This is a genomic window from Faecalibacterium prausnitzii (genome assembly GCF_003287495.1).
GTDB lineage: Bacteria > Bacillota > Clostridia > Oscillospirales > Ruminococcaceae > Faecalibacterium > Faecalibacterium prausnitzii_I.
Genome location: NZ_PRLE01000003.1, coordinates 53930 through 280146 on the forward strand (window position 1 = coordinate 53930; position 226217 = coordinate 280146).

A 226217-nucleotide genomic window follows, 5' to 3' on the forward strand; every position below is an offset into this window, starting at 1 on the left:
ATTTCCTTGGAGTCCTTGGTCAGGGTCACGATTGCCTTCTTGGAAGCGGCAGTGTAACCAGCATGCATGCCCTGGCGGCGGAAGCGGCCACGCACGGAAATGGTGTTGACCTTTGCGACCTTAGCGCCGGGGAACAGGGTCTCGACAGCCTGAGCGATCTCGACCTTGGTAGCGTCGGTAGCGACCTTGAAGGTGTACTTCTTGTCGGCGATGCCAGCCATGGAGTTCTCGGTAATGACCGGCTTCAGGATGATATCATGTGCGGTTTTCATTAGCCAAGCACCTCCTCGAGCTTCTTAGCTGCGTCAACGCTGATGATCAGCTTGTCGGCGTTCAGCACATCGTAGGTGTTCACGCTGCCAGCAAAGGTGGTCTTCACACCGGCAATGTTGCCAGCGCTCTTGACGAACTTTGCATCGACAGTCTCATTGACCAGCAGGTTCTTCTTGCCGGCGCCAACAGCGTTCAGCATTGCAACCACGGTCTTGGTCTTGTACTCGTCGCAAGCAAACTTATCAACAACCACCATGTTGCCGTTGGCAGCCTTGTCGGACAGAACGCTCAGCAGAGCCAGGCGCTTGACCTTGTTGTTGATGTGGTAGTTGTAGCTGCGGGGCTTGGGGCCCAGAGCAACGCCGCCGTGAGTCCACTGCGGTGCACGGATGGAACCCTGACGAGCGTGGCCGGTGCCCTTCTGACGCCAGGGCTTCTTGCCGCCGCCGGAAACTTCCATGCGGATCTTGGTGTTCTGGGTGCCCTGACGCTGGTTGGCCAGGAAGTTCACCACAGCAATGTGGACAGCCTTCTCGTTCGGGGTGATACCGAACACGGCGTCGGAAAGCTCGATCTCGCTAACATGCTGACCGTTCATATCGACTACATTAAACTTTGCCATTGTAGCTTTCCTCCTTACGCCTTCACGCTGTTAGCCAGGGTGACGATGGTGCCCTTGGTACCGGGGACCGCACCCTTGACAGCGATCAGATTGTTCTCGGTGTCAACCTTGACAACGGTCAGGTTCTGCACGGTGACGCGCACAAAGCCCATGTGGCCGGGCAGGCGCTTGCCGGGGAACACGCGAGACGGGGTAGAAGTGGAGCCGTTAGAACCGGCATGCCGTGCAACGGGGCCGGTGCCGTGGCTCTCGCGCAGACGGTGCTGACCGTAGCGCTTGATAACGCCCTGGTAGCCTTTGCCCTTGGAGACGCCCACAACATCAACCTTGTCGCCTGCTGCGAAGACATCAGCCTTCAGCACGTCGCCAACGTTCATTGCGGAGACATCCTCCAGACGGAACTCACGCAGGGTCTTCTTGGGGGCAACGTTTGCCTTCTTGAAGTGGCCTGCAGCTGCCTTGTTGACCTTCTTGGCGGAAACCTCGCCGAAGCCCAGCTGAACAGCCTGGTAGCCATCGCTCTCGACGGTCTTCTTCTGCACGACAGTGCAGGGACCAGCCTCGATGACGGTCACGGGAACGACCTTGCCGTTCTCGTCGAACAGCTGAGTCATACCGACTTTCTTGCCGATAATGCCTTTAACCATTTTCTTTTCCTCCTGTAAAGGTTATTGGTTGGCGGCGCACGTCACCGCCAACATGACCCCTCGGGAAACGAGGGCATCGATGGATCAGATGTTACAGTTTGATCTCGATGTCCACGCCAGCGGGGAGCTGGAGGCTCATCAGAGCCTCAACCGTCTTGTTGGACGGCTTCAGAATGTCGATCAGACGCTTATGAGTGCGGCTCTCGAACTGCTCGCGGCTATCCTTGTACTTGTGGGTAGCGCGCAGAACGGTGACGATCTCACGGTCGGTGGGCAGGGGGATGGGGCCGGACACGCGGGCACCAGTGTGCTTTGCGGTCTCCACGATCTTCTCTGCTGCGGCATCGATCAGCTGAGCATCATAGCTCTGCAGACGGATTCTGATTTTCTCTTTGACTGCCATTGCTTACGCCTCCTGAAAAAATTGATTTTGCCCTAGGCGAGCCGATAAATTGCTCTACACAGTTCCGGGTGTTCCTCGACTTGGCACTAGAAAAACCGGTGAACCGCTTGGCAGTTCTCCCGGAAACATCTATAGCAAATCAAATCCGAACATTGGTTCCGCCGTTTCGCAGGAGAGTAACTTTCCTGCCGGGGAACGTATTCCATCGCTGTCAGTAATTTTTTCGCCCGGTTCTAAGATCGGACATACTCCGCGGAAATAACCCATCACGACTATTGCCGGATGACAACCTCCCGCATCTACGCATATCGCTGGCCTGCACGACTTGTATCGCACAAGCCCTTTGCAGCCGAGAGATATTTTATCACATCTGCGTGCAATTGGCAAGTGTTTTTTCAAAAAAACACGAATTTTCTTTTTTATTTTCTCCGCACGATGTTTGGACGCATTTTCTGTGCAGAATGCACAATCTCCGTCGCTCTTTTTCAGTGGAAAACCCCGCCGCGTTTTAGGATGGCTCTGCCCGGCCTGTTTTATGCCTTTCTATATAAAAAAGCCGTCCTCCGCTGAGGGCAGCGGGGAACAGCTTTCCGTGCACTCCCCTGTAAGGGCCGTGCATTCCTATGATCTGGGAGGATCGTTCAAAGGCAGATGCCTTACAGGGTCAATTCTACGCCCGTCCGGTAAAGGGTGTCCGGGTCTTTCTCTTCTTTCACAACATCCGTTACTTTGATCTGTGCCACGTTGACCGCCACAGCCGCTGCTGCGGCTTCCTGTGCCGCGGTGCACCGCACGATGGCGCAGCAGTTCAGGCGCAGCTTCGCCACGATCTCTTCCGGCGTCAGCGTCTTGTCCAGCGTGACCACCGCGCAGTTGGCACAGGTAACACCTGCGGGGTCCAGCTCCAGCAGCTCCGGCTTGATGTTCAGCAGGGGCTTGTTCCGTACCACATGGCCGGTCAGCATCTGCAGGTCTTCATATTCTACATCCGGGATGGCGTAAAACACGTCTTCCAGCGCAGCGGGCAGGCTCACATCCCCGCTGGCGTGCAGGTATTCCACCTGCCCCAGCACCTCAGCGGCATCATCGGAGATGTTCACATCTCCCATGACGTAGATTTTGGAGCCATAGCGGCGGAACGTTTTGGGGGTCAGCTCAAAATCATCGTCCACCACAGCCGTTCCCTCCGGCAGAACGATGAGTTCCGTGTTTTCCGTAAAGAGCGGGGCCAGCGTCTCAGTAAACTGCTCCAGCAGGATGGCTTTGGGGGCCGCAAATCGGACGCCCTTGGCAGCCAGGGCGGCTACGTCCAGTTTGGGGTCTACCGCCACGAACTGCTTTTCGGTCCAGTAGAGCCGTGCCTGTGCCCGGAGCAGGAAGCTGCGGTCCAGCTTGACCGTGCCTTTCAGCACCACCGCCTCATCCGGGTAGACCGCCAGTTTTCCGTTGATGGTGCACTTCTCGGTCACAAGGCCCGCCAGTCCGGCCGGGCAGAGGACTTTCCCGTTGACGATGATCTTCCCGTAAGCCCGCAGGGTGTCCCCCGCGTCGGCCGCAATGTTCGCCTTTCCGTTGACGATCAGGACGCTTTTTCCCTCCGGCTTGTGGGAAGCGGTCAGCTCTGTCTTGCCATTGACCATATTCACCTTGGCATCGTCATCATAGCACTGGACGCTGGTCGCATCCAGCTCCACCGGATACTTTGCCAGCAGAGCTTCCGTCCTGGGGCTGGTCATGGCCAGCGCGGCATGTATTTGAATATGCTCGTAGCTTGCCAGCGTTTCCTCCGAAACATGGCGCAGGTCGATCACAACGGCTTTCACATTCAGTTTCTTCATCGTTCATTCCTCCAGCAGTTTTTGTTTGAGCAGATGGCGTACTTTCCCCAATCGGGTGCGGACGGTTCCGGGTGGGAGTTCAAATTTTCGGCCCAGCTCGCTGGCGTTGTATCCCTCTTCGTACCGCAGGGTAAACAGCATCTTGTCCAGCGGGTCGAGTGTTCCCAGCAGGGAATCCAGGTCCACGGTCCCCAGCGCGGCCTCCGCCGTCTCGTCCGGCGTTTCGGCATCGTCGGGGTCCAGCAGTGCCAGCAGGCTTTCTTCTTTCACGGCCCGGCGCACCTGGTCGCAGTAGAGGTTGCGGGCCGCGGCAAACAGCCAGGCCTTGCACTGCCCGGAGGCAAAACTCTCCATGAGTGCCTGATTCTGCAGTGCCCGCAGGAACACTTCCTGCGTTAAATCCTCCGCCCGGCCGTCGTCCCGGCAGAGTTTGTAGCAGAAATGCTCCAGCTTGTCCCAGAACTCCTCGTAAAGCAGCTCCCACATGGGCCTCTCCCCTCCTTTCTGCCTGGTAGACGAATGAGAAGCGCAAAGTGTTTGCAAAATTTGAAAAAAGCTGTGCAGACTCCAACGCTGCACAGCTTTTCCAAATCACTTTTTCTGTTTGAGCCGTTCGGCCAAGTCTTCCCGCGGGGTAACATACACGGTGGTGTACACCTCGTACAGCACCATGCCGGGCTTGGCGCCGTTGGCTTTCCAGATGTTTTTCACCTCGGTGGTGTCCACAGCCACTTTTGCGCCCGCGCCCGCCTTGAACGCGCTGGAATAAAGCACGGCCAGCTCGGCGGCTTCCTGTTTTGTGGAGTCCGGGATGTCCTCGCCCCGGCTCATGACCACCACATGACTGCCGGGCGCTTTCTGCACATGGAACCACAGGTCCTTGCCTCGGGCAGTGTGGAGGGTGAGCTTATCGTTCTGGGCGTTGTTGCGGCCCACCAGAATTTCAAAGCCGTCGCTGGAGGTAAAGCGGAGGAAGTCCGCAGGCTTCTGGCGCTTATCCCGCTGCTTGTAGTATTTCAGGTAGCCCTGGCTCTTGAGCTCGGCACGAATCTCATTCAGTGCCGCCTCACCGGAAGCTGTCTCCACCTCGTAGAGCACGGTTTCCAGATAGGCGATCTCTTTTTCGCCCTCCGCCAGCAGGTCCACCAGCATCCGGGCCGCCGTCTGCTTCTTTTTATAATTCTTGAAGAAGTTCTGGGCGTTCTGGCTGGGGCTGAACCGCAGATCCAGCGGGATGGTAACTTCCTTGCCCTCATCGTACCAGTTGGGCACGGTGATGTTCTTCATCCCCTTTTGGGCCAGATAGAGGTTGGCGGAAAGCAGCTCGCCGTAGAGGCGGAGCTTTTCACTCTTGCCGCTGGCGGCCAGCTCTTCCTGCCGGGCCGCCTGCTTGCGGACCGCGCGCTCGTACATGTTGTGCACGGCCTTGTGCAGCTCCTTGCTCTTGGTGCGGAGCCGTTCGGCACGATCTTTCTCGGCGTAGTAGCCCTCCAGCATGGCGTTGAACGAGGGCCATTCTTTGATCGCGTACCCCTCGCCGTACTGCCGGGGCCGGAAGAACGTGTACTCCACCGGCTTGCCGTCCGGGGCCGTCACGCTGCAGGGGCAGCCGCCCTGGTCGTGGAGCTCTTTCAGCTCGTCAATGGCCGCCATCAGCCGGAGCTTCTGGGGTTCCGTCAGCTCGTTGGCGGGCAGGTGCTCGCCGTCAAAGGCGCGCCAGGCCGCCTCCCGGCAGACCACCGGGCCCACACCCGCCACGGTCTTGTTCAGGGCGTCTGCTACCGGCAGATCCCGCTGGCAAGCCGCCGCCACGATGGAAGCCGAGCTCACCGAGAGGAAATCCGGGCGGGCAGGTTTCGGGGGCGTGGTATAGGGCAGGCCCGGCAGCAGCTGCCGGACATCGCTGTCCTCAAAATCCACCCGCTTGAGGGCGTCGATGATCTTTCCATTCTGCACCAGCACCAGATTGGAGTAGCGGCCCATCAGCTCGGCGCAGAGGATGTTCCGCACCAGGTCGCCCATCTCATTGGTGCACTGGAATTCAAAGTAGACGATGCGGTCGCCCGGCTCCATCCGGACGTCCAGCAGCTTGCCGCCCGTCAGGTGCTTGCGCATCAGCATACAGAACGAGGGGGGCGTCTCGGGGTTCTCGAAGCTCTCTTCGGTCAGGCAGACCCGGGCAGAGCCGCTCCGGGCCGACAGCAGCAGGCTGTAGGTGTCCGTGCGGGTGCGCAGGGTCAGGACAAGCTCATCGCGGGTCGGTTCAAATATTTTTGCGATCTTGGCCTCGGTCAGGGCAGCTTTCAGCTCCCGGGCTGTCAGGGCCAGTGTCGCGGCATCCAAAGCCATAGTGGTACCTCGCTCAACCTCTCCGTCATCTTCGCTTCGCTCGATGACACCTCTCCTGACAGGAGAGGCTTTGGCAGTCCGATCCGTTTCCCAGCGAAAACGAAATCTCTTTGCCAAGGGCTCCCCTGATCGAAAAGACTCCCCCGGCCGGGGGAGGTGGCACGCAAGTGCCGAAAGGGGAGCAGCTGGCGAGCGGTAGCGAGACTGAGAGGTTTTCTTTATTATAAATAAGTAAACGGGTCGCGGTTGGCTGTGCTGACCAGCACTTCCACAGCCGGGAACGCGGCGCGGAGCTTTTGGGCCACCGCTGCCGCCACCGGGAACTCGGTGGCATAGTGGCTGGCGGCCACGATGGACAGCCCCAGCCGCTTGGCGTCCAGCGCGTCGTGGTGGTCGGCCTCGCCGGTCAGCAGGCAGTCGGCCCCCATGGCCAGCGCCTCTTCAAACAGGCCGCCGCCAGCCCCGCTGATGACAGCCAGCCGCCGCACGGGCTTGCCCGTGTCCGCATATTTGACCGGCACTTCCGGGCCGTCCAGCGGCGTGTTGCACCGGGCACCCAGCTCCACCCGCGCTTTGCGGGCCAGCTCCGGGACAGTGATGGGTTCCACCTCGCCCACCCGGCCGCAGCCGCCGGCGAAAGGCTCCCAGTTTTTCATTCCAAAGATGCCTGCCAGCACTTCATTGACGCCGCCCTCGGCGGCATCCAGGTTGGTGTGCATACAGATGGCGGAGATCCCTTTCTGCACCAGCTGGAACGGCAGGTCGGCCGGGCTCAGTTTTTTCAGCGGGTGGAAGATGACCGGGTGGTGGGTGACGATGAGCTGGCAGCCGTTCTGTTCGGCCTCCGCCAGCGTTTCGGCCGTGACATCCAGTGCCACCAGCACCCGGGAGACCTCCCCGCCGCAGTCCACCAGCAGGCCGGGGTTGTCCCAGCTTTCGGCCAGTTCCAGCGGAGCCATCCGCTGCAGCTCTTCATAGATCTTCTGGACGGTTGCCATTCCTCAATCCTCCCGTAAAATTTGGTCGATCTCCTCCGCCAGCGGGGTGCCGTCGGGCACGCCCAGCCGGAAGCGGGGAAGCTTGGCTTTCTGCCAGGCCGCGTAACCGGCCCCCTCCGGCCACTCCCCTGTTCCGCCAAACAGGCATTCCGTAAACGTGGGGGCATGCGTCTCGCCCGTATACTCGGCGGCCATCACGGCATACCAGCGGCCTGCCGCCTGCACGGGGCGGTCAGCCACCAGGGCAAAGCCATGCTCCCACAGCCAGCGGCGCAGCTCCCTGTGGCGGGTGGCCGGTACCATGACCAGGCGCGGCCCGCCCGGCTGGGACACCCAGGGCGCTTTTTCGATGATCTCCCAGGTGGTCTGGGCCGAGACACCCGCCAGCACGATGGTGCCCACTTCCCCCGCCGACAACACAGAAAGACCGTCGCCGAGCCTCAGCTCAGCGCGGTCTTCACAACGGGCATGTTCCAGCGTCTGCTTTGCCTTTGCCAGCGGGCCGGGGCGCAGGTCGGCCCCGATCACCTTGGGGTACTTCCCCGAGGCAGCCAGCACAGCGGTCAGTTTGCCGTGGTCACAGCCAATGTCGGCCACAGGCTCTCCCTCCCGCACCAGCGCGGCAGCGGCGGTCAGACGCTCATCCAGTGTGGGCAGCAACTCAGGCCTTCTTGGAAGCCAGATGTGCATTCAGCTTCTCCAGCAGCTCGTCGCAGTCCACGCCGTGGACCTCGCAGGCCTCCTCGATGCTCTCGCCGCGGGAAGCCGGGCAGCCCAGGCAGTGCATCCCGATCTCCATAAAGTAAGGAGCGGTGGTCTGGTCCATATCCAGGATATCGCCGATGATGGTTTCACGGGTCACCTGCTTGGGGGCCGCGGTGTTCTCGTCTTTCTTGAGCATATTGAAAATATCAAACATGATTGAAATTCCTTTCTGTTTATGGGGTGCCGCGCCCGAATCCGGGCGCTCTTTTTATAATATACCCTAAAGTAATGTGATATTGCAAGAGGCAATGCAAAAAAGCCCCTCCGGCCATACGGCAGGAGGGGCTTACAAGCTTCAGATTAAAAAATCAGCGCTTAGTTCTGCTTCATGCGAGCGAAGCAGTCAGAGCAGTAGACCGGACGGTCCTCACGGGGCTGGAAAGGAACCTTGCAAGCCTTGCCGCAAGCTGCGCAGACAGCGTCGAACATCTGGCGCTCACCGCCGTTGTTGCCGCCACGGACGCCATTCTTACGGGCGTCACGGCAGGGCTTGCAGCGCTGGGGCTGGTTCTCAAAGCCGCGAGATGCGTAGAACTCCTGCTCACCAGCAGTCCAAACAAACTCCTTGCCGCAGTCTTTGCAAACTAAAGTCTTGTCTTCGAACATAGTAGTATCTCCTCTTTGTTTAGTTCTTGCCCACGGAAGGATTGTAACCATACCTTTGGTTTTTCGGGACCATCGCGCTGATCGTAAGCTTACCAGGGGCTTGAATGAGTAAAATGCCCTCTAGCTGAGGACTCTCCTATTGTACCGTTCTTTTTTTTGTTTGTCAACCAAAAAACAAACCTCCGCCCTCTTTTTTGTGCAATCGGCACAATAAGACAGACTTTGCCCCGCCAAAAACACCAAAAGGGCTGTGCCCTCCGCGAGGACACAGCCCTTTGTACCGCGAATGCGGCAAAATTACTTCTCGATGACTTCCTTGGTGTCGCGGGCGATCATCAGCTCCTCGTCGGTAGCAATGACCAGGGTGCGGACCTTGGCGCCCCAGGCGGTGATGTCGCAGACATCGCCAACGGGATGCTTGTTCTTGTCAGTATCGATGCGGATGCCCAGCCAATCCATGTGGTGGCAGACCTTTGCACGGGCAATGGCGTCATGCTCGCCGATACCACCGGTGAAGACGATGGCATCCACGCCGCCCATGGCTGCGATGTAGCCGCCGACCAGCTTCTTGATCTGGTAGTTCAGCATATCGGAAGCCAGCTGCGCGCGCTTGTTGCCGGCAGCAGCTGCCTCTTCGATATCACGCTTGTCGCTGGAAACACCGGAGACACCCAGCAGACCGGACTTCTTGTTCAGGATCTCGTCCAGCTGGTGGCCAGTGATGTTCAGGTTGTACTTCAGGTAGTTGACCACAGAGGGGTCGATATCGCCGCAGCGGGTACCCATCATCAGGCCAGCCAGCGGGGTCATGCCCATGGAGGTATCAATGACCTTGCCCTGGTCAACCGCGGCAATGGAAGAACCATTGCCCAGGTGGCAGGTGATGAGCTTCAGGCGCTCAATGGGCTCCTCCAGATACTCGGCAGCCTTATAAGCAACGTACTTGTGGCTGGTGCCGTGGAAGCCATAGCGGCGGACGCCGTACTTCTCATAGTACTCGTAGGGGATAGCGTACATATAGGCTTTCGGGGGCATGGTGCTGTGGAAAGCGGTGTCGAAGACAGCGACCATGGGGATGTCCGGGCCAAAGACCTTGCGGGCAGCCTCAATACCCAGGATGCCTGCGGGGTTGTGCAGGGGGGCCAGGGGGCTCAGCTCACGGATGGTCTTGATGACCTCGTCGGTGATCAGGCAGCTCTCCTTGAACTTCTCACCGCCGTGGACAACACGGTGGCCGATGGCGTTGATCTCGCTCACATCGTCGATGCACTTGCCCTCGCCGGTGGTCATCTTCTTCACGACCTCAGCAAAAGCCTCGGTGTGGGTGGGGAAGATGGCCGGGGTGGTAGCCTTTTTGCCGTTGGCCTCGTGGGTGATCATGCTGCTCTCCATGCCAATGCGCTCGCACAGGCCCTTGCAGAGCACTTTCTCGCCGTCCATATCGATGAGCTGATACTTCAGGGAAGAAGAACCGCAGTTAATAACCAGAACTTTCATCTTCTGTAGCCTCCAATATTTTTTCGTCTGCCCGCACAAGAGGGCAGAATTTTACAGATTCCTGAAATTATTATATAATAGGTTCAGCCGCTTTTCAATCCGCAACCGTGGCAAGCGTTCCCCCAAGTACGCAGCCTTTTTTGTACATCCTGCCCAGAATCCTGGCAGGGCAGACCAATTTCTCTGTCAGTCTGACAGATTTTTCACAATGTTTGAGGTTCTCTATGAGATTTGCCGGTATCATCGCTGAATACGACCCATTCCACAACGGCCACGCCTGGCAGCTGGCCCAGGCCAGAGCACTGGGCGCGCGGCAGGTAGCCGTGGCCATGAGCTGCAGCCTGACCCAGCGGGGCGCTGTCCCCCTCCTGCCCGAGGCCGTCCGGGTGCAGGCCGCCCTGCACTGCGGGGCTGATTTTATCTTTGCCCTGCCTGCCCCCTGCGCCTGCGCCGGGGCGGAGGCCTTTGCCCGGGCGGGCGTTCGGCTTCTGGCCGCTGCCGGGTGCGACGCCCTCGTTTTTGGGGCCGAGACTCCGGACACCGCGCTCCTGATGGACGCCGCCCGGGTGCTTGCCAGTGAGGAATACCGCGCCGCCCTCAAGGCGCAGCTGGCCGCCGGGGCCCGGAACTTTGCCGCCGCCCGGCAGGCCGCTGTGGAAACCCTCCGTCCCGGTTCCGCGCTTGCCGCTTTGCTGGACCAGCCCAACAACAATCTGGCCGTGGAATACTGCAAGGCAATTCTGGAGCTGGATGTCCCGCTCACGCCCATCCCCCTGCCCCGGCAGGGTGCCAACCACGGCGAAGCCCTCAACGGCAACGTGCAGTTTGCCAGCGCCAGTGCCCTGCGGGCGCTCTGGACTCAGCAGGGCGTGGAAGCCCTGCGGCCTTACGTCCCGGAAGCGGTCTTCCCGCTGTATCAGGAAGCTGCCGCCGCGGGCGGTTCCACGGATTTTTCCGCCGCCGGGCGGTGCGAGCTGGCCCTGCTCCGCGCCCGCTGCACTGGTGAGACGCCATTCGCCAATGTCCGGGGTGTTTCCGAGGGGTTGGAACATCGGCTGGAAAAAGCCGTCCGGGCCAGCACCACACTGGACGAGCTGCTGAACACCCTGACCACGATCCGCTACCCCCGCGCCCGGATGCGGCGGCTGGCCATGGACGCCGCCTTTGGTTACACCGAAGAAGCATTCCCCGCCCTGCCGCCCTATCTCCATCTGCTGGGGGCCCGCCGGGAGCTGCTGGGCCAGCTGAAACAGGCCGCCCTCCCCGCCTCCCACTCCCTGATGCGCTTACAGGAGGAAAATGCCGCCTGCGCCCGGATGGTACAGGCCCAGCTCACCGCCAGCGATTTTGCGGCGCTCTGCCGTGCAAAACCGCGGCCCATGGGCGGCGCACTTCGTCAAAAAATTATCTTTTTGACGATATAGCAAAATTTATTCGTAATTTTTCGGCAATTATGCTATTGTATCTTTCTTCGTATCCGGTGTATCATAAAGGAACAAGATTCTTGGATACAACAAAGTGTGTCCTGCCACCCACGGAAGAGGAGGAACTTCATGGCGCTTCATGTTCTGGACGAAGCCAACCGCTGCCTCGGCTGCAAAAAGCCGATGTGTCAGCAGGGCTGCCCCATCCACACCAATATCCCCGAGGTGATCCGGCTGCTGAAAAACAACCAGCTGGACGACGCCGGCCGGATGCTGTTTGAAAACAACCCCCTGACCACCGTCTGCAGCCTGGTCTGCAACCACGAGAACCAGTGCGAGGGCCACTGCATCCGCAACCGGATGCCCAGCCACGACCCCGTGCACTTTTCCATCATCGAGGATTATATCTCCACCACCTATGCCAACAAGATGACGGCCGGCCCCACCCCCCGGAACGGGATGAAAGCCGCCATCATCGGCGCGGGCCCGGCGGGCCTGACCATTGCGGTGCTGCTGGCACGCTGGGGCTATGACATCACCATTTTTGATGCCCGGGATAAGATCGGCGGCGTCATGCGGTACGGCATCCCCAATTACCGCCTGCCGGACAGCGTGCTGGACGATTTTGCATACCGCCACCTGGAGCTGAAAGACATCAAGGTGCGCACCAACACCGCCATCGGCCGCACCATCACCATCGACGACCTCTTCCGCGACGGCTACAAGAGCGTCTTCATCGGTGCCGGCCTGTGGAAAGCCAACGCCATGCACATCAAAGGCGAGACGCTGGGCAACGTGGCCTTTGGCATCGACTACCTGGCCAACTCCAAGGCGTTCCGCCTGGGGGACGACATTGCCGTCATCGGCGTGGGCAATTCCGCCATGGACTGCGCCCGCACCGCCATCCGCAACGGTGCCCGCCACGTTACCTGCTACGCCCGCCGGGACGAGGACTGCATCAGCGCCTCCGAGCACGAAGTGCGGTACGCCAGGCTCGAGGGCGTGGGCTTCCGCTTCTGCAAGGCTCCGGTGGAGATCCGGGAAAACGGCATCATCTGCCGCGACACCGTCAAGGGCGAGGACGGCAGGTTCACCCAGGTGGAGGGCAGCGAGATGTTCTATCCCCACACCGGCGTCATCGTCTCGGTGAGCCAGGGTGCGGAGAACGAGCTGGTGCAGAGCACCACCGGCATCCAGACCAACCAGCGCGGCCTGCTCACCGTCAATGAGGATGGCAGCACGACCCGCGAGGGCGTGTTTGCCGGCGGCGACGCCGTGATGGGTGCCCGCACCGTCGTCGAGGCCGTGGCCATCGCCAAAAAGGTGGCCGAGTCCATGGACAGCTATATGAAGTCCCTGCCCAAAGATCCCGCCCCGGACCCCTATGCGGACATCCCGGTTTTCAGCACTCCCACCTCGGACGTGCTGACCAAGCAGGGCGTCTGAACCCGATAAAATTTCACGAGTCTGCCGTGGATCTCCGTGGCAGGCTCTTTTTGTAAACTTTCTGCGTCTTTGCCATTCTTAGCCGCTTTTTTGTTGACCCGGCCACGCCGCCTTTAGTATACTATTTATAAATCCTCTTGCAAATATTCCAGTTTGTACGCAGTTTCCGGTCCTTTCGACGCCGGGGACCGCGCGGAAAGGTCGGTGGACAACATTCTCAAAGCATCACTCCCCAAACTGCGGGAAAAACTGCTGGAAGCGTTACAGGCGGTGCTGCCCATTGTGGCCATTGTGCTGGTGCTCTGCTTTACCATTGCCCCCATCTCCCCCAGCATCCTGCTCTGCTTTCTGCTGGGCGCCGCCATGATCATTGTGGGCATCATGTTTTTTACGCTGGGCGCGGAGATGAGCATGAGCCCCATGGGCGAGCGGATGGGCACCATGCTCACCAAGACCCGGAGCCTGCCCCTCATCATCGGGGTCGGCTTCCTGCTGGGCTTCCTCATCACCATCTCGGAGCCGGACTTGCAGGTGCTGGCCAATCAGGTGCCCTCCATCCCCAACATGACCCTGATCCTTTCGGTAGCGGCAGGCGTGGGCCTGTTCCTCGTCATGGCGTTTTTGCGGATGCTCTTCGGCATCCCGCTGCCGCGGCTCCTTGTACTGTTCTACAGCATCATCTTCATTCTGGCCGCGTTCGTCCCCAAAGAGTTTCTGGCGGTCGCTTTTGATTCCGGCGGCGTGACCACCGGCCCCATGACAGTTCCATTCATTATGGCGCTGGGCGTCGGCGTGGCCGCCATCCGTTCCGACCGCCACGCGGCGGACGACAGCTTCGGCCTCGTGGCCCTCTGCTCTGTCGGCCCCATCCTGGCTGTGCTCATTCTGGGCATCGCGTTCCAGGCCAGCGACAGCACCTACATCCCGCCCGTCCTCCCCGAGGTAAACGATTCCGTGGAGCTGTGGCAGCTCTTCCGGGAGGGCCTGCCCACCTACTTCAAAGAGATCGCCACCTCACTGCTCCCCATCATCCTGATGTTCGGGGTCTTCCAGCTCGTGGCCCTCAAGCTGGACAAACGCACCATTGGCCGCATTGCCGTCGGCCTTGCGTACACTTATATGGGCCTCGTGTTATTCCTCACCGGCGCAAACGTTGGTTTTATGCCAGCCGGTAATTATCTGGGGCAGGTGCTGGCAGGCCAGAGCTTCCGCTGGGTGCTCATTCCCATCGGAATGCTCATCGGTTACTTCATCGTCAAGGCCGAGCCTGCCGTCTATGTGCTGAACAAGCAGGTAGAGGAGGTCACCGATGGTGCCATCTCCGCCCAGGCCATGGGCACGGCTCTTTCGGCAGGCGTCTCCCTCTCGGTGGGGCTTGCCATGGTGCGGGTGCTCACGGGGGTTTCCATCCTGTGGTTCCTCATCCCGGGGTACACGTTCGCCATTGCCATCTCGTTGATCGTGCCCAAGCTCTTCACCGCCATTGCGTTTGACGCGGGCGGTGTGGCCTCCGGCCCCATGACGGCCACGTTCCTGCTGCCGCTGGCACAGGGCGCCTGCGTGGCTGTGGGCGGCAACATCGTCACCGATGCCTTTGGCGTGGTGGCCATGGTCGCCATGACGCCCCTCATCACCGTCCAGCTCATGGGCCTCATTGCAGAGCTCAAGACCCGCAAAGCCCGCAAGGCGCAGCCCGCCTTTGCGCTGGCCGCTGCCTATGCCGAGCTGCCGGATGACGCCATCATTGAGCTGTAAGGAGGTTTCAGCTGTGACAAATCCCCTTTACTGGCTGGTCACCATCACCGACCGCCGCTCCACGGACGCGTTCCTGGCCCTGTACGAGAGCTACGGCGTCCGTGTCAGCCTCCGCACCGTGGGTGCCGGCACGGCCGTGCAGGAAATGCTGGCCACCCTCGGCCTGGAAAAGAGCGAAAAAGCCGTTCTGTTTGCCATCATCACCGCCGACACCTGGCCCAAGATCCAAAAGGCGCTCCGCCGCCAGATGCGGATCGACGTGCCGGGCACCGGCATCGCGTTCATCATCCCGGTCAGCAGCATGGGCGGCAAGCGTGCCCTGCAGTTCCTGACCGAACACCAGACCTTTACGCGAATGGAGGAAAGCACCTTGAAAGACACCCGCTATGAGCTGCTGCTCGTCATTGCCAATCAGGGCTACACCGGCTCCATCATGGATGCCGCCCGTGCCGAGGGTGCCGGCGGCGGCACTGTGCTCCACGCCAAAGGCACCGGCATGGAGGGTGCCGCCCGTTTCCTGGGCGTGGACCTCGTTAACGAGAAGGAAATGGTCTTCATTGTGGCCCGCAGTTCCGAGAAGAATCAGATCATGAAAGCGATCATGGCCGGGGCTGACCCCAAGGCGGGCGCTATCGTCTTCTCCCTGCCGGTCACCGACACGGCAGGCCTGCGGCTGCTGGACGAGGACGAGACCGAAGTCGTGTAAGCCATTCACCTGCACCATGAGCAAAAATCCACACCGGGCGGGGCGTTCTTCCCTGCCGGGGCGTGGATTTTTTTGTCGTTTTCCGGTATCATAGAGGTGGAGGTTTTGCAGATGAATCATTCAAATCACGGGCGGCGGCTGCTCAGTGCCGCCGCTGTTGTTTTGGGCAACGCGGGGTACTCCCTGACGGTAGCCCTTTTTCTGGAGCCCGCGGGCCTTGTGGCCGGGGGTGCCACCGGCGTGGCGCTGGCCTTTGGCCGCCTGACCGGGCTTTCGGTCTCCGGCTTCCTGCTGGCATTCAACTTAGTCATGCTGGTCTGGGGCTGGGTGGTACTGGGCCGGGCCTTTGCCCTCAACACACTGGCCAGCAGCATCCTGAGCCCCATCTTTCTGGGCCTTGCCGAGACGATGCTCCATGGCCGTGTGCTCACAGACGACCTTTTCCTGAACACAGTCTTTGCCGCCATCGGTGCCGGGGCTTTTATGGGCATCGTCATCCGGGCGGGGGCCTCCACGGGCGGCATGGACATCCCGCCGCTGGTGCTGCAAAAATGGTTCCGCTGGCCCGTGTCCGCCACCATGCTCATCTTTGACATTGCCGTCATCCTCATCCAGATCCCGTTCAGCCCGGTGCCGCAGCTGCTGTACGGCATCGTGGCCATCATCATTCAGGTCATGGTCCTGGACAAAGTCCTGCTCTGGGGTGAGAGCCGTACCGAGGTCAAGCTGATCAGCACCAAGGCGGACGAGCTCTGTGCCGCCATCCTGCACCAGCTGGACCGCGGTGTCACCATCCTGAATGGTGCGGGCGGCTACACCCATGACCCCAGTGCCGTGCTGCTGAGCGTCATCTCCAGCCGGGAGCTTCCCCGCCTGGAAAAGCTGGTCCACGCCATCGACCCGGACTGCTTCCTCATCGTCAGCCAGGTCACAGAGGTGCGGGGCCGCGGCTTCTCCATGGATAAAAAATATCAGTAATGTGTACTTGACATTTTCCCGATTTTGCATATACTGAAATCAGGAAAGTTGTAATTCGCTCATTGGTTTCACCAATGCAAAAAGGCCCTCGGCATCGTCACTGCCGGGGGCCTTTTTGTTTTCAAAGCAACGGCGCAATGGCCTTGACCAGCCGCCCGGTGAGGCAGAGCAGGGTCTGCCCCTGCCAGATGCTCTGTTTGGTGGCTTCCACCGTGCGGCACTGGGTCAGTGTCCGCTGGAAGTCATCTTCAATGGCCGGGATGCAGGGGGCGTCCACCATCCAGACCGCATCCTCAAAGTGGTGGTAGAGGCTGCGGTAATCCAGATTGATGGTGCCCACCACGGCCTCACGGTCATCCACCACAAAGACCTTGGCGTGAACAAAACCCGGCACCCACTCCGAAATTTTGACGCCCGAGCGGATGAGGGCCGCATAGTGGGTCTTGGCCAGCGCATACGGAATGCGCTTGTCCGGCTTGCCCGGCAGAATGAGGTGGACATCCACGCCCCGCTCCGCCGCGAATTTGAGGGCTGTTTCCAGCTCCCCGTCCAGAATCAGGTAGGGTGTCATGATGTGGATGTACTTCCGGGCCCGGTTGAGAAGGTCGATATAAACCAGCTCGCCCACCCGTTCCCCGTCCAGCGGGCAATCGCCGTAAGGGGCCGCAAAGCCCTTGGCTCCCGCCGGGGTCGGGATAGGCTGCTTGAGGTAAGCTTCAAATTCCGGCTCCCGGGCGATATCCCACATCTGCAAAAAGATGGCTGTCAGCGAGCGGACCGCCTCGCCCTCCAGCATGACAGCGGCATCTTTCCAGCGGCCAAACTTCTCAACATGGTTGATGTACTCGTCGGCCAGATTCACGCCGCCCGTAAAGCCCACTTTGCCGTCAATGACCAGCACTTTTCGGTGGTCTCGGTAATTATAATGGGTCGAGACAAAGGGCATCAGCGGCGAGAAAACTTTGCAGGCGATGCCCAGCCGCTCCAGCCGCTTGGGATAGTCCCGGGGCAGGGTGGTGAACTCACAGGTGCCGTCGTACATCACCCGCACATGGACACCCTCAGCGGCCTTACGGGCCAGCACTTCCAGCACCCGGCCCCACATGAGCCCCTCGTCAATGATGAAATACTCCAGGAAAATATACTGTTTCGCTTTTTCCAGCTGGCACAGCAACTCCGCGAACTTGGCCTCGCCGCTGGGGAAATAGGTCATAGCCGTGTTCTCATACACCGGGAAGCCGCCGCCTTTCCCCCGCAGGTAGTACGCCAGCGAGGCCGCACCCAACTCCTGTGCTTTCAGCCGTTCCAGCGTTTGGGCATCCTGGGGCAGCTGCTCCCGGGTATCCTGTTCCAGCTGCTTGAGGCGGCGCTTGAGCATCCGGTGGCCGACTTCGCCTTTGGTCCACCAGAACAGCACCACGCCCAGGACCGGCACCAGCGCAATGACCACCAGCCAGGTGATCTTGGCACTGTTGTCCATATCGCTGTTGAGCAGGTAGATGACCATAACGGCCGTGAACACGATGCTGCCGCCCAACAGATGGGGCACCAGCGCGGTAAACCACCGAAACACGCTGAACAGCAGCAGCACTTGCACAAAAAAGAGGGCCAGCACCAGTCCGGTGCGGCCAAAAATGGCCCGGATGATGCCCCGTTTGCCCTTTTTCAGCAGCCGGATGCCGCCATCCTCAAAAACGCGGACCCGGTCTTTGACATTCTGTTTAAACTCTTCTGGCTTCATAGCGTTCCTTTCATTCCCGGTTTATTTCCGTTTCAGCGTCACCGCAAACAGCCCCTGTGCCGCATGGCAATCCTCCACCAGCGCCTTGGGCTGGGCGCAGACACCATGGTTGTGCCATGGGTCATTGAACCAGTAGTGCTCGTCGTCATAGCCCACCAGCAGCAGGCAGTGCTCGTGGCATTTCCATGCAAAATCCGTGCCGTCGGCCAGCAGCCAGTGGTCCCGCTCCTCCGGCACCGGGGTGAAATCCAGCGTGGCCCAGAAGACCACCGGCATCCCGGCGTCAATGTACTCGCAGAGCTGCGCCGCCGTCTTGCCCGTCTCATCCACTACTTCAAAGGCGTCCGCCGCCCCCTCGTGATCCAGCGCGCTCTGCAGTGCCTTGACGATGCAGGGGGCATAGCAGCCATAGCCGGTGTGGTCGTGGGGGTCGCCGGGGTAGACTTCATAGGGATCCGGGCCGTAGAGCTTTCCATCATAATCCCAGTAGGGCGCGTGGGGCAGGTCCCGCTCAATGAACGTGTCCGGGTCAATGGCAATGCCCATCGCCTGCAGCAGCATCACCGAGCTGATGCTCTCGCAGCCGTTCACCCAGCGTTCCGTCTGGTCGATATAGGGAGCCGATACGATTTTTTTCATCAAAATTCCTTTCGAGGCGCAAATGGCCTCTGTCAAAAACAGCCGAAGTGTGGTATCATAGCAACTAACAGATAGTATACCTTATTTCGGCACTTTTTTCCACCGGAATCAGAGCGCAGGAGGATATTGGAGTATGAAGAATCTGATCATCGGCATTGCCGGCGGGTCCGGCAGCGGCAAGACCACGCTGGCCCTGCGGCTGAAAGAGCGGTTTGGGGAGGATGAAGTCCGCCTCATCTCCCACGACAGCTATTACAAGCGCCACGACGAGCTGCCTTTTGAGGAGCGCTGCAAACTGAACTACGACCACCCGGACGCCTTTGATAACGCCCTGCTGATCTACCACCTGCAGGAGCTGAAAGCAGGCCGCGCCATCGACTGCCCGGTGTACGATTACGCCGACCACAACCGCAGCAACAAGGTACAGCACATCGAGCCCGCCCCCGTCCTCATCGTGGAGGGCATCCTGCCCTTTGTGGAGCCGGAGCTGTGCGAGCTGTTCGACTACAAAATTTATGTGGATACCGACGCCGATGAGCGCATCCTCCGCCGCATCCTGCGGGACGTCAAAGAGCGGGGCCGCTCGCTGGACAGCGTCATCCACCAGTACCTCACCACGGTCAAACCCATGCACGAGGCCTTTGTGGAGCCCAGCAAACGGAACGCGGACATCATCGTGCCCAACGGCGGCGAGAACAGCACCGCCGTGGAGATGCTGGCCCACCACATCCGCAGCCTGATCGAAAAGGCAAACATGATGTAAACTCCTTCCGTCATCGCTGCCGCGATGCCACCTCCCTCCTGGAGGGAGGCCAAAAGGCCCCCTCTGTGAGGGGGCTGCCGCCAAAGGCGGCTGGAGGAGTGACACAAAAGCGCCCTGCGTTTCCCACCGGAAACACAGGGCGCTTTGCTTTTTGGGGTTACGGGTGGATGGAGGTGCGCACCAGGGCACGCTTGAGGCGGGCCTGCGCCAGCTCATACTCCCGGCGGTCGAGGTTCTTCCGGACCAGAATTTCTTCCGCCCGCTTTTTGGAAGCCTCGGCACGGGCCTGGTCGATGTCCTCTGCCCACTCCCAGGTGGTTGCCACCAGACGGGCCTCGCCATCGAGTACGGTGAGCATCCCGCCCATACAGGCGGCCCGATGGCTCTGTCCCTCGGCATTGACGATATGGGCCTCACCCATGCCCAGCGCGGTGCAGTAATCGCCGTGCTTGGCCAGGATGGCCAGGTCGCCGTCAATGGCGCGGCAGACCACCCGCTCGGCCTGTCCATCAAAGACACAGCCGTCCGGTGTGACCACCGTCAGATGAAAGGTCGTCATGGTTTACCCTTTCTTCGCCTTGGCGAACACGTCGTCGATGGTGCCCGCGAAGAGGAACGCGCTCTCGGGCAGGTCATCGCACTCGCCGTTCAGGATCATGCGGAAGCCGCGCAGCGTCTCTTTCAGAGGCACATACTGGCCGGGCATACCCGTGAACTGCTCTGCCACATGGAAGCTCTGGGACAGGAAGCGCTGCACCTTGCGGGCGCGGTTGACGGTACGCTTGTCGTCCTCGCTCAACTCGTCCATACCCATGATGGCGATGATGTCCTGCAGCTCCTTATAGCGCTGCAGCACTTTCTGCACGGCACGGGCGATCTCGTAGTGCTCCTGGCCCACCACTTCGGGGCTCAGGATACGGCTGGTGGAGTCCAGCGGGTCCACAGCCGGATAGATGCCCTGGGAAGCGATGTCACGGCTCAGAACGGTCGTTGCGTCCAGATGGGTGAACGTGGTGGCAGGGGCCGGGTCCGTCAGGTCGTCGGCGGGAACGTAGACGGCCTGCACCGAGGTGATGGAGCCCTTGCGGGTGGAGGTGATGCGCTCCTGCAGAGCGCCCATCTCGGTGGCCAGCGTGGGCTGGTAGCCGACGGCGGAGGGCATACGGCCCAGCAGAGCCGACACCTCAGAGCCTGCCTGAGTGAAGCGGAAGATGTTGTCGATGAAGAGCAGCACGTCCTGGTTCTTGACATCGCGGAAATACTCCGCCATGGTCAGGCCGGACAGGGCCACGCGCATACGGGCTCCTGGGGGCTCGTTCATCTGACCATAGACCAGCGCCGTCTTGTTGATGACGCCGCTCTCGGTCATTTCGCCGTAGAGGTCGTTGCCCTCACGGGTGCGCTCGCCGACGCCGGTGAACACCGAGTAGCCGTTGTGCTCGGTAGCGATGTTATAGATGAGCTCCTGGATCAGGACGGTCTTGCCGACGCCGGCACCGCCAAACAGGCCGATCTTACCACCCTTGGCGTAGGGGCAGATCAGGTCAACGACCTTGATACCGGTCTCCAGAATTTCGGTGGTGGACTGCTGCTCCTCGTAGCTGGGAGCAGGACGGTGGATGGGCCAGTAGGCTTCCGGGGTGGGGGCGGGCTTGTTGTCCACCGGCTCACCCAGCAGGTTGAACACGCGGCCCAGGCACTGGTCGCCGACGGGGACCTTGATGGACTCGCCGGTGTCAACTGCCTCGGTGCCGCGCACCAGGCCATCGGTACTGCTCATGGCGATGCAGCGGGCGACGTTATCGCCGATCAGCTGCGCCACCTCCACCACCAGCTTTTCGCCGTGGTTGTCGATCTCAATGGCGTTGAGCAGGTCCGGCAGCTGGCCATCCTGGAACTGGATGTCCAGCACCGGGCCGATGACCTGGATCACCTTGCCGATGTGTTTTTCGGACATAGGCTACAACTCCTTACTAAAAAATCAATAAACTCAATTCTCCGCGCCTGCCACGATCTCCGTGATCTCCTGGGTGATCGCAGCCTGACGGGCACGGTTGTAATACAGATTCAGATGGTCGATCATTTCCCCGGCGTTCTTGGTGGCGGCGTCCATGGCGGTGCGGCGGGCAGCCAGCTCACTGGCCACGCTCTCGCACACGGCACCGTAGACGATGCCGGCCACATACTCGGGGATGATGGCGCGGAATACTTCCTCGCTGCTGGGCTTGTACAAAATCTGGCTGCGGCGGGCCTCGGCTTTCTGCTCTTCCGTCGGCTCAATGGACAGCGGCAGCACCTCCAGCGTGGTGGCGGTCTGGGTCATCATGGAGTCAAACCGGGTGTAGCAGATCTTTACGGCGTCGTACTCGCCTTTCAAAAAGCCCTCGGTGATGCTGCGGGAGAGCTGGAAGCACTCGCCCACCGAGATATCGGCGGCCAGCAGTACCTCCTGGGTGAACAGCTCTGCCCCATGCTGGGCAAAGTGCTCCGCCGCCCGCTTCCCGATGGGCAGCACCGTCACCGGGCCCTCGTGGGCATCCGCCTGCTTGAAGATGTTGGCGTTATAGCCGCCCGCCAGGCCGCGGTCGCCTGCAATGACGATCAGCAGGGTGCGTTTGATCTCATCCCGCCGCAGGTAGGGATTGCGGGTCCGGGGGTCTGCCGCCGCGATCTTGGTCAGCGATGCGTACAGCGTTTCAAAATAGGGGCGGCTGTGCTCCACCCGCTCCTTGGCACGGCGCATTTTGGAGGAAGCCACCAGCTCCATGGCCTTGGTGATCTGCATGGTACTCTCTACGCTTTTGATGCGCAGCTTGATGTCCTTCATGGAACCTGCCATGCGTTATGCCTCCTTCCTGTTCAGTGCGCCTTGAGGAAGCTCTCCGTGTAGGCGGACAGAACGCTCTTGAGTGCCTGCTCGGCATCGGCGTCCAGTTTGCCCGTGGTGCGGATCGTTTCCATCACCGCAGCGCCGGAAGCGTCGGTGTCCAGATATTCGTACAGGCCTTTCTCATACTCGGCCACATCGGCCACTTTCACCTTGACCAGATAGTCGTGGATGGTGGCATACAGGATGGCCACCTGTTTTTCCACGGCCACGGGGGCGGAGCGGTTCTGCTTGAGCACTTCCACGATGCGCTCGCCCTGTGCCAGACGGGCCTTGGTATCGGCGTCCAGATCGGAACCGAACTGGGCGAACGACTGCAGCTCGCGGTACTGGGAGTAGATCAGCTTCAGGGTGCCGGCCACTTTCTTCATGGCCTTGATCTGGGCGTTGCCGCCGACACGGGACACCGAGATGCCGGGGTTGACGGCCGGCATGACGCCGGAGTGGAACAGCTCGGTCTCCAGGAAGATCTGGCCATCGGTGATGGAGATGACGTTGGTCGGGATGTAGGCCGACACGTCGCCCGCCTGGGTCTCGATGATGGGCAGAGCCGTCAGGCTGCCGCCGCCCAGCTCGTCGGAGAGCTTGGCCGCGCGCTCCAGCAGACGGGAGTGCAGATAGAAGACGTCGCCGGGGTAGGCCTCACGTCCCGGGGGACGGCGGATCAGCAGCGACAGGGCACGGTAGGCCACGGCGTGCTTGGACAGGTCATCGTAGATGATCAGGACATGCTTGCCCTGATGCATGAAGTACTCGCCCATGGCACAGCCGGAGTAGGGTGCGATATACTGCAGGGGCGACAGCTCCGAAGCCGTGGCGGAAACCACGATGGTGTAACCCATGGCTCCGGCCTCGGTCAGGCTCTGCACCAGGTTTGCCACGGTAGAGCGCTTCTGGCCGATGGCAACATAGATGCAGATGACGTCCTTGCCTTTCTGGTTGATGATGGTATCGGCGGCGATGGTGGTCTTGCCGGTCTGGCGGTCGCCGATGATGAGCTCACGCTGGCCGCGGCCAATGGGGATCATGGAGTCGATGGCCTTGATGCCCGTCTGCAAAGGCTCCTTGACGGGCTGGCGCTCGATGATGCCGGGCGCTTTGCTCTCAATGGCGCGGTACTCGGTGGTCTCAATGGGGCCCGCGCCGTCGATGGGCTGGCCCAGCGCGTTGACGACACGGCCGATCAGAGCTTCGCCCACCGGGACGGAGACGACCTTGCCCGTGCGCTTGACGGTGCTGCCTTCCTTGATGCCGACGTCGGAGCCCAGCAGCACGATGGAGACGGTATTCTCCTCCAGGTTCTGAGCCATGCCGTACTCGCCGTTGTCAAACTGGAGCAGCTCGCCCGCCATGCACTTTTCCAGACCACTGGCACGGGCGATGCCGTCGCCCACCAGGATGACCGTGCCCACCTCGCTCTGCTCAATGACATTCTCGTAATGCTTGATCTGAGCACGGATGATCTTAGAGATCTCTTCAGGTTTCAGTTGCATTGTTGTGTCTTCACCACTCAATTCTTTGGTATTTTCGTGGATAATCGGTCTTACTTTCTCCGTCTGCTGCATTTCACTTGATGACACTTTCCTTTACAGGCGGAAAGCTTGTCCTCTTTGCCAAGGGCTCCCCTGGTAGGAAAGACTCCCCCGGCCGGGGGAGGTGGCACGCAAGTGCCGAAAGGGGAACGGCTGGCGAGCGAATGCGAGACTGAGAGGTTTACAACGTTGCTGCCGCGATGTTCCGCCGCAGGGTGGCCAGCCGGTTCTGGACTGTGCCGTCCAGCTCGGTGCCCTCGATGTCCAGGCGGATGCCGCCCAGCACACTGGGGTCGATCTTGGTCGCCAGGTCGATCTTCTTCCCGGTGATCGTCTCCAGCTTCTGGCGCAGCTGCTCGGTCTGCGCGGCAGTCATGGCAATGGCCGTGATGGCCGTTGCTTCCAGAATGCCGTGCGCGGCGTTGTAGCGGATGCGGTAGGCCCGCGCGCAGCCCGGCAGCTCCCGCAGGGTGCCGTTCTCGCACAGGATCTTCAAAAAGTTCAGCACATAGAGGTGGACCTGCCCGCGAAACGCCTCGTCCAGCAGGGCGCAGCGCTCTTTCTTGGGGATGCTGGGGGTGCTGAGCAGCCGCAGGTACTCCGGGTCGTCCCGGATCAGCTTGGCTGCTTCGTCCAGCTCGTCCAGAATGCGGGTCTCAAGCCCCTCCTCCGCTGCCAGGTCGTACAGACTGCCGCCGTACATCCTTGCGATCTCGGTCATGATGCTTCACCCACATTTTTGATAAATTCGTCGATCAGGTCTTTGTGGTCTGCTTCGCGGATCTCGCGCTCCACGACCTTGGAGGCGATCTCCATGGCCATGCCGCCGATCTCGTCCTTGACCTCGTTGACGGCCTTTTTGCGCTCCTGCGCAATGTCGGCCTCCGCTTTCTGCTTGAGGGCAGCCGCCTGGGCCCGGGCCTCCCCCAGCAGCTCCTCGCTGCGGGCGGTGGCGGTCTTCTGGGCCGCTGCCACGATCTGGTTGGCCTCGGTGCGGGCGTTCTGCAGGTTCTGCTCATACTCAGCCTTCATGGCTTCGGCCTCGGTGCGGAGCTTCTGGGCATCCGCGATCTGGCTGTCCGCCTTGGCCTTGCGCTCGGCAATGACTTTTTTGACCGGGTTCAGCAGCAGCTTTTTAAAGATCACCAGCTGGATCATCAGGTTGCAGATCTGGGCGACGAACGTCCAGCCATCCAGCGTGATCAGTGCCTGATAAAGTTGCATAAGCTTCTCCCCTTTCTTCCGGTATTACAAGTAAGGGGCGCTTACTGCAGGTAGTTCATGAACATACCGGGAGCCAGGAAGATGAGCAGCAGGCCGGTGACGAAACCGTAAATACCGGTGGTCTCCGACAGTGCAACGCCCAGGATCAGGGTGCTGGTAACGTCGCTCTTGCACTCGGGCTGGCGGCCAACGGCCTCGCAGGCAGCAGCGGCAGCGTTGCCTTCGCCGATACCAGGGCCGATACCTGCGATCAGCGCGCAGCCCGCGCCGATGCCGCAGCCAGCCAGAGCGATACCACGAGCCAGGAATTGAAAGTCAGTCATAATCAGTGTCCTCCTAAAAATGATATTCTTGTTTTTAAGGGGTGCCGGGGCGGGAGACTTAGTCCTCGCCAGCGGCGCGTTTAATGAAGATGGTGGTCAGAGTGCAGAAAATAAATGCCTGGATGCAGCCGCCGAACCAGTCAAAGTACAGGCCCGTAAAGGCCGGGATACCGATCTGGAACAGCTGCAGCTGGCTCAGCACGCCGGGCAGCCAGCCAAAGATGACATGGCTCAGGCTTGCCAGTGCCCAGTACAGCAGGGTGGAGATGACGGTACCGGACAAAATGTTGCCGAAGTGACGGAACGCCATGCTGACGGGCGTTGAAATTTCCGAGAGCACATTGATGGGTGCCATGAGGAAGATGGGGTCCAGCAGGCCTTTGAGGTACGCCAGGATGCCGTTCGTCTTGATCTTGTAGTACATAATGAGAACGAAGACCACGATGGCCCAGGCGGCCTCGGTGTTGAGGTCAGCCGTGGGGCTCCACAGGCCCACCACGCTGATGAGGTTGCAGCCAATGCTCAAAGCAAAGATCGCGCCCACCAGCGGGATATACTGGTCAAAGTGGAGGCCCATGTTGTCGTGCACGAACTGGTCCAGCCGTTCCACGATAAACTCCGCGGCTGCCTGCCGCTTGGAGACGTTTTCCAGCTTGAGGTCGCGCCCCAGCCAGAATGCCAGGCCCGAAAGCAGCGCCATGACGATCCAGGTGCTCACGAGGGTCTGGGTGATCTTGAAATCGCCCAGGACCGGGATGTTGGTATGGATGGTATACAGGATCTTCGCGCCGTTCAATTCCATTTGTTACGTTTCACCCCCTTTGTCCGCGGGGTCTGCTGCCGGAGCCGCGGCGGGGGCCGGGTCATCTTCCACCGAGATGTCCACATGCTCCTGCTGCGTTTTCAGCGGCTTGTACTTGCCCGTTATTTGCAGGTAATAAATGGTGATCCGAGGGAAAAACAGCGGCAGGATGCTGGCAAAGGCCTGGAAGCAGGGGGCCGCGATGGCCACCACCACCCAGACAGCCTGCAGCAGCATCCGCCCGTTGTAGGAAAGCTGTAATTTTGCTTTGCGGCGTTTTTCGTCCTGCTCGTCGATGATCTTCTGCACCACAAGACAGATGCCTGCAAAGTTGCCGATGGCCACCAGCGCGCCAACGAGGCTGCCCAGGATGACCGAAGAATCGAACCGGGCCCAGCCCACCGTGTGCAGGGCCGCGAACACCACCCACATGGCGGCGGTGCAGATGGCCGTGCCCCCGGCAATGCGCCCGAGCTCTTTTTTGGATTCCGGTTCCAGTTTCATGGAAACGCCCTCCCCGTGTTGTAGTTTACAGGTGCGAGTTGAACCCGACGCGGCGGGGTTTGTCTTTCTGGGCCTGCTTGAGATGCTCTTTGGCGAACACCCAGAAATTTTGCGCCCCGGCAGCCAGCCCCAGCAAAATAGCCGGGATATAGACCCACATCGGCCAGCCCCAGTGGTTGACTGCCCACCAGCATCCGCCCAGGCAGAGCACCAGTGGCAGCAGCAGGTTGAGCCCCAATTGCGTCAGCCAGACGAGGTCTTCCAGCGTTTTGTAAAGGCCTTTCACTGCATCGGTTCCCCTCCCCTGTTGTAGGATATGCTCCCCGCCCACGGGCGGCGGCGCATGATGAAGATTTTTTTCACAAAGAATCTTTATCATCCATTATACTCAAAATGGCTGTGAAAGGCAATCAATTTTCCACTATTTTTTAGCAAAAGTCTATAATTGCCATGAAGTTCGTTATATCTAACCAAAAGTTTTTCAGAAACCATCCTGTTTCTTTACAGGAACTTTTATCATTTCGACAAAATTGTCCGGAAAAATTTTTCATTCGACTCTTGACAGCCAAAATGTCAACCATCAATCTGTGCAAAATGCAAAAAGCCCCGGCGGGCGGCTGCGGAATTGCAGCGCCCGCCGGGGACTCCCTGAGTGCTATTTTTCAATCATCGTAGTGGCCGCGGCAGGAAACGATTTCCAACAGACCGTCTCGGATACGGTACACCAGCCGGTTGGTATCGTCAATACGGCGGCTCCACAGTCCGGCTTCCCGGTACTTTAAGCCCTCCGGTTTACCGATGCCCGCAAATGGGTCACGCTCCACATCTTTGATAAGGGCATTGATCCGTTTCAGCGTCTTCTTATCCTGCGTCTGCCAGTAGAGATAGTCTTCCCACGCCTCCTCAAACCAGATCTTCCGCATCAGTCCACCTCGATCAGCTCATGCTCCACGCCTTTGCCAGCGTCCAGAGCTTCCACACCGCGCCGGATGTGCTCCATATTCGAGGCAGAATAAAACGGGTCTGCCGTCAGCTCAAAAGGAATGCGCTTTTCCCGCGCGCAGGCTTTAAGGAATACCGTAATAGCAGCATTCATACTCAGGCCAATATCGTTGAATGTCTGCTCTGCGCCGCGCTTCACGGCGTCGTCTACTCGTACACTGATCTGTGCCATATCCAGCACCTCCTATCTTTCACTTATAGTATATGCTACATGACAGCAAAATACAATGAATATAATATGAAATTGCTTTCATTTTCTATCTTATAAATTGCAAAAAGCCCCGGCGGGCGGCTGCGGAATTGCAGCGCCCGCCGGGGCGAAGAGAAGTCTTTGGTTTTGCTCTGGGATTCCGTGCAGATGCTTACCAGAGGTTTGCGGTCTCGTTGTAGAGGCCCTCATAGCTCTTGGCGGAGACATCCCAGCTGAAATCGCACTCCATGCAGTGGTGCACGAGGTTGTTCCAGTTCTCCTTGTCGTTGTAGGCATCCTGTGCGTGGCAGCAGGCCTCGTACAGCTCGTGGGCGCTGTAGCCCGCAAACGTGAAGCCATTGCCCTCGCCCATGGTGGAGTCGTGGATGGAGTCACGGAGGCCGCCGGTCTCGCGGATGATGGGAGGCGTGCCGTAACGGCAGGCGACCATCTGGGCCAGGCCGCAGGGCTCGCTCTTGGAGGGCATGATGAACGCGTCCGCGCCTGCATAGATCTCCTGCGACAGAGCCGGCTCAAAGCCGATGTAGGTGCCTACGCGGCCCGGGTGACGGGCGCACAGGTCCGAGAAGAAGCTCTCGTACTGGTTCTCGCCGCTGCCCAGGATGACCAGCTCGATGCCGCGGTCCACCAGACCATCCGCCACGCTCTGGACGAGGTCGAAGCCCTTCATGCCCACCATGCGGCTGACCATGGCAAAGACGGGGCTGCCGTCCTGATGGAGGCCGAACTTCTCCTGCAAGGCTTTCTTGCAGGCTGCCTTGCCCTCTCCAAAGTTGTCGATGCTGTAGTTGAACGGGATATAGGGGTCGGTGGCCGGGTTGTTGGCGTCCATGTCAATGCCGTTCAGGATCCCGCAGAGCTTATACTGCTTCTCCCGCAGCAGGGCATCCAGGCCGTAGCTGAACCACGGGTCCAGAATTTCCTGTGCATAGGTGGGGCTGACCGTGGTGATCTTATCAGCGGTCTCGATGGCGCCTTTCATGAAGTTGGCGCAGCCATCGTACTCCACGATGTGCTGGTCACGGCGGCCGATGCCGCAGGTATCTTCCAGAATCTCGGTGCCGTACTTGCCCTGATACGCAATGTTGTGGATGGTGAAGATGGTCTTGATGCGGTTGAACTTATCCAGATGGCGGTAGTACAGGTTCAGGTAGACGGGGACTAGAGCGGTCTGCCAGTCGTTGCAGTTGATGATGTCGGGGGTGAAGTCGATGTAGAACAGGGTCTCCAGCACCGCGCGGGAGAAGAACGCAAAGCGCTCACCGTCATCGTAGAAGCCGTACAGGCCGCGGCGCTTGAAGTAATACTCGTTGTCCAGGAAGTAGTAGGTCACGCCGTTGCGCACGGACTTGAACAGGCCGCAGTACTGGCTGCGCCAGCCCACCGGCACCGAGTAGTTGGTGACGTACTCCAGATCCTCGCGGTATTTCAGGTCGCCGTACAGGGGCATGATGACGCGGGCGTCCACGCCGTCCTTGACAAGGGCCTTGGGCAGGGAGCCTGCCACGTCCGCCAGACCGCCGGACTTTGCATAGGGAGTCGCTTCCGAAGCAGCGTACAGGATTTTCATAGGATCGCTCCTTTCTGAATCAGAACGGATGTATCAGAACACTGCACCGCCGGGACATCCTGCACACGGCGATACAAAAAGAGCGGGCGGGGGCACACAGGGCCCCCGCCCCTCTTAAAGAGGGGCTACCGGGGAGGGAGCCGCCCCTGTGAAAAATTGCAGATCAGACGATGTGGTTCTTCTGGACGTAGACGGGGAAGCTCTCGGTACCGGACAGCTTCTTGCCTGCGGTGATCTTGACATTCTTGTCGGTCACAACGCAATCCAGCTGGGCATCCACCTCCACAACGGTATCCTGCATCAGGACACAGTTCTTGACAACAGCGCCTTTCTTGACCCGGACGCCGCGGAACAGCACGCTGTTCTCCACAGTACCCTCGATGACACAGCCGTCGGCCAGGATGGAGCTCTCCACCCGGGAGCCGGTGACGTAGCGCACGGGGTTGTCGTCGCGGATCTTGGTGTAAACGGGGCTCTGCTTGGGGAAGAGGGCGTTCAGATTCTTCTCGTCGATGAGCTTGAGGTTCTCATCGAAGTAGCTCTTCATATCGCAGATATGAGCCACATAGCCGGTGTACTCCAGAGCGCGGATGTCCAGGATGTTGACGTTGTGGGCCAGGATATCGCGCTCAAAGTAGATCAGGCCGCGGGCAGTGGCGTCCTTGACCAGCTTGATGAGGGTCTCGCGCTCCAGAACATAGATGTTCAGGTCGAGGTTCTGCTTGCCGGGGCGGTAATCGTTGAACAGCAGCTCGGTCACACGGCCATCGGCATCGACGGTCAGGGTGTAGTTGTCGTTCTTGCGGCCCTCGGGGATCTCCACTTTCTGGTAGGCGACGGTCACATCGGCACCGCTGGCCTGATGGGCAGCCAGCAGAGCGTTGAAGTCATAGTTGACGGCAATGTTGGCGTCGCTCATGACGACATATTTTTCTTTCTGGTTCTCCAGGAAGTTGAGGATGGAGCCCAGAGCTTCCACACGGCCAGAGTAGATGCGCACGCCCTTTTCTGCAAAGGGAGGCACGATGTTCAGGCCGCCATGGCGGCGGGCCATATCCCACTCACGGCCGGTGCCCAGATGATCCATCAGGGAGTGGTAGTTCTTGCGCACCACGATGGAAACATTGGAGATGCCGCAGTTTGCCATGCTGGACAGGATAAAGTCCACCATGCGGTAACGGCCTGCAAAGGGGATCGAAGCCATGGCACGCTCGGTGACAAGCTCCGGTACGGTGTTATCATAGCTGTTGGGGAAAATGATACCCAACGCGTTGTTGTTCTGGCTCAGCATACTTCCTCGCCCTCCTTGACGGAATCAAATACTTTGGCGCCCTCTTTCACGGTAGCGCCTGCGCCAATGGTAAGGCCGGTACCTACATGCGCGATGGGGCCGTCGCCGCCGATCTTGGCGCCTGCGCCCACGGTGACATCCTCAGCCAGGATGCAGCGCTTGACCACGGCACCTGCCTTGACCACGACGCCATCCATCAGGACAGCATCCTCGACCGTTGCGCCCTCTTCCACCACGACACCGGCGCTCAGGACCGAGTGCTTGACGGTGCCGTAGATCTTGCAGCCCTCGGTGACGAGGGAGTCCTGCACCACGGCGCGGGGGCCGATCTTCTGTGCGGGCAGAACGGGGTTGCGGCTGTAGATCTTCCACTTCTTGTCGAAGATATCAATGCCGGAGTTCTCGGGGTCCAGGACCTCCATGTTGGCTTCCCACAGGCTGTCGATGGTGCCGACGTCGCGCCAGTAGCCTGCAAAGTGGTAAGCGTACATCTTGCGGCCGTCCCGCAGCAGGGCAGGGATGATGTTCATGCCGAAGTCGTTCTTGGAGTTGGGGTCCGCCTCGTCCTCTTCCAGATACTTCTTCAGGACATCCCAGTTGAAGATGTAGATGCCCATGGAAGCCAGGTTGGATTTGGGTACCGGGGGCTTCTCCTGGAACTCGGTGATGCGGTCATCCTCGTCGGCCACCATCAGGCCAAAACGGGAAGCCTCCTTCCAGTCCACTTCCATAACGGCCACAGAGAACTCCGCGCCTTTCTCTTTGTGGAAGCGGAGGAAATCGGCGTAATCCTGCTTGCAGATCTGGTCGCCGGACAGGATAATGACATACTCCGGGTCATAGTTGTCGATGAAGCTGATGTTCTGGTAGATGGCGTTTGCAGTGCCCTTGTACCAGTCGGTACCCTTGGCCTGCTCGTAGGGGGGCAGGGTGTGCACGCCGCCGTACAGACGATCCAGATCCCAGGGCTGGCCGTTGCCGATGTACTCGTTCAGCTTCTGGGGCTGGTACTGCGTTGCGATGCCAACGGTATCAATGTTGGAGTTGACGCAGTTGGACAGCGGGAAGTCCACGATGCGGTATTTGCCGCCAAAGGACACCGCCGGTTTTGCCGTTTTCTGTGTCAGCGCGTACAAGCGCGAGCCACGTCCGCCGGCAAGGATCATTGCCACGATTTCTTTTGCCATAGCTATATTCTCCCCTTTAAACATTTCCTTATATTTGGGTGGAAATGGTTCAACAATGTAAAAGCTTACTCCTTGGGCGCTGCCGCTTTTTTGGTGCGGGGCTTACGGGCGGGCTTTGCAGCGGGCTCTGCCTCGGCGGCGGTTTCGGCCTTGGGTTTGCGGCCACGTTTGGCCGGGGTCTTTTGTTCCGCAGCAGCTTCTGCCTTGGCCGTCTTTTTCACGGTCTTTTTGGGCTTTTCCTCCGCGGGCTTTGCAGCCTTGGCCTTGGTGGTGCGGGTGGTTTTCTTTGCGGTCGTCTTCTCTGCCTTTTCCGTGGCCTTGTCCTCCGCTTTCTTGCGGGGGGAGCGCTTTGCAGGCACCTCAAAATAGAGGGTGCTCATGGGCGGCAGGGTGATGGTGATGCTCTGCTCAAAGCCGTGCAGCGGCTTCTTCTTGGTGCGGACCGCCTTGTTGTGGACAGCACCGGAGCCGCCGAATTCCGCATCATCACTGTTCAGGATCTCTTTATAAGTACCGGAGACCGGGGCACCCAGCTTATAGCCCTCGCGCAGGACGGGGTTGAAGTTGCAGACCACCAGCACCTGCTTGCCGGCGGCATCCTTGCGCAGGAACGCCACCACGCTCTGCTGAGAGTCGTCCGGGACGATCCACTGGAAGCCCTCCCAGCTGTAATCGATCTGCCAGAACGCAGGCGTGTTCTTGTAGAACTTGTTCAGCGTCTTGACATAGTTCTGCAGCTCGGTGTGCTTATCGTAATCCAGCAGCATCCAGTCCAGCGGCTTTGTCTCGTTCCACTCGGTAAACTGACCGAACTCCTGGCCCATGAAGAGCAGCTTCTTGCCCGGGTGGGCCAGCATATAGCCGTAGAACGTGCGGAGGTTTGCAAACTTGGCCTCGTAATCGCCCGGCATCTTGTTGATGAGGCTGCCCTTGCCGTGCACGACTTCATCGTGGCTGATGGGCAGGACGAAATTCTCGCTGAACGCGTAGAAGAAGCTGAACGTGACCTTGTTGTGGTTGCCCGCACGGAAGAGCGGGTCGGTCTTCATGTAGCTGAGCATGTCGTTCATCCAGCCCATGTTCCACTTGAAGTTGAAGCCGAGGCCGCCATCCGAGGCAGGCTTGGTGACCAGCGGCCAGGCCGTGGACTCCTCGGCGATCATGTACTTGTGGGGGTGGCGGCCCAGCACGGTGCTGTTCAGCTTGCGCAGGAACGCGACGGCTTCCAGGTTTTCCTTGCCGCCGTCCTTGTTGGGCTCCCACTCGCCCTGCTTGCGGTTGTAATCCAGGTACAGCATAGATGCCACGGCGTCCACCCGCAGGCCGTCGATGTGGTACTGCTCCAGCCAGTACAGCGCGCTGGAGATCAGGAAGCTCTGCACCTCATTGCGGCCAAAATCGAACACCATGGTGCCCCACTCTTTATGCTCGCCGCGCTTGGGGTTGGGGTCCTCGTAGCAGGGCTCGCCGTCAAAGCGGTAGAGGCCGAACTGATCCTTGGGGAAGTGGGCAGGCACCCAGTCCATGATGACGCCGATGCCAGCCTGATGGAGCTTGTCCACAAAGGCCATCAGGTCTTTGGGGGTGCCGTAGCGGCTGGTGGGGGCAAAATAGCCCGTGACCTGGTAGCCCCAGCTGCCATCGAACGGATACTCCATGACGGGCAGCAGCTCCACATGGGTGTAGCCCATCTCGGTGATGTACGGGATGAGCTGGTCTGCCAGCTCCGAGTAGTTGTAAGGGACATTGCCCTCTTTGGTCTTCCAGCTGCCCGCGTGCATCTCGTAGATGTTCATGGGGCCGTTGATCACGTCGGCTTTCTTCTGGGCGGCCTGCCAGCTCTCGTCATGCCAGGCATAGCCGTTCAGGTCGTAGACCTTGCTGCCGTTGGACGGGCGGGTCTCGGCGTGGAACGCGTAGGGGTCGGCCTTATAAACCAGATCCCCCGCGCGGGTGGTGACGCAGTATTTGTACACGTCGTATTCTTTCATGCCCGGGATGAACAGCTCCCAGACAGAATCGCCGTCCACTTTGCGCATCGGGTGGCTTCCCGGTTTCCAGCTGTTAAAATCGCCCACCACGCTGATGGCCACGGCATGCGGTGCCCAGACGCGGAATACCACGCCCGTCTCCCCGGCCCGCTGCTCAATGTGCGCGCCAAAGTAGCGGTACGCTTCACAGTTATTGCCCTGCTTGAACAAATACACAGGCAGGTCCGATGGACTGCTGTGGATCTTTTCCTCAGTCGGTTTCATAAACGCTCCTCCCCGTATCGGCTGCCGGATGGCAGTCTGATACCTTTTACTCTATTATATTAAAAAATTATTTCCGATTTTGCAAGGCTTTTTCCATAAAATGTACCATAATCTTTTCCTTAATATTTTTCTTATATATACAAACTCGCCAATTTTAAACGAGAAATATCAGCAAACCTGACAGAAACCGGACAAAAAAGAAACATCCGTCCCTTTTTGTGCGGAAATTGCACAGAAAGAAACGGATGTTTTTTCTTAAAATTTACCAGCGCTGCCAGCGGCTCAGTTCACAACGTAAACATTGACCTGGATGGCGCCATTGATGACCGACTCGGCGTAGGTCTCATAGAACAGGTCCACAAGGATGTGGCCGTTCTGCAGGGCAATGCCGGTATCGGTGGCCACCGCGTAGCCGTAAACAAAGCTGCCATCGGTGGAGGTGATATACAGCAGGGTACCGTAAGGGATGACACTCGGGTCCACGGCCACGGTGCCATAGCCCAGGCCTAAGCCGGACGAGCCCTTGCCGCTCTTGGAATAATAGCCGGTGGCCTTGCCCGTAAGCACCTGGCTGTAGGAGGACGGCGGGTTGGTGGTGCCGTCCGGGCCGGTCAGGGGCGAAACGGGAGCGCCCGCGCCGTAGGTCTTGACCACATGGTTCGTGGGCTCCGCGGTGGTGGTCACATCCACCACCATGCTGTTCTCCAGCTCGCCGTCCACATAGCGCTCACGGGTGGTAACGGTCTGCTGGCCCTCCGAGCCATGCTGGAGGGTGGTGGTGCGGCCGGTGTTGCGGAAGTACAGGCTGGTGTAGACATACTCGGTATCGTAGGGGATGGTCTGGGTCTCCACCTTGTCCTGATAATCCACACGGTGCACCACGATCTTGCTGCCCACCGTGACCAGATCGTTGAGGGCAGGCTCCGTGTAGTCGTCGGCATCCAGCGTGATGCCCGCGCGCTCCAGCGCGTCGGCCACGGTGCCGACGGCCATCTTGACGGAATACTCCTGCCCGTCCGCCTGAATGCTGACAGCGAACGCGCGCTCAATGTTCAGGGAAGCAAGGTTGCCGCTGAACGCAGTGTAGTAGACGTTGTCGCCCTCCTCGGCCTCAATGCCGGAAAGGTTCATCACGCGGGCAGGGTCACTCTCAGCCGAGGTGAGGACCACCTGCCGCGCACCGTGGGAGTCGGTGACGTAAGTCAGGCGCAGATTCGCGGCGGTCACAGCCAGCGTGAACACAAGGCACGCCGCCATGACGCAGAACGCCAGCACACGGTGAGAGACTGCATGGCTGCAGTCCGTGATTGCTTTTTTAAATTTGACGGAAGCGATACGAGACAACTCCTCTCTTTTCATCATTTTGGTTTCGGGAGCCGGATGCAGGCATCCATTGCTCCACGCGCAGGCAGTACCCGCCTGTGCTCGGGCCGTCTTCGGACGGAATTTCACTTCATCTTTGTGAATTTTTATACGCTGCAACGTCTGTTGGTTCGTTGAGCGGGCATTATTTTAGCAGACTGAGCCCGATTTGTCAAATCCGCCGTCTGGACTTTGTTAGATACTTGACATAGTTCTTTGTGCAATTTGCACAGTGTTTTCCCGGAAATATATTATTTTAGAGCATTTCTTTCTGATTTTTGCGCAAAATAGTTGTCTTATTCGTTCATAATTTTTTAACATCTAAATTTGATTTTCCGGGAGTAAAATTGCAGTTTCAAAGCCCGTTTTCGTGACTGCAAACCGACCGCAAACGGCCAATTTCCGCACAAATTCGGCACTGATTTTTTGTAAAAATCAACGCCGAATTTCTTTTGAATTTCTCGCTGAAAATGGCGTTTAGCAAAATGCCGAAACGTAAAAACACGTAATAAAAAAATATGCACTTCCGCCTTGGCCGCCGCTCTGGTACAATCGGGCCAGCAACCCGGGAAGCACCGCCCTGCGGCCGCAGGCAAACCCCATGGGGAGACACATTATATAATAGAGAGGAGGCCCCATGGCCCTAAAAGCCTATTCCCTCGCCCGGGACGGAGCACTGCACCTGACCCCGCATTTCCGGGTGCGGGAGTTCGCCTGCCGGGATGGTTCCGACCCCATTTTTGTGGAGGAAGAACTGGCCGCCCTGCTGGAAGCCATCCGTCTGCATTTCGGGTGTCCGGTGGCCATTACCAGCGGGTTCCGCACCGCCGCCCACAACGCTTCGATCCCCGGCGCTTCGCCCCACAGCCAGCATCTGTACGGGCGGGCCGCTGATTTCCGGGTGGAGGGCGTCAGCGTGGCGGAAGCCGCCGCCTACGCTGAGACCCTGCTGCCCGGCAAAGGAGGCATCGGGCGCTACCCGCCCCGCAAAGGCCGCGCCTGCGGCTGGGTACATCTGGACACCCGCAGCACCAAAGCCCGCTGGACGGGCTGAGAGCGGCCCATCCAGCGATTTGAAATTTACCACCAAAATAAGAAAGGAGAGCCCTCTATGAAAAAGCCCTGCAAGATCTCTGCCTCTACCATGGCCCGCACCGCCGCGCTGGCGCTGGCCCTGACCAACCAGCTGCTGAGCTGTACCGGCCATTCCGTGCTGCCCATCGAGTCCGAACAGCTGGAGCAGCTGGTAAGCACCGGCATCACGGTGGCAGCGGCGCTGGTGAACTGGTGGGAGAACAACAGCTTCACCCCCGAAGCCATTGAGGCCGACCAGTACCTGACCCGTCTGAAGCAGAAATAACGGCACAAAAAAGCACCCCGAGGCTGATATTGCCCCGGGGTGCTGCTGCTTGCGCAGTAAAAAGAGCTTATTTCATTTCCCAAACGACATCTTCCGCAGCCACATGGTTTGCCTGTGCGGCATCGCGTGCATCGGCAGCCTTTGCAAAGCTGCCCGTGGTAACGGACATTGCCGCCAGCACCAGCATGGCCAGGGCGCAGCCCAGCAGCCGGATGGTCATTCCATTCACATTCCCGTTCATCATTTCCAAGCTCCTTTTCCTCAGGCCGCCCGGCGGACACCATTCCGCCCGGGTCAGCACCCATTTTCCTGGCTGCGAGCCCCCTCTATTGGCCCGCAGCGATCCCAGACACGAAAAAAGCCCAGAGTGAACACACTCCAGGCTCCATTGTCTGCGTTAAGCTCATGATAGCGCTCCGGGCAGGTTTTGTCAAGAAAAATGAAGAGCTTTCACTTCACAGTATTCTTGCATTCATCTCATTTGTCTACCCCCGCCCAAAACGCCCCGAAACCGTGCGGTCCCGAGGCGTTTCTTTTATGATTATAACGTATACAAGGCAACCGAGGGCTTTTCTGCTAATACAAGCTTTATTCGATACTGCTCCTTTCGCAAAAAAATTAGCAGCCAGGCACCGAAGTACATGACTGCTATGTAAGGAACGGGATTCTGTTTTAGGTCTACAAACTGGAAGTTAGCGATTTCTTTTTCCGGTATTCTCTGTCCCACGGATTTCCTCATGATAGAAATAATCCACGATTACCGGATGTCCCTGCGGGACTCTTCCATAAGGCATTTCATTATCCACAAAGGGACAATCATACTTCTTAGCCATTTCCGCAGCTTTTACTTCAAGTGCTTCAAAGTAGCTGCGGTTATGCTTGTTATAGATCTCATCGTAAAGTAGCACAAGATCAGGCTGTTTTTCGGCGATATAATCCATAATTGTCTTTTTGAAGCCGCCCCGAAGATTAAGGTTTTCGAGCCAGAACAGATCGCACTGATCTTTTACCCGCTCAAAGATGGCTTCAAAATCCGTGATACCGGGAAATACCGGGGATACGAAACAGACTGTACGGATACCTGCTTCATATACCTGCTTCATAGCAGCGATACGCCGCTCAATGCTCGAAGCAGAGTCCATATCGTTCTTGAAATTTTCATCCAGTGTGTTGATCGACCATGAAACGGTTACACGTCCAAGCTTCTTCAGCAGATCAATATCCCGTACCACAAGATCCGACTTTGTGCAGATCAGAATATCTGCGTCACTGCCGATCAGCTGCTCCAGAAGTTTTCTGGTATTCCCGAATTGCTCCTCCTGCGGATTGTAGCCATCTGTCACAGAACCGATGACCACCCGCTGTCCGGCATATTTCTTCGGATTTTTAATTTCTGGCCAATGCTTCACATCAAGGAATGTGCCCCATTCTTCCGTGTGCCCGGTAAATCGCTTCATAAAAGAAGCATAGCAATACTTGCAGGCATGTGTACAGCCCACATAGGGATTGACCGAGTAACCGCCTACCGGCAGACTAGACTTCGTCATAATGTTCTTTGTTTCCACCTCACGAATGAGGATTCCATTTATTACTTCTTCCATGATTTCTGTACCTCTAACACTTTATTAAATCCTTCCGGCATTTCCTGAATCATATTTTCATCCCCTATGATAGGGACAAGGTCTTCCTTCATAAACACCGGAATGCCGAGCTTATGTGCCTGATCCGCCAGAGACCACGCCCATTCCGGCTCCGTATGAATCTTCCTGCTCTGAGCTCCGGTCATGGTGCCCACAACGATCCAATTGATTCCGGAAAGGTCAACTGTGCCGGGATCGTCGAATAACGGCTCAAAGGTAACATGGTAATGTTTTGCTCTGACGTTTTTCCGAAGGGCGTCGATACGCCACAGTTCTGCTTTCCTCGTCACCGTAACGCCAAACCATGCGTTTTCCAGATCGGTATCAAAATCCAGCAGATCAGGTCGCTTGGTCAGAAACAGAAACTGATGCTGTGGATTTTCACGGATCTTTGCAAATACCTCGTCTCTCCATTCCGGCTTCCATCCGGAGAGATCGCTCATGCCGGTAAGAAGAAAGTTCTGCGGACGTTTCTTTTCCATCATCTTGAGCTTACCCGGAAAGAATTCAGGGTCAGCGAAGTCATCCATCATATGCCAGCGTTTCACGTTGTTGCGGGCATAGCAATATGTACACCCCACTGTGCAGCCAATGACGATATTCATGTTCTGAATCTGCTCTTTGATACAAATACTCATGACTTCTGCCACTCCTCAAGATTCTTTCTGATGCGGTCGAGGCATTCCTCAAACCGGGCAATTTCTTCCTCTGAAAAACCTTTGTAGTAAATACTGCCCATCTCATCAGATACAGAATCGTACTCGCCCTTTAAGGAATGTGCTTTCTCAGTCAGAAACAGGAGCGTTTTCCTTTTGTCCGTTTCAGACGGAACACGGCTTATCAGCCCTTGATTTTCCATTCTTTCCAGCATCGTAGTAAGAGATGTTATCGCTAATCCGCATTTGACCGAGAGTGACCTGATTGAGATACCATCCTTCTGCCACAGCACATAAAGAATACGCCCTTGGGCTCCATTAAACGCATCAATATTTTTTTCGCTGAGAATCTTCTCGAAAATCCGGTCTCCAAGCTGTTTTATTTTGGTGACAAGAAATCCTCCATTCATTTCCATACAAAAGCTCCTATATAGTAGTTTATTAAAAACATACTATATAGGAGCTTTATTGTCAAGAGTTTATATGTCATAATAGGGAAATTCCGTTTTTTTCAATTTTCCAAACTGGAAGTTAACGAATGGATGTCATTTTATCAGTCGACCATGATCTCCTAAGAGCCACATAGGAGATTAAAAAGTTTGCAAGCCAGCCAACTGGTACCGCAAGCCAGACAAAGGCAATGCCGAAACGTGGTGCACAGATTAGGGCAACGGACAGACGAATCGCAAGATTCACTATGTTTGCAACGAGGAACGGACGCATAATTCCGAGACCGCGAAGAACTCCATCGGTTGCCATCTTGATCCCCATGAAGATGAAAAAGTAACCAAGCCACCTCATATAATCACCAGACACCTGATAGGCAAACGCCGTTCCGTCTTTTCCTAAGAACAGTGAGGAGATCTGCGTATGCAGCGCTTCAATGGTCACAAACGCAATGGCCGCAAAGCACAGATCCAGCACCAGTGCAGCATGGTAGCCTTTTTTGATGCGATCCATTTTCTTTGCACCAAGATTCTGGGAAACATACGGCGAAACCGCATTGCCGATGGATACAAAGATCAATGAAAAAACATTTTCCACCCTCATCGTTGCTGCATACCCGGCGAGTGCCTGTGTACCGAAAGGATTTACCACTGCCTGCACAATCATCATACCGATGGACACTGTGGACTGCTGTAAAACCGACGGCACCGCAATGCGAAGCATGGAATACAGCTCCTGCCGTTCAAACCTGTTAAAGGGGCTTTTATATTGCTGCATCCGTGCAAAGAAAATCAAAAACGAAAACACTGCGGAAATTCCCTGTGCAATCAGGGTTGCAATCGCCGCACCGAACACACCGAGACCTAGCCCGGCTACCATCCAAAGATCCATTAAAATATTCAGGATAGACGAAAAAATCAGCAGTCCCAGCGGAATTTTGGATTCGCCGATTGAGGTGAACATGGTAGAAAGAATGTTATACATAAACAGAAACGGAAAGCCCACAAAATAGACCCGCAGATACAGTACTGCATCATCCAGTATGTCGGCAGGGGTTTGCAGTCCACTCATCATCGAGTTGGCGAAGAAAAAGCCAAAAACACCAAGGACTATACTTAGAAGCAAAAAGCTAATCAAGGAGGTTGACACGATTGTTTTCATTTTGCCATACTCCCTGGCTCCGAAATAACGGCTCACAAGCACACCGGCTCCGACACCGGCTCCCAGTGCCACACAAATGAACACATTGGTCAATGCTGCACATGCACCGACAGCTGCAAGTGCGGAAGAACCAACAAACTGGCCGACAATAATAGAGTCGGCCATATTGTATATTTGCTGAAAAAAACTTCCAAGAATCATTGGCATTGCAAAAACCGTCAACGCTTTGAGGGGCGTATCGGTTATCAAATACTCATCTTTCGACATTATCATATTCCTCCATGGTATCTTGTATCGTGGTATTGTCCACCAGTAATTTAACCCATAAGAGGTCAAAATGGGCTTGTCCACCAGTAATTTGACCACTATAAACCCATAAATTTCCGTTCAAATTCCATCAAAGCCGAACAGCTCAGACAGAATTTTGGGGCATAGAAAAAGCCCGGAAATAGCGTATTTCCGGGCTTTTTTAGCGTTTTTAAGTTGTAGATTAGCGCTTGCTGAACTGAGGTGCACGACGTGCAGCTTTCAGACCGTACTTCTTGCGCTCCTTCATACGAGGATCACGGGTCAGGAAGCCAGCCTTCTTCAGAACAGAACGGTTCTCCTCGTTCTGCTGCAGCAGGGCGCGAGCCAGACCGTGGCGGATAGCGCCAGCCTGACCGGAAACACCGCCGCCGGAAACGCGGACGACGACGTCATACTTGCCCTCCAGGCCCAGCAGGACCAGCGGAGAACGGACGATCAGCTTCAGGGTCTCCAGACCGAAGTAGTTGTCGATATCACGATCGTTGATGGTGACTTTGCCGGTGCCAGTGTAAACGCGAACGCGGGCAACGGAATCCTTACGACGACCAGTGCCGTAGAAATAAGGTTTGGTTTCGTACATGTTCAATTGCCTCCTTCTTAGAACTCGATCTTCTCGGGCTTCTGAGCTGCGTGAGCGTGCTCGGCACCCTGGTAGCAGTGCAGGCGGGTCAGAGCCTTTGCACCGATGGTGTTAGAGGGGATCATGCCCTTGACAGCGTAGGTCATAGCCAGATCGCTGTTCTCAGCCATCAGCTTGCTGTACTGGACCTTCTTCAGGCCGCCGATGAACTTGCTGTGGGTGATGTGGAACTTCTGCTCGGCCTTCTTGCCGGTCAGGACAGCCTTGTCGCAGTTGATGACGACAACATAGTCACCGCAATCAACGTTGGGGGTGTAGTTAACTTTCTGCTTGCCGCGCAGCAGAACAGCAGCCTCAGCAGCGACGTGGCCCAGGCTCTTGCCGGCAGCGTCGAGCAGATACCACTTGCGCTCGACTTCAGCGGGCTTTACGAGAGTAGTGCTCATATCTATTTCCTCCTGATAAGTGTTTTGTACGGTTCAGGCACCCTTTTGGGGCGCGAGTGTCAGTATACAACACAAAATAGCGCCTGTCAACACTATTTTTTGATTTTTTCAGCGTAAATTTTTAAATCTTCTAAAATCTCTCGTTTTCTCTCGAAAGCTCTTGATTTCAGATTTTTGATTTTTGGTTTCTTTTTTCGTGTCCGGAGCGCATTTTCTGCACGGTGGTGCTACAAATCCGCGGCCAGTTGTGTTATACTGTAAAGGTATATTGTTTAAAGGAGAATGTTCCATGTCCAAAGACCTCCACCAGCGCGACGCCGCACAGGCCCGCGGCTCCAAGCTCCTGCTCGCCATGGGCATCATCGTCCTGCTGGGCGCATTGGCCTATTTTATCCTCACCCTCGTGGTCAACCGCCGCACCCCGGCCAACCCCGACACCACCTACACCGCGGAGAATGGCGTGACCGTTTCTTACGAAAGCGGCATCTGGCCCGTCTGTGAGATGACCGAGGACGCCACGCTGGGCCATGCACTGGAGCTGGCCTCCGCTGCCGACAGCTCTGACGCCAATTATCAGGTGGTGCTGTTCCAGCGGGGCGACAAAGACACCTACGCTGATTTCATTCAGCAGTCAGAAAGCGACCTGAAAGAGGCCTATGGCGTCATCAGCCCCCGCAAGGTGAACCTGAGCGTGGACGGTGCCACCGTCACCGCCGTGCGGTGCGACATTCAAGCTTATTACGCGGTCCTGGCCACCATCACCTACGACAGCGGCGATGTGGTCTATGTCTCCGGCCTGACCAAGCTGGCCTCCATCAGCGATATCGTCAACCTCGTGGAGAGTGTCCGCCTGTCCTGAGTTTTGAACCGAAAGAGGCGACTTTATTATGCCAAACCAAGTTTTTGAAAAACACGTCTGGGCCGAGATCGATCTGGACGCCCTGCGGCAAAATTTCCGGGCGGTCAAGCAGCGGGCCGGGGAGCTGCCCCTCTGCGCCGTTGTCAAGGCCGACAGCTACGGCCACGGGGCCGTGCAGTGTGCCCGGGTCTTTGCCGAGGAGGGGGCCGCCTGGCTGGCCTGCAGCTGCCTGGCCGAGGCATTGCAGCTGCGGCAGGCCGGGCTCACCCTGCCCATTTTGATTTTGGGCCATGTCTACGCCAGCTGCGCCGCCGACCTCATCCGGAACCACATCACGGCGGCCTGCTACTCTCTGGAACAGGCCGAGGCTCTGAGCAAAGCGGCCTGCGCGGCAGGCGGCCGGGTGCAGGTCCATCTCAAGGCGGACACCGGCATGGGCCGCATCGGCTTTGCTCTCCGCACGGATTTCGAAAAGGCCGTCCGGGAGATGGCCCACGCCTGTCAGCTGCCAGGCCTTGCAATGACCGGCCTGTTCCAGCACTTTGCCGTGGCCGATGAGACGGACGAGGCCGATGTGGCCTACACCGCCGAGCAGCACGCCCTGTTCGTTCAGGCATTTCAGGCACTGAAAACCGCCGGACACGAGCCCGCCCTTGTCCACTGTGACAACTCCGCCGGGGTCATGCTCCACCCGGAATGGCCGGAGGGGCTGGAACGCTCCCGCTGCATGGCCCGCCCGGGCATCATCCTCTACGGCTTCGACCCCAGCAGCGCCGTCCGCTTCGGGCTGTTCCGCCCGGTGATGAAGCTCAAGACCGTGGTGAGCATGGTCAAGGAGCTGCAGCCGGGGCAGTCTACCAGCTATGGCCGCCGTTTTACGGCCGAAACGCCTACGAAGATCGCTACCCTCTGCGCGGGCTACGCCGACGGCTATCCCCGCCTGCTGAGCTGCGGGCAGGGCATCGTGGAGATCCACGGCAAGCCCTGCCCCGTGGTGGGCCGGGTCTGCATGGACCAGCTCATGGTGGACGTGACCAATGTACCGGACGTCCATGAGGACGACGAGGCCATCCTCTGGGGCGGCGCCGTCAGCGACAGCGCTGAGGACATTGCCCGCAAGACCGATACCATTTCCTACGAGGTGCTCTGCGGCGTGGCCCGCCGGGTGCCCCGGGTCTACTTAGAGCACGGCGAGATCACGGCCGTGGAAGACTGGATTCTCAACAACTAAATCTCTCGTTTGGAGGAACCAATGGCAAGAGACAACATCCGCAATTTCTGCATCATTGCACACATCGACCACGGCAAATCCACCCTCTCGGACCGTATTCTGGAGCTGACCAAGAGCGTGGACGAGCGCACCATGGAAGACCAGATCCTGGACAACATGGACATCGAGCGGGAGCGCGGCATCACCATCAAGGCCCGCGCCGTGACCATGAACTACACCGCCAAGGACGGCAAGACCTACGAGTTCAACCTCATCGACACCCCGGGCCATGTGGACTTTGCCTACGAGGTGAGCCGTAGCCTGGCCGCCTGCGAGGGTGCCATCCTGGTGGTGGACGCCACCCAGGGCGTGGAGGCCCAGACACTGGCTAACACTTATATGGCGCTGGAGCATGACCTGGAGCTGGTGCCCATCCTGAACAAGATCGACCTGCCCTCTGCCCACCCGGACGAGGTGGCCCAGGAGGTGGAGGACGTCATCGGCCTGCCCTGCCTGGACGCTCCCCGCGTCTCCGCCAAGACCGGCCTCAACGTCGATCAGGTGCTGGAGCGGGTGGTCAGCGACATCCCCGCCCCCACCGGTGACCCGGACGCCCCCCTCAAGGCCCTGATTTTTGACAGCATCTACGACAGCTACAAGGGCGTCATCGTTTATATCCGCGTGTTTGAGGGCACCGTCAAGCCCGGCGACACCATCCGCCTGATGGCCACCGGGGCCCAGTTCACGCTGGTGGAGGTGGGCCACATGGGGGCCACCAGCCTGACCCCCTGCAGCCAGCTGCAGGCCGGCGAGGTCGGCTACCTGACCGCCAGCATCAAGACGGTGCAGGACACCCGCGTGGGCGATACCGTCACGCTGGCCAACAACCCCACCCCGGAGGCCCTGCCCGGCTACCGTCAGGTCAAGCCCATGGTCTTCTGCGGCATCTACCCCGCCGACGGTGCCAAGTACCCCGACCTGAAAGACGCCCTGGAAAAGCTGCAGCTCAACGACGCTTCCCTGACCTTTGAGCTGGAGACCAGCGCGGCTCTGGGCTTCGGCTTCCGCTGCGGCTTCCTGGGCCTGCTCCACATGGAGATCATCACCGAGCGTCTGGAGCGGGAGTTTGACCTGGACATCATCACCACCACCCCCAGTGTCCGCTACCGGCTGACCCTGACCGATGGCACCGTGGAGATGATCGATAACCCGTCCAGCTATCCGGACCCCTCCAACATCGTCAAGCAGGAGGAGCCCTTTGTGGACGTCCACCTCTACACCCCCAACGAGTATGTGGGTGCCCTGATGGATCTCTGCCAGCAGAAGCGCGGCGTGCTGGCTGACATGAAATACCTCGATGACGTCCGTGTGGACCTCCACTACGCCCTGCCGCTGGGCGAGATCGTCTACGACTTCTTTGACGCCATCAAGAGCCGGAGCCGCGGCTACGCCAGCTACGATTACGAGTTCAAGGAGTACCGCGAGAGCGACCTTGTCAAGCTGGACTTCCTGCTCAACGGCGACCCCGTGGACGCCCTCTCCATGATCGTCTTCCGGGACAACGCCTACGCCAAGGGCCGCCGCATCTGCGAGAAGCTGCGGGACAACATCCCCCGCACCCTGTTTGAGATCCCCGTGCAGGCGGCCATCGGCGGCAAGATCATTGCCCGCGAGACCGTCAAGGCCATGCGCAAGGACGTGCTTGCCAAGTGCTATGGCGGCGACATCTCCCGCAAAAAGAAACTGCTGGAAAAGCAGAAAGAGGGCAAAAAGAAGATGCGCCAGCTGGGCAGTGTCGAGCTCCCCAGCGAGGCTTTTACCGCCGTGCTCAAGCTGGACAGCGACGACGATTGATCTTAAAATTAAATTGCAGAAAAACAGCGCCCGTGCAGGTGGATCTGCACGGGCGCTGTTTTGTTGTGTTTTGTCAAATTTTATGTTATCATAAAGATGTCGCTTTCCGCCGTCCCCCGAGCGGGGAAGGAGGTGAGAACTATGTACACGATTTCTTCGTTCGTGTGGTCCGTCGCAGCAGGTATTGTGGCGAACTTTATCTGCAAGTGGCTTGACGTACTATTCAGAAGCGACAAGCACTAATCCATAAGCGCAAGAAGCCCCGCGGTAGTAGCAATACCGCGGGGCTTCTTGTTGCGTTCATGAGAACCATGCACACATACTTCGTTCGTACTTTTTATTATACGCACCCTTACCAAAATGTCAAGCGCCACATGCCATTTACGCCAAACGTCCGCAATTGAAAAAGTCCAAAATTTTCAGTGATAGACCACCACGCCCAGCACTGCGGAGACTAGGATCATCGCAATGGGGGAGGGAGCTTTGCCTTTCCACTTCTGCCAGCCAAAATGGAGCAACAGCAGAGCCGCCAGAATGCCGATGCCCTGCCAGGCAGGGGCGGGGGTGTCCGCCAGCGTGGAGACGCCCAGCAGGCTGCTCAGGCCCATGGTGACGGCCGTGGCCAGAATGAGGGCCACCACACAGGGCCGGATGCCGGAGAGGAACGCGTTGACCCCCGCGTACTGCAACAGATTATGGATGAGCGCCGCAATGAGCAGGATGATGAAAAACGAGGGCAGCACCACCCCCAGTGTGGCGCAGATCGCCCCCGCCGCACCGGCCTGCGAGGACCCGATGAACGTTGCCATATTGATGGCCAGCGGCCCCGGGGTGGACTCCGACACGGCAATAAAACTCAAAAACTGCGTCTCCTCCAGCCAGCCGTGGAGAAGCACTTTCTCCCGGATGAGAGAGATCATGCCGTAGCCGCCGCCAAAGGAGACGGCACCGATTTCCAGAAACGTCCAGAACAACTGCCAGAGCATCCCGCTCACCTCCCGCCTTTCTGATTTCTGCCCGTCCCCCAGACGGCCACGCCCACCATGCCGCTGAGGAGGATGAACGCGATGGAGGAGAACTTGACCGCCAGCAGAGAGAACGCGATCATGCAGGCCATGACCACCAGCAGGATGCCCACATTGAGGGGCGTGCGCTCCAGCGCCTTGAGCATCCGGACGCCCGCCAAGAAGATGAGGTAGATGACACAGACCTGAATGCCCTGAAAAGCGTGCGCCACCACCGTCAGGGACGTGAACTGGTCAAAAAACAGGGAGATGGCGTAGATGATGCCAAACGACGGCAGGGAGACGGCCACCGTGGCCACGGCCGCCCCCGGCACCCCGGCCAGTTTATAACCCAGATAGGTGGCACTGTTGATGGCCACCGGCCCCGGGGTGGACTCGGCAATGGCGGCCATATCCAGAAACTCGTCCCGGCCCAGCCAGTGCTTTTGGGTGATGAACTCATTTTCCAGCAGGGCGATCATGGCATAGCCGCCCCCAAAGGTGAACAGGCCGATCTTAAAAAACGTGCCAAAGAGCGTCCAAAGGCTTCGCTCTTCTTCCTGCAGCGTGCGGTGCGGCATGGGCTCTCCCCTCCTTTTCCGTGTGATATTGTAGCACAGTCTCTTTTCTTTGTCAAAGGCTCTCCCTTTGAAAGACTCCCCCGGCCGGGGGAGGTGGCACGAAAGTGCCAGAAGGGGGCAAGGTGGCATTGCGAAGCAATGGCGGAGAGAGCAAGGATGCTGACAAAAAGCAAAAAACACAGCGATACGATCTCTGTTTGTCAGAGACATCGTATCGCTGTGTTTTTATGTTTTATTTTACCGGACTTGCCCTCTCAGGCGCTGACGCGCCAGCTCTCCCAAAGGGAGAGCCTTTGGCATAACCTTAAACGAATGCAGAATACATCCAGCCATCCAGCACACCGGCCACGAGCAAAATAGCCGCGGCGGCGCAGAACAGCACCCCGAAGAGGCCGAAGCGGCCAAAACGGGCAGTCCAGCCGTCCTTTTCGCGGACGGAGGCCGCTTTTTCAGGCAAGAGGAGGGCTCCGGCGCTCACCAGCAGGGCCAGTGCCCCCACGATGAACAGCCCCCGCCGGGCCAGCTCCAGCCCGGCCAGCGCGGAAAAGCCATGGCTCACCGCGCCCACTGCAAGCAGAAGGATGAAAACGCCTGCCGCCACAGCCAGCCCAAGAAGAAACGCTTTCCCGGCGTCTTTCAGGAGCAGGGCAAAGCGGTTCCCAGCTTTTTTGTCTTGCATGGAGCCGCCCCGCTTATTCGCCCGTCACCCGGAAGCAGGCCACCTCGTGGCCGGTGCCCACCTCTTTCAGGGTGGGGGTCGCTTCTTTGCAGCGGGCGGTGGCGTAGGGGCAGCGGCTGGCAAAGCGGCAGCCGGGAGCCGGGTCGATGGGGCTGGTGACCTCGCCCTCCAGATGGATGCGCTTGGTCTCCCGCTCGGCCTCAATGATGGGGTCCGGGATGGGGATGGCCGAGAGCAGCGCCTGGGTATAGGGGTGGAGCGGGTGGCTGTACAGCTCCTCCGAGCGGGTGATCTCCACGATCTGGCCCAGATACATGACGGCCACACGGTCCGAGATGTGCTTGACCATGGAGAGATCATGGGCCACGAACAGGTAGGTCAGGCCCATCTCCTTTTGCAGGCGGATCAGCATGTTGATGACCTGTGCCTGAATGGAAACGTCCAGCGCCGAGATGGGCTCGTCCATCACGAGGAACTTGGGCTCCATGGCCAGGGCACGGGCAATGCCGATGCGCTGGCGCTGGCCGCCGGAGAACTCGTGGATGAAGCGGTTGGCGTGCTCCTTGTTCAGGCCCACTTTTTCCAGCAGGCCGTAAATTTTCTCGGCGCGCTCGGCCTTGTTTTGATACAGGTGGTGGACATCCATGCCCTCGGCGATGATATCGCTGACGGTCATGCGGGGGTCCAGGGAAGCGTACGGGTCCTGGAAGACCATCTGAGCCTCCCGCTTATAGGCGAAGAGCTCACTGCCTTTCAGGGCGTGAACGTCCTTGCCCCGGTAGAGCACCTGTCCATCGGTCTTGTTGTACATGCCCAGGCAGGTGCGGCCGCAGGTGGTCTTACCGCAGCCGGACTCGCCCACCAGGCCCAGCGTCTCGCCCTCACGGATGCTGAACGAAACGTCGTCCACCGCGTGCAGGGTGCGGCCATGGCCGAGGTCGAAGTATTTTTTCAGGTGGCTGACTTCCAGCACAACATTATCCTTCATAGTGGGCCTCCTGTGTAAAGGGTGCGTCGGCGGCAGGCGTTTCCAGCTGATACAGCCAGCAGCTTGCCTCGTGGCCGTCGCCAAAATTCAGCACCGGGGGCTGCTGCTCGCAGCAGATCTCCATGCAATACTTGCACCGGGTGCAGAACGGGCAGCCCTTGGGCGGCGCGATCAGGTCAGGCGGGGTGCCCTCGATGCTGGCCAGCTGCTGCTTGTTCTGCAGGTCCAGGCGGGGCACTGCTTCCAGCAGGGCGTTGGTGTAGGGGTGGCGCGGGTGGTGGAACACCTCAATGCTGGTGCCCCGCTCCACGATCTGGCCGGCGTACATGACCACGATGCGGTCCGCGATATTGGCCACAACGCCCAGGTCGTGGGTGATGAGGATGACCGAGGCGTTCTTTTCTTTCTGCAGCGCCTTGATGAGGTCGATAATCTGGGCCTGAATGGTCACATCCAGGGCCGTGGTGGGCTCATCGGCGATGAGCAGCTTGGGGTCGCAGGCAAACGCAATGGCGATCATCACGCGCTGGCGCATTCCGCCCGAGAACTCGTGCGGGTACTGGTCCACCCGGCTCTCCGGCTGGGGGATCCCCACCATCCGCAGCAGCTCCACGGCACGGGCCTTGGCCTCTTTTTTGCTCAGTTTGGTGTGGTGGCGCAGGTTCTCAATGATCTGGTTGCCCACGGTCATGGTGGGGTTCAGGGCCGCCAGCGCGTCCTGGAACACCATGGCCACCTCGCCGCCGCGGTAGGCGCAGAGGCGCTTTTCGTTGAACTGGAGCACATCCTCGCCGTCAAAGATAATTTCACTGCCCTCTTTGATCTCAGCGGGCGGCGTTTTGATCAGCCGCATGATGCTCTTGGCCGTAACAGACTTGCCGCAGCCGGACTCACCCACAACGGCCACCGTCTCGCCCTTGTTTACCGTAAAGCTGACGCCGCGCACGCTCTGTACCTCACCGGCATAGGTGTGGTAGGAGACCCGCAGATTTTTGACTTCCAACAGTTTTTCACTCATGTCGCAGCCTCCTTATTCAATGGTGCGGGGGTCCAGCGCGTCGCGCAGACCATCGCCCAGCAGGTTGAACGCCAGCACCGCAATGCAGAGCACTGCCGCCGGGAAGAACAGCTGCCAGGGGTAGAAATCCATCTTGGCCTTGCCCTGGCTGATGAGGACGCCCAGGCTGATGACATCGCTGGACAGGCCCATGCCGAGGAAGCTCAGGCTGGCCTCGGTAAAGATATAGCTGGGGATGCTGGAGCAGAGGTTCAGGATCAGGATGCTGACGGTGTTGGGCAGCAGGTGCTTGATGATGATGCGGACCGGGGAGGCACCGATCATCTGGGCCGCCTGCACATACTCGGATTCCCGCAGCTGCATGAGCTGGCCGCGCATCTGGCGGGCCGTGCCGCACCAGGAGGTGATGCACATGGCAAACAGCAGGCCGCCCACGTTCTGGCCCACCACCATCATGATGAGCAGGGTGATGAGCAGGGAGGGGAACGAGGTGATGACCTCAATAACACGCATCATCACGCTGTCCACGGTGCCGCCAAAGTAAGCCATGGCACCGCCATAGGCGCAGCCCACCACGATCTGGATGGTGGAGCAGACCAGTGCCACGATGAGGGACAGCCGGGCGCCGATCCAGACACGGCAGAAGATATCACGGCCCATGGTGTCGGTGCCAAACCAGTTGGCACTGTTCGGAGCCGTATTCTTGATGGACGCGTTGATCTTGATGTACTCCTGGCCGCTGATGGTGGGGCCCAGCAGCACGAAGAAGAGGACCACGGCCAGCATCACCATGGCGACGACAGCCAGCGGGTTCTTCTTGAGTCGGCGCCACGCGCCCTGCCAGTAGGTGATGGTGGGACGGTCGATCTTTTCCGCGTCAAAGCGGCTGTGGTCCACCCGGGCTGCCTGCTCCGGGGTGAGGAATTTTGCAGTTTCACTCATAATGCCGCGCCTCCTTACCGCTTGCCGCCGCGGATCCGGATGCGGGGATCGACGACGGTGTACAGAATATCGGTCACAAAGACCACGATGATGTAGAGCGCTGCCAGAATGACGGTCTCGCCCATGACGATGGTGACATCCTGTGCCGCCACGGCATTGACGTAGTACAGGCCCAGGCCCGGGATGGAGAAGACGCTCTCAATGAAAAACGAGCCGGTAATGCACATGGCCACGCTCATGGGGAGGTTGGTCACGATGGGGATGAACGAGTTGCGCAGGACGTGGTGCAGGATGACCTCCCGGTGGGTGAGGCCCTTGGACTCGGCAGTCAGGATGTAATCCTGATTCATGACATCCAGCATACTGGCCTTGAGCAGGCGGGCATAGGACGCGATGTAGCCAAAGCAGCCCGCCAGAGTGGGCAGCACGGTGTAGTTCCAGCCGCTGGTCCACAGATGGTTACTGGGCCAGCCGATGACCGGGAACCACCCCAGCTTGCCCGCAAACACCTGTTGCAGCAATAGCGCAAACACCAGGTTTGGCACGGAGATGAGCAAAATGGACAGGGCCACGACGAGATAATCCCAGAACGAGCCCTTTTTCACGGCTGCCAGCACGCCCAGTGCCAGACCGAGGGAAACGCCCAGCAGCATCTGCTGGATGCCCAGCCGGGCCGAGATGGGGGCTTTTTCCTTGATGATGGACTGGACGGTCTGGCCCTCATAAATGATCGACTCGCCAAAATCGCCGTGGACAAGGCCTTTCATGGTGATGACGTAGCGCTCCATCACAGGCTTGTCCAGGCCGTATTTCGCATACATGCGGGCAGCCACGCTGTCCGGCAGCTTTTCCACGCGGGCCGAGAGGGCATCGCCGGGGGTGGCTGCCAGCAGGAAGAACGTTGCTGTTGCGATGATGAACAGGGTGAACAGCATGATCACAAACCGTTTCACCGTATATTGTAGCATTTTCATAGCAGCTAAATCCTCTTTTTATCCGGGCATCGGGGGGACCCCGGAATACAAAAATAAGCGAGGAGAACGCTGTGGCTCTCCCCGCTCTCTCCAAAAGCGAGAGTTTGATCGGGATCAGTGTGCCAGGATCTTGACACGAGAGAACTCGAAGTCAGAACCAAACATGGGCATGCTCAGGCCGGAGACGTAGCTCTGGACATAGATCTGGCTGTTATCATAGTACAGAGGCACCAGACCGCCCTCGTCCAGCAGCAGCTTCTCAGCCTTGCCGAACAGCTCCATGCGCTCGGCATCGTCCTGGCTGGCACCGGCCTTCTCGATCATCTCGTCGTACTCGGGGTTGGAGTAGCCGCCCATGAACTTGGCGTAGCCGCTGCCGGTGACCCACAGCTCAAAGAACGTCATGGGGTCGTTGTAGTCGCCGTTCCAGCCCTGCAGGTAGAAATCGTACTGCTGGGCGTTGCGGGCAGTCACGTACGTGCTGGTATCGGGGTAGGTGTCGATCTGGACCTTGACGCCCAGGTTCCCCTCCAGCTGCTGCTTGAACCACTCCAGCTGACTGGTCTTCTCGGTGGTGGCACCGTAGGAGATGACGGTCAGGGTCACGTCAGAGGCAGTGCCTGCCACGCCGGCCTCGGCCATGCCCTCTTCAAACAGGGCCTTGATGGTATCGGGAGAAGTATCCTCGTCTGCATAGGGTTCCGGATTGGCCGCGCGGAACTCCTGCTCGCCCACGGTGATGCCGTAGGGGATGACGCCGTAAGCGGTGGTAACCAGGCCCTCTTTGAACATGGCGTTGAACTCCTCGCGGTCAAAGGCCAGTGCAATGGCCTTGCGGCACTTGGGGTTCAGCATCACGCCGGAGGGGCCGCCGGTCGCGCCGTCCTCGGTGTGCTGGTTCAGCACCAGATAGTTCACACTGGGCTCGTCCTTGCCGAAGTACTGGAACGTACCGTCAGCAACCTTGTTCTGCCAGCGGTCCACATACTCAAAATCGGTCAGCTTCAGCACATCGATCTGCTGGCTCTCCATCAGCTGAGCCTGGGTAGAAGTCTCATCGACGACACGGAGATTGATCTGGGTCAGGGTGACCTCGTCGGCGTTCCAATACTTCTCGTTCTTCTTCAGGGTCATGTTGTTTTCCAGCACACGGTCACTGATGTAGAACGGGCCATTATAAACGTGCAGGGTATAATCGTTGGTCCAGTTGCCGCCCGCGGCCTCAGCTGCATCGATCAGGTCCTTGCGGACGGGGTAGAAGCAGACCATGCCAACCTTTTTAATAAAGGCGGGGTCCGGGGTGGTCAGGGTAGCCTTGAACGTCAGGTCATCCACCAGCTCCACAGCCACATCTTCCAGCTTGCCGCCGTTCTCGCAGTAATCCTCCGCGCCCACGATGCCGTAAGCTAGGAACGCGTAGCTGAAAGCCAGGTCGGGGTTGACCAGACGCAGCCAGCTGTCCACATAGTTCTGGGCGGTCACGGGCTGGTCATCGCTCCAGACCATGCCCTCACGCAGGTGGAACGTATAGGTCAGGCCGTCGTCGGAGACATCATAGCTCTCGCAGCCCGCGTTCTCGACCACATCCACACCGTTCTCATCGGTAAAGGTGCGGAACAGGCCCTCCTGCACAGCGGTCAGCACTTCAAACTCGTTGGAGTTGCGGACATCGTTGACATCAATGAGGGCCAGGTCGGTGTAGATCAGGTTCAGCACCTGCTCTGCGGCCAGCTCGGTGGTAGCAGGAGCGGCAGAAGCAGCAGCGGACGCTGCAGAGGACGCGGTGCTGCTGGAGGAACCGCCACAGGCGGTCAGGACACCGGCTGCTGCCACAGCGGCAGAGCCTGCGCCGACGGCTTTCAGGAAGCTGCGGCGGCTGATGGAATGTTTAGATGCCATGGTGAAATCTCCTTTTATCATCCGCCCGGTTGAAAGGGTGCCGGGCTGTTTTGCCACAAAACCTATCAAGCTGGTATGTTATTATACTTTTAGATTCAGGCGAGTTTAATGATACCACCTTGTGAATGCCCTGTCAACCAAAGTGCGGTCTGGTTGCGTATTTTTCATGTTTTTTATTCCCATCTTCTTTACAATTCACGGAAACCGCGTTATTCTTTAATATATTACAGTGCATCCGCAGCACTGCTTTCAGGAGGGGCCCATGGATATCCGCCAGCTGCACTATTTTCTGGTCCTGTGCGAAGAGATGAATTATACCCGCGCCGCCCAGCGGCTGTTTTTGTCGCGCCAGGCACTGCGGCAGTGCATCACCGCGCTGGAAGCCGAGCTGTGCGGCCCGCTGTTTGTCAGCGCCCACCACAAGCTCTCCCTCACCGACCGGGGCGTGAGCCTGCAGCGCCATGCCGCGCCGGTGGTGGAGCAGTTCCAGCAGATGCAGGCCGCCCTCCATGCGGAGATCCAGTCTGCCCAGCCCGTCCGCATCGGCATCAGCGTGTCCCTCGTGCCGGACTACCTGCCCGGGCTGGAAACACAGCTGGACAAATTCCGCCAGCAGTACCCCCACATTGCAATGCGGTTCCGCCTTTTGGCCAACGATACCGTGGCCGATGGCGTGGAGCAGGGAGAGCTGGACGCCGGTCTCGTGATGGACCTGGGCTGCGCCGCCAAGGTGCTGGCCCGCACCACCCTCCGGGCCGACCCCGCCTGCCTGCTGGTGCCCCGGGGGCACCCGTTCTGGGAGAAAGAGAGCGTTCCCCTCGCCGAGCTGCGGGGCCAGCGCGTGCTGCTGCCCAGCCTGCGGCAGGATCTGTTTGCCCCCCTGTGGGACAGCTGCGCCCGGGCAGGCTTTGCGCCGGACGCGGAGGTGGGCCCCAGCTTCTATCAGGCCTACTATTTAGTACAGGAGCAGCTCTGCACCTGCTTGACCCGGTACGAGCCGGGGGCCCGGCGGGAGCTGGACCGGGTGCGGGACGTCCTGCTGGAAGACCTGCCCCCACTCTGTGTCTCGCTGGTGCAGCGCCGGGACCACAGTTCCGCCTACATCGACCTGCTCCGCAGCTATCTGATGGAGGTGCTGGGCGGGGCCGCCAGCCTGCCGCCCCGCCGCGGACGCCCGGCCAAGCCGTTCTACAACTTCCCGGTGCTTTCCAGCACCGCCCCGGCCGCTGCCGCACCCGTGCACCCGGCACCCGGCACCCCCCTGCCTTTTGCGGGCGGACACAACTTCCGAGAGCTGGGCGGCTATGAGGCCGACGAGGGCAAGCATGTCAAATGGGGGCAGATCTACCGCGGCATCACCACGGCCTGCCTGACCAGCGCGGCGGACCGCAAGCTGCTGGACAGCCTGGGCCTCCGCCTCATCCTTGACCTGCGCAGCGGCACCGAAGCCGCCGCGGCCCCGGACTATGTGCCGGACGGTGCCCGGCTGGTGCAGATCTGCGGCCTCTGCCTCGAAGACGGCAAAGAAGTGGATTTCTCCCCGGAAGACCGCTTCACCCTGCTGAAAGGGATGCCCGACGAGGGCAACCGGATGGCCCGGGCCATGTATGAGCGGATGCTCCACGGCAACAAGGCCTACAAAGAGCTGTTCCGGGCGCTGGAAGCCGGCGAAACGCCGGTGCTGTTCCACTGCTCCGGCGGCAAGGACCGCACGGGCGTGGCCGCCATGCTCATCCTGCTGGCCCTCGGCGCTTCCGATGAGACCATCTGCGCCGATTTCGTCCAGTCCAACACCTGCCGCAAGGAAGAGATCGAGGCCCTGTGGGCCGAGCACGCCGAGGAGATCGCCGCCCGACCGGAGCAGAAATACTTCTACCTGGGCATCTCGGGCGTCCACCCGGACGACGGGCCGTTCGTCTTACAGACCATCCGGGAGCAGTACGGCACCACCGACGCTTACCTGGAAGCCGAGTACGGCCTGACCCCCGCCCGCCTCATGCGGCTGCGCCGGATGTATCTGGAGTAAAAATTTTTTCAAAATAATTCGCCTTCAAACAAGCTTCTCCCTTGACAATGTCCGGAATCTCTCGTAATATAGATAGTAGTATGGAATCCTTGACGCTGCGTGCCGGGGCATTCCGCAACCAATATTTCAATGGGGCTTCATCTGCCCGTTTTTATAAGATAAACTTGTAAATCAAAAAGCTGCATCATTCCGCCCGCAGGGGGAGTTTTCTCCTCTGCGTATCGTTTTGTTGTCACTTTTCCGTTGAAAGCTGGATTTTTTCAAAAACCCACGCCCTGTTTCGCAGCGTCTCATTAAATTTGATTTTTTGAGGAGAGTGAACACGATGCCCACAATCGCAGTGATTGTGGTCGTAGTCGTGATCGCCGTTGTGGCAGGTGCCGCGGGTTATTTTATTGGTTATAACAACCGTAAAAAAACCGCTGAGGCTCAGATCGGCAGTGCCGAGGCCGAGGCTACCCGCCTGGTGAACGAAGCGATCAAGACCGCAGACCAGAAACGAAAAGAAGCCATCCTGGAAGCAAAAGACGAGGCATTCAAGCTGAAAGCCGAAGTGGACGCCCAGAAAGCCGAAGCCGACAAGGAGATCAAGCAGCGCCGCGCCGAGATCAGCCGCCAGGAAAACCGCGTGGACCAGAAAGAGACCGCCCTCGACCGCAAGACCGAGGCGCTGGAGCGCAAGGAAGAGGAACTGAAAAAGAAGCACGAGGAAGCCGACGCCCATCTGGCTGAGGTAGACGCCCTGCGCGCCAAGGAGATGGAGCGGCTGGAAACGCTGGCCGGCCTGAGCCAGGAAGACGCCCGCGAGGTGCTGCTGCACAAGGTGGATGAGGAGCTCACCCACGAAAAGGCTGTCCGTGTGGCCGCCTATGAGACCGACCTGAAAGAGAACTGCGAGAACATCGCCCGCAATCTGGTGGGCCAGGCCATCAGCCGCTGCGCTGCCGACCACTGCAGTGAGACCACGGTCAGCGTCGTTCCGCTGCCCAGCGATGAAATGAAAGGCCGCATCATCGGCCGCGAGGGCCGCAACATCCGCGCGCTGGAAACCGCCACGGGCGTGGACCTCATCATCGACGATACCCCGGAGGCCATCACCCTGTCCTCCTTTGACCAGACCCGCCGTGAGGTGGCCCGCATGACGCTGGAGCGCCTGATCGGTGACGGCCGCATCCACCCCGCCCGCATTGAGGAGACGGTGGAGAAGTGCCGCCACGACCTGGAGCTGCAGATGAAGCGGGAGGGCGAGAAAGCCGTGATGGAGCTTGGCATCCACGGCCTGCACCCCGACCTCATCAAACTCATCGGCCGCCTGAAGTATCGCACCAGCTTTGGCCAGAACGCTCTGACCCACAGCATGGAGGTGGCCTGGCTGGCCGGTCTGCTGGCAGGCGAGATGGGCGTCAATGTCACGCTGGCACGCCGCGCCGGCCTGCTGCATGACATCGGCAAGGCGCTGGACCACGAGATCGAGGGCAGCCATGTCCAGATCGGTGTGGACATCTGCCGCAAGTATAAAGAGAACACCCAGATCATCCACGCCATTGAGGCCCACCACGGCGACGTGGAGCCCAAGACCCCGCTGGCATTCATCATCCAGGCCTGCGACGCCATCAGCGCTGCCCGCCCGGGTGCCCGCCGTGAGAACGTGGAGAGCTATGTCAAGCGCCTGGAGAACCTGGAGGAGATCTCTTCCAGCTTTGAGGGCGTTGAGCAGGCCTTTGCCGTGCAGGCAGGCCGTGAGGTCCGCATCATGGTCAAGCCCGACGTCATCAGCGACGATCAGGTCATCCTGCTGGCCCGCTCCATTGCCAAGAAGATCGAGGACACGCTGGATTACCCCGGCCAGATCAAGGTCAACGTCATCCGCGAGAGCCGTGCCGTCGAATACGCAAAGTAAAATCTCATCGTTTCAGAGCCGCTGCATTTGCAGCGGCTCTTTTTGTTTCCGGTGTAAAAACAGATGACGATTGTTCAAGTGACGAGAAAGAAAAATGAGCCGTTTTCTTTCAAAAACAAAGTAACCCGCAAGATTCGTCCTTGCACAAAATACAAGTATTACTCATTTCATGCAAGTTGTCCTTGTATTGGATACAGTGCAAGAGCAAAACTATACAAAAATTAGCAAGTAGATTTTTTGCATCATTGGGCATTTCACAGAAATCACCCACTTTCCCGTCAAAACAGCGAAAAACCACTTTTCTTTTTGTGCAACGGGGAGTATAATGCAGCCATAGCACAAAGGTGTGTGAAGCTCCAGAGGGGGAGCAGACCGCCCTGTGCATTTTTTAGAAGATATCGCTTTATAGCTTTAAAGCGGTGAAGAGAGGGGAAAAGATATTATGAGATTCGATCGTCGTATTTCGCGCCGCAGCTTCCTGGCTGCTGCAGGTGTCTCCGCTGCTGCTCTGGCCCTGACGGCCTGCGGCGGTTCTTCCAGCTCCACGGCTGCTGCTTCTACCGCAGCTTCCGGTGCAAGTTCCGCAGCTGCTGGCACGGCTGCCGGCGGCACCCTGAACGTCATGCTGGAGACCGAGGTCCAGTCTCTGGACCCGCAGGTCGCAACCGACGGCACCTCCTTTGAGGTCATCGCCGATTACACCGACGGCCTGATGCAGATGGATACAGACGGTTCTGCCGTGCCCGCCATTGCAGAGACCTATGACATCAGCGAGGACGGCAAGACCTACACGTTCCACCTGCGCGATGCAAAGTGGTCCAACGGCGATGCCGTGACGGCTGCGGACTTCGTGTTCGGCTGGCAGCGCGCCGTCGATCCCGCCACCGCTTCCGAGTACTCTTACATGCTGTCCGACATTGGTCAGGTGGTCAACGCCGCTGAGATCATTGCCGGCGAGAAGCCCGTTACCGACCTGGGCGTGACCGCTGTGGATGACAAGACCCTGGAGGTCCAGCTGAATGTTCCTGTCAGCTACTTCCTGAGCCTGATGTACTTCCCCACGTTCTACCCCGTCAACGAGGCATTCTATAACACCTGCGCCGACACCTTTGGCACCAGCCCCGACACCGTGCTGTCCAACGGCGCATTCATCCTGACCGATTACCAGCCCGCTGCTACCGCATTTGAGCTGGCCAAGAACCCCGATTACTACGACGCTGACTCCATTTCTCTGGATGGTCTGGCTTACCAGGTCATTAAGGACAGCCAGCAGGCCCTGATGAGCTACCAGACCGGTGCTCTGGACATGACCCTGCTGAACGGCGAGCAGGTCGATCAGGTCAAGGATGACCCCGAGTTCACCAGCGTGGGTGCCGGCTACCTGTGGTACATCAGCCCCAACGTGGACGGTGTGCCGGATCTGGCCAACCTGAACCTGCGCAAGGCCATGACCTTTGCACTGGACCGCGACGCCATTACCGGCGACGTGCTGAAAGATGGTTCCACCCCTGCTTACACCGCTGTGCCTGCACAGTTTGCAACCGGCCCCGACGGCAGCGATTTCAGCGCCGATCAGACCAAGTTTGCAGATTCCTGCGCATACGATCCGGACAAGGCCAAGGAATTCTATGAGGCTGCCAAGGCCGAACTGGGCAAGGATTCGTTCACCTTTGATCTGGTCGTTGATGCCGACGATGCTCCCCAGAAAGTGGCACAGGTCGTCAAGGAGCAGCTGGAGACCACGCTGGAGGGCCTGACCGTCAACCTGACCGTGGAGCCCAAGAAGCAGCGTGTGCAGGATCTGCAGGACGGCAACTTCCAGCTGGGCCTGACCCGCTGGGGCCCCGACTACGCTGACCCGATGACCTATCTGGGCATGTGGGTCACCGGCAACTCCAACAACTACGGTCTGTGGAGCAACGCCGACTACGATGCCATCATCGCCGAGTGCACCACCGGTGACCTGTGCACCGACCCCGAGGGCCGCTGGGCTGCCATGTACGACGCAGAAGCCATCGTGCTGGATCAGGTCGTCATCTTCCCGCTGTACGGCCAGTGCAACGCCGAGATGATCTCCTCCGCCGTCAAGGGTGTGGAGCATCACCCCTGCGCTCTGAACCGCGTGTACAAGCGTACCACCAAGAGCGTCTAATTGAACATCCATTGCTGAACAAGGCCGCACAGTGGCCCGCAAAAGCCACTGTGCGCCTTTTTGGCATCGTACCTGTCCGCAGCTCGCGCACGGTTGACCGCAGCTGCAAAAGAAAAGGGGGTTCACCCGTCGTGAAAAAATATACGCTCAAGCGGCTTCTGACCTCATTGTTCACGCTGCTGGCCATCCTGCTGGTGCTGTTCATCCTCATGCAGCTGATGCCCGGCTCCCCGTTCAACGATGAAAAGCTGACCGCTGACATGCGGGCTGCGCTGTACGCCAAGTATGGTCTGGATCAGCCCATCTACATCCAGTTCTTCCGCTATGTGGGCAACATGCTCCGGGGCGACCTGGGCGTGAGCTACAACATCTCCAAGAACACGCCCATCTCCCAGCTGGTGCAGGCCCGCCTGCCCATCTCCATCCAGATCGGCGGCATGGCCGTCACGCTGGGCGCGCTGGTGGGCCTGGTGCTGGGCATCATCGCCGCCCTCAAGCGGGACACCATTTTTGATACCGTCGCCACCATCATCTCGGTCATCGGCGTTTCGGTGCCGTCCTACGTCTTTGCGCTGGCACTGAGCTATACCTTCGGCTTCAAGCTCCGCTGGTTCCCCATGCTGTTCTCCGCAAAAGACATCTTTGGTTCCAGCGTGCTGCCCAGCGTGTCGCTCTCCATGTTCACCATGGCGTCCATTGCCCGTTTTACCCGCAGTGAAATGATCGAGGTGCTGGATTCCGACTACATGCTGCTGGCCGAGAGCAAGGGCATCTCCGGCCCGGCGCTGATCTTCCGTCACGCGCTGCGCAACGCCCTCATCCCCATCATCACCGTGCTGGCTCCTCTGATCGTGGATCTGATGACCGGCTCTCTGGTGGTCGAGAAGATCTTCGCCATCCCCGGCGTGGGCAGCCTGCTGGTGACGGCCATCCAGTCCAACGATTACAACGTTGTCATTGGTCTGAGCTTTATCTACAGCGCCATGTACATTGGCATCATGCTGGTCGTTGACCTGCTGTACGGCATCATTGACCCGCGCATCCGTTTGGCAAAGGGGGACGACTGATATGGCAGAAAAAGCGATCCGGCTGGGCGGCGAATCCACCGCCGCCGCCATCACCCAGACCGTGGATGGTCTGTACCCCGAGCACAAGTTCAACGAGGCGGATTTCACCCTCAAGCACAACGACGATGAGATCGCCGTGGACTCCAACTTTGCAGCCCAGAGCTTCTGGAAAGATGCCCGCATCCGCTTCTTCCGCAAGAAGAGCGCCGTGCTGGGCCTCATCCTCATCGTGTTCATCGTGCTGCTGGCCATCTTTGGCCCGGGCATGAACAGCTACACCTACTCCGGCCAGGAGCTGAGCCAGAAAAACTTTGCCCCCCGTGTGCCGGGCATCGAGAGCTTCGGCATTCTGGACGGCAGCGAGAAGATGAGCACCACCACCGGCACCAAGATCGTCAACAATTACGTCGAAAAAGGCAAGGACGATGTGTACTACTGGTTCGGCAGCGACCTGTATGGCCGTGACATCTGGACCCGCACCTGGGAGGGTGCCCGCGTCTCCCTCATCATCGCCGTGGCTGCCGCCATCATCGACATGGTCATTGGCATGAGTTACGGCCTGATCTCAGGCTACTTTGGCGGAAAAGTGGATCTGCTGATGCAGCGCTTCCTCGAAGTGGCCAACGGCATCCCCCGTCTGGTCATCGTGACCCTGCTGCTGCTGATCTTGCAGCCCGGCATGATCACCATTATCTTTGCCCTGATGCTGACCGAGTGGGTGGGCATGAGCCGCATTGCCCGTGCCGAGATGCTCAAACTGAAAGATCAGGAGTTCGTGCTGGCGTCCCGCACGCTGGGTGCGGGCAGCTTCTTCATCATCTTTAAGGAAGTCCTGCCCAACATCATCGGACCCATCATCACCCAGGTCATGTTCAGCATCCCCACCGCTATTTTTACCGAGGCTTTCCTTTCGTTCGTGGGTCTGGGCATCCCGGTGCCCCAGTGCTCGCTGGGTTCGCTCATCAGTGAGCTGTACAACAGCTTTACCACCCACCCCTACCAGATCATCCCGCCCATCGTGGTCATGAGCCTGCTGATGCTCAGTTTCAACCTGGTGGCCGATGGTCTGCGCGAGGCACTGGACCCCAAGATGAAGAGCATGTAAGGAGGAACACACCATGCCTGAAAACAAAAAAGAACAGGTGCTGTCGGTGCGTGACCTCGACATCACCTTTAAGACCACCGCAGGCAAGGTCCACGCCATCCGCGGCGTGAACATCGACCTGTACAAGGGCGAGACGGTGGCTCTGGTCGGCGAGTCCGGCTCGGGCAAGTCCGTCACCATGAAAGCCGCCATGGGCATCCTGGCCCAGAACGCCATCGTCAACAGCGGCTCCATCCAGTTCAGCTACCACCACGCCGACGGCTCCCCCGAGACCGTGGACCTGCTGCAGAAAGACAAAAAGTGGATCCGCCGCCACATCAACGGCAAGCGGATCGCCATGGTGTTCCAGGACCCCATGACCAGCCTGGACCCCACCATGCAGATCGGCAAGCAGATCATGGAGGGAATGCTCTGGCACTTCAAAATGCCCAAGGATCAGGCCTACAAAAAGGCTGTGGAGCTGCTGGAAGAGGTGGGCATCACCGATGCGGAAAAGCGGATGAAGAACTACCCCCATCAGCTGTCCGGCGGTATGCGGCAGCGCGTGGTCATCGCCATCGCGCTGGCCTGCGACCCCGACCTGCTCATCTGCGATGAGCCCACCACCGCTCTGGACGTGACCATTCAGGCCAAAATCCTGGAGCTGATCCGCTCCATCCAGAAAGAGCGCGGCATCTCGGTCATCTACATCACCCACGACCTGGGCGTTGTGGCCAAAGTCGCCGATTATGTGGACGTCATGTACGCCGGCAAGATCGTGGAGACGGGCACTATCGACGAGATCTTCTACGAGCCCCGCCACCCCTACACCTGGGGCCTGCTGTCCGCCATGCCCGATCTGGACACCGCCGACGACCGCCTGTACACCATCCCCGGCTCGCCGCCCAACCTGCTGCATGAGAAGCCGGGCGACGCCTTTGCCCCTCGCAACCATTTTGCGCTGAACATTGATGACGAGGTAGACCCGCCCATGTTCAAGATCACCGATACCCACTATGCGGCCACCTGGCTGCTGGACCCCCGCGCTCCCAAGGTGGATATGCCGCCGGAGCTGGCCCAGCGCATTGCCCGCATGAAAGCGGAAGCAAAAAAGATCGAGGAGGCGGAGTAACATGGCAGCTCAAAGTGCTACCCCTCTGCTGAAAGTCGAGGGCTTGAAGCAATATTTCAAGGTAAACAAAAACTTTACCATCAAGGCTGTGGACGATGTCAGCTTTGAAATTTATCCCGGTGAAACGTACGGTCTGGTGGGCGAGTCCGGCTCGGGCAAGTCCACCATCGGCCGCAGCATCATCCGGCTGTACGACCCCACCGCAGGCAAGATCACCTTTGACGGGCAGGATATCAGCGGCAGGCTGAACCACAGCCAGAACAGCACCCTGCGCACCCAGATGCAGATGATCTTCCAGGACCCCATGGCCTCCCTGAACCCCCGCAAAAAGGTGGAGGACATCATCGGCGAGGGACTGGACATCCACCACATGTATCAGAATCAGGAGGAGCGCCGCGCCAAGGTCGAGGCCATTCTGGCCAAGGTCGGTCTGGCTCCGGAGCACGCCGAGCGCTACCCCCATCAGTTCTCGGGCGGCCAGCGCCAGCGTGTGGGCATCGCCCGTGCCCTCATCATGAACCCCAAGCTCATCATTGCCGATGAGTGCATCTCGGCACTGGACGTGTCCATCCAGGCCCAGGTGGTCAACCTGATGAAAGACATCCAGCAGGAGACCGGCACGGCCTACCTGTTCATTGCCCACGACCTGTCCATGGTCAAGTACATCTCGGACCGCATCGGTGTGCTCCATCTGGGCCACCTGCTGGAGACGGGCACCACGGAAGAGATTTTTGAAAATCCCATCCACCCCTACACCCGCAGCCTGCTGTCCGCCATCCCGCTGCCCAACCCCGTGGTCGAGAAGCGCCGCGTGGCAGAGACGTACGACTACGCCACTTCCGGCATCGACTACACCCAGGGCACCAACCACCACGTCAGCGGCAGCCACTACGTCAAGTGCACCGACGACGAGTTCCGCAAGTGGACGAAGTAACCGTCCCGCAAAAGTTTACCGAACCTCTCCCCGCGCAGGGTCTGACCGTGTCCCCCGCGGGGAATTTTTATATGATATGCAAAAAACAGCGCCGCGTCCGGTTGGATGCAGCGCTGTTTTTCTTTCAGGGCGTCAGCCCATGTAGCTGATGTTCACATCGATCTGGCCGTTATAGCCGGGGATACGGGCCGTGCAGGTGCCCTGCCACATCTGGCAGGGGATGGGGCTGCTGGCCACGTTATAATGGGCGTTCCAGATGGAGTACTGGCTCAGCTGGCTCAGATCCAGCCGGTTGCGGAACCACCGGGTGGAGGCGTACACGCCCGGCTGGTAGCCCAGCGCCTTGACCTCCTCACAGAACGCAATGGCGCACTTGGTGCGGTCGGTGACACCCAAACCATCGGCGCGGCCATTGGAGCCGCCAGAAGCCTCGGAATCAAAGTAGATGGGGTAATCCAGCTTGCGGCTGTTCAGGACATACCAGCAGCCCTGGGCTTCCTCCCGTGCCTCGTTCTCATTGACGGCCTGGCTGAAGAAGTAGACGCCCACTTTCAGGCCCGCGTTCCGGGCGTTGGTGAAATGCTGCTCGAACATCGGGTCCAGCACCAGCGTGCCGGAGCCATAGCCACGGTAGCCGATGCGGATGATGACGAACTCCACGCCTGCCTTTTTGGCCTTTTCAAAATCAATGTTGGACTGGTATTTGGAGACATCAATGCCGAACTTTGCACTCTGCTGCACACCATCGGCATCAAAATAATAGAGCTTGTTGTCAATGGACTGGATGCCCGTGACCGGCTTGTTGGTGTTCTGGTCATAATAATAGGTCTTGCCGTTCACGGTCCGCCAGCCGGAGTAGACCGGGGCAGGGGTGTTATCCTCTTTTTTGCCAAACAGCCACTTCCACAGCCAGCTCAACAGGCCGTTCTCGTCGGCCAGACACTGGGCGTCGATGCTGTCTTCATCCAGCGTGCCGGCATCCAGCGCGGCCCGGATCTCCTCCGGCGTCAGCAGGATGGTGCCGTTTTCATCTTTGATCTGGGCCTCGGCCAGCGCGTCTTCCACCGAGTTGACCCCGGCGGTGCTCACGGCCGTGTCCGCGGCCCCATCCATGGCGGTATTCTCCACCCGGGGGCTCAGGGGGTCTTCCGCAGCCAGTTCATCGGTCTCCTGCTGGAAAACGGGGAACGCGTTCTCCTGTTCCAGCCCGGTGCCATCGCCCGCCATGGGGTCTGCGGGAGCGGGCTCCTGCGCAGGCTCACCGGGCGCAGCCTCGGAAGATGCCGCCTCGCTCACGCTGGGCGCTGCGGATTCAGCTTTTTCTTCCACAGAAGCTGCCGTGCTCTCGGCTTTGGACTCTGCGGGCTGCTCCGTTGCAGCTTCGCTCTCCGCCTTGACCGTGGGCTTTTTCTGCTCCTGTTTTTTCTGGTTCTGATGGGTGCTGGTCTGGGTGGAGTCGTCCTCCCACTGGATGGTGGAGGGCTCCACGGTCAGGCCCACCGGCTGGGCTGCCAGCAGGGCCGTAGTGCCCACGCCGCCCACAGCAACCGCAAGCGCCATGACCATGGCTGCCACGGCCTGGCCCGCGCCGCGCCGCGCGCCTTTCTTTGCCGAGTTTGAAGTGTTCTGTTTCATGTCGCCTGCTTGCCTCCAGCCTGATCGGGCCTGCATCGCCCGTTTATTTTCACAGGGCCGCCCTGCGGCCCCCGGAGCATTCCGATAACGCTATTTTGACCTCTTTAGTATACACCCAAACCCAAGCTCCCGTCAATGTTCCGCGCCACAGAAGCAGCACTGCAAATCCGGTTTTTTGGGCCAAGAGAAAACGCTCCATCCAGAATACGAACCAGAACACGCAAAAATTGCACCTGCCGCGCAAAAAAGATGCAATTTCTTCTCTTTTTTCAATTTTCCTCTTGCTGTCTTGACATGTGTATGGTATCATGATGGACATGCAGCTTTGCTGCACTGTGAACACACCGTACGGAAAGGCGGAAGCAATATGTCAAATGTAAAAGATTTCTTAAGACGAAAAGACATCGTCATTACCCCGCAGCGCTACCTCATTGAGGCGCTGGGTGCCATGGCGCAGGGCCTGTTTGCCAGCCTGCTCATCGGCACCATCATCAAAACACTGGGCCAGCAGACCGGGCTGGACGTGCTGGTGGACCTGGGCGGCTATGCCACGGCCATGAGCGGCCCGGCCATGGCCGTGGCCATCGGCTGGGCACTCCACTGCCCGCCGCTGGTGCTGTTCAGCCTGGTCACGGTAGGCTACTCCTCCAACGCGCTGGGCGGAGCCGGCGGCCCGCTGGCCGTCCTCATCATCGCCATTGTGGCGGCAGAGCTGGGCAAGGCCGTGAGCAAGGAGACCAAGATCGACATTCTTGTCACCCCGCTGGTCACGATCTTTGCGGGCGTCGGCCTCTCCATGCTGATCGCCGCCCCCATCGGCGCGGCGGCCAGCCAGGTGGGCACCCTCATCATGTGGGCCACCGAGCAGGCTCCGTTCGTCATGGGCATCCTCGTCTCGGTCATCGTGGGCGTGGCGCTGACCCTGCCCATCTCCTCCGCTGCCATCTGCGCGGCCCTGGGCCTGACGGGTCTGGCCGGAGGTGCCGCCGTGGCGGGCTGCTGCGCCCAGATGGTGGGCTTTGCCGTGATGAGCTTTCAGGAAAACGGCGTGGGCGGCCTCATCAGCCAGGGCCTGGGCACCAGTATGCTCCAGATGGGCAACATCGTCAAGAATCCCCGCATCTGGATTGCCCCCACGCTGGCCAGCGCCATCACCGGCCCTCTGGCCACTTGCGTGTTCCACCTGGAGATGAACGGTGCCGCCGTCTCCTCCGGTATGGGCACCTGCGGTCTGGTGGGCCAGATCGGCGTTTACACCGGCTGGATCAACGACATTGCCGCCGGCACCAAGGCCGCCATCACCCCGATGGACTGGGCCGCGCTGGTCCTCGTCTGCTTCGTCCTCCCCGCTGTCCTGAGCGTGATCTTCTGTGAGATCGAGCGTAAGCTGGGCTGGATCAAAGAGAACGACCTGAAACTGAACTAAAACCCAAAAAGCCAAAAATGAGGCAGGATATCCCTTTTCCCGGGAATCCTGCCTCATTTTTTAACGATTTTTCTCAGCCGCACAGGCCGCAGGCCGCGCAGGCTGCGGGGGTGGTGGCGCAGCCGCCCTGTGCTGTTTCGCGCAGCTCGGCAGGCAGACGTTTGCCCACGGCATACATGGTATCCAGCATCTGATCAAAGGGGATCAGCTGGCGGATCCCGCTCAGGGACAGTTCCGCTGCAACGAGGGCATTGGCCACACCGGCAGCGTTGCGATTCTGGCAGGGGTACTCCACCAGGCCGCCCACGGGGTCGCACACAAGGCCCAGCATGTTCATGAGCACAGTGGAAGCCGCATCCAGGCACTGCTGCGGCGTGCCGCCCATAAGCTCCACGGCAGCGGACGCGGCCATAGCGGATGCAACGCCTACCTCTGCCTGGCAGCCGCCCACGGCTCCGGCTACGGTTGCATTGCGCATGGCCAGATAGCCCACGGCTCCGGCGTTAAACAATGCATCCACAATGCGCTGGTCAGAGATCCGGTAGCACTCCTGCAGGGCCAGCATCATACCTGGCACCACACCGGCAGAACCTGCAGTAGGCGCGGCCACGATCAGGCCCATGGAAGCGTTTACTTCCAGCACTGCCATGGCATAGGTAATGGCTTTTTCCAGCACGTCGCCGCAGATGCTCTTATTTTTTGCATCGTGTGCTTCCAGCTTCTTCGCCTCCCCGCCGATGAGCCCGCCCATGGATTTGATGGGCTTTTTCAGCGGCTGGGTGGCGGAAGAGCGCATGATCTCCCATGCCTTTCCCATGCGGTGATTTACAGAATCCCGGGGTACTTCGCCCAGCAGACACTCGCGCTGGCGCATCACCTCAGAAATCGGCAGCTGGTTTTCTTCGCACAGATTCAGCAGCTCTTCTGCAGATTTGAAATCCATGTTCATCCTGTGTTCCCTCCTTACTGCTGTACGACCATCACATCACGGATGTTCGGGTTTTCCAGCAGTAATTGATCCACGCCCTCGGGCAGGCGTTCATCCGACTCCACGATGGTGTAGGCGGTATGACCTTTTTCCACGCGGAACAGGCGCATAAATGCAATGTTCACACCGCGGTCACTGAGAATTTTCGTGATATGAGCCACCACGCCGGGCTTGTCCTGCTGTACCACAATGAGGGCGTTATACTCGCCGGTAAAGTCCACTTCCACGCCGTTGATCCGCACAATACGCACCTTGCCGCCGCCCAGCGACTCTCCCCGCACCGTCATCACCCGACCGGCGGCGTTTTCCATGCGGATATCTACCGTATTGGGGTAGATGTCTGTCTCCGCTTCATTGGGGGTGAAGCTGTAGGCCAGACCCCGCTCGGTGGCAATCGCAAAGGACTCCCGGATGCGGGTATCATCGGCCGAAAAGCCCATGATGCCGCCCAGCAGAGCGCGGTCGGTGCCATGGCCGTGGTAGGTCTTGGCAAAGGAACCGTAGAGGGTAAAGTCCACCCGCTTCAGCGGCGGGGCGATCATCTTCTGTGCCAGAAAGGCGATGATCTCCGCACCTGCGGTGTGGGAGCTGGAAGGGCCGATCATGTTCGGGCCCAGAACATCAAAAACACTGATAAATGCCATGGGGTGTCACTCCTGTCAGGTCAAGAGCCGCGCCGCGCATCAGACGCTTGCGCTGCTCTTGTTGATGAACTTCTGGTAAATGGTCTCCACGATCACGCCGATGGCGTTGTCGCCGGAGACGTTGCAGGCAGTGCCGAAAGAATCCTGGGTGATGTACAGTGCCACCATGATGGCGCAGATGGGGCCGTTGGGGTCGCCTGCCTCTGCACCGAAGATCATGTACAGGAAGGGCAGAGCCGTCATGATGGAGCCGCCGGGAGCACCGGGAGAAGCCACCATGGCAACGCCCAGAGTCATGATGAACGGTACCACGGTACCCAGGCTGATGGGCAGCTGATTCATCAGGCAGACAGCGGTAGCACACGCGGTAATGGTGATCATGGAACCTGCCATGTGGATGTTGGCACACAGAGGCACGACAAAGTTACGGATCTGTTCGCTCACGCCGTCCGCCGCGGCACACTGCAGGTTGACCGGGATGGTAGCTGCAGAGGACTGGGTGCCCAGTGCGGTGGTGTAGCCGGGGATCTGGTTCTTGATGAGCTGTAGGGGGTTCTTGTGGCCCACAGCGCCTGCGACACAGAACTGGATGAAGATGCAGATCAGGTGCATGATGATGACCACCAGGAACACCTTCCACAGGATGCCCAGAATGGCAAAGGTCTTGCCGGACTTGGTCATGTCGATGAAGGTACCGCAGACGTACAGGGGCAGCAGCGGGATGATGACGCTGTGCAGCACCTGATCGATGATGCCGGAGAAGTCCTTCATGCCGTTGTAAAGTGTATCACCGATGGTCTTGCCGCGCAAGGTGGACATGCACAGGCCCAGCACAAAGGCCAGCACCACGGCAGAGAGGGTGTCCAGAATGGGCGGGATGGAGATGGAGATGTAGCTGGCCAGAGAGTTGTCAGCCGTGGCGGCGATCTGCTCCAGCGCGCCTTCGCTCATGAAGCTGGGGAACAGGTTTGCAGACACCAGATAGGATGCCGAGCCTGCGATCAGGGTGGAGCCGTAGGCCAATGCTACCGTGATGAGCAGCAGCTTGCCTGCACCGCTCTTCAGATCCGCAATGCCCATGGTGACGTAGGCCACGATCATCAGCGGGATGACGAACTTCAGGAACGAGCTGAAGATGCTGGATGCAGTGACAATGACCCGGCAGAACCACACCGGGAAGAACTGGCCGACGATGATGCCCAGCACGATGGCAATGAGCAGCTTCGGCAGCAGCCCAAGCTTGAATTTTTTCTTTTCCATAGAAATAATTTTCCTCCTTTTGCTTTCCTGGTTCCCGTGCAGCACCTGATGGCGCTCTCTTCACCTCAGCCTGCACAGCCAGTCTTTTTCATGATACGCCAAAATTTTACTTGACGTGTTGACGTCTTTAGTTTAACATAGACATACGCATGATTCAAATTCATAAAAATAAATTTATGGATTAAAAATTTTTATAGCAAAAAGGAGTTCTGCGATGGAAGTTCGTCAGCTGAATACCCTGATCCGCGCGGCTCAGTTCCAGAGTTTTTCCAAGGCGGCAGAGTCTCTGGGCTATTCTCAGTCCGCTGTAACGGTACAGATCAAGGCACTGGAAGAAGAGCTGGGCGTGCGCCTGTTCGACCGCATGAACAAGCGGGTCCTTCTGACCGTGGACGGCCAGCGTTTTCTGGAATATGCCAACAGTATTCTGGATACCATCCAAAGCGCCCGCCAGGCACTGAACGAAAATGCCGAGCTGGGCGGCAGCCTGCACATCGGCACGCTGGAGTCTCTCTGCTTTTTCCGCCTGCCCGGGCTGATCCGCCAGTTCCGGCTGGAGCACCCCAAGGTCGGCCTGCGGGTCACCACCGGTTCCCCGGAGGAGCTGATTGAAAAAATGGAGCAGGGAGAAGTGGATCTTATCTGCATTCTGGACGAACCCCGCTACTCCAATAACTGGCACAAGTGCAACGAAGTGCCGGAAGAAGTGGTGTTTGTGGCAACGCCGAACATCGACCTCGGCCATCCCGGCCCTTACCGGGTGGCCGAACTGCTGGACAAACCGTTCTTCCTGACCGAGCGCAACGCAAACTACCGCCGCACTTTCGATAAATTTCTCGCTTCCCATCAGGTCGAACTGACCCCCAGCCTTGAGATCAGCGATACCGCATTTATCATCAAGATGCTGGAACATTCTTCCGGGATCTCCCTGCTGCCCCGCTTTGCGGTGGCCGAATCCGCCGCAAAGGGGCAGCTGCGCATTTTGGAAGTTTCGGACTTCCAGCTGACCATGTACCGCCAGATGTTTTACCACAAAGATAAGTGCTGCACCCGGGAAATGAAAGCTTTTATCCAACTGGCCGACGGGCCGGATATCCCTCTGTGACCCGAAGCAGCCCCATTGAGGCGTCAGAGCGCTTTTCCGTCCAGCACCGCCTGTTTTAACGTGTCCCCCTCATACACCAGCTTCAGGGAGAAATAGGGCCGTTCTTCTTTCAGAAGCCGAAAGAAGATCTTATCTCCCTCCCAGATGGGCAGGCTTGTCACCTTTTCTTTCGGCACCCATTCCAGCACGCCCTCCTTACAGGCGTCGCCCTTTATCATCTTGCCCTCCCAGCGGTCCGCCGTGTAGAGGTGGATGAACTCGGTCATATTGCCCCAGAGGAATGTCAGCAGCCCCCGGCAGCGCCAGCGGGTCAGGGTCAGGCCCGTTTCCTCCCGCACCTCCCGGAGCAGGCAGTCCTCCGGGCTCTCGAACCGCTCAAATTTGCCGCCGACACCCACCCATTTATCGTGGTTGTAGTCATCCTGCTTTTTCACGCGGTGGAGCATCAGGTAGGCGTCCTCCCGCTCCAGATAGCAGAGCGTGGTGCTGAAAATGGGGTATTCCGGGTCCATAAAGCTTCCGAGATTCATCGCGGTCCTCCTTTTGATTCATCACAAAGGCGTCCCACAGGAAAGCCCCTGCGGGACGCCTCTTTTGCTTTTCAAATTCTGTTTTGATCCGGCTCAGCCTTTGCGTGCCGCACGGCCCTTGCCTGCGTTGTTCAGCTTGCGGACCAGATCGTTCTGGTGCTTGCGCTGAGAGGGGGTAGGCTCCGGGTCCCGGGCTTCCTCAGGGCGAGCAAAGGTCTGCTTTGCGTCCGCGTCCACCCGGACCAGGTTCCACTCCTGATTGCCGCCGGAGACATAATTCCAGATCTGGGCCTGGGCACCGTTGGCGGTGTTCATGCCCACCAGGTCGATGTACTTGTCGGCCAGCACATTGCGGATGCGGGTGCGCCCGCCGCGGGTGGGTTCCAGCGCCCAGCACTGGCTCAGGCCGCTGGTGCGGCTCCACTGGTGCAGCCAGGTGCCCTCCACCACGCCGCCCAGGGCCAGATCGATCATCTTGCCGGTAAAGCGGTTTTCGATCCGCCAGCGTCCGTCCCCGGCGTCCACGAACTTCCACTGCTGCCAGGGGTGGCCTGCATAATCCCAAAGACGGATCGCAGCGCCGTTTTCCGTATTGAAGTTTTTGACTTCCAACACCTTTCCATTCGGGGCCTTGATGAGGTAATACTCGTTTTCCAATAATACAACTTGTGCTGCCTTTGCCATAGCTGCGATCTCCTTTCCAATTGAATATCTATATTATAGCGCATTTTCGCCGCAGCAACAAGAATGGTTTTTGATAATTTTTTTATGATTCTTTGTGCATTTTTACCCACTCTTCCGCGCGCCGTTCTCTCCCGCCCGTCTCTCCGCGAAAAACAGCCGCGCACCCGAAAAACTCATACTGTTTTTTATATAAAAACAAAACGCCTTTTTCGCCCTGATTTCGCCCGATTTTGTGAACAAACTGTTTCCGCTGCAAGGTCAGTTTTGTTCAGAGCTTTACCGTGATAAAGTAAAGCGTTTTTGTTTGCTTTATTTCAATACAGTTACCAGATTTCAGAGCAAGCTTTAATTTCTTTCACGATTTCGGCTATTGACTTTATCGCATGGCTGGAGTATGATAGGGTCACAGAGGAGCGGAAGACGCTCCAAGATCACATTGCAACATGCCTCTGCGGAACCACCGCGGGGCAGGAAAAATATAGGAGGTTTGATGATGTACTACTACATTCTGGGTTTCGGTATCGCATGTCTGGTTCTGTTCGGTATTGGCAGCATGGAGACGGTATGTGTCAAGCCGGCTGAGATGTTGGTCAAGGCCCTGTTGTGGCCTGTCACCCTGATGGAAGCAGTTGTGAACTACAGCTCCACTCATCACAACTATAAGGCTGCGCTGTAAAACACACCCCGTCAGGATGTCCTGAAAGACATGCAAGGCTGCTGCACCCGCAAAGGCGCAGCAGCCTTTTTGTTTGGAATTTTCCGCAAACCGTGGTACAATAAGGGGCAGAAAGCCCCATGGGCCCGCCGGAACCCACCGACAACAAAGGAGAACTATGAAACCCGATTACAAACTTGTGGCAAAAGCCAAATATATCCACACCACTGCCGACCTCGCCAGCGAGCTCTGGCACGAGGTGTACAAGCGCTATTACCCCGCCAGGCAGCTGGACACGCTGGTGGACACCCTGCAGAGCGCCGACGCCATTGAGGAGGACATTGACAACGATGTCAACTACTTCCTCGTGCTGCTGGGCGGCAAGGTCATCGGCTACTTTGCCTGGAAGATGGAAAATACCTCTCTCCACCTGCTCCACCTCTACCTCAAGCCGGAGTTCCGGGGCAAAGCACTGGGCCGGGACATCGTGGCCAGCTGTGAACGCCTGGCCCGGGGCGAGGGCCGTGGCCGGGTGTGGTGCACCGTCCACGCCAAGGCCCTGCCCGTGCAGCAGTTCTTCAAGGCCAAAGGCTACCGCCTGCTGGGCCCCGCCGAGGAGGACGAGACCACGCGGCTGCCCGGCCAGCTCATTTTTGAGCGGATGCTGTAAAAACTGCAAAATAGCCATTGCTTTTTTGCCGCGCTTGCACTACAATAAAGTAGTGTATTGAAGTGCCCTTTCTGCGGGCCTGACGCAAGATGCCATCAGGGGAGGAAAGCTTTATGGCAAAAGATCATCCCACCGGAAAATCCGGCCTGTATTCCGCTCTTCTGGAGCTGAAGACGCCGGAGGAGTGCTACCGCTTTTTACAGGATGTGTGCAGTTACGCCGAGCTCAGCGCCATGGAACAGCGCTATAACATCGCTGAAAAGCTGATGAACAAGCAGAGCTACACCAGCATCATGGGCAACATTGGCGCATCCAGTGCCATCATCAGCCGGGTGAGCCGCGTCCTGAGCCGGGACGACAGCGTGCTGCGCCGCCTGCTGGAAGAGGGCACCGCCCCCGCCGACAAGACCGAGGCTTAGGAGGTAGTGATTATGAGCAAAGCAGTTGTATTTTTTGCCGACGGCACCGAAGAGTGCGAGGCACTCCTTGTCATCGACCTGCTCCGCCGCGCGAAAGTCGAAGTGACCGTTGCGTCCGCCATGGGCCGCAAAGAGCTGGTGAGCAGCCATAAGATCCACCTCACCGCCGATGCACTGGCCGAGGACGTGGATTACTCGGATGTCGATCTGGTCGTACTGCCCGGCGGCATCCCGGGCACCCCCAACCTGGCCGCCAACAAGACCGTCACCGAGACCTGCAAGGCCTTTGCCGCCGCGGGCAAAAAGGTAGCCGCCATCTGCGCCGCCCCCAGCGTTCTGGCCTCGCTGGGCCTGCTGGAGGGCAAAAACGCCACGGCCCACGCCGGGTTCCAGGATCAGCTGGCCGGTGCCATCGTCCACGATGAAGAGGTCGTGGTGGACGGCAACCTCACCACCAGCTACGGTCTGGGCGGTGCCATCCCCTTTGCGCTGGAGCTGGTGCGCCAGCTGGCCGGCAAAGAGGAAGCCGACCGTATCCAGAACGCCATTGCTTACCGGCATTCCGTGCTCGGATAAACACGAAAAAGAAAACCCGCCGACGGCGGGTTTTCTTTTTTGCTTAGAACGGATGCACCCGCAGCTCATGCGGATAATGGTTCAGCACCTCACAGCCGTCCTCGGTGACGAGGACCAGATCTTCGATCCGGACGCCGAACTTGCCGGGGAGGTAGATGCCCGGCTCGATGGAGAAGCACATGCCTGGGGTGACGACATTCTCGTTCACCGCCGAGACGTCACCGGCCTCGTGGTCTTCCAGACCAATGAAGTGGCCCAGGCGGTGATTGAAGTAGGGGCCATAGCCGGCTTCGGTAATAAGGTCGCGGGCCGCAGCGTCAAGATCGCAGAGACGGACGCCCGGCTTGACCAGTGCTTCGGCGGCGGCCTGTGCCTGCCGCACCAGCTCATAGACCTTACGCTCCTCCTCGCTGGGCTCCCCGGTAAAGAACGTCCGGGTCATATCGGAACAGTAATCCTGATACACGCCGCCCACATCGATCAGGACGCACTGGCCCGCCTCCAGCGGGGTGTCGTCGTTGTCGTGGTGAGGGTCTGCCGCATGAGCGCCAAAACCGCAGATGGGGGGAAAGCTGACCCCGGAACAGCCGTGGGCCGCATAGATGCCCCGGATGGCTTCGGCCATCTCTTTTTCGGTGATGCCGGGGCGGATGAGAGCCTCAAACTCCGACATGCAGTCATCGTTGACCTTGGAGGAAGCCCGCATGGCCTCCTGCTCGGCAGCGTCTTTCACCGCGCGGGCATCGTCGCAGGCGGCGGAAGCATTGCGGTAAGCGGGTGCCGCGTCCAGCTCCATCAGCCGGAGCAGGAACCGGGCGGGCCAATTCTTATCAATGCCCAGAGGCTTGTCCCGTTCCAGCCAGGGCAGGAGCTTTGCCGGGGCGTCCTCGCCGTCCGAGTAGTTTTCCACCGGGATGCCTGCCTCCGGCGTGCCGAACAGCGCGTTGACGAAGAAACGGTGGTTCCCGTCGGCCCGGAGCAGCAGAGCCAGCATCCGCTCGCCGGGCTGGATGCGCACCCCGGTCAGATAAAAGATCGTGGGCGGGTCGCTGACGATCATTTGGGTCAGGCCCTGTCTGGCAAGGTTTTCGGTCACCCGTGCAAAGCGGGCTGCATAGAGTGTTTTCATGTTTTGGTTATCCTTTCTGTAATTTTTATTGAAAAATATCTTATATGTTGACAAATTTGCAGGAAGCGTCCACTTGTTCATAAATAATTCATAATAAATTCATGTAGTGTTCATGCACTTCCGGTATATGTATGGCAACGTCGGCGCGCAGAGCGCCTTTGCCCCGCCCAGTATAGCACGGTGTGCCCAAAAAATGAACCATCCGGCCCGATTCCGGGCCCGCTGCTCTGGCAAACCGCCGCACAATCTGTTATACTGGACAAAAAGCCCTGCCGGCCCCGCTGGCACAGGAAAGGAATTGGAACGCTATGAAAATTGGTTTTTGGGAACTCGTGGTCATCGTGGTGGTCGCGTTTGTCTTCATCGGCCCGGATCAGCTGCCCGTTTATGCACAGAAACTGGGCAAAATGCTCCGTGAGCTGAAGAAATACACCGGCGCTGCCTCCGAGGAGATCCAGAAAAACGTGGTCGAGCCGCTGAATGAGATCCAGGCCCCCCTCAAGGAAGCCGTTGCTCCGCTGACCGATATCAAAAAGGATATCGACAACAGCGTCAAGGACGTGACCAAGAGCTTTACGGGCATTGGCAAGACCAGCAAGGAAGAAGCCGCCAAGGCCGAGCAGGCAGAGGAAGTGACCGAGCTGGAAGAGGTAGAGGAGCTGGAAGACACTGCCCCCGCCGCAAAGCCTGAGGAAAAGCCCGCCGAAGCCGCTCCTGCCACGGAAACCGCAGAAGAGAAATCCGCTGAGGAGCCCAAGGCAGAGGAGAAGCCGATCGAGGCCGCTCCCGAAGCCGCTCCTGCCGAAGCTGCAGAGCCTGCCGCCGCCCCGGCCGCGGAGGAAGCTGCCCCGGCTGAAGAAGCAAAGGTCTGAGCTGCCTTTGCCCCGTATCCCTCTATTTTGATGCACCCGCGCCTGCGGTTGCCGAATACATTGGAATCCGCCCGCCACACGGCGCGGCAAAAGTAAAAAGGAGATTTTTATTATGCGTATTGGTACGAACGAGCTGCTTATCATCCTGGTCGTTGCTCTGCTGATCTTTGGACCCAAAAACCTGCCGAAGCTGGGCAAGATGTTTGGCAAGACCATGAACAACTTCAAGAAGGGCATGGAAGAGGGCGAGGAGGAAGAGAACACCTCCAAGGCTGAGACCAAGACCGAGAAGAAAGACGACGAGGAGTAATTGTGGCTACAAACGTGAAGCGCAAAAAGAAAGCCGAAGTCATGGAAGACGACGGCAGCATGACGCTGACCGGGCATCTGAAAGAGCTGCGGAACAGGCTGATCATCTGCGCGGTGGTGTTTGTGGTTTCCGTGGTCATCACCCTGATGTATGCGGACCGCCTCATTGATATCCTGACGGCGATGGGCCAGGGTTATTACACCTTTGTTTCCATTGCCCCGCAGGAAAAGCTGATGCAGTATTTCCGCGTGTCTCTGCTGGCGGCATTCGTCATCACGGTGCCCGTGGCGCTGTACCAGATCTACGCCTTTGCAAAGCCCGGCCTGAAAAAGAGCGAGACGTTCTTCCTCAAGCTGGTCATCCTGCTGGGCCTGGCACTGTTCTGCGTGGGCGTGCTGTTTGCCTACAAGCTGATGATGCCGTTCATGCTCCGTTTCCTGAGCACGGGCATTGAGGGCGCTGATTACATCCAGACCACCACCAGTATTGAGAGCTATGTCAACCTCTGTTTGACCATGTTCGTGATCTTTGGCTGTGTGTTTGAGATGCCTCTGGTCACGATCATCCTGTCCAAAATGGGCATCATCTACCCGGAGCTGCTCAAGAAAGCCCGAGGCGTCGCCATCGTCTGCATCTTCTTCATTGCAGCTGTGGTCACCCCGCCCGATATCGTGTCCCAGTGCATGGTGGCGCTCCCCATGGTGCTGCTGTATTTCATCAGCATCTTCCTGAGCGGCGTCTTCTACAAGCCGAAATCGGATGACGAGGCCGAAGACGACGACACCGAGGACGACGAATAATTTCCCCAAGGCTTTCCGGCTCTCCCGCAAGGGAGGGCCTTTTTTTATCCCCTGAACTATGTTATACTATTATCAATAAAATCCGGCGGTGTGTCCGCCGCAGTAAAGGGGTAAATGAATCATGAAAGAGTACGCATTCGGCATTGACCTTGGCGGCACCACCGCCAAGATCGGTCTGTTCACCACCTCCGGCGCTCTGCTGGAAAAGTGGGAAGTTGCCACCGACACCTCCCATGCAGGCGAGCACATCCTGGAAAATCTGGCCGCTGCCGTCCTGGGCAAGATGAAAGAGCAGAGCATCCAGCCCGAGCAGGTAGAGGGCGTGGGCATTGGCGTGCCCGGCCCGGTGCTGGACTCCAGCATCGTCCCCATCGTCTGCGCCAACCTCGGCGGCTGGGGCGAGCGGAATGTTTCCGCCCAGCTCTCCGGCCTGCTGGACGGCCTGAAAGTTCTGGTGGGCAACGACGCCAACGTCGCCGCCCTGGGTGAGATCTGGATGGGCGCTGCCAAGGGTGCCAAAAATGCCGTCATGGTCACGCTGGGCACCGGCGTGGGCGGCGGTGTCGTCGTCAATGGCAAGGTCATTGACGGTGTGCACGGCGCGGGCGGCGAGATCGGCCACATCACGGTCAACCGCCACGAAACGGCCGTCTGCGGCTGCGGCAAGCGGGGCTGTCTGGAGCAGTATTCCAGCGCCACCGGCGTGGTCCGCTGCATGAAGAAACTGCTGGACGAGAACCCGGACACCCCCTGCGTGCTCCGCGGCACCGAGTTTGCCGCCAAGGACGTCTTTGACGCTGCCCGCAATGGCGACGCTCTCGCCGCCCGCGAGGTGGATGAGATGTCCGACACGCTGGGCATGGCTCTGGCCAACATTGCCTCCACAGTAGACCCCGAGGCATTCCTGGTGGGCGGCGGTGTTGCCCGCGCCGGGGACGTCCTCTTTGCCCCGCTGAACAAGCACTTCCAGGAGTATGCGTTCAAATCCTGCCGTGAGACCCCCATCAAGCAGGCCAGCCTCGGCAATGATGCCGGCATTTATGGCGCTGTCCGCCTGATCGTGGGCGCATAACGCAAAGTTTTCCACAAACAAAAGCGGAACCGTTGAAAATTCAGCGGTCCCGCTTTTTGTTTTGTCTGTTTAATCTTTGTGGAAGTAGATGCTGTCTTCCTCCGTAATGGGGCGCACCACTTTGCAGGGGTTGCCCACGGCGACGACACCGGAGGGGATGTCTTTCACCACCACGCTCCCGGCCCCGATGACCGTATTGGAACCGATGGTGACTCCGGGCAGAATGGTTACATCGCCACCCAGCCAGACGTTATCGCCCAGCGTGATGGGCTTGCACAGCTCCATCCCGCTGTTGCGCTCCTGCGGCAGGATGGGATGGATGGCCGTGTACATGCCGCAGCCGGGGCCGATGAAGCAGTGCTGTCCAATGGTGATCTTGGCGCAGTCCATCAGGTAGGCCCCGTGGTTGAGATAACTGCCTGCGCCAATGACGCAGTTGTAGCCGTAGTCCGTGTAGAAATGCGGCAGGATCACCACATCTTCCGCCATGCCGGGCAGCAGCTTGTGCAGCAGCTCGGCCCGCTTTTCTTTCTGGGAGGGGCGGGTCTGGTTGAACTCGGTGTACAGCTCTTCGGCCTTTTCGCGTTCGATGCGGAGTTCCTCATCAAAATTGGCGTCGTACCACAGGCCCGCTTCCCATTTTTCGCGTTCTGTCATCTGGTTTTCCTCCTGTTACAGCGTATCCTCGCCGGGGAGCTGGTTCCACAGGCGGTAGTAACCCCCCTGCTTTGCCAGCAGCTCCTCGTGGGTGCCGGCTTCCTCAATGCCCTCGGCACCGAGAACGAGGATGCGGTCGTAGTTCTTGATCGTGGTCAGCCGGTGGGCGATGGTCAGGGTCGTGCGGCCATGGGCCAGCTTTTCGAGGCTCTGGCCTACGAGGATCTCACTCTCGTTGTCCAGCGCGCTGGTGGCCTCGTCCAGAATGAGGATGGGCGGGTTCTTGAGGAAGACCCGGGCAATGGCAATGCGCTGCTTCTGGCCGCCCGAGAGCTTGACACCCCGCTCCCCCACATAAGTGTCAAAGCCGTCTTTCAGGGCCAGAATAAAGCGCTCCGCGCCCGCCAGACGGGCCGCTTCGACGATCTCCTCCCGGGTGGCACCGGGCTTGCCGTAAGCGATATTATCCGCCACCGAGCCGCTGAACAGGTACACGTCCTGCTGGACGATGCCGATGTCCTCCCGCAGGCTCTTGATGGTCACCTTGCTGATGTCCTGTCCGTCAATGAGGATACGGCCGCTGGTCACATCATAAAAGCGGGGGATGAGGTTGCACAGCGTCGTTTTGCCGCCGCCGGAGGGGCCTACCAGCGCCAGCCGCTCGCCAGCTTTGATGTCCAGACTGACGTGGTGCAGGACTTTATTGTGGTCGTCCGGGTACTCAAAGCTGACATCCTCAAACCGGATCGCACCGGGGCCGGGCTGGAGAGGCTTGGCGTCCGGGGCATCGTGGATGGGAACAGGGGTGTCCATGATCTCAGCAAAGCGCTCAATGCCCGTCATGCCGCGCTGGAACTGCTCCGCAAACTCCACGATGCGGCGGATGGTGGCGATCAGGGTGGACACATACAGCACATAGGCCACCAGATCGCCCGCGCTGATCTTGCCGTACACCAGCGAGAGACCGCCCGCCAGAATGACCACCAGATACATCAGGCCGTCAAACAGGCGGGTGGAGGTATTGAACGCCGCCATGGCGTAATAGCCCAGCGTTTTGATCTGCTCAAAATCCCGGTTGCCCTGCTCGAACTTGGCCCGCTCCTGCTCTTCCGCCGCAAAGGCCTTGACGACGCCCTGGCCCAGCAGGCTGTCCTCGATGGTGGCGTTCAGCTCACCGATCTGGACACGCTGCTGGCGGAACCGGGCCCGCAGGCGCTGGTTCAGGTAGACCGACACCACGCCCATCAGGGGCACGCAGGCAAACACCGCCAGCGTCAAGGGGATACTGGCCTGGCACAGGATGAGGAACGAGGCCAGGATCTTGATGCCCGCAATGAAGAACTCCTCCGGGCAGTGGTGGGCAAACTCGGTCACGTCAAACAGGTCGTTGGTGATGCGGCCCATGATGGTGCCCACCTTGGTGTTGTTGTAGTAGGTGTGGTCCAGCAGCAGCAGATGGTCAAAGGCGTCCTTGCGCATATCGGTTTCAATATGCACGCCCATAATATGGCCGATGCCGGACATAAAATACTGCGCCGCTCCGTCAATGACGCGGAGCACGAAGTAGAGCGCTGCCAGCTTGAACACGATCTGGGCTGTCAGCGTGATGCCCACACCCATGGCGGAGTTGGTAATGGTGCTCATGATCTTGGGCAGGATGATATCGCACATGGTGGTCAGGGCTGCACAGAACAGGTCGATGAACAGCACCTTTTTGTACTTGGCCAGATAGGGCAGAAAGCGCCGGATGAGAGCCCCGCTGCTGGTATGGTGCGCACCGGGGTCATGGATGGTCGTTTTAGGCATAATTCCTCTTTCTTTTTATGCTTTTTTACTATAATCTCGTTCGCCGTAGATGGCGGTGCCGATGCGGACGAGGGTAGCGCCCTCCCGGATGGCATTCTCAAAATCGCCGCTCATCCCCATGGAAAGGGTCTCCATGGCCACATTCTGGTAGCCCCGCTCCCCGGCCTGCACAAACAGCTTGTACACCTGGGCCAGGTAGCGGCGGTTCTGGGCGTCGTCGTTGTTCACCGGGGGAATGGCCATCAGGCCCTTGACCCGGATGTGCTCCTGGGCGGCGGCGGCATCCAGCAGCGGCCAGAGCTGTTCCGGGGAAACGCCGGTCTTGGACTCCTCACCGCCGATGTTCACTTCCAGCAGCACGTTCTGCACGATGCCAGCCTTGGCAGCCTCTTTTTCAATGGCGGCCAGCAGGTGCTCGCTGTCCACGCTCTGGATGAGGCTGGCACGGCCCAGCACCTTTTTGATCTTGTTCGTCTGCAAATGGCCGATGAAATGGCTGGGCTTGCCGCAGTAGGCCCCGGCGTCAAAATTGGCGCAGAGCTCCTGCACATGGTTCTCGCCAAACACATCAATGGGCAGGGCTGCACTGGCGGCAACAATGTCCGCTGTGCGGGTCTTGCAGGCGGCACAGAGCTGCACAGCTGCCGGGTCGCGGCCCGCTTCCCGGGCGGCTGCCGCCATCTTGGCGCGGATCTCTTCCACCGCTTCCCGCATTTCTTCCAGTGTCTTTTCCGCCATAGGTCAATCCTCCTCGGTATATTTTGCGCGCTCACCACCGATGAGCTTGGGGCGGGTGCGGGCACAGAGAATGTTTGCTTCGCCGATCTGATTCAGGCTCAGGCGCACCGGCACGGCCACCCGCTTGAGGTGCATCCCGATGAGAGTGCCGCCGATGTCGATGCCCGCATGGGCCTTGATCTCTTCCACGGCGATCGGGTCATGGAACTGCTTCCAGCAGGTGGTGGCCCAGCTGCCGCCCGCGTGGGGCCGGGGCACCACACAGACTTCCTCCCAGCCGTATCGTTCGGCGGCTTCCCGCTCGATGATAATCGCACGGTTGAGGTGCTCACAGCACTGGGCCGCCAGCCAGATGCCCTGCGCCGCCAGCACCGGGGCAATGCCCGCGTACACGGCCTGCGCCGCTTCCAGGCTGGAATCCTTGCCGATGTGCCCGCCCACGATCTCACTGGACGAGCAGCCCACCACAAAGACATCGCCCTTTTTCAGCTTTGCCTGCTCCAGCAGCTCCGTGACCGCCTGCCGGGCTTCCTGTTCGATTTGTTGTTTGAACGCTTCCGTCATTCTAAAACACCTCGGTTTTAAATTCTTACCCATTGGATCTTCGTTTCACCGGCCACGCCCAGATACACCCGGTTCTCCGCCGGGCAGAGGGCAAGGACACCGCCCAGTGCCTTGCCGCCGTAGGAGGCAAGCAGCGCCCCGTCCGGGCCAAAGCGCTCGGCGCAGATGCCATCGTCCGGCATCTGGAACAGCCGTTCCTGCATGGATTCACTCAGCCGGAGGGCGGCACCCCGCAGCAGGGTGCCGTCGGCGTGGTCTTCCAGCCAGGCGGAACGCGCCCAGCGGTAGCCCACCGAGACCGTGCCGTCCTCCTCCACTGCCAGCGCCCCGGGGTATCCGGGCAGGCCCGCGGCCAGCTGTGCACAGCCCTTGCCCCCAGCCATCAGCTCCCGTCCACCGGACGGGACTGCCCAGATGCAGCGGCTGCCAAGGTCGGAGACGTACAGCGTCTCGCCGTCCGCCGAGAGAGCCAGCCCGGAGGCCCCGGCCACCCCGCCCAGCACCCGCTCCACGGCCCGGGTCACCGGGTCATAGACATAGACCCAGCCCGTGGCCGTATGGGCCAGCAGCTCGGTGCGGAGGGCGCTTTCCAGCCCATACTTCACGGAGACCTCCGCCGCATTGGTGAAGTAGACTTTCCCGTCTGCCCCCACGGCCACCGCCGCCGGGCAGGAGAGGGCCTTGCCGTCGATCTGGGTCACCACAGGCTCCACGGTCACGCCCCACTGGTCGTTGCTCACCCGGCAGAGCTTGCCGCCGTCGGCCTCGATCGTCGTCATCCAAAGGGTGCCGTCCGGCGCAAAGGCAAGGTCTGTGATCTCGCCGCCTGCCACGTCCAGTACCTCGTTCATCCCACTGCCGTCTGGCTGCATCCGCATCAGAACGCCTACCTTGGGCAGCTTTGCCGCCGCATAGAGCCAGCCATCCTGCATCCGGATGGCCGTGCCGATCTCATAGGCGCTCAAATTCAGCGCGTCGGCGGGGTCCACGCTCCGCACATGCTCGGCGCGCTCCGCTCTCTCCGGGGCGGCATAGGTCTTTGGCGGCGTGTCGATGGGCCGGAACACCAGCGCGTACACCAGCGCCACGGCCGCCAGCGCCGCAAACACGTTGCTGGCCGCCCGGAACCGGTGGAGCAAGGCTTCCCGCTCAATGGCCATCTGGGCCTGCGCCTCGGCCTTGCGGCGGGCGGCCAGCGCGCTGGCACGGTTGGCGCGGCGAAGCCAGCGATCCACAAACAGGGCCACCTGGGGCCCCACCGTGATCGATGCAATGAACAATATCAAAAGAAACTCAACCAGTCCGATGCGCATAAGCTTTTTTCCTTTGCAAAGGGAATTGATTTATCAGATTAGTATAACACAAACCTTTTGCAGCCGCAATTGTTTTGCCTTTTCCTCCGTGGTATACTATAGCAAAACACGAGTTTTCCAAAGGCTTCACGCAAACTTCACAAAAATTTCCAATTGTCGTATTAAGATAAAATCGGGACTATTGGGACCATTCTATAAAACAAACAAAGCACCTTTTACATTTGAGGAGGGCGACTTTTTATGGCTAAAATTCTGATCGTTGATGATGAGCCCCGTATCCGGGAGCTCATCCGGGAGCATTTGCAGTATGCGGGCTATGTCTGCGAGGAAGCCGGTGACGGCTCCGCGGCCCTGAGCCTTTTGAGCGGCGGCGGGTATGACCTGGTCATTCTTGACCTGATGATGCCTTTTATGGACGGCATGACCTGCCTGCGGGAGATGCGCAACCGCCACATCAACACCCCCGTCATCATCTTGACGGCCCGGGGCGAGGAATACGATAAGCTGGCCGGGCTTGAGGGCGGCGCGGACGACTATGTGGTCAAGCCGTTCTCCCCCCGGGAGCTGGTAGCCCGGGTGCGGGCCGTGCTCAACCGCACCATGCCCCACACCGAAAGCTCGGACGGCACCATGACCTTTGGGGAGCTGACCATTGATACCGCCAGCCACACCGTCCGCGTCTCGGGGGAGGAAGTGAGCCTGACCCCCAAGGAGTTTGACCTGCTGGTCTTCCTGGCCTCCAACAAGGGCATCGCCCTCAGCCGGGAGAAGATTTTGCAGAAAGTGTGGAACTACGATTACTTTGGCGAGGACCGCACCGTGGACACCCATGTCAAGATGCTGCGGGGCCACCTGGGCAAGTGCCGCGGCTATATTGCAACTGTGTGGGGCATCGGCTATAAGTTCGACCCCGACGCAGCCCGGTAAGCGGAGGCGTTGCTCCTGATGCGGCATACGAGCAAACGCAAAACACGGCGCACCATTAGCATCCGCGGGCAGCTGTTGTGGTTTTTGTGCTTCATCTGCCTGCTGCTGCTGTTGCTGTTCTGGTTCCTGAGCACCCGGCTGCTGGAACCGCTTTATACCACCCATATCCAGAAACAGCTCACAGCCCAGGCAGACGCCATTGTGGAGCGGCTGGACAAGGCCATCGCCGAGGGGGAGACCCTCTCCTACTGGGGCTTTGGCAGCCAGCTCTATGTCAACACCACGTTTTTCAACGAGCTGGGGTCTGAGATCTTCGAGAACAGCGGCATGAGCAGCTTTTGCGTGGACATCTCGGATCCCACGCTGCGCCAGATCTTCAAGATCGAAAACCTTTCCTACTGCAATCTCCACCGCACCAAGCCCACGGACACCGGCGGCGAAATGCTCTCCTACAGCACGGCCCGCGCCATGCGGCAGCTCTGCCGGGAGACGGGCAGCTGTGTGCGGAAGATCAACCCGCCCACTCCCTCCGGCTCTGTCCAGCTGATGGTGGGCAAAACGACCTCCGATGGCAGCTATACGGTGCTGGTGACCACCAGCCTGATGCATGTCGCGGAGGCCGGCCGGGTGATGAGCACCGTGCTGCCGCTGGCGGCGGCACTGATCTTTGCGTTCTCCATGTCGGCGGCCTGGCTGTTCAGCGAGTGGTTCACCAAGCCCCTGCGGGAGCTTTCCGGCGCGGCCCGGCAGGTGGCCCAGGGCAATTACAACGTACAGGTGGACTCCAAGCGGAACGACGAACTGGGCGATCTGGCGCAGGACTTCAACCACATGGCGCAGGAAGTCCAACATGCCTCCCAGATGCAGCGGGACCTGCTGGCCAATGTCTCCCACGACCTGCGCACCCCGCTGACCCTCATCAAGGGCTACGCCGAGACGGTGCGGGACATCACGGGCGACGACAAGGCCCACCGCAACGAGCAGATGAATATTATCGTGGACGAAGCCGACCGGCTGACAGCCCTCGTCTCCAGCGTGATGGAACTGAGCAAGGTGACCAGCGGTGCCATCCAGTGCGAGCGGGTGCATTTTGATATGGGCCAGCTCTGCGACGAGGTCAGCGAGCGTTACGACGCCGTCTGCGCCCAGAACGGCTGGGAACTCAAGCTGGAGCTGCCCGAAGAGGAGCTTCCCGTTTACGCCGACCCCGACATGATGCAGCGGGCCCTGCACAACCTGCTGGGCAACGCCATGCACCACATCGGGGAAGACGGGCTTTTCTTCCTGCGGGCATTCAAATGCCCCGAGGGCGTCCGGGTGGAAGTGGAAGACCATGGCCCCGGCATCTCGGCGGAGGACCTGCCTTATATCTTCGACCGCTACTACCGCTCCCGCTCCGACGCGGGCAAGCAGGGCACCGGCCTGGGCCTTTCCATCACCAAGGCCATCTTCCAGCAGCACGGTTTCCGCTTTGGTGTCCAGAGCACCGTGGGCAAAGGCACCACATTCTGGTTCATCATGACGGACACGGACTCTTCCGACCATTAAAAAACCCCTCCCGGTTTCTGTGCGAACAGCAACCGGGAGGGGTTTTCTCGTTAGTTGGTGACGTGGTAGATGCCGAACGTGTTGTCCGGGGCGGGCATATCCACCCGGGAGGCCCGGTCGTTGACGGCAAAGGTCATGGCAGCCATGGCGGCCAGCACCGCCACAATGATGAGCCATTTGACGGCATTGGGGAGCTTCTTCATCATTTACTTCCTCATTCTTTTGGGCTTTTGGGTTTCAGGGGCGGCAGCGGCAGCGGGCACGGGCCAGCAGCTCCGCTGCCTGCGAAGCCGTCAGGGCATGGACCCAGCCGGGACGGGGAACTGCCCCGGGGCCGTTGCTGCCCGCCTCGGCAAAGGCTGCCAGGTTCGTATCCGCGCGGTCGTTCCAGGGGGAAAAGCCCTCCGGCGCAATGTGGGCTCCCAAACGGCAGTCCAGCACCGCCGTTTTGCCCTCAGGGCGCCACGGCCGCCCCAGATAGACGCTGCCCGCCGGGCAGTCGGAGACGAAATCGCAGTCCCAGAAGACAAATCCCAGCCCGTCGGCTTTCCCCGAGGGGGCCGTGACATAGCTGTGGGGGATGTGGTTGTCCACCGTGCGGAGGGTGCACTGCTCAAACAGGGCATCCGCCCCGCCAAAGATGAAATCAATGTCCCCCGCGATCTCGCATTTGTGGTAATACTGGGCACTGGCCCGGCGGGGTGCCAGCCCCCGGGGGCCGAGGAAGCCGTCTTTCTCCCGCTCTTTTTCCGGCAGCGGGGCGCAGAAGAGGGTATCCTGGTTGCCCAGCAGCTTCACCCGGCGAAACACCGCCCGGGCGCTGTCCACATAGGCCGCCACAGCCTGCCCCACCTGTGCCCCGGGGCCCGCATCGTTTTCAATGGTCAGGTCTTCCACCGTGAGATTTTCGCCGCTGAAAAACGCGGTGTAGCTGCGGAACGTATGGGTCGGCCTGCCGTCCGGGTGGGGCAGCTTGCCGCCGTCTCCCCACACGACGCGGGTCTGGTCGGCCCCGGCCCCCCGGAGGGTGATATTCTGTTTTTCGCAGACCAGCTTTTCCCGGTAAATGCCCGGGCCGATCTCAATTTCGGCCTCGCATTCATAGGGCACCGCCTGCACTGCCTCCGAGATGGTGGTAAAGTCCCCGGTGCCATCCCGCTGTACTGTGATCTTCAACACGCTTTCCGCCCTCCTGATGGATGATGCACTTATTATACCCTCACTCTATGAATATTTCAACCTGGTTCCAGCCGCAGCACCGCCGCCGTGATGTCATCGGGGCGGCCTGCTTTCTCCGCCCGGGCCCGGGCGGTCTCCACCAACGTTCTGGCAATTTTCTCCGGCGCGTCTCCCGCCGCCGCTGAGAGTTCCAGCTGTTGGGCCACCCAGCCGGGGCCGTCCACCAGCAGCCCGTCTGAGACCAGCACCGCATAATCCCCCGCGGCCAGATGCACCATCCGGCTCTGCCCGTTCACACCGCCCAGAATGCCCATGGGCAGGCTCACATCTCCCACGGCCCGGGCCCGGCCCCCGTGGACGAGGAACCCCGGGGCCGCCCCGGCCTTGAAGAGCCGGGCTGTGCCGGTGTAGAGGTCTACGCTGATGAGGTCCAGCGTCGCCCCGCTCTCCTCATCGCTTTTGAGGGCCAGTGCCACATTTACCAGCCGCGCGGCCAGCTCGGCGGTAAAGCCCGCTTTGAGCAGGCGGGCTGTCAGCTCGGCGGCCAGGTTGCCGTCCACGGCAGCGGGGCGTCCGGTGCCCATGCCGTCACAGAGGATCATCTGGGCCGCTGCCGGGCTGCAGAACTGCTGGACCGCATCGCCCGAGATGGTCCCCCGGGCCGCTACCCCAGCTGCCCCGAACACGGCCCGGAGGGCAGGCTTTTCCGAGAAGAGCAGGGTGGTCATCCCCTTGCAGGAGAGCACCTGCGGCGGCTCAAAGGCCCGGCGGCAAAGCCCGCTCACCTCCCGCGCCAGTGCCGCCAGCTCGGCAGGCGAAAACCGGGTGCGGGGCAGCGTCACCGCCGCCCGGGTCCGGCCCAAATCGTCCAACGTGACGGAGCATTCCAGCGGCGGGGCCCCCAGGGAAGTAAAAAACGACGCCACCCGCCCGGATTTATAGGGTTCCGGGGTTCCCGGCCTGCCCAGCTGCTCACTGAGGACGCCCAGCGCGTCGGCCACGGCGCTGTACTGCTCGGTCAGGGCCGTGCGGAGGGCCTCGGCGTGGACATGGGCCTCTTTCCGGCTGCGGTAGAGCGCAAAGGAGCGGGCAGCCGTGGCGCAGAGCGCCGCCGGGTGGATGCACCGGGACAGCTGCCCGGGCAGGTCGTTTGGTTCCAGATGGCCCTGCTGTTCCAGAACGGGGCGGAGGGCCTCCATCCCCTCCAACGTGGCGGCATACTCCTGTTTCCAGCAGGATTCGCGCCGCCCGCAGTTGGCGCATAGGGTGTCGTGGGTGTTGTCAATGACCCAGCGGAAGTTCTCGCAGCGGCGGGGGAACGCGTCGTATACCTCGTTGACCGTCTCAGCCAGCGAGGAAAGGCTCTCGGCCACGGCTTCCAGCCGGGTGGCCGCCACCGAGAGCCGGGGCCGCTCCTCCTGCGGGGTCTCGCCGGGCGGCTCCTCCGGGCCAGCCGGAGTCAGCCATTGCCGGGGCAGGAAACAGACCACCCCCAGCCCGGCCCCCGCACTGAGCAGGGCGGAAAAGGCGTTGCCGGGCGGCTGAACGCAGAGCGCCCCGGTCACGCAGCCGCCCGCGTAGGCGGCCAGCGCTTCCACCCGCCGGCCCGGGGCCAGCAGGGCTGCCGCCCCCGTGGCGCAGGAGAGCCCGGCAGCCGCCGGGGCAAGTTCCGGGTCCACAGCGCAGAGCGCCGCCCCCGTGGCCGCACAGAGGGCCAGCGCAGCCCGGCCCTTTCCCTGGCAGCAGAGGAGATATTCAGCCGCCGCGCAGGCGGCCACCCCCAGCACCAGCGGGCCGAGCGCCAGACTGCCCAGAGCCGCGGCACAGGCCATGGCGGGCAGCAGAGTGCCCGCGCCGGGCTTTTCGGGCGGGAAGCGCCGCAGCCCAAAGCCGATGGCCCCGGCCAGCAGGGCATCCGCCCCGCAGAAGAGCAGCAGTTCCACGCCGCCGCCCTCCGCCCCAAGGGAGAGGCAGAACGCACTGCACGCCAGCGCGGCCCCGCCTGCCGCTGCCGCCGGGAGAAAGCGCCCCGGCCAGAGCCAGCGGCCCGCCACGATCGCTCCCAGCCCGCAGAGCAGGCAGATGCTCTGCAAACTCAGCGCCCCAAAGCCGTGGAGCAGCAGCCCCAATGCCGCCCCGGCCGCGCTGGCCGCAAAGCAGTCCTCCCCCAGACCCAAAGCCAAGCCGGGCCCAAAGGGGAGCAGCGCCCCGTATAACACGGCCCAGCCCCCTGCCAGCCCCACGGCCAGGGCAGCCCCCTGCCGCAGGGCCGGGCGCACCGCCGCCCGCGTCCGCAGCGGCGTATGCCACAACCGCGCCGCATTGCCTGTATTCCCGCCTGAGATGACCCGCATGGATTCCTGCATAGAAAAAGTCCCCGCTTTCCGGCGGGGACCTTTTGGTTCTTTGTATTTTGGTTCTGGCTCCCACGCCTGCTGCATATACTGTAGCAGGCCCGCGGGGCGTTTTTTCGGGCAGAACAGGGAAATGCCACCGTTTTGCCAAATGAGCCAGAATATCAGCCGTTCAGCTTCTCGATGGCGGCCTTGACCCGCTCCAGGGTCTTCTCGCGGCCCATCATGCAGGCCAGGTCGGTGCCGCCGCCGGGGGTGCGCTGCTTGCCGGAGAGGGCAATGCCCAGCGGGTAGAGCAGCCAGCCGTTCTTCTTGCCCAGCTCCTCGGCCTTGGCCTTGCAGGCGTCAAACACGGCATCCCGGTTGGTAAAGTCCAGTGCCTCGTCGCTCAGGACAGGCAGCAGGGCTTCCAGCGCCTCCTTGGCGGACTCCGGCGTGGTCTTCTGCTTCTTGTTGGCGTACAGGCTCACATCGTACTCCGGCATGGCGTCGAAGAAATCCAGCTGCTCGGGGATCTCGCCCAGCACCTCGCAGCGGGGCTGGAGGTTGGCGCAGAGCAGTTTCTTATCAATGGGGGTGTGCACGGCCTGGTCGATCCAGGGCTCTGCCTTGGCGAGGAACTCCTCGGGAGACAGGCGGCGGATATACTCGGCGTTGATGGCGCGCAGCTTGAGGGGGTCAAAGATGGCGGGGGACTTGGAGATGCCCTCCGGAGACCAGACCTTGACCAGCTCGGGCAGGGAGAAGATCTCCTGCTCGGCATACTCGCCCTTGGGGCTCCAGCCCAGCAGGCAGATATAGTTGAGGATGGCCTCGGTCAGGTAGCCCTTTGCCACCAGATCCTGATAGCTGGCGTCGCCGTTGCGCTTGGACAGCTTGTTCTGGGCGTCTTTCATGACGGGCGGGCAGTGGATATAGGTGGGGATCTCCCAGCCAAAGGCCTGATACAGCAGGTTGTACTTGGGGGTGGAGGACAGATACTCGCTGCCACGGATGACATGGGTAATGCCCATCAGGTGGTCGTCCACCACGTTTGCAAAGTTGTAGGTGGGCATTCCGTCGGTCTTGATGAGGATCTGGTCGTCCATCTCGCTGTTGTTGACCTCAATGTGGCCGTAGACCACATCGTCAAAGCCGGTCACGCCCGTGCGGGGGATCTTCTGGCGGATGACATAGGGGTCGCCTGCTTCCAGATGCTTCCGGACCTCTTCCGCGGACAGGTCGCGGCAGCAGCCGTCGTAGTGGGTCATCTCGCCGTTCGCGCGCTGCTCCGCGTGCAGGGCCTCCAGCCGCTCCTCCGAGCAGAAGCAGTAGTAAGCCTTGCCCTCCGCCACCAGCTGCTCGGCATACTGCTTGAACATGCCCATCCGCTCGCTCTGCACATAGGGGCCCACCGGGCCGCCGATGTCCGGGCCCTCGTCCCACAGCAGGCCGGTTTCCCGCATGGTGTTGTAGATGACGTCCACCGCGCCCTCCACATAGCGGCCCTGGTCGGTATCCTCAATGCGGAGGATGAATGTGCCATCCTCGTGCTTGGCCATCAGGTAGGCGTACAGAGCAGTGCGCAGGTTGCCCACATGCATATAACCCGTCGGCGAGGGGGCAAAACGGGTGCGGATCTTATTCGTCGGCATAAAAACGCTCCTTTTAAAATCTCTATCGGGATGCAATCAAAATTGCAGAAAAACTCATTGTTAGTTTAACGTTTTGGGGCCGGTTTGTCAACGGAAAAGCGCCGCCGGGGTATCATTTTGCCCTGCGGCGGGCATCCTTTTAAAAGAACGAGAAATATTTTGTCGAAAGTGCACGCAAACATTGACGAACCATTCAAAATTTTGTATACTGAAAGGGAGAGATGGCACAATTTTCCTGTCAATTCCTGCATCACGCGCGTCACCCCGGGCATTGCGGCCCGGTCCGGCAGGGAAAGCCATCGTTATGAACTCTCTCATCTGTGTAAAAGGTAAAAGGAGAATAGGACTTATGAAAACAACTGGAATCGTCCGTGGTATTGACGCACTTGGCCGTATCGTCCTGCCCAAGGAGCTGCGCACCAGCATGCGCCTGGACAGCGACGCAAAACTGGAGATCTTCGTGGAGGGTGATTCGATCATCCTCAAGAAATACCGCCCCAACGGCAGCTGCGATTTCTGCGGCGAGGTGGACTCCAACGCCGTGCAGTACGAGGGCTACTGCATTTGCTCGGCCTGCCGCCGCAAGATCGGCGCCCTGTAAGCAACACCTGGAAAGGAGCCGCGTCCCATGAGCCAGATGATCGATTTTACCGTTCCCTCCACCGTCCCCGGGCGGACGCTCCACGCGTTCCGCTGTGTCCCGGACGGGCAGGTGCGGGCCATCGTCCAGCTCTCCCACGGCATGGTGGAATTCATTGACCGCTACAAGCCGCTGGCCGAATATCTGGCTACCCGGGGCATCCTGGTCACGGGGCACGATCATCTGGGCCACGGCGGCTCCATCCGCACCAAAGCCGATTACGGCTACTTTGCCCAGCCGGACGGCAACCGCGCCGTGCTGGACGACCTGCACGCCATGACCGTGCTGACGAAAACACTCTACCCGGATGTGCCCTATTTCCTGCTGGGGCACAGCATGGGCTCGTTCTACGCCCGGCAGTACCTGTGCGAGTGGGGCAGTGAGCTCTCCGGTGCCATCATCATGGGCACCGGTTTCCAGCCCAAAGCCCTGGTGCAGCTGGCAAAAACCATCTGCCGGGTGCTGGCCGTCTTCTTCGGCTGGCAGCACCGCAGCAAACTGGTGGCCAGCCTCTCGTTCACCGGGTACAACAAGGGTCTGGAGGGCCGCACCCCGCAGGACTGGCTCAACCGCGACGCCGCCGAGGTGGACAAGTACCGCGCCGATGAGCGCTGCATGTTCACGTTCACCCTGAACGCCTACTACAGCATGTTCACCGGCATCCTGCGGCTGTACGACCCAGCGGTTCTGGCCCGGATGCCAAAAGACCTGCCCCTGCTTTTCCTGGCCGGCGACGCCGACCCGGTGGGCGAACAGGGCAAAGGCGTCCAGCGCGCCATTGACAGCCTGAAAGCCGCCGGGGTACAGAACATCCAGAAGAAGCTCTACCCCGGCGCGCGCCATGAGCTGCTGATGGAGCTCAACCGGCAGGAGGTCATGGCCGACATTGCCCACTGGCTGGACGCGCAGCTGCAGCCCTGACCGCAATTTCCCCCACACACGCAGAAATCCCCCTTTGCAGTTTCACCGCTGCAAAGGGGGATTTTTTCTTCCGTATGGGTCACCGCCGCATTGCGTGCAGCAGGATCCCCGCCGCCCGGGCATAGTCTTCCAGCCCGATGGTCTCCACGCCGTCCACCCTTGCCGGGGTATCCGTGGCAAGGGCCAGCAGGGTCTCCGGGGCACAGGCGCTCTCATGGCTCACCGCGCCCCGCACCAGCTCGATCTTGGGGTAGGGCGACGCTTTCTGTCCCTCCAGCAAAACGAGGTCGCAGTCCGCAAACAGGCCGATGAGAGCTTCCAGACTGCCGGGCTGGGGGCGGACCACCATCCACTGATGGCCGCTGTAGACGGCCACGCCGTCGGCCCCAGCCTGCCGCATCCGGAAGCTGTCGGTGCCGGGCACGTCCGGGGTAAAATCATGCCCGTCGTGCTTGATGACGGCCACCCGCAGCCCCCGTGCCCGCAGAACGGGCACCAGATGCTCCAGGAACGTGGTCTTGCCGCTGTTCTTGATGCCGCTGATGGCAGCTACAAAGGGCTTTCGCGCGCTCACAGCAGGATCACCTCAACTTCGTCTCCGGCATTCAGGGCCCGGCTGCCCGCCGGGACATCCACCAGGCAGTTGCAGCCCGCCAGCGCCCCGATGCCGCCCGAGAAGTGCCCACCCTTGGGCAGAGTGACCACACCGCCCATCAGCGTGGCCCGCACAAAGCGGCGCAGGGGCGACGGCTTGCCAAAGCCATTGGCAAGGGCGGCTCTCACCCGCGCGGGGGCAGGGTCTGCCCCCTGCAATTTGGCCAGTGCGGGCCGGGCCAGCAGCTCAAACGTCGCAAAACTGGCAAAGGGGTTGCCGGAGAGGCAGAGCAGGACATGCCCGTCTTTTCCCGCCGCCAGCGCCGGGGTGCCGGGCTTTGCGTCGATGCCGTAAAACAGCAGCTTTGCACCCGCCTCTTCGGCGGCCTGGGGCAGATAGTCCCGGTCGCCGACGGACACGCCGCCCGTGGTGATGACCAGCGGGTACTCCGCCAGCAGCCGGGCCAGCTTTCCGGCCAGCGCGGCGGGGTCATCCGGGCCTGCCGCCAGCAGGGTGGGCTCGGCACCGAGGCGGAGCATCCGGGCCGCCAGCATGGGGCCGTTGGAATCGTAGATCTTGCCGGGGCGGAGCGGGGTTTCCGGGCTGCAGAGCTCGTCTCCCGTGGGCATGAGGGCCGCGCGGGGCTTGGCGTAAACGGTCACTGTCTGCACGCCCTGCCCGGCCAGCAGGCCGAGGGAGACTTCGTCCAGCCGGGTGCCCGCCGGGACCAGGCATTTCCCCGGGGCGATGTCCTCCCCCGCAAAGCAGACGTTGGCCCGGGCTTCCACAGGAGCATGGAACGTCACGGTCTGGCCATCGCTCTCGGTATCCTCCTGCCGCAGCACGCAGTCCGCTCCGGCGGGGACCGGGGCCCCCGTCATGATGCGGGCAGCCGTGCCCGGGGCCAGCGGCCCGCCGGGGTCGCTGCCGGCACAGAGATACCGGCTGACGGGCAGGGTAACGGGCGTTTCTGGATCGGCGGCGGCAATGTCCGCCGCCCGCAGGGCATAGCCGTCCAGCGCCGAGCGGTCAAAGGGGGGCTGTGCCACCTGGGCCCAGACATCCCCCGCCGCCACCCGGCCCAACGCCTGCAGCAGCGGGATCTCCTCGGTTTTCTCTGGCACATCCAGCGCGTTCAAAATCCGCGCCACGGCCTCTTCCACCGGGGTCTGGCCCCGCTTTTTCTGCGGCATGTTGACGGCTCCTCTCACAACAAATTGGAATCCTGTTGAAATTAAGTCTTATTCGTAGAACAAAAGCACCTGTTCCGGGGCCACGCCCAGCCGGGTGGGCATGGTTTCGGGGACGATCTCTTTCGAGACACGCCACCAGAGATCCGGGCTTCCGGCGGTCTGACCCTCGGCGCGCATCCGGATGATCCACTCAAAGGGCTCTTCCATCTTGCCCACGCAGTGGACGGCAAGCGGGTTCCGCACCTCTTCCGGGCGGAAGTAATGAGCGCGGACGCCCATGGCCACCAGTCCGTCCTCGACCATCCGGGCCGGGTGGAGATCGACGCCCCAGTCCGGCACAAAGATGGTGTGGTCATCCACCTTGCGGGCCGGGAAGATGTTCTTGCAGCCCGTCAGGCGGCCGCCCTGCACGGTGCGGGGGTCGGCAAACACCTGCTTGGTGGGGCCGTGGGCCAGCACCCGCCCGGCGTCCATCACGGCGATCTGCCCGCACATGTGGTAGGCTTCGTCCCGGCTGTGGGTCACGATGACCATATCGCCGGGGAAATCCGCCAGCAGGGCCAGCAGGTCCACCTGCAGCTGATCCCGCAGGTGGCTGTCGATGGCCGAGAACGGCTCGTCCAGCAGCAGGGCCTTGGGCCGGGAGACCAGCATCCGGGCCAGCGCCACGCGCTGGGCCTGCCCGCCCGAAAGCTGGGCCGGGCGGCGGTCTTCCAGCCCCTCCAGCTTGAGCAGATGGATGGCGTGCTCAAAGGCGGCCTGCTTTTTGGCGGCGTCTTTCTCCCGGCGCAGGCCCGTTAAAATGTTGGCCCGCACCGTCATGTTCGGGAAGAGCGCGTAGCTCTGGAACAGATATCCCACGCCCCGCTGCTGCGGGGTGAGGTTGATATGCTGCTCGCTGTCGTAGAGGGTCACGCCGTCCAGCACGATGCGGCCTTGATCCGGGGTCTGGACGCCCGCAATGCAGCGCAGCGTCTGGCTTTTGCCGCAGCCGGAAGCGCCCAGCAGACCGGTAATGCCGCCATTGGTCTCAAACCGGGAGCAGAGATGGAACCCGCCATAGTCCTTTTCAATATCCACCAAAAGACTCATCGCGTTTTCCCTTTCTGCTTCTGTTCCAGCATGTTCACGGCCAGCAGCACCACCGCCGAGATGGCCAGGTTGACCAGCACCCAGCGGAACGCCAGCGCCTCGTTGTCGGTGCGCCAGAGCTGGTAGACCGTGGTGGAGATGGTGGCCGTCCTGCCCGGGGTGTAACCGGCGATCATGCTGGTGGCACCGTACTCACCCAGCGCGCGGGCAAAGGTGAGCACCGTACCGGCCAGAATGCCCTGGCGGCAGACGGGCATCCGCACCCGCCAGAAAATGTAGGTGTTGGAAAGGCCCAGCGTCCGGCCAGCGTCGGCCAGGTCCTCGTCAAAGGCTTCAAACGCGCCGCGGGCCGTGCGGTACATCAGCGGGAACGACACCACCGCCGCCGCAAACACCGCCGACCACCAGGTCATGGGCACCTTGATGCCAAACCGGGCAAGGAAAATGCCAAATGGCCGTTTGACACCGAAAAGCAGCAGCAGGAAGTACCCCACGACCGTGGGCGGCAGCACCATGGGCAGGGTGAGCACCACGTCCAGCAGGCCTTTGACCAGCCGGGGCAGTTTGGCTACATAGTACGCGGCAAAAATGCCCGTAAAGAACACTGCCACGCAGGCAATGGCCGCAATGCGCAGCGAGTTATAAAGCGGATACCAGTCCATTATTTCACCATGGCAAAGCCAACACTCGTAAAGATGGCCGCGGCATCGTCGGTGGTGAGATAATCCAGGAAAGCCTGTGCCTCATCGGCGTGCTCGGTGGAAGCGGTCAGCGCAGCGGGGTAGATGACCGGGCTGCACTCCTCAGCGGTAGCCTGGTCCACCGTTTCCAGACCGGCAGAGAACGCGTCGGTAGCGTAGACGATGCCGCAGTCGGCAGCAGCTTCCTTGACCTGGGTGGTGACTTCCTTGACGTTGGAGCCATAGGTGATCTTGTTGCCGCTCTCCAGCTCGTCCAGGATGCCCAGGTTGGTCAGGATCTCAACAGAGTAGCTGCCCACGGGCACATCCTCGTTGCCCAGAGCGATCCGCTTGCACGGATCGGTGCCGATGTCCTCAAAGCTCTGGATGTCGGCGGGGTTTCCCTCGGGAACCGCCAGAACGACCTTGTTCTCCAGCAGATCAACGCGGGTGTTGGTGTTGATGAGATCCTCATCCTGCAGGGCGTTCATCTGCTTCTGAGCGGCAGAGAGAAACAGATCGCAGTCCGCGCCCTCCTCGATCTGGGTCTTCAGGGTGCCGGAGGAATCAAAGTTGAAGACCAGCTCCACGTTGGGGGCCACGGTCTTGTACTGCTCGGCGATCTCGTTCAGAGTCTCTGTCAGGGAAGCAGCGGCAAAGACGGTCAGCTGGACGCTCTCGCCGGAAGCTTCGGAAGAAGCAGCGGCAGAGGAAGCCACGGCCTCGGAAGAGGCGGAAGCGGCCTGAGAGGAAGCAGCGGAGCCGCCGCAGGCACTCAGCAGCAGGGAAGCGGACAGGGCCAGAGAGCCCAGGATCAGGGCACGACGTTTCATGTTGTTCCAAACCTCCAGAAAATGTAAAGGCATCGATCAGCGCGCGCAGTCGCGCACTTCTCCGCGCAGGAGCCCCAGCGCGTGGGGCATCTGCGGCAGAAACACATCCATGCTTTCGCATACTGCTTTCGGGCTGCCGGGCAGGTTGACGATCAGCGTCTTCCCCCGGATGACCGACACCGCGCGGGAGAGCATCGCGCGGGGGGTGATGGCCAGCGAAGCAGCCCGGATGGCCTCGGCAATGCCGGGGGCCAGGCGGGTGGCCACGGCCATGGTGGCCTCTGGGGTCACATCCCGGGGGCCAAAGCCGGTGCCGCCGGTGGTCAGGATCAAATCGAGCTGGCGCTGGTCGGCCAGGCGCGTCAGGGTGGTCTTCAGGGCTGCGGCGTCGTCCGCCAGCAGGATCTGCTCCACCACCTCATAGCCCTCGGCTTCCAGCCGCTGGACGATGGCGGGGCCGCTCTTGTCCTCCCGCTCGCCCCGGGCGCCCTTATCGCTCAGGGTGATGACCGCCGCCTGCCAGGGCAGGGGCTCGGCGCGGGGGATGAGCTTCATTTCGTCGCCCACCTTGATGTGGCCGCCGTGGAGCACCTTGGCAAACACGCCCTCCCGGGGCATGATGCAGTCGCCCACGGCCTTGTAGATGGCGCAGTGGTTGTGGCACTCCTTGCCGATCTGGGTCATCTGGAGCAGGACATCGCCCACCGCCAGCAGGGTGCCCACGGGCAGGGTGCGGAAATCGAACCCGTCCACCACCAGATTTTCGCCAAACGCGCCATAAGCCACATCGGCCCCCTTGGCGCGGAACGCTTCGATTTTTTCCAGCCCCAGCAGGCTGACCTGCCGGTGCCAGTTGCCACCGTGGGCGTCGCCCACAATGCCCCACTCCGGGGTCAGGTCGGCTTCCGGGATGGCGTGCTTCTGCACGCCCCGGACTTCGGAAATGCAAATTGCCTGGATGATTCCCATAAGTATAAAATCCTCGATGTTTTTCTATTTTCAGCCGCCAATGGCCGCCATGACGTGCTGTTCCGTGATCGGACCCGTGCCAAAACAGTGGGACCGGGGCTTTTCGTAGATGGTAGCTGCCATGGCCTGTTCCAGCGCCGCGTCGCCGGCCCCGCCGCGGAGCAGGGCCCGCAGATCGGTGCCCTCGCCGTAGCACAGGCAGGGCTTGAGCAGGCCGGTGCTGGTCACCCGCGCCCGGTTGCAGCTGGCGCAAAACGCGTGGCTCACGGCCTCGATCCAGCCGATGCGGCCCAGCAGCCGGGCGCTGGCGTCGTAGTGGGCCGGGCCGTTGCCCCGGTGCTCGTCCACCGGGTGCAGATCGGGCCACTGGGCCAACAGCAGTTTGCGGGCCTCCGCCGGGGCAAGACCGCGGCTCTCCGCCCCCGCGCCGATGGGCATGACCTCGATGAACCGCACATCCACCGGGCGGCTCTGAGCCAGCTTCGCCACCGGGAGCACCCGGCCCTCGCAGCCCGCCAGCAGCACAAAGTTGATTTTGGTGTGGAGCCCCGCCGCCAGACTGGCGTCCAGCCCGGCCAGCACGTTCCCGAGCTGGTCAAAGCCCGTGATGGCTTGGAACGTTTCCGGGTCGGCGGCGTCCAGGCTGATGTTCACGCCGTCCACGCCCGCGGCTTTCAGTGCCGGGACCAGCTCCGCCAGCCGGACACCGTTGGTGGTCAGGGTCACTTCCTCCACGCCGGGCAGCCGCTTGAGGGCCGCGATAAAATCCGTGACCCCCTTGCGCACCAGCGGCTCCCCGCCCGTGATCTTGAAGCGGGGAATGCCCAGATGCACCGCCGCCCGCGCAACGCGCAGGAATTCTTCGTAGGTCAAGATCTGCTCGTGGGGCGTGAACTCCACCCCGTGGGGCATACAATATTTGCAGCGCAGGTTGCAGCGGTCGGTGATGGACAGGCGCAGGTAATTGATGTTCCGCCCGAAATGATCTTTCAATGCTCTTGCTCCTCAAAATAAAAATCGCCGCTCTTGCCGCCGTGCTTTTCCACCAGATGGATCTCGCCCAGCGTCATCCGCTTGTCAATGGCCTTGCACATATCGTAGACCGTCAGCAGAGCCACCGAAACGCCGGTCAGGGCCTCCATCTCCACGCCGGTCTGGCCCTCGCACCGGACGGTGCACTCCGCCTCGATGCTGTGCTCCTCCGGGTGGAGGGTGAATTCCACGGCGCTCTTGGTCAGCAGCAGGGTGTGGCAGAGGGGGATCAGGTCGCTGGTGCGCTTGGTGGCCATGATGCCAGCCACCTGCGCCACGCCCAGCACATCGCCCTTTTTGGCGCGGCCCTCGGCCACGGCCGCAAAGCACTCCGGGCTCATGGTGACGCGGCCCACGGCCACTGCCGTGCGGTGGGTGACGGCTTTTTCGCCCACATCCACCATCCGGGCATTGCCCGCAGCGTCCACATGGGTAAAATGATTGTCCATTCCGTTTAAACTCCTTTTCCGAAACCGCAGTTGGGCCAGGTGCAGACCTTGCAGTTCAGGCAGAGGCCGCCCTCGCCATAAGCGGCGATCTGCTCCCTGGTCACCGGCACGCCGGCTGCCAGGTAGGGCAGCACCAAGTCAAAAATCGTCCGCTTGGCGTACATCACACAGCCGGGCAGGCCGCAGACCGGGCGGCCATCGTCCGTATAGCTGAGCAGGAACATGGCACCGGGCAGCACCGGGGCACCATAAGTGACCACGTTCACGCCTGCATTTTTGATGGCCAGCGGGGTCTTGTCGTCAGGGTCCACGCTCATGCCGCCGGTGCAGAGCACCATGTCCACACCGTCGGCCAGAAATTCTTTGATCTTCTCGGTCACAGCCGCGTGATCATCCGGCAGGAGAACGTGGTGGGTCACTTCGGCCCCATACTCGGCCAGCTTTGCCTTGATGACCGGGGTGAACTGGTCCTGAATGCGGCCATAGTACACCTCACTGCCCGTGGTGACGAGGCCCACTTTCAGGGCGCGGTAGGGGGTCAGGGTAAGCAGCGGGGTATTGCCCGCCGTCTCGCGGGCCTCGGCCATCTTCTCTTTCTCAATGACCAGCGGGATGACCCGCATTCCGGCCAGCTTGTCGCCCTTTTTCACGGGGCCGGCGTGCCGGGTGGCGATCATCATTTCGCCCAGGCTGTTCACGGCGTAGAGTCGCTGGCGGTCCAGCGTGAACAGGCCGTCCACCTGTGCCGTCAGCTCAATTTTGCCCTCGCTGGGCTCGCTGGCGTCCATGTAGTCGTTCCGGCTCATCTCGCACAGGATCCGCGCGGCCTCGTTCTCATGGAAGCGGGTGTCATCTTTTTCCCAGATGTAGACATGCTCCTTGCCCACGCTCAGCAGGACAGGCACGTCCTCCGGGGCAATGATATGGCCTTTTTGGAAGACCGGGCCTTTCTTGACCCCCGGGATGATCTGGGTGATATCGTGGCAGAGCACCTGCCCAATGGCATCCTCCGTACGCATCAGCTTCATAAAAACACGCTCCCTTTCGCGCGAACCCTCGCTTGTTATATTCTTTATAGAGTATAATGGAAATCCCCGCAAAAATCAACCATTGTGTCAAAGAAACAATAATGGTATAATATCTTTGTGAAAAGAGATGAAAATACAGGAAAAATCGAAAGGAAGTGTCTCTGTTCTGATGACGCAGGAACGCCCGGGAAGCACGGCCCGGGGCCCGCAGCATGTTATGATGAAGCTGCAAATTTATAATACAAGTCCACATTTCGGCAAGGGCATCGTCTCCATTATGATGCTGGTGCGGCAGGGCAGCTCCCTGCGGGCCGCCTGCGCCCAGATGGGGCTCTCCTACTCCAAGGCGTGGCGGCTGCTCAAGAGCGCTGAGGCCGACCTTGGCATCCCCCTGCTGGACACCCAGAAAGGCGGCACCAAACGGGCGGGCAGCACCCTGACCCCTCAGGGCGAAGAGCTGCTGGACCGCTACCTCGCCTTTGAAAAAGAAGCCCGGGAGGCCGTGTTTGCGGCGTTTGAAAAGCATTTCAAGGCCGACGACGCGTTCCAGAAATAAGCACGCAAAAAGGCAGTGCCGGGCGGCACTGCCTTTTTGATACGCTGTTCAATAAAACATGGCGAAATATTCCTGATAGCTCTCCAACACGAATTCGAGGTGCTCTTTCATGTAGAAATAGGCGTGCTCGCTCTTGTGGTCCCGTATCGCCTCATAAATTTTCTGGTGCTGTGCCTCCAGCTGCGGGGACATGCTCCGCTGCCGGGCCGGCGGGATGAGGGCCGAGAGGGTGGGGTCCGTTTCCAGCCGGTGGCTCTGCTGGACCCAGTCCGCCACCAGCGGGTTATGCACCATTTCCACCAACACATCGTGGAAATGATCCATCGGCAGGGCCGTGTGGACATTCTTGCGCAGCTGTTCCAGTTCCTCCGGGGTGGCGGTCTGGGCGGCCTGCCGGGCAATGGCGGGTTCCAGCAGCAGCCGGGCCCGGGTAGCCTGAACGAACGATTCACAGTACTTTTTCAGGTCCATGCTGGCGGGGGCCAGCTCACTGGCATCCACTGCCACAAAGCTGCCCTTGCCCTTGCGGGTCTCGATGACACCTGCCTCGCTGAGGATCTGCAGGGCCTTGCGCACCGTGATGCGGCTGACCCCCATCATCTCAATGAGCTCTTTCTCGCTGGGGAGCAGGTCCCCTTTTTTGTACACGCCCTGCGCGATCATGCTTTTGACCTGCTCCAGCACCTGCGTATACAGCTTGACGCCGGTTTTGACTCGATATTGATTGGCCATAAAATTTTCTTTTTCCTATTCTAAGCTTTTAAAAGCTATTTTCCCATTTCCAACGATCGCATTTCCGCACAGGTTCAGTTTAGCACAGAAAAAAGCGCAGTGCAACTTGTTTTGCACCGCGCTTTCAAAAACTGTGATTTTAAAGGTTACTCCGCTGCCTGACGGGCCTTGAACTCGTCTTCGGTCAGCAGCACCAGAGCGCCCGTGGGGCAGACCTTGACGCAGGCAGGCAGCATCCCGGCGCGCTGGCGCTCGATGCAGGCGTCGCACTTGCGCATCTTGCCGTCCGGGCCAAAGCTGGGCACGCCGTAAGGGCAGGCCCTGGCGCAGGCGCGGCAGCCGATGCAGTTGGTGGTATCGTACAGGGTAAAGCCGGTCTCGGCGTCCTTGGTCAGGCAGCCGCGGGGGCAGCCCGTCACGCAGGGCGCGTCGGCGCAGTGCATACAGGACACGGAGTGGAAGCTCAGGTCGCCCTGTTTGTTCTCCAGGGTAAAGGTGTGGCGGAACGGCTGCTGGCCGCTGGCCACATCCACATCGTTCTGGTCGATGCAGGCCAGGGCGCAGGCACCGCAGGCCGAGCACTTGGCCGAATCAAAAAACAGATATTTCTTCATGGGGCTCAGCCCTCCTTTTTGACCGCGCAGCGGGTAGAGCGGTAAGCCGGGAAGCCCGAGTACGGGTCCAGATGATTCTCGTCCAGCAGGCTGTTGGCATCCGCCTCAGAGTAACCGTGGTACAGGTTGACCAGGCCCTCGGGCACGGTGTGGGTGGGGTGCACGTTCACCGTGACGCTGCCACGCAGGGTGGAAATGGTGACGCGGTCGCCGTCCTTGACGCCCAGCGCCTCGCAGTCCTCGTTGTTCATATCCGCGGTGGGCACGGGGCGGAGGCTGCGGTTGGCAGGCACGCCGTGCAGGCGGGAATGGATGGCGTTGGGGATGCGGCTGCCGGAGGTGAACATGAACGGATATTTCTCGGGGTCAGCACCGTCCAGCGGATCCTTATAGGTGGGCAGAGCGTCCAGGCCCCACTCGGGGTGGTTCTCCATGATGGCGCTCTTGAGCTCAAACTTGCCGGTGGGGGTCTTCAAACCCTTGTCCAGCTCCTGATAGTCCACATGGGGCTCGGGTTTACACACCGGGATGGGCAGGTCCACTTTCTTGAGCTGCTCCACGGTAAAGCCCAGGTCATCCAGAATGTACTTCTGGACAAAGGACTCATAGCCCTCTTTCAGCTGCTCATCGGGCAGGTCCATGTAGCGGGCCAGCTCGGTGACGATGTCGGTGTCGCTCTTGGCCTGGCCCAGGGGCTGGATGGCCGGGCTGGTGTACCAGGCCGTGCCGCCGGGGTAGGGTTTGAACTCGCCGCGCTCAAAGCTGGAGCAGGCGGGCAGCACGATGTCGGCGTACTTGGCGGCATCGGTCATGAACAGGTCGGTATCCACAAAGAAGTCCAGGCTCTCCAGGGCTTTGAACATCCGGCCGGAGTTGGGGAACATGCGGGCGTTCATGCCCAGCGCAAAGACAGCGCGGAGCGGGTAGGGCGTGCCCTCCAGGATCTGGCGGGGCATGTCCATGGCCTGCATCTCGCCCTCCAAATAGTTCCACAGCGGGAAGCGGGGAGCGCCCACGGGATCCTTGACGTTCTTCGGGCGGGTCTCGTACAGGTACTGGTGCTCATGGGCTTCCCAGCCGCAGCCAACGTGCATATAGCTGTGAGGGCTGAGCAGCTGGCCGCCTTTGCGGTCAAAGTTGCCGGTAATGGCGGTCAGTGCCATGACGGCGCGGTAGTTCTGCAGGCCGTTGCGGTGATGGCACAGGGGGGCCGAGGACTCGTTGCAGCTGATCCGCTTGTTCTCGTGGATGAGCTTGGCGGCCTCCACCACCTGGCTGTAGGGCACATCGGTCAGCTGCTCAATGTTGCTCTCGTTGAACTGGCTGACATACTCCGCGTACTCGTCGAAGCCGTAGACGTATTTGTCGATGTAGGGCTTGTCGATCCAGCCGTTCTGGATCAGCACGTTGGCAATGGCGTGGGCCAGAGCGCCGTCGGTGCCGGTGCGGGGCTGGAGGAACAGGTCGGCCAGCTTCTCGCTGGCGGGGGTGCGGCGGGTGTCCACGATGAGGAACTTCAGGCCCTTTTCTTTCAGAGCCATGGCACGGCGGGCCTTCATGTAAGAGGAGTAGAACGGATTGAATGCCCAGCCCAGGAACAGGTCGCTGTTGGCCATATCCGGCCTCCCCTGCTCACCAGCTGCCACTTTCCAGGCCATAAAGGCAGCGGTGTAGCAGGCGCTGGACTCACAGCCGTAGTTGGGGCTGCCGAAAGCGTAGGCCAGGCGGCGGAGCATCTGGCGGTACCACTTGGAGTAGCCGGAGTAGAACGCCACGCTCTCCGCGCCGTACTTTGCCTTGGCGGCATTCAGCCCCTTGGCGATCTCGGCGTAAGCCTCGTCCCAGGTGATGGGTTCAAACTTGCCCTCGCCGCGCTTGCCCACCCGCTTGAGAGGGGTGAGGACGCGATCCTCCCGGTAGATGTACTGGCGGTTGGACAGGCCCTTGGTGCACAGGCGGCCGTCGTTGGAGGGGTGACCGTCGATGCCCTCGATCTTGATAACCTTGCCATCCTTGATGTAGGCATTGATGCCGCAGTGCATCCCGGGAGAGCAGATATCGCATATAGTATGGCGCACCTCGATGCCCGTGTCCGGGCCGGGGATCTTCGCCTTGATCTTGCGTTCCAGTTCCGTCATATTGTCGCCTCCAGTTGGTCAATGAAAGATTCTTCCAGGCCGTAGCGTATCAGCTGGCCCCGCTGTTCCGGCGTAAAGCGGCAGGGCTGGCCCCGGGAGTGTTGCTCAGGAGATTTTCCTCTTTTTATGGGTGTGTGGCGGACAAGCGGCTGTGTGGGGCAGCCGTTTCAAAAAGCCCGGGGAGTAGGCCCGCGGCTAGAAGAACAAAACCTTACTTGTTGATGTAATCCGCGTACATCTTGGCCATCTGATCCAGGCCTTTCTGCAGGATGCCGCGGGCGCAGCCGATGTTCAGGCGCATATAGCCCTCGGCCTGCTTGCCGTAGTGTGCACCGTTGCCAATGGCCAGGCCGTACTCCTTGGCGAAGATCTCGGTCAGCTCATCGCTGGTCTTGCCAAAGCAGGTCATATCCAGCCACATCAGGAACGTGCCCTCGTGGGTGGTGACCTTGACCTCGGGCATCTTTTCTTCCACAAACTTGCGGACGATCTCAGCGCTGCCCTTGAGGTACTCGCACTGCTCGTCCACCCACTGGTCGCCGTAGGTGTAAGCGGCTTCCATGGCGGTGAACGCCAGGTCGGAGGGGCCGAACATCCAGCGGCTGTCGTAAGCGTCCTTGATCTTCTGCTTGAGCTCTGCATTGGGGATGATCATGCAGGAGGAACCCAGACCGGCCATGTTGAACGTCTTGCTGATGGCGGTGTAGACCACCAGCTTGTCGTAGATCTGGGTAAACTTGCCCGCGGTGGTGCAGGGACGGGTGAAGCCGAAATCACAGTGGATCTCATCGCTCAGCAGGTAGACGTTGTACTTGACGCACAGCTCCACCAGCTTTTCCATCTCTTCCTCGGTCCAGACACGGCCGATGGGGTTGTGGGGGTTGCAGAAGACCACAGCCTTGACGCCGTCGGCCAGCTCTTTCTCCAGCAGCTCCCAGTTGATGGTGTAGTAGTTGTCCTTGTGGTCCAGCGGGCAGTCCACCAGAGTGTGGCCGCTGTTCTTGATGGCTGCAAAGAACGGGTCGTACACCGGGGTAAAGGTCAGGACTTTCTCGCCCTTGGGCACCACGGTGTCCAGCGTGAAGTAAATGCCGGTGACCACGCCGTAGCTCAGCAGCATCCAGTCGGTCTCGGGCTTCCAGCCGTGGCGGCGGTCCCACCAGCCCTGGATGGCGGTGTAAACGCCGGGCAGCGGTTTGGAATAGCCGATCACGGGGTGGTCGCAGCGCTTCTGGAGTGCCTGCACCACTTCCGGAGCCGTTGCAAAATCGGTATCCGCGATCCAGTAGGGCAGCAGGCCGCTCTGCTGGCCAAAGCTGTTCTGGAAATTCCACTTAATGCTGCTGGTACCGCGGCGGTCTACCACTTTGTCGAAATCATACATCGTGAACAGATCCTTTCTCTTCTGAAATCCTCCGTTGCAAAAGCGCGGGCAGACAGAGCGCGCTCCACCCTGTCCTGCCTCGCTTTTGCCTTTTCGTTTTCATATCATGTATTATAACAAGTCATCTTTCGAATATCAACACTTTATTCATATTTTTGTGTCAAAGCAGCCGGAACCAGAGAGTTGTACAAAGTAAATCCGGCTAATTTGTGCATATTTTGTGCATATAGACAATTTTTGTCCGAGCGCATCATAACAGCACGATCAAAAACAAGATAGGTTATATCCAGCCGAGGATAATGGGAAATCCAAAAAACGGGCAGCGCTTTTGAAAAGCGCTGCCCGTAATCGCAGAGATGTTATAATAAGGTGTTTTCAGATCCCAAAACGAGACAGGATGGTGACGGCAACGGGCGGAATGAGCAGAGCCGGCAGCAGGTTGAGGGTCTTGATCTTCTTGATGCCCAGGATGCCCAGGCCGGAGGCAAAGATCAGCACGCCGCCCACCAGACTGATCTCCGTCATCAGCGTATCGGTGATGAACGGAGCAATAAGGCCCGCCAGCAGGTAGATGGCACCCTGCCAGCAGAACAGGATGATGGCCGCCAGCGCAATGCCGATCCCGAATGTGGAAGAGAGCACAATGGACGTGATACCGTCCAGAATTGCATTGGTAAACAGATAGGTGTTATCCCCCTGCAGCGCGCTCTGGATGGGGCCCAGGATGGACAGGGTGCCCGCGCAGTAGAGCAGGATGGCCGTGGAAAGTCCCTGCGCCAGATTGGAGCCCTTGGAAATTTTGGACACCGCCCGGTCAAACAGGGTGTCCAGCGAGAGGGCCGTGCCGATGATGCCGCCCAGCGCCAGACTGACGATGAACAGCACATGGTATTTGGAGTCAGGCATGGCCTGCACGACGGAGTTGATGCCCAGCGCCGTGGCAGCCAGGCCCATGGAATCCATCATGATGTTCTTATATTTTTCGTCAAATCCTTTGCGCAGGGTGCTGCCGATGATGCTGCCCACCAGAATCGTGCTGGCGTTGGCAATGGTTCCGATCATGGTATCTTCTCCTTTTTACCAGTTATATTCAGTATCATAGAATGAGCGCCAGCGCGCGGCCTGCAAGAGATCAAGAAGCGGCACGCGGAAAATGGACGGAGAGGCTTGCATTTTTGCGGCGCATAACATATTATATAATATAGCATGTTGTTCCAAAAAGTAAGCACAAAAACCATCTAACGACAAAAACACGACACTGGGAGGTCATGGCATGAGCCACATCATACTGGGGGCGCTGATCCTTGCAGGCGGGCAGAACCGCCGGATGGGCGGCAGCCCCAAAGCCCTGCTGCCCAATGGCAGCGGGGCCCTCATTCTGGACGGGCTCCGCGCCGCCTTTGCGGGCTTTGACGAAAAGCTGCTCAGCACCAACACCCCGGAGCTGGCCGCGGGCACTGGCTTTGCCCCGGTGCCGGACGCGCGGCCCGGAATGGGCCCGCTGGCCGGGCTGGCAGCAGCGCTTTCCGCCTGCCAGAGCGACGGCCTTGTGGTCGCCGCCTGTGATATGCCCTGTTTTGACCGGGCCGCAGCCGAGTTTCTGGCCAGTTTTGCAGACCAGGATTGGCCCGCCTGGGCCCTGCGGGACCGCGCTGGCCGCCTCCACCCGCTCTGCGGCATCTACACCAAACAGTGCCTCCCGGCCATTCAGGCGGCCCTCGCCGCCGGGGAACACCGCGTTGGGCGGCTGTTCCAGTCCGTCGGCGGGCAGGCCATCTCTCTGGAGGGGACATCCCTGCCCGATGCCGTGGTGTGCAACGTGAACACCCCGGAGGAGCTAAAAGAATTGCTCCAGTCCTGACGCCATATAAAAAAGACACCCGAGTGGGTGTCTTTTTGTCTCTAAAACGGCTCTTTGTACCCAGAACCGTACCCAAGAATTTTTGGGTACGAAACTCGACACTTACTGTTCCTATTTTGGATTTACATGGCTCACTTTCTAATTTATATTTGCCCGCCATGCGGACATTGCCATCAATATGGGTTGGCAACAGCCCGATGAACTGCTGTTTCATTTGCGACTGCAGTTCGGACAGATCCGTTTGCTGGCTCCCATAGCCTCTCCGTTTCATATCGACTTTGTTTTCCTAATCGTGTTTGATGTATTTCGTGATCGTATCGATCAATTCCTCCATATTGATCGGCTTGGAAATATGGTCATTCATGCCTGAAGCCAGGGATTCCTGAATATCATCTACAAAAGCATTTGCAGACAAAGCGATCATTGGAATCGTAACTGCATCGGACCGCTCTATCCCCAAGGCTCGAATGGCTTTTGCTGCTTGGTGTCCATCCATGTTTGGCATCATAATATCCATCAAAATAAAATCGTATGTGCCTCGCGGATGATTTTTAAACAAATTCACAACTTCTTTTCCGTCTGATGCGCGTGTTACGGTCATACCAGCATTTTCCAGTATCATCGTAGCAAGTTCAGCATTTAGATCATTATCCTCAGCCATGAGAACATGAATCCCCGTCAAATCTCTCTGTAGATGTTGTTTTTGTTCTGATGGAATCACCTGTTCTGTCAACTCCAGTGGGATCTCCACTGTGAAGGTAGAACCTACACCTTTTTTGCTCTCAACAGCAATGGAACCGCCCATCATATCCACATATTTTTTTGTGATGGCCATACCAAGACCGGTTCCCTTATATTGGGTTCTGGCATTCGAATCATCTTCTTGTGAAAACGGAGCGAATAATTTTTTCTGGAACTCTTCGCTCATGCCAATCCCGTTATCTCGAACAACATAACGAGTTATGATATGTTTCTCATCCGCTCCTGGGTAACTGCTGATATCCAAAGTAATCTTTCCGCCGTCCTTTGTGAATTTCACAGCATTGCCAAGAAGATTCACCAAAACTTCTCGGATACGCGCAACATCCGCAAGGACATAGGGGTTCTTTGGGCTTTCTCGATGTACTTCAAACTTAAGATCTCGATTACAAAGAAGTCCATTCATAATCGCCAGGACGTTATCTACCAATTGAGTAATGTCCACTGGCTCGGGCGAAATCGTAACTTTTCCGCTTTCAATGCGACTAAAATCCAGAACGTCATTCAACAAAGAGAGAAGATGATTCGAACTTTTTTGAACTTTCTCCAAGCTATCATGAATCTCTGAAACCGTGTTCTGGTGAAGCGCAATGTTTGTAAATCCAATAATGGCATTCATCGGCGTTCTGATATCATGGCTCATACTAAGCAAAAACGCAGATTTTGCTTTGTTGGCAGCATCTGCTTCCTCAGCGGCGTTCATTAATAATTGTTTTTGTTTTTGCTCTTCCGCCTTGTTTTTCTGGTAAACATAATAGGTATATAGACAAATGAAAAGCAATACCGCTCCTGCGACTAAACCGCAGATGATGGAAATATGATTCGTCTTTTCAACCATTCCATAAGCTGATTGCATATCCATTTCAATGCAAAATGCGCCAATGATTTCTCCTGTCCCATCATGATTTGCTCTTACAGGATAGCAAGCCGTAAAAATCGGACCCCATGTTGTATCAATGATATCCTGAGAGTACACAGTCTCCCCAGAAATAGCCCTATCAATATACGGAACCATTTCTTCCTCAATATAATCTCCAGGGTGTCTTACATCATCCGCATTCGGATCCAAACCGTCTACCACATAAACGAGTTTTCCTTCTTCATTTTTTTGAGCGGTGTAAATATATCGAGTCGAATTCAGTGTTCTGATCTCATTGAAATAGGAAGAAATATCCTTATATAATTGCTTCTTTTCATCCGATTGATCTTTGATCTGATCAAAATCTTCTTTGCCGATGCTTCCATCCACAAGTTTGTGTACTGCATCTGCACTCGCTGTGTCACGTGTGATTTCTGTTTCAAGGGCAGTCTTCGTGTAAGAACTTTGCAGAATAAATGTGTACAACGCTATTACAAAAATGATCAAAAGCCCCGCAATCACAAAGATACTGTCGGTATTCTTCAGCCTAAGGCGTTTTTTCAAATGAATTCCTTCTTTTGTTTTCTTCATACTGCTCGTTCACGTCCTCTAAAACCTAATATACCAATTTTATCATAGCACAGTTTCATGCAATCTTCAATAAGGATCATAATTTTGTGCGTAGTACGGTATCATAAGCGAAAAGTTTATTGTACGAAAGTGAGGAGTGGCGGTGGATAACATTCTGAATCCCATAACCGCCCACCGTAAAGAACGCAACTGGTCGCTATCCGATTCAGCGGCTCACGCCGCCGGGGAACACCGCGTTGGGCGGCTGTTCCAGTCCGTCGGCGGGCAGGCCGTCTCCCTGGAGGGGACATCCCTGCCCGATGCCGTGGTGTGCAGCGTGAACACCCCGGAGGAGCTAAAAGAATTGCTCCAGTCCTGACGCCATAAAAAAAAGACACCCGAGTGGGTGTCTTTTTCAGATGGGCCATGAGGGATTCGAACCCCCACTCCTGCGGTTATGAGCCGCGTGCTTTAACCGTTAAGCTAATGGCCCTTACGGCTGCGGCAATGCCCGCGCACTGCCACAACGGATAGTATAACAAAAAAACGCAAAAATGAAAAGCGTTTTTCCGTTTTTTATTTGGTGCGGTGCGCTTCCAGCTTCTGCAGCAGGAACTCGTCCAGCATGGCGGGCGGGAAAAGCGGCTCTTGATAGCCAAAGGCTTCCCGGATAAAAATGAGCGTCACCACGGTCTGCCGCCCGGGATCCAGCCGGAGAGTGTACAGGGTATCCAGCGGCTGCTTTGTGGGCTGGTGGAGGGTGAGGTGGAGCAGGAAACCGCCGTCGTTCTCCCGGCGGCACTCATAGGCGAAAATGTCGTCCTCGCTGTGCTGGTCCAGCCGGTCAAAGCAGTCGTCCAGCGGCAGGTCGGTGCGGAACTCGCTGAGCCCGGCGGGGCCGTACTGGCTGCGGCGGGTGTTCTCCCGGCGGCTGAGCAGGAAAATGATGAGCCCGATGACGGCAATCAGGATGATAATGGAAAAAACAGCGTTCATGTGCGCCTCCCCAAGGTGATTTTCAGGTCAAGTTTTCCTTATTGTAACACAACCCGCCGGAAATTGTGATATAATATTTGAAAAATCTGAATTTCAAAGGCAGTCTGCGCCTTTTTGCAGGCAGGAGGAACTTTATGAAACTGAATTTCACCCGCAAGACCTGGTATTTTTTCCTGCTGGCCTCGGCGGCGGTGTCCATGCTCAACGGATTTTTTGTGCTGGCCGGGCAGACGTTCGGCCTGCTGGAACAGATCGCGTTCTGTCTGGCAGCCATTGCGGCGCTGTTCCTGGCGGCGGAAAAGGGTGCCCCCGCCAAGGACAAGCGGAATTATTTCCTTGTCTTTCTGCTGCTCCTGTTCAGCTATATGATCAGCGGCTGGCTGGGCTATCTCTGCTCGGCGCTGGCCTGGCCCGCCCTGCTGCTGGTGGAATACCAGCACGGCAAGCCCATCCAGCGGCAGCTTCAGCTGGTGGGCATCTCGGAAGCGCTCCACCTGCTGTTTCTGCTCCTGACGGTCTACGGCGGCATGTCTGCCATGAGTTTCTGGACCAACATCCTCTGGGTGCTGCTGGCCTGCGCCCGGGGCTGGGCTGCTTTGGCTCTGTATAAGGGGCAGGAGGAGACCGTATGACCCAGCGCCGACGGTCCCGACGGCCTGCCCGCCGCGCCCGGCGCCGCTTTGGCCGCCGGGCCTTTCTGGCGGGGCTGGGTGTTTCAGCCTGCGCGGCGGGGGCGTTTTTCCTCCGCCGAGGCACACAGGCGGCAGCTACTCCCCCCGAAGCACCCGGCCCCGCGCCTACAGCGCCTGATCCGGCCCTCCCGGCCGGGGAGTGGCGGGCTGTCTGGGTCAGCTATCTCGAATGGGCAGAGTTGGATTTCTCCTCGGAAGAGGCGTTCCGGGCCGGGGCGGCCCAGCTGCTGGACAACTGCCTCTCCCTTGGGTTGAACACGGTCATTGCACAGGTGCGGCCCTTTGGGGACGCGCTCTACCGCAGTCAGCTTTTCCCGTGGAGCCACCTCTGCACCGGCGTGCAGGGGCAGGACCCCGGCTTTGACCCGCTGGACGTCCTCCTCACCGAGGCCCATGGGCGGGGACTCTCGGTGGAAGCGTGGATCAACCCCTACCGGCTGAAAGGTTCGGCCTCCATGCCCGCCGCTCTTGCGGAAAACAACCTGATGAACACCCACCCGGAATGGGTGTGGCAGAACCCGGACAACGGCAGTGCCTACCTGAACCCGGCCATCCCGGAGGCGGCGGATTATGTCGTGCAGGGGGTAGCCGAGCTGGTGCAGAACCACGCCATCGACGGCGTGCACTTTGACGATTACTTTTACCCGACGACAGATCCGGCACTGGACGCTGCCCGGTTTGCGGCCAGCGGGGCAGGGGATCTGGGCAGCTGGCGGCGAGCCAACGTGACCGCCCTTGTCAAGGCGGCCCACGACGCCGTGAAAGCCGCCGACCCCACCCTGCGGTTCGGTATCAGCCCTCAGGGCAACCCGGACAACGACCTCACCGAACAGTACAGCGATGTGACCAGCTGGCTGACGGCTGAGGGGGAGGACGCCGTGGTGGATTACCTCTGTCCGCAGATCTACTGGGGCTTTGGCTATACGTTAAAATCCGGCAGCACCCGCTTTGCCTTTGAAAACATCGTGCCCGCGTGGTGTGCCATGCCCCGGAGCGGGAACGTGGCCCTCTATTTCGGGCTGGGTGCCTACCGGGTAGGCACCGGAGACGGCGGTGCCAATGAGGACAGCACCAGCCAGTGGAGCACGGGCAGCGCGCTGGCAAAGCAGGTGGAGACCCTGCGTGCCCAGGGCGCTGGCGGCTGGGCGCTCTACCGGTACGGCTCCCTGTTCGGGAGCGCCGCCCCGGAGCAGGCCGCCGCCGAGCGGGAGGCCCTGGCCCGGGCAAACGCCTGAGCCCGGGCAAAATTTTGGTGAAAACCGACCCAAAGCCACGCGGAACAGGGGCTTTCTCTTGTAACGCGGCCAAAAATGCGGTATGATAAAAAGACGGAAATTTCACAAAATGTTTTGAGGATACAAAGTTATGAAAAACGCAAAACGCGTCATCATCCCGGTGGTGATCGTGCTGGTGGTCCTGCTGGCGCTGAACAGCTGTAAGGACACGCTGGGCGCTGTGATCGACCAGGCCACAGGCAAGGCCGACACCGTGCAGGAAGAAGATACCACCCAGTGGGCAGAGCTCACCAGCGACCCCCTCAGCTTGGAGGGCATCGGCGACCCCTCGGCCAAGTATGCCGCGGCAGCCGTCAACAGCTGCCTGAACATCGTCTTCAACGGCATCTGGAGCCGCCAGACCGATTACTTCACGGCCCCCAACGGCGTCATCACCCTCACAGGCTACGGCACCGCCGAGGGCACCCAGAAGTATAAAATCGCCCTCTGGCGCAAGGTGGATGGCGGCGCCCAGTATGTGGACGGCAGCACCTATTATATCAAGACAGACGGCCAGAACTACCGCTGCTCCATCGGCGGGCTGGACCCGGCCGCCAGCTACCGGCTCACCATCTCCTACGATTCCAGCCGTTATTACCTCTACGGCGGACTGAAAGTGGAGGGCATCGCCGGATGACGACACAGACCAAAAATTCACTGCTGCTGATGCTCTGCTCCTTTATCTGGGGCTTCGCGTTCGTGGCACAGAGCTCCGGCTCCGGCATGGGAGCCTATTCGTTCCTGGCCGGACGCAGCTGGCTGGCTGTGCTGGTGCTGATCCCCACCATGTATGTGTTTGACGCGCTCCACCGCCGGGCAGGTGCCCCCTACGGCTGGCCCAAGGCCAAAAAGGACCGCAAGACCCTGCTGACCGCAGGCGTCGTCTGCGGCACGTTCCTCTTCCTTGCCTCGGCAGCCCAGCAAATGGGCATCATCCTCAACCCCTCCACGGCCAAGGCCGGTTTCCTCACTGCCATGTATGTGGTGCTGGTGCCGGTGTTCGGGCTGGCACTGGGGCGGCGGAACAGCGCGCAGCTCTGGGTGAGCATGGTCATCGCGGTGGCCGGGCTCTACCTGCTCTGCATGAAAAACGGCTTTGGCAGCATTGAGCTCAGCGACTGGCTGCTGCTGGGCTGCGCCGTGCTGTTCAGCTTCCAGATCATGGCGGTGGACCACTACTCCCCGCTGGTGGACGGTGTCCGCCTGAGCCTGCTGGAGTTCCTGGTCACGGCCATCGAGAGCACCCTGGCCGCGTTCCTGTTTGAGACGCCCACCCTGGCCGATTTTGCGGCCAACGCCTGGCCCATCGTGTTCTGCGGCGTCTTTTCCAGCGGCGTGGCCTACACGCTGCAAATTCTGGGCCAGAAAGACCTGAACCCCGCCATCGCCAGCCTCATCATGTGTCTGGAAAGCGTCTTCAGCGCCATTGGCGGCTGGCTCATCCTGCACCAGAGCCTCTCGGCGCGGGAGGGCATCGGCTGCGCGCTGATCTTTACCGCCGTGGTGCTGGCGCAGCTGCCGCTGGGCAAGCGCGCCGAGAGCGCCGCCTGACTCCATGGCAGGCAGAACAGCGGCACCGCGGCTGCGGTGCTCCGGCGGCATCTGGTATGAGTGCTCCCGCCGCAAGGTGAAAAAGCTCAACCTGCGGGTCCGGCGGGACGGCTCGGTGGCCGTCAGCATCCCCCTGCGGATGGACTGGGCCCAGGCGGACCGCTTTGTGGCCGAGCAGGCCCAGTGGATCGCCGAGGCGCAGGCCCGGCAGCTGGCCCGCGCCGAACGCCAGACGGAAACGCCTCTGCCGCCCAAAGAGGTGGCGCTGGCCTATTTTACGGCCATGAGCGACGCCGTGTACCCGGCCTTTGCCGAGGTGCTGGGCGGCCAGAAACCCACCATCAAGGTGCGGAGCATGGTCAGCCGCTGGGGTGTCTGCGCCATGGCAAAGCGGCAGATCACCTTTGCATTGCAGCTGTACAACATGCCGCCCGCGGCACAAATTTATGTGGTAGTACATGAGTACTGCCACTTTTTGCAGCCCAACCACGGCAGGGCGTTCTGGGCCGAAGTGGAAAAGCTGCTGCCGGACTGGAAAGCCCGGCGGGAATTCCTAAAATAAGAGCGAGCCCTGCGATAGAGGGCAGAAAGTATCATAACAACTATGTCAAACGAAAATCAGAAATCCAGCGATAAATACAGCAAGCTGGCAGGCAACACCCTGATCTTTGCCATCTCCAGCTTTTCGTCCAAGCTGCTGACACTGATCGTCCAGCCGTTTTTGACCTACGCCATGGCCGAGATCTCCGATCTGGGCCTGGCCAAGATCCTGAGCCAGTACGCCAACCTGCTCATCCCCTTTGTCTCCATGGGCATGTCCAACGCCATCATCCGGTTCGGTCTGGATAAGGGCAACAGCGAAAAGCAGGTGTTCACCAATGGCCTGCTCACCATTCTGGCCGGTTTCGGCCTGTTGGTGATCTTCTGGCCAGTGGTGCAGTTTTTGCCTGATATGGCCCAGTACGGCATGCTCATCTACCTTTATATCCTCATGAGCTGTCTGCGCACCCTCTGCACCCAGTTTGTGCGCAGCCGCCAGTGGAACAAGCTGGTGGCCATCGACGGCATCCTCTGCACCTTTGCCACTCTGATGTTCTACGTCCTTTATCTGGTGGGCTTCCAGCTGGGTGCCAACGGCTACCTGCTGGCCATCATCAGCGGCGACCTCGTCAGCGTCCTCTTCCTCTGCCTGACCGGCAAGCTGTGGAATTATGTGGAGCTCAAGGGCCTGAACAAGAACCTCTGGCAGCAGATGCTCCGCTTCTCCCTGCCCATGATCCCGGCCCAGATCAGCTTCTGGGTCATCAACGCATCGGACCTGTTCTTTGTCCGTGAGATGTGCGACGGCATCGACGGCCACAGCGGCGACGCCTGGAGCGGCCTGCTCTCCACCGGCTACTTCCTGCCCACCATCCTGACCACCCTGGGCCTGATCTTCTACGACGCCTGGCAGCTCTCCGCCGTGACGGAAGAGGAAGGCCGCGCCCAGTTCTTTACAAAAATCTTCCGCACCTATTCCAGCGTGCTGTTCTGCTGCGCGGCGGGCATCATCTGGCTCTGCCGCCCGGTCATGCACATCATGAAGTCCAACTACTACACTGCCTGGCACTTTGTGCCGTTCCTGGCACTGGCGTCCACCTGCAGCTGCTTCAACCAGTTCCTCAACAGCGTCTACGTCGTCAACAAAAAATCCACCCACAGCCTCTGGACCATGCTGGCAGGTGCCGTGAGCAACTGCATCATGAACTACTTTTTCATCAAGTGGTGGGGTCCTGTGGGCGCGACTTACGCGTCGTTCCTGGGCCTGGGCGTGGTGTTCACCATCCGCGCCATCGACGCCCACAACATGATCGGCATGAGCATCCACCCCGCCCGCGTCCTGCTCAACTTTGCAGTGTTGGCCGGAGAGGCTCTTGTCCTGCTGGCCGAGGTGCCTCTCTACGGCCTCTGGACCGGCCTCATCACGCTGGGCATCATCCTGTACAACTTTGCCGGTGTCTGGGCCATGGCCCGGATCCTGCTGCCCAAGCTCCTGGGCCGCCGGGGCAAAGCACTGGTGAAAACCATCGACTCCCTGCTGGCTCCGCGCGAAAAACAGGCGTGAAGCGGGCCATCACCGCGGTGAGCATGGCTGCGGCGGCGGTTGCCACCACTGAGAGATTTATAAAACAGCGCCCACTCGTCTGAGATTCTCAGGGGAGTGGGCATTTTTTGTATCATGGCATTTTGTATCTGTCACTTGCCGCTTTTAGCATGGAGGCTGCCATTTGGGAAATGAAGTTTCCACTTTTTATATGGCAAGTTTCTGCGCTTTCCGCATTGCTTTTCACATTTTCCGTACAACTCCGTGGTGCTGTCTGCGGTCTCTGGCGGCTGCTTTTCTCCACAAAGCATGACCTTGGCAGAGAAAACGCCATTCTGATGGGTAAATGTGCTTGCACCGCCGGTCTTTTCTGCAATATGCTGGACAGACTGGATGCCGATCCCGTTTTCCTTTCGCTTGGACGAGCGGAAGAGCCCGCTTTTTTCGTTGACTTCACCGTCAAATGCGTTTTCTACTTCGACCAAAAGAAGCCGCTCGGCATGGACATACGCGGTGATCCCGATCTTGCGCCGGGCGGGTGTGGTGCGCAGGCTGGCTTCGAATGCGTTTTCCAGAAGATTAGACAGCACCAGACACAGATCGATCTCGTCCACAGGAAGCACCTGTGGTAAGTCGAGTTTGGCACAAAAGGGAACACCCTCACGCTTTGCAAGGGCGCAATAATGGCCGACAACACTGTCCGCTGCACGGTTTTCGCAGAAATTCATATCCAGATCCGGGATCCGGGAGACCGTTTTTGCAAGGTAAGCCTTCAGGTTATCCAGATCTCCTGCCTCGGCCAGTGCGGAGATCTGATTCAGCTGGTGGCGCATATCGTGCCGCGCCTGCCGGGCTTCTTCAATGGCGGCTTTCAGGCTTTGATAGCGCTGCTGCTGCATGGAAAGAAACTGGTTTTCCTGCTGCAATCTTGCATTCTTGTTAAGGCTGTTTGCCATCAGCAGAAAGATCGCATTGAACATGAACATCAGAAACAAAAGCGCGATGCTCATAACGATGTAGACCTGCAAGACCCGGCCTGTCTGAAGTGTTATCTGGTAGCGCGGGGTTATAAAAAGATTCAGCAGGATGAACACCATCGGAAGCACCCAGAACACATACCACGTCTGCGCAAAATTGTCATCCTCCACCATTGCGCGCACTGAGTGGGTAGAAGGATAATAGGCTGCAGCAGCGGTCAGCCAGCAGATCACGTTATAAAAAATGCAGGCGCTAAAACAGAACCACGGCTTGTCCGGCGGCAGCTGCAGCCGGATCGTGATCGCCGTACCAACGGCCCGGGACAAGCTATTCAGGCACGCAAATACCGCGCAGACCGCCAGCGCGATGGTCCCGGATTTCCAGAGAGAGAGCCGCAGCGTTTTGAGATACAGGAAAATTGTCACAATCGTTATGAGCAGCAAGGGGAACGCGGTCGAGAGACCGAAATGATAGCAAAACAGCCCGCCGCCAAGGCAAAGCCCGAACAGCAGCGGCACCTCCCATACCGCAAGCTTTGCGGAAGACTGCTTCAGATAGGAGCGCACCGGAAAATACGCGAGCAGCAGGCCGGGAAACACAACGGTAAGCTCCAGGATCGGGCGCAGAACATCCTTCAACCCACACGCCCCCTTTGCAGCAGAAATTCCATAAACGCCTGTCGGGCGGCTTTCAAAAGCTCCTGACTGACATAGACCTGGCTGCCGTCCGTCATACAGAAAGCGGCATCCTGAAAATCGGCAGCATTCTCCATATTGATGATCGCGCCACGTCCGCAAACAAAAAAGCGCGGATCTTTTTTGAGCGGCTCGGTGAACGCTTTGAAGCTCTGGCGCATGGCAAGCGTTTTGCCGGCAGTGGTGCGGATATTGATGATGTGGGCGAAATGCTCGGCGGATATGATATCACAATAGCGCAAATGGATGTCGCTGCCATCCACCCTCACCGTCAAAACCGGCTCCGGGCGGGGGAGTTTTGCGAGCATTTCATCCAACAGACCGGACAACTCGGCCTCTGAAAAGGGCTTGACCAAATAATGAAATGCCCGTACCTGAAACCCCTCGAGTGCATGGTCTGTCGAGGTGGTGGTAAAAACCAGAAGACAGTCTGCGTCTGTTTTCCGAAGTTCCTTTGCCGCGTCCATGCCGCTTAAACCATCCATGTAAATATCCAAAAATGCGGCGGTAAAGCGCTGCGCTTCTTCTGCCGCCAGAAAAGCTTCTCCGCTGTCAAATTCTAAAAGCTCTGCTTCTGTACCGCGCTGGCGCAGCTGCCGTGCCAAGCGCTCTTTCAGCAGCGTGCGCTCCGTACCAAGGTCATCGACGATCGCAAATCTCATGCTGTACCAAGAAGCTATTGTTATAGCTTCCAACCTCCTTTATAAACTCTTTCATCCTGATTATAGCACAGTTGCCCGGTTCTGTCGCAGCAGAAAACGGGATTTCGTGACGGAAACCGGGCTTTCGTGCCAAACAGCTTGAAACAGCCGTATCCGCCCGTATACTAGAGACAGAGAACCTCAGACAGAGAACCTCAACAACGGCAGAAGAAAGGAGGGTCGCTGTGTATCGAATCGCCGTGCTGACAAACAGCAGGGCGCAGGAAGCTTTTTGGGCAGAGCAGATCTTGCAGTTCTGCGCCGAGCATTGTTTATTTCCCCAAATGGACTGTTACCACGATCAGGAAAGCTTTTTTGAAGCCGCGCGCTGCGAGCCGCTGACAAATGCCGTGATCGCCCTGCCGGGGGTGGATGGATTGAATGCAGTAGAGCATCTGCGCGCGCTTTGTCCCCAAACACGCGTTATCTGGTGCAGCGATCTGAATTTTTCGCTCCATGCCTTCCGGCTGCGTGCAGACTACTTTCTGCTGGAGCCAGTGACCGAAGCCGCTTTGCGGCAGGGTTTTTGCATCTGGCTGGATCAAAAAAATCCGGCAGAGCAGCGCCGACCTGACCGCAACGAACACAACAAGGAGAACGACTTATGAAAAAGAGAAAGATCATCCACTCTGCGTTGAGCTTGTCGCTGACCGCAGCATTGTGCCTCTCCATGGCCGCCTGCGGCGGTACACAGGCGCCCGCAGACAGTGTCGCCGCTTCTCAGCCCTCTGCACCGTCCGCCGTGGTGCAGCCCTCTGCTGCGGAGACGACCTCTGCGGCACTGCCTGTGAAGGCCTTGAACCCCAAGCAGGTGGAGGAAAACCCCTACATGGCCAAGAGCGATGCAAACATTCATCACGACGGCTACAACACAGATTCAACGGATGAGATCCTGCCGCTTGCGATCTATCCCGAAATCAATGTTTCCTATGAGACGACGAACGCGAATGCTTCTCCCGCTATCTATTTTGACAGCTACGGCCATGCCGTTGTGCCGCTGCTGGGCGGCATCGCCATCCGCGACCTGAACGCCGAAGAAACAAAAACGCTCGGCTATTTCTCGCCAAAGAAGCATGACGGCGGCGGTTACGTTATCCAGAGCTCCTATACCTTCCTGGACGCGTCCAACCGCATCGTCTGCCCCACGAGCAACAACCATGTGCTGATGCTCCGTGCAACAGATGAAAACGGCAATGTTCTGCCCGAATTTGAAAAGGTGCTGGACATTGATATCAAAGCTGCCGCCGAAGCCGCGCTTGGAAAAGAACTGACGCAGAATCTTTTGTCCGTGGTCTTTGACTATGACGGAAACCTCTGGTTTGCAACGGGCGGCTTCCGCATTTATCCGCAGCGCCAGCAGCAGGGCGTCATCGGCTATATTGCCCGCTCGGCCATTGATGCGATCCTGAACGGCGAGCAGACAGACCTTTCAAAGGCTGTTTTTGTCCACGAACTGACCCCCGGCGAGGGCGCTGAAAACGGCATCGCCGCCTCCAAGGACGGTGCGGTGGTCCTCACCAACCAGAACTGCTATCTTCTGCGCGCAGAAGAAGGCGTAGACGTTGTGTGGTGCACGCCCTATGAGAGCGCGGGTGCAAAGGTGAGCGGCGAAAGCGATAAGACCACCGGCGGCGGTCTTGCATGGGGCGGCGGCTGCTCTCCCACACTGACACCGAACCTTGTGCTGTTCACCGATAATCAGGATATCGTAAACCTTCTTGCGCTCGATATGAAGACCGGCGAGGTCGTGGCAAGCGCCCCGGTGCTGGATGACCTGCCCGAGGGCTATCAGGTAGCCGTTGAGAACTCTGCCATCGTCTATGACGACGGCAATGGCACCGTCAGCACCATCGTCTGCAACTGGTTTGGCGCGGGCAATGCAGGTCTGGCGGACCCCAACAACGACTCCTCCATCCAGAGCTACGCCAATATTTACGACCAGAACTGGCTCATGAAGGGCAACGTTATGATCGCCCCCGGCATCGAGCGCATGGACACCGTAAAGACCGCAAACGGCTACGAGATGAAGAGCATCTGGAGCCGGAACGACCTGAGCGACACCTCCATCCTGAAGCTTTCCACCGCAACGGGCTATATCTACGGCTATGTGCAGGATGTGACCACCGGGATGTGGCAGTACATCATTCTGGATTTTGAAACCGGCGAGACTGTTTTCACGATGGATGTTTCCAACAAGTACGGCTATAACAACATGGCCATTGGAATGTATGCCGGCAACAGCGGCAATGCGCTCTACTGCCCGACAGGCTATCTGGAACTGCTTCGTTTGCAGGACCGTTTCGTTTATCTGCCCGAAATGCCCTACCGCAAGGTCGATCTTGATCAGGCAGCAAGAAATGTCCTCTCGCAGGAACAGTTTGCGCAGGACGGCGGCGAAGGCACCGTTGCAAGCTGGCGCAACACTGTGACCGTCCGCAACGTACATCCCAACACCACGGTAGCTTTCCGCATGAATAACCTGTCCGGCAGCACCTCCGGTCTGACCCTCTACGCCTATGGCGTGGACGGCAAGCTGGCAAAGGTCGATCCTGCACTGTGGTCGATCACAGACGAGGACGGCAAGGCTGTAACGGAACTTACCGCCGGTACGCTCTATGAGCTGCGCGTGACCGTCGCCGATGGCGGCGCTCTTGACCTGAGCGAGACGGAAAAGGAGATCAGGCTCTCCGTTGTACTCGGAAAATAAACATAAAACGTCCGCCCACCGTGTCCAAATCTCCACGGTGAGCGGGCGTTCCGCTTCCTTTTGAAGGCAGACCGCAAAGCCTATCAAGACAAAAGCAGGTTCAAAAGCTGGGAAACCAGCGTGGCGATGGCAGCACCGGTAACGCCCATAGCGGGGGCACCCAGCTTTCCGAACCGGTGATGATCTTTTGCAGCACCTGCGGCGTGGGGATGAGGAACATGGCATCGTCCATGTACCGCGCAAAGGCGGTGTTGCCCTCATCCGGGCGGGTGGGGTCGTCTGCGATCTCCACCAGCTCGCCGTTCGCATCAAAGTCCGGCAGACGGCCATACTTCATCTTTTTGATGGCAGGGAACACCCGCTGCTGCATGGTCAGGAAAATTTCGCGGGAGTCCTTATCCTTAAAGCGGCTCCACCGCATAGACTGCCCTGCCGCGCTGGCCGGGAAGATGTGCTCCATCTTTTCGCCCGCCATGTTCTCAAAATCTTCGGTGGCAAGCTCTTTCTCGTCCAACGACCGGATGAACATGAGATAGGTCAGCTGTTCAATGACGGTCAGCGGATTAGTGATGCCGCCTGCCCAGATGTCTGTCTAGATCTTGTCTACCTTATTTTTAATGGCTCCTGTTACCATGCGTTCCTCCTGAATGTTTGCCAATCGCAAACGCTTTGCATCTTGAATTTTTGGTGATAATACCACAATTTTATTATAGCAGTGTACGATTGCATTTTCAATGTCAGCTCCGGTGGTGTACAATGATTCGGGAAAAGAAAAAACCGCGAAGACTCTAACGAATCTTCGCGGTTTTTTGGTGCGCTCGAGGGAACTCGAATCCCTGGCCCTCTGATTAAAAGAGCCCCTCAGGCTGGGTACTCTGATTTTGAAACTTTCGAGTTTACGTTATTTTTGCGCAAAGCATCGTGATTTTTCGCCCGGCAATTTCTGCACCCTTTGTCGTATTTTGCAAGTCAGAGTGCCCCTTGCATCCCTTGAAACAGTGCAAAAACAGTGCAGAAACCGTGCACTTACTCTGGGACAAATGAAAAATGATGATTTTTGATCCATGACTTGATGGCGGTTTGAGTGACCGCAAAGTCAAATTTGATACACGGAAAGAAAAATGCCCACTCGTCTGAGAAGTTCTCAGGGGAGTGGGCATTTCTGCGTAGGCGGTTAATATAATTTCGATTATGATAATTTAAATTATATTAACTAAACCATAAAAAACATAAAAGCGAACTTTTCTATTCTTTCACAAACCTGTAAACACCAAATTGTTCTTTTTTTACAAATCCGTACTCTCTCATTTGACGAACTACCACACGTGCCCTTGCCTCTTTTACTTCAAATACATTTTCAACATTATTTGTGTTGAATGTATATCGGTAGCCATATTTTTTGAACAATTTTGTAATTTTCACTTTTGTGCTATTAGCTAGTGGGAGTGTATCAACCATTTTACTGAAATCCGCAATTTCTTTATCTCGTTTAGCTTCTGCCTGCATCAAAGCCGATACTTTTTCCTTGGAAGTCGATACATCAAGTGGTGAGGTCGATACTTTTTTCTCAGAAGTCGATACTTTTTCACTATCACTTGCCACACTTTCCATACTGACCTGTGCCGGAGTCGCTACACTTCTATTCGGCAGTGTGACGATAAAGAAATCCGAATCCGAGTAGAATGTCGGCTTCTGAGCCACTTCCACATAAGAGTTCAGGATGCGGTCAATGCCGCTGCCACGGCGCTCCATAAAGCCAAGCCGTGAGAACACATCCGAGATCACCTGATTGCGCCGCATAGACGGAATATGCCGGATATCCATATCCTGCACCCTGCGGCCATTCATCATGCCGCCCGGTGAAGTGATCTCCAGCCGATCATCGAACACTTCTACATGAATCTCCGAACCAAGAATCTGATAATTCCGATGGATCAGCGCATTGACCAGCACCTCACGAACGGCCTTATACGGGTAGTCACTGCGTTCTTCACGGGTCATACCACGGATACTCCATGGGTTTTTGCTGTTGTTGCGGACAAAATCTTCCGCATTTTGCAGCAGCGTGATCAGACTTGCACCTTGAAATTCCTTATCATCCAGAGCATCTTCTTCAATGCTGCCCTTATAATTGCCTTTCCAGCGAGTGCAGAAAATACGGGATTGTTTCAGAACGCCCTGATCGCAAAGCAGCAGGCCGCCATTCGTGATTTGTCCATCATCTGTTACCAATCCTGCGGAGGGCAAGTCTTTTTCAAGGTCGAAATCCTCTTTTTTCAGATTCTTAAACGTCGCGGCCAGCAGTGTAAAACTGACATCACCCACTCGATAAGAACTGGGCAGGGCATCAAAGGTCTGGTTCATGCCTTGCAAAATCAATTCGTTCAGTTCCCGTGAAGTGGCTTCTTCGGACTGGTCGCCATGCCGCACATAGGCCGTATGGGAACCGTCAAAGGCATAATAATATGGATACGCCGGACCATCCTGTACTTCCAGATCAACGCAGGACTTGCCCTCTATTTCGACCTCCCGCACTCGATAGCGCGGTGTAGGGTCAATGCGGACCTTGATAAGTTCCGTCAATCTGCTCACCACAGCCTGCGGATTTTCTAATCCTACGACCTCGCGCGGCTCATTCTTTACGCCAAAAATCAGGTGTCCGCCCTCGGTATTGGCAAATGCCGACACGGATTTCAGCCAGCTGCGCGGCTTTTTCTCTTCAAGGCGTTCCTTGTAATCAACATGGGAGGCTTCAATGTAATGGTCGTGGTGGAAAGGCATGGTATCACCTGCTCGCTTCTTAATCTTTAGCGTTTGTAAATTCATTATACATTATTTGAAGGCCAAATTCAAAACTTTTTATCTGTTTAGTACCTGCTGAGCTTTTTCTGCCTGAGCAACGATTGATTTTCCGACCTGATTAGAGTATCATTAAAATGAGTTGTTGTATCTTGTCGTTGAAAGTTAATTTTCGCTTTAGTCAGTCGATTGCGGGGACTCTTCTATGAAAATTCTGGATAATATCAACCATACTGTTCGGGAAGATTTACAGGATACTATGCAGAAAGGGAGCCGCGTGTCCATTGCTGCGGCCTGTTTTTCCATTTATGCGTATCAGGAATTAAAGAAACAGTTGGAAGAAATCGCGGAACTTCGCTTTATTTTTACTTCACCGACCTTTGTGCAGGAAAACACGCCAAAAGAGCGGCGAGAGTTCTATATTCCGAAATTGACCCGCGAAAAGAGCCTTTACGGCACAGAATTTGAGGTTCGCTTGCGGAATGAACTCACCCAAAAAGCACTGGCGAAAGAATGTGCCGACTGGGTGCGACGGAAAGTAAAATTTCGTTCCAACGTCAGTGGAGAGCAAATGCCCGGTTTTATGACGGTTGGTGAAAGCTCCTATATGCCAATCAGTGGATTTACAACGGTTGACCTTGGTTGTGAACGCGGAAACAACGCATACTACCCTGTTCAGCGAACCGAAGCCTTTGAAAACGGCCGTTACTTTTTGTCGCTGTTTGATGAAATCTGGAATGATTCTTCCCGACTTCAGGATGTTACAGACATTGTATTGCAAAGCATCAGCACAGCTTATCGAGAAAACAGCCCGGACTTTATCTATTTCTTCACCCTCTACAATATTTTCAGTGAATTTTTGGAGGATGTGTCAGAAGATAATCTCCCAAATGAAGCTACAGGCTTCAAGCAGAGTAAAATCTGGAATATGCTCTATGATTTTCAGCGAGATGCAGCGTTGGCCATTATCCACAAGCTGGAACAGTATAACGGCTGCATTCTTGCAGACAGCGTGGGCCTTGGCAAGACGTTCACTGCACTGGCTGTAATCAAGTACTATGAAAATCGCAACAAATCCGTTTTGGTACTCTGTCCCAAAAAGTTGGCCGCAAACTGGAACATCTATAAAGGCAACTACGTCAACAATCCACTGGTAGAAGACCGTTTCCGTTACGATGTGTTGTACCATACAGATTTGAGCCGTTCCGGCGGAACCTCTAACGGTATTGACCTTGCTGCACTTAACTGGGGGAACTTTGACCTTGTTGTGATTGATGAAAGCCACAATTTCCGCAATGGCAGTAATACCTCTACTGATGAGAAAGAAAACCGCTACACAAAATTGATGAATCGCATGATTCGTTCTGGGGTGCGCACCAAGGTGCTGATGCTTTCGGCAACACCCGTAAATAATCGTTTTGTGGATTTGAAAAACCAGCTTGCGCTTGCCTATGAGGGAGATGCCGGAAAAATCAATGAAAAGCTGAATACTTCGTCTCCGATTGATGAAATTTTCCGGCAGGTGCAAAAGGCTTTCAATACATGGAGCAAGCTTCCTGTCACAGAGCGTACCACAAATGCGCTGCTTGCGGCACTGGACTTCGATTTCTTTGAGGTGCTGGACAGTGTGACGATTGCACGTTCTCGCCGACATATCGAAAAATACTATAATATTTCTGATGTTGGTACTTTCCCGGAACGGTTGAAGCCGATCTCTGTGCAGCCGTGCCTGACAAGTCTTGATAATGCAATCAACTATCAGCAGATTTATAACGTACTGGATTCGCTGACGCTGCACATTTACACACCAACCAGCTTTATTCTGTCCTCTCGGATCTCCAAATACATCGACCCCAGCCAGCATGGAAAGGGACTGACGCAGGCAGGCCGTGAAGAGGGAATCCGCCGTCTGATGAGCATTAACCTGCTCAAACGGCTGGAAAGTTCTGTTTATGCGTTCCGGCTGACGATTGACCGAATCAGTAAACTGATTGAAGATACCATGCAATCGGTACGTTCCTATCAAAATGGCAGCCGTGTGCTGGAGCTGAACGACATTTCCGATGCAACCGATTGGGATGATGATGACCAGAACAACGACATTTTTACAGTCGGCCGCAAAGTAAAGATTGATCTTGCGGATATGGATCATGTTTCGTGGCTGCATGATCTGGAAAAGGATGCTGAAAATCTGGAGCTTCTTTCCCTGATGGTGCAGGATATCACCCCTGCATACGATGCCAAGCTGCAAGAACTGCTGCGCCTGATTGACGAAAAGCAAAGGCATCCCATCAATCCCGGCAACCGGAAAATCATTATTTTTACTGCGTTTTCAGATACTGCTGACTATCTGTATCAGAATATTTCCGGCTATGTAAAGCAAGCGTTTGGGCTGAACACTGCCGAAATCACCGGCAGCGTGGATGGTAAAACAACCATTCCCAAACTCAGTGGTGATCTGAATACAGTTCTCACCTGCTTTTCGCCCATTTCCAAGCGGCGGGACAGCCTGCCGAACGCAAACCATGCGGATATTGATTTGTTGATTGCCACCGACTGCATTTCCGAAGGTCAGAACTTGCAGGACTGTGATTATCTGATCAACTATGATATTCACTGGAATCCTGTGCGCATTATCCAGCGTTTTGGCCGCATTGACCGCATTGGAAGCCAGAATCGCTGCATCCAGTTGGTCAACTTCTGGCCGGATGTGGATTTGGATGAGTACATCAACCTGAAAGGCCGCGTGGAAACCCGGATGAAGCTGACGGTCATGACTTCCACAGGGGATGATAACCTCATCAGCCCGGAAGAAAAAGGCGATTTGGAATATCGCAGCGCACAACTCAAACGGCTGAAAAATGAGGTGGTCGATCTGGAAGAAATGTCGGGCGGCATTTCCATTATGGACTTGGGATTGAACGAGTTCCGGCTGGACTATATGAAGAAACACGATGATGTGGAGCATACGCCGCTTGGGATGCACGCAATTGTTGCATCTACGCCCGATGCACCTCCGGGTGTGATCTTTGTTCTGAAAAACATCAACAATGAGATCAATGTGGATCAGCAAAACCGTCTGCATCCATTCTACATGGTTTATATTGGGCAGGATGGCTCGACTGTCTGCGATTATCTTTCTCCGAAAGAGCTGCTGGATCGTCTGCGGCTGCTCTGCAAAGGCAAAACCGAACCCGACCAGAGCCTTTGCCAACAGTTCAATCAGGCCACGGACGATGGAAAGAATATGTCTGCCTATTCTGAATTGCTGAGCGAGGCCATCCGTTCCATTCTGGATGCAAAGGAAGAGAGCGACATTGACAGTTTGTTCAAGATGGGCGGTACGACGGCCCTGCTTTCTTCGATTTCCGGGCTGGATGACTTTGAACTGATTTGCTTCCTTGTGGTACAATAAGAGGTGAGATCAATGCTGGGCTTTCCACCCTCCACGGAGTTTAACAAACGGATTCTGAAACAGAAGTTCTATGAAAACGCTGCCGTTCCAGCGGCAGTCAAGCGATTGTTTGCAGACCAGCTGCGCTGTATCTACTGGCGCAACAAGCTGGCCGTGTCCACCTTGAATCTCACTGCCGGAGAGCGGGTGACAGAGATCGAGATTTTCGAGCTGTGTCTGACCGGACCAAAACTGGATGAAGCTGTTCTGCGCCAAATCGACAGTGAAATCCCCTATCACATTCTGTTTGTTCTTTCTTATGAGAATAAGGTGCAGGCTTGGATCGGCTGTAAAGATACATCTGCGAACAGCAGTGCCAAGGTAAGCCGTTATCTGCATACAGACTGGATGCCAGAAACAGAATTGTCCCTTACGATAAGCGGCCTGAGCTTAGAGGCGGTTTACGATGGACTGGTGCGGCAGATTGCCCGATTGCAGGGTGAGAGCTGGAGTGCCGCATACAGCATTGCGGAGAACATCCAACGCTCTGCGGAACGTGAAAAGCTGCAAAAGCAGATTGCGGCGTTGGAGAATAAGATTCGGAAAGAAAAACAGTTCAATCGTCAGGTGGAGATGAATGCGGAACTGAAACAATTAAAAAAGAATCTGGAACAACTTACAAAGGAGGAGTTATAAGATGGATAACAATCTTTCATCGGTTCATACCGCCGCTGAAATAGCAGATATGCGGTCAACTATTGACGATATTCAGAAAATTTTGCAAACCATTCCGTTTAATGAAGATGCGGCGCGTCAAAAGATTTGTGAAGTAAACGCAAAGCATCCAGATAATAAAATGATTTGGAATCTGCTTCATGCAAATGTTCCTTCTGGTGTTTCAATTCAACAAGCATCAAAAGAAAACCTGTACCAAGATTTGCAGTGGAAAGCATATTATCTCGAAGCAAAAATCCTTGGAAAGTCTGTCGATGAAATGCGAAAGGATTTACAGAATCAGTGAAAGAACGTATACGAAGGCATTGGGAAAGAAACAAGTGGATTTATCTGTTGGCCGGGATAAGCATTTTGTTTGCAATTATCGTCCAATGTCTTTTTAGCAAGTCGGCTTCCAGTGAAATATTTCATGCAAAATGGGGTGCAGGCGATATTTTAACCTATGCCAGTACAGTAGCCCTTGGTTTGCTGGCTGTTTGGCAAAACCAGAAGATCAAAGAGGAAAGCGACAGAAATCAATTATATCAAAACCTGTTAGCAGCCAAGAACAGCGGTGATGCAATTGTCACACGAATTATTGATGACAAAACACAGCGCGTTCAACGAATACGTTCCGAATTTATAGAATTTGAGCATTTATGTAACATGGGAACCATTGCGTCTATTTGCACATGTACAGATTCAAAGGGAATTATGATAACTCGCTTATGTGAGCATCAGTTGAAATTGATCTCCCTGCAAGAATTGTTAATTGCTGATCTTTCTGGAAATGTAGGTGTCGACGGCAGCAAAGTGATTCCGCTTATAAAAAAGTTGACTAGGCTCGCTAACGAACAGATTACAGAATACACAGGCGGTATAGATGCCCAAGAAAATCATAGTGATATATATCAAAAAGTTTACGTTCAATATATTGATGAACGAACACATTACTTGTTATTTTGCGAAGGGCTGATTGGCTCAATTTTATATGACGGATTAAGTTTAACGGATTTAAGAGAAATTGCAAAAAAATCCATTCAAGAAATTGTGGAGGATAAAAATGTCAAACAAACTTCCCCTTCAGACCCCCAACCTGACAGCCCAGAACATTGATAAAATCGCCGCGCTCTTCCCCAACTGCATCACAGAAATGCTGGACGAGGAGAAAAGCACCCCCGACCACAAGGTTTACAAGCGCGGTATCAACTTTGAACTGCTGAAGCAGATGCTCTCGCCGGACGTTGTAGACGGAGATGAAGCATACGAGTTTACATGGGTGGGCAAAAAGGCCTCCATTGTGGAAGCTAACAAGCCAATCCGCAAGACCCTGCGCCCCTGCCCGGAAGAAAGCAAGAACTGGGATGATACCGAGAATCTCTACATTGAGGGCGACAATCTGGAAGTGCTCAAGCTGTTGCAGGAGAGTTATCTGGGCAAAGTCAAAATGATTTACATTGACCCGCCGTATAATACGGGCAATGATTTTATCTATGCAGACGATTTTATGCGTTCGCAGGATGAAGAAAACCGTCAGATGGGGATGTATGACGAGGACGAGAATCGGCTGTTCAAGAACAATGACAGCAACGGACGGTTTCACTCTGACTGGTGCAGCATGATGTATTCCCGGCTGATGCTGGCACGAAATCTATTGACAGATGATGGCGTTATTTTTATCAGTATTGATGATAATGAGCAGAAAAACCTTGAAAATATATGTGGTGAAATTTTTAGCAATGAAAACTTTCTTGCGTGCTTAATTTGGGAAAAAACCAGAAAAAATGATGCTCGATTTTTTTCTACTGGACATGAGTATATGCTTGTTTATGCAAAGTCAGTAGCCAGTCTTTTGGGAAATAATGTATATTTTAGAGAAGAAAAACCGGGAGCAGCTGAAATATACGCTGAATACCTTAGGCTTCAACAACTATATGGAACTGATTGCGCAAAGATTCAAGATGGCTTGCAAGATTTTTATTCACACCTTCCGAAAGATCATCCTGCAAAAAAGCTTTCACGCTATAATAAAGTAGATGAAAATGGTGTCTGGAGAGACGACAACATGTCTTGGCCCGGAGGAAAAGGGCCATCCTATGATGTTATTCACCCGATAACCGGAAAGCCTTGTGCTGTGCCGCCGGGAGGTTGGCGTTACTCAACGCCTGAAAAAATGCAAGAAATGATAAATAAGGGAAAAGTAGTTTTTCGAGAGGATGAGACGCTTCCTCCAATAAAGAAAACTTATCTTGTTAGAAAGCCCGGAAAATCTGCTGACCCAGAAGATGAGAATGTTGGTAAGCAGGTAATGGGTACATATTTTTACAAAAGTTATCTTCAATCGTCTATTGTGATGGAAAATCTTCTTGGAAAGGGAATTTTTGAGTACTCAAAGGATCATGAAGTTATAAAAAGAATGATTTCTTATGTAACATCTTCAAACGATACTATTCTCGATTTCTTCTCTGGTTCGGCTACAACTGCACATGCTGTTATGCAATTAAACGCAGAGGATGGTGGCCACCGTAAATTTATTATGGTGCAGTTGCCTGAGCCTTGCGATGAAAAGAGCGAAGCCTACAAAGCTGGCTATAAAACCATTTGCGATATTGGCAAAGAGCGTATTCGCAGGGCTGGCGAAAAAGTCAGAGAGGGAAGTCCGTTAACAACGCAGAATTTGGACATTGGCTTCCGTGTTTTCAAGCTGGACGATACCAATATGAAGGACGTCTATTATTCTGCCGAAGAATACTCCCAGACCAACCTCGAAGAGCTGGAAAGTAACATCAAGGAGGACCGCACCGACCTTGATTTGCTATTTGGCTGTCTGCTGGATTGGGGTCTGCCGCTGTCCATGCCGTATCGGTCTGAGAAAATCGACAACTGCACTGTCCATACCTACGCACCCGGTGATGCTGCGCTGAATGTTCCTGATGCCCTGATTGCCTGCTTTGACAGCAATGTGCCGGAAAATGTTATCAAGGAAATCGCCAAGCGCAAGCCGCGCCGTACAGTGTTCCGGGATTCTTCCTTTGCCAGCAGCCCGGAAAAGATCAACGTGTTTGAAATTTTCAAGCTGTATGCGCCAGATACCGATGTCAAGGTGATTTGAGGGAGAACAGCAGATGAAACTTCAATTCAAACACCAGAAATTTCAGGCAGATGCCGCAAAAGCCGTGGTGGACGTCTTTGCGGGCCAGCCCTACCTGACTATGAATTACCACATCGACAACGGCAGCGACATTTACCAGACTGATATGGAAACAAGCTTCACAGGCTGGCGCAATGAACAGATTGTACCAGAGCTGAACGACAGTATTATTCTGGAGCACCTGCAAAAAATCCAGCGCACCAACCAGATTGAACCATCCAAGCAGTTGGAGGGACACTATAACCTTACCATTGAGATGGAAACAGGTGTCGGCAAAACCTACACCTATATCAAGACCATGTATGAGCTGAACAAGCATTACGGCTGGAGTAAGTTTATCGTGGTCGTGCCCAGTGTTGCCATCCGTGAGGGCGTGTATAAATCGTTTGAGGTCACACAGGATCACTTTGCAGAAGAGTACGGCAAGAAGATCCGCTTCTTTATCTACAACTCCGCACAGTTGACGGAAATTGACCGCTTTGCCTCGGATAGTTCCATCAATGTCATGATCATCAATTCGCAGGCGTTCAATGCCAAAGGCAAAGACGCCCGCCGTATTTATATGAAGCTGGACGAGTTCCGTTCCCGTCGGCCCATTGACATTATTGCAAAGACAAACCCGATCCTGATTATTGATGAACCGCAGTCAGTGGAGGGCAAGCAGACCAAAGAGCGGATGAAAGAGTTCAACCCGATGATCACCCTGCGCTACTCGGCTACCCACCGCGCGGACAGCATCTACAACATGGTCTACCGGCTGGATGCAATGGAAGCCTATAATAAGCGTCTGGTCAAGAAAATCGTGGTCAAAGGCATTACGGAATCCGGCAGTACCGCTACGGATGGGTTTGTCTATCTGGAAAGCATCAATCTTTCCAAGGCAGACCCTACGGCAACGATCCAGTTCGACTGCAAGGGAAAATCCGGCCTGCGCAAAGTAACGCGCACCGTTGGGCTGAAATTCAACCTCTATGACCACTCCGGCAATCTGGACGAATATAAGGATGGCTATGTGGTGAAAGAGATTGATGGCCGGGACAACCACATTGAATTTCTGAATGGTGTCCGATTGTTTGCCGGAGATGTGGTCGGCAAGGTGGACGAGGACCAGCTGCGCCGCATTCAGATTCGGGAAACGATCCTTTCGCATCTTGAGCGGGAACGTCAGCTGTTCCACAAGGGCATTAAAGTGCTGAGCCTGTTCTTTATTGACGAGGTGGACAAGTACAAGTGCTACGATGCCGCAGGCCAGCCTTACAACGGCATTTATGCAGAGATGTTTGAGCAGGAGTACGAGGATATTGTCGGCCAGATGCAGCTTTCGCTGGGCGAGGATGATTACATCCGCTACCTGAAAGCAATTTCTGCACACGATACCCATGCGGGTTATTTTTCGGTGGATAAGAAAGGTCATTTTGTCAATCAGGTTGCAGGCGATGACAAGCGGGAGAAAACCTCCAATGACATCAGTGCCTATGACCTGATTATGAAAAACAAGGAGCTTCTTCTTGACCGTGACCCCAAGCGTTCCCCCGTGCGCTTTATCTTCTCACACTCTGCCCTCCGGGAAGGCTGGGACAATCCGAACGTGTTTCAGATCTGCACCCTGAAACAGAGCAGCAGTGAAGTCCGCAAACGGCAGGAGGTTGGCCGCGGCCTGCGTCTGTGCGTCAACCAGAATGGCGAACGCATGGATGCGAATGTTCTGGGCAACGATGTGCATAACATCAACATCCTGACTGTCATTGCCAGCGAAAGTTATGACAGCTTCGCCAAAGGCCTGCAAAGCGAACTGGCCGAAGCAGTTGCGAACCGCCCCAGAAAGGTGGATGCAGCCTTGTTTGTTGGCAGAGTTCTTACGGATACAAACGGCAACGAGCAGATCGTGGATACTGACACCGCCGCTGCCATCTACTTTGATCTGGTGCAGAATGGCTATGTGGACCGCCATGGTGCGCTGACGGACAAGTACTATGCCGACCATGCAAACCATGCGGTGCAGGTGGCAGAAGAAGTTGCAGACTGTGCAGCATCGGTCATTGATTTGTTGGATTCTGTTTACAGCGATAAGGTCATGCTGCCTGAAAATGCACGTTCCAACAATGTGGAATTAAAAATCGACCCGGACAAGCTGGCCATGCCGGAGTTCAAGGCCCTTTGGAATAAAATCAGCCCGAAATCGGTTTATGTGGTGGATTTTGACACAGATGAACTGGTGCAAAAGTCCATTCGCTCGCTCAACCGCAATCTGAATGTATCAAAGATTTACTTCAAAGTAGAATCCGGTGAAATGACGGAGATCAAATCCAAGGATTCTCTGTTAGATGGCTCTGCTTTCGCAAAAGCGGATCAGCATCAATATGACCCACAGACCAAAATTCACGCCAGCCAGAGCGTCAAGTATGACCTGATTGGCAAGCTGGTGGCTGAAACCAAGCTGACCCGCAAGGCGATTGTACAGATTCTGGTCGGCATTGAAAAAGCGGTGTTCGATCAGTTCAAGGATAACCCGGAAGAGTTCATTCTGAAAGCAGCTGCCCTCATCAATGACGAAAAGGCAACGGCCATCATCCAGCATATCACCTACAATATTCTGGATGAACATTACGATACGGACATTTTCACTGAGCCGACCTTGAAGGGAAAACTCGGTACGAACGTCATGAAAGTACAGCGGCATCTATATGACCATTTGATTTACGATTCTACTAATGAGCGTGATTTTGCCGCCGACCTCGATACGAACCGTGATGTGGCAGTCTATGTAAAGCTGCCAGATGGATTCTATATTTCCACACCTGTTGGAAAATACAATCCCGACTGGGCGATTGCGTTCTATGAGGGCACAGTCAAGCACATCTACTTTGTTGCTGAAACCAAAGGCACACTGGATTCCATGAAGCTCAATCACATCACCCCGGTAGAACAGGCGAAAATTGATTGTGCCCGTGCACATTTCAAGGCACTGAACGATGAAAACGTGGTATACGATGTGGTGAGTGACTATCAGACATTGCTGAACGCAGTTATGAAATAATAAACCAAAAGAAATAATACGGTGCTGCTGTGCAGCATTCCCAGAAACGGTAAGGTTCTATTGCGAACTTTGCCGTTTTTTCTTTACATCTGGACTCCAACATGCCTTTGTGCTATTCAGCGATTCCATCGCGCAGCCTGCGCCGGGACGGTGCAGATTTGAAAGGGCTTGGGATTTCCCAACAAGCATTTTGCAACGCAAAAATAGCAGATGTATATACGTCTGCACTGCTTGCTACAATTGTGTTGGTTCTGAGAAGCTCACAGCCAGTGAACGATACAGATACCCAAACCTACGCTAAAATTGAGATGTGCTGAGAGAACGATATGCTACTGGCCGGTTATGTATCCTTCAGTTCTCACCGCCGCAAAACGCTTCATATTTTGACTCCATATTCTCCCTCGCATCTTTCTGCGAACGCTTTCAAGTCTCCGATCTGATTCACACGATGCCATAGCATCGTAGAATTGGCTCGGATTTTTTATTTTGCATCATTGTATACAACACATGGACTAAGGGGGTGGGTAACTTGGACTACGAGTCCATAAACTTTTGCTGCGGAAACCGGTACACTGTTGTCAAAGGAGGCGAACAATATGCTGAAACTAAGCAGTCTCAAAATAGACCCCGAGTTTTCCGCTCAAATTTTGCCGCCGAGTTTTCAGGAGCTCCAGCAGCTTGAAATGAATATGATTCGAGACGGAAAGCTCACAGACCCGATCATTGTGTGGCACAAAACCATTCTGGACGGGCATAACCGCTACAACCTTCTGAAGAAGCATTCATTTATCGAGTACGAGATCAAAGAGATGGAGCTTTCCAGCCGTCAGGAGGCTCTGATCTGGATCTGCAATCATCAGCTTGGGCGGCGCAACCTGACACCGGAGCGCAGAAAGTATCTGATCGGAAAGCGATACGAAGCGGAAAAGCAGATCTCGCAAAACCGCGGCAATCAGTACACATCTACTAAGAAAGATGGCACGGATCAAAATGATCCCTGCCAAAATAAATCCGGCAGCCATATTACCCGGCAGAGGATTGCAAAAGAGACCGGCACCAGCGAGGGTTATGTGCAGCGGGCCGAAAAGTACATGAATGGAGTGGAAGCTGCAGACGAAGCAGCACCCGGTACCCGGGAGGAAATTCTAAACGGGAAAATCAAAGCTGCTGACCGTGAGATCTGCGCCATCGCCAAGGCTCCGAAGGAACAGCGGCCAGAGATTGTGGCAGAACTTCGCAAGCCGAAAAGCGAGCGAGATAAGCAGCTTGCTTCCTCTACAAAAAGCCCTTCCGTGAGGGTCGAATCTTTTGATGATGACGGAAGTCGATTTCTGATCGGCATTTCAAAAAAAGTACAAGGGCACAAAAGGGCACTGACCGAAAGTGATCAAAAAGCCCTGAAAAAATCTGTTGAAGCACCTGCGGATCATTCCATCCACATCGCTGCGATTGAAGGTGCTTATGACGCCTTTATCGAGAATTGGGAACTCACGTTTCGTGAGTACCCAGATCTTCTGACAGGGCCGGAAAACTGGAAGCAAATTGAAAAGTATTCTGACAATCTGCAGCGCTATCTGGAATTTATCCGCTCGAAGCACTTGAAAATGCTGGAATCGCAGAGACAGGGAGGGTGATTGGCTTGTTTGATGATTTGACCGTTTGTACTCCGCTACCCCGGTATCTGCCATTTCCAAAGTTTTTGCTGGACGCCCAATTAAGCCATACAGCGAAGCTGCTGTACGCACTTCTGCTCGACCGGGCAACACTTTCCCGAAAAAACAACTGGACCGATGAACAGGGCCGGATTTATGTGGTCTATCCGATTCCAAAGCTGGCACAAGCCCTTGGGTGCAGCTTCTCCAGTATAACGCGTTCTCTTACAGAACTAACGAATGCCGGCCTTATTGAGCGGACTCGCAGCGGTTTTTCAAAGCCCAGCAGAATTTTTCTCAAAATTCCGCATACAGCTCAAAAATGCGCTGCCACTCTGCGCATTTCTGGCTCATCAGACTGTGCAGAAATGACCAATATGATTGTGCAAAAATGCCCACCTAACTACCTGAATAAGAACAAACTGAGTTTTAACCACCCTACAGAACAAAGAAATGTTCCACTGTATGAATTTCGGGAAGGAGAAAGCTTATGACAAACGGCAAGACCGTTTTAGAATCGGTCATTCCCGCAGTTTCCAAATCGAATGGGGACTATTATGGCAAAGATGGCCTGCTTCATTGTGGAAAGTGTCATACCCCAAAAGAAGCGTTCTTTGCAAAGAACCTTGTCCTGATGGGAAAGAACAGGCATCCCGTAGATTGCCGGTGTCGTAAGATGGAGCGAGAGCAACAGGAAGTCGCTATTCGTCAGCAAACGCACAGCGAACTTGTCCGACGGTTGAAAGCAGGGGGCTTCTCGGATACGGCAATGCTCGACTGGAACTTTGAAAACGACGATGGTCGTGCCCCTCAAATGCGTTACGCACACCGCTATGTGGAGCGATGGCAGATCATGCGCGCAGAGAACCTAGGCCTGCTCCTCTGGGGCGGTGTGGGCACCGGCAAGAGTTTCCTTGCCGGGTGCATTTCAAACGCTCTAATGGAACAGGAAGTGCCTGTGCGTATGACGAACTTTGCCCGAATCCTGAACGAACTGAACAGCAGCTTTTCCGGGCGGAATGATATTGTGGACAAGCTCTGCTGCTATCCACTGCTCATCATTGACGATTTCGGGATGGAACGTGGTACAGAGTATGCGCTGGAACAGGTCTACAACATCGTGGACAGCAGATACCGCAGCCAAAAACCGCTGATCGTCATCACCAACCTGCCGCTGAACGAGATACGGCATCCACAGGATACTGCTCACGCCCGCATTTATGACCGCATTCTGGAAATGTGCGTTCCAATTTCCTGCATCGGGGCAAGTCTTCGCAAAGAGAACGCACAGAAAAAGTTGGAATCCATGAAATCGTTGATCGGCTGATTCACGAAACGAATATGCACCTGACAAAAGGAGGGCAGCAATGACCGAAACTGTGAAATCTTTGGATTATACGAAAAATATCTTGCAGACCATTCCGAATAACGATAAAATGGAAGTGGTCACTCAAACAAATGCCGTCAAGTCTCCGACTGACAGCCTGAAAGCCACAACACTGGTGTACACGGTGGAGGAAATTGCGCAGATGCTGGCCATCAGCCTGCGCTCTGCCTACAACCTGTGCAACAGCACCACCGAATTCCGTGTTCTGCGGGTAGGCGGAAGCATCCGCATCCCGAAAGACAGTTTCGATGCGTGGCTCCGGGCAGCTTGAAAAAGGAGATAACGTATGGCATATATTACGAAACGCGGCAGCTCCTATGGTGTCCGCTATACTTACCAAGACGAGCAGGGTAAAAACTGCAACAAATGGGAAAGTTTTTCCACGAAAGAGGAGGCAACAAATCGCAAAAAACAAATCGAACATGAACTGGCAAACGGAACGTTTCTGATTCCGTCCACCATCACCGTCAAGGAGTTTTTGATGGAGTGGCTTCCCAAGCAATGCAACAAGCACAAATGGGCCCCCTGCACCTATCAATCCAATCTGGGAACCGTCCAGAACCTCATTATTCCGTACATCGGCGATATGCAGATGCAAAAGCTCAAGCCTTACCATCTGGAAGACCTGTATTCTACCCTCAGCAAAACGCCCTGCGGCCAGTATTATGAGGGCAAAAAGCAGGTGCTTTCGGAAAAACAGCAGCAGCGGTTTCTCTCCGGCACGACCATCCACGAGGTACACCGCCTGCTGCGGACAGCGTTCCAGTATGCGGTGGAGTGGGGTATCCTCATCAAAAGCCCCGTTCCGGTGGACAGTCCTAAAAAGTCAATTCAAGAGCGTGCCATCTGGGATGCAGATGAGATGTGGGCCGCACTTGCCAGCATGGAGGACCCCATTCTGCATCTGGCAGTCCATCTTACGCTGGTGGGCGCACTGCGTGAGGGCGAAGTCGCTGGCCTGACCCCGGAAGATCTTGATTTTGAGGGAGCAGACGGCACAGGCACGTTCCGCATTAACAAGTGTATGCAGCGTGTCCAGAAGGCATCGCTGGCAAAAACGGGCAAGGGCTGCATCTTGCAGGAGTTTGAGGATAAGCGCGAGGACAGCACCACAACGCTGGTGCTCAAAAAGACCAAAACAGCATCTTCCAACCGAACCATCTTCATGACGGCAGTGTTGAAAGAAGAACTGAAACACTGGCTAAAGCGTTTGGAAATGGACGAAGCCGTTGAGCCGGAACGCTACCGCAACAGTGGGATGCTCCTGCGCTTGCCCAACGGTTTGGCGGTAGAGCCGATCCTCATCCGCAAAAAGTTCATCAAGTGGCAGGACGAGCACCCGGAGTTCACTCGCATCGTGTTTCACGGCCTGCGGCATTCCAGTGCCACCTACCAGCTGATGATCTCCGGCGGTGATGTGAAAGCGGTACAGGGCACAACGGGCCATGCCAGCGCTAATCTTCTGGTCAACACCTATGCACACATCCAGCAGGATTCCCGTAAAAAGCTGGGTAAAAAGTTCGAGGAAGGCTTTTATAAGCCGGCAGAATCCGAACCTCAGAGCGTTCCTGTCGAGGCTGAGCCGACCATCTCGGTATCTGCCTTAGTGGAACTTCTGAAAGACGCAGACCCCTCTGTAAAAGCGCAGCTCCGCCTGGCTTTGCTGACCTGAATTGCAAAAAATAGCACGAATTGCAGAGTAATTCACAGACTTACTCCATCTGACACGAAAAATGCGGACCGTGCAAAAACCGTGCAGAGACCGTGCAAATGGCGTACAAAAAGAAAATCCCATGAGGAATCTTACGATTCCTCGTGGGATTTTGGTGCGCTCGAGGGAACTCGAATCCCTGGCCCTCTGATTAAAAGTCAGATGCTCTACCGGCTGAGCTACGAGCGCATATTCATGCAATAAAACATATTGCCGAATTATATTACCACACCCGGGCAAAAAAAGCAAGAGTAAAGTGCAAAAAAGCGCATTTCTTTTTCCGCGGGCAGGACATGCCGGGCTGTGGGCCGGTGCTGGCCGGAACTTCCTCTTTACAAACCGGACAAGAACCAGTACAATCAAATCAATCAAAATTTACACCCAACCGCGCTGGGCCGGGCGGCCCAGCGCTTTTACAGGAGGTCTTCCGCAATGAAAATTTCTCGTCGGTCTGTACTTCGGTTTTCGTGGATGGCGGCAGTGCTGCTGGCCCTGACGGGCTGCTCCGGGGCGGGCAGCGCCGCGCTGGGCGGCGGCGTGTCCGGGTGGATCAAAAAGCTGGTGGACGGCAACGCACCGGCCGCCAGTGAGGCTGGCTCTGTGGCGGCTTCCAGTGAAGCGGCTGCATCGTCCGTGGCCGGGGCCGCGTCGTCCGAGGCAGCCGCCGCGCTGCCGGTTTATGACGCTGATGTGCTGACCGGACAGGCCCACCGCACCAATGGCCGCATCGTGGGCGTGATGGTCAACAACATCTCCAACTCGGAGCGGCAGAATGCCCGCCCGCAGCGGGGCATCGGCTCGGCAGACATCCTGATTGAGAGCAAGGTAGAGGGCGGTATCACCCGCCTGTGCGCGCTGTTCCATGATGCCAATGACATCCCGGAGGTGGGCCCGCTCCGCTCCGGCCGCGACCAGTTCCTGCAGCTGCTCATGCCCTGGCAGGCACTCTATTACCACGACGGCGAGAGCATCTTCTGCACCCAGTTTGTCAATGTATATCAATATTCTGGCCTGAACATCGGCGGCAAGAATTACTTCAACACGCCCGTCCACACCCATGTGGCCCACCGGGACAGCCGGGGCCGCAACGTGGCCTACGAGCACACCGAGTTCACCTCCGGCAAGGAGATCCGGCAGGCCGCTTCCAACGCGGGCATCAGCCTGCAATATCCTTACGAGAGCACGTTCTTCCGCTTTGCGGATTACCGCACCGACGAGGTCAACAAGCTGAGCGGCACTCCCTCGGCCAAGAAGATCCACATCAGCCACTCGGACAGCTACCGCTCGGAGCTGGTCTACGGCAGCCTCAGCAAGACCTACTCGCTCTCCATGTACGACCCCTCCAAAAAGGCCTATGGCGACACCATTGACGAGCTGACGGGCAAGCAGCTGACCTTTGACAATGTGGTGGTCTGTTTTGCCAACATTGCCGCCTATGCGGGTGACTCCCACGACGTGCAGGAGGTCCAGTACGTTCAGGGCGGGCAGGCTTATCTGTTTACCCACGGCGGCGTCCAGACCGGCCGCTGGGAGAAGCCGCACCCCACCCATCCACTCAAGCTCTACACCGACAGCGGCGAGGAAATGACCCTCAACCGCGGCAAGACCTACCTCGCTCTGGTGGACGATGATGAGTGGAGCAGCTTCAACTATCAGTAAGGGCAGTCATGCCTGCAACCGTAAGGAGACGCGAATGAAACGCATTGGAACCGCGCTCCGGGCCGCTGCCAGCCTCGGGCTCTGTGCCGCCCTGCTGGCAGGCTGTTCGCTCCTGCCATCCGATCCAGCCCCGGAGCAGCCTGTTCCCACCGACCCGCTCACCGGGCAGGAGCAGCTCTGGCCGGGCCAGCGCCCCGTAGCGGTGAGCATTGAGAACGCCTCGAACAGCACCACCCAGTGGGGGCTTTCCGCCGCTTCCGTGGTGCTGGAAGCCCGCACCGAGCTGCAGGGCAGCACCCGGCTCTGTCTGGTCTATCCCTCTGTGAATGCTGTGCCTCAGGTGGGCCCGGTGGCCGCCGGCGAAGACTTATACTGGCGGCTTCTGGTAGGCCAGCAGGTGATCCCCGTCCAGCGCGGCGGCGGGCAGTTCGACCAGAATTATCTTGATTATTATTCTCTGCGGCCTGTCGATGCACTGGAAGCAGGCCGCAACGCCTTTTCCTGCCCGGCAGGGTGGAGCAACGCGCCCCTCTGGTACACCAGCGGCAGCGCCCTTTCCAGCGCGCTGGAAACGCTGAACATCTCCTCCACGCTGACCGAATCCCGGGTGACGACGGCCGCTTCCGCGGCGGCGGGCAGCGCCTCCGGGGAGGACACGCCTCTGACCATCCCGGCCCTGCTGCCCCAGAGCATGGAAAATAAAGTCCCGGATGCCACGGCCCCCGATGCTGTCAATGTCCGGCTCCAGTTCGACGAACAGAACGCCACGGGCTTTGCCTACGACGCCGAGAGCGCCACCTACAAAATGCTCCACGCCGACGGCACCCCGCAGCTGGACGCCAACAGCGGCCAGCAGGCAGCCTTTGACAACCTGCTCGTCCTGTTCAGCGCTTCCGCCCTGCGGGATGACGAGCAGACGTTCGACTACGATCTTTCCATGGGCGGCGGCGTCTGGCTCAACGGCGGGCACCTGTGGTACGTCACCTGGACGCAGGGCACCGACACCACGTTCCAGTTTTACGATGCCGACGGCGAGCTGCTGACCCTGAACTCCGGGCGGAGCTACCTGGCCCTCGTTTCCAGCGTGACCGGGCAGGAGCTGACCGTGACCAACTCCGCCGGAGAAAATCTGATCCAATAATCTCAAACATGCAAAAATGCCTCCGCGCCGGTCTGACGCGGAGGCATTTGTTTTTCTTAGAATCTTTACAGGTCCACCACGCTGCCCACTTCGGCAGGGGAAGCGGGCACAGGGCCCAGCTGGACTTCATCGGCACCGCGGCGCACCACGAACGTCATGGGCTGGCTGGCCGCAAAGGCAGGCTGATAGGTCAGCTCCAGCGTCTCCCAATTTTCCGGTACCTCACAGAAGCAGTGGAGCATGGCTCCGCGGCCTGCGGAGAGGTTCAGCGTGAACGCCGAGGCGTCCGCCGCATTCTCGCCGTAGAGGGGCGCTGCAAAGCTGCCGCAGCGGACAGGCTTGCCGTCGCACCGGGCAGTGAGGCCCACGCCCAGGGTATAGAGCTCGTCGGTGGTGGCGACCTCCCGGCTGAGCAGGTAGCTGGCCCCCACGGCCAGCGTTTTTGCAGAGAGATTTTCCACCGAGAGATAGACCAGCGCACCGCCCAGACCCGGGGCCGGGGCATAGCCCAGCAGCTCAACGGCAGCTTTGCCGTCCAGCAGGGCAGGTTCGCCCTGATAGCAGGGCGCAAGCGCAGCCGCCGAAACGCCCGTGAGCAGGGCAGCAGCCAGACTGACCGCACCCGACCCGGCGCATTTCAGGAACGAACGACGCGACAAAGATTGAGACATCGGGGGATTCCTCCTTGCAAGGGAAAAGTTTCACTTTATACAATAGTAAATTCCGGGCACCCTGTCAAGGCTTTTGCCCGGAATTTCCCGTTCTTTGCCGCAAAAATGCCGTCGGGCAGCAGTTTTGTGCCCGGCGGCAAAGATTTTGCAGACTGATGATCCCACGTTATTCAAACGCTTCGTTTTCCTCGGTCTCGGCCTGGCCCCGCAGGGTATCGGCATAGCCAAAGGGCACGATGTCGATAGCCTCCACCAGGCGGTCCCGCATCCAGAGCTGAACATCGGTCTGGACCGTGTAGCCGCAGCCGGGGTCGGCCATCCACTGCTCCGGGTGGCGGGAGGGGAGGGCACGCTGGCTCAGCATACTCATGATGACGCCGCCGTGGGTCACGCAGGCAGCCTCGGTAACATCCATCCGGATCATGTACTCAAACAGCTTGAGCAGGGTCTCGGCACAGCGGGCATGGAACTGCTCGGTGGGCTCGGCACCCTCGGGCACAAAGCCGGAGCCGGGGGTGATCCACTTTTTAAAGTCCTCATCCTTGACCAACTCTTTCACCGGGCGGTTCTCAAACACGCCGAAGCCCGCCTCCCGCAGGTCGTGCACCGAGAACTGGTGGGTGGCGTTGGGGAAGAGGATGTTGGCCGTCTCCACAGAGCGCATCAGCGGGGAGGAGAAGACGGTATCCACCTGCGGGTACTCGAACCGCTCTTTCAGCTCCTGCAGTTGGGCGCGGCCCTCGTCGCACAGAGGGATATCCGTGCCGCTGCCGATGTACAGCCCCTTGAGGTTGCCCTCGGTCATGCCATGGCGGATGAGATGAAGTTTGAACGTTTTCATGTAAACTACCTCAATTTATCCTGAATTTTGGCCTCGCAGGCAAGATCCTGTTTTGCCGCGTGCCACAAAATGTATGCTTTCTGTCCTCTAGTTTAGCATAGATATGGGGGAGGGGCAAGTTTTTTGATAAAAATGACGAAAATCGACAAAAAATTCCGTCACTTTTCTTGCTTTACAAGTCGTTTTCCATTGTGTATAATCAACGTGCTGTAAACCAAAAATCAAGGATGTTCCAATTTCATCATCGAGGAGCAAAAACATCATGGAATTTAACCGTATCATCAAGCTGCTGCGCAAGGAGCGCGGCATCACCCAGAAACAGGCCGCGGAGGATCTGGGTGTCTCGCAGGCCCTGCTCTCCCACTACGAGAAAGGCATCCGCGAATGCGGCCTGGACTTTGTGGTCAAAGTGGCCGATTATTATAATGTTTCCTGTGATTATCTGCTGGGCCGTTCTGCCGAGCGCAACGGCATGATGCTCTCGGCCGAGGACCTGCCCAACCCCGATAAGATGAAAGACAACATCTACCACGGCAGCGTGCTGCCCACCATGAACAAAAAGCTGATCTCCAACAGCCTCAACGTGCTGTACGCCAAGATCGGCCAGTGCCACAGCAAGGCCCTGACCACCGAGGTGAGCAGCTACCTGATGATGGCTGTGGCCAAGATGTTCCGGCTGCTCTATTCTGCCGAGCCTCACAACGCCCAGAGCCTGTTCGGCGTGGAGGCCCGCCGCTGGCCCGGCTACTCCGACGCCGTGATGAAGATGGCGGAATCCAACGTGGAGGCCCTGCTGGCCGGGGAGGATGTCAACGGCGGTGAGGGCGTCAAGGACCCCTCCAGCCTCGCCATGACCACCGAGAGCCTGACCCGCGAGTTCCCGCTGTACACCCCCAGCCTGCTCAACCTGGTCAAGACCAGCGAGACCCATGTCAAAGGCCTGACCCCGGAGCCGTGAGGTTTTTGTTGCTCCCTGTGAAACAAGTGTAAATTCTGGGCGTAAATGCTTGCATCCTGGTACAAAAGATGTTATAAACGAAGTATCAGAAAAGTGTTTCATGATCTGCATTCAATAGAAGGAGGCATTTCCCATGTCCAATAAAATTTCCCGCCGTACGTTCCTCAAGTGCACCGGTGCTTCTGCCGCCGCTCTGGGCACGGCTGCTCTGCTGGGCGGCTGCCAGTCCAGCTCCAATGCTTCTGTCGAGGTCAAAGTCGGCGATAAGGTCAGCAACTGGAACAATCTGGGCGTCCAGCTGACCAGCGTTTTTACTCTGACTTCCGCCCCCGATGTCCCGGGCCATGAGTATGTGGCTGTGCTGGTCACCGCCGTCAACCGCTCTTCCAGCGTCACGTTCAACATCGGTGCCCCCAACATTGCAGAGATCAACGCCGCTTACCCGCTGGATACCGATGCCGCCAAGGCTTCCAACACGGCTCCTTACTTCCACGCTCTGTCCGCTTCCACCACCGATTTTGCCGTGGTCTGCGACGGTGCCGACGTGGAGAGCGGCGCTTACATCTCCCTGTACGACAGCACCACCGAGACCTTTACCGATGCCCCCAGCCTGCCCCCGCAGCGCTCCGGCTACATTGAGCTGGTCTGCATGGTGCCCACCGGCTGGCAGCAGATCACGGTCACCTATACCCCGACCTTTGTCACCAACAAGACGCTCACTTTCAGCCTGAGCGCTTCCGATGTGGCCAAAGCCTGATCTTGCGGGACGAAATTCCGTCAGTTTTGGACAGAGCAAGGCCAAAAGTTTCACAAAAACATTTGCAAAACCATTGACATTTGCTTTGTTTTCGCCTATTTTATAGGTAATGCTTTTTGAGCAAAATTGCAAAATTGTATTTGTACATACGAGGAGGAACGATTATGTCCTTAACATTTTCTCGCCGCTCTTTCCTGAAATATACCGCTGTTGCTGCTGTGGCTGTGGCTGGTTCCAGCCTGCTGACCGGCTGCAAAGATGATGATAACAAAGCTACCCGTACGGAGTATGGCAAAATCACCGTCCTGCAGGCACAGTCCACGCTTTCTGGTGCAACTTATAATGCTTCCGATAGCAAGCTTACTTTTGATTTCAGCGTTAAGTGCGGTCGCGGCAATCCGATGCGTGTCAACAATTCTTGCTTCTATGTCGGTATTACCAGTACCGACGATTCCGGGAAAGAAACCACCAAGAAATATGCTTCTGATTTCGGCAATCTGAAGATTAGTCAAGAGCTTTACAATGCCCAGTTGAAGAAAGACAAGACCGCTGAGGGTACTGTCACTATTTCTGGTGTTTCCTCTCTGGGTAAAAAAGACGTCGTTACTTTCTTCTATCAGCCTGATGCCGACCCCTACACTGAGTATGGTGCCACTTGGGAATTGACCGGTGAGTATATTCTCAGCAATATGGCTAAGTAATTCAGTTTTTGCGCTTTCCGCCGCCCGGCGTTGCCGGGCGGCTTTTTTGCGCCCTTTTCACGTCATACTGTTCAAATTTTCAGTGGGATTTTTAGTGGTTTTGTGTCTTGTGCACAGTGCCCGCTTGCTGTTACAATAGATGCATGAAAACGGAGGGGAGCACAGCGGCGGGCTCAGGAGAGCTGCTGTGCTGTTTGTGTTTTCGGCAAGGGCGTCCGCGCCGCATTTATCAGAACAGGAGTGTTGCAGTTATGATCAATATGGTAAAGCTTCCCACCAATAAGAGCAGTCTGTTCCTGCGCGTGGCCAAAGGCCATTTTGCCACCAGCCACAGCCATATCAACTATTACATCGACGTGACCACCCAGAAAGCCCGCCTGTCCGAAGCCAAAGCCGTGGCCAAAGAGCTGGTGGCCGCCTACCAGCACAACACCATCGTGGACACGGTCCTCTGCCTGGACGGCACTCAGGTCATCGGCACCTGTCTGGCCAACGAGCTGACGAAAGACGGCTTCTCCAACATGAACGCCCACCAGACCATCTACGTCATTACCCCGGAGTACACCACCGGCAGCCAGATCATCCTGCGTGACAATCTGGCCCCCATGGTCAAGGGCAAGCATGTGCTCATCCTGGCCGCCTCCATCACCACCGGCTACACGGCGCAGGCCGCGGTCGAGGCTGTCAACTACTACGGCGGCATGGTGGCCGGCCTGTCCGCCATCTTTGCCACCACCACCGCGTGCGCCGGCATCCCGGTGACTTCCATCTTTGACCCCTCCAGCCTGCCCGATTACGCCAGCTATGACTCCCGCGAGTGCCCCCTGTGCAAGGCAGGCCAGCACATTGACGCCTTGGTCAACAGTTTTGGGTATTCGGCACTGTAAAATTCAGATCCTCGTAACAAAAAAGCGCTGCCATTGGCAGCGCTTTTCTTGCGTTTGATTCTTAATTTTTCGCTTTTTTCGGGAACACAAACGGGTCGTACAGGTAGACCCACACCAGCTCGATGGTCATAAAGCACCAGATGATGGGCTCGCAGAGGATGACGGCATCGTAGGCAAAGCGGGGGATGAAGAGCAGCACGAACAGGATCTTGCCCACGAATTCAATGACGCTGGAGAAAAGGGGCAGCACTTTCTGACCCAGGCTCTGCAGGGCATAGCGGGTGGAGAGCAGCACACCCAGCACCGCGTAGAACGGCGCGTTCCAGATCAGATATTTTGCGCCGTTTTCCAGCACCACCGCCTCGCTGGAACCGGAGATCAGCTTGACCATCCACTCGGCGCCCACGTTCATCAACAGAACAGCCAGCACGGCCACCACCACAGAATAAAGGTAAATTTCCCGCATCCCCTTGCGGACACGGTCCGGGTGGTTTGCGCCGTAGTTCTGGGAGACGAACGTGGAACCCGCATTCGCCATGGCAATGAGTGGCATATCCGTAAAGGCGAACATCTTCCGGGCGGCGGTGTGTCCGGCGATGACCAGCGTACCCAGCCCGTTGATGCCATATTGCAGCACCACGGAGCCTGCCGAGACGATGCTGCTCATGAGGCCCATGGAAATGCTCTGGCTGAACAGGTCCCAGTAGAGCTTTCTGCCCACCTGGAAGTGCTTGCGCTCTGGCACCAGCACGCGGGTCTTGCGGAGGACATAAAAGATGCAGAGCACCACCGAAACGCCCTGGGAAATGACAGTGGCCACGGCCGCTCCCTTGACCCCCATGCCGACGACGGCGATGAACACGAGGTCCAGCGCCACGTTCAGGCCCGAGGAGATCAGCAGGAAGATCAGCGGCATGAAACTGTTGCCGATGGCCCGGAGCAGGCCTGCACAGAGGTTGTACGCAAACATGACCAGCACGCCCACGTCAATGATGAGGATATAGCTGTAGGCCTCTTCCAGGATCTCCGCCGGGGTGTCCAGCAGCACCAGCAGCGGGTGCAGGCCCACAAGGCCTGCCAGCGTGATGCAGAGGGAGGACAAAAATCCGATGACGAGAGAGCCCGCCACGGTCTTCTTGAGCAGGTCCTCGTCCTGAGCCCCGTAGGAACGCGCTGCAACGATGGCAAGGCCGTTGCCAATCCCAATGCCGAATCCGACCAGAAGCTCGTAAATCGAGCCGCAGGAGCCAATGGCGGCCAATGCCGTGTCGCCCAGCACATTGCCCACGATCATGGTGTCCACGGTATTATACAGCTGCTGGAACAGGTTGGAAACAAAAATGGGGAGCATGAAGATGAACAGGCTCTTGAAAATGGGGCCGTTCATCAGGTCCACATTCTGGTTGAAGAAATTTTTCTTTGCGGGGATGGTCTGGGTCATAGGGTTCCTGCCTCTCAAAATTGATCGCAAAAACAGGGCTGCCATGCAGTTGCACAGCAGCCTTGTCTCATTTTACTTGTTGTTTACAGCTCCTGGGTCTCAAAGCCGTTGACGGTGAGCACCTCCACGCTGGTAAAGCCTGCGGCTTTCACCGCCTCAGCGGCCTCATCAAAGCCAAAGGTCAGGCTGGCGGTATCGTGGGCGTCGGAGGTGATGATGACCTTGCCGCCCATCTTGTGCCACTCGGTCAGGAGCCAGGGGCCAGGGTAGAAGTCCTTGCGGTAGCCGCGGTAGACGCCGCCGGTGTTGACCTCCAGCAGGCAGCCATTCTCTTTGGCCGCGTTCAGCGCCTTGAGGGCAGCCGCCTTGTAGCGGGGAGACTCTTCCTCAAAGAACTCGCCCTCGGCGTTCAGCTTCTTGATGAGGTCGATGTGGGCCAGGATGTCCGGCTTCATGGCCGCCACCTTTTCCACCTCGGCAAAGTAGGCTTCCACAGCGGCCAGCGGGTCGCCGTCAAAATCATCGTAAATACAGTCGTGCAGGTCCTGCGGGCGGAAGTCGATCTCATAATACTTGCCCGTGTTCTTGCCGTACAGGTGGTGCGCGCTGCCGATCCAGTAATCATAGCCGGCGCGCTTGTCCTCGCTGAGGATGTCCCACTCGATGCCGCAGAGGATATCCACCTTGCCCTTATACTCGGTCTTGAGCTTGGCAATGGTGGCCTTGTACTGGGCGGTACGGCTGGGGCTCATGCAGTATTCGCGGTCACGCTGGGTATAGCTATGGCCCGTGAAGCCCAATGTGGTCAGGCCCTGCGCGCAGGCCGCGCTGGCCATCTCCTGCAAGGTGTTTTTGCCGTCGCACATCGTCGAGTGACAATGTACACTGGACTTCTTGAAATCTGCCATAGTGAACTCACTGCATCCTTTCCTGTTTGACCTTGTAGTCAATAACGTGTCGTTTTTCCAGCTCACGGGTGATATCCTCCACCGTGATGCCCGCCTGCACCATCAGTACCAGCACATGGTAAGCCAGGTCGCTGATCTCATAAATGGTCTCGGCGTTGTCTTCTTTTTCGCCCGCAATGATGACCTCGGTGCACTCCTCGCCCACCTTTTTGAGGATCTTCTCTTTGCCTTTCTCAAACAGGTAGGTGGTGTAGCTGCCCTCCTTGGGGCTGGTCTTGCGGCCCTTGATGAGGTCGTACAGGCCCTGCCAGCTGAACTGCTTGAGCTCCGGGGAGACATACACTTCGTTGAAGAAGCAGCTCTCCGCGCCGGTGTGGCAGGCGGGGCCCGCTTTTACCACTTCCACCACCAGGGCGTCCGCGTCGCAGTCGGCGGTGATGGACACCACCTGCTGCACGTTGCCGCTGGTCTCGCCTTTGCGCCAGATCTCCTGACGGCTCCGGCTCCAGAAGACCGTGCGGCCCTCCGCAATGGTCAGTGCCAGCGTCTCGGCGTTCATGTACGCGAGGGTGAGCACCTCTTTGGTGTAGTGGTCCTGCACGATGGCAGGGATCAGGCCTTTTTCATCAAATTTCAGTTCCATGGTAATGCTCCCGCCCCGAATGGGGACACCTATAGTTTATCCGATTCCGCTGGGAAACGCAAGGGGTTCACAGCCGCATTTCCACACCATTTTTATTTAAGTATTCCTTTAACTCCCGGATGGTGAGCAGCTTCTGGTGGAAAATACCCGCCGCCAGGCCCGCGTCGATGCCCTTGTGGCCGAACAGCTCCAGAAAATCCTCTTTTTTGCCCGCGCCGCCGCTGGCGATGATGGGCACGCTGACCCGGCTGGCAACGGCGCCCAGCATTTCGAGATCAAAGCCGTTCCGGACGCCGTCCGTGTCAATGCTGTTGAGGCAGACTTCGCCCGCGCCGTGGTCCACGGCCCAGGCGATCCAGTCCAGCGCGTCCCGGCCCGTATCCTCGCGCCCGCCCTTGGCAAAAACGCGGAACTGGCCGTCCACCCGCTTGACATCTGCCGAGAGGACGACGCACTGGTTGCCGTACCGCTGGGCCGCCGCCGGGATGAGGTTGGGGTTCTTGAGGGCTCCCGAGTTGACACTGACCTTATCGGCCCCGCACTTGAGCACCCGGTCAAAATCTTCCAGCGTGTGGATGCCGCCGCCCACCGTCAGGGGGATGAAGATCTCACTGGCCACCCGGGTCAGGATCTCCGTGAAGAGGGCGCGGCCCTCAAAACTGGCCGTGATGTCGTAGAACACCAGCTCATCGGCCCCGGCAGCGTTGTAGAGCCGGGCCATTTCCACCGGGTCGGCCACATCCTTGATGCCCTCAAAGTTGGTGCCCTTGACCACCCGGCCATTCCGGACATCCAGACAGGGAATGATGCGTTTTGTGATCATCTTGCGTTTCCCTTTCGTTTATTTCTGTACCAGCTGTACGCAGCGGGCAAGATCCAGCGCCCCGGTGTAGAGGCTCTTGCCCAGGATGGCGGCCGCCACCCCCATCCGCTCCAGCTCCAGCAGCTCTGCCTCCGAGGAAATGCCGCCGCTGGCCGTGAACTCCACCCCCGGCACCTCGGCCGAGAGCTGGCGGTAGAGGGCCAGATTGGTGCCCTGCATGGCGCCGTCGCAGGCAATATCCGTGTAGATGATGGCTTTGCAGCCCGCTGCTGCCAGCCGCTTGCAGAAGTTCACGCCCTTTTCGGCGCTGACCTCTTTCCAGCCGTGGATGGCAACAAAGCCATCTTTGGCGTCCACGCCCACCGCGATCTGATCGCCGTACTTTTGCAGCATCCGGGCCGTGAACGCAAAATCCGTCACGGCCACGCTGCCCAGGATGCAGCGCCCCACGCCGAGGGAGAGATATTTTTCGATCCGCTCCTCGGTGCGGATGCCGCCGCCCACCTCGATGTACAGGCCGCCCTGCTTTGCCAGTGCGGCAATGGTGTCATAGTTGGAGAGGGTACCGTCTTTTGCGCCGTCCAGATCGACAACGTGGAGATATTTTGCCCCTGCGGCCACAAACTGCCGCGCCTGGGCGCAGGGGTCGGTGCCGTAGACGGTCATTTTATCGTAATCGCCCTGGGTCAGGCGGACGACCTGACCATTCCGCAGGTCAATGGCGGGATAGAGTTTCATGATATTTCCTCACAATTCTGCAAACGCCTTTAAGATCCGCAGCCCGGTGTCGCCGCTCTTCTCCGGGTGGAACTGCGTGCCGTACACCTTGCCCGCCCGCACCACGCCCGTGACCGGGATGGAGTAATCACTGACGGCCAACGTACTGGCGGTACAGTGTCTGCCGTAATAGCTGTGGACGTAATAGACGTACTCGCCCTCCTGGATATATTGGAAAAGCGGGTCGTCCCGGAGGATGTGGAGGGCGTTCCAGCCGATCTGGGGCACTTTCAGCGCCGGGTCTTTCAGGTCCGGCTCCAGCGGGCAGACCTCGCCTTGGACGAAGCCGAGGCCTTGGTGCTCGCCGTATTCATAGCTCTTCTCAAACAGCAGCTGCATCCCCAGGCAGATGCCCAGCAGGGGCTTTTTCCGGGCCTCTTCTTTGATTACCGGCACAAGGCCCGTGGCGGTGAGTTTCTCCATGGCGTCGCCAAAGGCTCCCACGCCGGGCAGGATGATCCGGTCAGCCGCCCGGAGCCGGGCGGGGTCTGCCGTGACCACCGCTTCCAGCCCCAGATGGGCCAGGCTGGATTTGAGGCTGAACAGATTGCCCACGCCATAATCAACCATTGCAATCATACCAGCAGTCCTTTCGTGGAGGGGATCTCATCCCGGTGGGCAGCGTCGATGCGGACGGCCTCGGCCAGCGCGCGGCCCGCCCCCTTGAAGCAGGCTTCCAGAATGTGGTGGGTATTTTCGCCTGCAAATTGTACAAAGTGGACTGTGCCGGGCAGGTTGCGCACAAAGCCCAGCCAGAACTCCTGCACGCACTCCACGTCAAAATCGCCTACTTTTTCGGTCTTGCAGTGGACATCCCAGTTGAGGGTGCAGCGGCCGGAGATATCCACCGCGCAGAGGATGAGGGCTTCGTCCATGGGCAGAGTGAAGCTGCCGTAGCGGCGGATGCCCCGCATATCGCCCAGAGCCTTGGCAAAAGCCTGCCCCAGTGCAATGCCGATATCCTCGGTGGTGTGGTGGTAGTCCACCTCCACATCGCCGTGGCAGGTGAGGACGAGGTCAAAGCGGCCATGCCGGGCAAACAGCTCCAGCATGTGGTTCAGAAAGCCGCAGCCCGTGTCCACCTGATAGCGGCCCGCGCCGTCCAGATTGAGGGTCAGCTCGATCTGCGTCTCGTTGGTGTTCCGTTCGATGCTCACTTCCCGCATGGCTCATTCCTCCAAAATCTTGTCAAGAGCTGCCAGCAGCGCCTGCATTTCCTCCGGCGTGCCAATGGTGACGCGCAGCCAGTTGGCAATGCGCGGGGCATCGAAATGCCGCACCAGCACGCCCTTTTCTTTCAACTTTTTGTAAAGTTCCGCCCCGTTTTTCCGCTCCGTGCTGGCAAACAGGAAATTGGAGCGGCTGTCCAGGCAGGTGAAGCCCCGCGCTTCCAGCTGCTGTTTCGTCCAGGCACGGGTCTCGATGATGGCCGCGCGGGTCTTGTCGAAATAGGCGGTATCGTTCAGCGCGGCCTCACCGGCTTTCAGGGTCAGCCGGTTGATATTGTAGGGGTTCAGGCTGAACTTGACCCGATTCAGGTCTGCAATGAGCTTTGCATTGCCCATGGCCAGGCCCAGCCGGGCACCCGCCAGCTGGCGGGATTTGGAGAAGGTCTGGATCACCAGCAGGTTCTCGTACTGGTCGATGAGGGGCACGCAGCTCTCCCCGCCAAAGTCCACATAGGCCTCGTCCACAATGACCACGTTGTTGGGGTTGGCTTTCAGGATGCCCTCTATGGCACCGCGGGGCAGGGCCAGACCCGTGGGGGCATTGGGGTTGGCAATGACGATGGTCTCGTTTCTGCCGTAGTAATCGGCGGGGTCCAGCGTGAAATCCTCTTTCAGGGGAACGATATCGCTGGGGATGTGGAGCAGCCCGCACCAGACGCCGTAGCAGCCGTAGGTGATGTCGGCATAGGCCAGCGGGTGGCTCTCATCGCAGAACGCCCGGAGCGCGAAGAAGAGGTTCTCGTCGCTGCCGTTGCCGGGCATGATCTGATCCGGCTGCAGGCCAAAGTGCTTTGCCGCAGTCTGGAGCAGGTCGGCACAGGCGGGGTCGGAGTAGAGGCGGAGCTTTTCCACCTCGGCCCGGCTCACGGCGTCCAGAACCGCCGGGGAGGGCGGGTAGGGGCTCTCGTTGGTGTTGAGCTTAATGTATTTCTGGTCCTGCGGCTGCTCCCCCGGGGTGTAGGGGGTGACAGCGGCAAGGCGGGGTGAAAGAAAACGGCTCATTCGATGTTCCTCCGTTTCTGATAATGCGTTCTCGTCAACTGGCAACGAAACCTCTTTGCCAAGGGCTCCCCTGATAGGGGAGCTGGCGCAAAGCGCCTGAGAGGTTTATTCGTATCGAATCGTCACACTGCGGGCGTGGGCGTGCAGGCCCTCCCGCTCGGCAAAATCGGCAATGCGGGGGGCAACCTCGCCCAGCGCCTCCCGGGTGTAGTAAAGAAAGCTGGATTTCTTGACGAAATCGTCCACGCCCAGGGGGCTGGAGAAGCGGGCAGTGCCGCTGGTGGGCAGGGTGTGGTTGGGGCCTGCGAAGTAATCACCCAGCGCCTCGGGCACGTTGCGGCCCAGGAAGATGCTGCCCGCGTTCTTGATCTCGTTCAGCACGCCGAACGGGTCTTCCACACAGACTTCCAGATGCTCGGGTGCAATGATGTTGCAGGCCTCAATGGCCTTGTGCAGGTCCGCACAGACGATGATCTTGCCGTTGTCGTCCACGCTGGCCCGGGCAATGGCGGCACGGGGCAGCTGAGGGATTTGAACCTCCAGCTCGGCCTGCACGGCCTGGGCAAGCTCCGGGCTGTCGGTGACAAGGACGGGGCTGGCCAGCTTGTCGTGCTCGGCCTGGCTCAGCAGGTCGGCCGCCACCCAGGCGGGGTTGCAGCCGCCATCGGCCAGTACCAGAATCTCGCTGGGACCTGCGATCATATCAATGCCCACCTTGCCGAAAACTTTCCGCTTGGCGGTGGCAACGTAGATGTTGCCGGGGCCCACGATCTTGTCCACCGCCGGGATGGTCTGGGTGCCGTAGGCCAGCGCGGCCACGGCCTGGGCGCCGCCGGTCTTGAAAATTTTGGTCACGCCGGCGGTGGCCGCCGCGGCCAGGATGACGGGGTTCACCTTGCCGTCCTTGCCCGCCGGGGTGGTCATGACGATCTCGGACACGCCCGCCACCTTGGCCGGGATGACGTCCATGAGGACGGTGGAGGGGTAGGCCGCCGTGCCGCCCGGGACGTAGACACCCGCCTTTTCAATGGGGGTGTACTTCTGGCCCAGCACGATGCCGGGCTTGTCGTTGACCACAAAGTTCTTGTGCACCTGCTGGCGGTGGAAGCTCTCGATGTTGGCGGCGGCTTCTTTCAGGGTTTCGAGGAAGTAGGGGTCCATGTTGGCAAAGGCGTCCTCGATCTCCTCCTGCGTCACCTGTAAATTCTCGATCTCCGCGCCATCGAACTTGAGGGCGTATTCTTTCAGGGCCTCATCGCCCCGGGTGCGGACGTCCGCAAGGATGGCGTCCACCACGTCTTCCACGTTCTTCTCGGCGCGGATGTCGCGGTTTAAAATCTCTTCCGGCTTGAGCGAATCAAAATCATAGAGCTTGATCATTTTGCTGCCTCCTGTTCTGCAAGTGCTGCCCGCAGCTTTGTGAGCATACGTTCCATCTCGTTGTGTTTGAACTGGTAGCTGGCCTTATTGGCAATGAACCGGGCCGAGATGGGCATGAACTCCGTGACCACTTTCAGGCCGTTTTCCCGGAGGGTGGTGCCCGTCTCCACGATGTCCACGATGACGTCCGAGAGGCCCAGGATGGGGGCCAGCTCAATGGAACCGTTCAGCTTGATGATATCGATGTCCCGGCCCATGGACGCGTAATAGCTTTTTGCAATGTTGACGAACTTGGTCGCCACCCGCACCGGGCGGCTTGGGTCGTCCTGGTAATCCGCCGGGGCGGCCACGCACATCCGGCATTTGCCCAGGCCGGTGTCCAGCAGCTCGTAGACATCGGCAGAGGCCTCCGTCAGGATATCCTTGCCCACGATGCCCACATCCGCCGCGCCGTGCTCGACGTAAATGGCAACGTCGCTGGGCTTGACGAGGAAGTAGCGGATGCCCGCCGCCGGGTTTTCCACCACCAGCTTGCGGGTGGCGTTGTAGTCCTCCGGGCAGCCGTAGCCAATCCTGGCCAGCAGGTCGTAGACCTTATCGCCCAGGCGGCCCTTGGGCAGGGCCACATTCAGCATTCCTTGATCGGCGTTCTGCTGCTGGACGGGCGGCAGCGGGGCGCTCAGGCGGTCCAGCTCGTCCAGATAGACGGCAAACCCGATGGCGTCCGCCCCGGGGGTGAATTTCTGCATCAGCAGGTCGTACCGGCCGCCCTTGAGCAGCGGGCGGGGCAGAGGGCGGAGATAGCCCTGGAAAATAAGGCCGTTGTAATACTCCATCTCGCCCGCAAGGGTCAGGTCCAGCCGGATGCTGCCGCCCGCCTTTGCCAGCGGTTCGGCCAGCGCGTTAAGCTCGGCCACGGCGGCCTCCATCCGGGCGTTGCGGCAGAGGGCCGCGGCCTTGGGCAGGGCCACGGCATACTCCCCGCTGAGGGAGAGCAGGGCCGTCAGGGCGTTGGCATCGGCATCCGAAAGGCCCGCCGCTTTGGCAGCCGCCCGCAGCTCATGGATGTTCTTGGCCCGCAGCGTTTCCAGCAGAGCGGGGCGGGCGGCCTCCGGCACGCCCAGCGCGTCGAACAGGCCGAAGAGATAGCCCATGTGGCTGATCTCCAGCACCCACGGCTGGCCCATCTGCTCCAGTGACCGGGCCGCCAGGCAGACCGTCTGCCGCACCTCCGGCTCTTTCACCTCGCCCAGCAGTTCCAGGCCCATCTGGGAGATTTCCTTGAACGTGTGGCTCTCCGCCGAGGGGCGGTAGACGTTCTCGTGGTAATAATATTTCAGCGTTTCGCCCGGGGCGGGCTGTGCCGTCTTGGCAATGGAAAGGGTCACGTCCGGCTTGAGGGCCAGCAGGCGGCCATCCAGGTCGGTAAACGTGATGACCTGCTCCGAGGAAAGGAAGCTGCGGTTCTCCTGATACAGGCCATACTCCTCAAACCGGCCCATGTGGTATTTGCGGCAGCCCGCCGCTTCGTACAGCGCGCGCAGCGCAAAGGAGGCACGCTCCTTGGGCTGCAGCCGTGCAAGATCAAACTCCATGCTGTCTCCCCATTTCTTTCCCAGTGTTTTTCCACGCCTTTTGCACGGCACGTTCCGTGCAGGCTTTTCCTGCAGCCGATGCAGGATGTTCTGGTTTCATTTTACTTTATCTTGGTAAAGTTGTAAAGCATAAAAGTGACAGCCTTTTGATTTTCCAGCAAAAATTTTCTGGTGTGTTTGCCAGTTGTCCGTTCTCAGCGGACAAATCCACCGTATCCTGGCTCTTTTGGGCGCAAAAAAGCCCCCGGAGGGTGTTTTACCGCTCTCCGGGGGCTTTCTATGCGTGTTGTGCCTTGGCTCACACGACCAACGTTTTACTCAATTGCAATCAGATTCGGGTTCTCAGGCAACGCCTTCGTCTGCTGAGGAGCAGGCAGCTCGATGTGCAGGACGCCATCCTCGAACTTCGCGTGGATGTCTTCTTTCTTCACAACATCGCCCACGTAGAAGCTGCGGGCACAGGTGCCGGAGAAAGATTCGCGCCGCAGATAGCGGCCCTCTTTATCCTTTTCATCGTTGCTGTGGCTGCGCACCGCCTGAATGGTCAGGTAGCCGTCGTTCAGTTCCATCTGAACGTCTTCCTTCTTGCAGCCCGGCAGGTCAACAGCTACTTCGTAGCCATTGTCCGTCTGTTTGACATCGGTCTTCATCATGTTTGCACCATGCTTGCCAAACGTGCTGCGAGCCTCACGGTTCATCGCACGTTCCAGTGCAGCGTCATTCCAGAACGGATCGAAGAAATCATCGAACAGGTTTTCATGGAAAACAGCAGGCATAAACATAAATCATTCCTCCAATCCCGGCGTTCGGGTCGGGGCAAAAAATCTGAAGCGTCCATTCGGAAAGGCTTTCCGGGGAACCTCGCGGCTCTCCTTTTGCCCTTCCTCCTGAGCACGGCCCTGTTATAGCACCGTTTATTAGCAATGTCAAGCCTAGAGTGCTAAAATTCATAGAAGAATAACACTTTGATAAAATTCCATGCAATCTTTCAAAAATTCATTCGTTCTATCGTATTTTATTTGTCTTCGTTTCCGACACATTGCAGTGCGGATATGGAGCCCTGATTATAAATTATTTTTTGCGGCACGTTTTTCGGCCAGCTGGTAGACTTCCTCTGCCGGAATTGTTTCCGCAGGCGTAAAATTCTGCAAGCGGCTTTCTGCCAGCCGGAGAAGCTTTGCGTCCTCCACCTCTTCCATCAGACTCAGATATTCTTCCGGCGACATCAGAACACACTCCGGCGTGTTATTCTTCATCACGACCTTCGCACCCTGCTTTTTGACGTCTTCAAATATTTTTCCGGCCAGACCACGGTTGAACTGCGTGATCGGCACTGTATTCTTGATTGCATTTACCAGTGAGTTCATTCTGCCCACCTCCTGTACTTTCAGTATAGGGTTCCGCAGCCAAAATGTCAACCATTTTGTCGCCAAATTTATCAGTATTTCATTCAAGCACAAAAGCCCCACATCCGTCACTTTTACAGTACGGATATGGGGCTTGCTCTCATACTTTATCTCAGCCCAGCAGGCTCAGGACGCCGCTCTTCGGGCGGGCACCGACGGCGCGGTTGACCAGCTTGCCGTTCTCAAAGACCAGCAGGGTGGGGATGCTCATGACGTCGAACTGGCCGGCCAGCTCAGGCTGCTCGTCCACGTTGACTTTGCCCACCTTGATGTCGCCGCGCTCCTCGGCCACCTCGTCCACGATGGGGGAGAGCATCCGGCAGGGGCCGCACCAGGTTGCCCAGAAATCCAGCAGGACGGGCTTGTCGCTGTGCAGGACCTCGGATTCAAAGTTTGCGCTGGTAATATTGATGACTGCCATATTTTTTACCTCCGTAAGAGTGTATCGTTGTGTTCGATGGTGCTAGTATACCCCATTGGGCCCCCGTTTTCCGTGACTGTGTCACACAAGGCGGCAGAAAACGCAAAAGAGGCCGCTGCAACTTACAGCGGCCTCCGGAAAAGCAGATTTTTTACTTGCCCAGCATCTCTTTTGCAGTCTTGCAGATGGTGGCAGCGTCCAGACCATACAGCTTGAGCAGATCCCAGGCCGGGCCGGAGCAGCCGAACTTATCCTGCACGCCCACACGGCGGACGGGGGTGGGGCACTTCTCGCTCAGGACGGCACAGACAGCCTCGCCCAGACCGCCGATGACATTGTGCTCCTCGGCAGTGACGATCTTGCCGCACTCCTTGGCCGCCTTGAGGATGATGTCCTCATCCAGGGGCTTGATGGTGTGGATGTTGATGATCCGGGCGTGGATGCCCTCGGCAGCCAGCTGCTCGGCGGCAATGCGGGCCTCGTTGACCATCAGGCCGGTAGCCACGATGGCGATGTCATCGCCCTCGGTGATCTGCTCGCCCTTGCCCAGCTCAAAATGGTAGTTGGCCTCGTCGTGGAACACGGGAACCGCCAGACGGCCAAAGCGGAGGTAGACCGGGCCCTGCATCTCGTAGGCGGCACGGACAGCGGCGCGGGCTTCCACATCGTCAGCGGGGCAGATGACCGTCATACCGGGGATGCTGCGCATGAGGGCAAAGTCCTCACAGCACTGGTGGGAAGCGCCGTCCTCGCCCACCGAGATGCCGCCATGGGTGGCACCGATCTTGACGTTGAGGTGAGGGTAGCCGATGGAGTTGCGGATCTGCTCAAACGCGCGGCCCGCGGCAAACATGGCAAAGCTGGAAACAAAGGGGACATAGCCCATGGTGGACAGGCCTGCAGCCACGCCCATCATATTGCTCTCGGCAATGCCGCAGTCAAAGTGGCGGCCGGGGTAAGCCTTGCGGAACATGCCCGTCTTGGTGGCAGCAGCCAGATCCGCGTCCAGCACCACCAGCTCATCGTGGCCCTCGGCGGCCAGCTCTTTCAGGGTATTGCCGTAACTGTCACGGGTTGCGATCTTCTTCACTTCTGCCATCTTACTTGTCCTCCTCTTCCAGCGCGGCGTAGGCTGCGTTCAGCTCCTGCATGGCGATGGCGTACTCTTCATCGTTGGGGCCCTTGCCGTGCCACTCCACAGCGTTCTCCATAAAGGAAACGCCCTTGCCCTTGATGGTGTCCAGAATGATGCAGGTGGGCTTGTCGTTTTCCGCGTGGAAAGCCTTGATGGCGGACTCGATGGCGTCATAATCGTGGCCATTGATGGTCAGAACGTTGAAATTGAAAGCCTTGAGCTTTTCTTCCAGCGGGTGGCTGTCCATGACCGTCTCGGTGGTACCGTCGATCTGCAGATGGTTGCGGTCCAGGAAGACGCAGAGGTTGGAGAGCTTGTAGTGGGACGCAAACATGAACGCCTCCCAGCACTCGCCCTCTTCCACCTCGCCGTCGCCCACGATGGCGTAGACGCTGACGGGCTGCTGCTTGAGCTTGGCACCCAGTGCCATACCGCAGGCGGCAGAGATACCCTGGCCCAGGCTGCCGGTGGACATATCCACGCCCGGCACCGTGTTCATGTTGGGGTGGCCCTGCAGGTAGCTGCCGATCTTACGCAGGGTCTTCAGGTCTTCCACCGGGAAATAGCCGCGCTCGGCCAGAGCGGCGTACAGGCCGGGGGCCGCGTGGCCCTTGGAGAGCACCAGACGGTCACGGTCCGGTGCTTTCGGATTTTCAGGGTCAACGTTCATGTCCACGAAATAGAGGTAAGACAGCACCTCTGCAATGTCCAGGCTACCGCCCGGATGGCCGCACTTGGCGCTGTGGGTCCCCTCGATCACGCCCATGCGGATGTGGCAGGCGTGCTTTGCCAGGGTGAGCTTTTCTGCATTTGTCATGATGGTCCTCCCGTATGAACCTCAGAATTGCAAGAATCTGCAAGATGGATGGCGCGCAATTCCTTGGTGTTTGCCGCGGTTTTGCACTATAGTTCAAGTTTATATTATCTATTCTGTGCAAAAAGGTCAAGTTTTTTCAGCAAAATGTACATCACCGGGCAAAATCCGTCGGAAATGCTCTGCTTTTTGGGCATTTTGCAGCTTCACTTGACAAAAGCCGCGAATCTCTGCTATACTTTTCACAATTTCCGGCAGGAAGCCGGGCCTGCGGGCAGAAGCCCGCCCTTTGCAGCTCATTTTCCCAAACTTTTTGTAACAGACGCCACGAAGGGGTCTGCCTTTGGCATGGATGCCGGGGCAGGCCCTTTTTTGCGTCACCTCAGGAGGAATCACCATGAAAACCAAAACTTCTGCCACCCGCGGCATCGTGCTGGCGGCCCTGTTTCTCGCACTGGCCTTTGTGCTGCCCATGATCACCGGCCATGTGCCCCAGGTGGGCAACATGCTCTGCCCCATGCATTTCCCCATCCTGCTGTGCGGCTTTGTGCTGGGCGGCCCCTGGGGCCTTGCCGTGGGCTTTGCGGCCCCGCTGCTCCGCTCGGTGCTGTTCGGGATGCCCCCGATGTTCCCGGTTGCCATTTCCATGGCCTTTGAGCTGGCCACCTACGGCTTTGTTTCCGGCGTCGTTTACCGCCGGGTCCAGCACACCCTGCCGATGATGTTTGCCACCCTCCTCTCCGCCATGGTGGCTGGCCGTCTGGTCTGGGGCGTTGTCCGGTTCATCCTGGCCGGGCTCACCGGTTCCAGCTTCCCGTTCTCAGCATTCCTGTCCGGCGCGCTCCTTACCGCCGTGCCCGGCATCCTTGCCCAGCTCATTCTGATCCCGCTCATCGTCAACGCGCTGACCAAGGCAAAGCGGATCGACTGATTTTTTACAGCACAAAAGGGCTGACACACGAAGTGTCAGCCCTTTTCTCATGCTTTTGAAAATTATTTCTTCTGGAGGAAGTCCGGCAGGGGCTTGCCCTCCTTGCGCCACTGGTGATACTCGGCGGTGGCCGCAAACTCCACGTCGCCGGCGGAGTTCAGAGCCGTTTCCACGGAGTCCTGCACCACGCCGATGATGAAGCCGACGCCGACCATCTGCATGGCAATGTCGTTGGAGATGCCAAACAGGGAGCAGGCCATGGGAATGAGCAGCAGGGAGCCGCCCGCCACGCCGGAAGCGCCGCAGGCACCCAGGGCGCTCATGGCGCTCAGGACAACGGCGGCGGGCAGAGAGACCTGAATGCCCAGGGTGTTGGCCGCAGCCAGCGTCATGATGGTGATGGTGATGGCCGCGCCGTCCATGTTGATGGTGGCACCCAGCGGGATGGAGACGGAGTACATATCCTTATCGAGGCCCAGCTTCTCGCACAGGGCCATGTTGACGGGGATGTTTGCCGCCGAGCTGCGGGTGAAGAACGCGGTCAGGCCGGATTCTTTCAGGCAGCGGAAGACCAGCGGATAGGGGTTGCAGCCCAGATAGAGGAACATGATGAGCGGCGAAACGATGAGCGCCATAAAGAGCATGGTGCCCACCAGCAGGGCCAGCAGCTTGCCGTACTGGGTAAAGATGGACAGGCCGTTGCTGGAAACGTTGGAGTACACCAGACCCATGATGCCGAACGGAGCCAGGTTGATGATCCAGCGGACGATCTGGGAAACGGCGTCAGCCGTGTTGGAGAGGAAGACCTTGGTGCTCTCGGCACCGATCTTCTTCATGGCAAGGCCAAACAGGCAGGCCCAGAACAGGATGCCGATGTAGTTGCCGTTCATGATGGCGCTGACGGGGTTGGCCACAAAGTTGGCCAGCAGGGTGTTCAGCACCTCGCCCAGACCCTGGGGAATGACGTCCGATTCTGCCGCGTCCGCCAGGACGACAGTGACCGGGAACAGAAAGCTGGTGACGGATGCAATGGCCGCCGCCAGAAACGTGGTGAGCATGTACAGCCAGATGACCGTGCCAAAGCGTCGGTCCAGCTTGGACGAGCCCTGCGCCAGCGCGCTGGCCACGATGACAAAGACCAGCACCGGGGCAATGCCTTTCAGAGCACCGACAAACAGGGTGCCGAGCTCCGCGACCCAGCCAGCCCCCGGGACTGTCAGTGCCAGCACCGCGCCGATGACCAGACCGCACAGGATGCGGACGATCAGGCTGATGCTGTTGTACTTGGCAGCAGCCGCATTCAAAGTTTTCATATCGTTACACTCCTCCATTTGCAAGTTGTGCGCCTATTGCGCACATATTTTCCCATTCCTCTACCAGGAACATGTACGATTATAGTCGTGTATGGGCCGAAAGTCAAAGATTTTAGCCAATTATTTTGTTTTTCATCTAAGAGTGTCCTGAGATAAACTTTTTTCATCTGTATCTGTATCGAGAACAGTTTTGACACAAGCAAAAAAACTCCCGCCGTTTTTCACGCGGCGGGAGTCCTGTTTATGGTCTATTTCAATCGAGATAGTGCACTTTTCCGGCCACAAAGCCCTGAATGCCCATGCCCGGCGCGTCCGAGACGGTGATGTTCTTTTCATCGAACGTGGCACCGCCGAGGATGTGATCCTCACTGCAGAGCACGGGGCCATCCAGGTCGATCCTGGTAATGATCTTCTTGGCGCAGGCCAGCTCCACAGCGGCGTTGACCGAGATCTTGGCTTCCAGCATGCAGCCGATCATGCACTCCACGCCGTACACCTCAGCGGCGGCGGCAATGCGGAGGGCGTTGGTGATGCCGCCGCATTTCATCAGTTTGATGTTCACGAGGTCGGCAGCGCCCGTCTGCATGATCTTGAGGGCATCCGCCGGGCTGAACACGCTCTCATCGGCCAGCACCGGCACATCGGCGTGGCGGGTGACGTACTGCATCCCCTCCAGATCGGCGGCGGGGACAGGCTGCTCCACAAACTCGATGTCGAGGCCCTTGTCCTGCATCTGGTTCAGGATGCGGACGGCCTGCTTGGCGTTCCAGGCCTGGTTGGCATCAATGCGGATGCAGATGTCCTTGCCCACGGCCTCGCGGACGGCGGCCAAACGGGCCACATCCAGCTCCGGGTCAATGCCGACCTTGACTTTCAGGCAATCGTAGCCGCGCCGGACGGCGGTGCGGGCATCCCGGGCCATCTCCTCCGGGGCGTTGACGCTGATGGTGATGTCGGTGACGATGTTCTTCCGGGCACCGCCCAGCATCCGGTAGACCGGGGCGTTGTATTTCTGGCCCAGCAGGTCCCACAGGGCCATATCCACGGCGGCCTTGGCACTGGTGTTGTGGACAAGGGCTTTCTGGACCGCGGCGGTCAGGTCCTCAAACTCGTCGAGGTCACGGCCCAGAATGGCCGGAGCAATGTGATCCTGAATGGCACCGAGGATGGCCCCGGTGGTGTCGCCGGTGATGACGCCAGTGGGGGGCGCTTCGCCATAGCCCACCGCGCCGGTATCGGTGTGGAGCTCTACGATGACGTCCTCCACACTGTTGACAGTGCGCAGGGCGGTTTTGAACGGAACGCGGAGCGGGGTCGAAATGCGGCCCAGCTTGACCTGTGTGATCTTCATGTCAAAACCTCCTTAATGTTCCAGCGGCATGGTAAGGGACATCCGCTGGTAGGCAAAGCGAGGGGAGCCGTCTGCCACATGGATGACGCCGCAGCGGATAAAACCGGTTTCTTCCAGAATGTGCTGCATGGCTTTGTTGTCGGCGTGGGTGTCGGCGCGCAGGCTCTCGCAGTGCTCCAGACACCAGGTGATGACATCCGTTGCCACGCCCTTGCGCTTGCCCGCCGAGGCCAGCCGATGGATGGTGCCGTAGGGCAAGGTGTCGTTGAGCCACTGGCCGTCCTCGATCACGGCATACGTGGGGTCCGGGCCGAGGATGAATGCAAACACCGCTTCCAGCTCGCCATTGACGAGGTAGACAAACAGGCGGTTGGAATCAATATCCTCTTTCAGCAGCTCTTCCGGCGGGAAGCTGGCGCCCCACTGGGCGGGGTTGCCGGCGGCGGCCATAGCCTCCCGGGCGCGGGCATAGATTTTCAGGATCTCGGGCAGATCCGAGCGGGTCGCTCCACGAAACATACAGTTCCACCTTCTCTTTCCGTGCCGGGGCGCTCCCCCGCACACAGCATCATTTCTATCATAATAGCACAATCGGCCCGCAATTTCCAGATTTTGCGGCGCAGGGACCTCTCTGCACAAAAAAAGATGCACTGCACAAAGCGGCAGTACATCTTTCAAGAGGAGCCGGGCGTATTCATGCGCTGGCCCGGACGCGCGGGGTGCGGCTGCGGCGGTACTCCCGGGGGCTGACGCCATACCGCTCATGGAAAAGGCGGTAGAAGTAGCTGGTGTTCTCGTAGCCGACGTAAGTAATGATCTGCTGGATGTTCCAGTCGCTGCGGCGGAGCAGCCGGGCGGCGGTCTCCATCCGGTGCTTCTGCAGCAGCTCTTTGTAGGTCTTGCCCGTCTGAGCACGGACGCACTCGCTGACATAGGCCAGCGAGACGCCGTAACTGCGGGCCACGTTGGAAAGGCTTGCTTCCCGGTAATTCTGGGTGATCTCGTGCAATGCCGCCTGGACCAGCGCTTCCCGGCTGACCGTTTCGCCGCGCGCTTCCAGCGGGAATTTTTCGATGTTTGCCATAGAGTGTGTCCTCCATTGTGGTGCGGCGGGCGGGGGACAGGGGGGACGCCGGACGCCCGCCGCCACCAGTTACGCCAGCTTCCGCCCGGAAGCTGTTCTGTATGGGATACGAATGGCGCGGGACGAAAATTGCGTTTTTTGTAATTTTCACAAGTTCTTTGCAATGAAACCTCTCCGTCTGCACTGGAGTGCAGACAGCTCCCCTGACAGGGGAGATCCATTGCGGAATCCAAAAAAGCCGCCGCAGCGTCCCGCCGCGGCAGCTCTTTCCGGAAAGTGAGGAAAACACGAAAAACTCATCCGGGAGAAACACATCTTGAACGTTAAAACAGAGTCTCGTTGTGGTAGCAGCCGGTGCGGACAAACTCCACCCACTCGGCCAGGTTGACAGCGTGATCGCCGATCCGCTCCAGATACTTGATGACCATGAGCAGATCCAGCGCGGCATCCACCTTGCCGGGGTCGGCAGCGATCTCCCGGGCCAGCGTGTGCTTGATGGCGTTGAAATCGCAATTCACCTCATCGTCAGCGGCGATGACTTTACGGGCGGCCGTCTCGTCCTCTGCCGTGAGGGCGGCAAGGGCGTCCAGGATCATCTGGTGGGCTTTCTGGCCCATCCGGATGGCCTGGCTGACCGCCGGGTCGCCCTCCTTGCGGACGGTGACCAGATGGGGGATGATCTCGGCGATATCGGCGGCGTGGTCGCCGATCCGCTCCATGTCCGTGACGACTTTCATGGCCGTGGAAATGCGGCGCAGATCGCCCGCCACGGGCTGCTGGCGGAGCAGCAGGGTCATGCAGCGGTGCTCAATGTCCTGCTCCATGTTGTTGATCCGGCCATCGCCCTTGACGATGCCTGCCGCGGCGTCCGCGTCAGCGGTGCAGAGGGCTTCCAGCGCGTCCTCCACGGCGTCGGCGGAGCTGCGGCCCATTTCGGCCAGCGCGGCTTTCAGGGCCTCGAGGTCGGAATCATATTGTGTACGGATGCTCATGGGTTCCACCTCTTTCCAACCTTAACCAAAGCGGCCCGAGATATAATCCTCGGTCCGTTTGTCCTGCGGGGTGCTGAAGATCTGAGCCGTGGGGCCCGCCTCCACCAGCTCGCCCAGCAGGAAGAACGCGGTGCGGTCGCTGATGCGGGCCGCCTGCTGCATGTTGTGGGTGACGATGACCACGGTGTAGTTCTTTTTCAGCTCGCTCATCAGCTCTTCCACTTTCATGGTGGAGCCGGGGTCCAGGGCGCTGGTGGGCTCGTCCATCAGCAGCACTTCCGGCTTGACGGCCAGTGCCCGGGCAATGCACAGGCGCTGCTGCTGGCCGCCGGAAAGGCCCAGAGCGCTCTTTTTCAGGCGGTCTTTCACCTCGTCCCAGAGGGCGGCGCCCCGCAGGGAGCTTTCCACCAGCTCATCCAGCTCGGCCTTGTTCTTCACGCCGTGGAGCTTGGGGCCGTAGGTGATGTTATCGTAGATGCTCATGGGGAACGGGTTGGCTTTCTGGAACACCATACCCACCCGGCGGCGCAGGGTGGTGAGCTCCATCTCCCGGGCAAAGATGTCCTGGCCTTTGAGCCGGACATCCCCCTCGATGCGGACACCAGGAACCAGATCGTTCATCCGGTTGAGCGTTTTGAGGAACGTGGACTTGCCGCAGCCGGAGGGGCCGATGAGGGCCGTGATCTCCCGCTCGCCCACGTCCAGCGAAATATTTTTCAGGGCCTTGAAATCCCCATACCAGAGGTTGAGGTTTTTGGCCGAGATGACAGGGGTTGTATCAGGCATAGTAATCCCTCGATGATTGCTTCTGTTATTGCTTCTGTTTCAGTTTCGTTTTGGCAAGCCGGGCGGCCAGATTGATGGCCAGCACCAGCACCAGCAGCACCGCGCCGATGGCCCAGGCCGAATCAAAGTCGCCATCCTCAAAGGCCCGCAGGTAGAGCAGGACCGAGAGGGTCGCGCCGTTGGAGGTGTAGGCTTTGACGACGTTCTGGGCAATGACCTCCGCCGCGCCTGCCGTGAACAGCAGGGCGGCACTCTCGCCCACGATACGGCCCACCGCCAGGATGCAGCCTGTGACGATGCCGTCCACGCTGCAGGGGAGCACGATGGTGCGGATGATGTGCCATTTGCCCGCGCCCAGACCCAGTGCGCCCTCCCGGTAGCCCTGGGGCACCGTTTTGAGGGATTCCTGGGTGGTGCGGATGATGGTGGGCAGGTTCATGATGACCAGCGTCAGGCTGCCGGAGAGCAGGCAGGTCTTGAAGCCCAGCGTCTGGGCAAAGACCAGCATCCCCACCAGACCGTAGATGATGCTTGGGATGCCTGCCAGCGTCTCGTTGGTGAACTCGATCACCTCAATGAGGCGGCGGTTGGTGGCGTACTCGGTCAGATAGACCGCCGCGCCCACGCCCAGCGGCAATACGATGAGTAATGTCAGCAGAATGACATACAGTGTGTTGAGGATGGCGGGCAGGATGCCGTCGGTGCCTTTCAGCACGCTGGCCGTGGTGGTGAGGAACTCCACACTAATGTGGGGGATGCCCCGCGCCAGCACCATGGCGATGATGCCAGCCACCAGTATGATGACCAGTGCAGCCGCCACCCAGACGGCGGCGGTGAAGAAGCGGTTCCAGGCCCTGCGGGAGGGAGAGAATTCCGCATTATTCATTGCGGCTGCCCCCTTTCAGGACGATGTTGAGCACCACATTGATGAGCATGATAAAGAGGAACAGCACCAGCGCGATGCTGAACAGCGCCTGTTTCTGCAGGCCGCTGGCGTAGCTCATCTCCTTGGCGATGGCCGTGGTCAGGAACGTGACGCTCTTGAAGAGGCTGGTGGGCATGTTGGGGCTGTTGCCGGCCACCATCATCACGGCCATGGCCTCGCCGATGGCGCGGCCGATGCCCAGCACGATGCCGGCGGCAATGCCGCTCTTGGCGGCCGGGACGCTGATCTTGAACCAGGTCTCGGTGTCCGTCGCGCCCAGCGCCAGGCTGCCCTGCTCGTACTCCGGCGGCACGGCGTTGAGGGCCGTGACCGACACGGACACGATGCTGGGCAGGATCATGATGGACAGCACCACGATGGCCGACAGCAGGCAGGCACCGGAGGCCTTGCCAAAGGTTTGGGCCACGGCGGGCACCAGCACCTGCATTCCCAGAAGGCCAAACACCACGCTGGGGATGCCGGAGAGCAGCTCAATGGCCGTGACCACCACGGCACGCACCCGGGGCCCGGCGGCTTTGGAAAGGAACACCGCCGTCAGCAGGCCGACAGGCACACCGATGAGGGTCGCCCCCAGCGTGCCGTAGATGCTGGAGAGCAGGAACGGCAGGATGCCGAATTTGGGGTCTGCCGCGGTGGAAGCCCACTCGGTGCCAAACAGGAACTGGAACAGGCCGATCTGCCGGATGGCCGGCACGCCCGAGATGACCATGTAGACCGAGATGAGGACGACGCAGCCCACCGCCAGGATGCCGCAGAGAAAGAACAGGAAGTTCATGATGGCTTCCAGCCACTCTGCCGCGTTGCGGGGCAGCTCCAGCCGCCGCAGGGAAGAAACGGTTTGTTTCATATCGATCACTTTCTTTTGCAAAAGTGGAACTTACTCGTTGACGGGCACGGCACCGGCAGTACGGATCAGGTCCGCAGCGTCCGTGCTGGTGGCAAAGTCGAAGAATGCCTGCGCCTGCTCGGACAGGGGAGCGGAATCGTTGGTGACGAAGACGAACGGGCGCTGGATCTTGTAGGTGCCGTCCTTGACGGTATCCTCACTGCACTCCACGCCCTCCACGGTGACAGCCTTGACGGTATCGCCGACGGCAGACAGGGAAGCGTAGCCGATGGCCAGGGGGTTGGCCTCCACAGCGCTGATGACAGCGCCGGTGGCCGTCAGCTCCTGGGCATACTTGCAGGCGTCCTTGACATCCACGATGCTCTCAAAGCCATCGCGGGTGCCGGAACCAGCCTCGCGGCCCACCAGCACGATCTCGCCGTCGTCGCCGCCAACCTCAGACCAGTTGGTGATCTCGCCGGTGAACATCTGCTTGAGCTGATCGACGGTCAGGTCTTCCACCTTGCTGTCCTTGTTGACGATGATGGCGATGCCATCCAGTGCAATGGTGGTGCCGGTCACGCCGGTCTCATCGGCTTTCAGCGCGCGGGAAGACAGGCCGATATCCAGCGTCTTATCGGTTGCACCGGTGATGCCAGCGCCGGAACCGGTGGGGTCATAGCTGACGGTGACGCCGGGCTGGACTTCCGCAAAGCCCTCGGTCAGGGCAGCGATGACGTTCTTCATGGAAGTAGAACCACCGGTCGCCACATTGCCGGAGAGGTCCCCGGCTGCGGAAGCGGCCACAGAGGAAGCGGCCGTGCTGGAAGCAGCGGCAGAAGAAGCAGCGGTGGAAGAAGCGGAGCCGCCGCAGGCGGACAGGGCAGCGGCGGCAGCCACAGCACCACAAACGGTCAGGAACGAACGGCGAGTGATCTTTTTCATCATGTTTTCCTCCGATTTTCTCAGTACAAATGTTTTCCAAATTCCGGGCACTTTTTCCGCCCGGGGTCTCTCATTGTGTTTTCCTTGGGAACACCATGATTGTACTCCAACCGCCGCCCCGCCGCGACCATGACCACGCAAAATCGAAGTAAAGCTTTGCGCTATGGTTTTACGCCAATGTAACCGTTTGGTAAAACCGCTTTGAAAATCTTCGCCCTTGATTTTACATTTCCCGCCAGAATGCCGAAATCCCGCTTGTTTCTTTGTGGGTTCTGCCAACCCGCCGCGCTGCAAAACGCAAAAAGCCGCCCGGCGGCTTCTTTTGCAGAAGCGCCGGGCGGCATACGGATCGTTTTTGAATGTATAAAGTGTTTACTCTTTACTCTACTTTGGACGTGATATTCCCATTGTTATACTCTGTAAAGACAGCCTTTCTGCCATTATACGTAAATGTTGTCACGACCTTGCTGCCTTCCATGTACAGTCCTTTGCCGACTGCTACCAGTTTAAAATCCTTGACCTCATATTTTTCGCCAGCCGGAGCACTGCCGTTTTCGCCTACATAGGTCATCGGATATTCCTTGCCGTTTTTATCCGTGAGCACACCCGTAATAATGACTTCACAGTCACTGCCGCTGCCGCCGTAGGTCACAGCCTTTTTACTGTTATTCCGAATCTCGCAGGTCGGCTGGTAGGTCACATCGTTTTCTTGGCCACCGACACCATTGGTCCACACACTTGCGCTCATCATGAATTTCACATCTCCGATGGCTGCCGACACCGAATCCATATCTTTCAGATTGTCGATCACATCACAGCCCGTCAGAGAGCCGGACATCACAACAGCCAGTGCCCCCACACCGGCGAGCTTGAGAAACGAGCGGCGGGTAAGTTCTTTTTTCATAATTTCATTCCTCCTCTGGAAAATGGATGATTCCTGTCTTCATCATACCATGCGTACCGCACTTGTCAAGAAGCAAAAAGCCGCCCGGCGGCTTCTTTTGCAGAAGCGCCGGGCGGCAGGAATCTATTTTTGATTTATGCAGTTTTCAGATTGATTTTCTTGTTTTTCAAATCAACCACAAAAGTCTGAGTCTGGCCGGACAGCGTAATGCTGAACTCCAGTGTTTTCTCGCCGGAAATGGCTGCATTGTATGCGGTCTCGTCGGTAGTGGTAAATTTCGGCAGACAGTCAACCGTTTTGCCCTGAATGAGGGTTACACGCTTGTTCTCGTCCAGCTTAAATTCTACATCGCCGACTTTCAGTGCAAACATCTCTTTATAGCTCTTGTTGTTGAATCCGCTCTTCTTGCCCTTGATGTTTACTTCCGGAATCACAAAGCCATAAGGATTCTTCTTTTCGTTCATCCAGCCATAGCTCTGCAAAGACAGATAAACTGTATATTCACCAATGGTGTAACCATCGCCTTTGCCGCCGCCGCAGGCGGTCAGCAGACCGGATGCGGCCGTTGCCACGGCCAGTGCGGCAGCGCCTTTGAGGAAGCTGCGGCGAGATACTTCATATGCCATAAAAAATCCCTCCTGAATTTTTCCAAAAACTACAAGTCACGCCCTTATGTTACCACTTTGGGGCGTGGTGTCAAGCGTTCTTTTTTCGGTCCGAATTTCAGTGGTGATACAGCGTTAAAAAACGCCGCTCCGGCGGGTGCAGCGGCACTCCACACAGGGCGGCGGTTCTGTTTTGTGTTTTGCTCAGAGCAGCTGGGCGGTGGTTCCGTCCGGGCGGTAAAGCTCAATGTACTGCCGCCACTTGGGCTCCCCGATGACACGGCGGTAGCAGTCGGCCAGCGCGCGGCAGGCATCCTCCGCGCCCATGGGCTGCTGCCCCGGGGCGGCCAGTGTCAGCACCCGGAACCAGGAGGCCCCGAACAGCTTTTCTGTCCAGCCGGTATCCACGGCCCCGCAGCGGGCATAGAACCCCAGACGGCGGACCGCCATCGCCGGGTCGTCGGCTTTTTCCGGCAGCTCGGCCTCAATGAGGATGGCATCGGCCCCGGCCTCTTTGCCGGGCAGGGCGGCCAGCAGCTTTGCCCCCAGACCGGCGGCGCGGCAGGCCGGAAGCACGGCAAAATAATCCAGCTGGCTGACCGTCGCGCCCCGGGGCCGTACCATGAGCAGATAGGCCACGAGGGTCTCGCCGTCGTAGACGCCCCAGGTGTGGGAGTCGCCAACGGCTTCACTGTTCAAAACCATGCTCAGGGGTTTGAGCTCCGTCGGGGGAAAATCCCGGCGCATCTCATTGAGGTAAACGCGGGTCAGTTCCTCAGCGGTCAGCAGCCGCCAGGTCAGGGTGTTCATACGATGCGGGTTCCTTTCTGGATCACAGCTTTGAGATTGAGCTCCTGGTCGGCCAGGATGATGTTGCCATAGCGGCCCGCGGCAATGCTGCCGTAGTCATTGTCCACGCCGATGCTCTTTGCCGGGTTCTCGCTGGCGGCACGGACAGCGCTCTCCAGCGGCACGCCCATCTCCAGCACGGCCCGCTTCATGCAGTCGTACAGGCAGGTAGCGCTGCCGGCAATGGTGCCGGGCTGCTCGGTCAGGGTGGCCCGGGGGCCCTCCACCGTCACAGCCTGGCCGCCCAGACTGTACTGGCCGTCGGGCAGGCCGCAGGCCATCATGCTGTCGGCAATGAGGATGACATGGTCGTCCCCAAAAGCCTTGAACGTGAACCGCACCACCGCCGGGTGGATGTGGACGTTATCGGTGATGAGCTCCACTTCCGCCCCGCGCTCCATGGCCGCAATGATGGGGCCGGGGGCACGGTGGGTGATGCCGGGCATGGCGTTGTACAGGTGGGTCATGTGGGTGGCACCGGCGTCAAAAGCGGCAATGGCGGTGTCGTAGTCGGTGCAGGTGTGGGCCAGCGAGACGCGGACCTCCCCATGGCACTCTTTGATGAACTCCAGCGCGCCCGGCTCCTCCGGGGCAATGTCCACCAGCTTGATGAGACCGTTCGCCCGCTTCTGCAGGCGGCGGAACATCTCCACATCGGCCTTGTGGAGGTACTCCGGGTTCTGCGCGCCCACCTTGTGGGGGCTGATGAACGGGCCCTCCATGTTGATGCCAACAAGATCGGCACCCTTGCCGTTTTTGTGAGCGGCCGCGGCATCCATGACGCCGTTCAGGATCTCTTCGGAGAATGTCATGGTGGCGGGGCAGATGGCCAGCACGCCCTTGCTGGCCTCAAAATCCGCCAGCGTCTGGATGGCTTCTTCCTTGCCGTCACAGAAATCCTTGCCCATGGCACCGTGGAAGTGGATATCCACGAGGCCCGGCAGGGCATAGAGGCCCTGTGCGTCCAGAACTTCCTCGCCCTCCTCGGGGGCAGCAAAGGGCACAATGCGGCCCTCCCGGATGACGATGCTCCCCTTTTCAAACGTGTGGCGGGGAGTGTAGACCAGAGCATTTTGAATGATCATAACAGGCTCAGAGCCTCCTCATCGGCCACGAGGATGCAGTCGGGGTGCATCTGCAGGATGGAGCCCGGGCACTCGGGGGTCACGGGGCCGGAGACGACGGCCTTGACCGCCTTGGCCTTGGCCAGACCGTTGGCCACCACCAGCACCTTGCGGGCCTGCATGATGGTCTTGATGCCCATGGTGTATGCCTGCTTGGGCACCAGATCCTCGTTGCCGTCAAAGAAGCGCTTGTTGGCCTCGATGGTGGCGGGGGTCAGGTCCACGCAGTGGGTCTCCAGCTCAAAGGCCTCGCCCGGCTCGTTGAAGCCGATGTGGCCGTTGGGGCCCAGGCCCAGCAGCTGCAGGTCGATGCCTCCCACGCTGTGGATGATGTCGTTGTACTTGGCGCAGGCATCAACGGCATCGGGGTTGGTGCCGTCGGGCAGGTGAATGGCCTCGGGGCGGATGTTCACATGGTCAAACAGGTTCTTGTGCATGAAGCTCCAGTAGCTTTCCGGGTGCTCTTTGGGCAGGCCGCGGTACTCGTCCAGATTCACGGTGGTCACCTCAGAGAAATCCAGGTCGCCCTTGTTGTACCACTCCACCAGCTGGGCGTAGGCCCCCACCGGGGTGCCGCCCGTTGCCAGGCCCAGCACGCAGTTGGGTTTCATGATGACCTGCGCGGAGATGATGTTGGCTGCCTTGCGGGACATATCCTTGTAATCTTTTGCACGAATGATCTTCATACGAATAACCTCCCAGTTTTTTACGGCCCCCGCAGTGCGGCGGTCCTTCAGCTGCTCTCAGTATACCACAGAACAGCAGGATCTACAATTCCGGCAAAACGCCAGCGGACAAAACAAGAACCGCCGGGGCCGGGTACAAATACCCGGCCCCGGCGGCCTCAGGAATGCTTTCTTGCGGAATCAACCAGCTTTTTCCGCAAAGATGTCTGTTACAGGTGCTGTGCGTTACAGCATCTTCTTCAGCTCGTCGTACACGAACTGCACCTTGGTGCCGATGACCACCTGGCAGGTGCTCTTATCGGGGCGGATGACGCCGGCAGCACCGGCAGCCTTCACAGCCTTCTCGTCCACCTGGGTGTAGTCCTTGATGGTGAAACGCAGGCGGGTAGCGCAGTAGTCCACGCTGGAGACGTTCTCCTTGCCGCCGATGGCCTTCAGCACGCCGGCTGCGACCTCGGTGTAGTTGTTGTTGGCCAGCACGACCTTCTTCTCAGCCTCTTCGGCGTCCTCGTCCTCACGGCCGGGGGTCTTCAGGTCGAACTTGGTGATGGCAAAGTAGAACACTGCATAGAACACCACGAATGCCGCGATGCCCAGAGGAATGATCATCCAAGTCTTAGCGGCTGCGGGCAGGGAAGCAGAGAACACCAGGTCGGTAGCGCCTGCGGAGAAGCAGAAGCCTGCACGGAAGCCGGAGTAATAGGTGATGATGGTGAAGATGCCGTACAGAGCGGAGTACACAACGTACAGCGGGAAGCACAGGAACATGAAGCCGAACTCGAAAGGCTCGGTGACGCCGCAGACAAAAGCGCAGATGGCGGCGGACAGAACCAGACCGATGGCAGCTTTCTTGTTCTTAGCGGTCTTGACCATAGCCAGAGCCGCACCGGCGACACCGAACATCATGCAGGGGAAGAAGCCGGACATGTACATACCCAGGCTCCAGCCCACGTCAGCAGAGGTCTCGCCTGCCCAGAAGTGGGACAGGTCGCCCAGGCCGATGGTGTCGAACCAGAACACGTTGTTCAGAGCGTGGTGCAGGCCGGTGGGGATGAGCAGACGGTTCAGGAAAGCGTAGATGCCGGCGCCGATGCCGCCCATGCCAGCGATGCCGTTGCCGACGGCGACCAGAGCGCCGAAGATGACGGGCCAGACGAACAGCAGAACGACAGAGACAACGATGGAGATCAGGCCGGTGGCGATGGCGACGAAGCGCTTGCCGGAGAAGAATGCCAGCCAGTCAGGCATCTGGGTGCTCTTGAACTTGTTGTAGCAGGTTGCGCCCACCACAGCGGCCAGAATGCCGATGAAAGAGTTGCCGGCCACTTTCTGGAAAGCGATGTAGGTAGCGGTGCCCTCTTCGAGGCTGCGCACCATGCTGACCACACCGGGGTTCAGCAGCTGCTGCATCATCAGATAGCTGACCAGACCGGCCAGACCAGCGGTACCATCGTGGTCATCCGCCAGGCCGACGGCCGCGCCGATGGCGAACAGCCATGCCATGTTATCGATCAGTGCGCCGCCTGCCTTGACCAGCAGGAAGCCGACGGTGTAAGCCGCGCCGGAAGTTGCTGCACCGGGAACGCCCATAACGCCCGGAGCAAAGGCATAACCAAGACCCATCAGGATGCCGCAGATCGGCAGCACAGCGACGGGAAGCATCAGTGCCTTGCCCAATTTCTGGAGATACTTCATCATAAGACACATTCCTCCTTAAAGAATGTTTGTGTTATGGCAGCTCCTGGTTGAAAGCCGTCCATAATTTCGTAACATCATCTTAACACATTTTCAGCAAAAAAGAAAGTCGTTCCCATCAAATTTTCATGTTTTTGCCTCAAAAGTCCCTATTTGACGGTTTAGTAGTCAAAAGTTTTTGGATTTTTTGCGCAAAAACCCAATTCATCTTTCCTCACGGCTGAAAAATCTTTTCTTTTCGCGGCTTCTCCGGCAAACACCTTGCATCCCCGGGCGGAATCGGGTACAATCCTATATAAGTACAACACTTTTCAAAACAGGAGGATTTTCCGCAATGGAATGGACTGATATTCGCCTGACCGTGGCCAAAGCCGATGCCGACAACGCCGAGGCCGTGGCCACCATGATCGCCGAGGGCGGCATTTATATTGAGGACTACAGTGACATTGAGCAGCAGGTGGCTGAGATCGCCCATGTGGATCTCATTGAGCAGGAGCTGCTGGATAAGCCCCGCGACCAGGTCATCATCCACATGTATCTGGAGCCGGGCGCTTCCCCCGTGGAAACGCTGGCCCTCATCGCCGCCCGGATGGAGGCGGCAGGCATCGCCTACACCGCCGAGACCGAGGGCGTGGAGCAGGAGGACTGGCAGAACGGCTGGCGCAAATATTACCACCCCATGGACATCGGCCAGCACCTGGCCATCGTGCCCTCCTGGCAGGAATATGACACCGACCGTGTCAAGCTCATCCTGGACCCCGGCCTGGCCTTTGGCACCGGCGGCCACGAGACCACCAGCCTCTGCCTGGAAGCGCTGGACGAGCGGGTCAAGGGCGGCGAGCGGGTGCTGGATATCGGCACCGGCAGCGGCATCCTGGCCATTGCCGCCCTGAAACTGGGCGCTGCCAGCGCCGAGGGCGTGGACATCGACCCGGTCGCCGTCCGTACCGCCGGGGAGAACGCCGCCCTCAACGGCGTGGCCGACAAGCTCACCGTTCTGGTGGGCGACCTCTCCGACAAGGCCAGCGGCAAATATGACATCATCACCGCCAACATCGTGGCAAACGCCATCATGTCCCTGGCCCCCGCCGTGCCCGGCCTGATGGCCGACAACGGCGTCTTCATTGCCAGCGGCATCATTGACAGCCGCAAAGACGAGGTGCTGGCCGCCCTGAAATCTGCCGGCCTCGCCGTGCAGGAAGTAAAAGAGAAGCGCGGCTGGGAGTGCATCATTTGTAAAAAGTAAAACCTCTCAGGCGCTTCGCGCCAGCCGTTCCCCTTTCGGCACTTCCGTGCCACCTCCCCCGGCCGGGGGAGTCTTTCCCATCAGGGGAGCCCTTGGCATAACGGGTCAGCTCTGCTGACTGCGAATGGCTGCAAAACAAATCAACGGGAGTTTATAAAATGCCTCATCGTTACTTTACCACCGAGATCGCCGACGGCGCGGCTGTGCTGCGCGGCTCCGACGCCCACCACCTGGCCCGGGTGATGCGGGCAAAACAGGGCGATACTGTCATTTTATGTGACGGCAACGCTGTGGAGTACACCGCCACCATCACCGGGTTCGGGGACGAGTGCGTGGAGTTCCGCGTGGAACCGGGCTACCCCAGCGCCGCCGAACCCAGTGTGGAAGTCACCCTGCTGGCGGGCTACCCCAAGCAGGACAAACTGGAACAGATCATCAAACACGGCGTGGAGCTGGGCTGCACCCACTTTATCCCGTTCTTCAGCCGCTACTGCGTGGCCGCCCCCAAAAAAGAGGAACAGAAAAACGAGCGCTACAACCGCATCGCCTTTGAGGCCGCCAAGCAGTGCGGCCGGGGCGTGCTGCCGGATGTGGCTCTGCCCCTGCCCAATTTCGGGGCGGTCTGCCGCAGCCTTGCCGGGTACGACCTCGTGCTCTTCTGCTATGAGTGCGGCGGCGAGCCTCTCCGCCAGCTGCTGGCGGAGGCCAAGCCCGCTGACGGCAAAAAGCTGAAAATCGCCATCATCACCGGTGCCGAGGGCGGCTTTGCCGCCGAGGAAGCCGAAATGGCCGCCAAGGCCGGGGCCAAGACCGTCGGCCTGGGCCCCCGCATCCTCCGCTGCGAGACCGCCCCCCTGGCGGTGCTCTCCGCCGTGATGACCCTGACGGGGAACCTGGAGTAAGCCATCCGACGCAAAACCGCCCAGCCGAGTCATTTTGCTCGACCGGGCGGTTTCTTTTTGTTATTCCAATTCTTCCTCCTCCGGGAGGGCGTCGGCCTCCAGCAGGGCTTTTTTGGCCTCCAGCAGGTTCTGGGGGCTCATGGAAAAGCTCCGCAGGCCCAGCTGCAGGTACTGGGTGGCGTTGGCCGGGTTGCCCACGGCAAGGCCGCAGATCGTCACCGGAACATTGCCCTGTTTGGCGGTGTCCATCACCATCCGGATGAGCTTTTTCATGGCTTTGCTGGCCGGGCGGTAGTAGTGCTCCGCCGGAGCCAGCTCCCGGTCCACCGCGTGGGTATACTGGGTCAGGTCGTTGGTGCCGATGACGAAGAAGCCGCAGCCATGGGCCACAAATTCTTCCGCCGTCAGGCAGGCCGAGGGCACACTGAGCATAACACCGAACGAGGTATCCTCATTGAACGAGACACCCCGCTCCCGCAGGCGCTGGCGGCACCGCTCCACCACCTCCATGGCGGCGTCCCAGTCTTCCACGTCCGTCACCATGGGGAACATGACCCGCAGCGGGCCCCGGGCCGCCGCCCGCATGAGGGCGCAGATCTGCGTTTCAAACTGGCGGGGGTTGCGCAGGCTGTTGCGGATGCCGCGCAGGCCCAGCTTGGAGGACTGCAGACCCTGGTAGGCGTCCGCCATGGTGCGGTCGGCACCAAAATCAAAGGTGCGCACCGTCACCGGGCAGCCATTGGCTGCGGCGAGGCAGGAAGTGTAGAAGAAATACTGCTCCTGCTCGTCCAGAATGCGGCCGGGCAGCATCATGTAGCTGCTGCGCAGCAGACCTACGCCGCAGGCACCAGACTGCATGGCCGTGTCGATGTCCTCCGGGCCGAAGCAGTTGGCCAGCAGCTCAAAGGCGGCACCATCCCGGGTGCGGTTGGGCAGGGCGCGGAGCGCGCTCAGCTCCTCGTTCTCCCGCTGCAGCTCACAGATGCGGGTCACTGCCTGCTGGCGGGCGGCGGCATCCGGGTCCAGGATGCACTCCCCCTTGGTGGCGTCCAGGATCACGGCACGGCCATCACAGTCGTCCAGAAAACCCTGGCCCACCTGCACGATGCCGGGGATGTTCATGGCCCGGGCAATAATGGCGGCATGGCTCTGGCCGCTGCCCTCGGAGGTGATGAGTCCCAGGATCATGCCGGAGGGCACACTGAACAGGTCGGTGGGCATGAGAACATCTGCCGCCAGGATCACCGGGTGATCCAGCGCCATCCAGACCCGGGGACGGTTGCCCAGAATATTGACCACGCGGCTGGTGGCGTCCAGGATATCCACGCTCCGCAGCTGCATGTAGGCGTTGTCTTTCATATTGGCCAGCCGCTCGGCATAGCGGCGGCCCACCCGGTCCATCGCCTCGGCGGCTCCCACGCCCGCCTTGATCTGAAAACGGACTTCATTCATCATGCCCTCGTCTTCCAGCATCATGCTCTGAAACAGGAAGATGGCCTGCTCGGTGGGTGCCGAGCGCTCGGCCATGGAATCCAGCTCGGTCTGGGCCGTGTGGATGGCCTCGTCCAGCATCCGCTGTTCCCGCTCCGGGTTGAACGGCCCATCGCTGAACGTTTCCACATGGCGTTCCAGACGGCTCACCTGGCCCAGCACCAGCCCGGGCGAGGCAGAAGCTCCCTTGTAAACTTTCATTTCTCGATCACCTCCGGCAGCACCGGGCCCGTCAGCACACGATACACCAGTGCCTGTAAAAACGTGTTGGGCAATAACGCGGCCCGGGCGGCATCCGCCGCGCGGCCGCTGCCCTCAAACAGCGGGGCAAAGCTCTCAATGCGGTCTTTTTCGCATTTTTCCAGAAACGCCTTGCCCAGTGTCTCCGTGGTATAGAACTGTGTGGGGTCCACGCCCACATCCTCGGCGGCGGCTTCCAGCGGGGCCAGCTCCGCGTCCTTGAGGTTGGCCAGCCGCAGGGCCAGGTCTGCCGTCAGGGTAACGGGGTATTTTTCCCGCACGGACTTCTGCTGCTGGCCGAACTGCCACGCAAAGGCCGCCGCGTCCTGGCAGCTCCGCGCGTCACAGGAGACGGCGTAGGCACAGCCCCGCAGGCAGCCCATGGCCCGGCGGGTATCGTAGTAGCCCAGCTCCATGTTCCGCCGGGCCGTGTCGGGGTCAAAGTGGAGGATATCGCCCAGCTCCCAATAGCTCCTGATGAGGGTGGTGGGCAGGCCCGTGCGGTTGGGGCGGGTGATGCCCACGCCCTCCAGGTCCACGCAGACCAGCTCGTCGGCCCCCATCTTCTGGGCCAGCGCCGTGGGCATGTTGTCCCGGTAGCCGCCATCCAGGTAAGAGACGCCGTCAATGATGTGGGCACGCAGGGCGGGGAAGCAGGCGGCGGAGGCCAGCAGGTAGTCCTTGACTTTGCCGTGGGGGATGTCGTCCAGCGCCAGTTCCCGGGCCTTGAGGCCCCGCTGCTCCACCGTGACCAGACCCAGCCGGATGGGGGAAGCACGGAGGGCGTCCTCGTCCAGCACCCGCTCCACGATCTCTTCCAGCGGGGAGACATCCATGCCGCCCTGCCGCACCACGTCCCGCAAAAAGGCGTGGAGTTCTGAGAGGTCGGCGTTCTGCTCCGGCAGCTCCATCACATCCTGGCTGCGGATGGTCAGCCACATATCCCGGGCCGTCTCATAGAGGTCCAGCGCAAACATGGCCCCGTTCAGGCTGCCCACACTGGTGCCCGTGATAATCCCGGGCCGCCAGCCCAGCTCCGTCAGGGCACGCCATACGCCCACCTGATAGCTGCCGCGGGCACCGCCGCCTGCCAGCACCAGTGCCCGCACCGGGGCATGGACAGAGTTATTTACAGGTCGATTCCAGGCCATGGTCCGCACCTCCCTCTGGTCGGTTCCAGTTTTTCAAATTATAGCATACTTTCCGGGAAAATTCTCTCTGTTTTTGCAACAAAAAAGAGGGAAGTTTTTTGCTTCCCTCTCCAGTTTCTTTGTTGGCGTTACGGATTTTGTTCCATCCAGGCTTTAAACCGGGCTCGGACGGCGGCTTCCTTGCCGCGGGGGATGGGCACCCGGGCCCCGCTCCGCATCCGGAACTCGCCTGCCGCCAGCTGCTCTGCCGCCGCCAGGTTGACCACATAGGAGCGGTGGGGCTGCAAAAAGCGGTCGTCCGCCAGCAGGGGCTTTGCCACCTCCGCAAAGGGCACCCGGAGGGAGAGGGAGGGCACGTCCTCCCCGGTGGCAAGATGGAAATGCACCACATGGTGGGTACACTCCAGATACTCGATGTTCGCAAAGGGCAGCGCCCGCAGGCCCGCCGCCGTGGACACCGCGATGACCGGGCCGTACTCCGGCTCAGTGGCACGGTCCAGCAGGGCGGTGAACTGCTCCGGGCGGAACGGCAGCAGCAGGTACTGCATGGCGTCCACCCGGTAGGCATTGTAGGCGTGGGCGGGCGTGTGGGCAAAAAAGGCCAGCGGGGCCCGCGCGCCGTGCCGCCGCAGGGTATCGGCGGCTTTCAGGCCCGCCGGGGCGTTGCCCGCCGTCAGCTCCACAAGGTAGAGCTCGTACCGGGTCCCCTCGGCGTCCCGGGCCAGCAGGGCGTCCACCCCGGGCAGCTGCTCCACGATGCAGGCATCCGCCCGGCGGGCATAATATTCCAGACACTGCCGCTCCACCCGGCCGCGCAGCACCGGGTCCGGGCTGCACACTGCAATGTGAAAGATCATGGTTTCCAAAAGCCCCCTTTCCGGGCTGTGTGCCGCACCGCTTGCATTTTGCGGGCAGCGAGAGTATCATAACAGAAAAGCACCAGACTACAACAAAAAGGAGACGCCGCCATGAAACAGCCGCTTGTCAGCATCATCCTGCCCGTTTACAACGCCCAGAGCCATCTGGCCCGGTGCCTGAGCAGCATTTGCGCCCAGACTTACCAGAACCTTGAGATCATCGTCCTCAACGATGGCTCCAAAGACCAGAGCCTGCCCGTGTGCGAAGAGTTCCGCAAAAAGGATTCCCGCATCATTCTGGTGGACAAGGCCAACTCCGGCGTCTCGGACACCCGGAACCTGGGCCTGAAACTGGCCACCGGCGAATACATCCAGTTTGTGGACAGTGACGACTACATTGACCCGGATTACACCGGGCATCTGGTGGCCGCTGCCGAGGAGCACCACGCTGACCTGGTCATCGCGCCCTACAAAATGGTCATCCCGGCAGGTGCTTCCAAACCCGAACAGGTATTGGAAAAGCTGGAGGACGAGCTGGGCGTGATGACCGTGGCCCGGCCCCCGGAAGTGCGGGAATATGGCTTCCTGCCCGCGGGCGTGTATGACAAAGACCACTTCGCGCTCCGGCTGATGGACAAGCCTGCCTCCTATTTTTACAGCGTGCTCTGGAACAAACTCTACCGCCGCATCCTGCTCACCGGCAACGACATCTGTTTTACCAGCGAGGTGCGCTGGGCGGAAGACCTTGTCTTCAACATGCAGTATATCCAGTACGCGGAAGTGTTTGTCGCCATCGGCACGCCGGGGTACTACTATGTGCAGAACCCTCAGAGCATCTGCCACACCCAGATCAACCCGGCCACCATCGTGCAGAACAAATTACAGATGTTCCGCTATTACAAAGATCTTTACACCCGGCTCGGGATGTACGAGGAGGTACGGCCCCAGCTGTACAAGTTCCTCGTGGACATTGCCGAGAGCACCTACCCCTCCGGGCCGTTCAAAAAGGCCATCGACGAGGCAAAGGCGTACTGGCGCGCCCACAAACAGTAACACAAAAGGCGAGTGACCCTGCGGTCACCCGCCTTTTTTCTGCGATTGAGCGCCCCTGACCGGGGAGCTGGACCCGGGAAAGCGTAGCCTGAGGGGTCAAGCCCCGATGGCGGCGCACTTCTTGGCCAGCCAGTCGCGCTCTTCCTCGGTCAGGCGGGGAGCCAGCTTGGTGAAGACCTCGCGGTGGTAAGCGTTCAGCCAGTCCAGCTCGTCCCGGGTGAGGACGCCGGGCACGACGGGGGAGGTGGCAATGGGCACGAACATGATCGGCTCAAAGCCCAGGAACGTGCCGTACTGGTTGTCGGCCTTGTGGACGCACATCAGCTCGTTCTCAATGCGGATGCCGACCTGGCCGCCCTCGTAAACGCCCGGCTCGTCGGTGACGATCATGCCCGGCTGAAACACGACGGTGTTCCGGCCGTTCAGGGCATGGGGGCCCTCATGGACGTTGCCCACAAAGCTGACGCTGTGGCCGGTGCCGCAGCGGTAGTTGATGAGGTGACGCCAGAGCGGCTCCCGGGCGATGGTATCCAGCATGTGGCCGTCGCAGTAGTTCAGCCAGACGGCCTTTGCAATGTCGATGTGGCACTGCAGCGTCCAGGTGTAGAACAGCCGCTCGTCCTCGGTCAGCTCGCCCAACGGGTAGGTGCGGGTGATATCGGTGGTGCCGTCCAGATAGGTACCGCCGCAGTCCACCAGCAGGAAGCCTTTCCGCTCCAGCTTGGCGTGGTCTTCCTCGGTGGCGTGGTAGTGCATCATGGCAGCGTTTCCGCCGTAGGCGGCGATGGTGCCAAAGCTCTCCACAAGGAACTTGTCCTGTGCGCTGCGGTACTTGTGCAGGATCTCGTCCACGGTCAGCTCGGTCAGCTCCTCACCGGCAGCCAGACGCTCTTCCAGCTCTTTCTGGAACCGGACCATGGCCACGGCGTCCCGGATGTGGGCTTCCTTGGTGTGGGCCAGCTCCACTTCGTTCTTGATGCCTTTCATGGGCAGCAGGGGGTCGGCCTCGTCTTTCACGGTGAGCGCCTTGTTCTCTTTCAGGGTCTCATACACGGCAAAGTTGACGGAAGCCGGGTCGGCCAGCACGGTCTGGGGCTCGGTCTCGGCCGCCAGGAAATGGAGCACGTCGTCGTACTCGGCAATGGTCACGCCGTTCTCTTTGAGCTCGGCTGCCGCTTCCGGCTTGAGGCGGGCGGTGTTGAGGAAGAGGACCGCGCGGTTTTCGGTGACATAGCAGTAGGCCATGGCGTAGGGGGTGCACTGGATATCCATGGCACGGAGGTTGAGCAGCCAGGCCAGGTTGTCCAGCTTGCCCACCAGCTGGGCGGTGCAGCCCAGCTCCTTGAGCTTTGCCCGCAGCTGGCCCAGCTTCTCGGCGGGGGAGAAGCCTGCGTACTCTTTGGGCAGGATCCAAGCCGGGGTGGCGGGCAGGGCCGGGCGGCCCTCGGTCCAGAGCTCGTCCTCCAGATCCAGCGTTTTGATGCTGCCGTGCTTTGCTTCCAGAGCCTTCTCCAGCCCGCGCACCAGCCCGCAGGAGGCCGTCAGGCCACACAGGCCCAGCTTGCCGCCCTCGGGCAGGACCTTGGCGCAATATTCTTCCACGGTGGGCACGCCCGGCTCGCCCATCTTCTGGAGCTGGATCTCGGTGCCGGCGATCTCTTTCTCGGCCTGCACAAAATAGCGGCCATCGGCCCAGACCGCACTCTCGGTCATGGTGACGACAAAGTTGGAGTTCTCGCCGTGGAAACCGGAGAAATAGGTCAGGGAGGTGTAGTGCTCCGGCAGATACTCGCTGGCGTGGGGGTCGCCCACGGGGATCAGGTAAACATCCACACCGTTTGCTTTCATGGCGGCGCGCAGGGCGGCCAGACGCTCAGGAACAGAATTCATGCTCATTGGGTAAAGCCTTCTTTCCAAATCTTACACTTTTACAGTTGCCGGAAGAACGTCCGGCGGCGTTGGTTTGCCGCTTCTTATTGTAACATCCCCGCGCGGAGAATGCAATCCGCATCCCCTCTTGACAGTTTGTATTTGTTGTATTATACTCAATAATACAAACAGGAGGAATGAAAATGCTGTTCCGGTTGGATTTTCAGAGCGCGGTGCCCATCTACCGCCAGATCCGGGATCAGGTGGTGCTGGCCGTGGCGCAGGGGGAGCTGACCCCCGGCGAGCGGCTGCCCACCACCCGGGCACTGGCGGAGGACGCGGGCGTCAATGTAATGACCGTGAGCAAGGCCTACCAGCTGCTCAAGGCCGAGGGATATCTCGTCACCGACCGCCGGGCCGGGGCCGTCGTCCGCGCCCCGCGGGGCAAGGCAGCGGGCCTGTCTGCCGACCAGACCGCCCGGCTGAACCTGCTGGCGGGCGAGGCGCGGCTGGCCGGGCTGACCCTGGACGATTTTGTGGCGGCCTGCAAAGCCGCCTTTGGCGAAACGGAGGACTGAACGATGGAGACCATGAGTGGATTTATGCTGTTGACCTTCTGGCTCTGCGCGGGCGTCAATTACATCATGCTGCGCAATATGAGCAAGCGCCAGAAGGGCCTGCTCCTGGGCGTCACCCTGCCCCCGGAGGCAGACGCCCTGCCCGAGGTGCAGGCCATTGTAAAACAATATCGAACGCGGCTGGGCACCCTCTGTCTGGTCTGCGCCGCGCTCAGTGTGCCGCTGGCCTTTGTGCAGGAGACCGCCATCGCGCTGACACTCTGGATGCTCTTCTTTTTGGCCGGGCTGGCCCTGCCTTACCTGCCCCTGCTGCGGGCCAACGCAGAGCTCAAGGCACTGAAAAAAGCCCATGGCTGGCAGGGGAGCGGCTGCCGCATGGTGGATACCGGCGCGTCCGCATTCGCGCTGCCCAAGCCCATCGGGCTGTGGACCCTGCTGGTACCGCTGGTGCTCTGCCTGCTGCCCATGGCGCTGCCCGGTCTGCCCCGGGGCCTGATGCTGGTCTGCGGCATTGACGCCGCCTGCGTCCTCCTGCTCTGGGGGCTGGGGCGGTGGACGTTCCGCCGCCGGGAGGATATGGTCACCGAGGACTCCGCCCGCAACCAGACCCTGCTCCGGGTGCGGCGGCTCTACTGGGACCGCTTCTGGCGGCTGAACCTCTGGGCCATGGCCCTGCTCAACCTCTTTCTGATTCTGGGCTACCGCTCCGAGGCTGCTATCCTGGGCCTCAGCCTTGGCTTTACCGTCCTGCTGGTGGCGGCGACGCTCTGGATGGAGCTCTCCGTCCGCCGGGCGCAGGCGGCCCTGACGGAGACGGCTCCCATCGTGGCCGATGAGGATGACGCCTGGCTGGGCGGTATCTTCTACTATAACCCCACGGACAAGCGTTTTCTGGTCGCCAAGCGGCTGGGCATAGGCACCACCGTCAACCTGGGCACCTGGGCGGGCAAACTCTACTATGCCTTTGTCGGCCTTGTGCTGGTGGTCTGCCTTGCCATCGGGCCCATCTTCGGCATTGTGGACAGCATCCCTGTCCGGCTGGAGCTCTCCGGCAGCGCTCCGGTCTGCCTCGTGGCCTCCCATGGCCAGAGCGAAAAATACCGCTTGGACACCGACGCCATCACCGATGTCCAGCTCCGGGACACCCTGCCGGATGCCGCCCGCACCTGGGGCACCGGGATGGACCACTATTTGCAGGGGGATTTCTATGTGATCGGGGAGGGGAACGCCCGGTTCTGCCTCGACCCCACCCAAAAGTGTTTTCTCCGGGTGGAGGCAGGCGGGCAGGTGTATTGGTTCACCGGAGATTCCGAGGACCACACCGCCGCCATTGCGCAGGCACTGCAATCCACCGTTCACCCCTGATGCAAAGGGCCGCGGGAGCCGAATTTTGGCTCCCGCAGCCCTTTCTTTTTGTCATTTGCCCCAAAACGCAACCAATTTGCAAAAAATGTTACAATTTTTTCTTCAAAAACGGCGTTTTACCATTGACAGCCTTGTTATAATAGAGGAGTAAGATGTTTGAGCCAGCACTCTGCGGCTCTGTGTGCTAAAAAGAAAGAGGCATTTGAATCATGACCAAAATTGATATCTTCTCCGGTTTCCTGGGTGCCGGCAAAACCACCCTGATCAAAAAACTGATCAAGGAGTCCTTTGCAGGCCAGAAAGTGGTGCTGATCGAGAACGAGTTCGGCGAGATCGGCATTGACGGCGGCTTCCTCAAGGAGTCCGGCATCCAGATCAACGAACTGAACGCCGGCTGCATCTGCTGCTCTCTGGTGGGCGATTTCCGCGCCGCCCTGCAGCAGGTGGTGGAGCAGTACCACCCGGACCGCATCGTGATCGAGCCCTCCGGCGTGGGCAAGCTGAGTGACGTGACCCGCGCCGTGGAGGGCGTGGCCGAACACCTGGATGTCCAGCTCAGCAGCTTTGTCACCGTGGCCGACGTGAACAAGGTCAAGATGTATATGAAGAACTTCGGTGAGTTCTACGACGACCAGATCAGCCATGCAAGCTGCATCATCCTGAGCCGTACCCAGAACGCCACCGAGGAGAAGATCGCTGCTGCCGTGGCCATGCTGCGGGAGAAGAACCCCACCGCCACCATCGTGACCACCGCCTGGGACTCCCTGACCGGTGAGCAGATCCTCAAGGCCATGTCCACCAAGGACGATTTCAAGGCCGAGCTGATCGCCATGGCTGCCAAGGCCAACGAGGAGCACGCCCACGAGGATGAGGAAGAGGAGCACGAGCACCATCACGATCATGAGGACGGCCACGATCATTGCTGCTGCGGCCACCATCATCATGACCACGATGACGACGAGGATGACGATGACCACGACGAGCATGAGCATCATCACGATCATGAGGACGGCCACGATCATTGCTGCTGCGGCCATCACCACCACGACGAAGACGACGATGACCATGACGAGCATGAGCATCATCACGACGGCCACTGCTGCCATCATCACCACCACCATGACCACGACGCCGACGAGGTCTTTACCAGCTGGGGCGTCGAGACGGCCAAGAAGTTCTCCAAGGCTGACATTGAGCACGCCCTCACCGAGCTGGACACCGGCAATTACGGCATGATCCTCCGCTCCAAGGGCATCGTGGACGGCGGTGCCGACGGCTGGCTGGAGTTCGATTACGTTCCCGGCGAGTGGGAAGTCCGTCAGCGCGGTGCCGATGTGGGCGGCAAGCTGGTGGTCATCGGCTCCAAGCTGGATGAGCACGCCATCGCCACGCTGTTTGGCTGCTGATGCCCTCTCAGGCCAAGACGAAAGGATAAAAGGAGAATCCCATGGCAAACGAAATTCCCGTTTACCTGTTTGTTGGCTTCCTCGAAAGCGGCAAGACCAAGTTCATTCAGGAAACATTTGAAGACCCCAATTTCGACTCCGGCGACAAGACCCTGCTGCTGGTCTGCGAGGAGGGCGAGGAAGAATACAACCAGAAGAAATTCGCGTTCCCCGGCGTGACCCTCTACAATCTGGAGGACAAGGCCGAGCTCAACCCCCAGAACCTGGCCAAGCTGGCCAAGGAGGCCGATGCAGGCCGCGTGGTGATCGAGTACAACGGCATGTGGCTGCTGCAGGATCTGGCCAACAATCTGCCGGAGAACTGGATCGTGTACCAGTGCATCGCCACGGCGGACGGCACCACGGCCCTGACCTACGCCCGCGACAACTCCATGCGCAGCCTGATGCTGGACAAGATCGCCCGCAGCGAGCTCATCGTCTTCAACCGGGCCGAGGCCGTCAACAACGACGCCGCCCGGCAGGAACTGCACAAGCTGGTGCGTCAGGCTTCCCGCAAGTGCGATATCGCCTACGAGTTTGCCGACGGCAGCGTGGCTTACGATGATATCCCCGACCCGCTGCCGTTCGACCTGAACGCCCCGGTGGTGGAGATCGGCGATGAAGACTTTGGCATCTGGTATATGGACTGCCAGGACGAGCCCGAGAAGTACACGGGCAAAACGGTCCGCTTCCTGGCGCAGGTCTGCCAGACCAACCGGGCCGGCAAAAACAGCTTTGTGCCCGGCCGCTTTGCCATGACCTGCTGCGTGCAGGACATCCAGTTTGTCGGCTTCCCCTGCGTTTACGACGGCTACAAAGCCCTGGAGCAGCGTGCCTGGGTGCGCGTGACCGCCAAGGTCAACTACAAGTTCCACAATATCTACCGCGGCAAGGGCCCGGTGCTGACCGCCCTCTCCGTGGAGCCCGCTGAGAAGCCCCTGAACGACGTTGTGACGTTCTCTTAAATTCGCCCGTCTGCTTTGCGGACGCCTCTCCCAAACAGAGAGGCAAGGGCCAGTCTATAGCCAGTTGGCTTTAGGAGGTTGCTATGAAAGCTTTGTTCCGTATCTTGGGCACGGCGGCTGCCGTTGCTGTCACCGGCGCTGCCATCGTTGTGCTGGATCAGATCCTCAACGACAAGGCCCCGCTCCATGTGGAGGAAATCGAGTTTCCCGAGGACGCCGAAAATGACGCCGAGGAGGCCGCCAAGACCGCACAGGCTTACGCCGAGGGCGAAGTCAAAGTGGAGGGCGAAACCAAAGCGGAGGGCGAAGCCAAAACGGAGGGCCCCAACCCGAACCCCGTGGAGGTCGGCCCTGCGGTTGCTCCCAAAGATGAGAACGGCAAGTTCGACCCCACCAAGATCGCGGAAGCTTCCGACTTCGGCGATTGGGAAGAGCAGGGCTGCAAGGGCTGATCTGCATTTTTTGAATCCGGAACATAAAACCCCGGCGGAGTCGAACGATCCCGCCGGGGTTTTGCTGTAACTTGCTGTATTTTCTTTTACATGGCGATCCAGCCCAGTGCATTTGCCACCGAGCTGACCAGAATGATGGCTGCGAAAACGGGGCAGAGATACTGGATCATAAAGTTGAAGATGACCTTGCGGCGGAACGGTTTGCCGCTCAAAGTGACCTCTTCCTCGATCTTTTTGACACCGATGACGCGGGAGACCAGCAGGCAGGTGGTGATGGCCGCAATGGGCATCATGACGGAGTTGGTGAGGAAATCAAAGAAATCCAAAAACTGCATCCCGAACACGATCACGCCTGCCAGCGGGCCGTAGCCCAGGGCCGAGAGGCTGCCCAGCACCAGCATGATGACGCCGATGAGGACAGTGGCCTGATGGCGGTCCCAACCCAGCTCGTCCTCAAAGGTGGAGACGGCGCTTTCGGTCAGGGCAATGGAGCTGGTGACCGCCGCAAACAGCACCAGCGTGAAAAACAGGATGCCCACCACGGTGCCAAGGCCCATGCTTTCGAACACCTTGGGGATGGTAATAAACATCAGGGCCGGGCCAGCCTGCAGGGTATCGGGGTCGCCGCCGGAGAACGAGAAGACCGCCGGAATGATCATCAGGCCCGCCATGATGGCAATGGCCGTGTCAAAAATTTCGACGTTCTCGGTGGACTCCTCAATCGAGACGTCCTTTTTCATATAGGAGCCGAACGTGACCAGAATGCCCATGGCGATGGACAGGGAATAGAACATCTGCCCCATGGCCGTGACGACGGTCATCCAGGAGAAATGGGCGACATTGGGCACGAGGAAATACTTCACACCCGCCAGCGCCCCGGGCCGGGTGACGGAGTAACCCGCAATGATGACGGAAAGCACCACCAGAATGGGCATCATGACTTTGGAGACCCGTTCCACGCCGTTGCGGACGCCCGCAAAGATGATCGCCAGCGTGAAGATGGTGAAGATGACAAAGCAGATCTCCGCCGAAGCACCATTGGAGATGAACGACGAGAAATAGCCGTCCGTGGCCAGCTCCTTGCCGTGCCCGGCAACGTAATCCGCCAGGTACCGGATGACCCAGCCGCCAATGACCGAGTAATAGGGCACGATGAGGATGGGGATGATGGCGTTGATCCAGCCGCCGAACGAGAGCCCGCCCTTTTTGCCAAAGGCCGCGAAAGCGCCCACCGGGCTCTTCTTGGTCATCCGGCCCAGAGCCGTCTCCGCCACGATCATGGTATAGCCGAACGTGAACGCCAGCAGAATGTAGATGAGCAGAAAGATGCCGCCGCCATACTTGGCCGCCAGATACGGGAAACGCCAGATGTTGCCAAGGCCAACGGACGCGCCTGCGGCCGACAGCACAAAGCCGATCTTGCCGGAGAACGCGCTCCGCTTTTTGTATTGAGGTTCCATGTTTTTCTCCTTTCCCAAATTCCAAAACGAACGAATCCAGTGTAACACAGGCCATCGGCAAATTCAATGCACCGGAACAGTATGTTGCTATGCCCGACCCCGCAGGCGTTCTTGTGTTCCCCCCGCCGCCGTGTTACAATAGTCTCAGGCGTTTTTCGTGTTTTTTGTCAAAGCCGGTCGATTTTCGCCGTGCTTTGCTTTACGAATTGCACTTGATTGAAAAATTTCAACTCAAAGGAGAGAATTCATGGCGCAGACCAGACAGGATATGGGGAGCGGCAATGTCAAAAAACTGCTGCTCCAGCTCATGATCCCCGCCGTTGTGGCTCAGGTGGTCAACCTGCTGTACAACATCGTGGACCGTATTTATATCGGCCATATTGCGGGCATTGGCGCGGCGGCGCTGACGGGTGTGGGCCTGTTTGCCCCCATCCTGATGCTGCTCAACGCGTTTGCCATGCTCATCGGCGCGGGCGGCGCGCCCCGCACGGCCATCGCGCTGGGGCAGGGCAACAAAGAAGAAGCCGAAAAGATCCTCGGCAACAGCTTTACCATGCTGCTGTTTTTTGCCGTGGTGCTTACCATCGGGTTCTATGCCGGGGCTCCCATCCTGCTGCGGCTCTTTGGTGCCAGCGAGGCCACCCTGCCCTATGCGCTGGCCTACAGCCGCATCTATATCCTGGGCTCGGTCTGTGTCCTCCTCGTCATGGGCATGAACCCCTTTATCACCACCCAGGGCTTTGCTAAGATCAGTATGCTGACCACCGTCATCGGCGCGGTGATCAACATCATCCTGGACCCCATCCTCATCTTTGTGCTGGACATGGGCGTGCGGGGTGCCGCCATTGCCACGGTGCTCAGCCAGGCCGTGGGTGCCTGCTGGATCCTGCGCTTCCTCACCGGGAGCAAGACCATCCTCCGGCTCCGCAAAGAGCACCTGCGGCCCGAGGGCCGGGTCATCCTGCCCGTGATGGGGCTGGGCATCTCCACCTTTGTAATGCTTTCCACCGAGAGCCTGCTCTCCATCAGCTTCAGCTCCAGCCTGGCCCGGTACGGCGGCGATGTGGCCGTGGGTGCCATGACCGTCATCACCAGCGTGTCCCAGCTCTGTACCCTGCCCATTCAGGGCATCTGCCAGGGCGGCCAGCCGGTCATGAGCTTCAACTTTGGCGCGGGCAATCAGGCCCGTGTGAAAGAGGCGTTCCGTTTCCAGTTCACCCTCTGCTTCGGGTACACCACCCTGTTCTGGCTGGGGATGATGCTGGTGCCCGGGCTGGTGGCCGGCATCTTCACCTCCGACGTCCCCCTCATCCAGTACACCACCTGGGCTATGCGCATCTACATGGCCGGTATCTTTGCCATGGGCGTTCAGATCGCCTGCCAGCAGAGCTTTATGGCGCTGGGGCAGGCCAAGGTCAGCCTCCTGCTGGCCTGCCTGCGTAAGCTCATCCTCCTCATCCCGCTCATCTTCCTCCTGCCGCACCTCCTGCCGGACCCGGTGTTCGCGGTCTTCCTCGCGGAGCCCGTCAGCGACATCACGGCGGCCAGCATCACGGTGTTCACGTTCCTGTCCCGGTTCGATAAAATTCTCGATCGGGGCGCGGCGAACGTCTGAGCGTATTTCTGGAACAAAAAAATCCATCGCTGTTTTTGACAGCGATGGATTTTTTCTTTGCGGCTTTTATGCGTTGGTCTTCTCATCCTCCGCGACATGCTCCGGGGCCTCGGCCTGAACACGAGTCAGCATATCCATCTCGGGCATCAGCTCATGGCTGACCACCGAGAGCATTTCCTCAAGCTTTTTGCAGTCCTCCGGGGAGAACCGCTCCCTGGCACGCTCAATGACAGTGTGCAGGTAGGAATAGCTGATGTTGTAGTAGTTGATATACTTCTGAGTGGGGCGGAGATGGTACTCCCGGCGGTCCACCGTGGACTGGATCTTTTCCACATAGCCCTTGCGGACCAGGCTGCCGATCTTATAAGCGGCATTGGGGGTGGAAATGCCCATCATCCGGGAAAACTCGGCAATGGTGGGCTCTCCCATGGCCATGATGCCCTCCATGCAGAACGACTCCACCGTGGTCAGGGTCGCCTCCCGGGTCGCAAAGCGCTGGAACACGCTCTGGTAAAAATGCAGTTTGAACTTGGTGTAGACTTCCTGAAACACTTCTTCCAGCAAGATGAACGCCCTCCTTGTGGCAAATTAACTCAATTTCTTTTAGTATATCACGTTTTGGAGGGAAAAATCAACGCTTGTCGCAAAATTTTCAGCGAACAACTTTTTTGCCGTGGCCCGTCCGCACCCGGATGACGCTCAACACGATGAGCTCCAGGAAAATGGCGACGCCCAACAGTACCAGAGAGCTGACCAGATTGGCCCGGGCACCCAGCACGGCCTCCGACAGACCGGTGAGGACATAGCAGCCCGCCGAGACGCCGGCCACCGTCAGCGCATAGGGCAGCTGGGTGGAAACATGGTTCACATGGCTGCAATGGGCACCAGCCGAGGCCATGATGGTGGTGTCGGAGATCGGGGAGCAGTGGTCACCGCAGACGGCGCCGGACAGGCAGGCCGCAATGGAGATGACCAGCATCTCTCCCTCCGGGAATGCATGGCAGACGATGGGGATGAGGATGGAGAACGTGCCCCAGGAGGTGCCGGTGGCAAAGGCCAGGAAGACGGCTACCACAAAGATGATGACCGGCAGCAGATACTGCAGCGCCGCGGCCGAGCCGCCCAGCAGGTTGGCGACGTAATATTTTGCACCCAGCAGGCCGGTCATACCGGACAGCGTCCAGGCGAGGGTCAGGATCAGCATGGGGCTGACCATGGCCTTGAAGCCCTCGGGGATGCAGGCGGCAAAGTCCTGGAACGTCATCACTTCCCGCACGCGGTAGAACACAAAGGTAAAGAGCAGGGCAATGCTGCTGCCCATGACAAGGCCCATGGAAGCGTTGCAGTCCGCAAAGGCGGTAATGAAATCGGTGCCCTCAAAGAAGCCGCCGGTGTACACCATGCCAAAGATGCAGGCCACAATGAGGACGATGACCGGGGCCACCAGGTCGATGACATGGCCCTTGGTGTCGGTGCCGTCGTCCACATCGTCGCCGTAGGGGCGGTCCTCGGTGGTGAAGAGGTCGCCGTTCATGGCGTTGGTCTCATTCAGCTTCATGGGGCCGTAGTCCGTCCCGGTAAAGATGACGAACAGGCTCATGACCATGGTGAGGATGGCGTAATAGTTATACGGGATGGTGCGCAGGAACATGGTAAAGCCGTTGATGCCGGAGCCCTCGGGCACCGAGGAAGTAACAGCAGCAGCCCAGCTGGACACCGGCGCAATGATGCAGACGGGGGCCGCCGTGGCGTCAATCAGGTAGGCCAGCTTGGCGCGGGAGACTTTCTGACGGTCGGTGACCGGGCGCATGACCGAGCCGACGGTCAGGCAGTTGAAGTAGTCGTCCACAAAGATCATGATCCCCAGCAGCAGGGTGGCAAACTGTGCCCCGGCCCGGGTGTGGATATGGGTGGAGGCCCACCGGCCAAAGGCCGCGCTGCCGCCGGCCTTGTTCATCAGGGCCACCAGAATGCCCAGCATGACCAGGAAGACCAGGATCCCCACATTGCTGCTGTCGGACAGCTTGGACACCATGCCGCCGTCCTCATTGAAGAACAGGGTGGTCAGGGCCAGCTCCAGGTTGCCGTTGGCGTAAAGCAGGGCACCGGTGGCAATGCCCACCAGCAGGGAAGTGTAGACTTCCTTGGTGTTCAGGGCCAGCACGATGGCCACCACCGGAGGCAGCAGGGAAAGTGCCGTGCTGTACACGGCGCAGGTGTAAGTAGACGGGTCTGCGATCTTGCCCGGTGTGGCAGACGTGCACCACAACAGCAGGCCGAAGACGAGCAGAGCGCCCACCCAGGAGAGATTGTTCTTTTTCATGAAAATGATTCCTCTTGAAGATCAGGTTTGTTTTGGGGTGTGGCGGGGCAGACTATCCCCCAGAAAGGAAGAGAGGGGGTGTTTGCCGCGCCGGATTATAAAGCGTTGTATTTTGAGCTGTTCCGCGCCAGCGAGCAGGCCGCCCGCCTGTTGTGGGAGGCCCAGCAGAAAGCCGAGCAGGAGGCCCTGCGGGCCGACCCGCCGCCGCTGGAACTGGAACCTCTCCGTCATCGCTCACGCGATGCCACCTCCCCTGTCGAGGGGAGGCCTTGGCAGTCGGATGAAAGTTGATCTATTTGCCAAAGGCTCCCCTGTTAGGAAAGACTCCCCCGGCCGGGGGAGGTGGCACGAAAGTGCCGAAAGGGGAGTGGCTGGCGAGCGAAGTTCGACTGAGAGGTTTAATTCTTTTTGCTCTCGGCCTTGGCCGCAAACTTGGCGTTGTTGATGACAAAGCGCTCGTGGGTGCCGCCGCCAACGGGGCCTTTCTCGTCGTGGAGCGAGACCTTGAACACCAGCTTGCGGCCCTCCACGGCCACCAGCTCGCTCTCGCAGGTCACGGTCATGCCCACGGGAGTGGGGGCCGTGTGCTCCAGCTCCAGTTTGGTGCCCACGGTGCCGCAGCCCTCATCCAGAGCCTCGGCCACGCTCATCCAGCAGGTCTTCTCGGCCAGTGCCACCAGAGCGGGAGTCGCAAACACGTCCAGCGTGCCGCTTCCCATGGTTTTCGCGGTGTTTTCGTTGGTCACAGCCACGGACTGCTCGCCGTGGATCCCAGTTGTCAGAGTCATAAAAATTCTCCTTTTCTTTTTGTGTAAGATGTCGAAACGACATGGATTTACGAACCAACAGTAGAATACCACATTTTGCGCCGCTGTGCACCTGTTTTGGAGATTTTTCCGCCAAAACACTTCCCTTTTGGATGGAACGAGCCCATAATAAAGGCAAAAAGGCGGTGGAGCAGATGAGTGAGTTCTGGATGTCGTATGAAATGATCGCCCAGCGGTATGGCCCGGGGTATCAGGGCTATCCGCTGTTTGGAGCGGTGCACCTGGGAGAGCTGGAGGCAGTGGCGGTCTGCATCCTGCTGACAGCCCGCTGGTACCGCCGCAGCCCGGAACGCACCCGGCGGCGCATCCTGTGGGGCGTTACGGTTTTGCTGTTGGCAGATGAAGCCGTGCTGGTCATTGCCATGCTGGCCACCGGGCAGTGGAACTGGAGCTACCTGCCTCTCCACCTGTGCAGCATCCATATTTTCCTCTGCACAACCTGCACCCTGACCGGAAAGGACTGGTGCAAAGAGGAGCTCTACGCCCTCTGCACACCGGGGGCCGCCATTGCGCTGCTCTGCCCCGGTTGGCTGGGGACAAAGGCGTGGAGCCTCATCAACCTCCACTCCGTCACTCTCCACGGGCTGTTGGTGCTTTACCCGGTTCTGCTGGTAGCAGGCGGGTTCCGCCCGCAGGTGCGGCGGCTCCCGGCGGTGCTGGCATTCCTGTTTGGCTCGGCGCTGCCCATTTACTTTTTAAATAAAGTGCTGTACACAAACTTTTACTTTCTGAACGGCCCCACCAGCAGCCCGGTGACGGCGCTGTTTACCCAGTGGTTTGGGGAACAGTGGTATCTCCTGGGCTTTCTCCCCGCCGTGGCGCTGGTGCTGGCGGGGATGTATCTGCCGTGGTATATTCATCGAAAAAAATAGAAGCAACCTCATCTGGTTGCTTTTTGTCAAAAATTATGATACGCTAAAGATGCTGTCCGAAATGGCAGCAAGGCACTGCATACAACGGCAGGCGGTTCGGCTCTTCATCCCACTGAAAAGGGGGTGAAGCATATGCCTATTACTTTGACGTTCCATCTTTTTGGATTCACTTTTACGATCAGAGTAAAAAAATGAACCGCCACCCGGCACGGTGACGGTTCGAGCTTTGCTCAGCTGTTCTACTTAAAGGGCTAACCGCTTGTCGCAGTGCCTTTTCTATTTGTATTATAGCAAGGATGCGGTGGAAAGTCAAGCAGCAGCAAGCTGGATTTGAGGCCTTGAAACCGCACCCTTTTTGCAAAATAAAAATGCCACTTTTTTGCGTATTGGGGCAAAAAATATCTTTTTTGCAATTCCAGCAAAATTCTTCTCCAAACCCCTTGACAGGAGCCTTTCCCCATGCTATCATGAACACATGAACAAACGTTCATATAAAACCGACCCAAGAGGAGATGTCCAGATGCCGCAGCAGGAACCCGAAAAGAAAAGCGCCCCCGCCGCGCAGCCCATTGATATGCCCGATGACGAGGTGCTCTACGAGCTGGCCGACCTGTTCCGGGTATTTGGCGACTCCACCCGCATCAAGATCCTGTACGCGCTCCACGATAACGAGCTGTGCGTGCAGGACATCGCCAACGCGGTGCAGCTGAGCCAGTCCGCCGTGAGCCATCAGCTCCGGGTGCTCAAGGACTGCAAACTGGTGCGGTTCCGCCGGGAGGGCAAAACTGTTTACTACGCACTGGACGATGACCATGTGCGCAGCATCCTCTCCATGGGGATGGATCATATTGAAGAATGAGAAAGGCTGGTACTTACGATGAAGAAGACCTACAAGATCGAAGTGGACTGCGCCAACTGCGCCGCCAAGATGGAAGACGCTGCCAACACCGTTTCCGGCGTGGCAAAGGCAACCGTCAGCTTTATGACCCAGAAGATGAACGTGGAGTTTGCTGAGGGTGCAGACCCCAAGGCCACCATGCAGGAAGTGCTGACCGCCTGCAAGAAAGTGGAGGACGACTGCGAGATCTTCGGCATCTGATCTTCCGGAACCTCGGAGCCCCTCCCCCGGGAGGGGCCTTTTTATACAGCGGAACGCTTTTGTGGAAAAAGAAACAGGTTTTCCACAGTTTCCACCTGGTTTTCAACATTTCTTGCGGAAAAGTGCAAAAAGAGACGCCAAACAGCCTCTTTTTGTCGGGAAAAGTCTGTGGAAAAGGCGGGGGAAAACGTGGAAAAGCCCACTTACTGTGGAAAACAGGTGGAATCGGACGAAAACTCCCCCTGAAAACCCGTGCCGAGATCCGCGCAAAAGGAGAGACTGAGATGAACAAAAAACAAAAGAAAATGCTCAAGCAGATCATCGCAGCGGTGATCCTTGTAGCCATTTTGAAACTGCTGCCCAGCTTCCCCACGCCGGTGGAGCTGGTGCTGTACTACATCCCGTATCTGGTGGTCGGCTGGGACGTGCTCCGCAAGGCCATCAAGGGCATCAAGAACCGCCAGCCCTTTGACGAGTGCTTCCTGATGGCGGTTGCCACCGTGGGTGCCTTTGCCCTGGGCGATTACGTTGAGGGCTGCGCCGTTATCATCTTCTATCAGATCGGCGAGCTGTTCCAGAGCGTGGCCGTGGGCAAGAGCCGCCAGAGCATTTCCAGCCTGATGGACATCCGCCCGGACTACGCCAATATTGAGGGCGAGGACGGCAAGCTGGAACAGGTAGACCCGGATGAGGTCGAGATCGGCACCACCATCGTGGTCCAGCCCGGCGAGCGCATCCCCATTGACGGCGTCATTCTGGAGGGCGCTTCGGCCCTGAACACCGCCGCCCTCACCGGCGAGAGCCTGCCCCGGGACGTCAAGGCCGGGGATGAGGTCATCAGCGGCTGTGTCAACGTCACCGGCCTGCTGAAGATTCAGACCACCAAGGAATTTGGCGAATCCACCGTCTCCAAAATTCTGGACCTCGTGGAAAACTCCAGCATGAAGAAAGCCCGGGCCGAGAACTTCATCACCCGCTTTGCCCGGGTGTACACCCCCGCTGTCTGCTACGGCGCTCTGGCACTGGCATTCCTGCCGCCCATCGTTCTGCTGTTGATGGGCCAGCCCGCCCGCTTTGGCGACTGGATCTACCGCGCCCTGACGTTCCTCGTCATCAGCTGCCCCTGCGCGCTGGTCATCTCCATCCCTCTGAGCTTCTTCGGCGGCATTGGCGGCGCTTCCGCCTGCGGCATCCTCGTCAAGGGCTCTACCTATCTGGAAGAGCTGGCCCGTACCGGTGTGGTGGTCTTTGATAAGACCGGCACCCTGACGCAGGGCACCTTTAAAGTCACCGGCATTTATCCCACGGAGGGCACCTCGCAGGACGCTCTGGTGGAGGCCGCGGCCCTGACCGAGAGCTGGTCCAAGCATCCCATCTCCCTGAGCGTCAAGGCCGCTTATGGCAAGGAGATCGACCAGAGCCGCGTCACCGACGTGGAGGAGCTTGGCGGCTACGGCGTTACGGCCAAGGTGGACGGCAAAGCCGTGGCCTGCGGCAATGCCCGCCTGATGGCAAAGCTGCGCCTGACCGTCCCTGCCGTCACGGAGGCCGGCACCATCGTTCATGTGGCCATTGACGGCAAGTATGCAGGCTACCTGCTCATTGCCGATGTGGTCAAACCCCACAGCGCACAGGCCATCAAGGGCCTGAAACAGGCCGGTGTCCGCAAGACCGTCATGCTGACGGGCGACGCCGAGCCGGTGGCAAAAGCCGTTTCCGCCGAGCTGGGCCTGGACGAGTACCACGCTGGCCTGCTGCCGGGCGACAAGGTCGATCAGATCGAGAAGCTGCTGGCCTCCAAGCAGCCCAAAGAGAACCTCGCCTTTGTGGGCGACGGCGTCAACGACGCCCCTGTTCTGTCCCGTGCGGACATCGGCATTGCCATGGGTGCTCTGGGCTCCGACGCTGCCATTGAGGCCGCGGACGTTGTCCTGATGGACGACGACCCGGCCAAGATCGCGCTGGCCATGCGGATCGCGCGCCGCACCAACGGCATCGTGTACCAGAACATCGTCTTTGCGCTGGGCGTCAAGGGCATCTGCCTCATCCTCGGCGCGCTGGGCATCGCCAGCATGTGGACGGCCATCTTCGCCGACGTCGGCGTCATGATCATCGCCGTCCTCAACGCCACCCGCGCCCTCTACATCAAAGACCTTGCCAAAAAGAACGAAGCCTAAGATCCCCTTTCTCATCAAAATACAACACCCCCGCCGAGAGCTTTCCAAAAGCTTTCAGCGGGGGTGTTTTGCATCCGGAAACCACCTCTTGCAAAGCAGGATAAACCTGTTATAATACTAGATTGGAGGGTTGAATAAAATGCAACAGACGAATCAAACCATTTTGACCCCGTCCCGCGATTCCTCCGGGGCGGTTTTGGCGGCGCTGAAAGCCGCGTTCCCCCAAACCATTCCGGTGCTGACGGGGTATTTTGTGCTGGGGCTAGGCTACGGCATCTATGTGCAGTCGTTGGGCCTGCCCATCTGGCTGCCGCCCCTGATGGGCACCGTGGTGTACGGCGGAAGCCTGGAATTTGTGCTGGCCTCCCTGCTGCTGGACAGCTTTTCGCCCCTCTCTGCCTTTTTGATGGCGCTCATGATCCAGGCCCGGCACCTGTTCTACGGCCTGACCATGCTGGAGCGCTATAAGGGTTACGGCCCGCGCGGCTTTTACATGATCTACGCCATGAGCGACGAGACGTTTTCCATCACCTGTTCGGCCGAGCCGCCCGAGGGGGTAGACCGTGGGTGGTTCATGTTCTTCATCACCCTGCTGGACCAGATCTATTGGGTGGCCAGCGCTTTTCTGGGGGCAGCGGTGGGCTCCATCCTGCCGTTCAGCACCGAGGGCGTGGATTTTGTCATGACAGCCATGTTCGTGGTCATCTTCCTCAACCAGTGGGAGAAAGAAAAGCAGCACTACTCCGGCTTCATCGGGCTGGCGGTGCCGTTTGTCTGCCTGCTGGTGTTTGGCTCCGGCAGTTTTCTGATCCCGTCCATGATCTGCATTCTGGTGCTGCTGCTCGTGCTGCGCAAGCCCATTGAGCAGGCTGATAAAACCGAGGAGGTGGCCCCATGAGCGGAGTCCAGTTTGGCATCACCATTGCCGCCTGCACGGCAGCCACCATGCTCACCCGGTTTCTGCCGTTCCTGATCTTCTCGTCCAAGGACCAGCAGCCGCCGGAAGTCGTCCGGTATCTGGGGCGGGTGCTGCCCGCCGCCATCTTCGGAATGCTCATCATCTACTGTCTCAAAGGCGTCAGCGTCTTTACGGGCAGCCACGGCATCCCGGAGGCCATCGCCATCGGCGTGACCATCGCGCTCCACAAGTGGAAGCACGAAACACTGGTATCCATTGCAGGCGGCACGCTCTGCTATGTGCTGCTGGTGCAGCTTGTATTTTAACGTTTGTACCGCAAAAAGGACACGGCGCGCTGTCGTGTCCTTTTTTGCTGCCAACCGATCAATGATAAAATGTATCAAAATTGATCTGACGGTAGAACCGCTGCTGGAGCTGGTCGAAGCTCTCGCAGTTCTGGGCCAGCAGCCACATCACCTTGGTGATGACCGCCTCAATGGTCATGTCATGGGCTTCCAGGAAACGGAAGCGGTTCTTGACCCGTTTGCCCACCTCGTAAATGCCCACATCGCTGCCCTCGTAGGTGACCTGAGTGGTCAGGATCAGGATTTTGTGGGTCTGGTCGTAGTCGCCCAACCCCTCGGCAAAGGCGTCCATCAGCCGCTGCGGGATGCCGCCCACGCCAAAGCTTTCCACGATCACACAGTCGTAATGTTGAAAGATGGCCGGGATCAGCTCGGGGCTCAGGCCGGGAGTCAGCTTGAGCAGAAAGACTTTGGGGTTGAGCGCCCGGCCAAACTCCACCGGGCCGGTGGGCCAGGGAGAGGGGACATACCGCACCAGCCGGTCGCCCTGCACCAGCGCCAGCGCCGGGAAGTTGACCGACGCAAAGGCATCATAGCTGATGGTCTTGTTCTTTTTGGCGCGGGTGCCCGCGATGACATGCCCGCCGAACACCACCATCACGCCCCGGCTCCCGGGGTCCAGCGCACAGATCACGCTGTCCCGCAGGTTTTTCTTGGCGTCGGTGATCTCATTGGAGATGGGCTGCTGGGCGCCTGTCAGGATGATGGGCTTGTCGGCGTTCTGAATGAGGTAAGAAAGGGCCGCCGCCGAGTAGGCCAGCGTATCGGTGCCGTGGCAGATGATGAACCCATCGTAGAGGGCGTAATTCTCCTGCACAGCCCGGGCCATCATGAGCCAGTGCTCGGGGCCCAGGTCGGTGCTGTCGATGCTGCACAGAGCCAGTGTCTCAGGGCAGCAGAGCTCCTGCAGCTCCGGCAGGTGGGCCAGCAGCTCCTCGCTGGAAAGGACGGGCTTGAGCCCCTGGGCCGTGCGCACACTTGCAATGGTGCCGCCCGTGGTGATAAAAAGCAGGCGTTGCTTGGACATAAAATGGAAGCCTCCATGAAAATTCAAATCATGGAACCAGTATAACACAATCCAAAACTTTTTGGAACTCAGTCACGGAAAACGGGCAGATTTTGTGTATAATAGAAGTGTAAGCAAACATCGGACCTGAAAAGGAGAATATAAATGTCGAACATTGTCATTATCGGTTCCGGCCCGGCGGGCGTATCGGCTGCACTGTACGCCGCGCGGGCAGGCGTGGACACCACCATCCTGACCAAGGGCCCGGGCGCCCTGGACCGCGCCGAGCTCATCCAGAATTACTACGGCTTTGCCGAGCCCATCTCGGGGGCAGAGCTGGAGCGCCGGGGCATGGAGGGTGCCAGAGCTGTAGGCGTGAAATTCGTCACCGCCGAGGCCGTTGGCCTGACTTATACCGATAAGCTGACGGTCGAAACGCTGGACGGCGATTACCCGGCAGACGCCGTCATTCTGGCAACCGGATCTTCCCGGGCCGCTCCCCGCATCCCAGGGCTGACCGGGCTGGAGGGCCACGGCGTGAGCTACTGCGCCACCTGCGACGCGTTTTTCTACCGTGGCAAAGATGTGGCTGTGCTGGGCAGCGGCGAGTATGCCCTGCATGAAGCGCAGGCACTGCTCCCGGTGGCAAAAAGCGTCACTTTGCTGGCCAACGGCCAGCCTCTGACCGCGGAGTTCCCGGCAGAAGTGGCTGTCCGCCCCGAAAAAGTAGAAGCCATTCTGGGGGAACAGCGGGTCTCCGGCGTCCAGCTGGCAGGCGGCGAGACTGTGGCACTGGATGGCGTGTTCGTCGCATTGGGCGTGGCAGGCAGCACCGCTCTGGCCCGCAAGCTGGGGGCCGAAGTGGACGGGAACCGCATCGTCACCGATGCGCACATGATGACCACTCTGCCCGGCCTTTACGCGGCAGGCGACTGCACCGGCGGCCTGCTGCAGGTTGCCAAGGCCGTGTACGAGGGTGCCCTTGCGGGCAGCGAGGCCGCCAAGGCCCTGCGGAAAGGATGAATCATGCCGGAATTGGATAAAAAGTCCCCTGTCTGCCCGGACTGCCTGGCCTGCGGCTTCCCGTTCTGGGAGCAGCTGACCCCGGAGGAGCAGGAGTTTCTCTGCCGCACCACCCGGCCGGTCAAGTACAAGAAAGGGGAGCGGGTGCACAGCCCCGTGGAAAACTGCGTGGGCATCCTGCTCCTCCGCACCGGCCAGCTGCGAGCCTATCTCCTCTCCGAGGATGGCCGGGACGTGACCCTTTACCGCCTCTTCCCGGGGGAGGTCTGCATCCTCTCGGCCTCCTGTGTCATGGATTCGGTCAATTTTGATCTGTACATCGACGCCGAGGAGGACACCGAGGCCTACTGCATCGGCGCTGGAACGTTCCGCCGCCTGATGCAGCAGAATGTTCACGTCCGCTGCTTTGCCTACCAGATGACCGCGGAGCGCTTCTCGGATACCATGTGGACGATGCAGCAAATTCTGTTTATGAGCGCCGACCGCCGCCTTGCCATCTTCCTCACCGACGAGCTGGCCAAGACCGGCGGCAGCGATGTCCGCATGACCCACGACCAGATGGCCCGCTATATGGGCTCCGCCCGCGAGGTGGTCAGCCGCCTGCTGAAATATTTCGCGCAGGAGGGCTGGGTGCGCCTCTACCGTGGCGGCGTGGAGGTGCTGGACAAGCAGAAGCTGCAGGAGATCGCGAGAGGGCAATAACATCAACAAAAACGAGCCATTTACAAGTACCGCTGTAAATGGCTCGTTTTCTCACTTTGCGACTGTGATCCGGACTCTTGCCGCAGCCTGTCCGGTGGGCTGTTCCGTTTCCAGATCGTATGCTGTAAACAGTGCTGTTGCCGTATAGCTGCCGCCGGGCAGGACTGTCTCCAGCGGCACCGCCTGAATGTGATATCCCGGTTCTATGAGGCCGGAGGCATACAGCACCTCCCCGGTATCATCCCGGCTCAGAGTGACGCTCATCAGATGGTGATTGGCCGGAATATTTTCCACCCGCAGCTCCGCTTCCGCTCTGCCGCTGGTCATCCGGATATCCGGGTTGATGGAGATGTTGAACATCCCTTCCTGCACGACTTTGTCCAGCTCTGCCTGAATCTCCGCCTCCGACTTTCCCTCGTACTGACCTATCGTTGCATTGGGGTCACGGGCTCCCGGAGCAAAGGCCTGCTTTGCGCTGTTCGGCGTCTTCAGCAGGAAAACGCCTGCCGTCACGGCAGAAACCAGCACCAGCGGAAGCCCACGGGACAGGAGAAATTTCAGGCCAAGGAGGACTTGTTTGTGATACTCCCGCATCCAATGCACCCACTTTCTCAAACGATAAAAACACCGGGGCGGGCGAGCCCCCGCTCCGGTGGAAACAGTTTATCCTTTTGGATTTGGCCCATATATCTCGCCTGGCTCTATGGTATACGCAATCGTGAAGAGTTCCTGCTTATCGGCCCACTTCGCACTGATGCCATTCACTTTTCCTTTAAACTCAAATTCAATTTTTCCGCCCTGATCGACATTCCAGGTGTTATAGGTCGTGGGCTCAGTCCCAAACGATTGCTTTGTATTATCACTCCCAGACACAAAGGTAATCGTATCCGAAATAGGACTCATACTGCCCGGATTTGTTCCAGTCATCGTCAGATAAATCTGCCGATCCTGCAAATTCTCATCACTCTCTACAAAAGAATATGCTGCATCGAGCATGGTTACGCGGATATCCGAAACATGAAAAATTTCAGAGCCCGTATTGGTAATTGCATAGCCCCCTGGACAAACAAAATCACCATTGCGTTTGACTGCAAAAGTGACATTGAGAGGAACTGTTGCAGAAAGATTTGCCGGTACTGCAACGACGCTGAATGTAGTCTGGGCTTCATTGTTCTGGAACAGATTACCCTCTCCCGTAACTTCCTGCCCATAGTCTTCTTCTGCTAAGGCAGTCAGGCTGAGGCTCAACGCCAAAACAAATGCGAGGACAATGGTAACAAGCTTCTGCAAATGTTTCATAGGACAGCCCTCTCACATCAAAGCAGCAGGCGAATATTCACAAAACTATTATACATGAGCCAGAAATTATATGCAATACATTTTAACAAAATTTTTGTTCGCACTTTTAATTTTTTGAGAAGAACGTGAAACACGGACGATGAACAACTGTACCATTTTGCAGATATGGCCGATGCCCACGAACGCCTTTTGAATTGCAAAATGATTTTTCAGTTGCTATACTGGGCTTATCAAAATTTTTTCGGGAGGCTGCTGCAATGACCGCACAGACAATGCAAATCGGGAACAGACCTTGCCGCATTTACGGCGAAGCCCATGCAGAATACCTGCTGCTCCAAATGACCGGCGAACACGAGCTGCAAAGCATGGAAAGCGAGATTGCCGCTATTGCACAGAGTGCGCACCACTTTTTGTTTGCGGCCGTGCCCGTGGAAAGCTGGAACGCGATGCACTTTCTCCGTGGAAGTCTCCTGCCGTGTGGGGAAAGCAAGGGTTTGGCGGCAATGCTGCGGACACCTTGCGCTTTCTGATGGAACAGGTCATCCCCACACTGGAGCAGCAGTTTGATCTCCCGGAAAACGTCAAAATCATTCTGGGTGGCTATTCGCTGGCCGGGCTGTTTGCGCTGTGGGCATCCACCCAGACTGATCTGTTCTATGGTATCGCCGCCGCCTCGCCCTCTATTTGGTTTCCGGGCTGGATGGAGTTTGAGCAGCAGCACCCGATACAGGCACAGCGCGTTTATCTGAGCCTTGGCAACAAGGAAGAGCGCACGAAAAACACCGTCATGGCTGCAGTAGGGGATAATATCCGCACCCTGCACAGTCGGCTTGCAGAGCGTGGCGCAGACTGCACCCTTGAATGGAACAGCGGCGGGCATTTCAAAGACGCCGACCTGCGCACGGCGAAAGCCTTTCAGTGGGCGATGGAGGAACACACATGACCATTCGCGTTTGCGAAGCAATGAACGCCCCAGTGGGGCGTTTAAGCGACAGAACGGTTTGCGAAGCAAATGGAGGGGTCTTGCCCCGACAAGTTCTGATTGATGCAGACGGCTGTCCGGTCGTCGATCTGACGTTGCAGATTGCAAAGCGGGTCGGCGTTCCTGTCATCATCCTGTGCGACACAGCTCACCAAATCGAGCGGGAAGGTGCGCAGACGTTGGTGTTCGACAAAGGAGCGGACAGCGTGGATTTTGCCCTCGTCAACCGGGTAAAACCGGGGGACGTGGTCGTAACGCAGGACTACGGGCTGGCGAGTATGTGCCTTGCCAAGTGCGCCCGGGTGCTGAACCAGAACGGTCTGAAATACACCGCCGACAACATAGACGCTCTCATGCTGCGACGGTATGAAAACAAAAAGCTCCTCCGTGCCGGAAAGCACCCCAAGGGGAGCCCAAAACGGACGAAGGAGCAGGATGCCAAGTTTGCGGACACGCTTGAGAAGATTCTGAGCAAAAATTATTGATACTGTGATGAGGCAAAAGCGGTCTTTCTCTGCTTGATGCAAAATAAAAAGTCGCAGATTCGTTTGAATCTGCGACTTTTGGCGGAGATGGTGGGCATTCTCCCGCGGGCTAAGCAACAGCCCACAGGGCTGATTGCTTGCGGTCTGCGGACCGCCGCCCTGTTCTCATCCGCACCATCTTGGCCGCAAAAAAGGCACCAGCCTGAGCCGGTGCCTTTTGTTGGCGGAGATGGTGGGATTCGAACCCACGTGCCCGGTTAAGGACAAAACGATTTCGAGTCGTTCTCGTTACGACCACTTCGATACATCTCCATATTCTGTTCCGCTCGAATCTCACGGAGGACTCATCTCCCGCACCATTCAAGCCTAATTATTATAACAAAAACTCCGCTTTCCGTCAACCGTTTTTCATCTGTCCCGCTCCACGCCGGAATGCACCGTGCTTTTCTATTTTGCATTATAACAAAACCGGCGTCTGCCGCTCGGATGAGTCTGGCAGACGCCGGTTTCTGTTTTTGAAAAGAACATTATTTTCCGCCCAGCAAGATGGCCAGAACGGCTTTCTGGACATGGAGGCGGTTCTCAGCCTCGTCAAAGATCTCATCCGCATGGCCTTCAAAAACGGCCGTGGAGATCTCCTCGCCCCGGTGGGCGGGCAGGCAGTGGAGCACCATGTGGTCGGGCTTGGCCGCTGCCAGCAGGCTGCTGGTGAGCTGGTAGCCTGCGAAATCCCGCAGGCGCTGCTCGCTGTCCTGGGTGCCGGGGCGGGCCGTGTTCCAGACAGCCGTTACCACCACGTCGGCGTCCTTGACGCCCTCGGCGGGGTCGGTCGTCAGGTGGAATTTTTCGCCGTACTTGTAGGCGAACATCACCACATCGGCCGCCGGGCGGTAGTCCCGGGGGCAGACACAGGTCACGCTCATTCCGGCCAGCAGGCCGCCCACGATGAGGCTGTTGGCCATACTGCTGCCGTCGCCCACAAAGCAGAGCTTCTGACCCGCCAGCGTGCCCCGGCGCTCCCGAATGGTCATCAGGTCGGCCAGCACCTGGCAGGGGTGGGCGTAATCGGTCAGGCCGTTGATGACGGGCACGCCCGCCAGTTCAGCAAATTCTTCCAGATCGCACTGACGGTAAGTGCGCCAGACGACGCAGTCATAATAGCGGCCCAGCACTCGTGCGGTGTCCTTGAGGGGCTCGCCACGGCCGGACTGCTGCAGCTCGGTGGCCGCGTTCATGTAGTGGCCCAGACCGCCCAGCTGGTAGACGCCCACTTCAAAGCTGTTGCGGGTGCGGGTGGAGTTCTTGGAGAACATCAGCGCCACGCTTTTCCCCGCCAGCAGGGGAGGGGTGCCCCCGGCTTTCTGCTGGGCTTTGAGCTGGTCGGCCACATCCAGGATGTGGGTCACCTCGCCGGGGGTGAGGTCGCTCATTTTCAGCAGATGTTTCATGCCGTTTCCTCCACCGTCTTGGGCTGCATCCCGGTGAGCACTTCGCCCAGAATTTCCAGCGCCATGTCCACATCGTGGGCGGTGAGGGTCAGCGGGGGCAGCAGGCGGAGACGGGTCTTGGCCGTCAGCACCAGCAGGCCCTTTTCACGGCAGGCAGCCAGCACATCGGCGGCCTGGATGCCCTCCAGGAAATCAATGCCCACCATCAGGCCAATGCCCGAAAGGCTTTTGACCCGGGGCAGTTTGGCAAGGCCGGTGCGGAGCTGGACGGCCCGCTCATTGACATTGGAGAGGAACGCGGCGTCCATCCGGTCCACCACCACGTTGGCACCGGCGCAGACCACCGGGTTGCCGCCAAAGGTGGAGCCGTGGCTGCCGGGGCCCATGCCTTCGGCCACTTTTTCATTCATCAGCACCGCGCCAATGGGCAGGCCGCCGCCCAGGCCTTTGGCCAGCGTAACGAGATCCGGCTTGAGGTTGTAGTGCTCACAGCAGAGGAATGTACCCGTGCGGCCCACACCGGTCTGCACCTCGTCCACAATGAGGATGAGGTCTTTTTCATCGCAGAGCGCGCGGACGGCCTGCACATATTCCGGGTCCAGCGCCATGACACCGCCCTCGCCCTGCACCAGCTCCAGCAGGATGGCGCAGGTGTGGCGGTCCACCAGCTCGGTCAGGGAGTTGATATCCCCCGCCGGGACATACTGGAAACCGTCGTTGAACGGGCCGAAGTACTGGTGGAAGACCTCCTGACCGGTGGCGGTCAGGGTGGCGATGGTACGGCCATGGAAGCTGTTGACCAGCGTGATGATCGTATCACGGCCCTTGCCGTAGTGGTCAAAGCTGTATTTGCGGGCCGCCTTGATGGCACCCTCGTTGGCCTCGGCACCCGAGTTGCCAAAGAAGACTTTGCTCATGCCGGTGCGCTTGCAGAGCTTTTTGGCCAGCTTGCCGCAGGGGGCAGTGTAATACAGGTTGGAGGTGTGCTGCAGCTTGTGGGCCTGCTCCGACACGGCCTCGGCCCAGGTCAGGTCGCAGTAGCCCAGACTGTTGACGCCGATGCCGCTGGTAAAATCAAGGTATTTCTGGCCCTCGGGGCCCTCGGCATAGAGGCCGTGGCCTTTTTCGAGGACAACAGGGTTGCGGCCATAGGTATGCAGGACATATTCATTGTCCCGCTTGATGACTTTTTCGGAATCCATAATGTTACCTCCTGATCGTAGGGCTTCTCTTGCTCTCTATTATATCGCCCTACTGTGCTTTCCGCAATCCTTATTCCCGATGGCTGCGGCGGTAGAAACGGGTACCGGAGCCGCGGTCCGAGAACAGCTCCAGAAGGATGGAGTGGGGCACACGGCCATCAATGATGACAGCCTCGTGCACGCCCTGATAGATGGCATCGGCCATGCCGCCGATCTTGGGGATCATGCCGCCTGCAATGATCCCGGCGGATTTGTAGCCCTCGATCTCGGAGACTTCCACCTCGGGGATGAGGGTGGTCTCATCGTCCTTATCCCGCAGCAGGCCGGCAATATCGGTCATGGAGACCAGCTTCTCGGCCTTGAGGGCAATGGCGATCTGGGCCGCGGCCGTATCGGCGTTGACATTGTACGCCTGGCCCAGGTCGTCCATGCCAACCGTGGCGATGACCGGGATGAAGCCGCCGTCCAGCAGGCTGGAGATCAGGGTTGCGTCCACATGGACGATCTCGCCCACATGGCCCAGCTGGGGGTCCAGCTCGGTGCAGCGGAGCATCTGGCCGTCCATGCCGCACAGGCCCACGCCGCGGCCCCGGAGCTTGGCCACGAGGTCTTTATTCACCTTACCGGCCAGCACCTGCTGGACGATCTCCATGGTGGCGTCGTCCGTCACCCGGAGGCCGTTGGCAAAATGGCTCTCGACGCCCACTTTTTTGAGCATCTCATTGATGGCCGGACCGCCGCCGTGCACCAGCACCACCCGGACGCCCAGCAGGGTCAGGGTGACGAGGTCGTTCATGACGGCGTTCTTCAGCTCTTCGTTGATCATGGCGTTGCCGCCGTATTTTACCACCATGGTCTTGCCATGGTATTTCTGGATATAAGGGGTGGCCTCCGAAAAAAGCCGCGCCATTTCTTCGTTTTTCATATACTCTCCTTGCCGCCAGCACACTTGCTCCGGCATTTGCTTTCCACCAGACAAACTCCTTCCGTCATCGCTGCGCGATGCCACCCATTCCCCTTCTGGCACTTTCGTGCCACCTCCCCCGGCCGGGGGAGTCTTTCTCAAGGAGGGAGGCTTTCAGGCCCCCTCTGTGAGGGGGCTGTCGCCGCAGGCGACTGGGGGAGTTTCATTAAGTTCTGTAATCGCCGTTGATCTTGACGTAATCGTAGGTCAGGTCGCAGCCCCACGCCTTGGCGGAGGCGTCGCCCGTACCCATGTCCACCTTGACCAGCACGTCGTGCTCGGCCAGCACCTTGGCAGCTTCTTCCTCGCTGTAGGGGTGGTAGGCGGCGTTCTCGCAGACATAGACCTCGCCTGCTTTGCTCGAAAGCCAGACGCAGACTTTATCAATGGAGAAATCGCCGGGGGTGTAGCCGATGGCGCAGAGGATGCGGCCCCAGTTGGCGTCACGGCCAAAGACGGCTGCCTTGAACAGGTTGGAGCAGACCACGCTGCGGGAAACGGCACGGGCTGTTTTGAGGTCGGGGGCGTGGGTCACTTCGCAGGTGATGAGGTGGGTCGCGCCCTCGCCGTCGCCAGCGTGCTCGGCACACATGTGCTCCGCAATGGCGGTCAGGGCCGCCACAAAGGCGTCATAATCGGCGTTTTCCTCGGTGATCTCCGGGTTGCCCGCCAGACCGGACGCCATGATGATCAGGGTGTCGTTGGTGGAAGTATCCAGGTCCACGCTCATCTGGTTGTAGGTGCCCGGGACAACGGTCTTGAGGGCCTTTTCCAGCAGAGCGGGGGAGACGGCTGCGTCGGTGGTGTAGAACGCCAGCATGGTGGCCATGTTGGGGGCGATCATGCCGCTGCCCTTGCCGATGGCACCCACGGTGCAGGTCTTGCCGCCCAGCTCGAACTGGATGGCGTACTCCTTTTTGTGGGTGTCGGTGGTCATGATGGCCGTTGCCGCGTCGGTGCTGCCCTGCTCGGTAGCGGCCAGCTTGGCGGCTGCCGCCGGGATGCCCCTGGCAAACGGGTCAATGACCATGGGCTGGCCGATGACGCCCGTGGAGGCGGGCAGAACATCCTCGGCGGGCAGATCCAGTGCCTTGCCCACCAGCTCACAGCACTCCTCAGCCAGGGCCACGCCGTTGGCGGCGCAGGTATTGGCGTTGCCGCTGTTGACGAGGATGGCCTGTGCATAGCCGTCTTTCAGGTGGGCGCGGTCCACCTTGATGGGAGCGCCGCAGACCTTATTGGTGGTGTAAACGCCCGCTGCCGCGCAGCGCACGTCCGCCTTGATGAGAGCCAGATCGTATTTCTCGGTGTGGCCCGCCCGGATGCCGCAGCAGACGCCTGCGGCTGCAAAACCCTTGGGCGCGCAGATGCCGCCCGCTACTTCCTTGTAACCCATTTTCTTTCCCCCTATTTTCGGAACATTACTCTAATCCAGCCACTTCATCCAGACCCAGCATCAGGTTCATGCACTGGATGGCAGCGCCGGAAGAACCTTTGCCCAGGTTATCGAACAGGGAGACCAGCATCATCTGGTCGCCCGCCGCGTTGACCGTCATGTACAGCTCCATCCGGTCACTGCCCGCCATGGCGTTGGAGTAGAGGCCGTTTTCCGGCAGTGTCTCGTTCAGGGCGTGCACCTTGACGGTGGCGCCGTCCTTGTAGTAATTTGCAATGCCCTCCGCCACTGCTTCGGCGGGGGTGCCTGCCAGCTTGAGGTCCAGCGGCACCAGCACCTGCATTCCGGAGTAATAATCGCACACGACCGGCACAAAGGCGGGCGTGTGGGCCAGGCCGCTGATCTTCTGCATCTCGGGCAGGTGCTTATGGGCAAGGCCCAGGCCGTAGCTCTTGGGTGCATCCAGCTTGCTGTGAGCCGGGCGGTCCGGGCTCTCATACTCGGCGATCATTTTTTTGCCGCCGCCGGAGTAACCGGAGATCCCCGTGCAGCTGAACGGGGAATCCGCCGGGGCAAGGCCCAGCTCCACCAGGGGCCGGGCAATGCTGATGAAGCCGCTGGCATAACAGCCGGGCACAGCCACCCGGTAAGATCTCTGGATTTTTTCTTTTTGGCCGTTCAGCTCCGGGAAACCGTAATCCCAGGCCGGGTCGGTGCGGAACGCCGTGGAGGTGTCCAGCACTTTCACGTCCGGGCGGAGCAGAGGCATGACCTCTTTGGAAGCCGCGTCCGGCAGGCAGAGGAACGCCAGGTCTGCCGAGTTGATGACCTTGGCCCGCTCATGGACGTCCTTGCGCCCCTCGGCGGAGATGCTCAGCAACTCGATCTCCGGCCGGGCGGCCAGACGGTCGGCGATGCGCAGGCCCGTGGTACCCGAAGAGCCGTCAATAAATACTTTCACGCTCATGCGTTGTTCGCCTCCCATGCGGCCAGCTGGGCGTTTGCCAGCTCGATCTGGTGGTTGACGCTGCCCTCACTGGGGCCGCCGTAGCTGGTACGGCCCTCGCAGCACTTGATGAGGTCGATGGCGTCATAAATGTCGTTCTCAAACAGGGCGCTGTAACCCTTGAACTCGTCGAGGGTCAGCTCTTCCAGCGTCTGATCCTTGGCGATGCAGTCGGAGACCATGCAGCCCGTCAGCTTGTAAGCGTCACGGAACGGCATTCCCTTTTTGGTCAGGTAGTCGGCGCAGTCGGTGGCATTGATAAAGCCCTTGGCGGCAGCCCGGCGCATGTTGGCGGGCAGGGTCTTCATGGTGTCCAGCATCGGGGTCACGGTCTTGAGGCAGAGCTCCAGCGTGTCCACAGCGTCAAAGATGGCCTCTTTGTCCTCCTGCATGTCCTTGTTGTAGGCCAGCGGGATGCCTTTCATCATGACCAGCAGGGTGTTCAGGTCCCCGTAAACGCGGCCGGTCTTGCCGCGGATGAGCTCGGTGACATCGGGGTTCTTCTTCTGGGGCATAATGGACGAGCCAGTGGTGAACGCGTCGTCCAGCTCAATGAACTTGAACTCCCAGCTGCACCAGAGGATGATCTCCTCGGACAGGCGGGAGAGATGCATCATGCAGATAGAGATGGCGTTGGCCAGCTCGATGCAGAAATCACGGTCAGAAACGCCATCCAGGCTGTTGGGGCAGGGAGCCGCAAAGCCCAGCTTCTCGGCGGTGAACTGGCGGTCCAGCGGGTAGGTGGTGCCGGCCAGGGCGCCGGAACCCAGCGGGCACTGGGCGTCCATCCGGGCGGTGGCGTCCTCAAAGCGCTGCAGATCGCGCAGGAGCATCCAGGCATAGGCCATCAGGGCGTGGCCAAAGGTGATGGGCTGAGCCCGCTGCAGGTGGGTGTAGCCGGGCATGACGGCAGTGGTGTTCTCCGCCGCCTTTTTGCAGATGACCTTGACCAGCTCCACGATATAGCCCTGCAGCATGTGGCTGTAGTCCCGCAGGGTCAGGCGGATATCCAGAGCCACCTGGTCATTGCGGCTGCGGCCGGTGTGCAGCCGCTTGCCGGCATCGCCGATGCGGGCGGTGAGGGTCTGCTCCACAAAGGTGTGCACATCCTCGGCGTTGGGGTCGATCTCCAACTTGCCGGAAGCCAGATCGTCGGCGATGGAAGCCAGACCGTCGAGGATATCCTCACAGTCTTTCTCGGAGATGATGCCCTGTTTGGCCAGCATCGCGGCGTGCACGCCGCTGCCCCGCATATCCTGGGCGATCATCCGCTGATCAAAGCGGATGGAGGAGTTGAAATCGTTGACGCGAGAGTCCACCGCCTTGGAAAAGCGGCCTTTCCACAATTGTTCTGCCATAAAATAAAAACCTCTCTATCGCAGTTTGCGTTTTGAACGCACAAGCAACATCCGCAAACTGCATATCGCAAAGATGCCGTTTTGATCGGCACTATTTATGAAAATTGCGCTAAAAACGGCAAAGCCGCCGCAGGGGAAAACGCTCCTGCGGCGGTGCCGCCGGCATCGAGCCGGTTGATGGAAACCTCCGTGTGAAAGTGTGAAAACACACGGAGGGGAAGAATAGCTTAAATCAATTACTTGATTTCGGGCCAGTTCTTGGAGAGCTTTGCGCGCTCCTTGATGGACAGGCCGAACAGGTTGATGAAGCCGGTGGCATCGGACTGGTCGTAGTCCTTATCCACGCCGAACGAAGCGGTCTGCTCATCGTACAGGGTGAACGGAGAAGTAACGCCAGCGTTGATCATGTTGCCCTTGTAGAGCATCAGCTTGACATCGCCGGTCACGGTCTTCTCCAGGCTGTCGGCAAAGGCATCCAGAGCCTCGCGCAGCGGGGTGAACCACTGGCCGTTGTAAACGATATCGGCATACTTCTGGGCCAGCTGTGCCTTGAAGTGAGAGCTCTCCTTGTCCAGAGTGATGGTCTCCAGCACGTTGATGGCCTTGTACAGGATGGCACCGCCCGGGGTCTCATAGACACCACGGCTCTTCATGCCGACCAGACGGTTCTCCACGATGTCCAGCAGGCCGATGCCGTTCTCGCCGCCCAGCTTGTTCAGGTACTCCACCAGCTCCACAGCGCCCATCTCTTTGCCGTCCACGGCAGTGGGGATGCCCTTTTCAAAGTGCAGGGTCACATAGGTCGGCTTATCGGGAGCCTGCTCGGGGCTGACACCCAGCTCCAGGAAGCCGGGCTTGTTGTACTGGGGCTCGTTGGCGGGGTTCTCCAGATCCAGACCCTCATGGCTCAGGTGCCACAGGTTCTTGTCCTTGGAGTAGTTGGTCTCACGGTTGATCTTCAGGGGGATGTGGTGAGCCTCGGCGTAGTCGATCTCCTCGTCACGGCTCTCGATATCCCACTCACGCCAGGGAGCAATGATGGCCATATCAGGGCACAGAGCCTTGAGGGTCAGCTCAAAACGGACCTGATCGTTGCCCTTGCCGGTGCAGCCGTGGCAGATGGCGTCAGCACCCTCTTTGATGGCGATGTCGGCCAGAGCCTTGGCGATGCAGGGACGCGCGAAGCTGGTGCCCAGCAGGTAGTCCTCGTACTTTGCGCCAAACTTCAGGGTGGGGAAGATGTAGTTCTCAACGAAGTCTTTCTTCAGGTCCAGCACATACAGCTTGGAAGCGCCGGTCTTCTTGGCCTTTTCTTCCAGGCCGTCCAGCTCGGTGCCCTGGCCCACATCGCCGGAAACAGCGATGACTTCGCAGTTGTTGTAGTTCTCTTTCAGCCAGGGAATGATGATGGAGGTATCGAGGCCACCGGAGTAGGCCAGAACAACTTTCTTGATGTCTTCCTTTTTCATGATAATGGCTCCTTTATTTTCATGCTACACTTTTGTTTTTCCGCACCGGGCATCCCTCCCGGGCTTCTCGATCGCTCACTGTTCTTGAGTACGCTTTTATTATACGCCATGCGGCTTTTCCGTCAATTCTCAAACCCGCCAAACCTTGGCCCCTTTTCCGGTGAGATTTGCGTCAATTTGTATGTTTATTCAATATTTTATGTTTATATCCAAATTTTATGCAGTTCAGGCCTGTATATTCTTCTGTATTTTTTAAAATTATACACACAAAAGCGGCACCCGCTTCCACGGATGCCGCTGGTTTACCGCTTTGTTTCCGGGGCAAACGGGCAGCCCGCCGCGTTCCACGCCGTACAGAGCAGTTCTTTTTGTCCTTTGGGGAGTTTTTTCAGGGCGATCTCCCGGCGCAGGGCAGCGGATCTATCCGCGCAGCGCTCCAGGTACGCGAACCCCAGCGCCCCTTGTGCCCGGGTGTACTTGGCCCCCTTGCCGCTCTGGTGGGCCCGGAGCCGGGCGGCGGGGTCATTGGTCCAGCCCGTGTAGAGCTGCCCGCCCGCGCAGCGCACCATATAGACGAACGCGGGCTTTGGCCCGGATGCCGTCTCAGACGCGGCCATTGTTTTTCAGCACCTGACGGCAGGCGGCAAGGGCCGTCTCCTTATCCTTGGCCGTAATGAGGAAGCGGCTGGCGTGGCAGAAGCTGATGCCCGGGATCCCGCTCTTCTGTTCAATGACCTCCTGCGGCTGGCCGCCCCAGGACTGAGGGAACGGGAGCTTGGGTTTTTTGGTCTTGTGGTCGGTCACGCACTGAGCGCTCCAGCCGCCGCGCTGGCTGGGGTAGACCACAAACAGGGCATCGGTTTTATACAGACCGTTTTTCCAGGGCAGGTAGCAGGGCAGCACCACGATGCCGTCCCGGGAGTTCTGGTAGGCCTGCTGGACTTTCTCGTCCGCCCGGTTGACGGCGTTGGCGCTCTCGATCTGGTGCTCCAGAATCTGCTTTGCCACGGCCACCGCCTTGAAGAAGCAGGCGTCCTGGTCCTCCTTGGAGTCCCACACCGGGTTGAAGAAACCGATGGCGTCGCACAGGCTGTTCTGCTCGCCGGTGTTGTCGTTCAGGTCCAGCGGCTGGATGAAGTTCTCATCAATGAGGCGGGCCTGCCGCTCGCCCACCAGCCCCGGGCCCAGCACCCGCCACAGCAGGCCGAACGCCGCGTAAGGAACACCGTTGGCGCGGTACTCCCGCGGCTCCTGATGGTGGTCGAACATGCCAAAACCGATATCGTACACGATGCCGTCAAAATCGTCCGGCACCACAAAGCCGCGGGTGATTTTAATATCCGGGCGCAGGATCTGGAGCAGCGCCGTGGCAAACACGTCGTCCGCGTGGAACTTGCCGGCGTGCGTAAAGCCGTTTGCGGGAATTTTCATGGGTCGTTACCTCGTTCTTATTTGTTTGCAACCAGTATAACACATTCCGCGGCAGGGGACAATTAAAAACACAGCCCCGGGGCGGCAGATGCCGTTCCGGGGCTGAAGATTATTGGTTGTAAATTATATTCTTGTTTTACTCGCCCTGCATAAGCCACTTAAACTGATCTGTGACCTTATTGCCGTTCTCATCTGTAACGGTCAGGCCATTGGGGACGCCTTCCACGATAGTGATCGTATACTGCTTGCCCGCTTCATCGGCCAGCACAATCGTTGCCGTGCCGTCCGATTCAGAAGTGCTGACGTACTTATAGACCTTATAGCCGTCTTTCGGCCACTGGCACAGGCCGTTTGTGGTGTACTGGATGGTCTTATACTCGGTAACGTAATACTGCACACCGTCTGGATCCGGATGCGCATATTCAATCATCGTATACTTCGGCATACTGCCCTGATAGCAGATAGTGTACTTGGCTCCATAGGAATCCGTAAAGGTCTCAGCGTTATAGGGCTGGCCGTTCACTTTTACAACAGTCTTGTACATCTGATAGGGCAGATCCTCTGCACTAAAGCCAATATCATCCCACAGCTGGCCTTCATTATAGGCTCCCTGCTCGCCCACTGCAACCTTCGACTTTTCAAACAAGTTGTACAACCACTCTGTATTGTTCTCGACCGTTCCGAATACCACACTCGGAACCGAGGATGTGCTGTTGACAGACCTCATTTTCACATAGATGTCATTTCTATCCGCTGCAAGAATATAGTTCATTCCAGATTTATATGCTTTGTTCGCATCATATTCCACAGTGGTGTATTCCATGTACAGACCGGTGGACTGATGATTCTTCACATTCTGAACAAAAGCTGCATACTGGCTTCCGCTGAAGCTTGCGATCGGCGTACCCAAAGTGCCGGACCCGCCACCCTCACTTTCGGAACCAGTGCCAACATTTTTAAACTTGTCCGGTGCAGGCACAGCCACGGATATGCTTCCGCCATTGTTTCCGCTGCCGCCGCCATTGCCGCCGCCATTGCCGCCGGTGGAGCCGCCGCCACCACCGCCGCAGGCGGTCAGCATAGATACTGCCATGACAGCGGCCAGAGCCGTTGCCGCAATTCGATTGGACAATCTCATAATCGGATTCCTCCTATATGTTATTTCAGAAGCCGACCCAACGCGGCTCTGTAAGCCAATCTTACCCCCCCCTGTATAAAAATGTCAAGTGTTTTTCCGCAATTTGTCACATTGCAAAAAACGCCCCGCAAAAACTGGAACATCCAACAAAAAAAACAGCCGTCCTCCTTTCCAATCGGGAGAACGGCTGCATTATTTTACCGCATGGTTACTTTTTGCCTTTCCGGCTGGTCTTGGTCACAGCCTTGGTGGGCGTTTTAGTCACGGCTTTCGTGGGCTGGGTGGCGACGGCCTTGGTGGGCGTTTTGGTGACTGCTTTGGTCGGCTGGGTGGCAACGGCTTTTGTCGGGGTCTCGGTGACCGCCCTGGTGGGCACCTCTGCCACGGCTTTGGTCTTGGTTTCGGCCACGGCGGTGGTGGGCTTAATGGCAGGAGTCAGATCGGGCTTAGGGGTGACCGCTTTGGTGGAAGCCGCGTCCGGCTCGCCCAGAGCCAGCACCTCGGTCAGCTCTTTCTGCACCTTGGCGTTGATGGGGTCGGTGACGGCCAGCACATCGGAGTAGAACTGTTCCATCTCCTCGCGGGTGGAGAAGTTGGCCACATACATCTGGTTGCCCATGGCACCGGAGAGAGCGTCCGGGATCCGATCCACCATCTTCATGTTCTTCTGGTACTTCTGCATGATCTGCTCATGGCTGTACACAAAGTGCTTGCCATCGCGGCGGCCCGCAAAGGCGCAGTAATAGTGCTCGCCCACCGGCATATCGGTGCCGCCAAAAGCGATCATGTCGGCCCAGATCTTATAGACGTTGGTGGAGCGGGCAAAGTCGATCATGTCCGGGGTAAAGCCGCCGCAGGGACGCATGTTGACTTCCAGCGCCACGATCTGGCCCTTTTTGCCCATGCTGGTCTGGTCTTCGGTCATCCGGAAGAACTCAAAGTGGACAAAGCGGCTCTTGACACCAAAACTCTTGACAACGGCACGGCCAGCGGCGCGGGTGTCCTCGGGCAGGTCCTTGATGATGTAGTAGATGGAGTTGTCGTTGTCGTTCACGATGTCCATGATGGACATGGGGCTGACATTGCCGGCCTCAAAAATGGGGTTGCCGCTGCCGTCGATAATGGCGTCGTAGCTGTTGACCTCGGCGCGGACGAATTCCTCCATGATGTAGGAAACATCGGCGTGATTCTCCGCCTTGTAAGCCAGGAACTTTTTCAGCTCCTCCTCGCTGGAGAGCTTGTGGGTATCGGAGGCCCCCACGCCGTTGTCCGGCTTGACCACAACGGGATAGCCCACTTCCTCGATGAACTTTTTGCAGCCCGCAAAATCGTCTACCATGTGGTAGCGGGCGGTGGCAATGCCCGCTTTCTGGTAGTATTCTTTCATCTTGCTCTTGTACTTGATGCGGGGCATGTCCTCCGTCTGGAAGCCGGTGGTGATGTGGAAATCGGTACGCAGGGCAGCGTCCCGCTCCAGCCAGTACTCGTTGTTGGATTCCAGCCAGTCGATGCGGCCATGCTTGAACGCGAGGAACGCCACGGCACGGTAGACCTCATCATAATTTTCGAGGTTGCCGACTTTGTAGTACTCGTTCAGGCTTTCTTTCAGCTCCGGCTTCAGCTCATCATAGGGCTGGTCGCCGATGCCCAGCACGTTCATGCCGTTGTTTTTCAGCTCCCGGCAGAACTGCCAATAGTTGGTAGGGAAGTTGGGCGAAATAAAGATAAAATTCTGCATGGTGTTTACGATTCCTCTTTCCTCTATAAAGACGGCTTACGCCGTGCCAGCTCCCTGAGGGGGCTGTCGCCATAGGCGACTGGAGGAGTTACTCTCCCAGCACATACGGCATATAATACGCTGCCTGCTTGTACCACCAATCCCAGTCATGCTTGACATCCTGGCCCCACAGATCCACCCAGACGGGGATGTGCTTGGCCTCAAAAATGCGCTTGAGATACCAGGTGGTGTCCGGCTGCTCCCAGGCGCCCTGGCCGCAGCAGATGACCGCTTTCTGGTTGCGGAACAGCTCCATGTAGGGATGGTTCTCCGGGAAGTTGGCCATGTAATCCACGGGGGAGTTCATGTAGACCAGCTCGTCCATGTAATTGCCAAAGCCGTAAGCCGCCGTGTAGATGCCGCTGAGGGCCAGACAGCCGCAGAAGACGTCCGGGCGGCGGAGATACAGGTTGACGGCATGGGTGGCACCCAGACTGCAGCCAAAGGCGATGACGCCGGGGTTTCCGTCCCAGCCGTTCCGCTCCCGGGCGATCTGCTGGAGCTTGGGCACGGCCTCGTCCACGATGTAGCGGAGCCACTGCTCGTAGCGGCGGATGCGCCAGTAGGGGTTGCCGTTGGGGTCGGACCAGGTTTCTCGATCCAGCGTGTCGATGGAAAGCACCATCACCTTGCCGGAGTCGATCCACGGGGCCAGCGTGTCGGCCATGTGGAAGTCCTCAAAATCAAAGAAGCGGCCATCTTGGCAGGGGATATAGAGGATGGGGCGGCCTGCATGGCCGTATACCTTGCACTCCATCTCTCGGCCCAGGGCGGGACTGTAATCCTTAAAATACTGCATTTCCATCGCGGATACCTCCTTTTGTGCCCTCTCCGTCTGTTTCGCAGACCGTTCTCCCAGAGGGAGAGCCAAGGGCATCTGTCTTATTCAAGCCCATACATCAGGGTATGGAACACAAACGGCAGCTGCTTTTCCCAGCTGGCTTCGCTGTGGGTGCCGCCGGGCACCACCCGGGCGGTCAGGTTGATGCCACGGGCAAAAATTTTACCGCACATCTCGCCAAAGCCTTTCCGCATCCCCTCGTGGTTGCCCATCTCCTTGGAGCCGTAGTCCATGTAGAGGACGGTGCCCGACGCCAGCTTTGTGCGGGCGGTCAGGTTCATGAGGGCCGCCGGGGCCACCCAGAGGGAGGGCGAGAGTGCCGCTGCCCGGCCGAACACATCGTTGTAGGCCAGCAGGGCGTACAGGCTCATCAGGCCGCCCATGGAGCTGCCCCCGATGAACGTGTGAGCCCGGTCGGGCAGGGTGCGGTACTGGCTGTCGATGTATGGTTTGAACTCGTGGACGAACCAGTTAAGGGTGTCCTTGCCTTTGCCGTCAAAGTGGCCGTAGTTGGGGTCGTCAAAACGGTAGGGGGAATACTCCACCAGCCGCTCGTTGTTGGGGCCCGCATTGCACTCAATGGCCGCCACGATCACCGGGGTGTCGGTGTAGTCCAGATAATCGGCCATCCCCCAGCTCTTGCCATAGGTGGCGTCGCTGTCAAAAAACACGTTCTGGCCGTCGAACATATAGAGCACCGGATACCGGCGGTCCGGGTCTGCCTCATACATGGTGGGCAGATATACATAAGCGCGCCGCTCCTCCTCGCCGTTGACGGCCGGGTAGCGCACAGTCCACTTTTTGATCATCGTTCCAAAATCCCTCTCGTTCCCTCAGTTTCTTGTTCTGAGATTAGTTTAACACCGTAAATCAGGAATTGCAATAAAAAGCATCCGGATACGGCAAACGCCGCCGGGGTCCTGTCCTGGCGGCGTTTACAAAAATTCTGAACAGAAGAATTCTGGAAAGCGGCTTAGTATTTCTTCTCCACCGGAACGATCCAGCCCTTGGTATCGGGGATCTTGCCCCACTGCATCCCGGTCATGGTGTCGTACAGCTTCTGGGTGACAGGGCCGATCTTGCCGTCGCCGATGTAAGCGTGCTCGCCTTTCCAGACCAGCTCCTTGACGGGGGAGACGACAGCGGCGGTGCCGGTGCCGAAGACCTCTTCCAGCTTGCCCTCGCGGGCAGCCTGCATGATGTCAGCGATGGCCAGCTTGCCCTCGATGACCTCATAGCCCCAGTCTTTCAGCAGCTCAATGCAGCTGCGGCGGGTGACGCCGGGCAGAACGGTGCCGACGGTAGCGGCGGTGTAGACCTTGCCGTCGATCTTGAACATGATGTTCATGCTGCCGACTTCCTCGACGTACTTCTTCTCCACGCCGTCCAGCCACAGCACCTGTGCGTAGCCCTGCTCCTCAGCCAGCTCACCGGCCTTGATGGAAGCAGCGTAGTTGCCGCCGCACTTGGTAAAACCGGTCAGGCCGGGAGCGGCACGGATGTACTCGTCTTCGACGTAGATCCGGACGGGGTTGATGCCCTCAGCGTAGTAAGCGCCCGACGGTGCGCAGATGATGCAGAAGATGTAGTGCTTGGAAGCGTGCACGCCCAGGCCCACATCGTTCGCAAAGATGAACGGGCGGATGTACAGGGAAGCGCCATCGGTGTGGGGCACCCAGTCACGGTCCACGTCCACCAGAGTCTCAACCGCCTGGATATAATCCTCCACGGGGATCTTGGGGATGCACAGACGGTCAGCAGAATCCTGAAAGCGCTTGGCGTTGCACTCGGGGCGGAACAGCTGCACGGTGTCGTCCGCGGTGCGGTAGGCTTTCATGCCCTCAAAGATCTCCTGCGCATAGTGGAACACGACGGTAGCGGGGTCCAGCTCAAAGGGGCCATAGGGGACGATGCGGGCATCGTGCCAGCCCTCGCCCTCCGTATAATCCATCACGAACATATGGTCGGTGAACTTTTTGCCAAAGCCCAGCTTGCTCTCGTCCTGCGGCTTCTCCTTGGGAGAAGTGGTGCGGGTGATCTTGATATCCAACATGATAATTTTCCCTCTTTTCTGATCTCACACAGCCAACGCGGGCAGCACGCCCCGCGCCAAAAATGCCGAATGTTGTTTTCTATTATAGTATGCTGAATCATTTTTTCAAGGAATCAAAAAATCTTTCATCTTTGAGGCGTGTAAGTTGTGGTAAAGTATGATAGAATAAAGTGCGAAGCATCCAAAAGAAAGGACTCTTTTTTATGATAAACGGCGTGATTTTTGATATGGACGGCACCATGTTCGACACCGAGCGGATGTGGGCCACATTCTGGGACCCGGCCCTCAAGGCGCTGGGCCTGCCCTACAAAGAGGGCCTGGCCGAGGCCGCCCGGGGCACGGCGGGCGAGACCACCCGCAACGTGGTGCGGAGCTTTTACGGCCCGGACTGCGATGCCGATGGCATCGTGGAGAGTCTGCACCGGGTAGCGGATGAAGTCTTCCTCTCCGCCCCTGTCCCCAAAAAGCCGGGGCTGGACGCCCTGCTGGCCTGGCTGGACGAGCAGCGCCTCCCCATGGCCGTGGCTTCCTCCAGCCGGGAGGCCATGATCCGCAACAATCTGGACCAGTGGGGGATGACCCATTACTTCAAGGCTATCGTCTCGGGCCAGCATGTGGCTCACTCCAAGCCGGACCCGGAGATCTTCCTCCTGACCGCGAAAAAGCTGGGCGTGGAGCCCGCCCGCTGCCTGGTGCTGGAAGACAGCTACAACGGCGTCCGGGCCGGTGCCCGGGGCGGTTTTATCACCGTCATGGTGCCCGACCTCGTCCCCGCCGACGACGAGATGCGGAGCCTGTACACCATGGAGTGCGCCTCGCTGGACGAGGTGCTGGAGAAACTGAAAAACGATCAGCTGTAAAGCAAAAAGCGCTGTTGCAACACACAACAGCGCTTTTTGCTTTTCTTTATAGGGATAGAGAGCCTCCGCTTACAGCTCAGCGGTAGCCTCGATCTCGCACAGGACGTTCTTGGGCAGGGTCTTGACGGCCACGCAGCTGCGGGCGGGCTTGGAGGTGAAGTACTTTGCGTACACCTCGTTGAAAGCAGCAAAATCGCCCATGTCCGCCAGGAAGCAGGTGGTCTTGACGACCTTGTCAAAGCTGCTGCCGGCAGCCTCGAGGATGGCGCCAACGTTCTTGCAGCTCTGCTCAGCCTGAGCAGCGATGCCCTCGCCGACGGAGCCGTCAGCGGGGTTCACCGGGATCTGACCGGAGGTAATGACCAGGTTGCCGACCACAAAACCCTGAGAGTAGGGGCCGATTGCGCCGGGAGCTTTTTCCGTGTTGATAACTTTCATGATGCTTCTCCTTTTTTCTTCTTTCTTATCGTTCGGGAGCTGTCTGCCGCGGACAACGCCGCCGCAACTTGTTACTCCCTATAACAAGTAGTCTACACCTCCGCGCCCCGTATGTCAACGGTTTTGGGGGATTCCGCGCCGTGCTGGTGCTGCTTTTTTGATTCTCTTATTTATAATGTAAGTGGTCGGAGGTCACTCCTCTTTTTTGGCTTTGGCTGCACCGGATTTCTTCTGCATTCTCCACAATGTCGTCCGTCCAAGACCCAGCTTATCGGCAATGGTGTTGTCGTTGTACTTGAGCAGCCGCTTCATCTCCGCAACGCCCTCCACAATGGCCTCCGGGGTGCTGTCGGCGGGGTCCTGCAGGGCAGGGTATTCCTGCCGCAGCTGTTCCAGAAGCTCGTCCTCGCCAATGGCCTTGATGAGGAGCTGCCGCTTGACGCCGGGGGAGGGGTTCATGGCCTGCCGGTAGAGGTAGACATACCGCTTGACCACCGCCGAAAGGGTGATGAGGTTGGTGGGCCAGGCATAGAACCGGAGCAGCTCGTCCAGTTCTTTCCAGAGCTCTTTCTGCCCGCGCAGCGAGACCGTGCCCGCCTCCCCCCGCACCGCAAAGATCCGGAACAGCTCGATCACATCATCGCCCCGCTCCCGGAGCGGCGGAAGGGTAAGGGAAAAGACCGAGAGCATCTCCCGCAGCTCCCGGGGGAAGCGGCCCGCCTCTTCCGGCTCCAGCAGGGTGATGATGCGGGCCTGGAACACCTTGAGGGTGGTGCCGCCCACGCTGAAGAACGAGTGGTAGACCAGCACCTGTCTCAGGCAGGCGAAGAACGACTCGGACGCGCCGCCCAGCCCCTGCAGGACGATGGTGCCATTGCCCGCCAGCTCAAACAGACCCGCGTGGTCGTTGGCGCCCTCCTCGCTGCCAAAGAGGGTACGGGAGGCATCCTGTCCCACCACCGTGGCATTGATCACCACAAAGGGCTCGCTGGCGTGGGGCGAGCTCTGGTGGATGCACTGGGCAAAAAAGCTCTTGCCGGTGCCACTCTCGCCAAGGATCATGATGTGCTCCTCGGTCTGGGCCAGCTGTTTCCCCGCCGTCATGGCCTGGGTGATGGCCACCGAATCGCCCACAAGGTCTTTCCACTGGTGCCGGGCCACAAATTTCTGGGTATCCGCCGTCTTTTTCCGGCGGCTGCTGTCCGGCAGCATGGTAATGAGCATTCCCACCTGGCGGTTGCCCTGCTGGAGCTGAGTCTGCACACAGCGCACCATGGTACCGTTGAGCAGGTGGATGTGGTCGGTCTTGATCTGGCCGCTCTTATAAAACGTGTTATAAGAGAGCGGGGGAACCAGCTCGCCCAGCTCCAGGCCCCGGAGCTTGCGGCCCTGCAGGCCCACCAGAGCTTTTGCCTGCTGGTTGAACGTGGTAATGCGGT

General features: G+C 58.5%; 224 protein-coding genes, 3 tRNA genes and 1 pseudogene (2 of these 228 running past the window's edge). 83 read left to right on the forward strand and 145 right to left on the reverse strand.

The window, feature by feature from the left end; genetic code table 11:
* The 12 genes from rplW to C4N22_RS06190 all read right to left on the reverse strand — a co-directional run.
* Nucleotides 1-272, reverse strand: the 5' portion of a protein-coding gene (gene rplW / locus C4N22_RS06135; protein ID WP_005934919.1) for a 50S ribosomal protein L23. The gene continues 25 nt to the left of window position 1, outside the view; only the first 272 of its 297 coding nucleotides appear in the window; the start codon lies at nt 270-272; its stop codon lies off the left edge, out of view.
* Nucleotides 272-895 carry a 50S ribosomal protein L4 gene (gene rplD / locus C4N22_RS06140; protein WP_005938033.1) on the reverse strand — a complete coding sequence of 208 codons (624 nt, stop codon included), beginning with the start codon at nt 893-895 and terminating at the stop codon, nt 272-274. Before rplD ends, rplW begins: the two co-directional genes overlap by 1 nt.
* A 14-nt stretch (nt 896-909) precedes the next feature.
* Nucleotides 910-1542: a 50S ribosomal protein L3 gene (gene rplC / locus C4N22_RS06145; RefSeq protein WP_097793123.1), complete on the reverse strand. Its 633-nt coding sequence runs from the start codon at nt 1540-1542 to the stop codon at nt 910-912.
* A 91-nt stretch (nt 1543-1633) separates the two neighbouring features.
* Entirely contained in the window at nt 1634-1945 is a 312-nt protein-coding gene (gene rpsJ, locus C4N22_RS06150; RefSeq protein ID WP_005934923.1) for a 30S ribosomal protein S10, read from the reverse strand.
* A 656-nt stretch (nt 1946-2601) separates the two neighbouring features.
* Nucleotides 2602-3783 (reverse strand): hypothetical protein, encoded by a 1182-nt coding sequence (locus C4N22_RS06155; protein ID WP_112148351.1) that lies wholly within the window; start codon nt 3781-3783, stop codon nt 2602-2604.
* 3 nt (nt 3784-3786) lie between these two features.
* Nucleotides 3787-4269, reverse strand: a complete 483-nt coding sequence (locus C4N22_RS06160) for an RNA polymerase sigma factor (RefSeq protein WP_112148352.1) — start codon at nt 4267-4269, stop codon at nt 3787-3789.
* A 105-nt stretch (nt 4270-4374) separates the two neighbouring features.
* Nucleotides 4375-6132: an Rqc2 family fibronectin-binding protein gene (locus tag C4N22_RS06165; protein ID WP_112148353.1), complete on the reverse strand. Its 1758-nt coding sequence runs from the start codon at nt 6130-6132 to the stop codon at nt 4375-4377.
* A gap of 221 nt (nt 6133-6353) precedes the next feature.
* A complete protein-coding gene (locus C4N22_RS06170; protein WP_112148354.1) occupies nt 6354-7130 on the reverse strand; it encodes a Nif3-like dinuclear metal center hexameric protein in 777 nt (258 codons plus the stop codon).
* 3 nt (nt 7131-7133) lie between these two features.
* Complete coding sequence (locus C4N22_RS06175) at nt 7134-7790, reverse strand: class I SAM-dependent methyltransferase (protein ID WP_112148355.1); 657 nt, start codon at nt 7788-7790, stop codon at nt 7134-7136.
* A gap of 1 nt (nt 7791) precedes the next feature.
* Entirely contained in the window at nt 7792-8049 is a 258-nt protein-coding gene (locus C4N22_RS06180) for a DUF1858 domain-containing protein (RefSeq protein WP_022256461.1), read from the reverse strand.
* 161 nt (nt 8050-8210) lie between these two features.
* Nucleotides 8211-8501: a zinc-ribbon domain containing protein gene (locus C4N22_RS06185; protein WP_055190671.1), complete on the reverse strand. Its 291-nt coding sequence runs from the start codon at nt 8499-8501 to the stop codon at nt 8211-8213.
* A 297-nt stretch (nt 8502-8798) separates the two neighbouring features.
* Nucleotides 8799-9998 carry an acetate/propionate family kinase gene (locus C4N22_RS06190; protein WP_112115475.1) on the reverse strand — a complete coding sequence of 400 codons (1200 nt, stop codon included), beginning with the start codon at nt 9996-9998 and terminating at the stop codon, nt 8799-8801.
* Between the two features lie 224 nt (nt 9999-10222).
* Between C4N22_RS06190 and C4N22_RS06195 the strand changes: the two genes are divergently transcribed.
* The 5 genes from C4N22_RS06195 to C4N22_RS06215 all read left to right on the forward strand — a co-directional run bounded on the left by C4N22_RS06195 (nt 10223) and on the right by C4N22_RS06215 (nt 16307).
* Nucleotides 10223-11422, forward strand: coding sequence for a nucleotidyltransferase family protein (locus C4N22_RS06195; protein WP_112148356.1), 1200 nt, complete (start codon nt 10223-10225; stop codon nt 11420-11422).
* A 129-nt stretch (nt 11423-11551) separates the two neighbouring features.
* Entirely contained in the window at nt 11552-12868 is a 1317-nt protein-coding gene (locus tag C4N22_RS06200; protein WP_112148357.1) for an NAD(P)-dependent oxidoreductase, read from the forward strand.
* 204 nt (nt 12869-13072) lie between these two features.
* Complete coding sequence (locus C4N22_RS06205) at nt 13073-14623, forward strand: DUF1538 domain-containing protein (RefSeq protein ID WP_112148358.1); 1551 nt, start codon at nt 13073-13075, stop codon at nt 14621-14623.
* A 13-nt stretch (nt 14624-14636) separates the two neighbouring features.
* Nucleotides 14637-15329 (forward strand): P-II family nitrogen regulator, encoded by a 693-nt coding sequence (locus C4N22_RS06210; RefSeq protein ID WP_242980970.1) that lies wholly within the window; start codon nt 14637-14639, stop codon nt 15327-15329.
* 111 nt (nt 15330-15440) lie between these two features.
* A complete protein-coding gene (locus C4N22_RS06215) occupies nt 15441-16307 on the forward strand; it encodes a YitT family protein (protein ID WP_112148360.1) in 867 nt (288 codons plus the stop codon).
* 121 nt (nt 16308-16428) lie between these two features.
* Here C4N22_RS06215 and C4N22_RS06220 read toward each other — a convergent pair whose 3' ends face one another.
* Together C4N22_RS06220 and C4N22_RS06225 are read right to left on the reverse strand one after the other, a co-directional pair.
* A complete protein-coding gene (locus C4N22_RS06220) occupies nt 16429-18048 on the reverse strand; it encodes a phospholipase D-like domain-containing protein (protein WP_112148361.1) in 1620 nt (539 codons plus the stop codon).
* A gap of 21 nt (nt 18049-18069) precedes the next feature.
* Nucleotides 18070-18687 (reverse strand): C39 family peptidase, encoded by a 618-nt coding sequence (locus C4N22_RS06225; protein WP_112148362.1) that lies wholly within the window; start codon nt 18685-18687, stop codon nt 18070-18072.
* Between the two features lie 133 nt (nt 18688-18820).
* Between C4N22_RS06225 and udk the strand changes: the two genes are divergently transcribed.
* Entirely contained in the window at nt 18821-19450 is a 630-nt protein-coding gene (gene udk / locus C4N22_RS06230) for a uridine kinase (protein WP_022257416.1), read from the forward strand.
* Between the two features lie 157 nt (nt 19451-19607).
* On the opposite strand, the gene atpC is transcribed toward udk, so the two are convergent.
* From atpC to C4N22_RS06315, 17 genes are all read right to left on the reverse strand, one after another.
* The gene (gene atpC, locus C4N22_RS06235) at nt 19608-20009 is read right to left on the reverse strand and encodes an ATP synthase F1 subunit epsilon (RefSeq protein ID WP_022257415.1); all 402 of its coding nucleotides are present in this window, start codon (nt 20007-20009) and stop codon (nt 19608-19610) included.
* 3 nt (nt 20010-20012) lie between these two features.
* On the reverse strand, nt 20013-21407 hold the full coding sequence (gene atpD / locus C4N22_RS06240) for a F0F1 ATP synthase subunit beta (RefSeq protein WP_022257414.1): 1395 nt from the start codon (nt 21405-21407) through the stop codon (nt 20013-20015).
* Nucleotides 21408-21440: 33 nt separating this feature from the next.
* Entirely contained in the window at nt 21441-22289 is an 849-nt protein-coding gene (gene atpG, locus C4N22_RS06245) for an ATP synthase F1 subunit gamma (protein ID WP_112148363.1), read from the reverse strand.
* A 20-nt stretch (nt 22290-22309) separates the two neighbouring features.
* Nucleotides 22310-23830 carry a F0F1 ATP synthase subunit alpha gene (gene atpA, locus C4N22_RS06250; protein ID WP_112115482.1) on the reverse strand — a complete coding sequence of 507 codons (1521 nt, stop codon included), beginning with the start codon at nt 23828-23830 and terminating at the stop codon, nt 22310-22312.
* A gap of 220 nt (nt 23831-24050) precedes the next feature.
* Nucleotides 24051-24590: an ATP synthase F1 subunit delta gene (atpH, locus tag C4N22_RS06255; RefSeq protein WP_112115483.1), complete on the reverse strand. Its 540-nt coding sequence runs from the start codon at nt 24588-24590 to the stop codon at nt 24051-24053.
* Nucleotides 24587-25093, reverse strand: a complete 507-nt coding sequence (atpF, locus tag C4N22_RS06260) for a F0F1 ATP synthase subunit B (RefSeq protein WP_112115484.1) — start codon at nt 25091-25093, stop codon at nt 24587-24589. The genes atpH and atpF overlap by 4 nt, the downstream gene beginning before the upstream one ends.
* A 41-nt stretch (nt 25094-25134) precedes the next feature.
* Complete coding sequence (gene atpE / locus C4N22_RS06265) at nt 25135-25416, reverse strand: ATP synthase F0 subunit C (RefSeq protein WP_015564615.1); 282 nt, start codon at nt 25414-25416, stop codon at nt 25135-25137.
* A 58-nt stretch (nt 25417-25474) separates the two neighbouring features.
* A complete protein-coding gene (locus tag C4N22_RS06270) occupies nt 25475-26218 on the reverse strand; it encodes a F0F1 ATP synthase subunit A (protein WP_112115485.1) in 744 nt (247 codons plus the stop codon).
* Between the two features lie 3 nt (nt 26219-26221).
* Nucleotides 26222-26722 (reverse strand): ATP synthase subunit I, encoded by a 501-nt coding sequence (locus C4N22_RS06275; protein WP_112115486.1) that lies wholly within the window; start codon nt 26720-26722, stop codon nt 26222-26224.
* 25 nt (nt 26723-26747) lie between these two features.
* Nucleotides 26748-27008 carry an AtpZ/AtpI family protein gene (locus C4N22_RS06280; RefSeq protein WP_242980971.1) on the reverse strand — a complete coding sequence of 87 codons (261 nt, stop codon included), beginning with the start codon at nt 27006-27008 and terminating at the stop codon, nt 26748-26750.
* A gap of 376 nt (nt 27009-27384) precedes the next feature.
* Nucleotides 27385-27645 carry a Txe/YoeB family addiction module toxin gene (locus C4N22_RS06285; protein WP_112115488.1) on the reverse strand — a complete coding sequence of 87 codons (261 nt, stop codon included), beginning with the start codon at nt 27643-27645 and terminating at the stop codon, nt 27385-27387.
* Nucleotides 27645-27896 (reverse strand): type II toxin-antitoxin system RelB/DinJ family antitoxin, encoded by a 252-nt coding sequence (locus tag C4N22_RS06290; protein ID WP_112115489.1) that lies wholly within the window; start codon nt 27894-27896, stop codon nt 27645-27647. The genes C4N22_RS06285 and C4N22_RS06290 overlap by 1 nt, the downstream gene beginning before the upstream one ends.
* Nucleotides 27897-28086: 190 nt before the next feature.
* Nucleotides 28087-29505, reverse strand: coding sequence for a glycogen synthase (locus C4N22_RS06295; RefSeq protein WP_112148365.1), 1419 nt, complete (start codon nt 29503-29505; stop codon nt 28087-28089).
* A gap of 163 nt (nt 29506-29668) precedes the next feature.
* Nucleotides 29669-30796 carry a glucose-1-phosphate adenylyltransferase subunit GlgD gene (glgD, locus tag C4N22_RS06300; RefSeq protein WP_112115491.1) on the reverse strand — a complete coding sequence of 376 codons (1128 nt, stop codon included), beginning with the start codon at nt 30794-30796 and terminating at the stop codon, nt 29669-29671.
* Nucleotides 30790-31983 (reverse strand): glucose-1-phosphate adenylyltransferase, encoded by a 1194-nt coding sequence (locus C4N22_RS06305; RefSeq protein ID WP_112115492.1) that lies wholly within the window; start codon nt 31981-31983, stop codon nt 30790-30792. Before C4N22_RS06305 ends, glgD begins: the two co-directional genes overlap by 7 nt.
* A 65-nt stretch (nt 31984-32048) precedes the next feature.
* Nucleotides 32049-34238, reverse strand: a complete 2190-nt coding sequence (glgB, locus tag C4N22_RS06310) for a 1,4-alpha-glucan branching protein GlgB (protein ID WP_112148366.1) — start codon at nt 34236-34238, stop codon at nt 32049-32051.
* Nucleotides 34239-34520: 282 nt separating this feature from the next.
* Entirely contained in the window at nt 34521-35582 is a 1062-nt protein-coding gene (locus tag C4N22_RS06315) for a 3D domain-containing protein (protein ID WP_242980972.1), read from the reverse strand.
* 655 nt (nt 35583-36237) lie between these two features.
* Here C4N22_RS06315 and C4N22_RS06320 point away from each other — a divergent pair.
* The gene (locus C4N22_RS06320; protein ID WP_112148368.1) at nt 36238-36654 is read left to right on the forward strand and encodes a YcbK family protein; all 417 of its coding nucleotides are present in this window, start codon (nt 36238-36240) and stop codon (nt 36652-36654) included.
* Nucleotides 36655-36711: 57 nt separating this feature from the next.
* The gene (locus tag C4N22_RS06325; protein ID WP_022256223.1) at nt 36712-36960 is read left to right on the forward strand and encodes a phage holin; all 249 of its coding nucleotides are present in this window, start codon (nt 36712-36714) and stop codon (nt 36958-36960) included.
* A 67-nt stretch (nt 36961-37027) separates the two neighbouring features.
* On the opposite strand, the gene C4N22_RS12875 is transcribed toward C4N22_RS06325, so the two are convergent.
* From C4N22_RS12875 to rplM, 7 genes are all read right to left on the reverse strand, one after another.
* Nucleotides 37028-37204, reverse strand: a complete 177-nt coding sequence (locus C4N22_RS12875) for a hypothetical protein (RefSeq protein WP_022256224.1) — start codon at nt 37202-37204, stop codon at nt 37028-37030.
* 448 nt (nt 37205-37652) lie between these two features.
* On the reverse strand, nt 37653-38561 hold the full coding sequence (locus tag C4N22_RS06335) for a radical SAM mobile pair protein B (RefSeq protein WP_112148369.1): 909 nt from the start codon (nt 38559-38561) through the stop codon (nt 37653-37655).
* Nucleotides 38549-39238, reverse strand: a complete 690-nt coding sequence (locus C4N22_RS06340; RefSeq protein ID WP_112115497.1) for a radical SAM mobile pair protein A — start codon at nt 39236-39238, stop codon at nt 38549-38551. Before C4N22_RS06340 ends, C4N22_RS06335 begins: the two co-directional genes overlap by 13 nt.
* On the reverse strand, nt 39235-39672 hold the full coding sequence (locus C4N22_RS06345) for a radical SAM mobile pair system MarR family transcriptional regulator (protein WP_112148370.1): 438 nt from the start codon (nt 39670-39672) through the stop codon (nt 39235-39237). The genes C4N22_RS06340 and C4N22_RS06345 overlap by 4 nt, the downstream gene beginning before the upstream one ends.
* Nucleotides 39673-39787: 115 nt before the next feature.
* Nucleotides 39788-41137 carry an MATE family efflux transporter gene (locus C4N22_RS06350; RefSeq protein WP_431602980.1) on the reverse strand — a complete coding sequence of 450 codons (1350 nt, stop codon included), beginning with the start codon at nt 41135-41137 and terminating at the stop codon, nt 39788-39790.
* A 217-nt stretch (nt 41138-41354) separates the two neighbouring features.
* On the reverse strand, nt 41355-41753 hold the full coding sequence (gene rpsI, locus C4N22_RS06355; protein WP_112115500.1) for a 30S ribosomal protein S9: 399 nt from the start codon (nt 41751-41753) through the stop codon (nt 41355-41357).
* 17 nt (nt 41754-41770) lie between these two features.
* The gene (gene rplM, locus C4N22_RS06360) at nt 41771-42199 is read right to left on the reverse strand and encodes a 50S ribosomal protein L13 (protein WP_112115501.1); all 429 of its coding nucleotides are present in this window, start codon (nt 42197-42199) and stop codon (nt 41771-41773) included.
* 289 nt (nt 42200-42488) lie between these two features.
* On the opposite strand from rplM, the gene C4N22_RS06365 reads away from it, so the two are divergent.
* Genes C4N22_RS06365 through lepA form a run of 3 tightly spaced genes read left to right on the forward strand, consistent with a single transcriptional unit; the run spans nt 42489 to nt 46122 of the window.
* A complete protein-coding gene (locus C4N22_RS06365; protein WP_112115502.1) occupies nt 42489-43058 on the forward strand; it encodes a hypothetical protein in 570 nt (189 codons plus the stop codon).
* A gap of 28 nt (nt 43059-43086) precedes the next feature.
* On the forward strand, nt 43087-44289 hold the full coding sequence (gene alr, locus C4N22_RS06370; protein ID WP_112148372.1) for an alanine racemase: 1203 nt from the start codon (nt 43087-43089) through the stop codon (nt 44287-44289).
* A 21-nt stretch (nt 44290-44310) separates the two neighbouring features.
* Nucleotides 44311-46122 carry a translation elongation factor 4 gene (gene lepA, locus C4N22_RS06375; RefSeq protein WP_022256938.1) on the forward strand — a complete coding sequence of 604 codons (1812 nt, stop codon included), beginning with the start codon at nt 44311-44313 and terminating at the stop codon, nt 46120-46122.
* A gap of 419 nt (nt 46123-46541) precedes the next feature.
* On the opposite strand, the gene C4N22_RS06380 is transcribed toward lepA, so the two are convergent.
* From C4N22_RS06380 to C4N22_RS06415, 8 genes are all read right to left on the reverse strand, one after another.
* Nucleotides 46542-47108, reverse strand: coding sequence for a chromate transporter (locus C4N22_RS06380; protein ID WP_112148373.1), 567 nt, complete (start codon nt 47106-47108; stop codon nt 46542-46544).
* A 5-nt stretch (nt 47109-47113) separates the two neighbouring features.
* Complete coding sequence (locus tag C4N22_RS06385) at nt 47114-47707, reverse strand: chromate transporter (RefSeq protein WP_112148374.1); 594 nt, start codon at nt 47705-47707, stop codon at nt 47114-47116.
* Nucleotides 47708-48011: 304 nt separating this feature from the next.
* Nucleotides 48012-48386 (reverse strand): hypothetical protein, encoded by a 375-nt coding sequence (locus tag C4N22_RS06390; protein ID WP_022256935.1) that lies wholly within the window; start codon nt 48384-48386, stop codon nt 48012-48014.
* A gap of 13 nt (nt 48387-48399) precedes the next feature.
* Nucleotides 48400-49374, reverse strand: a complete 975-nt coding sequence (locus tag C4N22_RS06395; RefSeq protein WP_022256934.1) for an ABC transporter ATP-binding protein — start codon at nt 49372-49374, stop codon at nt 48400-48402.
* Nucleotides 49364-50392 carry an ABC transporter ATP-binding protein gene (locus C4N22_RS06400; RefSeq protein ID WP_022256933.1) on the reverse strand — a complete coding sequence of 343 codons (1029 nt, stop codon included), beginning with the start codon at nt 50390-50392 and terminating at the stop codon, nt 49364-49366. Before C4N22_RS06400 ends, C4N22_RS06395 begins: the two co-directional genes overlap by 11 nt.
* Nucleotides 50393-50404: 12 nt before the next feature.
* Nucleotides 50405-51334 (reverse strand): ABC transporter permease, encoded by a 930-nt coding sequence (locus tag C4N22_RS06405; RefSeq protein WP_022256932.1) that lies wholly within the window; start codon nt 51332-51334, stop codon nt 50405-50407.
* A 14-nt stretch (nt 51335-51348) separates the two neighbouring features.
* The gene (locus C4N22_RS06410; RefSeq protein WP_347476101.1) at nt 51349-52308 is read right to left on the reverse strand and encodes an ABC transporter permease; all 960 of its coding nucleotides are present in this window, start codon (nt 52306-52308) and stop codon (nt 51349-51351) included.
* 114 nt (nt 52309-52422) lie between these two features.
* Nucleotides 52423-54207: a peptide ABC transporter substrate-binding protein gene (locus C4N22_RS06415; RefSeq protein ID WP_181567181.1), complete on the reverse strand. Its 1785-nt coding sequence runs from the start codon at nt 54205-54207 to the stop codon at nt 52423-52425.
* A 262-nt stretch (nt 54208-54469) separates the two neighbouring features.
* Here C4N22_RS06415 and C4N22_RS06420 point away from each other — a divergent pair, with 262 nt between their 5' ends.
* The 7 genes from C4N22_RS06420 to C4N22_RS06450 all read left to right on the forward strand — a co-directional run bounded on the left by C4N22_RS06420 (nt 54470) and on the right by C4N22_RS06450 (nt 64502).
* Nucleotides 54470-56233 carry a tyrosine-protein phosphatase gene (locus C4N22_RS06420; RefSeq protein ID WP_022256929.1) on the forward strand — a complete coding sequence of 588 codons (1764 nt, stop codon included), beginning with the start codon at nt 54470-54472 and terminating at the stop codon, nt 56231-56233.
* 325 nt (nt 56234-56558) lie between these two features.
* Nucleotides 56559-58133: a ribonuclease Y gene (rny, locus tag C4N22_RS06425; RefSeq protein WP_022256928.1), complete on the forward strand. Its 1575-nt coding sequence runs from the start codon at nt 56559-56561 to the stop codon at nt 58131-58133.
* A 442-nt stretch (nt 58134-58575) separates the two neighbouring features.
* Entirely contained in the window at nt 58576-60285 is a 1710-nt protein-coding gene (locus C4N22_RS06430) for a peptide ABC transporter substrate-binding protein (protein ID WP_112148376.1), read from the forward strand.
* Nucleotides 60286-60416: 131 nt separating this feature from the next.
* Complete coding sequence (locus C4N22_RS06435; RefSeq protein WP_112148563.1) at nt 60417-61352, forward strand: ABC transporter permease; 936 nt, start codon at nt 60417-60419, stop codon at nt 61350-61352.
* Between the two features lies 1 nt (nt 61353).
* Nucleotides 61354-62457 carry an ABC transporter permease gene (locus C4N22_RS06440; RefSeq protein ID WP_112148377.1) on the forward strand — a complete coding sequence of 368 codons (1104 nt, stop codon included), beginning with the start codon at nt 61354-61356 and terminating at the stop codon, nt 62455-62457.
* Nucleotides 62458-62470: 13 nt separating this feature from the next.
* Entirely contained in the window at nt 62471-63568 is a 1098-nt protein-coding gene (locus C4N22_RS06445) for an ABC transporter ATP-binding protein (protein WP_112115512.1), read from the forward strand.
* A 1-nt stretch (nt 63569) separates the two neighbouring features.
* The gene (locus C4N22_RS06450; protein WP_112148378.1) at nt 63570-64502 is read left to right on the forward strand and encodes an ABC transporter ATP-binding protein; all 933 of its coding nucleotides are present in this window, start codon (nt 63570-63572) and stop codon (nt 64500-64502) included.
* Nucleotides 64503-64634: 132 nt separating this feature from the next.
* On the opposite strand, the gene C4N22_RS06455 is transcribed toward C4N22_RS06450, so the two are convergent.
* Entirely contained in the window at nt 64635-66137 is a 1503-nt protein-coding gene (locus tag C4N22_RS06455; protein ID WP_112148379.1) for a GH25 family lysozyme, read from the reverse strand.
* A gap of 367 nt (nt 66138-66504) precedes the next feature.
* On the opposite strand from C4N22_RS06455, the gene C4N22_RS06460 reads away from it, so the two are divergent.
* Nucleotides 66505-67563: a PTS transporter subunit IIC gene (locus C4N22_RS06460; protein WP_112148380.1), complete on the forward strand. Its 1059-nt coding sequence runs from the start codon at nt 66505-66507 to the stop codon at nt 67561-67563.
* A gap of 73 nt (nt 67564-67636) precedes the next feature.
* Here the strand turns inward: C4N22_RS06460 and sdaAA are convergent, their stop codons facing one another.
* From sdaAA to C4N22_RS06475, 3 genes are read right to left on the reverse strand one after another with little or no spacing between them, the layout of a single operon-like run.
* The gene (gene sdaAA / locus C4N22_RS06465) at nt 67637-68512 is read right to left on the reverse strand and encodes an L-serine ammonia-lyase, iron-sulfur-dependent, subunit alpha (RefSeq protein WP_431602780.1); all 876 of its coding nucleotides are present in this window, start codon (nt 68510-68512) and stop codon (nt 67637-67639) included.
* A gap of 14 nt (nt 68513-68526) precedes the next feature.
* Entirely contained in the window at nt 68527-69195 is a 669-nt protein-coding gene (sdaAB, locus tag C4N22_RS06470; RefSeq protein WP_112148381.1) for an L-serine ammonia-lyase, iron-sulfur-dependent subunit beta, read from the reverse strand.
* Between the two features lie 39 nt (nt 69196-69234).
* Nucleotides 69235-70455, reverse strand: a complete 1221-nt coding sequence (locus C4N22_RS06475; protein ID WP_112148382.1) for a dicarboxylate/amino acid:cation symporter — start codon at nt 70453-70455, stop codon at nt 69235-69237.
* A 214-nt stretch (nt 70456-70669) separates the two neighbouring features.
* Here C4N22_RS06475 and C4N22_RS06480 point away from each other — a divergent pair, with 214 nt between their 5' ends.
* Nucleotides 70670-71560, forward strand: a complete 891-nt coding sequence (locus tag C4N22_RS06480; RefSeq protein ID WP_112148383.1) for a LysR family transcriptional regulator — start codon at nt 70670-70672, stop codon at nt 71558-71560.
* 23 nt (nt 71561-71583) lie between these two features.
* On the opposite strand, the gene C4N22_RS06485 is transcribed toward C4N22_RS06480, so the two are convergent.
* Nucleotides 71584-72090, reverse strand: coding sequence for an NUDIX hydrolase (locus C4N22_RS06485; protein WP_112148384.1), 507 nt, complete (start codon nt 72088-72090; stop codon nt 71584-71586).
* A gap of 93 nt (nt 72091-72183) precedes the next feature.
* On the reverse strand, nt 72184-72774 hold the full coding sequence (locus tag C4N22_RS06490) for an RICIN domain-containing protein (RefSeq protein ID WP_112148385.1): 591 nt from the start codon (nt 72772-72774) through the stop codon (nt 72184-72186).
* Between the two features lie 490 nt (nt 72775-73264).
* Here C4N22_RS06490 and C4N22_RS06495 point away from each other — a divergent pair, with 490 nt between their 5' ends.
* From C4N22_RS06495 to C4N22_RS06510, 4 genes are all read left to right on the forward strand, one after another.
* A complete protein-coding gene (locus tag C4N22_RS06495) occupies nt 73265-73450 on the forward strand; it encodes a hypothetical protein (RefSeq protein ID WP_242980973.1) in 186 nt (61 codons plus the stop codon).
* Between the two features lie 157 nt (nt 73451-73607).
* Entirely contained in the window at nt 73608-74099 is a 492-nt protein-coding gene (locus C4N22_RS06500; protein WP_112148386.1) for a GNAT family N-acetyltransferase, read from the forward strand.
* 113 nt (nt 74100-74212) lie between these two features.
* On the forward strand, nt 74213-74518 hold the full coding sequence (locus tag C4N22_RS06505) for a YerC/YecD family TrpR-related protein (RefSeq protein WP_112148387.1): 306 nt from the start codon (nt 74213-74215) through the stop codon (nt 74516-74518).
* A gap of 12 nt (nt 74519-74530) precedes the next feature.
* Nucleotides 74531-75094 carry a DJ-1 family glyoxalase III gene (locus C4N22_RS06510; protein ID WP_022256911.1) on the forward strand — a complete coding sequence of 188 codons (564 nt, stop codon included), beginning with the start codon at nt 74531-74533 and terminating at the stop codon, nt 75092-75094.
* A 43-nt stretch (nt 75095-75137) separates the two neighbouring features.
* Here C4N22_RS06510 and C4N22_RS06515 read toward each other — a convergent pair whose 3' ends face one another.
* Nucleotides 75138-76223 (reverse strand): M24 family metallopeptidase, encoded by a 1086-nt coding sequence (locus C4N22_RS06515; RefSeq protein ID WP_112148388.1) that lies wholly within the window; start codon nt 76221-76223, stop codon nt 75138-75140.
* A 308-nt stretch (nt 76224-76531) separates the two neighbouring features.
* Here C4N22_RS06515 and C4N22_RS06520 point away from each other — a divergent pair, with 308 nt between their 5' ends.
* The 4 genes from C4N22_RS06520 to C4N22_RS06535 all read left to right on the forward strand — a co-directional run bounded on the left by C4N22_RS06520 (nt 76532) and on the right by C4N22_RS06535 (nt 79277).
* The gene (locus C4N22_RS06520) at nt 76532-77095 is read left to right on the forward strand and encodes a twin-arginine translocase TatA/TatE family subunit (RefSeq protein ID WP_022256909.1); all 564 of its coding nucleotides are present in this window, start codon (nt 76532-76534) and stop codon (nt 77093-77095) included.
* Nucleotides 77096-77207: 112 nt separating this feature from the next.
* Nucleotides 77208-77405 (forward strand): twin-arginine translocase TatA/TatE family subunit, encoded by a 198-nt coding sequence (gene tatA, locus C4N22_RS06525; protein ID WP_022256908.1) that lies wholly within the window; start codon nt 77208-77210, stop codon nt 77403-77405.
* Between the two features lie 2 nt (nt 77406-77407).
* Entirely contained in the window at nt 77408-78205 is a 798-nt protein-coding gene (tatC, locus tag C4N22_RS06530; protein ID WP_112148389.1) for a twin-arginine translocase subunit TatC, read from the forward strand.
* A gap of 121 nt (nt 78206-78326) precedes the next feature.
* Nucleotides 78327-79277, forward strand: a complete 951-nt coding sequence (locus C4N22_RS06535) for an ROK family glucokinase (RefSeq protein ID WP_112148390.1) — start codon at nt 78327-78329, stop codon at nt 79275-79277.
* Nucleotides 79278-79346: 69 nt separating this feature from the next.
* On the opposite strand, the gene C4N22_RS06540 is transcribed toward C4N22_RS06535, so the two are convergent.
* Genes C4N22_RS06540 through C4N22_RS06560 form a run of 5 tightly spaced genes read right to left on the reverse strand, consistent with a single transcriptional unit; the run spans nt 79347 to nt 84355 of the window.
* Nucleotides 79347-79934 (reverse strand): sugar O-acetyltransferase, encoded by a 588-nt coding sequence (locus C4N22_RS06540; protein WP_112148391.1) that lies wholly within the window; start codon nt 79932-79934, stop codon nt 79347-79349.
* Between the two features lie 15 nt (nt 79935-79949).
* A complete protein-coding gene (locus tag C4N22_RS06545; protein WP_112148392.1) occupies nt 79950-81740 on the reverse strand; it encodes an ABC transporter ATP-binding protein in 1791 nt (596 codons plus the stop codon).
* Between the two features lie 15 nt (nt 81741-81755).
* Nucleotides 81756-82478: a YggS family pyridoxal phosphate-dependent enzyme gene (locus C4N22_RS06550; RefSeq protein ID WP_112148393.1), complete on the reverse strand. Its 723-nt coding sequence runs from the start codon at nt 82476-82478 to the stop codon at nt 81756-81758.
* 3 nt (nt 82479-82481) lie between these two features.
* Entirely contained in the window at nt 82482-83042 is a 561-nt protein-coding gene (locus C4N22_RS06555) for a TIGR01440 family protein (protein WP_112115526.1), read from the reverse strand.
* Nucleotides 83043-83059: 17 nt separating this feature from the next.
* The gene (locus C4N22_RS06560) at nt 83060-84355 is read right to left on the reverse strand and encodes an SMP-30/gluconolactonase/LRE family protein (RefSeq protein WP_112148394.1); all 1296 of its coding nucleotides are present in this window, start codon (nt 84353-84355) and stop codon (nt 83060-83062) included.
* A gap of 240 nt (nt 84356-84595) precedes the next feature.
* On the opposite strand from C4N22_RS06560, the gene C4N22_RS06565 reads away from it, so the two are divergent.
* Together C4N22_RS06565 and C4N22_RS06570 are read left to right on the forward strand one after the other, a co-directional pair.
* Nucleotides 84596-85282, forward strand: coding sequence for a response regulator transcription factor (locus C4N22_RS06565; protein WP_022256900.1), 687 nt, complete (start codon nt 84596-84598; stop codon nt 85280-85282).
* Nucleotides 85283-85300: 18 nt separating this feature from the next.
* Complete coding sequence (locus tag C4N22_RS06570; RefSeq protein WP_112148395.1) at nt 85301-86830, forward strand: sensor histidine kinase; 1530 nt, start codon at nt 85301-85303, stop codon at nt 86828-86830.
* Nucleotides 86831-86880: 50 nt separating this feature from the next.
* Here the strand turns inward: C4N22_RS06570 and C4N22_RS12880 are convergent, their stop codons facing one another.
* From C4N22_RS12880 to gltX, 4 genes are all read right to left on the reverse strand, one after another.
* Complete coding sequence (locus tag C4N22_RS12880) at nt 86881-87036, reverse strand: hypothetical protein (protein WP_181567189.1); 156 nt, start codon at nt 87034-87036, stop codon at nt 86881-86883.
* A 31-nt stretch (nt 87037-87067) separates the two neighbouring features.
* On the reverse strand, nt 87068-88009 hold the full coding sequence (locus C4N22_RS06575) for a pectinesterase family protein (RefSeq protein WP_112115529.1): 942 nt from the start codon (nt 88007-88009) through the stop codon (nt 87068-87070).
* Between the two features lie 56 nt (nt 88010-88065).
* Entirely contained in the window at nt 88066-90375 is a 2310-nt protein-coding gene (locus C4N22_RS06580; protein ID WP_242980974.1) for a serine/threonine-protein phosphatase, read from the reverse strand.
* 152 nt (nt 90376-90527) lie between these two features.
* Nucleotides 90528-91997, reverse strand: a complete 1470-nt coding sequence (gene gltX / locus C4N22_RS06585) for a glutamate--tRNA ligase (RefSeq protein WP_022256491.1) — start codon at nt 91995-91997, stop codon at nt 90528-90530.
* Between the two features lie 349 nt (nt 91998-92346).
* On the opposite strand from gltX, the gene C4N22_RS06590 reads away from it, so the two are divergent.
* Nucleotides 92347-92598 (forward strand): AbrB/MazE/SpoVT family DNA-binding domain-containing protein, encoded by a 252-nt coding sequence (locus tag C4N22_RS06590; RefSeq protein ID WP_022256490.1) that lies wholly within the window; start codon nt 92347-92349, stop codon nt 92596-92598.
* A 27-nt stretch (nt 92599-92625) separates the two neighbouring features.
* Nucleotides 92626-93558, forward strand: a complete 933-nt coding sequence (locus C4N22_RS06595) for an alpha/beta fold hydrolase (protein WP_112148396.1) — start codon at nt 92626-92628, stop codon at nt 93556-93558.
* Between the two features lie 79 nt (nt 93559-93637).
* Here C4N22_RS06595 and mobB read toward each other — a convergent pair whose 3' ends face one another.
* The 9 genes from mobB to C4N22_RS06640 are packed head-to-tail and all read right to left on the reverse strand — an operon-like array spanning nt 93638 to nt 101429.
* Nucleotides 93638-94132, reverse strand: a complete 495-nt coding sequence (gene mobB, locus C4N22_RS06600) for a molybdopterin-guanine dinucleotide biosynthesis protein B (RefSeq protein WP_112148397.1) — start codon at nt 94130-94132, stop codon at nt 93638-93640.
* The gene (locus C4N22_RS06605) at nt 94129-95346 is read right to left on the reverse strand and encodes a molybdopterin molybdotransferase MoeA (RefSeq protein WP_112148398.1); all 1218 of its coding nucleotides are present in this window, start codon (nt 95344-95346) and stop codon (nt 94129-94131) included. Before C4N22_RS06605 ends, mobB begins: the two co-directional genes overlap by 4 nt.
* 48 nt (nt 95347-95394) lie before the next feature.
* The gene (locus C4N22_RS06610; protein ID WP_112148399.1) at nt 95395-96438 is read right to left on the reverse strand and encodes a sulfate/molybdate ABC transporter ATP-binding protein; all 1044 of its coding nucleotides are present in this window, start codon (nt 96436-96438) and stop codon (nt 95395-95397) included.
* Nucleotides 96435-97100 (reverse strand): molybdate ABC transporter permease subunit, encoded by a 666-nt coding sequence (gene modB, locus C4N22_RS06615; RefSeq protein WP_112148400.1) that lies wholly within the window; start codon nt 97098-97100, stop codon nt 96435-96437. The genes C4N22_RS06610 and modB overlap by 4 nt, the downstream gene beginning before the upstream one ends.
* The gene (gene modA, locus C4N22_RS06620) at nt 97100-97951 is read right to left on the reverse strand and encodes a molybdate ABC transporter substrate-binding protein (protein WP_112148401.1); all 852 of its coding nucleotides are present in this window, start codon (nt 97949-97951) and stop codon (nt 97100-97102) included. Before modA ends, modB begins: the two co-directional genes overlap by 1 nt.
* 36 nt (nt 97952-97987) lie before the next feature.
* The gene (locus C4N22_RS06625) at nt 97988-98920 is read right to left on the reverse strand and encodes an MOSC domain-containing protein (RefSeq protein WP_022256483.1); all 933 of its coding nucleotides are present in this window, start codon (nt 98918-98920) and stop codon (nt 97988-97990) included.
* Between the two features lie 30 nt (nt 98921-98950).
* A complete protein-coding gene (gene moaA / locus C4N22_RS06630; RefSeq protein ID WP_112148402.1) occupies nt 98951-99913 on the reverse strand; it encodes a GTP 3',8-cyclase MoaA in 963 nt (320 codons plus the stop codon).
* A complete protein-coding gene (gene moaC, locus C4N22_RS06635) occupies nt 99910-100401 on the reverse strand; it encodes a cyclic pyranopterin monophosphate synthase MoaC (RefSeq protein ID WP_112115537.1) in 492 nt (163 codons plus the stop codon). Before moaC ends, moaA begins: the two co-directional genes overlap by 4 nt.
* A gap of 5 nt (nt 100402-100406) precedes the next feature.
* Nucleotides 100407-101429 carry a molybdopterin-binding protein gene (locus C4N22_RS06640; protein ID WP_112148403.1) on the reverse strand — a complete coding sequence of 341 codons (1023 nt, stop codon included), beginning with the start codon at nt 101427-101429 and terminating at the stop codon, nt 100407-100409.
* Nucleotides 101430-101598: 169 nt separating this feature from the next.
* Between C4N22_RS06640 and C4N22_RS06645 the strand changes: the two genes are divergently transcribed.
* The gene (locus tag C4N22_RS06645; protein ID WP_022256479.1) at nt 101599-101985 is read left to right on the forward strand and encodes a winged helix-turn-helix domain-containing protein; all 387 of its coding nucleotides are present in this window, start codon (nt 101599-101601) and stop codon (nt 101983-101985) included.
* Nucleotides 101986-102033: 48 nt separating this feature from the next.
* Here the strand turns inward: C4N22_RS06645 and C4N22_RS06650 are convergent, their stop codons facing one another.
* The 5 genes from C4N22_RS06650 to C4N22_RS06670 form a co-directional block, all read right to left on the reverse strand.
* Nucleotides 102034-102717, reverse strand: coding sequence for a FadR/GntR family transcriptional regulator (locus C4N22_RS06650; RefSeq protein WP_112148405.1), 684 nt, complete (start codon nt 102715-102717; stop codon nt 102034-102036).
* A 146-nt stretch (nt 102718-102863) separates the two neighbouring features.
* Entirely contained in the window at nt 102864-103331 is a 468-nt protein-coding gene (locus C4N22_RS06655) for a 4Fe-4S dicluster domain-containing protein (protein ID WP_022256477.1), read from the reverse strand.
* 5 nt (nt 103332-103336) lie between these two features.
* A complete protein-coding gene (locus C4N22_RS06660; protein ID WP_112148406.1) occupies nt 103337-105469 on the reverse strand; it encodes a molybdopterin-containing oxidoreductase family protein in 2133 nt (710 codons plus the stop codon).
* A gap of 211 nt (nt 105470-105680) precedes the next feature.
* Nucleotides 105681-106853 (reverse strand): MalY/PatB family protein, encoded by a 1173-nt coding sequence (locus tag C4N22_RS06665; RefSeq protein ID WP_022256475.1) that lies wholly within the window; start codon nt 106851-106853, stop codon nt 105681-105683.
* 375 nt (nt 106854-107228) lie between these two features.
* Entirely contained in the window at nt 107229-107915 is a 687-nt protein-coding gene (locus tag C4N22_RS06670) for a DUF554 domain-containing protein (protein ID WP_112148407.1), read from the reverse strand.
* A 211-nt stretch (nt 107916-108126) separates the two neighbouring features.
* Between C4N22_RS06670 and mobA the strand changes: the two genes are divergently transcribed.
* Nucleotides 108127-108714 (forward strand): molybdenum cofactor guanylyltransferase, encoded by a 588-nt coding sequence (gene mobA, locus C4N22_RS06675; RefSeq protein WP_112148408.1) that lies wholly within the window; start codon nt 108127-108129, stop codon nt 108712-108714.
* 286 nt (nt 108715-109000) lie between these two features.
* On the opposite strand, the gene C4N22_RS06680 is transcribed toward mobA, so the two are convergent.
* Nucleotides 109001-110923, reverse strand: a complete 1923-nt coding sequence (locus tag C4N22_RS06680) for an ATP-binding protein (RefSeq protein WP_112148409.1) — start codon at nt 110921-110923, stop codon at nt 109001-109003.
* A 142-nt stretch (nt 110924-111065) separates the two neighbouring features.
* Here C4N22_RS06680 and C4N22_RS06685 point away from each other — a divergent pair, with 142 nt between their 5' ends.
* Nucleotides 111066-111281 (forward strand): hypothetical protein, encoded by a 216-nt coding sequence (locus C4N22_RS06685; RefSeq protein ID WP_112148410.1) that lies wholly within the window; start codon nt 111066-111068, stop codon nt 111279-111281.
* A gap of 41 nt (nt 111282-111322) precedes the next feature.
* Here the strand turns inward: C4N22_RS06685 and C4N22_RS06690 are convergent.
* Nucleotides 111323-111395: transfer RNA gene (locus C4N22_RS06690), tRNA-Ile, on the reverse strand.
* 83 nt (nt 111396-111478) lie between these two features.
* The gene (locus C4N22_RS06695; protein ID WP_112148411.1) at nt 111479-111898 is read right to left on the reverse strand and encodes a hypothetical protein; all 420 of its coding nucleotides are present in this window, start codon (nt 111896-111898) and stop codon (nt 111479-111481) included.
* Between the two features lie 134 nt (nt 111899-112032).
* Between C4N22_RS06695 and C4N22_RS06700 the strand changes: the two genes are divergently transcribed.
* The 6 genes from C4N22_RS06700 (at nt 112033) to C4N22_RS06725 (ending at nt 117519) form a co-directional block, all read left to right on the forward strand.
* On the forward strand, nt 112033-112530 hold the full coding sequence (locus tag C4N22_RS06700; protein ID WP_112148412.1) for a conjugal transfer protein TraD: 498 nt from the start codon (nt 112033-112035) through the stop codon (nt 112528-112530).
* Entirely contained in the window at nt 112527-113825 is a 1299-nt protein-coding gene (locus tag C4N22_RS06705) for a glycoside hydrolase family 10 protein (protein ID WP_112148413.1), read from the forward strand. Before C4N22_RS06700 ends, C4N22_RS06705 begins: the two co-directional genes overlap by 4 nt.
* 130 nt (nt 113826-113955) lie before the next feature.
* Complete coding sequence (locus C4N22_RS06710) at nt 113956-114501, forward strand: hypothetical protein (RefSeq protein ID WP_112148414.1); 546 nt, start codon at nt 113956-113958, stop codon at nt 114499-114501.
* Complete coding sequence (locus tag C4N22_RS06715) at nt 114498-115415, forward strand: DMT family transporter (protein WP_112115544.1); 918 nt, start codon at nt 114498-114500, stop codon at nt 115413-115415. Before C4N22_RS06710 ends, C4N22_RS06715 begins: the two co-directional genes overlap by 4 nt.
* Nucleotides 115416-115419: 4 nt before the next feature.
* Nucleotides 115420-115977, forward strand: coding sequence for a M48 family metallopeptidase (locus C4N22_RS06720; RefSeq protein ID WP_112148415.1), 558 nt, complete (start codon nt 115420-115422; stop codon nt 115975-115977).
* A 42-nt stretch (nt 115978-116019) separates the two neighbouring features.
* On the forward strand, nt 116020-117519 hold the full coding sequence (locus tag C4N22_RS06725; protein WP_112148416.1) for a lipopolysaccharide biosynthesis protein: 1500 nt from the start codon (nt 116020-116022) through the stop codon (nt 117517-117519).
* 131 nt (nt 117520-117650) lie between these two features.
* Here C4N22_RS06725 and C4N22_RS06730 read toward each other — a convergent pair whose 3' ends face one another.
* Together C4N22_RS06730 and C4N22_RS06735 are read right to left on the reverse strand one after the other, a co-directional pair.
* Complete coding sequence (locus tag C4N22_RS06730; protein WP_242980975.1) at nt 117651-119114, reverse strand: sensor histidine kinase; 1464 nt, start codon at nt 119112-119114, stop codon at nt 117651-117653.
* Complete coding sequence (locus C4N22_RS06735; RefSeq protein WP_347476102.1) at nt 119111-119866, reverse strand: LytR/AlgR family response regulator transcription factor; 756 nt, start codon at nt 119864-119866, stop codon at nt 119111-119113. Before C4N22_RS06735 ends, C4N22_RS06730 begins: the two co-directional genes overlap by 4 nt.
* A gap of 191 nt (nt 119867-120057) precedes the next feature.
* Here C4N22_RS06735 and C4N22_RS06740 point away from each other — a divergent pair, with 191 nt between their 5' ends.
* Together C4N22_RS06740 and C4N22_RS06745 are read left to right on the forward strand one after the other, a co-directional pair.
* Complete coding sequence (locus C4N22_RS06740) at nt 120058-120480, forward strand: response regulator (RefSeq protein ID WP_112148418.1); 423 nt, start codon at nt 120058-120060, stop codon at nt 120478-120480.
* Nucleotides 120477-122579, forward strand: a complete 2103-nt coding sequence (locus C4N22_RS06745; RefSeq protein WP_112148419.1) for a hypothetical protein — start codon at nt 120477-120479, stop codon at nt 122577-122579. Before C4N22_RS06740 ends, C4N22_RS06745 begins: the two co-directional genes overlap by 4 nt.
* Before the next feature lie 172 nt (nt 122580-122751).
* Here the strand turns inward: C4N22_RS06745 and C4N22_RS06750 are convergent.
* Nucleotides 122752-123165 (reverse strand): annotated as a pseudogene (locus tag C4N22_RS06750) (type I restriction-modification system subunit M N-terminal domain-containing protein); the annotation flags it as partial.
* Between the two features lie 659 nt (nt 123166-123824).
* Nucleotides 123825-125360 (reverse strand): ATP-binding protein, encoded by a 1536-nt coding sequence (locus C4N22_RS06755; protein ID WP_112148420.1) that lies wholly within the window; start codon nt 125358-125360, stop codon nt 123825-123827.
* Between the two features lie 223 nt (nt 125361-125583).
* Here C4N22_RS06755 and C4N22_RS06760 point away from each other — a divergent pair, with 223 nt between their 5' ends.
* From C4N22_RS06760 to C4N22_RS06810, 11 genes are all read left to right on the forward strand, one after another.
* A complete protein-coding gene (locus tag C4N22_RS06760) occupies nt 125584-128793 on the forward strand; it encodes a helicase-related protein (RefSeq protein ID WP_112148421.1) in 3210 nt (1069 codons plus the stop codon).
* A 12-nt stretch (nt 128794-128805) separates the two neighbouring features.
* Nucleotides 128806-129468 carry a DUF4391 domain-containing protein gene (locus C4N22_RS06765; RefSeq protein ID WP_112148422.1) on the forward strand — a complete coding sequence of 221 codons (663 nt, stop codon included), beginning with the start codon at nt 128806-128808 and terminating at the stop codon, nt 129466-129468.
* A gap of 1 nt (nt 129469) precedes the next feature.
* Entirely contained in the window at nt 129470-129793 is a 324-nt protein-coding gene (locus tag C4N22_RS06770) for a hypothetical protein (protein WP_112148423.1), read from the forward strand.
* A gap of 65 nt (nt 129794-129858) precedes the next feature.
* Nucleotides 129859-130602: a hypothetical protein gene (locus tag C4N22_RS06775; protein WP_146746516.1), complete on the forward strand. Its 744-nt coding sequence runs from the start codon at nt 129859-129861 to the stop codon at nt 130600-130602.
* On the forward strand, nt 130550-132598 hold the full coding sequence (locus tag C4N22_RS06780; RefSeq protein ID WP_112148425.1) for a site-specific DNA-methyltransferase: 2049 nt from the start codon (nt 130550-130552) through the stop codon (nt 132596-132598). The genes C4N22_RS06775 and C4N22_RS06780 overlap by 53 nt, the downstream gene beginning before the upstream one ends.
* A 13-nt stretch (nt 132599-132611) precedes the next feature.
* Nucleotides 132612-135674 carry a type III restriction-modification system endonuclease gene (locus tag C4N22_RS06785; protein ID WP_112148426.1) on the forward strand — a complete coding sequence of 1021 codons (3063 nt, stop codon included), beginning with the start codon at nt 132612-132614 and terminating at the stop codon, nt 135672-135674.
* A 596-nt stretch (nt 135675-136270) separates the two neighbouring features.
* Nucleotides 136271-137308, forward strand: a complete 1038-nt coding sequence (locus C4N22_RS06790) for a hypothetical protein (protein WP_112148427.1) — start codon at nt 136271-136273, stop codon at nt 137306-137308.
* A 5-nt stretch (nt 137309-137313) separates the two neighbouring features.
* On the forward strand, nt 137314-137820 hold the full coding sequence (locus tag C4N22_RS06795) for a replication initiator protein A (protein ID WP_242980976.1): 507 nt from the start codon (nt 137314-137316) through the stop codon (nt 137818-137820).
* Nucleotides 137817-138653 carry an ATP-binding protein gene (locus tag C4N22_RS06800; protein WP_112148429.1) on the forward strand — a complete coding sequence of 279 codons (837 nt, stop codon included), beginning with the start codon at nt 137817-137819 and terminating at the stop codon, nt 138651-138653. Before C4N22_RS06795 ends, C4N22_RS06800 begins: the two co-directional genes overlap by 4 nt.
* Nucleotides 138654-138693: 40 nt before the next feature.
* Nucleotides 138694-138984 (forward strand): helix-turn-helix domain-containing protein, encoded by a 291-nt coding sequence (locus C4N22_RS06805; protein ID WP_112148430.1) that lies wholly within the window; start codon nt 138694-138696, stop codon nt 138982-138984.
* A 15-nt stretch (nt 138985-138999) separates the two neighbouring features.
* On the forward strand, nt 139000-140385 hold the full coding sequence (locus C4N22_RS06810; RefSeq protein WP_112148431.1) for a site-specific integrase: 1386 nt from the start codon (nt 139000-139002) through the stop codon (nt 140383-140385).
* Between the two features lie 152 nt (nt 140386-140537).
* On the opposite strand, the gene C4N22_RS06815 is transcribed toward C4N22_RS06810, so the two are convergent.
* Nucleotides 140538-140613 (reverse strand) — tRNA-Lys (locus C4N22_RS06815).
* 243 nt (nt 140614-140856) lie between these two features.
* On the opposite strand from C4N22_RS06815, the gene C4N22_RS06820 reads away from it, so the two are divergent.
* Together C4N22_RS06820 and C4N22_RS06825 are read left to right on the forward strand one after the other, a co-directional pair.
* Complete coding sequence (locus tag C4N22_RS06820; RefSeq protein WP_112148432.1) at nt 140857-142083, forward strand: DUF3048 domain-containing protein; 1227 nt, start codon at nt 140857-140859, stop codon at nt 142081-142083.
* 34 nt (nt 142084-142117) lie between these two features.
* Nucleotides 142118-143224 (forward strand): DUF3048 domain-containing protein, encoded by a 1107-nt coding sequence (locus C4N22_RS06825; protein WP_112148433.1) that lies wholly within the window; start codon nt 142118-142120, stop codon nt 143222-143224.
* Between the two features lie 65 nt (nt 143225-143289).
* Here the strand turns inward: C4N22_RS06825 and C4N22_RS06830 are convergent, their stop codons facing one another.
* Nucleotides 143290-143895, reverse strand: a complete 606-nt coding sequence (locus C4N22_RS06830; protein WP_022256173.1) for a hypothetical protein — start codon at nt 143893-143895, stop codon at nt 143290-143292.
* 166 nt (nt 143896-144061) lie between these two features.
* Complete coding sequence (locus tag C4N22_RS06835; protein WP_112115572.1) at nt 144062-144736, reverse strand: histidine phosphatase family protein; 675 nt, start codon at nt 144734-144736, stop codon at nt 144062-144064.
* Between the two features lie 262 nt (nt 144737-144998).
* On the opposite strand from C4N22_RS06835, the gene C4N22_RS06840 reads away from it, so the two are divergent.
* The 4 genes from C4N22_RS06840 (at nt 144999) to C4N22_RS06855 (ending at nt 148039) form a co-directional block, all read left to right on the forward strand.
* The gene (locus C4N22_RS06840; protein ID WP_112115573.1) at nt 144999-145694 is read left to right on the forward strand and encodes a helix-turn-helix domain-containing protein; all 696 of its coding nucleotides are present in this window, start codon (nt 144999-145001) and stop codon (nt 145692-145694) included.
* Between the two features lie 133 nt (nt 145695-145827).
* Nucleotides 145828-146451, forward strand: a complete 624-nt coding sequence (locus C4N22_RS06845; RefSeq protein WP_112148434.1) for a twin-arginine translocation signal domain-containing protein — start codon at nt 145828-145830, stop codon at nt 146449-146451.
* Nucleotides 146452-146615: 164 nt separating this feature from the next.
* Entirely contained in the window at nt 146616-147152 is a 537-nt protein-coding gene (locus C4N22_RS06850) for a twin-arginine translocation signal domain-containing protein (RefSeq protein WP_112148435.1), read from the forward strand.
* 251 nt (nt 147153-147403) lie between these two features.
* Complete coding sequence (locus tag C4N22_RS06855; RefSeq protein WP_112115576.1) at nt 147404-148039, forward strand: orotate phosphoribosyltransferase; 636 nt, start codon at nt 147404-147406, stop codon at nt 148037-148039.
* 61 nt (nt 148040-148100) lie between these two features.
* On the opposite strand, the gene C4N22_RS06860 is transcribed toward C4N22_RS06855, so the two are convergent.
* The 16 genes from C4N22_RS06860 to C4N22_RS12745 all read right to left on the reverse strand — a co-directional run bounded on the left by C4N22_RS06860 (nt 148101) and on the right by C4N22_RS12745 (nt 162021).
* Entirely contained in the window at nt 148101-149480 is a 1380-nt protein-coding gene (locus tag C4N22_RS06860) for an MATE family efflux transporter (RefSeq protein WP_112148436.1), read from the reverse strand.
* An 83-nt stretch (nt 149481-149563) separates the two neighbouring features.
* A complete protein-coding gene (locus C4N22_RS06865) occupies nt 149564-150388 on the reverse strand; it encodes a histidinol-phosphatase HisJ family protein (RefSeq protein WP_112148437.1) in 825 nt (274 codons plus the stop codon).
* 7 nt (nt 150389-150395) lie between these two features.
* On the reverse strand, nt 150396-151031 hold the full coding sequence (hisIE, locus tag C4N22_RS06870) for a bifunctional phosphoribosyl-AMP cyclohydrolase/phosphoribosyl-ATP diphosphatase HisIE (protein WP_112148438.1): 636 nt from the start codon (nt 151029-151031) through the stop codon (nt 150396-150398).
* Between the two features lie 67 nt (nt 151032-151098).
* Nucleotides 151099-151854: an imidazole glycerol phosphate synthase subunit HisF gene (gene hisF, locus C4N22_RS06875; RefSeq protein ID WP_112148439.1), complete on the reverse strand. Its 756-nt coding sequence runs from the start codon at nt 151852-151854 to the stop codon at nt 151099-151101.
* A gap of 18 nt (nt 151855-151872) precedes the next feature.
* Nucleotides 151873-152592, reverse strand: coding sequence for a 1-(5-phosphoribosyl)-5-[(5-phosphoribosylamino)methylideneamino]imidazole-4-carboxamide isomerase (hisA, locus tag C4N22_RS06880; RefSeq protein ID WP_112148440.1), 720 nt, complete (start codon nt 152590-152592; stop codon nt 151873-151875).
* A 9-nt stretch (nt 152593-152601) separates the two neighbouring features.
* Nucleotides 152602-153210, reverse strand: coding sequence for an imidazole glycerol phosphate synthase subunit HisH (gene hisH / locus C4N22_RS06885; RefSeq protein WP_022256853.1), 609 nt, complete (start codon nt 153208-153210; stop codon nt 152602-152604).
* Nucleotides 153207-153797 carry an imidazoleglycerol-phosphate dehydratase HisB gene (gene hisB, locus C4N22_RS06890; protein WP_022256852.1) on the reverse strand — a complete coding sequence of 197 codons (591 nt, stop codon included), beginning with the start codon at nt 153795-153797 and terminating at the stop codon, nt 153207-153209. Before hisB ends, hisH begins: the two co-directional genes overlap by 4 nt.
* Before the next feature lie 3 nt (nt 153798-153800).
* Nucleotides 153801-154862 (reverse strand): histidinol-phosphate transaminase, encoded by a 1062-nt coding sequence (gene hisC, locus C4N22_RS06895; protein ID WP_112148441.1) that lies wholly within the window; start codon nt 154860-154862, stop codon nt 153801-153803.
* A gap of 105 nt (nt 154863-154967) precedes the next feature.
* Entirely contained in the window at nt 154968-156242 is a 1275-nt protein-coding gene (gene hisD / locus C4N22_RS06900; protein WP_112148442.1) for a histidinol dehydrogenase, read from the reverse strand.
* A complete protein-coding gene (gene hisG / locus C4N22_RS06905) occupies nt 156239-157837 on the reverse strand; it encodes an ATP phosphoribosyltransferase (protein WP_112148443.1) in 1599 nt (532 codons plus the stop codon). Before hisG ends, hisD begins: the two co-directional genes overlap by 4 nt.
* 314 nt (nt 157838-158151) lie before the next feature.
* Nucleotides 158152-158619 (reverse strand): Hsp20/alpha crystallin family protein, encoded by a 468-nt coding sequence (locus C4N22_RS06910; RefSeq protein ID WP_112148444.1) that lies wholly within the window; start codon nt 158617-158619, stop codon nt 158152-158154.
* 282 nt (nt 158620-158901) lie between these two features.
* Nucleotides 158902-159204 carry a type II toxin-antitoxin system Phd/YefM family antitoxin gene (locus C4N22_RS06915; RefSeq protein ID WP_112148445.1) on the reverse strand — a complete coding sequence of 101 codons (303 nt, stop codon included), beginning with the start codon at nt 159202-159204 and terminating at the stop codon, nt 158902-158904.
* 151 nt (nt 159205-159355) lie between these two features.
* Complete coding sequence (gene trxA / locus C4N22_RS06920; RefSeq protein ID WP_022256846.1) at nt 159356-159664, reverse strand: thioredoxin; 309 nt, start codon at nt 159662-159664, stop codon at nt 159356-159358.
* 151 nt (nt 159665-159815) lie between these two features.
* Complete coding sequence (locus tag C4N22_RS06925; RefSeq protein WP_112148446.1) at nt 159816-160763, reverse strand: transketolase family protein; 948 nt, start codon at nt 160761-160763, stop codon at nt 159816-159818.
* A gap of 1 nt (nt 160764) precedes the next feature.
* Nucleotides 160765-161616 carry a transketolase gene (locus tag C4N22_RS06930; RefSeq protein ID WP_022256844.1) on the reverse strand — a complete coding sequence of 284 codons (852 nt, stop codon included), beginning with the start codon at nt 161614-161616 and terminating at the stop codon, nt 160765-160767.
* Between the two features lie 126 nt (nt 161617-161742).
* Complete coding sequence (locus tag C4N22_RS12745) at nt 161743-162021, reverse strand: hypothetical protein (protein WP_146746517.1); 279 nt, start codon at nt 162019-162021, stop codon at nt 161743-161745.
* On the opposite strand from C4N22_RS12745, the gene C4N22_RS06935 reads away from it, so the two are divergent.
* Nucleotides 162011-162544 (forward strand): ECF transporter S component, encoded by a 534-nt coding sequence (locus tag C4N22_RS06935; protein ID WP_112148447.1) that lies wholly within the window; start codon nt 162011-162013, stop codon nt 162542-162544. The two genes, C4N22_RS12745 and C4N22_RS06935, sit on opposite strands and share 11 nt — an antisense overlap.
* Before the next feature lie 62 nt (nt 162545-162606).
* Here the strand turns inward: C4N22_RS06935 and sstT are convergent, their stop codons facing one another.
* From sstT to C4N22_RS07010, 15 genes are all read right to left on the reverse strand, one after another.
* Nucleotides 162607-163857 (reverse strand): serine/threonine transporter SstT, encoded by a 1251-nt coding sequence (gene sstT, locus C4N22_RS06940; RefSeq protein WP_112148448.1) that lies wholly within the window; start codon nt 163855-163857, stop codon nt 162607-162609.
* Between the two features lie 253 nt (nt 163858-164110).
* Complete coding sequence (locus C4N22_RS06945) at nt 164111-165208, reverse strand: dipeptide epimerase (RefSeq protein ID WP_112115593.1); 1098 nt, start codon at nt 165206-165208, stop codon at nt 164111-164113.
* A 12-nt stretch (nt 165209-165220) separates the two neighbouring features.
* On the reverse strand, nt 165221-165727 hold the full coding sequence (locus C4N22_RS06950) for an N-acetyltransferase (RefSeq protein ID WP_112148449.1): 507 nt from the start codon (nt 165725-165727) through the stop codon (nt 165221-165223).
* Nucleotides 165728-165902: 175 nt separating this feature from the next.
* A complete protein-coding gene (locus C4N22_RS06955) occupies nt 165903-166292 on the reverse strand; it encodes a helix-turn-helix transcriptional regulator (protein ID WP_112115595.1) in 390 nt (129 codons plus the stop codon).
* Nucleotides 166293-166615: 323 nt separating this feature from the next.
* Complete coding sequence (gene phoU, locus C4N22_RS06960; protein WP_112148450.1) at nt 166616-167284, reverse strand: phosphate signaling complex protein PhoU; 669 nt, start codon at nt 167282-167284, stop codon at nt 166616-166618.
* A gap of 21 nt (nt 167285-167305) precedes the next feature.
* Nucleotides 167306-168070, reverse strand: coding sequence for a phosphate ABC transporter ATP-binding protein PstB (gene pstB / locus C4N22_RS06965; protein ID WP_112148451.1), 765 nt, complete (start codon nt 168068-168070; stop codon nt 167306-167308).
* Between the two features lie 25 nt (nt 168071-168095).
* The gene (pstA, locus tag C4N22_RS06970; protein ID WP_112148452.1) at nt 168096-168956 is read right to left on the reverse strand and encodes a phosphate ABC transporter permease PstA; all 861 of its coding nucleotides are present in this window, start codon (nt 168954-168956) and stop codon (nt 168096-168098) included.
* Nucleotides 168949-169863, reverse strand: coding sequence for a phosphate ABC transporter permease subunit PstC (gene pstC, locus C4N22_RS06975; protein ID WP_112148453.1), 915 nt, complete (start codon nt 169861-169863; stop codon nt 168949-168951). Before pstC ends, pstA begins: the two co-directional genes overlap by 8 nt.
* Before the next feature lie 30 nt (nt 169864-169893).
* On the reverse strand, nt 169894-170787 hold the full coding sequence (locus C4N22_RS06980; RefSeq protein WP_112148454.1) for a phosphate ABC transporter substrate-binding protein: 894 nt from the start codon (nt 170785-170787) through the stop codon (nt 169894-169896).
* Nucleotides 170788-171166: 379 nt separating this feature from the next.
* On the reverse strand, nt 171167-171691 hold the full coding sequence (locus C4N22_RS06985) for a twin-arginine translocation signal domain-containing protein (RefSeq protein WP_112148455.1): 525 nt from the start codon (nt 171689-171691) through the stop codon (nt 171167-171169).
* A gap of 134 nt (nt 171692-171825) precedes the next feature.
* On the reverse strand, nt 171826-172317 hold the full coding sequence (locus C4N22_RS06990; RefSeq protein ID WP_112148456.1) for a twin-arginine translocation signal domain-containing protein: 492 nt from the start codon (nt 172315-172317) through the stop codon (nt 171826-171828).
* Nucleotides 172318-172500: 183 nt separating this feature from the next.
* Nucleotides 172501-173106: a GNAT family N-acetyltransferase gene (locus tag C4N22_RS06995; RefSeq protein WP_112148457.1), complete on the reverse strand. Its 606-nt coding sequence runs from the start codon at nt 173104-173106 to the stop codon at nt 172501-172503.
* Nucleotides 173103-174230, reverse strand: a complete 1128-nt coding sequence (gene nagA / locus C4N22_RS07000; RefSeq protein WP_112148458.1) for an N-acetylglucosamine-6-phosphate deacetylase — start codon at nt 174228-174230, stop codon at nt 173103-173105. The genes C4N22_RS06995 and nagA overlap by 4 nt, the downstream gene beginning before the upstream one ends.
* On the reverse strand, nt 174227-174955 hold the full coding sequence (nagB, locus tag C4N22_RS07005) for a glucosamine-6-phosphate deaminase (protein WP_112148459.1): 729 nt from the start codon (nt 174953-174955) through the stop codon (nt 174227-174229). Before nagB ends, nagA begins: the two co-directional genes overlap by 4 nt.
* A 225-nt stretch (nt 174956-175180) precedes the next feature.
* Nucleotides 175181-176653 carry a PTS transporter subunit EIIC gene (locus tag C4N22_RS07010; RefSeq protein WP_112148460.1) on the reverse strand — a complete coding sequence of 491 codons (1473 nt, stop codon included), beginning with the start codon at nt 176651-176653 and terminating at the stop codon, nt 175181-175183.
* A 331-nt stretch (nt 176654-176984) separates the two neighbouring features.
* On the opposite strand from C4N22_RS07010, the gene prmA reads away from it, so the two are divergent.
* Nucleotides 176985-177896 carry a 50S ribosomal protein L11 methyltransferase gene (prmA, locus tag C4N22_RS07015; RefSeq protein ID WP_112148461.1) on the forward strand — a complete coding sequence of 304 codons (912 nt, stop codon included), beginning with the start codon at nt 176985-176987 and terminating at the stop codon, nt 177894-177896.
* 158 nt (nt 177897-178054) lie between these two features.
* The gene (locus tag C4N22_RS07020) at nt 178055-178798 is read left to right on the forward strand and encodes an RsmE family RNA methyltransferase (protein WP_112115605.1); all 744 of its coding nucleotides are present in this window, start codon (nt 178055-178057) and stop codon (nt 178796-178798) included.
* A gap of 60 nt (nt 178799-178858) precedes the next feature.
* On the opposite strand, the gene C4N22_RS07025 is transcribed toward C4N22_RS07020, so the two are convergent.
* From C4N22_RS07025 to C4N22_RS07035, 3 genes are all read right to left on the reverse strand, one after another.
* Nucleotides 178859-180490, reverse strand: a complete 1632-nt coding sequence (locus C4N22_RS07025; protein WP_112148462.1) for a phosphoenolpyruvate--protein phosphotransferase — start codon at nt 180488-180490, stop codon at nt 178859-178861.
* Nucleotides 180487-181680: a patatin-like phospholipase family protein gene (locus C4N22_RS07030; RefSeq protein ID WP_112148463.1), complete on the reverse strand. Its 1194-nt coding sequence runs from the start codon at nt 181678-181680 to the stop codon at nt 180487-180489. Before C4N22_RS07030 ends, C4N22_RS07025 begins: the two co-directional genes overlap by 4 nt.
* 128 nt (nt 181681-181808) lie before the next feature.
* Entirely contained in the window at nt 181809-182537 is a 729-nt protein-coding gene (locus tag C4N22_RS07035; protein ID WP_112148565.1) for a LytR/AlgR family response regulator transcription factor, read from the reverse strand.
* 111 nt (nt 182538-182648) lie between these two features.
* Here C4N22_RS07035 and C4N22_RS07040 point away from each other — a divergent pair, with 111 nt between their 5' ends.
* A complete protein-coding gene (locus tag C4N22_RS07040) occupies nt 182649-183590 on the forward strand; it encodes a glycosyltransferase (RefSeq protein ID WP_112148464.1) in 942 nt (313 codons plus the stop codon).
* Between the two features lie 96 nt (nt 183591-183686).
* Here the strand turns inward: C4N22_RS07040 and C4N22_RS07045 are convergent, their stop codons facing one another.
* A complete protein-coding gene (locus C4N22_RS07045; protein ID WP_112148465.1) occupies nt 183687-185486 on the reverse strand; it encodes an aminopeptidase P family N-terminal domain-containing protein in 1800 nt (599 codons plus the stop codon).
* Nucleotides 185487-185662: 176 nt separating this feature from the next.
* Here C4N22_RS07045 and C4N22_RS07050 point away from each other — a divergent pair, with 176 nt between their 5' ends.
* The 5 genes from C4N22_RS07050 to C4N22_RS07070 all read left to right on the forward strand — a co-directional run bounded on the left by C4N22_RS07050 (nt 185663) and on the right by C4N22_RS07070 (nt 190264).
* Nucleotides 185663-186037, forward strand: coding sequence for a GntR family transcriptional regulator (locus tag C4N22_RS07050; protein ID WP_112148466.1), 375 nt, complete (start codon nt 185663-185665; stop codon nt 186035-186037).
* Nucleotides 186038-186040: 3 nt separating this feature from the next.
* Nucleotides 186041-187402 carry a DUF5808 domain-containing protein gene (locus C4N22_RS13075; protein ID WP_242980977.1) on the forward strand — a complete coding sequence of 454 codons (1362 nt, stop codon included), beginning with the start codon at nt 186041-186043 and terminating at the stop codon, nt 187400-187402.
* 209 nt (nt 187403-187611) lie between these two features.
* A complete protein-coding gene (locus tag C4N22_RS07060; RefSeq protein ID WP_112148467.1) occupies nt 187612-188808 on the forward strand; it encodes a CobW family GTP-binding protein in 1197 nt (398 codons plus the stop codon).
* Between the two features lie 41 nt (nt 188809-188849).
* Nucleotides 188850-189812: a TIGR03943 family putative permease subunit gene (locus C4N22_RS07065; RefSeq protein ID WP_022256599.1), complete on the forward strand. Its 963-nt coding sequence runs from the start codon at nt 188850-188852 to the stop codon at nt 189810-189812.
* Nucleotides 189813-189895: 83 nt separating this feature from the next.
* Entirely contained in the window at nt 189896-190264 is a 369-nt protein-coding gene (locus C4N22_RS07070) for a hypothetical protein (RefSeq protein ID WP_112148468.1), read from the forward strand.
* A gap of 86 nt (nt 190265-190350) precedes the next feature.
* On the opposite strand, the gene C4N22_RS07075 is transcribed toward C4N22_RS07070, so the two are convergent.
* On the reverse strand, nt 190351-191724 hold the full coding sequence (locus C4N22_RS07075) for a sodium-dependent transporter (protein ID WP_112148469.1): 1374 nt from the start codon (nt 191722-191724) through the stop codon (nt 190351-190353).
* 247 nt (nt 191725-191971) lie between these two features.
* Here C4N22_RS07075 and C4N22_RS07080 point away from each other — a divergent pair, with 247 nt between their 5' ends.
* On the forward strand, nt 191972-193339 hold the full coding sequence (locus C4N22_RS07080; RefSeq protein ID WP_112148470.1) for an MATE family efflux transporter: 1368 nt from the start codon (nt 191972-191974) through the stop codon (nt 193337-193339).
* Nucleotides 193340-193405: 66 nt separating this feature from the next.
* On the opposite strand, the gene C4N22_RS07085 is transcribed toward C4N22_RS07080, so the two are convergent.
* Nucleotides 193406-193903 carry a MarR family winged helix-turn-helix transcriptional regulator gene (locus tag C4N22_RS07085; protein WP_112148471.1) on the reverse strand — a complete coding sequence of 166 codons (498 nt, stop codon included), beginning with the start codon at nt 193901-193903 and terminating at the stop codon, nt 193406-193408.
* A gap of 88 nt (nt 193904-193991) precedes the next feature.
* Complete coding sequence (locus C4N22_RS07090; protein WP_112115616.1) at nt 193992-195662, reverse strand: Na+/H+ antiporter NhaC family protein; 1671 nt, start codon at nt 195660-195662, stop codon at nt 193992-193994.
* Nucleotides 195663-195701: 39 nt separating this feature from the next.
* Here C4N22_RS07090 and C4N22_RS07095 point away from each other — a divergent pair, with 39 nt between their 5' ends.
* Nucleotides 195702-195953: a hypothetical protein gene (locus tag C4N22_RS07095; RefSeq protein WP_146746518.1), complete on the forward strand. Its 252-nt coding sequence runs from the start codon at nt 195702-195704 to the stop codon at nt 195951-195953.
* A 107-nt stretch (nt 195954-196060) separates the two neighbouring features.
* Here C4N22_RS07095 and C4N22_RS07100 read toward each other — a convergent pair whose 3' ends face one another.
* Nucleotides 196061-196450 carry a thioesterase family protein gene (locus C4N22_RS07100; RefSeq protein ID WP_022256606.1) on the reverse strand — a complete coding sequence of 130 codons (390 nt, stop codon included), beginning with the start codon at nt 196448-196450 and terminating at the stop codon, nt 196061-196063.
* Nucleotides 196451-196623: 173 nt separating this feature from the next.
* On the opposite strand from C4N22_RS07100, the gene C4N22_RS07105 reads away from it, so the two are divergent.
* The 6 genes from C4N22_RS07105 to C4N22_RS07130 all read left to right on the forward strand — a co-directional run bounded on the left by C4N22_RS07105 (nt 196624) and on the right by C4N22_RS07130 (nt 201861).
* Nucleotides 196624-197361, forward strand: a complete 738-nt coding sequence (locus tag C4N22_RS07105; protein WP_112148567.1) for a YwaF family protein — start codon at nt 196624-196626, stop codon at nt 197359-197361.
* 520 nt (nt 197362-197881) lie between these two features.
* Nucleotides 197882-198220: an ArsR/SmtB family transcription factor gene (locus C4N22_RS07110; protein ID WP_242980978.1), complete on the forward strand. Its 339-nt coding sequence runs from the start codon at nt 197882-197884 to the stop codon at nt 198218-198220.
* Nucleotides 198221-198238: 18 nt separating this feature from the next.
* Complete coding sequence (locus tag C4N22_RS07115) at nt 198239-198460, forward strand: cation transporter (RefSeq protein WP_022256609.1); 222 nt, start codon at nt 198239-198241, stop codon at nt 198458-198460.
* Between the two features lie 284 nt (nt 198461-198744).
* The gene (locus C4N22_RS07120; RefSeq protein WP_112148473.1) at nt 198745-200637 is read left to right on the forward strand and encodes a heavy metal translocating P-type ATPase; all 1893 of its coding nucleotides are present in this window, start codon (nt 198745-198747) and stop codon (nt 200635-200637) included.
* A gap of 139 nt (nt 200638-200776) precedes the next feature.
* Nucleotides 200777-201535, forward strand: a complete 759-nt coding sequence (locus tag C4N22_RS07125; RefSeq protein WP_112148474.1) for an AzlC family ABC transporter permease — start codon at nt 200777-200779, stop codon at nt 201533-201535.
* Nucleotides 201532-201861, forward strand: coding sequence for a branched-chain amino acid transporter permease (locus C4N22_RS07130; protein WP_022256612.1), 330 nt, complete (start codon nt 201532-201534; stop codon nt 201859-201861). The genes C4N22_RS07125 and C4N22_RS07130 overlap by 4 nt, the downstream gene beginning before the upstream one ends.
* A gap of 58 nt (nt 201862-201919) precedes the next feature.
* On the opposite strand, the gene C4N22_RS07135 is transcribed toward C4N22_RS07130, so the two are convergent.
* Nucleotides 201920-202927: an asparaginase gene (locus C4N22_RS07135; protein WP_022256613.1), complete on the reverse strand. Its 1008-nt coding sequence runs from the start codon at nt 202925-202927 to the stop codon at nt 201920-201922.
* A gap of 144 nt (nt 202928-203071) precedes the next feature.
* On the opposite strand from C4N22_RS07135, the gene C4N22_RS07140 reads away from it, so the two are divergent.
* Both C4N22_RS07140 and C4N22_RS07145 read left to right on the forward strand, forming a co-directional pair.
* Nucleotides 203072-203929 (forward strand): NAD(P)/FAD-dependent oxidoreductase, encoded by an 858-nt coding sequence (locus C4N22_RS07140; RefSeq protein ID WP_112148475.1) that lies wholly within the window; start codon nt 203072-203074, stop codon nt 203927-203929.
* A gap of 3 nt (nt 203930-203932) precedes the next feature.
* Complete coding sequence (locus C4N22_RS07145; RefSeq protein ID WP_022256615.1) at nt 203933-204631, forward strand: Crp/Fnr family transcriptional regulator; 699 nt, start codon at nt 203933-203935, stop codon at nt 204629-204631.
* Nucleotides 204632-204682: 51 nt separating this feature from the next.
* Here C4N22_RS07145 and C4N22_RS07150 read toward each other — a convergent pair whose 3' ends face one another.
* Entirely contained in the window at nt 204683-205225 is a 543-nt protein-coding gene (locus C4N22_RS07150; protein ID WP_112148476.1) for a hypothetical protein, read from the reverse strand.
* Between the two features lie 69 nt (nt 205226-205294).
* Nucleotides 205295-205930: a hypothetical protein gene (locus C4N22_RS07155; RefSeq protein ID WP_112148477.1), complete on the reverse strand. Its 636-nt coding sequence runs from the start codon at nt 205928-205930 to the stop codon at nt 205295-205297.
* Nucleotides 205931-206187: 257 nt separating this feature from the next.
* Here C4N22_RS07155 and C4N22_RS13245 point away from each other — a divergent pair, with 257 nt between their 5' ends.
* Genes C4N22_RS13245 through C4N22_RS07165 form a run of 3 tightly spaced genes read left to right on the forward strand, consistent with a single transcriptional unit; the run spans nt 206188 to nt 207397 of the window.
* Nucleotides 206188-206460, forward strand: a complete 273-nt coding sequence (locus C4N22_RS13245) for a hypothetical protein (protein WP_431602981.1) — start codon at nt 206188-206190, stop codon at nt 206458-206460.
* Nucleotides 206460-206873 (forward strand): alpha/beta hydrolase-fold protein, encoded by a 414-nt coding sequence (locus tag C4N22_RS13250; RefSeq protein ID WP_431602982.1) that lies wholly within the window; start codon nt 206460-206462, stop codon nt 206871-206873. The genes C4N22_RS13245 and C4N22_RS13250 overlap by 1 nt, the downstream gene beginning before the upstream one ends.
* Nucleotides 206870-207397 (forward strand): YaiI/YqxD family protein, encoded by a 528-nt coding sequence (locus tag C4N22_RS07165; protein WP_242980979.1) that lies wholly within the window; start codon nt 206870-206872, stop codon nt 207395-207397. Before C4N22_RS13250 ends, C4N22_RS07165 begins: the two co-directional genes overlap by 4 nt.
* Nucleotides 207398-207618: 221 nt before the next feature.
* Here C4N22_RS07165 and C4N22_RS07170 read toward each other — a convergent pair.
* The 15 genes from C4N22_RS07170 to C4N22_RS07240 all read right to left on the reverse strand — a co-directional run bounded on the left by C4N22_RS07170 (nt 207619) and on the right by C4N22_RS07240 (nt 223480).
* A tRNA-Ser gene (locus C4N22_RS07170) sits at nt 207619-207709 on the reverse strand.
* A 215-nt stretch (nt 207710-207924) separates the two neighbouring features.
* Nucleotides 207925-208845: an ornithine carbamoyltransferase gene (gene argF, locus C4N22_RS07175; RefSeq protein ID WP_112148478.1), complete on the reverse strand. Its 921-nt coding sequence runs from the start codon at nt 208843-208845 to the stop codon at nt 207925-207927.
* Entirely contained in the window at nt 208842-210047 is a 1206-nt protein-coding gene (locus C4N22_RS07180; RefSeq protein ID WP_112148479.1) for an acetylornithine/succinylornithine family transaminase, read from the reverse strand. The genes argF and C4N22_RS07180 overlap by 4 nt, the downstream gene beginning before the upstream one ends.
* A 70-nt stretch (nt 210048-210117) precedes the next feature.
* Nucleotides 210118-210972: an acetylglutamate kinase gene (argB, locus tag C4N22_RS07185; RefSeq protein WP_022256577.1), complete on the reverse strand. Its 855-nt coding sequence runs from the start codon at nt 210970-210972 to the stop codon at nt 210118-210120.
* A 205-nt stretch (nt 210973-211177) separates the two neighbouring features.
* Complete coding sequence (gene argJ, locus C4N22_RS07190) at nt 211178-212407, reverse strand: bifunctional glutamate N-acetyltransferase/amino-acid acetyltransferase ArgJ (protein ID WP_112148480.1); 1230 nt, start codon at nt 212405-212407, stop codon at nt 211178-211180.
* Nucleotides 212408-212432: 25 nt separating this feature from the next.
* Entirely contained in the window at nt 212433-213374 is a 942-nt protein-coding gene (gene argC / locus C4N22_RS07195; RefSeq protein ID WP_112148481.1) for an N-acetyl-gamma-glutamyl-phosphate reductase, read from the reverse strand.
* A complete protein-coding gene (gene argH / locus C4N22_RS07200; RefSeq protein WP_112148482.1) occupies nt 213371-214771 on the reverse strand; it encodes an argininosuccinate lyase in 1401 nt (466 codons plus the stop codon). Before argH ends, argC begins: the two co-directional genes overlap by 4 nt.
* A gap of 236 nt (nt 214772-215007) precedes the next feature.
* Nucleotides 215008-216240, reverse strand: coding sequence for an argininosuccinate synthase (locus C4N22_RS07205; protein ID WP_112116105.1), 1233 nt, complete (start codon nt 216238-216240; stop codon nt 215008-215010).
* A gap of 302 nt (nt 216241-216542) precedes the next feature.
* Nucleotides 216543-216857 carry a GIY-YIG nuclease family protein gene (locus tag C4N22_RS07210; RefSeq protein WP_022256572.1) on the reverse strand — a complete coding sequence of 105 codons (315 nt, stop codon included), beginning with the start codon at nt 216855-216857 and terminating at the stop codon, nt 216543-216545.
* A complete protein-coding gene (locus tag C4N22_RS07215) occupies nt 216844-217671 on the reverse strand; it encodes an MYG1 family protein (protein ID WP_022256571.1) in 828 nt (275 codons plus the stop codon). Before C4N22_RS07215 ends, C4N22_RS07210 begins: the two co-directional genes overlap by 14 nt.
* Nucleotides 217672-217807: 136 nt before the next feature.
* The gene (locus tag C4N22_RS07220) at nt 217808-218809 is read right to left on the reverse strand and encodes a hypothetical protein (protein ID WP_112148483.1); all 1002 of its coding nucleotides are present in this window, start codon (nt 218807-218809) and stop codon (nt 217808-217810) included.
* Nucleotides 218810-219017: 208 nt separating this feature from the next.
* The gene (locus C4N22_RS07225; protein ID WP_181567182.1) at nt 219018-220547 is read right to left on the reverse strand and encodes an ATP-grasp domain-containing protein; all 1530 of its coding nucleotides are present in this window, start codon (nt 220545-220547) and stop codon (nt 219018-219020) included.
* A gap of 88 nt (nt 220548-220635) precedes the next feature.
* On the reverse strand, nt 220636-221391 hold the full coding sequence (locus C4N22_RS07230; protein WP_022256568.1) for an esterase family protein: 756 nt from the start codon (nt 221389-221391) through the stop codon (nt 220636-220638).
* Between the two features lie 77 nt (nt 221392-221468).
* A complete protein-coding gene (locus tag C4N22_RS07235; RefSeq protein ID WP_022256567.1) occupies nt 221469-222236 on the reverse strand; it encodes an alpha/beta hydrolase in 768 nt (255 codons plus the stop codon).
* Between the two features lie 164 nt (nt 222237-222400).
* Nucleotides 222401-223480 carry a branched-chain amino acid aminotransferase gene (locus tag C4N22_RS07240; RefSeq protein WP_112148484.1) on the reverse strand — a complete coding sequence of 360 codons (1080 nt, stop codon included), beginning with the start codon at nt 223478-223480 and terminating at the stop codon, nt 222401-222403.
* A gap of 203 nt (nt 223481-223683) precedes the next feature.
* Here C4N22_RS07240 and C4N22_RS07245 point away from each other — a divergent pair, with 203 nt between their 5' ends.
* The gene (locus tag C4N22_RS07245; RefSeq protein ID WP_112148485.1) at nt 223684-224340 is read left to right on the forward strand and encodes an HAD family hydrolase; all 657 of its coding nucleotides are present in this window, start codon (nt 223684-223686) and stop codon (nt 224338-224340) included.
* Between the two features lie 69 nt (nt 224341-224409).
* Here C4N22_RS07245 and C4N22_RS07250 read toward each other — a convergent pair whose 3' ends face one another.
* Both C4N22_RS07250 and C4N22_RS07255 read right to left on the reverse strand, forming a co-directional pair.
* Nucleotides 224410-224778 (reverse strand): RidA family protein, encoded by a 369-nt coding sequence (locus C4N22_RS07250; RefSeq protein ID WP_022256564.1) that lies wholly within the window; start codon nt 224776-224778, stop codon nt 224410-224412.
* A 192-nt stretch (nt 224779-224970) separates the two neighbouring features.
* Nucleotides 224971-226217, reverse strand: the 3' portion of a protein-coding gene (locus C4N22_RS07255; RefSeq protein WP_181567183.1) for a sigma 54-interacting transcriptional regulator. 649 nt of this gene lie beyond the right edge of the window; 1247 of the gene's 1896 nt are visible here — the last part of the coding sequence; the start codon falls outside the window, past its right edge; its stop codon occupies nt 224971-224973.

Coding starts and splice junctions, on each gene's coding strand:
- rplD (WP_005938033.1), bottom strand. CDS start 895: ATGGCAAAGTTTAATGTAGTCGATATGAACGGTCAGCATGTTAGCGAG.
- rplC (WP_097793123.1), bottom strand. CDS start 1,542: ATGGTTAAAGGCATTATCGGCAAGAAAGTCGGTATGACTCAGCTGTTC.
- rpsJ (WP_005934923.1), bottom strand. CDS start 1,945: ATGGCAGTCAAAGAGAAAATCAGAATCCGTCTGCAGAGCTATGATGCT.
- C4N22_RS06155 (WP_112148351.1), bottom strand. CDS start 3,783: ATGAAGAAACTGAATGTGAAAGCCGTTGTGATCGACCTGCGCCATGTT.
- C4N22_RS06160 (WP_112148352.1), bottom strand. CDS start 4,269: ATGTGGGAGCTGCTTTACGAGGAGTTCTGGGACAAGCTGGAGCATTTC.
- C4N22_RS06165 (WP_112148353.1), bottom strand. CDS start 6,132: ATGGCTTTGGATGCCGCGACACTGGCCCTGACAGCCCGGGAGCTGAAA.
- C4N22_RS06170 (WP_112148354.1), bottom strand. CDS start 7,130: ATGGCAACCGTCCAGAAGATCTATGAAGAGCTGCAGCGGATGGCTCCG.
- C4N22_RS06180 (WP_022256461.1), bottom strand. CDS start 8,049: ATGTTTGATATTTTCAATATGCTCAAGAAAGACGAGAACACCGCGGCC.
- C4N22_RS06185 (WP_055190671.1), bottom strand. CDS start 8,501: ATGTTCGAAGACAAGACTTTAGTTTGCAAAGACTGCGGCAAGGAGTTT.
- C4N22_RS06190 (WP_112115475.1), bottom strand. CDS start 9,998: ATGAAAGTTCTGGTTATTAACTGCGGTTCTTCTTCCCTGAAGTATCAG.
- C4N22_RS06195 (WP_112148356.1), top strand. CDS start 10,223: ATGAGATTTGCCGGTATCATCGCTGAATACGACCCATTCCACAACGGC.
- C4N22_RS06200 (WP_112148357.1), top strand. CDS start 11,552: ATGGCGCTTCATGTTCTGGACGAAGCCAACCGCTGCCTCGGCTGCAAA.
- C4N22_RS06215 (WP_112148360.1), top strand. CDS start 15,441: ATGAATCATTCAAATCACGGGCGGCGGCTGCTCAGTGCCGCCGCTGTT.
- C4N22_RS06220 (WP_112148361.1), bottom strand. CDS start 18,048: ATGAAGCCAGAAGAGTTTAAACAGAATGTCAAAGACCGGGTCCGCGTT.
- C4N22_RS06225 (WP_112148362.1), bottom strand. CDS start 18,687: ATGAAAAAAATCGTATCGGCTCCCTATATCGACCAGACGGAACGCTGG.
- udk (WP_022257416.1), top strand. CDS start 18,821: ATGAAGAATCTGATCATCGGCATTGCCGGCGGGTCCGGCAGCGGCAAG.
- atpC (WP_022257415.1), bottom strand. CDS start 20,009: ATGACGACCTTTCATCTGACGGTGGTCACACCGGACGGCTGTGTCTTT.
- atpD (WP_022257414.1), bottom strand. CDS start 21,407: ATGTCCGAAAAACACATCGGCAAGGTGATCCAGGTCATCGGCCCGGTG.
- atpG (WP_112148363.1), bottom strand. CDS start 22,289: ATGGCAGGTTCCATGAAGGACATCAAGCTGCGCATCAAAAGCGTAGAG.
- atpA (WP_112115482.1), bottom strand. CDS start 23,830: ATGCAACTGAAACCTGAAGAGATCTCTAAGATCATCCGTGCTCAGATC.
- atpH (WP_112115483.1), bottom strand. CDS start 24,590: ATGACCGAGATCGCAAGGATGTACGGCGGCAGTCTGTACGACCTGGCA.
- atpF (WP_112115484.1), bottom strand. CDS start 25,093: ATGCAACTTTATCAGGCACTGATCACGCTGGATGGCTGGACGTTCGTC.
- atpE (WP_015564615.1), bottom strand. CDS start 25,416: ATGACTGACTTTCAATTCCTGGCTCGTGGTATCGCTCTGGCTGGCTGC.
- C4N22_RS06270 (WP_112115485.1), bottom strand. CDS start 26,218: ATGGAATTGAACGGCGCGAAGATCCTGTATACCATCCATACCAACATC.
- C4N22_RS06275 (WP_112115486.1), bottom strand. CDS start 26,722: ATGAAACTGGAACCGGAATCCAAAAAAGAGCTCGGGCGCATTGCCGGG.
- C4N22_RS06285 (WP_112115488.1), bottom strand. CDS start 27,645: ATGCGGAAGATCTGGTTTGAGGAGGCGTGGGAAGACTATCTCTACTGG.
- C4N22_RS06290 (WP_112115489.1), bottom strand. CDS start 27,896: ATGGCACAGATCAGTGTACGAGTAGACGACGCCGTGAAGCGCGGCGCA.
- C4N22_RS06295 (WP_112148365.1), bottom strand. CDS start 29,505: ATGAAAATCCTGTACGCTGCTTCGGAAGCGACTCCCTATGCAAAGTCC.
- glgD (WP_112115491.1), bottom strand. CDS start 30,796: ATGCTGAGCCAGAACAACAACGCGTTGGGTATCATTTTCCCCAACAGC.
- C4N22_RS06305 (WP_112115492.1), bottom strand. CDS start 31,983: ATGGCAAAAGAAATCGTGGCAATGATCCTTGCCGGCGGACGTGGCTCG.
- glgB (WP_112148366.1), bottom strand. CDS start 34,238: ATGAAACCGACTGAGGAAAAGATCCACAGCAGTCCATCGGACCTGCCT.
- C4N22_RS06320 (WP_112148368.1), top strand. CDS start 36,238: ATGGCCCTAAAAGCCTATTCCCTCGCCCGGGACGGAGCACTGCACCTG.
- C4N22_RS06325 (WP_022256223.1), top strand. CDS start 36,712: ATGAAAAAGCCCTGCAAGATCTCTGCCTCTACCATGGCCCGCACCGCC.
- C4N22_RS12875 (WP_022256224.1), bottom strand. CDS start 37,204: ATGATGAACGGGAATGTGAATGGAATGACCATCCGGCTGCTGGGCTGC.
- C4N22_RS06335 (WP_112148369.1), bottom strand. CDS start 38,561: ATGGAAGAAGTAATAAATGGAATCCTCATTCGTGAGGTGGAAACAAAG.
- C4N22_RS06340 (WP_112115497.1), bottom strand. CDS start 39,238: ATGAGTATTTGTATCAAAGAGCAGATTCAGAACATGAATATCGTCATT.
- C4N22_RS06345 (WP_112148370.1), bottom strand. CDS start 39,672: ATGGAAATGAATGGAGGATTTCTTGTCACCAAAATAAAACAGCTTGGA.
- C4N22_RS06350 (WP_431602980.1), bottom strand. CDS start 41,137: ATGATAATGTCGAAAGATGAGTATTTGATAACCGATACGCCCCTCAAA.
- rpsI (WP_112115500.1), bottom strand. CDS start 41,753: ATGTACGAAACCAAACCTTATTTCTACGGCACTGGTCGTCGTAAGGAT.
- rplM (WP_112115501.1), bottom strand. CDS start 42,199: ATGAGCACTACTCTCGTAAAGCCCGCTGAAGTCGAGCGCAAGTGGTAT.
- C4N22_RS06365 (WP_112115502.1), top strand. CDS start 42,489: ATGTCCAAAGACCTCCACCAGCGCGACGCCGCACAGGCCCGCGGCTCC.
- alr (WP_112148372.1), top strand. CDS start 43,087: ATGCCAAACCAAGTTTTTGAAAAACACGTCTGGGCCGAGATCGATCTG.
- lepA (WP_022256938.1), top strand. CDS start 44,311: ATGGCAAGAGACAACATCCGCAATTTCTGCATCATTGCACACATCGAC.
- C4N22_RS06380 (WP_112148373.1), bottom strand. CDS start 47,108: ATGCTCTGGCAGTTGTTCTGGACGTTTCTGGAAATCGGTGCCGTCTCC.
- C4N22_RS06385 (WP_112148374.1), bottom strand. CDS start 47,707: ATGCCGCACCGCACGCTGCAGGAAGAAGAGCGAAGCCTTTGGACGCTC.
- C4N22_RS06390 (WP_022256935.1), bottom strand. CDS start 48,386: ATGCAAGACAAAAAAGCTGGGAACCGCTTTGCCCTGCTCCTGAAAGAC.
- C4N22_RS06395 (WP_022256934.1), bottom strand. CDS start 49,374: ATGAAGGATAATGTTGTGCTGGAAGTCAGCCACCTGAAAAAATACTTC.
- C4N22_RS06400 (WP_022256933.1), bottom strand. CDS start 50,392: ATGAGTGAAAAACTGTTGGAAGTCAAAAATCTGCGGGTCTCCTACCAC.
- C4N22_RS06405 (WP_022256932.1), bottom strand. CDS start 51,334: ATGAGTGAAACTGCAAAATTCCTCACCCCGGAGCAGGCAGCCCGGGTG.
- C4N22_RS06410 (WP_347476101.1), bottom strand. CDS start 52,308: ATGAAAATGCTACAATATACGGTGAAACGGTTTGTGATCATGCTGTTC.
- C4N22_RS06415 (WP_181567181.1), bottom strand. CDS start 54,207: ATGGCATCTAAACATTCCATCAGCCGCCGCAGCTTCCTGAAAGCCGTC.
- C4N22_RS06420 (WP_022256929.1), top strand. CDS start 54,470: ATGGATATCCGCCAGCTGCACTATTTTCTGGTCCTGTGCGAAGAGATG.
- rny (WP_022256928.1), top strand. CDS start 56,559: ATGCCCACAATCGCAGTGATTGTGGTCGTAGTCGTGATCGCCGTTGTG.
- C4N22_RS06430 (WP_112148376.1), top strand. CDS start 58,576: ATGAGATTCGATCGTCGTATTTCGCGCCGCAGCTTCCTGGCTGCTGCA.
- C4N22_RS06440 (WP_112148377.1), top strand. CDS start 61,354: ATGGCAGAAAAAGCGATCCGGCTGGGCGGCGAATCCACCGCCGCCGCC.
- C4N22_RS06445 (WP_112115512.1), top strand. CDS start 62,471: ATGCCTGAAAACAAAAAAGAACAGGTGCTGTCGGTGCGTGACCTCGAC.
- C4N22_RS06450 (WP_112148378.1), top strand. CDS start 63,570: ATGGCAGCTCAAAGTGCTACCCCTCTGCTGAAAGTCGAGGGCTTGAAG.
- C4N22_RS06455 (WP_112148379.1), bottom strand. CDS start 66,137: ATGAAACAGAACACTTCAAACTCGGCAAAGAAAGGCGCGCGGCGCGGC.
- C4N22_RS06460 (WP_112148380.1), top strand. CDS start 66,505: ATGTCAAATGTAAAAGATTTCTTAAGACGAAAAGACATCGTCATTACC.
- sdaAA (WP_431602780.1), bottom strand. CDS start 68,512: ATGAACATGGATTTCAAATCTGCAGAAGAGCTGCTGAATCTGTGCGAA.
- sdaAB (WP_112148381.1), bottom strand. CDS start 69,195: ATGGCATTTATCAGTGTTTTTGATGTTCTGGGCCCGAACATGATCGGC.
- C4N22_RS06475 (WP_112148382.1), bottom strand. CDS start 70,455: ATGGAAAAGAAAAAATTCAAGCTTGGGCTGCTGCCGAAGCTGCTCATT.
- C4N22_RS06480 (WP_112148383.1), top strand. CDS start 70,670: ATGGAAGTTCGTCAGCTGAATACCCTGATCCGCGCGGCTCAGTTCCAG.
- C4N22_RS06485 (WP_112148384.1), bottom strand. CDS start 72,090: ATGAATCTCGGAAGCTTTATGGACCCGGAATACCCCATTTTCAGCACC.
- C4N22_RS06490 (WP_112148385.1), bottom strand. CDS start 72,774: ATGGCAAAGGCAGCACAAGTTGTATTATTGGAAAACGAGTATTACCTC.
- C4N22_RS06495 (WP_242980973.1), top strand. CDS start 73,265: ATGATGTACTACTACATTCTGGGTTTCGGTATCGCATGTCTGGTTCTG.
- C4N22_RS06500 (WP_112148386.1), top strand. CDS start 73,608: ATGAAACCCGATTACAAACTTGTGGCAAAAGCCAAATATATCCACACC.
- C4N22_RS06505 (WP_112148387.1), top strand. CDS start 74,213: ATGGCAAAAGATCATCCCACCGGAAAATCCGGCCTGTATTCCGCTCTT.
- C4N22_RS06510 (WP_022256911.1), top strand. CDS start 74,531: ATGAGCAAAGCAGTTGTATTTTTTGCCGACGGCACCGAAGAGTGCGAG.
- C4N22_RS06515 (WP_112148388.1), bottom strand. CDS start 76,223: ATGAAAACACTCTATGCAGCCCGCTTTGCACGGGTGACCGAAAACCTT.
- C4N22_RS06520 (WP_022256909.1), top strand. CDS start 76,532: ATGAAAATTGGTTTTTGGGAACTCGTGGTCATCGTGGTGGTCGCGTTT.
- tatA (WP_022256908.1), top strand. CDS start 77,208: ATGCGTATTGGTACGAACGAGCTGCTTATCATCCTGGTCGTTGCTCTG.
- C4N22_RS06535 (WP_112148390.1), top strand. CDS start 78,327: ATGAAAGAGTACGCATTCGGCATTGACCTTGGCGGCACCACCGCCAAG.
- C4N22_RS06540 (WP_112148391.1), bottom strand. CDS start 79,934: ATGACAGAACGCGAAAAATGGGAAGCGGGCCTGTGGTACGACGCCAAT.
- C4N22_RS06545 (WP_112148392.1), bottom strand. CDS start 81,740: ATGCCTAAAACGACCATCCATGACCCCGGTGCGCACCATACCAGCAGC.
- C4N22_RS06550 (WP_112148393.1), bottom strand. CDS start 82,478: ATGGCGGAAAAGACACTGGAAGAAATGCGGGAAGCGGTGGAAGAGATC.
- C4N22_RS06555 (WP_112115526.1), bottom strand. CDS start 83,042: ATGACGGAAGCGTTCAAACAACAAATCGAACAGGAAGCCCGGCAGGCG.
- C4N22_RS06560 (WP_112148394.1), bottom strand. CDS start 84,355: ATGCGCATCGGACTGGTTGAGTTTCTTTTGATATTGTTCATTGCATCG.
- C4N22_RS06565 (WP_022256900.1), top strand. CDS start 84,596: ATGGCTAAAATTCTGATCGTTGATGATGAGCCCCGTATCCGGGAGCTC.
- C4N22_RS06570 (WP_112148395.1), top strand. CDS start 85,301: ATGCGGCATACGAGCAAACGCAAAACACGGCGCACCATTAGCATCCGC.
- C4N22_RS12880 (WP_181567189.1), bottom strand. CDS start 87,036: ATGATGAAGAAGCTCCCCAATGCCGTCAAATGGCTCATCATTGTGGCG.
- C4N22_RS06580 (WP_242980974.1), bottom strand. CDS start 90,375: ATGCAGGAATCCATGCGGGTCATCTCAGGCGGGAATACAGGCAATGCG.
- gltX (WP_022256491.1), bottom strand. CDS start 91,997: ATGCCGACGAATAAGATCCGCACCCGTTTTGCCCCCTCGCCGACGGGT.
- C4N22_RS06590 (WP_022256490.1), top strand. CDS start 92,347: ATGAAAACAACTGGAATCGTCCGTGGTATTGACGCACTTGGCCGTATC.
- C4N22_RS06595 (WP_112148396.1), top strand. CDS start 92,626: ATGAGCCAGATGATCGATTTTACCGTTCCCTCCACCGTCCCCGGGCGG.
- C4N22_RS06605 (WP_112148398.1), bottom strand. CDS start 95,346: ATGCCGCAGAAAAAGCGGGGCCAGACCCCGGTGGAAGAGGCCGTGGCG.
- C4N22_RS06610 (WP_112148399.1), bottom strand. CDS start 96,438: ATGAGTCTTTTGGTGGATATTGAAAAGGACTATGGCGGGTTCCATCTC.
- modB (WP_112148400.1), bottom strand. CDS start 97,100: ATGGACTGGTATCCGCTTTATAACTCGCTGCGCATTGCGGCCATTGCC.
- modA (WP_112148401.1), bottom strand. CDS start 97,951: ATGAAACGTCGTGCCCTGATCCTGGGCTCTCTGGCCCTGTCCGCTTCC.
- C4N22_RS06625 (WP_022256483.1), bottom strand. CDS start 98,920: ATGGGAATCATCCAGGCAATTTGCATTTCCGAAGTCCGGGGCGTGCAG.
- moaC (WP_112115537.1), bottom strand. CDS start 100,401: ATGGACAATCATTTTACCCATGTGGACGCTGCGGGCAATGCCCGGATG.
- C4N22_RS06640 (WP_112148403.1), bottom strand. CDS start 101,429: ATGAAGCTGATGCGTACGGAGGATGCCATTGGGCAGGTGCTCTGCCAC.
- C4N22_RS06645 (WP_022256479.1), top strand. CDS start 101,599: ATGACGCAGGAACGCCCGGGAAGCACGGCCCGGGGCCCGCAGCATGTT.
- C4N22_RS06650 (WP_112148405.1), bottom strand. CDS start 102,717: ATGGCCAATCAATATCGAGTCAAAACCGGCGTCAAGCTGTATACGCAG.
- C4N22_RS06655 (WP_022256477.1), bottom strand. CDS start 103,331: ATGAAGAAATATCTGTTTTTTGATTCGGCCAAGTGCTCGGCCTGCGGT.
- C4N22_RS06660 (WP_112148406.1), bottom strand. CDS start 105,469: ATGACGGAACTGGAACGCAAGATCAAGGCGAAGATCCCCGGCCCGGAC.
- C4N22_RS06665 (WP_022256475.1), bottom strand. CDS start 106,853: ATGTATGATTTCGACAAAGTGGTAGACCGCCGCGGTACCAGCAGCATT.
- C4N22_RS06670 (WP_112148407.1), bottom strand. CDS start 107,915: ATGATCGGAACCATTGCCAACGCCAGCACGATTCTGGTGGGCAGCATC.
- mobA (WP_112148408.1), top strand. CDS start 108,127: ATGAGCCACATCATACTGGGGGCGCTGATCCTTGCAGGCGGGCAGAAC.
- C4N22_RS06680 (WP_112148409.1), bottom strand. CDS start 110,923: ATGAAGAAAACAAAAGAAGGAATTCATTTGAAAAAACGCCTTAGGCTG.
- C4N22_RS06695 (WP_112148411.1), bottom strand. CDS start 111,898: ATGAACGCTGTTTTTTCCATTATCATCCTGATTGCCGTCATCGGGCTC.
- C4N22_RS06700 (WP_112148412.1), top strand. CDS start 112,033: ATGAAACTGAATTTCACCCGCAAGACCTGGTATTTTTTCCTGCTGGCC.
- C4N22_RS06705 (WP_112148413.1), top strand. CDS start 112,527: ATGACCCAGCGCCGACGGTCCCGACGGCCTGCCCGCCGCGCCCGGCGC.
- C4N22_RS06710 (WP_112148414.1), top strand. CDS start 113,956: ATGAAAAACGCAAAACGCGTCATCATCCCGGTGGTGATCGTGCTGGTG.
- C4N22_RS06715 (WP_112115544.1), top strand. CDS start 114,498: ATGACGACACAGACCAAAAATTCACTGCTGCTGATGCTCTGCTCCTTT.
- C4N22_RS06720 (WP_112148415.1), top strand. CDS start 115,420: ATGGCAGGCAGAACAGCGGCACCGCGGCTGCGGTGCTCCGGCGGCATC.
- C4N22_RS06725 (WP_112148416.1), top strand. CDS start 116,020: ATGTCAAACGAAAATCAGAAATCCAGCGATAAATACAGCAAGCTGGCA.
- C4N22_RS06745 (WP_112148419.1), top strand. CDS start 120,477: ATGAAAAAGAGAAAGATCATCCACTCTGCGTTGAGCTTGTCGCTGACC.
- C4N22_RS06755 (WP_112148420.1), bottom strand. CDS start 125,360: ATGCCTTTCCACCACGACCATTACATTGAAGCCTCCCATGTTGATTAC.
- C4N22_RS06760 (WP_112148421.1), top strand. CDS start 125,584: ATGAAAATTCTGGATAATATCAACCATACTGTTCGGGAAGATTTACAG.
- C4N22_RS06765 (WP_112148422.1), top strand. CDS start 128,806: ATGCTGGGCTTTCCACCCTCCACGGAGTTTAACAAACGGATTCTGAAA.
- C4N22_RS06770 (WP_112148423.1), top strand. CDS start 129,470: ATGGATAACAATCTTTCATCGGTTCATACCGCCGCTGAAATAGCAGAT.
- C4N22_RS06780 (WP_112148425.1), top strand. CDS start 130,550: ATGTCAAACAAACTTCCCCTTCAGACCCCCAACCTGACAGCCCAGAAC.
- C4N22_RS06785 (WP_112148426.1), top strand. CDS start 132,612: ATGAAACTTCAATTCAAACACCAGAAATTTCAGGCAGATGCCGCAAAA.
- C4N22_RS06790 (WP_112148427.1), top strand. CDS start 136,271: ATGCTGAAACTAAGCAGTCTCAAAATAGACCCCGAGTTTTCCGCTCAA.
- C4N22_RS06800 (WP_112148429.1), top strand. CDS start 137,817: ATGACAAACGGCAAGACCGTTTTAGAATCGGTCATTCCCGCAGTTTCC.
- C4N22_RS06805 (WP_112148430.1), top strand. CDS start 138,694: ATGACCGAAACTGTGAAATCTTTGGATTATACGAAAAATATCTTGCAG.
- C4N22_RS06810 (WP_112148431.1), top strand. CDS start 139,000: ATGGCATATATTACGAAACGCGGCAGCTCCTATGGTGTCCGCTATACT.
- C4N22_RS06820 (WP_112148432.1), top strand. CDS start 140,857: ATGAAAATTTCTCGTCGGTCTGTACTTCGGTTTTCGTGGATGGCGGCA.
- C4N22_RS06825 (WP_112148433.1), top strand. CDS start 142,118: ATGAAACGCATTGGAACCGCGCTCCGGGCCGCTGCCAGCCTCGGGCTC.
- C4N22_RS06830 (WP_022256173.1), bottom strand. CDS start 143,895: ATGTCTCAATCTTTGTCGCGTCGTTCGTTCCTGAAATGCGCCGGGTCG.
- C4N22_RS06835 (WP_112115572.1), bottom strand. CDS start 144,736: ATGAAAACGTTCAAACTTCATCTCATCCGCCATGGCATGACCGAGGGC.
- C4N22_RS06840 (WP_112115573.1), top strand. CDS start 144,999: ATGGAATTTAACCGTATCATCAAGCTGCTGCGCAAGGAGCGCGGCATC.
- C4N22_RS06845 (WP_112148434.1), top strand. CDS start 145,828: ATGTCCAATAAAATTTCCCGCCGTACGTTCCTCAAGTGCACCGGTGCT.
- C4N22_RS06850 (WP_112148435.1), top strand. CDS start 146,616: ATGTCCTTAACATTTTCTCGCCGCTCTTTCCTGAAATATACCGCTGTT.
- C4N22_RS06855 (WP_112115576.1), top strand. CDS start 147,404: ATGATCAATATGGTAAAGCTTCCCACCAATAAGAGCAGTCTGTTCCTG.
- C4N22_RS06860 (WP_112148436.1), bottom strand. CDS start 149,480: ATGACCCAGACCATCCCCGCAAAGAAAAATTTCTTCAACCAGAATGTG.
- C4N22_RS06865 (WP_112148437.1), bottom strand. CDS start 150,388: ATGGCAGATTTCAAGAAGTCCAGTGTACATTGTCACTCGACGATGTGC.
- hisIE (WP_112148438.1), bottom strand. CDS start 151,031: ATGGAACTGAAATTTGATGAAAAAGGCCTGATCCCTGCCATCGTGCAG.
- hisF (WP_112148439.1), bottom strand. CDS start 151,854: ATGATCACAAAACGCATCATTCCCTGTCTGGATGTCCGGAATGGCCGG.
- hisA (WP_112148440.1), bottom strand. CDS start 152,592: ATGAAACTCTATCCCGCCATTGACCTGCGGAATGGTCAGGTCGTCCGC.
- hisH (WP_022256853.1), bottom strand. CDS start 153,210: ATGATTGCAATGGTTGATTATGGCGTGGGCAATCTGTTCAGCCTCAAA.
- hisB (WP_022256852.1), bottom strand. CDS start 153,797: ATGCGGGAAGTGAGCATCGAACGGAACACCAACGAGACGCAGATCGAG.
- hisC (WP_112148441.1), bottom strand. CDS start 154,862: ATGAGCCGTTTTCTTTCACCCCGCCTTGCCGCTGTCACCCCCTACACC.
- hisD (WP_112148442.1), bottom strand. CDS start 156,242: ATGATCAAGCTCTATGATTTTGATTCGCTCAAGCCGGAAGAGATTTTA.
- hisG (WP_112148443.1), bottom strand. CDS start 157,837: ATGGAGTTTGATCTTGCACGGCTGCAGCCCAAGGAGCGTGCCTCCTTT.
- C4N22_RS06910 (WP_112148444.1), bottom strand. CDS start 158,619: ATGTTTATGCCTGCTGTTTTCCATGAAAACCTGTTCGATGATTTCTTC.
- C4N22_RS06915 (WP_112148445.1), bottom strand. CDS start 159,204: ATGAACTCACTGGTAAATGCAATCAAGAATACAGTGCCGATCACGCAG.
- trxA (WP_022256846.1), bottom strand. CDS start 159,664: ATGGCAGTCATCAATATTACCAGCGCAAACTTTGAATCCGAGGTCCTG.
- C4N22_RS06925 (WP_112148446.1), bottom strand. CDS start 160,763: ATGGCAGAAGTGAAGAAGATCGCAACCCGTGACAGTTACGGCAATACC.
- C4N22_RS06930 (WP_022256844.1), bottom strand. CDS start 161,616: ATGACAAATGCAGAAAAGCTCACCCTGGCAAAGCACGCCTGCCACATC.
- C4N22_RS06935 (WP_112148447.1), top strand. CDS start 162,011: ATGAAAACCAAAACTTCTGCCACCCGCGGCATCGTGCTGGCGGCCCTG.
- sstT (WP_112148448.1), bottom strand. CDS start 163,857: ATGAAAACTTTGAATGCGGCTGCTGCCAAGTACAACAGCATCAGCCTG.
- C4N22_RS06945 (WP_112115593.1), bottom strand. CDS start 165,208: ATGAAGATCACACAGGTCAAGCTGGGCCGCATTTCGACCCCGCTCCGC.
- C4N22_RS06950 (WP_112148449.1), bottom strand. CDS start 165,727: ATGTTTCGTGGAGCGACCCGCTCGGATCTGCCCGAGATCCTGAAAATC.
- C4N22_RS06955 (WP_112115595.1), bottom strand. CDS start 166,292: ATGGCAAACATCGAAAAATTCCCGCTGGAAGCGCGCGGCGAAACGGTC.
- phoU (WP_112148450.1), bottom strand. CDS start 167,284: ATGAGCATCCGTACACAATATGATTCCGACCTCGAGGCCCTGAAAGCC.
- pstB (WP_112148451.1), bottom strand. CDS start 168,070: ATGCCTGATACAACCCCTGTCATCTCGGCCAAAAACCTCAACCTCTGG.
- pstA (WP_112148452.1), bottom strand. CDS start 168,956: ATGAATAATGCGGAATTCTCTCCCTCCCGCAGGGCCTGGAACCGCTTC.
- pstC (WP_112148453.1), bottom strand. CDS start 169,863: ATGAAACAAACCGTTTCTTCCCTGCGGCGGCTGGAGCTGCCCCGCAAC.
- C4N22_RS06980 (WP_112148454.1), bottom strand. CDS start 170,787: ATGAAAAAGATCACTCGCCGTTCGTTCCTGACCGTTTGTGGTGCTGTG.
- C4N22_RS06985 (WP_112148455.1), bottom strand. CDS start 171,691: ATGAAAAAAGAACTTACCCGCCGCTCGTTTCTCAAGCTCGCCGGTGTG.
- C4N22_RS06990 (WP_112148456.1), bottom strand. CDS start 172,317: ATGGCATATGAAGTATCTCGCCGCAGCTTCCTCAAAGGCGCTGCCGCA.
- C4N22_RS06995 (WP_112148457.1), bottom strand. CDS start 173,106: ATGAACACCCTGACCTGGCGGCTGCTGACCGCTGAGGAACTGACCCGC.
- nagA (WP_112148458.1), bottom strand. CDS start 174,230: ATGATCATTCAAAATGCTCTGGTCTACACTCCCCGCCACACGTTTGAA.
- nagB (WP_112148459.1), bottom strand. CDS start 174,955: ATGAAGATCATTCGTGCAAAAGATTACAAGGATATGTCCCGCAAGGCA.
- C4N22_RS07010 (WP_112148460.1), bottom strand. CDS start 176,653: ATGATGAAGTATCTCCAGAAATTGGGCAAGGCACTGATGCTTCCCGTC.
- prmA (WP_112148461.1), top strand. CDS start 176,985: ATGGAATGGACTGATATTCGCCTGACCGTGGCCAAAGCCGATGCCGAC.
- C4N22_RS07020 (WP_112115605.1), top strand. CDS start 178,055: ATGCCTCATCGTTACTTTACCACCGAGATCGCCGACGGCGCGGCTGTG.
- C4N22_RS07025 (WP_112148462.1), bottom strand. CDS start 180,490: ATGAAAGTTTACAAGGGAGCTTCTGCCTCGCCCGGGCTGGTGCTGGGC.
- C4N22_RS07030 (WP_112148463.1), bottom strand. CDS start 181,680: ATGGCCTGGAATCGACCTGTAAATAACTCTGTCCATGCCCCGGTGCGG.
- C4N22_RS07035 (WP_112148565.1), bottom strand. CDS start 182,537: ATGATCTTTCACATTGCAGTGTGCAGCCCGGACCCGGTGCTGCGCGGC.
- C4N22_RS07040 (WP_112148464.1), top strand. CDS start 182,649: ATGAAACAGCCGCTTGTCAGCATCATCCTGCCCGTTTACAACGCCCAG.
- C4N22_RS07045 (WP_112148465.1), bottom strand. CDS start 185,486: ATGAGCATGAATTCTGTTCCTGAGCGTCTGGCCGCCCTGCGCGCCGCC.
- C4N22_RS07050 (WP_112148466.1), top strand. CDS start 185,663: ATGCTGTTCCGGTTGGATTTTCAGAGCGCGGTGCCCATCTACCGCCAG.
- C4N22_RS13075 (WP_242980977.1), top strand. CDS start 186,041: ATGGAGACCATGAGTGGATTTATGCTGTTGACCTTCTGGCTCTGCGCG.
- C4N22_RS07060 (WP_112148467.1), top strand. CDS start 187,612: ATGACCAAAATTGATATCTTCTCCGGTTTCCTGGGTGCCGGCAAAACC.
- C4N22_RS07065 (WP_022256599.1), top strand. CDS start 188,850: ATGGCAAACGAAATTCCCGTTTACCTGTTTGTTGGCTTCCTCGAAAGC.
- C4N22_RS07070 (WP_112148468.1), top strand. CDS start 189,896: ATGAAAGCTTTGTTCCGTATCTTGGGCACGGCGGCTGCCGTTGCTGTC.
- C4N22_RS07075 (WP_112148469.1), bottom strand. CDS start 191,724: ATGGAACCTCAATACAAAAAGCGGAGCGCGTTCTCCGGCAAGATCGGC.
- C4N22_RS07080 (WP_112148470.1), top strand. CDS start 191,972: ATGGCGCAGACCAGACAGGATATGGGGAGCGGCAATGTCAAAAAACTG.
- C4N22_RS07090 (WP_112115616.1), bottom strand. CDS start 195,662: ATGAAAAAGAACAATCTCTCCTGGGTGGGCGCTCTGCTCGTCTTCGGC.
- C4N22_RS07100 (WP_022256606.1), bottom strand. CDS start 196,450: ATGACTCTGACAACTGGGATCCACGGCGAGCAGTCCGTGGCTGTGACC.
- C4N22_RS07105 (WP_112148567.1), top strand. CDS start 196,624: ATGAGTGAGTTCTGGATGTCGTATGAAATGATCGCCCAGCGGTATGGC.
- C4N22_RS07110 (WP_242980978.1), top strand. CDS start 197,882: ATGCCGCAGCAGGAACCCGAAAAGAAAAGCGCCCCCGCCGCGCAGCCC.
- C4N22_RS07115 (WP_022256609.1), top strand. CDS start 198,239: ATGAAGAAGACCTACAAGATCGAAGTGGACTGCGCCAACTGCGCCGCC.
- C4N22_RS07120 (WP_112148473.1), top strand. CDS start 198,745: ATGAACAAAAAACAAAAGAAAATGCTCAAGCAGATCATCGCAGCGGTG.
- C4N22_RS07125 (WP_112148474.1), top strand. CDS start 200,777: ATGCAACAGACGAATCAAACCATTTTGACCCCGTCCCGCGATTCCTCC.
- C4N22_RS07130 (WP_022256612.1), top strand. CDS start 201,532: ATGAGCGGAGTCCAGTTTGGCATCACCATTGCCGCCTGCACGGCAGCC.
- C4N22_RS07135 (WP_022256613.1), bottom strand. CDS start 202,927: ATGTCCAAGCAACGCCTGCTTTTTATCACCACGGGCGGCACCATTGCA.
- C4N22_RS07140 (WP_112148475.1), top strand. CDS start 203,072: ATGTCGAACATTGTCATTATCGGTTCCGGCCCGGCGGGCGTATCGGCT.
- C4N22_RS07145 (WP_022256615.1), top strand. CDS start 203,933: ATGCCGGAATTGGATAAAAAGTCCCCTGTCTGCCCGGACTGCCTGGCC.
- C4N22_RS07150 (WP_112148476.1), bottom strand. CDS start 205,225: ATGCGGGAGTATCACAAACAAGTCCTCCTTGGCCTGAAATTTCTCCTG.
- C4N22_RS07155 (WP_112148477.1), bottom strand. CDS start 205,930: ATGAAACATTTGCAGAAGCTTGTTACCATTGTCCTCGCATTTGTTTTG.
- C4N22_RS13245 (WP_431602981.1), top strand. CDS start 206,188: ATGACCGCACAGACAATGCAAATCGGGAACAGACCTTGCCGCATTTAC.
- C4N22_RS13250 (WP_431602982.1), top strand. CDS start 206,460: ATGGAACAGGTCATCCCCACACTGGAGCAGCAGTTTGATCTCCCGGAA.
- C4N22_RS07165 (WP_242980979.1), top strand. CDS start 206,870: ATGACCATTCGCGTTTGCGAAGCAATGAACGCCCCAGTGGGGCGTTTA.
- argF (WP_112148478.1), bottom strand. CDS start 208,845: ATGAAACATCTGCTGAAAATGAGCGACCTCACCCCCGGCGAGGTGACC.
- C4N22_RS07180 (WP_112148479.1), bottom strand. CDS start 210,047: ATGGATTCCGAAAAAGTCATCAAGCGGGACAATGAATATGTCCTGCAT.
- argB (WP_022256577.1), bottom strand. CDS start 210,972: ATGAAAAACGAAGAAATGGCGCGGCTTTTTTCGGAGGCCACCCCTTAT.
- argJ (WP_112148480.1), bottom strand. CDS start 212,407: ATGGGTTACAAGGAAGTAGCGGGCGGCATCTGCGCGCCCAAGGGTTTT.
- argC (WP_112148481.1), bottom strand. CDS start 213,374: ATGAGCGTGAAAGTATTTATTGACGGCTCTTCGGGTACCACGGGCCTG.
- argH (WP_112148482.1), bottom strand. CDS start 214,771: ATGGCAGAACAATTGTGGAAAGGCCGCTTTTCCAAGGCGGTGGACTCT.
- C4N22_RS07205 (WP_112116105.1), bottom strand. CDS start 216,240: ATGAAAAAGGAAGACATCAAGAAAGTTGTTCTGGCCTACTCCGGTGGC.
- C4N22_RS07210 (WP_022256572.1), bottom strand. CDS start 216,857: ATGGCCGCGTCTGAGACGGCATCCGGGCCAAAGCCCGCGTTCGTCTAT.
- C4N22_RS07215 (WP_022256571.1), bottom strand. CDS start 217,671: ATGAAAATTCCCGCAAACGGCTTTACGCACGCCGGCAAGTTCCACGCG.
- C4N22_RS07220 (WP_112148483.1), bottom strand. CDS start 218,809: ATGAGATTGTCCAATCGAATTGCGGCAACGGCTCTGGCCGCTGTCATG.
- C4N22_RS07225 (WP_181567182.1), bottom strand. CDS start 220,547: ATGCAGAATTTTATCTTTATTTCGCCCAACTTCCCTACCAACTATTGG.
- C4N22_RS07230 (WP_022256568.1), bottom strand. CDS start 221,391: ATGGAAATGCAGTATTTTAAGGATTACAGTCCCGCCCTGGGCCGAGAG.
- C4N22_RS07235 (WP_022256567.1), bottom strand. CDS start 222,236: ATGATCAAAAAGTGGACTGTGCGCTACCCGGCCGTCAACGGCGAGGAG.
- C4N22_RS07240 (WP_112148484.1), bottom strand. CDS start 223,480: ATGTTGGATATCAAGATCACCCGCACCACTTCTCCCAAGGAGAAGCCG.
- C4N22_RS07245 (WP_112148485.1), top strand. CDS start 223,684: ATGATAAACGGCGTGATTTTTGATATGGACGGCACCATGTTCGACACC.
- C4N22_RS07250 (WP_022256564.1), bottom strand. CDS start 224,778: ATGAAAGTTATCAACACGGAAAAAGCTCCCGGCGCAATCGGCCCCTAC.